The organism is Luteimonas sp. BLCC-B24 (assembly GCF_028550595.1).
Classification (GTDB): Bacteria; Pseudomonadota; Gammaproteobacteria; order Xanthomonadales; family Xanthomonadaceae; genus Luteimonas.
In genome coordinates, this window is record NZ_JAQQGN010000005.1 from 115,344 (window position 1) to 279,890 (window position 164,547).

Annotated in this window: 144 protein-coding genes, 1 tRNA gene and 1 pseudogene (1 of these 146 cut by a window edge); 76 read left to right on the top strand and 70 right to left on the bottom strand. The window is 71.2% G+C overall.

The features are described 5' to 3' along the window. Both PQS31_RS11620 and PQS31_RS11625 read left to right on the top strand, forming a co-directional pair. Positions 1–218: the 3' end of a TonB-dependent receptor gene (locus PQS31_RS11620; protein WP_272762894.1), read on the top strand. Its footprint begins 2,440 nt before the window's first position; only the last 218 of its 2,658 coding nucleotides appear in the window; its start codon lies off the left edge, out of view; its stop codon occupies positions 216–218. Between the two features lie 81 nt (positions 219–299). After that, positions 300–1,610 (top strand): sugar MFS transporter, encoded by a 1,311-nt coding sequence (locus PQS31_RS11625; RefSeq protein ID WP_272762895.1) that lies wholly within the window; start codon positions 300–302, stop codon positions 1,608–1,610. 16 nt (positions 1,611–1,626) lie between these two features. Here the strand turns inward: PQS31_RS11625 and PQS31_RS11630 are convergent, their stop codons facing one another. After that, the gene (locus PQS31_RS11630) at positions 1,627–2,520 is read right to left on the bottom strand and encodes an NAD(P)/FAD-dependent oxidoreductase (protein ID WP_272762896.1); all 894 of its coding nucleotides are present in this window, start codon (positions 2,518–2,520) and stop codon (positions 1,627–1,629) included. Between the two features lie 217 nt (positions 2,521–2,737). On the opposite strand from PQS31_RS11630, the gene PQS31_RS11635 reads away from it, so the two are divergent. The 5 genes from PQS31_RS11635 to PQS31_RS11655 all read left to right on the top strand — a co-directional run bounded on the left by PQS31_RS11635 (position 2,738) and on the right by PQS31_RS11655 (position 10,635). Then, positions 2,738–5,755: a TonB-dependent receptor gene (locus PQS31_RS11635; RefSeq protein ID WP_272762897.1), complete on the top strand. Its 3,018-nt coding sequence runs from the start codon at positions 2,738–2,740 to the stop codon at positions 5,753–5,755. An 82-nt stretch (positions 5,756–5,837) separates the two neighbouring features. Further along, the gene (locus tag PQS31_RS11640; RefSeq protein ID WP_272762898.1) at positions 5,838–7,394 is read left to right on the top strand and encodes a tryptophan halogenase family protein; all 1,557 of its coding nucleotides are present in this window, start codon (positions 5,838–5,840) and stop codon (positions 7,392–7,394) included. Positions 7,395–7,402: 8 nt separating this feature from the next. Continuing rightward, the gene (locus tag PQS31_RS11645; RefSeq protein ID WP_272762899.1) at positions 7,403–8,110 is read left to right on the top strand and encodes a SapC family protein; all 708 of its coding nucleotides are present in this window, start codon (positions 7,403–7,405) and stop codon (positions 8,108–8,110) included. Next, the gene (locus PQS31_RS11650; RefSeq protein WP_272763048.1) at positions 8,097–9,116 is read left to right on the top strand and encodes a cupin-like domain-containing protein; all 1,020 of its coding nucleotides are present in this window, start codon (positions 8,097–8,099) and stop codon (positions 9,114–9,116) included. The genes PQS31_RS11645 and PQS31_RS11650 overlap by 14 nt, the downstream gene beginning before the upstream one ends. A 10-nt stretch (positions 9,117–9,126) precedes the next feature. Continuing rightward, positions 9,127–10,635, top strand: a complete 1,509-nt coding sequence (locus tag PQS31_RS11655) for a tryptophan halogenase family protein (RefSeq protein ID WP_272762900.1) — start codon at positions 9,127–9,129, stop codon at positions 10,633–10,635. Between the two features lie 42 nt (positions 10,636–10,677). Here PQS31_RS11655 and PQS31_RS11660 read toward each other — a convergent pair whose 3' ends face one another. Then, positions 10,678–11,703, bottom strand: a complete 1,026-nt coding sequence (locus PQS31_RS11660; protein ID WP_272762901.1) for a LacI family DNA-binding transcriptional regulator — start codon at positions 11,701–11,703, stop codon at positions 10,678–10,680. A gap of 206 nt (positions 11,704–11,909) precedes the next feature. Here PQS31_RS11660 and PQS31_RS11665 point away from each other — a divergent pair, with 206 nt between their 5' ends. After that, the gene (locus PQS31_RS11665) at positions 11,910–14,510 is read left to right on the top strand and encodes an exo 1,3/1,4-beta-D-glucan glucohydrolase (RefSeq protein ID WP_272762902.1); all 2,601 of its coding nucleotides are present in this window, start codon (positions 11,910–11,912) and stop codon (positions 14,508–14,510) included. Between the two features lie 185 nt (positions 14,511–14,695). After that, the gene (locus tag PQS31_RS11670) at positions 14,696–15,391 is read left to right on the top strand and encodes a glutathione binding-like protein (RefSeq protein ID WP_272762904.1); all 696 of its coding nucleotides are present in this window, start codon (positions 14,696–14,698) and stop codon (positions 15,389–15,391) included. A gap of 6 nt (positions 15,392–15,397) precedes the next feature. Here the strand turns inward: PQS31_RS11670 and PQS31_RS11675 are convergent, their stop codons facing one another. Beyond that, the gene (locus tag PQS31_RS11675) at positions 15,398–16,015 is read right to left on the bottom strand and encodes a hypothetical protein (protein WP_272762905.1); all 618 of its coding nucleotides are present in this window, start codon (positions 16,013–16,015) and stop codon (positions 15,398–15,400) included. 103 nt (positions 16,016–16,118) lie between these two features. Here PQS31_RS11675 and PQS31_RS11680 point away from each other — a divergent pair, with 103 nt between their 5' ends. The 3 genes from PQS31_RS11680 to PQS31_RS11690 all read left to right on the top strand — a co-directional run bounded on the left by PQS31_RS11680 (position 16,119) and on the right by PQS31_RS11690 (position 20,756). Beyond that, positions 16,119–18,389, top strand: coding sequence for a S9 family peptidase (locus PQS31_RS11680; protein WP_272762906.1), 2,271 nt, complete (start codon positions 16,119–16,121; stop codon positions 18,387–18,389). A 70-nt stretch (positions 18,390–18,459) separates the two neighbouring features. Beyond that, the gene (locus PQS31_RS11685) at positions 18,460–18,891 is read left to right on the top strand and encodes a cytochrome c oxidase assembly factor Coa1 family protein (protein ID WP_272762907.1); all 432 of its coding nucleotides are present in this window, start codon (positions 18,460–18,462) and stop codon (positions 18,889–18,891) included. A gap of 68 nt (positions 18,892–18,959) precedes the next feature. Continuing rightward, positions 18,960–20,756 (top strand): DUF885 domain-containing protein, encoded by a 1,797-nt coding sequence (locus tag PQS31_RS11690; RefSeq protein ID WP_272762908.1) that lies wholly within the window; start codon positions 18,960–18,962, stop codon positions 20,754–20,756. 48 nt (positions 20,757–20,804) lie between these two features. Here the strand turns inward: PQS31_RS11690 and PQS31_RS11695 are convergent, their stop codons facing one another. Continuing rightward, the gene (locus PQS31_RS11695) at positions 20,805–21,503 is read right to left on the bottom strand and encodes a YdcF family protein (RefSeq protein WP_272762909.1); all 699 of its coding nucleotides are present in this window, start codon (positions 21,501–21,503) and stop codon (positions 20,805–20,807) included. Positions 21,504–21,626: 123 nt separating this feature from the next. Here PQS31_RS11695 and PQS31_RS11700 point away from each other — a divergent pair, with 123 nt between their 5' ends. The 4 genes from PQS31_RS11700 to PQS31_RS11715 are packed head-to-tail and all read left to right on the top strand — an operon-like array spanning position 21,627 to position 26,048. Beyond that, positions 21,627–22,829 (top strand): beta-ketoacyl-[acyl-carrier-protein] synthase family protein, encoded by a 1,203-nt coding sequence (locus PQS31_RS11700; protein ID WP_272763049.1) that lies wholly within the window; start codon positions 21,627–21,629, stop codon positions 22,827–22,829. Beyond that, complete coding sequence (locus PQS31_RS11705) at positions 22,826–23,602, top strand: beta-ketoacyl synthase chain length factor (protein ID WP_272762910.1); 777 nt, start codon at positions 22,826–22,828, stop codon at positions 23,600–23,602. Before PQS31_RS11700 ends, PQS31_RS11705 begins: the two co-directional genes overlap by 4 nt. Further along, positions 23,599–24,420 (top strand): glycosyltransferase family 2 protein, encoded by an 822-nt coding sequence (locus PQS31_RS11710; protein WP_272762911.1) that lies wholly within the window; start codon positions 23,599–23,601, stop codon positions 24,418–24,420. Before PQS31_RS11705 ends, PQS31_RS11710 begins: the two co-directional genes overlap by 4 nt. Beyond that, entirely contained in the window at positions 24,420–26,048 is a 1,629-nt protein-coding gene (locus PQS31_RS11715; protein ID WP_272762912.1) for an FAD-dependent oxidoreductase, read from the top strand. The genes PQS31_RS11710 and PQS31_RS11715 overlap by 1 nt, the downstream gene beginning before the upstream one ends. 156 nt (positions 26,049–26,204) lie before the next feature. Here PQS31_RS11715 and PQS31_RS11720 read toward each other — a convergent pair whose 3' ends face one another. Then, a complete protein-coding gene (locus PQS31_RS11720; protein ID WP_272762913.1) occupies positions 26,205–27,299 on the bottom strand; it encodes a PQQ-dependent sugar dehydrogenase in 1,095 nt (364 codons plus the stop codon). Between the two features lie 68 nt (positions 27,300–27,367). On the opposite strand from PQS31_RS11720, the gene PQS31_RS11725 reads away from it, so the two are divergent. Beyond that, a complete protein-coding gene (locus tag PQS31_RS11725; RefSeq protein WP_272762914.1) occupies positions 27,368–27,877 on the top strand; it encodes a hypothetical protein in 510 nt (169 codons plus the stop codon). 367 nt (positions 27,878–28,244) lie between these two features. On the opposite strand, the gene PQS31_RS11730 is transcribed toward PQS31_RS11725, so the two are convergent. The 10 genes from PQS31_RS11730 to PQS31_RS11775 all read right to left on the bottom strand — a co-directional run bounded on the left by PQS31_RS11730 (position 28,245) and on the right by PQS31_RS11775 (position 36,235). Continuing rightward, positions 28,245–28,721 (bottom strand): hypothetical protein, encoded by a 477-nt coding sequence (locus PQS31_RS11730; RefSeq protein ID WP_272762915.1) that lies wholly within the window; start codon positions 28,719–28,721, stop codon positions 28,245–28,247. Between the two features lie 159 nt (positions 28,722–28,880). Then, positions 28,881–29,627 carry a 3-oxoacyl-ACP reductase FabG gene (gene fabG, locus PQS31_RS11735; RefSeq protein WP_272762916.1) on the bottom strand — a complete coding sequence of 249 codons (747 nt, stop codon included), beginning with the start codon at positions 29,625–29,627 and terminating at the stop codon, positions 28,881–28,883. 30 nt (positions 29,628–29,657) lie between these two features. Continuing rightward, positions 29,658–30,107 carry a phosphotransferase gene (locus PQS31_RS11740; protein ID WP_272762917.1) on the bottom strand — a complete coding sequence of 150 codons (450 nt, stop codon included), beginning with the start codon at positions 30,105–30,107 and terminating at the stop codon, positions 29,658–29,660. Beyond that, complete coding sequence (locus PQS31_RS11745; RefSeq protein ID WP_272762918.1) at positions 30,104–32,512, bottom strand: MMPL family transporter; 2,409 nt, start codon at positions 32,510–32,512, stop codon at positions 30,104–30,106. The genes PQS31_RS11740 and PQS31_RS11745 overlap by 4 nt, the downstream gene beginning before the upstream one ends. Continuing rightward, positions 32,509–33,246 carry a LolA-related protein gene (locus PQS31_RS11750; protein WP_272762919.1) on the bottom strand — a complete coding sequence of 246 codons (738 nt, stop codon included), beginning with the start codon at positions 33,244–33,246 and terminating at the stop codon, positions 32,509–32,511. Before PQS31_RS11750 ends, PQS31_RS11745 begins: the two co-directional genes overlap by 4 nt. Then, a complete protein-coding gene (locus tag PQS31_RS11755) occupies positions 33,158–34,147 on the bottom strand; it encodes an acyltransferase (protein ID WP_272762920.1) in 990 nt (329 codons plus the stop codon). The genes PQS31_RS11750 and PQS31_RS11755 overlap by 89 nt, the downstream gene beginning before the upstream one ends. After that, positions 34,144–34,458: a hypothetical protein gene (locus tag PQS31_RS11760; protein WP_272762921.1), complete on the bottom strand. Its 315-nt coding sequence runs from the start codon at positions 34,456–34,458 to the stop codon at positions 34,144–34,146. The genes PQS31_RS11755 and PQS31_RS11760 overlap by 4 nt, the downstream gene beginning before the upstream one ends. Then, positions 34,455–35,234, bottom strand: coding sequence for a lysophospholipid acyltransferase family protein (locus tag PQS31_RS11765; protein ID WP_272762922.1), 780 nt, complete (start codon positions 35,232–35,234; stop codon positions 34,455–34,457). The genes PQS31_RS11760 and PQS31_RS11765 overlap by 4 nt, the downstream gene beginning before the upstream one ends. A 51-nt stretch (positions 35,235–35,285) precedes the next feature. Continuing rightward, the gene (locus tag PQS31_RS11770; protein ID WP_272762923.1) at positions 35,286–35,969 is read right to left on the bottom strand and encodes a ketosynthase; all 684 of its coding nucleotides are present in this window, start codon (positions 35,967–35,969) and stop codon (positions 35,286–35,288) included. After that, positions 35,966–36,235 (bottom strand): phosphopantetheine-binding protein, encoded by a 270-nt coding sequence (locus PQS31_RS11775; protein WP_272762924.1) that lies wholly within the window; start codon positions 36,233–36,235, stop codon positions 35,966–35,968. Before PQS31_RS11775 ends, PQS31_RS11770 begins: the two co-directional genes overlap by 4 nt. 144 nt (positions 36,236–36,379) lie before the next feature. On the opposite strand from PQS31_RS11775, the gene PQS31_RS11780 reads away from it, so the two are divergent. The 3 genes from PQS31_RS11780 to hemB are packed head-to-tail and all read left to right on the top strand — an operon-like array spanning position 36,380 to position 39,841. Continuing rightward, complete coding sequence (locus tag PQS31_RS11780) at positions 36,380–37,774, top strand: NAD(P)/FAD-dependent oxidoreductase (protein WP_272762926.1); 1,395 nt, start codon at positions 36,380–36,382, stop codon at positions 37,772–37,774. Then, a complete protein-coding gene (locus PQS31_RS11785) occupies positions 37,771–38,796 on the top strand; it encodes a pteridine-dependent deoxygenase (RefSeq protein WP_272762927.1) in 1,026 nt (341 codons plus the stop codon). The genes PQS31_RS11780 and PQS31_RS11785 overlap by 4 nt, the downstream gene beginning before the upstream one ends. Before the next feature lie 52 nt (positions 38,797–38,848). Continuing rightward, complete coding sequence (gene hemB / locus PQS31_RS11790; protein ID WP_272762928.1) at positions 38,849–39,841, top strand: porphobilinogen synthase; 993 nt, start codon at positions 38,849–38,851, stop codon at positions 39,839–39,841. Between the two features lie 92 nt (positions 39,842–39,933). Here the strand turns inward: hemB and PQS31_RS11795 are convergent, their stop codons facing one another. After that, positions 39,934–43,308 carry a S8 family serine peptidase gene (locus PQS31_RS11795; RefSeq protein ID WP_272762929.1) on the bottom strand — a complete coding sequence of 1,125 codons (3,375 nt, stop codon included), beginning with the start codon at positions 43,306–43,308 and terminating at the stop codon, positions 39,934–39,936. Between the two features lie 258 nt (positions 43,309–43,566). Between PQS31_RS11795 and aroE the strand changes: the two genes are divergently transcribed. Genes aroE through PQS31_RS11810 form a run of 3 tightly spaced genes read left to right on the top strand, consistent with a single transcriptional unit; the run spans position 43,567 to position 45,016 of the window. Next, positions 43,567–44,415 carry a shikimate dehydrogenase gene (gene aroE, locus PQS31_RS11800; RefSeq protein WP_272762930.1) on the top strand — a complete coding sequence of 283 codons (849 nt, stop codon included), beginning with the start codon at positions 43,567–43,569 and terminating at the stop codon, positions 44,413–44,415. A 15-nt stretch (positions 44,416–44,430) separates the two neighbouring features. Beyond that, positions 44,431–44,754: a hypothetical protein gene (locus PQS31_RS11805; RefSeq protein ID WP_272762931.1), complete on the top strand. Its 324-nt coding sequence runs from the start codon at positions 44,431–44,433 to the stop codon at positions 44,752–44,754. A 7-nt stretch (positions 44,755–44,761) separates the two neighbouring features. Further along, a complete protein-coding gene (locus PQS31_RS11810) occupies positions 44,762–45,016 on the top strand; it encodes a YkgJ family cysteine cluster protein (protein WP_272762932.1) in 255 nt (84 codons plus the stop codon). A gap of 220 nt (positions 45,017–45,236) precedes the next feature. Here PQS31_RS11810 and PQS31_RS11815 read toward each other — a convergent pair whose 3' ends face one another. From PQS31_RS11815 to PQS31_RS11825, 3 genes are all read right to left on the bottom strand, one after another. Further along, a complete protein-coding gene (locus tag PQS31_RS11815) occupies positions 45,237–45,872 on the bottom strand; it encodes a hypothetical protein (protein ID WP_272762933.1) in 636 nt (211 codons plus the stop codon). A gap of 142 nt (positions 45,873–46,014) precedes the next feature. Further along, positions 46,015–46,740, bottom strand: a complete 726-nt coding sequence (locus tag PQS31_RS11820; protein WP_272762934.1) for a glutamine amidotransferase — start codon at positions 46,738–46,740, stop codon at positions 46,015–46,017. A 232-nt stretch (positions 46,741–46,972) separates the two neighbouring features. After that, entirely contained in the window at positions 46,973–48,775 is a 1,803-nt protein-coding gene (locus PQS31_RS11825) for a GspE/PulE family protein (protein ID WP_272763050.1), read from the bottom strand. Between the two features lie 118 nt (positions 48,776–48,893). Here PQS31_RS11825 and glyQ point away from each other — a divergent pair, with 118 nt between their 5' ends. The 5 genes from glyQ (at position 48,894) to PQS31_RS11850 (ending at position 58,295) form a co-directional block, all read left to right on the top strand. Beyond that, a complete protein-coding gene (glyQ, locus tag PQS31_RS11830) occupies positions 48,894–49,802 on the top strand; it encodes a glycine--tRNA ligase subunit alpha (protein WP_272762935.1) in 909 nt (302 codons plus the stop codon). Next, the gene (locus PQS31_RS11835; protein WP_272762936.1) at positions 49,799–50,050 is read left to right on the top strand and encodes a hypothetical protein; all 252 of its coding nucleotides are present in this window, start codon (positions 49,799–49,801) and stop codon (positions 50,048–50,050) included. The genes glyQ and PQS31_RS11835 overlap by 4 nt, the downstream gene beginning before the upstream one ends. Then, entirely contained in the window at positions 50,047–52,164 is a 2,118-nt protein-coding gene (gene glyS, locus PQS31_RS11840; RefSeq protein ID WP_272762937.1) for a glycine--tRNA ligase subunit beta, read from the top strand. The genes PQS31_RS11835 and glyS overlap by 4 nt, the downstream gene beginning before the upstream one ends. A gap of 391 nt (positions 52,165–52,555) precedes the next feature. After that, on the top strand, positions 52,556–54,346 hold the full coding sequence (locus PQS31_RS11845) for an autotransporter assembly complex family protein (RefSeq protein ID WP_272762938.1): 1,791 nt from the start codon (positions 52,556–52,558) through the stop codon (positions 54,344–54,346). Between the two features lies 1 nt (position 54,347). Then, on the top strand, positions 54,348–58,295 hold the full coding sequence (locus PQS31_RS11850) for a translocation/assembly module TamB domain-containing protein (RefSeq protein ID WP_272762939.1): 3,948 nt from the start codon (positions 54,348–54,350) through the stop codon (positions 58,293–58,295). A gap of 93 nt (positions 58,296–58,388) precedes the next feature. On the opposite strand, the gene PQS31_RS11855 is transcribed toward PQS31_RS11850, so the two are convergent. Next, positions 58,389–59,699, bottom strand: coding sequence for a hypothetical protein (locus tag PQS31_RS11855; protein ID WP_272762940.1), 1,311 nt, complete (start codon positions 59,697–59,699; stop codon positions 58,389–58,391). Positions 59,700–59,778: 79 nt separating this feature from the next. Between PQS31_RS11855 and PQS31_RS11860 the strand changes: the two genes are divergently transcribed. The 12 genes and pseudogenes from PQS31_RS11860 to PQS31_RS11915 all read left to right on the top strand — a co-directional run bounded on the left by PQS31_RS11860 (position 59,779) and on the right by PQS31_RS11915 (position 77,571). Further along, positions 59,779–60,132, top strand: coding sequence for a DUF2007 domain-containing protein (locus PQS31_RS11860; RefSeq protein ID WP_272762941.1), 354 nt, complete (start codon positions 59,779–59,781; stop codon positions 60,130–60,132). A 165-nt stretch (positions 60,133–60,297) separates the two neighbouring features. Further along, positions 60,298–62,646, top strand: coding sequence for a Tex family protein (locus PQS31_RS11865; RefSeq protein ID WP_272762942.1), 2,349 nt, complete (start codon positions 60,298–60,300; stop codon positions 62,644–62,646). Between the two features lie 273 nt (positions 62,647–62,919). After that, positions 62,920–63,486: an isochorismatase family cysteine hydrolase gene (locus tag PQS31_RS11870; RefSeq protein WP_272762943.1), complete on the top strand. Its 567-nt coding sequence runs from the start codon at positions 62,920–62,922 to the stop codon at positions 63,484–63,486. Positions 63,487–63,761: 275 nt separating this feature from the next. Next, positions 63,762–65,276: pseudogene (gene glgA / locus PQS31_RS11875) on the top strand (glycogen synthase GlgA); the annotation flags it as partial. Continuing rightward, positions 65,276–67,507 carry a 1,4-alpha-glucan branching protein GlgB gene (gene glgB, locus PQS31_RS11880; RefSeq protein ID WP_272762944.1) on the top strand — a complete coding sequence of 744 codons (2,232 nt, stop codon included), beginning with the start codon at positions 65,276–65,278 and terminating at the stop codon, positions 67,505–67,507. The pseudogene glgA and the gene glgB, both read left to right, overlap by 1 nt. Next, positions 67,495–69,249 carry a malto-oligosyltrehalose trehalohydrolase gene (gene treZ / locus PQS31_RS11885; RefSeq protein ID WP_336314350.1) on the top strand — a complete coding sequence of 585 codons (1,755 nt, stop codon included), beginning with the start codon at positions 67,495–67,497 and terminating at the stop codon, positions 69,247–69,249. The genes glgB and treZ overlap by 13 nt, the downstream gene beginning before the upstream one ends. Then, positions 69,246–71,135 (top strand): 4-alpha-glucanotransferase, encoded by a 1,890-nt coding sequence (locus tag PQS31_RS11890; protein WP_272762945.1) that lies wholly within the window; start codon positions 69,246–69,248, stop codon positions 71,133–71,135. Before treZ ends, PQS31_RS11890 begins: the two co-directional genes overlap by 4 nt. Continuing rightward, the gene (treY, locus tag PQS31_RS11895) at positions 71,132–73,636 is read left to right on the top strand and encodes a malto-oligosyltrehalose synthase (RefSeq protein ID WP_272762946.1); all 2,505 of its coding nucleotides are present in this window, start codon (positions 71,132–71,134) and stop codon (positions 73,634–73,636) included. Before PQS31_RS11890 ends, treY begins: the two co-directional genes overlap by 4 nt. A gap of 11 nt (positions 73,637–73,647) precedes the next feature. After that, on the top strand, positions 73,648–73,824 hold the full coding sequence (locus tag PQS31_RS11900) for a DUF2934 domain-containing protein (RefSeq protein ID WP_272762947.1): 177 nt from the start codon (positions 73,648–73,650) through the stop codon (positions 73,822–73,824). Continuing rightward, positions 73,824–75,959: a glycogen debranching protein GlgX gene (gene glgX / locus PQS31_RS11905; protein ID WP_272762948.1), complete on the top strand. Its 2,136-nt coding sequence runs from the start codon at positions 73,824–73,826 to the stop codon at positions 75,957–75,959. Before PQS31_RS11900 ends, glgX begins: the two co-directional genes overlap by 1 nt. A gap of 75 nt (positions 75,960–76,034) precedes the next feature. Then, positions 76,035–76,832: an OBAP family protein gene (locus PQS31_RS11910; protein WP_272762949.1), complete on the top strand. Its 798-nt coding sequence runs from the start codon at positions 76,035–76,037 to the stop codon at positions 76,830–76,832. A 109-nt stretch (positions 76,833–76,941) separates the two neighbouring features. Next, positions 76,942–77,571, top strand: coding sequence for a hypothetical protein (locus PQS31_RS11915; RefSeq protein ID WP_272762950.1), 630 nt, complete (start codon positions 76,942–76,944; stop codon positions 77,569–77,571). A gap of 46 nt (positions 77,572–77,617) precedes the next feature. Here the strand turns inward: PQS31_RS11915 and PQS31_RS11920 are convergent, their stop codons facing one another. Further along, entirely contained in the window at positions 77,618–78,493 is an 876-nt protein-coding gene (locus tag PQS31_RS11920) for a LytTR family DNA-binding domain-containing protein (RefSeq protein WP_272762951.1), read from the bottom strand. Between the two features lie 152 nt (positions 78,494–78,645). Here PQS31_RS11920 and PQS31_RS11925 point away from each other — a divergent pair, with 152 nt between their 5' ends. Further along, the gene (locus PQS31_RS11925; RefSeq protein ID WP_272762952.1) at positions 78,646–79,866 is read left to right on the top strand and encodes an acyltransferase family protein; all 1,221 of its coding nucleotides are present in this window, start codon (positions 78,646–78,648) and stop codon (positions 79,864–79,866) included. Between the two features lie 80 nt (positions 79,867–79,946). Here PQS31_RS11925 and PQS31_RS11930 read toward each other — a convergent pair whose 3' ends face one another. The 4 genes from PQS31_RS11930 to PQS31_RS11945 form a co-directional block, all read right to left on the bottom strand. Then, a complete protein-coding gene (locus PQS31_RS11930) occupies positions 79,947–80,456 on the bottom strand; it encodes a ferritin-like domain-containing protein (RefSeq protein ID WP_272762953.1) in 510 nt (169 codons plus the stop codon). 376 nt (positions 80,457–80,832) lie between these two features. Next, a complete protein-coding gene (locus tag PQS31_RS11935; protein ID WP_272762954.1) occupies positions 80,833–81,195 on the bottom strand; it encodes a hypothetical protein in 363 nt (120 codons plus the stop codon). Positions 81,196–81,251: 56 nt separating this feature from the next. After that, positions 81,252–83,141 carry a tRNA uridine-5-carboxymethylaminomethyl(34) synthesis enzyme MnmG gene (gene mnmG / locus PQS31_RS11940; RefSeq protein ID WP_272762955.1) on the bottom strand — a complete coding sequence of 630 codons (1,890 nt, stop codon included), beginning with the start codon at positions 83,139–83,141 and terminating at the stop codon, positions 81,252–81,254. A gap of 371 nt (positions 83,142–83,512) precedes the next feature. Next, positions 83,513–84,196 carry a hypothetical protein gene (locus PQS31_RS11945; protein ID WP_272762956.1) on the bottom strand — a complete coding sequence of 228 codons (684 nt, stop codon included), beginning with the start codon at positions 84,194–84,196 and terminating at the stop codon, positions 83,513–83,515. A 145-nt stretch (positions 84,197–84,341) separates the two neighbouring features. On the opposite strand from PQS31_RS11945, the gene PQS31_RS11950 reads away from it, so the two are divergent. From PQS31_RS11950 to PQS31_RS11960, 3 genes are read left to right on the top strand one after another with little or no spacing between them, the layout of a single operon-like run. After that, positions 84,342–85,310 carry a pyridoxal-phosphate dependent enzyme gene (locus PQS31_RS11950; protein ID WP_272762957.1) on the top strand — a complete coding sequence of 323 codons (969 nt, stop codon included), beginning with the start codon at positions 84,342–84,344 and terminating at the stop codon, positions 85,308–85,310. Positions 85,311–85,329: 19 nt separating this feature from the next. Then, entirely contained in the window at positions 85,330–85,956 is a 627-nt protein-coding gene (locus PQS31_RS11955; RefSeq protein ID WP_272762958.1) for a YdcF family protein, read from the top strand. Beyond that, a complete protein-coding gene (locus tag PQS31_RS11960) occupies positions 85,953–86,369 on the top strand; it encodes a ketosteroid isomerase-related protein (protein ID WP_272762959.1) in 417 nt (138 codons plus the stop codon). The genes PQS31_RS11955 and PQS31_RS11960 overlap by 4 nt, the downstream gene beginning before the upstream one ends. 86 nt (positions 86,370–86,455) lie before the next feature. Here PQS31_RS11960 and PQS31_RS11965 read toward each other — a convergent pair whose 3' ends face one another. Continuing rightward, positions 86,456–87,067, bottom strand: a complete 612-nt coding sequence (locus tag PQS31_RS11965) for a hypothetical protein (protein WP_272762960.1) — start codon at positions 87,065–87,067, stop codon at positions 86,456–86,458. 258 nt (positions 87,068–87,325) lie between these two features. Between PQS31_RS11965 and PQS31_RS11970 the strand changes: the two genes are divergently transcribed. From PQS31_RS11970 to PQS31_RS11985, 4 genes are all read left to right on the top strand, one after another. Then, positions 87,326–88,036 (top strand): ABC transporter ATP-binding protein, encoded by a 711-nt coding sequence (locus PQS31_RS11970; RefSeq protein WP_272762961.1) that lies wholly within the window; start codon positions 87,326–87,328, stop codon positions 88,034–88,036. After that, on the top strand, positions 88,033–89,472 hold the full coding sequence (locus PQS31_RS11975; protein ID WP_272762962.1) for a DUF3526 domain-containing protein: 1,440 nt from the start codon (positions 88,033–88,035) through the stop codon (positions 89,470–89,472). The genes PQS31_RS11970 and PQS31_RS11975 overlap by 4 nt, the downstream gene beginning before the upstream one ends. Further along, positions 89,469–90,722 carry a DUF3526 domain-containing protein gene (locus tag PQS31_RS11980; RefSeq protein ID WP_272762963.1) on the top strand — a complete coding sequence of 418 codons (1,254 nt, stop codon included), beginning with the start codon at positions 89,469–89,471 and terminating at the stop codon, positions 90,720–90,722. The genes PQS31_RS11975 and PQS31_RS11980 overlap by 4 nt, the downstream gene beginning before the upstream one ends. Positions 90,723–90,789: 67 nt before the next feature. Next, positions 90,790–92,823: a TonB-dependent receptor gene (locus PQS31_RS11985; RefSeq protein ID WP_272762964.1), complete on the top strand. Its 2,034-nt coding sequence runs from the start codon at positions 90,790–90,792 to the stop codon at positions 92,821–92,823. A gap of 43 nt (positions 92,824–92,866) precedes the next feature. On the opposite strand, the gene bioC is transcribed toward PQS31_RS11985, so the two are convergent. From bioC to bioB, 6 genes are read right to left on the bottom strand one after another with little or no spacing between them, the layout of a single operon-like run. Continuing rightward, positions 92,867–93,775, bottom strand: a complete 909-nt coding sequence (gene bioC, locus PQS31_RS11990) for a malonyl-ACP O-methyltransferase BioC (protein WP_272762965.1) — start codon at positions 93,773–93,775, stop codon at positions 92,867–92,869. Beyond that, positions 93,772–94,578, bottom strand: coding sequence for a pimeloyl-ACP methyl ester esterase BioH (gene bioH, locus PQS31_RS11995; protein WP_272763051.1), 807 nt, complete (start codon positions 94,576–94,578; stop codon positions 93,772–93,774). The genes bioC and bioH overlap by 4 nt, the downstream gene beginning before the upstream one ends. A 34-nt stretch (positions 94,579–94,612) precedes the next feature. Next, on the bottom strand, positions 94,613–95,617 hold the full coding sequence (locus PQS31_RS12000) for a multidrug resistance efflux transporter family protein (protein WP_272762966.1): 1,005 nt from the start codon (positions 95,615–95,617) through the stop codon (positions 94,613–94,615). Then, positions 95,614–96,840 (bottom strand): 8-amino-7-oxononanoate synthase, encoded by a 1,227-nt coding sequence (gene bioF, locus PQS31_RS12005; RefSeq protein ID WP_272762967.1) that lies wholly within the window; start codon positions 96,838–96,840, stop codon positions 95,614–95,616. Before bioF ends, PQS31_RS12000 begins: the two co-directional genes overlap by 4 nt. Further along, positions 96,830–97,192 carry a hypothetical protein gene (locus tag PQS31_RS12010; protein WP_272762968.1) on the bottom strand — a complete coding sequence of 121 codons (363 nt, stop codon included), beginning with the start codon at positions 97,190–97,192 and terminating at the stop codon, positions 96,830–96,832. Before PQS31_RS12010 ends, bioF begins: the two co-directional genes overlap by 11 nt. Next, positions 97,189–98,265 carry a biotin synthase BioB gene (bioB, locus tag PQS31_RS12015; protein ID WP_272762969.1) on the bottom strand — a complete coding sequence of 359 codons (1,077 nt, stop codon included), beginning with the start codon at positions 98,263–98,265 and terminating at the stop codon, positions 97,189–97,191. The genes PQS31_RS12010 and bioB overlap by 4 nt, the downstream gene beginning before the upstream one ends. Before the next feature lie 49 nt (positions 98,266–98,314). Between bioB and PQS31_RS12020 the strand changes: the two genes are divergently transcribed. Continuing rightward, complete coding sequence (locus tag PQS31_RS12020; protein ID WP_272762970.1) at positions 98,315–99,043, top strand: ComF family protein; 729 nt, start codon at positions 98,315–98,317, stop codon at positions 99,041–99,043. A gap of 121 nt (positions 99,044–99,164) precedes the next feature. Here PQS31_RS12020 and ubiA read toward each other — a convergent pair whose 3' ends face one another. Further along, on the bottom strand, positions 99,165–100,085 hold the full coding sequence (gene ubiA / locus PQS31_RS12025; RefSeq protein WP_272762971.1) for a 4-hydroxybenzoate octaprenyltransferase: 921 nt from the start codon (positions 100,083–100,085) through the stop codon (positions 99,165–99,167). Positions 100,086–100,227: 142 nt separating this feature from the next. Between ubiA and PQS31_RS12030 the strand changes: the two genes are divergently transcribed. Both PQS31_RS12030 and PQS31_RS12035 read left to right on the top strand, forming a co-directional pair. Next, positions 100,228–101,394, top strand: coding sequence for a nucleotide sugar dehydrogenase (locus tag PQS31_RS12030; protein WP_272762972.1), 1,167 nt, complete (start codon positions 100,228–100,230; stop codon positions 101,392–101,394). A gap of 118 nt (positions 101,395–101,512) precedes the next feature. Then, positions 101,513–101,589 (top strand) — tRNA-Arg (locus PQS31_RS12035). Positions 101,590–101,912: 323 nt separating this feature from the next. Here PQS31_RS12035 and PQS31_RS12040 read toward each other — a convergent pair. The 7 genes from PQS31_RS12040 to gpmI form a co-directional block, all read right to left on the bottom strand. After that, entirely contained in the window at positions 101,913–102,308 is a 396-nt protein-coding gene (locus PQS31_RS12040; RefSeq protein ID WP_272762973.1) for a response regulator, read from the bottom strand. A gap of 18 nt (positions 102,309–102,326) precedes the next feature. Further along, entirely contained in the window at positions 102,327–103,355 is a 1,029-nt protein-coding gene (locus tag PQS31_RS12045; protein WP_272762974.1) for a PAS domain-containing protein, read from the bottom strand. A gap of 6 nt (positions 103,356–103,361) precedes the next feature. Continuing rightward, positions 103,362–105,584: a PAS domain-containing protein gene (locus tag PQS31_RS12050; protein WP_272762975.1), complete on the bottom strand. Its 2,223-nt coding sequence runs from the start codon at positions 105,582–105,584 to the stop codon at positions 103,362–103,364. Between the two features lie 404 nt (positions 105,585–105,988). After that, positions 105,989–107,380, bottom strand: a complete 1,392-nt coding sequence (locus tag PQS31_RS12055; RefSeq protein WP_272762976.1) for a S41 family peptidase — start codon at positions 107,378–107,380, stop codon at positions 105,989–105,991. A gap of 605 nt (positions 107,381–107,985) precedes the next feature. Next, positions 107,986–108,318, bottom strand: a complete 333-nt coding sequence (locus PQS31_RS12060) for a DUF559 domain-containing protein (RefSeq protein WP_272762977.1) — start codon at positions 108,316–108,318, stop codon at positions 107,986–107,988. 148 nt (positions 108,319–108,466) lie between these two features. Continuing rightward, positions 108,467–109,732: a peptidoglycan DD-metalloendopeptidase family protein gene (locus PQS31_RS12065; RefSeq protein WP_272762978.1), complete on the bottom strand. Its 1,266-nt coding sequence runs from the start codon at positions 109,730–109,732 to the stop codon at positions 108,467–108,469. 2 nt (positions 109,733–109,734) lie between these two features. Then, a complete protein-coding gene (gene gpmI / locus PQS31_RS12070; RefSeq protein ID WP_272762979.1) occupies positions 109,735–111,282 on the bottom strand; it encodes a 2,3-bisphosphoglycerate-independent phosphoglycerate mutase in 1,548 nt (515 codons plus the stop codon). Positions 111,283–111,388: 106 nt separating this feature from the next. Here gpmI and PQS31_RS12075 point away from each other — a divergent pair, with 106 nt between their 5' ends. From PQS31_RS12075 to PQS31_RS12095, 5 genes are all read left to right on the top strand, one after another. Then, positions 111,389–112,132 carry a hypothetical protein gene (locus PQS31_RS12075; RefSeq protein ID WP_272762980.1) on the top strand — a complete coding sequence of 248 codons (744 nt, stop codon included), beginning with the start codon at positions 111,389–111,391 and terminating at the stop codon, positions 112,130–112,132. A gap of 154 nt (positions 112,133–112,286) precedes the next feature. Continuing rightward, positions 112,287–113,993, top strand: a complete 1,707-nt coding sequence (locus tag PQS31_RS12080; RefSeq protein ID WP_272762981.1) for a M28 family metallopeptidase — start codon at positions 112,287–112,289, stop codon at positions 113,991–113,993. Between the two features lie 72 nt (positions 113,994–114,065). Beyond that, on the top strand, positions 114,066–114,461 hold the full coding sequence (locus PQS31_RS12085) for an MAPEG family protein (protein ID WP_272762982.1): 396 nt from the start codon (positions 114,066–114,068) through the stop codon (positions 114,459–114,461). A 2-nt stretch (positions 114,462–114,463) separates the two neighbouring features. Then, on the top strand, positions 114,464–115,099 hold the full coding sequence (locus PQS31_RS12090; RefSeq protein WP_272762984.1) for an HAD-IB family hydrolase: 636 nt from the start codon (positions 114,464–114,466) through the stop codon (positions 115,097–115,099). Beyond that, entirely contained in the window at positions 115,096–115,395 is a 300-nt protein-coding gene (locus PQS31_RS12095; RefSeq protein WP_272762985.1) for a DUF4326 domain-containing protein, read from the top strand. The genes PQS31_RS12090 and PQS31_RS12095 overlap by 4 nt, the downstream gene beginning before the upstream one ends. 9 nt (positions 115,396–115,404) lie before the next feature. Here PQS31_RS12095 and tyrS read toward each other — a convergent pair whose 3' ends face one another. After that, positions 115,405–116,613 carry a tyrosine--tRNA ligase gene (tyrS, locus tag PQS31_RS12100; RefSeq protein WP_272762986.1) on the bottom strand — a complete coding sequence of 403 codons (1,209 nt, stop codon included), beginning with the start codon at positions 116,611–116,613 and terminating at the stop codon, positions 115,405–115,407. Between the two features lie 197 nt (positions 116,614–116,810). Here tyrS and PQS31_RS12105 point away from each other — a divergent pair, with 197 nt between their 5' ends. Together PQS31_RS12105 and PQS31_RS12110 are read left to right on the top strand one after the other, a co-directional pair. After that, a complete protein-coding gene (locus PQS31_RS12105; RefSeq protein ID WP_272762987.1) occupies positions 116,811–118,283 on the top strand; it encodes a peptidoglycan DD-metalloendopeptidase family protein in 1,473 nt (490 codons plus the stop codon). Positions 118,284–118,340: 57 nt separating this feature from the next. Next, entirely contained in the window at positions 118,341–119,477 is a 1,137-nt protein-coding gene (locus tag PQS31_RS12110) for an anhydro-N-acetylmuramic acid kinase (protein ID WP_272762988.1), read from the top strand. Positions 119,478–119,542: 65 nt separating this feature from the next. Here the strand turns inward: PQS31_RS12110 and PQS31_RS12115 are convergent, their stop codons facing one another. The 3 genes from PQS31_RS12115 to PQS31_RS12125 form a co-directional block, all read right to left on the bottom strand. After that, complete coding sequence (locus PQS31_RS12115) at positions 119,543–119,797, bottom strand: hypothetical protein (protein WP_272762989.1); 255 nt, start codon at positions 119,795–119,797, stop codon at positions 119,543–119,545. Between the two features lie 155 nt (positions 119,798–119,952). Further along, positions 119,953–121,350: an MFS transporter gene (locus PQS31_RS12120; RefSeq protein ID WP_272762991.1), complete on the bottom strand. Its 1,398-nt coding sequence runs from the start codon at positions 121,348–121,350 to the stop codon at positions 119,953–119,955. Then, positions 121,347–122,165, bottom strand: a complete 819-nt coding sequence (locus PQS31_RS12125; protein WP_272762992.1) for an exodeoxyribonuclease III — start codon at positions 122,163–122,165, stop codon at positions 121,347–121,349. Before PQS31_RS12125 ends, PQS31_RS12120 begins: the two co-directional genes overlap by 4 nt. Positions 122,166–122,251: 86 nt before the next feature. Here PQS31_RS12125 and PQS31_RS12130 point away from each other — a divergent pair, with 86 nt between their 5' ends. The 4 genes from PQS31_RS12130 (at position 122,252) to PQS31_RS12145 (ending at position 125,054) form a co-directional block, all read left to right on the top strand. Continuing rightward, positions 122,252–122,620, top strand: coding sequence for a hypothetical protein (locus tag PQS31_RS12130; protein ID WP_272762993.1), 369 nt, complete (start codon positions 122,252–122,254; stop codon positions 122,618–122,620). 141 nt (positions 122,621–122,761) lie between these two features. Beyond that, positions 122,762–123,421, top strand: a complete 660-nt coding sequence (gene pyrE / locus PQS31_RS12135; RefSeq protein WP_272762994.1) for an orotate phosphoribosyltransferase — start codon at positions 122,762–122,764, stop codon at positions 123,419–123,421. A gap of 43 nt (positions 123,422–123,464) precedes the next feature. Beyond that, a complete protein-coding gene (locus PQS31_RS12140) occupies positions 123,465–124,112 on the top strand; it encodes a hypothetical protein (RefSeq protein WP_272762995.1) in 648 nt (215 codons plus the stop codon). A gap of 147 nt (positions 124,113–124,259) precedes the next feature. Continuing rightward, positions 124,260–125,054 carry an undecaprenyl-diphosphate phosphatase gene (locus PQS31_RS12145; RefSeq protein ID WP_272762996.1) on the top strand — a complete coding sequence of 265 codons (795 nt, stop codon included), beginning with the start codon at positions 124,260–124,262 and terminating at the stop codon, positions 125,052–125,054. A 229-nt stretch (positions 125,055–125,283) separates the two neighbouring features. On the opposite strand, the gene PQS31_RS12150 is transcribed toward PQS31_RS12145, so the two are convergent. From PQS31_RS12150 to PQS31_RS12160, 3 genes are all read right to left on the bottom strand, one after another. Further along, positions 125,284–126,567, bottom strand: a complete 1,284-nt coding sequence (locus tag PQS31_RS12150) for an RNA polymerase sigma factor (RefSeq protein WP_272762997.1) — start codon at positions 126,565–126,567, stop codon at positions 125,284–125,286. Between the two features lie 92 nt (positions 126,568–126,659). Continuing rightward, positions 126,660–127,067 carry a VOC family protein gene (locus PQS31_RS12155; protein ID WP_272762998.1) on the bottom strand — a complete coding sequence of 136 codons (408 nt, stop codon included), beginning with the start codon at positions 127,065–127,067 and terminating at the stop codon, positions 126,660–126,662. Beyond that, positions 127,064–127,504 carry a VOC family protein gene (locus tag PQS31_RS12160; protein ID WP_272763000.1) on the bottom strand — a complete coding sequence of 147 codons (441 nt, stop codon included), beginning with the start codon at positions 127,502–127,504 and terminating at the stop codon, positions 127,064–127,066. Before PQS31_RS12160 ends, PQS31_RS12155 begins: the two co-directional genes overlap by 4 nt. Positions 127,505–127,659: 155 nt before the next feature. On the opposite strand from PQS31_RS12160, the gene PQS31_RS12165 reads away from it, so the two are divergent. Then, positions 127,660–128,481: an META and DUF4377 domain-containing protein gene (locus tag PQS31_RS12165; RefSeq protein WP_272763001.1), complete on the top strand. Its 822-nt coding sequence runs from the start codon at positions 127,660–127,662 to the stop codon at positions 128,479–128,481. Positions 128,482–128,532: 51 nt separating this feature from the next. Here PQS31_RS12165 and PQS31_RS12170 read toward each other — a convergent pair whose 3' ends face one another. The 16 genes from PQS31_RS12170 to arsH form a co-directional block, all read right to left on the bottom strand. Further along, entirely contained in the window at positions 128,533–129,150 is a 618-nt protein-coding gene (locus PQS31_RS12170; protein ID WP_272763002.1) for a YbhB/YbcL family Raf kinase inhibitor-like protein, read from the bottom strand. A 24-nt stretch (positions 129,151–129,174) separates the two neighbouring features. Further along, entirely contained in the window at positions 129,175–131,244 is a 2,070-nt protein-coding gene (locus PQS31_RS12175; protein ID WP_272763003.1) for a tetratricopeptide repeat protein, read from the bottom strand. Positions 131,245–131,328: 84 nt separating this feature from the next. Beyond that, positions 131,329–132,441 carry an alpha/beta fold hydrolase gene (locus PQS31_RS12180; RefSeq protein WP_272763004.1) on the bottom strand — a complete coding sequence of 371 codons (1,113 nt, stop codon included), beginning with the start codon at positions 132,439–132,441 and terminating at the stop codon, positions 131,329–131,331. After that, positions 132,438–133,238: a lysophospholipid acyltransferase family protein gene (locus PQS31_RS12185; RefSeq protein WP_272763005.1), complete on the bottom strand. Its 801-nt coding sequence runs from the start codon at positions 133,236–133,238 to the stop codon at positions 132,438–132,440. The genes PQS31_RS12180 and PQS31_RS12185 overlap by 4 nt, the downstream gene beginning before the upstream one ends. A gap of 55 nt (positions 133,239–133,293) precedes the next feature. Next, the gene (locus PQS31_RS12190; RefSeq protein WP_272763006.1) at positions 133,294–133,710 is read right to left on the bottom strand and encodes a hotdog fold thioesterase; all 417 of its coding nucleotides are present in this window, start codon (positions 133,708–133,710) and stop codon (positions 133,294–133,296) included. A gap of 118 nt (positions 133,711–133,828) precedes the next feature. Beyond that, entirely contained in the window at positions 133,829–133,978 is a 150-nt protein-coding gene (locus PQS31_RS12195) for a hypothetical protein (protein WP_272763007.1), read from the bottom strand. Between the two features lie 39 nt (positions 133,979–134,017). Beyond that, on the bottom strand, positions 134,018–134,146 hold the full coding sequence (locus PQS31_RS12200; RefSeq protein ID WP_272763008.1) for a hypothetical protein: 129 nt from the start codon (positions 134,144–134,146) through the stop codon (positions 134,018–134,020). A gap of 38 nt (positions 134,147–134,184) precedes the next feature. After that, a complete protein-coding gene (locus PQS31_RS12205) occupies positions 134,185–134,358 on the bottom strand; it encodes a hypothetical protein (RefSeq protein ID WP_272763010.1) in 174 nt (57 codons plus the stop codon). Between the two features lie 27 nt (positions 134,359–134,385). Then, the gene (locus PQS31_RS12210) at positions 134,386–134,541 is read right to left on the bottom strand and encodes a hypothetical protein (protein WP_272763011.1); all 156 of its coding nucleotides are present in this window, start codon (positions 134,539–134,541) and stop codon (positions 134,386–134,388) included. 537 nt (positions 134,542–135,078) lie between these two features. Continuing rightward, positions 135,079–136,191 (bottom strand): MlaA family lipoprotein, encoded by a 1,113-nt coding sequence (locus tag PQS31_RS12215; RefSeq protein WP_272763012.1) that lies wholly within the window; start codon positions 136,189–136,191, stop codon positions 135,079–135,081. 52 nt (positions 136,192–136,243) lie between these two features. Next, positions 136,244–136,534 carry an STAS domain-containing protein gene (locus PQS31_RS12220; protein ID WP_272763013.1) on the bottom strand — a complete coding sequence of 97 codons (291 nt, stop codon included), beginning with the start codon at positions 136,532–136,534 and terminating at the stop codon, positions 136,244–136,246. After that, the gene (locus tag PQS31_RS12225; RefSeq protein ID WP_272763052.1) at positions 136,531–137,181 is read right to left on the bottom strand and encodes an ABC transporter substrate-binding protein; all 651 of its coding nucleotides are present in this window, start codon (positions 137,179–137,181) and stop codon (positions 136,531–136,533) included. The genes PQS31_RS12220 and PQS31_RS12225 overlap by 4 nt, the downstream gene beginning before the upstream one ends. 11 nt (positions 137,182–137,192) lie before the next feature. Beyond that, positions 137,193–137,747, bottom strand: a complete 555-nt coding sequence (gene mlaD, locus PQS31_RS12230; RefSeq protein WP_272763014.1) for an outer membrane lipid asymmetry maintenance protein MlaD — start codon at positions 137,745–137,747, stop codon at positions 137,193–137,195. A gap of 78 nt (positions 137,748–137,825) precedes the next feature. After that, the gene (locus tag PQS31_RS12235; RefSeq protein WP_272763015.1) at positions 137,826–138,569 is read right to left on the bottom strand and encodes an MlaE family lipid ABC transporter permease subunit; all 744 of its coding nucleotides are present in this window, start codon (positions 138,567–138,569) and stop codon (positions 137,826–137,828) included. A gap of 58 nt (positions 138,570–138,627) precedes the next feature. Beyond that, positions 138,628–139,425, bottom strand: a complete 798-nt coding sequence (locus tag PQS31_RS12240; RefSeq protein WP_272763016.1) for an ABC transporter ATP-binding protein — start codon at positions 139,423–139,425, stop codon at positions 138,628–138,630. 204 nt (positions 139,426–139,629) lie between these two features. After that, entirely contained in the window at positions 139,630–140,349 is a 720-nt protein-coding gene (gene arsH, locus PQS31_RS12245) for an arsenical resistance protein ArsH (protein WP_272763018.1), read from the bottom strand. Between the two features lie 44 nt (positions 140,350–140,393). Here arsH and PQS31_RS12250 point away from each other — a divergent pair, with 44 nt between their 5' ends. Genes PQS31_RS12250 through arsB form a run of 3 tightly spaced genes read left to right on the top strand, consistent with a single transcriptional unit; the run spans position 140,394 to position 142,320 of the window. Continuing rightward, positions 140,394–140,717, top strand: a complete 324-nt coding sequence (locus PQS31_RS12250) for a metalloregulator ArsR/SmtB family transcription factor (RefSeq protein WP_272763019.1) — start codon at positions 140,394–140,396, stop codon at positions 140,715–140,717. 47 nt (positions 140,718–140,764) lie between these two features. Beyond that, positions 140,765–141,256 carry an arsenate reductase ArsC gene (locus PQS31_RS12255; RefSeq protein ID WP_272763020.1) on the top strand — a complete coding sequence of 164 codons (492 nt, stop codon included), beginning with the start codon at positions 140,765–140,767 and terminating at the stop codon, positions 141,254–141,256. Then, the gene (gene arsB / locus PQS31_RS12260) at positions 141,253–142,320 is read left to right on the top strand and encodes an ACR3 family arsenite efflux transporter (RefSeq protein ID WP_272763021.1); all 1,068 of its coding nucleotides are present in this window, start codon (positions 141,253–141,255) and stop codon (positions 142,318–142,320) included. The genes PQS31_RS12255 and arsB overlap by 4 nt, the downstream gene beginning before the upstream one ends. Before the next feature lie 10 nt (positions 142,321–142,330). Here the strand turns inward: arsB and PQS31_RS12265 are convergent, their stop codons facing one another. Next, positions 142,331–142,921 carry a DUF1003 domain-containing protein gene (locus PQS31_RS12265; protein WP_272763022.1) on the bottom strand — a complete coding sequence of 197 codons (591 nt, stop codon included), beginning with the start codon at positions 142,919–142,921 and terminating at the stop codon, positions 142,331–142,333. Between the two features lie 155 nt (positions 142,922–143,076). Beyond that, complete coding sequence (locus PQS31_RS12270; protein WP_272763023.1) at positions 143,077–144,864, bottom strand: phosphoethanolamine--lipid A transferase; 1,788 nt, start codon at positions 144,862–144,864, stop codon at positions 143,077–143,079. 204 nt (positions 144,865–145,068) lie between these two features. Here PQS31_RS12270 and PQS31_RS12275 point away from each other — a divergent pair, with 204 nt between their 5' ends. Next, positions 145,069–147,066, top strand: a complete 1,998-nt coding sequence (locus PQS31_RS12275; RefSeq protein WP_272763024.1) for an LTA synthase family protein — start codon at positions 145,069–145,071, stop codon at positions 147,064–147,066. Here the strand turns inward: PQS31_RS12275 and PQS31_RS12280 are convergent. After that, entirely contained in the window at positions 147,044–147,733 is a 690-nt protein-coding gene (locus PQS31_RS12280; protein ID WP_272763025.1) for a phosphatase PAP2 family protein, read from the bottom strand. The two genes, PQS31_RS12275 and PQS31_RS12280, sit on opposite strands and share 23 nt — an antisense overlap. Before the next feature lie 8 nt (positions 147,734–147,741). Further along, a complete protein-coding gene (locus tag PQS31_RS12285; RefSeq protein WP_272763026.1) occupies positions 147,742–148,116 on the bottom strand; it encodes a diacylglycerol kinase in 375 nt (124 codons plus the stop codon). Between the two features lie 177 nt (positions 148,117–148,293). On the opposite strand from PQS31_RS12285, the gene PQS31_RS12290 reads away from it, so the two are divergent. The 5 genes from PQS31_RS12290 to recD all read left to right on the top strand — a co-directional run bounded on the left by PQS31_RS12290 (position 148,294) and on the right by recD (position 159,378). After that, complete coding sequence (locus tag PQS31_RS12290; protein ID WP_272763028.1) at positions 148,294–148,989, top strand: response regulator transcription factor; 696 nt, start codon at positions 148,294–148,296, stop codon at positions 148,987–148,989. Continuing rightward, positions 148,973–150,283 (top strand): HAMP domain-containing sensor histidine kinase, encoded by a 1,311-nt coding sequence (locus PQS31_RS12295; protein WP_272763029.1) that lies wholly within the window; start codon positions 148,973–148,975, stop codon positions 150,281–150,283. The genes PQS31_RS12290 and PQS31_RS12295 overlap by 17 nt, the downstream gene beginning before the upstream one ends. Before the next feature lie 115 nt (positions 150,284–150,398). Continuing rightward, the gene (gene recC, locus PQS31_RS12300) at positions 150,399–153,812 is read left to right on the top strand and encodes an exodeoxyribonuclease V subunit gamma (protein WP_272763030.1); all 3,414 of its coding nucleotides are present in this window, start codon (positions 150,399–150,401) and stop codon (positions 153,810–153,812) included. Beyond that, on the top strand, positions 153,809–157,429 hold the full coding sequence (locus tag PQS31_RS12305) for an exodeoxyribonuclease V subunit beta (RefSeq protein ID WP_272763031.1): 3,621 nt from the start codon (positions 153,809–153,811) through the stop codon (positions 157,427–157,429). The genes recC and PQS31_RS12305 overlap by 4 nt, the downstream gene beginning before the upstream one ends. Continuing rightward, complete coding sequence (gene recD / locus PQS31_RS12310) at positions 157,426–159,378, top strand: exodeoxyribonuclease V subunit alpha (RefSeq protein ID WP_272763032.1); 1,953 nt, start codon at positions 157,426–157,428, stop codon at positions 159,376–159,378. The genes PQS31_RS12305 and recD overlap by 4 nt, the downstream gene beginning before the upstream one ends. 76 nt (positions 159,379–159,454) lie before the next feature. Here the strand turns inward: recD and PQS31_RS12315 are convergent, their stop codons facing one another. The 3 genes from PQS31_RS12315 to PQS31_RS12325 all read right to left on the bottom strand — a co-directional run bounded on the left by PQS31_RS12315 (position 159,455) and on the right by PQS31_RS12325 (position 161,159). Then, positions 159,455–159,934: a nuclear transport factor 2 family protein gene (locus PQS31_RS12315; protein WP_272763033.1), complete on the bottom strand. Its 480-nt coding sequence runs from the start codon at positions 159,932–159,934 to the stop codon at positions 159,455–159,457. 100 nt (positions 159,935–160,034) lie between these two features. Further along, positions 160,035–160,769 carry an SDR family oxidoreductase gene (locus PQS31_RS12320; protein ID WP_272763035.1) on the bottom strand — a complete coding sequence of 245 codons (735 nt, stop codon included), beginning with the start codon at positions 160,767–160,769 and terminating at the stop codon, positions 160,035–160,037. A gap of 36 nt (positions 160,770–160,805) precedes the next feature. After that, on the bottom strand, positions 160,806–161,159 hold the full coding sequence (locus tag PQS31_RS12325; RefSeq protein WP_272763036.1) for an Atu4866 domain-containing protein: 354 nt from the start codon (positions 161,157–161,159) through the stop codon (positions 160,806–160,808). A gap of 120 nt (positions 161,160–161,279) precedes the next feature. On the opposite strand from PQS31_RS12325, the gene PQS31_RS12330 reads away from it, so the two are divergent. From PQS31_RS12330 to PQS31_RS12345, 4 genes are all read left to right on the top strand, one after another. Beyond that, the gene (locus PQS31_RS12330) at positions 161,280–162,227 is read left to right on the top strand and encodes a LysR family transcriptional regulator (RefSeq protein WP_272763038.1); all 948 of its coding nucleotides are present in this window, start codon (positions 161,280–161,282) and stop codon (positions 162,225–162,227) included. Between the two features lie 33 nt (positions 162,228–162,260). Further along, the gene (locus PQS31_RS12335) at positions 162,261–163,364 is read left to right on the top strand and encodes a DUF4932 domain-containing protein (protein ID WP_272763039.1); all 1,104 of its coding nucleotides are present in this window, start codon (positions 162,261–162,263) and stop codon (positions 163,362–163,364) included. A 73-nt stretch (positions 163,365–163,437) separates the two neighbouring features. After that, positions 163,438–164,271: a restriction endonuclease gene (locus PQS31_RS12340; protein WP_272763040.1), complete on the top strand. Its 834-nt coding sequence runs from the start codon at positions 163,438–163,440 to the stop codon at positions 164,269–164,271. A 58-nt stretch (positions 164,272–164,329) separates the two neighbouring features. Further along, positions 164,330–164,488, top strand: coding sequence for a hypothetical protein (locus PQS31_RS12345; RefSeq protein WP_272763041.1), 159 nt, complete (start codon positions 164,330–164,332; stop codon positions 164,486–164,488). Positions 164,489–164,547 lie beyond the last annotated feature (59 nt).

A 164,547-nucleotide genomic window follows, 5' to 3' on the forward strand; every position in this document is an offset into this window, starting at 1 on the left:
CGGCCGAGGCCGGCTTCCCGGATCGCCAGCGCGGTGAGGTCACGCTCAATGCCGGCATCGGCCTGACGTCGCTCGACGGCCGCTGGCGCTACGAGCTGTTCGGCAGCAACCTGCTCAACAACGATGTCTCGCAGAAGGCGCTGGTGGGATCGCGGCTCAACATCCGCTTCCTCAACGACGCACGTGCCTACGGCATGCGGGTGCGCTACCAGTTCTGATCCATCGGTAACGCCGCCCGCCCCGCCCGATGCGGGGCGGGCGCCTTTCAAGCGTCGGGTCCGACGCCCAGGAAACCCTGCATGAATTCGTCTGCGCGCACGATGTCCAACCCGGCCGCCATTGCGGTGGTGAGCCTGATCTTCTTCACCTGGGGCGGCCTGACCAGCCTCAACGATGTGCTGATTCCGCATCTCAAAGCCGTGTTCTCGATGAGCTACACGCAGACGATGCTGATCCAGTTCACGTTCTTCGGCGCGTACTTCCTGATGTCGATGCCGGCCGGCGCCGTGGTCGCGCGGGTCGGCTACAAGGCCGGCATCGTGATCGGCCTGGTGATCGCCTCGATCGGCGCGGCGATGTTCTATCCCGCAGCGCGGCTGCCCTCGTATCCGGTGTTCCTGACGGCGCTGTTCGTGCTCGCCAGCGGCATCACCCTGCTGCAGGTGGCCGCCAATCCCTACATCAGCCTGCTGGGCCGGCCGGAGACCTCGCACAGCCGGCTCAACCTGGCGCAGGCGCTCAATTCGCTGGGCACCACCGTCTTTCCGCTGCTGATCGGTCCGCTGATCCTGGTCGGCGCGGTGCTCGGCGTCGACGAGATCGCAGCGATGGGCGCGGCCGAGCAGGCGGCCTACCGCGCGGCCGAGGCGCGCTCGGTCGAAATGCCCTACCTGCTGCTCTCCGGCGGCCTGCTGCTGCTGGCGGTGTTCGTGCTGCTGATGCGCATTCCGTCGCTGCGCGAAGCGACCGAAGCCAGCCCCTCGGTGCATCACACCTATCTGGAAGCCCTGCGCCAACCGCATCTGCGCTGGGGCGTGCTCGGCATCTTCTGCTACGTCGGCGCCGAGGTCGCGATCGGCAGCTTCCTGATCAATTACATGGCCGAGCCCGAGATCGGCGGCCTGAGCGAGGCCTCCGCCTCGCGCTTCCTCGCGTTCTACTGGGGCGGCGCGATGGCGGGGCGCTTCATCGGCGCCGCACTGATGACCCGGATCGACGCGCGCAAGTTGCTGGCCTTCGCCGGCGCGATGGTCTGTGCGCTGCTGGTGATCACCATGAGCACCACCGGCCAAGTGGCGATGTGGAGCGCGCTGGCGGTGGGCCTGTTCAATTCGATCATGTTCCCGACCATCTTCACCACCGCGATCGAGCGCCTCGGCACGCTGACCAGCAAGGCCTCGAGCCTGCTGGTGATGGGCATCGTCGGCGGCGCGATCATCCCGCTGGTGCAGGCCGCGTTCGCCGACCGCATCGGCATCCAGCATTCCTACGTCGTTCCGCTGGTGTGCTACGTCTACATCATCTGGTACGGACTGCGCGGCTCGCGTCTCACCGGGCGCCTGCCGGTCCCGGAGGGACCGGTGTCGCCGCGTCCCGGAGCGCTGCACTGAGCGTGGCGCGCGGCGTTCATCGCGGCACGAACGGAAGGGTGTTGTGCACGTGGGTCGCCGCAATGGCGGCCTGGCCGACCGCCACCGCGATCTGGTTGAGGCCGCTCGCGGTGTCCCCGATGGCGTAGAGGCCGGGCACGCGCGTGCACTGGTGGGCGTCGACCTCGAGTTCGTCGCCATCGCCGAGCGCGCCCTCGACACCGCAGAGCAGACGATGCCGGCCGCGGTAGCCGAGATAGGGATAGACGGTGTCGAACACGACCGGCGCAGCGGACGGCGGCGCATAGGTGCAACGGGCGCCGTCGAACTCGAGACGGCCGCCACCGGCCAGCAGCCCGATGCCGTGCGCCCGCGCGTCCGCGATCGATGGCGAGTCGAGCGCATCGTCGACGGGGATCATCGTGATCCGCTTCGAGTAGGTGCGCAGGAACATCGCGTGGCGGCCGAGCGTGGCGCCGGGCCCGAGGACCGCGATGTCCAGGTCGCGGACCTCGAAGGCGTCACAGATGGCGCATAGCCGGAGCGCGCCTACCGCGATCGCGGCTTCCGCCCACGGCACGTCGGGCAGGCGGTCGGTCAGCCCGGTGGCCAGGATCACCGCGGACGCCTGCCATGCCCGCGGACCGGCGGTGATCCGGAACGCGGTACCGCTGCGCGCCAGGCCATCCACCCGCGCCCCGACGACCTCGACCCCGACGCTGTCGGCCTGCTCGCGCATGTTGCGCAGCAGCGCGGCCCCTGAGACGCCTTGCGCGAAGCCGGGACAGTTGTGGCTTTCGGGGATGTAGCGCGCGCGGCTTGCGCCGGCATCGATGACCACGCAGCGCCGCAGGAATCGCCTGAGATAGGTGGCGGCGGTCAATCCTGCAGGCCCGCCGCCCACGATGGCGACCTCGATTCGTGTGTCCACGCAGGACCTCGCATCCGAATCGGCGAGTCTCGCACCGGATGTTGCAACGCCGCGTGCAGCGCCGCCGGACGCCATTGCACGTCCCTGCAACTCGCGGTTGACAACGCTGTCAGCTTCGCCTCCAATGCAGCGGTCTCATGCCGTCCGCGCACCGTGCGGCCTGCAGGACCCACAACTCGAACACTCATTCGTGTGATCCCTTGGGAGGGGACGATCCATGAACCGACTGCGTGCTGTTCCAAAACAGCGGCTGCTGACGTCTGCGTTGCTGCTGGCCATCGCCTCGCCGGCCCTGGCCCAGGTCGCCGAGCCCGTGTCCTCGTCCGAAGCCACCGAGCTCGACGCGGTCATGGTGACGGGTATCCGCGGCAGCCTCGAATCGTCGATGAACCTCAAACGCGATGCCCGCGGCATCGTCGACGGCATCATTGCCGAGGACATCGGCAAGTTCCCCGATACCAATCTGGCCGAATCGCTGCAGCGCATCTCGGGTGTGTCGATCGATCGCTCCGCGATCGGTGAAGGCTCGCGGGTGACCGTCCGCGGCGTCGGCCCGGACTTCAACCTGGTCCTGCTCAACGGCCGCCAGATGCCGGCATCGAGCAACGGCGACGGCAGCAGCGTGTCGAACTCGCGCGCGTTCGACTTCGCCAACCTGGCCTCCGAAGCGATCTCCGCCGTCGAGGTCTACAAGAGCGGTCGCGCGGAGACGCCGACCGGCGGCATCGGTGCGACGATCAACGTCAAGACCGCCCGCCCGCTCGACAATCCCGGCTTCCGCGCGAATGTCGGCATCAAGGGCGTGCACGACACCTCGCTCGACAATCTGCCCGATTCCTACAAGGGCAGTTCGGTCACGCCGGAAGTCTCGGGCATCTTCAGCACCACCACCGCCGACGGCCGCTTCGGCATCGCGGTGACCGGCAGCTACCAGGAACGCGACCTCGGCTACAACCAGGTCTCGGTGCCGGGCGGCTGGCGCGGCTTCCGCGGCGACGAGGAGAACTGGGGCGCGATCCCGCAGCCGGGCGCGCCCGGCTCGGAGAACATCGTCAACCGGCCCGACCCCGACGACGTGTACTCGGTGCCGCAGAACCTCAACTACGCGATCACCGGCGTGCAGCGTCAGCGCACCAACGGGCAGGTGGTGCTGCAGTGGGCGCCGACCGACACGGTCACCACGACGCTCGATTACACCTACTCCGAGAACAAGATCCAGCAACAGCGCAACGACATGTCGGTCTGGTTCAACTACGGGCCGTCGAGCTCGTCGTGGACCGATGGTCCGGTGGCGGCGCCGCTGCTGTACACCGAGATCCTGCCCTTCACCTGCGACGCTGACAATGTGTGTCGCGGCGCGGATCTGGCGATGGGCGGCGCGGACATCGCCAACCGCAACGAGAACAAGTCGATCGGCTTCAACGTCGAATGGGAAGCGACGGATCGTCTCGGCTTCGAGCTCGACGTGCACAAGTCGACCGCCGAAACCAGTCCCGACAGCCCCTACGGCTCCGGCGGCACGCTCGGCACGGCCGCGTTCATCCGCGGCAACACCACGGCCGACTTCAGCGGCGACTTCCCGATCCTGACCGTGCAGTACCCGCCCGGATATACCGGCCCGCGCGCGTCCGACATGCTGGTGACCGGCTCGGTGTTCCACCGCAGCTACATGAAGTCGGAGATCGAGCAGGTCCAGGCCCGCGGCAATTTCCGCTTCGGCGACTATTCGCGCCTCGACTTCGGCGTCTCGGCGACCGAGGCCAACAACCGCACGGCCTACGGCAACGTGCAACGTGACAACACATGGGGTGGCGCGGAAGGCAGCGCCGAGGATTATCCGGACAACATCTGGATTCCGGACAACATGGGCCGGTATTTCGGTGCCTTCAGGGGCAGCGGCAATCCGGCATTCACCGACGAGTTCTTCCTGTTCGATTTCCGCACCGTGCGCGATCTCGCAGCGCAGTTCGCGGGCGACGAGTCGCTGTATCTGGCTCCGGCCGAGTACACCACCGACCGCCGCGTGACCGAAAAATCGCGAAGTGCCTACCTCCAGGTGAGCTCGAGCTGGGACATCGGCATTCCCCTGAACGCCGCCGCGGGTGTGCGCTACGAGAAGACCGAGGTGACGTCGTCGGCGCTGGTGCCGGTGGCGACCGCCCTGCTGTGGGAGTCGAACAACGAGATCGGCATCCAGCGCGAAGGGTCGGACTTCACCACGCTCTACGGTGACTACGCACACTGGTTGCCGAGCATCGACGTCAGCGCCGAGCTGACCGACTCGCTGATCCTGCGCTCCAGCTACAGCCGCACGATCGGGCGACCCGGCTGGGGCGACATCCAGGGCGGCCAGACGCTCAACGAACCGGTTCGCGTCGACGGCGGCACCGGCCAGCAGGGCAACCCGGGGCTGGAACCGCTGAAGGCCGACAATTTCGATCTGTCGCTCGAGTGGTACTACGCCGAGGCCAGCTATTTCTCTGTCGGTTATTTCCAGAAGAACATCTCGAACTACATCGGCACGACGATCATCCAGGCCACACCGTTCGACCTGACGACGCCGATCGGCGGCGCGTACTGGAACGCCGCCGTCGCCAATGCCTGTCCGACGACCGATCTGACCTGCATCCGCAACTACATCTTCACCAATTTCGACGGTCAGCCGGGCGTGACCCGGACCGGCTCCGATGCGGGCGGCAACGCGATCGGCACGATCACCGGCGTACCCGGCGATCCGATCGCGAACTTCCGCATCACGACGCCGGCCAACACCGGCTCGTCGAAGCTGGACGGTCTCGAACTGAACCTGCAGCACGTGTTCGGGCAGAGCGGGTTCGGCCTGGCGGCGAACTACACCTACGTCAACAGTCCCAACCTCAACTACGACAACACGAATCTGGGCGGCCAGTTCGCCCTGGTCGGCCTCAGCGATTCGGCCAACCTGGTGCTGTTCTACGACAAGGGCCCGTGGCAGGCGCGCGCGGCCTACAACTGGCGCGACCGGTTCCTGTCGAGCGGCTTCGACAGCGAGCGGCCGAATCCGGTGTACGTCGAGGAGTACGGCCAGCTCGACGTCAGCGTCGGCTTCAAGGTCAGCGAGCGGCTGACCCTTCAGGCCGAGGCGATCAACGTCACCGACGAAACCCAGCGCACCCACGGCCGCAACGGGCGCCAGTTGCTCTACGGCACCCAGACCGGGCCGCGCTACATGTTCGGCGCGCGCTACACGTTCTGATCGGGCACCCGCCCCGCGTCGTGGCCGTGTGCCGCGGCGCGGGGTTCGGGCATCCTGCCCGCTCGAGCCACTGGAGCGCCGCGTGTTGAACGGTCCTGTCCGCCATGTCGTCGTCGTCGGAGGCGGCTCCGCCGGTTGGTTGACGGCCGCCCTGCTGGCGGCCGACCACGACAGCGCATCGCCGAGCGGCCTGCGCGTGACCCTGATCGAATCGCCGGACGTGCCGACCATCGGCGTGGGCGAAGGCACGTGGCCGACGATGCGCGACACGCTGCGCCGGATCGGCGTGTCGGAGACCGACTTCGTACGTGCGTGCGACGCGACGCTCAAGCAGGGCTCGAAATTCGTGCGCTGGACGCGCGACCATGCGGACGACCACTACCACCATCCCTTCGTGCTGCCGCAGGGCTATCACGACGCGGATCTCGTGGCCGGCTGGCTGCGCCGCGGCGGCACGCCGTTCGATCGTCTGGTGAGCTTCCAGCCCGCGCTGTGCGATGCCGGGCGGGCGCCCAAGCAGTTCGGAACGCCCGAGTACGCCGCCGTCGCCAACTACGCCTATCACCTGGATGCGGCGAAACTCGGCCTGTTCCTGCGTGCGCACTGCACGCAGCGGCTGGGCGTGCGTCTGGTCTCGGACCATGTCGACGGTGTCGATGCGCAGGACAATGGCGACATCGCCGCGCTGCGCACCCGCGCGCACGGCCCGATCGAGGCCGACCTGTTCGTCGACTGCACCGGCATGCGTGCGCTGCTGATCGGCCAGCACTACGGCATCGACAGGACGCCCTGCGGCGACGTGCTGTTCAACGACCGCGCGCTGGCGCTGCAGGTGCGCTATCCGGAGGCCGACACGCCGATCGCCTGCCAGACCATCTCCACGGCGCAGGCCAACGGCTGGATCTGGGACATCGGCCTGTCGGCGCGGCGCGGCGTGGGCCACGTGTACTCCAGCGCGCACACCGATGCCGATGCCGTCGAAGCCGCGCTGCAGCGCTACATCGGTGCGACCGGCGGCGCGGAGTGCGAGATCATCGCCCGCCAGTCGCTGGCGTTCGATCCCGGCTACCGGCGCCGCAGCTGGCACCGCAACTGCGTGGCGATCGGGCTGTCGAGTGGTTTCGTCGAACCGCTGGAGGCGTCGTCCCTGGTGCTGGTGGAACTGGCCGCGACGATGCTCAGCGAGCAGCTGCCGGCCACGCGCGAGACCATGGACGTCGTGGCCGCCCGCTTCAACGACACGTTCGCCTATCGCTGGGAACGTGTGATCGAGTTCCTGAAGCTGCACTACGTGCTGTCGCAGCGCGACGACAGCGCGTACTGGCGCGACCATCGCGATGCCGCGTCCATGCCGGCGCGACTGGGCGAGCTGCTGACGCTGTGGCGCCACCAGCCCCCGTCGCGTTACGACCTGCCGCGTGTGGACGAGGTGTTTCCCTCGGCCAGCTGGCAGTACATTCTCTACGGCATGGACTTCCGGCCGCAGACACGTGCCACCACGCGGCGCGCGACCGATGCGGCGCGCGCCGAAGCGGCGTTCCGCGAGGCGGCCGACCTCGCGCGCAGGATGCGTCCGGCGCTGCCCGCTCACCGCGAACTGATCGACCACATCCACACCCGGGGCCTGAGCCCCGTCTAGGCGAGCCGATGGCCAGGACCGTGCAACTCAACAACGTCGACCACCGCGATCTTCGGGTCAATACCGGCCGCGGCGTCGCGCTCGGCGACGCCGTGATGTGGGCGATCACGTTTCCAGCGGAGTTCCGCAACGTGCAGGCGCACTATCCGATCGTCTTCGGTAAGTCCGCCGACGGCGAGTTCCAGCCGCTGGCGCTGTTCGGCTTCACCGAAGGACAGAACCTGTTCCTCCAAGGCGACCGCTGGGATGCGACCTACATCCCGCTGACGATCGAGCGTCAACCCTTCCTGATCGGCCGGTCCGTCGACGAGCTGCTGATGCACATCGATCTCGACCATCCGCGCGTCGGCAACGCGCGCGGCGAGGCCCTGTTTCTGCCGCACGGCGGCACGAGCGCGTACCTGGAACACGCCAGCTCGGTGCTCAACACCATCCACCAGGGCCTGCAGGGCACGGCGCCGTTCGTCGCCGCGCTGCTGCAGCACGACCTGCTCGAGCCGTTCGTGCTCGACATCCGGCTCGACGACGGCTCGGACAATCGCCTCTCGGGCTATTACACGATCAACGAGGAGCGCTTGCGCGTGCTCGACGGCGAGGCCTTCGCCGCCCTCGGCCGCGCCGGTCACCTGGAGGCGATCTACATGATGCTGGCGTCCGTGGTCCGCTTCCGCGACCTGATCGAGCGGGTCAACCGTGCCGCCGCTGCAGGTCGATAAGCGCATCCCGGAGCGCACGGGGCTCGATCCCCGCGCGCTTCCGGACGACGTCCTGCGCTCGGACACCCCGCTCGTGCTGCGCGGCCTGCTGTCCGACTGGCCGGTCGTACGCGCCGCGCGGACATCGCCGGACGCCGTCGCGCAGTATCTGCAGCGCTTCGAACGCCCGGCGGGACCGCCGGTGGTGGCGACGGTCGGGCCTCCAGAGATCGACGGCCGCTTCTTCTACGACGACACCCTTCAGGGCTTCAACTTCCGCCGGGAGAACGTGCCGCTGGGTGTCGCGCTGAAGACGCTGCTCAAGTACGCACCCGATCCCGCGCCCCCGGCGATCTACATCGGCTCGACCACCATCGACACCTGGCTGCCGGGCTTCCGCGCCGAGAACGATCTCCCGCTCGGCGGGCGCGATGCGCTGGCGAGCATCTGGATCGGCAACCGCACGCGGATCGCCGCCCACCAGGACCTGCCGGACAATCTCGCGTGCGTGGTCGCCGGCACGCGGCGCGCGACGCTCTTCCCGCCGCAACAGCTGGAGAATCTCTACATCGGTCCGCTCGATGTCACACCGGCCGGCCAGGCGATCAGCCTGGTGGACTTCGCCGACGTCGACCATGCGCGCTTTCCGCGCTTCGCCGAGGCGGTGGCGCATGCGCAGTGCGCGGATCTCGCGCCGGGCGATGCGCTGTTCATTCCCAGCATGTGGTGGCACCACATGGAAGCGCAGACCGCGTTCAACGTGCTGGTGAACTACTGGTGGCGCCAGGCGCCCGCGTGGACCCCGACGCCGATGGACGCGCTGCTGCACGCCATCGTCAGCATCCGTGATCTGCCCGGCACCGAGCGTGCGATCTGGCGTGACGCGTTCCGTCACTACGTCTTCGACTACGACGAAGACACGGTCGCCGGTCACGTCCCGGCGCCGGCACGCGGCGCGCTGGGCCCCCTCGATGAACCCCGCGCGCGGGCCATCCGCGCACGCCTGCGCACGCGCCTGGACCGCTAGGAGACACTCGATGCACGCTGCCGCTTCCGACCCGGGCCGTCCCCCCATCCATCGCGTCGTCATCGCCGGCGGCGGCACCGCGGGGTGGATGGCGGCAGCGGCCCTGTCGCGCACCTTGGGCAAGGTGCTCGACATCACGCTGGTGGAATCGGACGAGATCGGCACGATCGGCGTGGGCGAGGCGACCATTCCGACGTTGATGACCTTCCATCGCCTGCTCGGCATCGGCGAGCAGGCGTTCATGGCCCAGACCCAGGCCACGATCAAGCTCGGCATCAATTTCGAGAGCTGGCGCGACGTCGGCCGGGACTACTTCCACTCGTTCGGCCTGACCGGCACCGACCACTGGACGGCCGGCTTCCAGCATTTCTGGATGCGCGGGCGCGAACGGGGCCTGGCCAGCGCGTACGACGACTACTGCCTGGAGCTCAAAGCAGCGCTCGACGGCCGCTTCGCCCATTTGCCCAAGCGCAAGCTCAACTACGCCTACCACCTCGACGCGACGCTGTATGCGCGCTACCTGCGGCGCTTCAGCGAAGCGAACGGCGCGCGCCGGGTCGAGGGCCGGATCACCGAGGTGGTCACCGATGCCGATTCGGGCTGCATCGCCGCCCTGCAGCTCGAGAACGGCACGCGCGTCGAAGGCGACTTCTTTATCGACTGCACGGGCTTTCGCGCACTGCTGATCGAGAAGACCCTCGGTGTCGGCTTCGAGGACTGGTCGCACTGGCTGTTCAACGACCGTGCGTTCGCCGTGCCCACCGAAACCGTGCGCGACGCGGTGCCCTATACCCGTTCGATCGCCGGACCCGCGGGCTGGCAGTGGCGCATTCCGCTTCAGCACCGCGTCGGCAACGGCATCGTGTACTCCAGCCGCTACATGGACGACGACGCCGCGCGCGAGGCACTGCTGTCGAGCATCGACGGTGCGCCGCTGCGGGATCCGTTCCCGGTGCGCTTCCGGCCCGGCCAGCGCATGCGGTGCTGGGAGAAGAATTGCGTGGCGCTGGGCCTGGCGGCGAGCTTCATCGAGCCGCTGGAATCGACCACGATCCACCTGATCCAGCGCGGCATCATCCATCTGATGCAGACCTTCCCGCGCACGTTGTCGCAAGCCGATATCGACCAGTACAACATGCGCATGGCCGACGAGCTGCAGCACGCGCGCGATTTCGTGATCCTGCATTTCAAGGTGACCGACCGCCAGGACACGCCGTACTGGCGCGATTGCAAGGCGATGGCGATTCCCGACTCGCTGCGCCACCGCATCGATCTGTTCCGCGAAACCGGGCGGGTGTTCCACGTGCCGACCGAGCTGTTCGCCGAGAACTCGTGGATCCAGGTCATGCTGGGTCAGGGCATCTATCCGCGCGAATACCACCGCTCGGCGGATCTGATGGGCGATGCTGAGCTCAGGCGTTTCCTCGACGACATCCGCCAGGATGTGGACCGCACCCTGCGCCAGTTGCCGTCGCACATGGACTACGTGCGCAGCTACGCCCCCGCCGGCGCCGTCTGAGCCTCCGCGGCGGCCGCGCGGCGCCGCTGCCGCGCCGGCGTGTCATCCCGCTTTGCCCGGCGCCGGGCCGGTCGATTTGCGCACCTGCAGGGCATACGGCAGCTCCAGGGTTTCGCCGGCACTGCTGTCGCGGATCGCCTTGAGCAGTTCGAGACCGGCCAGGCGCCCCATCTCGCGGCTGGGCTGGCGCACGGTGGTCAGCGAGGGATAGATGTGGCGCGCGATCGGCATGTCGTCGAAGCCGCAGACCGAGACATCCCTGGGCACCGACAGGCCGCGCTCGCAGATCGCGCAGATCGCACCGGCGGCCATGTCGTCGTTGGCGGCGAAGATCGCCGTCGGCGGGTCCGGCAGTTCGAGCAGGCGATTGGTCGCGTCGAAACCCGATTCGTAGAAGAACTTGCCCGCGACGACCAGCGACGCGTCGTAGTCCAGTCCGGCCGCCTTGAGGCCATCCCGATAGCCGGCGAGGCGCCAGCCGCTGGCGCCGTGCGCCGGGTGGCCCTTGATGTGCGCGATACGGCGATGCCCGAGACCGGCGAGGTGCAGCACGACATCGCGCGCGGCGCTGCGCTCGTCGACCACGGTGCCGATCCGCCGGTTGCGCTCCTGCGCCGACACGCTGGCATACGGCACGCCCATCTCGTCGAGCCGTTTGAGCAGCTTCGCATCGTCGGTGATCGGCGGCGTCAGCACCACCCCGTCGAGCTGCGACTGCATGATCATCGACTCCACCTTGGCCACGATGTCGCTCGCGGTGTAGACCACGGGCGCGAGCATGAGGTTGTAGTGCTGCGACTGGCAGGCATCGAGCACGCCCAGTTCGACTTCCATCAGATAGTTGCTCGACGGGTTGTCGTAGAGCATGGCGATCAGGTACGAGCGCCGCCCGGCGAGCAGCCGCGCCGACGCCAGCGGCCGGTACTGCAGTTTCTCGACCGCCGCCTCGACCGCGAGCCGTGTCCGCTCGGATACGTTCGGTTCGTTGTTGAGCACGCGCGAGACGGTCTTTATCGACACGCCCGCCGCCTCGGCGACATCTTCGATCCGCACCCGCGTGTTGTTCATTCCGGCCATCCTGGTTTCGGTCGCGATTCTGCCAGAGACGCGGTGGAGGCCCGCATGCGGTGTGGATGACGCCGTGCAGCAAGCGTCGGACGCCGACCGCCGGTATGCTAATGCTTCAGTCTGACAACGCTGTCATCGTCCGCATCCGGCGCGGTGACCGCACGACCCCCGCGGTTCACCGCCCATCCCTGATCCGGAGCCCTTCGATGATCGAGTCGCATCGCCCCGCCCCTCCCTTCTTCCGCAGGGCGTTGTTGCCCGCGGTGCTCGCCGTGCTCGTGCTGGGCGCCGCCGGCTGCACGCGCGAGGACGCACCGGTCGCCACGGCGGCCACACCGGACACCGCGACACCGGCCGATGCCGGCGCGATCAATCCGGCCAACTGGCCCGACACCGCCTGGCCGTTCCCCGAGGACGCGGCACTGGAGCAGCGCATCACCGATCTCATGGCGACGATGAGCGTCGAGGAGAAGGTCGGCCAGATCGTGCAGGGCGACATCGCCGACATCACCCCCGAGGACGTGCGCAAGTACCGCCTGGGCTCGATCCTCGCCGGCGGCAATTCCGACCCGGGTGGCCGCTACGATGCCTCGCCTGCCGAGTGGCTGGCGCTGGCCGATGCGTTCTGGGAAGCGTCGATGGACACCTCGGGCGGCGGCAAGGCCATCCCGGTGATCTTCGGCATCGATGCCGTGCACGGCCAGAGCAACATCGTCGGCGCGACCCTGTTCCCGCACAACATCGGCCTGGGCGCGACGCGCAATGCCGAACTGATGCGCGAGATCGGCCGCGTGACCGCGATCGAGACCCGTGTGACCGGCATGGAGTGGGCGTTCGCGCCGACCGTCGCCGTGCCGCAGGACGACCGCTGGGGCCGCACCTACGAGGGCTATTCCGAATCGCCGGATGTGGTCGCCGCGTTCGCACCGGCCGTCGTCGAAGGCATGCAGGGCAAGGCGGGCGCGCCGGACTTCCTCAACGACCACCACGTGATGGTGTCGGTGAAGCACTACCTCGGCGACGGCGGCACGGTCGGCGGCAAGGACCAGGGCGACACCCAGGTCACCGAAGCGCAGCTGCGCGACATCCACAACGCGGGCTATCCGCCGGCGATCGCCGCGGGCGCGCAGGCGGTGATGGCCTCGTTCAACAGCATCCACGGCCAGCGCATGCACGGCCATCGCGCGTTGCTCACCGACGTGCTCAAGGGTCGCATGAACTTCGGCGGCTTCATCGTCGGCGACTGGAACGGCCACGGCCAGTTGCCGGGCTGCACGACCACCGATTGCGCGGCGACCTTCAACGCCGGTCTCGACATGGCGATGGCGCCCGACAGCTGGCGCGGCCTGTACGAGAGCACGGTCAAGCACGTGCAGTCGGGCGAGATTCCGATGGAACGCCTCGACGATGCCGTGCGTCGCATCCTGCGGGTGAAGTTCCGCATGGGCCTGTTCGACGCGCCCAGGCCGTCGGCGCGTGCGCTCGGCGGCAAGTTCGAACTGCTCGGCGCACCGGAACACCGGGAAGTCGCGCGCCGCGCGGTGCGTGAATCGCTGGTGCTGCTGAAGAACCAGGACGGCATCCTGCCGCTGGCCGCGAACCAGAACGTGCTGGTGGCCGGTGACGGCGCCGACGACATGGGCAAGCAGTCCGGCGGCTGGACGCTGAACTGGCAGGGCACCGGCACCAAGCGCGCCGACTATCCCAACGGCGACACCATCTGGGACGGCATCCGCACGCAGGTCACGGCCGCGGGCGGCACCGCGCAGCTCGCCGTCGATGGCCGCTACCGGCAGAAGCCGGACGTGGCGATCGTCGTGTTCGGCGAGGATCCGTACGCCGAATTCCTCGGCGACCTGCCGAACCTGCTGTACAAGCCCGGCAACGATGCCGATCTGGAACTCGTCAAGCGCCTGCGCGCCGACGGCATTCCGGTGATCTCGGTGTTCATCAGCGGCCGCCCGCTGTGGGTGAATCGCGAAATCAACGCCTCCAACGCCTTCGTCGCCGCCTGGCTGCCGGGTTCGGAAGGCGCGGGCATCGCCGACGTGCTGCTGCGCGGCGCCGATGGCCAGCCGCAGCACGACTTCACGGGCAAGCTGAGCTTCTCGTGGCCGCGCCGCGCCGACCAGTACGTCAACAACGTCGGCATGGACGGCTACGACCCGCTGTTCGCCTTCGGCCACGGCCTCACCTACGCCGACGACGGCAATCTCGACGTGCTGCCGGAAGACGCCGGCGTCAGTGCCGATGACGGACAGGCGGCAGGCTACTTCGCGCGCGGCGTGCCCGGCCCGGGCCTGCGCCTGGTGGTGACCGGTGCGGACGGCCGCGGCGCCGATGTGCTGCATCCGCGCGTCGCCACGCCGGACGGCACGCTCAGCCTGGCGGCAATCGACTACCAGACCCAGGAAGGCGCGCGTCTGCTCACCTGGACCGGCGATGCGACCGCCGAACTGCTGTCGCATTCGCCGTTCGACATCAGTCGTGAAACGAATGGCGACTCGCTGCTGCTGGTCACACTGCGCGTCGACGCCGTGCCTGCCGGCGGTGATATCACCCTCTCGGCCGGCTGCGGCGACGGGTGCACGGCGGCCCTGCCGGTGCGGGAATGGCTGACATCGCTGCCGCGCACCGAGTGGGTGACCGCGGGCATTCCGCTCAAGTGCCTGGCCGTTGCCGGCCTCGACACCACGCGGGTCAGCACGCCGTTCGCGCTCCGCGCCCCGGCCGGCCTGACCCTGGGCCTGGCGGACGTGCGCATCGGCACAGACGCGACCCACAGGCTCGACTGTCCGACGCAGTAAGCCTGCATGTCGCCGGGGCCGCGCGCGATGCGGGGCACCGGCCGCGGGACCGACAGCGCCGCCTCCGGGCGGCGTTGTCGGTTCCGCAGCCCGGTCCGTCACCGGAACGCAGCGTGCGCGCCGCATCCACGCCACATTCCCGCGGCGGGCCTAGACTCGATGCCCCTGTTCCGCGGAGCGTCGCAATGATCGACCTGCACTACTGGCCCACGCCCAACGGCCACAAGGTCACGCTGTTTCTGGAAGAAGCCGGACTCGACTACACGATCCACCCGGTCAACATCGGCAAGGGCGACCAGTTCAGGCCCGAGTACCTCGCGTTTTCGCCGAACAACAAGATGCCGGCGATCGTCGATCACGCGCCGGCCGACGGCGGTGCGCCGCAGACCGTGTTCGAGTCCGGCGCCATCCTGCTGTATCTGGCCGAGAAGACCGGACAGTTCCTGTCGACCGATCCGCGCACGCGTGTCGAAACGCTGGAATGGCTGTTCTGGCAGATGGCGGGCCTCGGACCGATGACCGGCCAGTACGGCCACTTCAACGTCTACGCGCCGGAAAAGATCCCCTACGCGATCGAGCGTTACACCAACGAGGCCAACCGCCTGCTGCAGGTGCTCGACACACACCTGAAAGGCCGCGACTTCATCGCCGGCGACGCCTACTCGATCGCCGACATGGCGGCTTATCCGTGGATCGGTGTCTACGACAAGGCGCCGATCGACATGACCCCGTATCCGGAGGTGCAGCGCTGGCATGAGTCGATCAAGGCGCGTCCGGCCACGGAACGCGCATACGCGAAAGCGAGGGACGTGAATCCAGATGCCGGCAAGGCGATGAGCGACGAGGAAAAAAAGCTGCTGTTCGGGCAGGGACGCCGCTGAGGCTAACTATTTCGGAAAGATCATTTCCAAGGCTTTACTCATCTCACTTCTAGCGGAAGTGAGATGGTCGCCCTTTCCCGGCTGAAGAGAACTGCCGAAGCCTCGAAAACGAGGTGCCGATGCGATTGAAACATCTGCGCCGCAGAAGCTTTCCATGCGGCGCACTGCATTTCCGATGTGTTGATACGCAAGCATCGCGGTAGCGCCACGAGCAACAAAGATTGGCTTCAGATCCTCTATCAGATCCAAAGCTTCTTGAGCTCTTCCCCTTGCACGCTCAGCCTCGAGTTCGACCTCCCTCTCATCTTCCATGCTGCGCTCCGCCCCTCCTGTCACCTTGACAAGATCTTCGTAGCGTCGAGTGCCGTCTGTGACGGTTCCAAGGATCGCCTCGACCGAAGTCCGAAGTGATTTCCTTGCTTCGTACTCCTTCCTTTCGCTTACCCAAGCGGCTCCAAACACAGCGAGAGCGGCGCCAATGATTGCGCCAAACAGAGTCGATATCCCCTCTGGCAGGGCATAGGGCAGCAACGGAAGCCGCAGAAAGAGGCCAGCGGTCAGACCTAGCGCAAAAAGCAGCGCGTATTCGAACGATCCGGTGTAGCTCCACGATCTTCTGAACATGGATTTCCTCCTGCTTAGTCGTTGCGGCGGACACACTGACCGACTTAGGACCGCACCGCCGTTCCGGACTTTAGACTAGGCGCCTCGCTCCACTGGACCCGCCATGCGCTCCGTACTCGCTGCCGCCGCCCTGATGCTCGCCACCACGCCTGCCCTCGCCGTCACGCCGCCCGCCTCCGGCGGGCTCACGCTCGAAGCCATCACCGGCGACGCGCCGCTGTCGGGGCCGACGCTGATGAAACCGCAGGTCGCACCGGACGGTTCGCGCGTGACCTTCCTGCGCGGCAAGGACGAGAACCGCAACCAGCTGGACCTGTGGGAATACGACATCGCCAGCGGGCAGACACGGATGCTGGTCGATTCCAAGGTCGTGCTGCCGGGCGAGGAGACGCTCAGCGACGCCGAGAAGGCACGCCGCGAGCGCCAGCGCATCGCCGGCCAGTCGGGCATCGTCGATTACCAGTGGGCGCCGGATGCACGCACGTTGCTGTTTCCGCTCGGCGGCGAGCTGTATCTCTACGACCTGTCGAAGTCCGGTGCCGATGCGGTGCGCCAGCTCACCGACGGCGGCGGCTTCGCCACCGACCCGAAGGTCTCGCCGCGCGGCGGCTTCGTCAGTTTCGTGCGCGCGCGCGATCTGTGGGTGATCGATCTGGCGACCGGTGCCGAGCGCCGGCTGACCACCGACGGCAGCGACGTGATCGGCAACGGCGTCGCCGAGTTCGTCGCCGACGAGGAGATGAACCGTCACACCGGCTACTGGTGGGCGCCCGACGACAGCGCCATCGCCTACGCGCGCATCGACGAGTCGCCGGTGCCGGTGCAGAAGCGCTACGAGGTCTATCCCGACCGCACCGAAGTGGTCGAGCAGCGGTATCCGGCCGCGGGCGACGACAACGTGCGCATCACCCTGCACGTCGTCGCCCCGCACGGCGGTGCGGTCACGGACGTGGATCTGGGCAGCAACCCGGACATCTATCTCGCCCGGGTGCAGTGGCGCGATGCGCAGCGCCTGACCTTCCAGCGCCAGTCACGGGACCAGCAGCGACTGGACCTGATCGAAACCACGCTCGCCACCGGCGCGCAGCGCACGCTGGTCACCGAGCGCAGCCGCACCTGGGTGCCGCTGCACGACAGCCTGCGCTTCCTTGACGACGGGCGGTTCGTGTGGTCGTCCGAGCGCGACGGCTTCCAGCATCTGTACCTCGCGTCCGAGGACGGACGCCGCATGACCCAGCTCACCCGCGGCGACTGGCCGGTCGACGAACTGCTGGCGGTCGACGAAGCCGCCGGCCGCGTCTACTTCCGCGCCGGCATGGCGCTCGAAGGCGGTCAGGCGCGGCCGCGCGCGACCGAATCGCGGCTCTACAGTGTGGGCCTCGACGGCGGGCGCGCCTACACCGCACTGTCGAGCGACCCCGGCATGCACGGCGCCAGCTTCGCGCGCAATGCCTCGGTCTTCGTGGCCACCTGGTCGAACACCACCACGCCGCCGCAGATCGCCCTGCACCGCGCCGACGGCACGCGCATCGCGACCCTGGTCGAGAACGATCTCGCCGCGGCCGATCATCCCTACGCGCCGTTCCTCGCCGCGCATCGTCCGACCGAGTTCGGCACGCTGTCCGCCGCCGACGGTCGCACGCCACTGCACTACTCGCTGATCAAGCCGGCCAATTTCGACGCGACGAAGCGGCATCCGGTCGTCGTGTTCGTCTACGGCGGTCCGGCCGCGCAGACCGTGCTGAACACCTGGCCCGGCCGCGCGGACGCGAGCTTCCACCAGTACCTCGCGCAGCAGGGTTACGTGGTGTTCTCGCTGGACAACCGGGGCACGCCGCGTCGGGGTCGCGACTTCGTCGGTGCGCTGTACCAGCGCCAGGGCACGGTCGAGGTCGAGGACCAGTTGCGCGGCGTCGAGTGGCTGAAGTCGCAGCCGTGGGTCGACGGTGAGCGCATCGCAGTCAACGGCTGGTCGAACGGCGGCTACATGACGCTGATGCTGCTGGCCAAGGCGCCGGACGCTTACGCCTGCGGCATCGCCGGCGCGCCGGTCGCCGACTGGGCGCTCTACGACACGCACTACACCGAGCGCTACATGAACCTGCCGCAGGCCAACGTCGACGGCTATCGCGAGGCCAGCGTGTTCACCCACGCCGGCAACATCAAGCCGAACGCGCTGCTGCTGATCCACGGCATGGCCGACGACAACGTGCTGTTCACCAATGCCACGCAGCTGATGAGCCAGCTGCAGCAGGCCGGCACGCCGTTCGAGCTGATGACCTATCCCGGCGCCAAGCACGGCCTGCGCGGCCGTGACGCGCTGCACCGCTATCGCACCAGCGAGGCGTTCCTCGCGCGGTGCCTGACGCGCTGACGCGCCTGTCGATGGGCGCAGTTCCACCGCCTGTGCCGGCAAACGGACGCGTGCCACCGCAGCGGGGGTAGTGCAGCACCACTGGACATGGGCCGTTCCCGCGCTCGCCGGCGCAGCGGCCCTGCGCGTCGCGCTGTCGATTGCAGGCGTGCTGCTGGCGCTTCGAAGCGTCATCGTGGCGTCTGCGGTCTGTCAGGATGCGCTCGACCGGGCACGTGCGGATGCGCGCGTCGTCGCGCACCTGGGCGATGCGATCGCGCCGGGCGTCCTGCCGGTCGGCGCGATCGAAACGAGCAGCGCCGGCGGCGGATCGGGGCGCGCGGCCTTCGTCATCCGGCTCGAGGGCAGCACCGGCGCCGGCATGCTTCATGTCGAAGCGCACCGCTGGACCGGGTTCTGGATCTGTCGCGAATTGACGTTCGTCGCAGATGCCGCGCCCGGGCCGATCGACATCGTGCTCCCCGGCACTCCGGTCCCGGCACGCGCCGCTGCGGCGCCGTGACCTCCGGCCGTTGCCGGCGCGCACGCGAGCGCCTACCGTCGGCGTTCGTCCTCGCCGCTGGTGCTGCCATGAAACCGCTCGTCCTCGCGATTGCCCTGTCTCTCGCCGCGCCGCTCACGGCCCTCGCCCATACCGATGACGCGAAGACCGCCGTCGCCGCATCGCAGGCCGCGTCACCGGCCTGGGTCACGCGCAGCAACGAACTCGCGCAGATCCTGATCGATGCCCAGGCGCCGTTCCAGCCCGAGTCGGCCGGTTTCTTCGGCATTCCGGGCTACGACGACCAGGTCGCGGATTTCGGCCCCGACAACGCCCGCCGCTATCGCGACGCGATGACCGCAGCGCGCGCCAGGCTGCAGACCCAGCTCGAACTCGAGCGCGATGCCAACGTGCGTCAGGACCTGCAGATCCTGCTCAGGAGCATCGACGAGAGCATCGAGGGCAGTACCCTCAACGAGCGCTACCTGCTGCCATGGACCGATGCGCCGCAACTGATCTTCGGCGGCATCAACGGCCTGCTCTCGGCGCAGACCCCGCCCGAACGACGCGTGCACGCGCTGGCCCGGCTGCAGCGCTATGCCGGTCTCGCCGAGGGCAGTACGCCGATCACCACCCTCGCGCGCCAGCGCTACGAGGAGCGCCTGTCGAATCCCGATCTGCTGCCGCCCACGAAGCGCGAGGTGCAGCGCGCCCTCGACAGCGCCGACACATATATCGCCGGCATCCGTGCGCTGTTCGACGAGTACGGAATCGAGGGTGCCGAGCCGGCGCTCGAGGCGATCGCGAAGGAGATCTCCGCCTACGCCGACTGGACCCGCAGCACCGTGCTGCCGAACGCGCGCGAGGACACGCGCCTGCCGCCGGAGCTCTATGCCTTCGGTCTCAAACAGTACGGCACCGACGTCGACCCACAGCTGCTGATGCAGCGCGCGCAGCTGGCCTTCATGGAGATCCGCGCGCAGATGCAGCAGCTCGCGCCGCTGGTCGCGAAGGAAAAGGGCATCGACGCCACCGACTACCGCGGCGTGATCGCGGCGCTCAAGCGCGACACGATTCCCAACGATCGCCTGGAAGCGAGCTACCGCGAGGTCATCGATGCGATCGACCCGATCATCGAACGCGAACACATCGTCGACGTGCCGCAGCGGCCGATGCAGATGCGCCTGGGTTCGGAGGCCGAATCCGCCGCCTCGCCCGCGCCGCATTTCCGCCCCGCGCCGCTGGTGGGCAACACCGGACAGCAGGGCACCTTCGTGCTGCCGCTGGGCAACCCCGGCGGCGACGGCGAAGGCGACGCCTACGACGACTTCAACTTCGACGCGGTGCGCTGGACGCTGTCGGCGCATGAAGGCCGCCCCGGCCACGAGCTGCAGTTCACCGCGATGGTCGAGCGCGGCGTGTCGCTGGCGCGGTCGATGTTCGCGTTCAACTCGGTCAACGTCGAAGGCTGGGCGCTGTATGCCGAAGCCGAACTGGTGCCCTACGAGCCGCTCGACGGCCAGCTGATCGCCCTGCAGTTCCGCCTGTTGCGCGCGGCGCGCGCGATGCTCGACCCGATGCTCAACCTGGGGCTGATCGACCGCGAACGCGCCGGCCGCATGCTGACCGAGGACGTGATGCTCTCGCCCGCGATGGCGCGCCAGGAACTCGACCGCTACACCGTCAACGCACCGGGGCAGGCCACGAGCTACTTCTACGGCTACACGCGCATCCTGGAGCTGCGCATGCGTACCGAACTCGCACTGGGCGACAGGTTCGACCGCCGCGCGTTCAACAACTTCCTGCTCGACCAGGGCCTGCTGCCGCCCGACCAGCTGGCCGAAGCGGTGGAAACGGGCTTCATCCCGGCGCCCCTGGCGCGCTGAGGCCGCATCGGGGCCGGGCCGGGCGCGCCCCGGGCGGCCCTGCGGCTTTCAGCTCAACCGCGCCAGCATGCGGCGGTGGCCGATGATCCGCGCCCAGCGCGTGCCCAGATCCATCCAGCAGACGTAGGCCGCCTCGCGCGCGATCAGGCCGAGCGTCTCCGGGCGCCAGGACAATGCGGGCTCGGCGGCGCAGACCTCCCAGTCCAGGCCCATGCGGCCGGCGAGGAAGGCGCAGCGGGCGAGGTGATACCGGCTGCTCAGCAGGATCACCACCGGCGGCGCCTCGACCGGATCGCCCTCGGCCAGCAGCAGGCGCGCGTTGCGCAGGTTCTGCACCGTGTCGCGCGACTGGTCTTCCAGGCGGATCGGAGCATCGGGCGCGAGGCCGAGGTCGAGCAGGGCCTGCCGGGCCAGTGCGGCCTCCGTGGGGCCGCCCTCGGGACCGCCCCCGAGCAGCAGCAGGCTGCGCGGCGGGCGGGATTCCCATACCGTGGCCGCGCGTGCCAGCCGCGCCTGGAAATCGGCATCGAGCCGACCGTCGGGCGCATGCTTGCCGAACAGCAGCAGACAATCCCCACGGCCCGGCGCGCACGGCGCGGCCCGCGCCACCCGCCAGACGTGGACCACGTAGCCCACGTACACCAGTCCCAGGCTCAACACGCACGCCGCGCCGGCCACGACCAGCGCATGCAGCGCGTCGCCGTCGGCGAGCAGGCGGAGACGGTGCAGCAGGCGGGATCTGGCCAAACGCGTCGGGTCCGGAGCGCCCGCGACGGGGCGAGGCTGAATTCTAGACTCACGCGCGCTGGCTATACTCGGCGGCCTTCACCACGGACCGAACGCGTGCCCTCGACGCCGTCGCCCCCGCCGATGCCGGCCATCGCCATCCGCGCCTACACGGCGACCACCGCGCTCGGTCGCGGCAACGCCGCCCAGCGCGAGGCCCTGCGTGCGCGGCGCAGCGGGCTGCGTCGCAACGACTTCGGCGACGCACCGCTGCCGACCTGGATCGGACGTGTCGACGGCCTCGAAGACGCCGCCCTGCCCGCCGCACTGGCGCGCTGGGAGTGCCGCAACAACCGGCTCGCCTGGCTGGCGCTGCAGCAGGACGGCGTGCAGGCCGCACTCGATGGCCTGATCGCGCGTCACGGCGCCGAGCGCATCGCGCTGGTCATCGGCACCTCGACCTCCAGCATCGGTGCCAGCGAGGAGGCCTATGCCCGCGCGGAGGTCGATGCCGACGGGACGCGCCGGATGCCCGACGACCTGGCCCGGCCCATCGTCCACACCCCGCATTCGCTGGGCGATTTCCTGCAGCACGCCACCGGCCTGCGCGGCCCGTGCATCACCGTGGCCACCGCGTGCTCGTCGAGCGCCAAGGTGTTCGCGCAGGCGGCGCGGATGATCGAGGCCGGCGTCGTCGACGCGGCACTCGTCGGCGGCGTCGACACGCTGTGCGGCAGCGTGCTGTTCGGCTTCAACGCGCTGGGCCTGGTCTCGCAGAATCCCTGCCTGCCGTTCGACGCGCATCGCGACGGCCTGTCGCTCGGCGAGGCCGGCGGCTATGCGGTGCTCGAGCGTGCGGGGCCCGACGAGACCGGTCCGCTGCTGCGCGGCTACGGCGAATCCAGCGATTCGCACCACATGTCGGCGCCGCATCCCGAAGGGCTCGGCGCGCTGCTGGCGATGCGCGGTGCGCTCGCGCGCGCGGGCATCGATGCGGGCGAGGTCGGCTATCTGAACCTCCACGGCACCTCGACCCCGGCCAACGACACCGTCGAGGCCGGCGCGGTGAAGACACTCTTCCCGGACACGCTGCACGCCAGTTCGACCAAGGGCTGGACCGGGCACACGCTCGGCGCGGCGGGCATCGTCGAATCGGTGTTCGCGCTGTTCGCGCTGGAAGACGGCCTGTTGCCGGGCATCCTGTACAGCGAAACACCGGACGCGGCCTGTGGGCCGCAGATCCGCTTCGACAACGCCGAGGCCGAGATCCGCTACGCGATGAACAATTCCTTCGGCTTCGGCGGCAACAACTGCGCGCTGGTGTTCGGCCGCGGAGCGGCGGCATGAGCGCGCTGACCGCGACGATTGCCGGCATCGGCTTCTGGGCCGACGGCCTGCCCGACTGGGACGCCGCCACGGCCTTCGCCCGCGACGGCGTACGCCCGGAGACCGCACCCGCGCGGCCTGCGCCGCAGCTGCTGGCCCCGAACGAACGCCGGCGTGCACCCGGCTCGGTCGCGGTCGCGCTCGAGGTCGCCCTCGCCGCATGCCGCGCCGCCGGTCGCGACCCGGCCACGCTGCCGTCGGTGTTCGCCTCCACCCACGGCGATCTCGCGATCACCGACTACATGTGCGAGACGCTGGCGACCGACCCGACCGCGGTGTCGCCGACCAAGTTCCACAATTCCGTGCACAACGCCGCTGCGGGCTACTGGACGATCGGCGCCGGCTGCACCGAGGCGGCGACGGCGATCAGTGCGTTCGACGGCACCTTCGCCCAGGGCCTGCTGGAAGCGGTGCTGCAGTTGGCGACCGGCAGCGACGCGGTACTGCTGGTCGCCTACGACACGGCGGCCACCGGCCTGCTGGGCACGGTGACGCACAGCGAGGGCCTGCTGGGCGCGGCGCTGGTGCTGAGCCGGGGCGGCACCGGCCCGCGCCTGAGCCTCGCACTGCGCGACGGCGACGATACGCCGGCGACCGGCCCGCTCGCGACCCGTGCCGCAGGCAACGCGATGGCGCAGATGCTGCCGCTGTTCGATGCGCTCGCCACCGGCACGTCCGAGGCGCGGCTCAAGGCCGGGCCGCACCGCCAGCTGGTGGTGGAGATCGCGCGATGACCACCGCCCGCCTGCATCGCGGCAATGTCGCGGTGGTGATTCCGGCGCTCAACGAGGCGCTGCGGATCGACGAGGTGGTCAGCAGTGCGCTCGACCACTGCGATCACGTGATCGTCGTCGACGACGGCTCCGACGATGCGACCGCCGAGATCGTCGCGGCGCTGCCGGTGACCCTGCTGCGCCACGCGCAGCGCATGGGCAAGGGCGCCGCCCTGCGCGACGGTTTCGCCGAGGCACGCCGGCGCGGGTTCGAGGCCGTGGTCACGATGGACGGCGACGGCCAACATCGCGCCAGCGACATCCCGCGGCTGATCGAGGCGGCCAACCGCCATCCGGGCTGCATCGTCAACGGCGCGCGTCTGAGGAAGCGCGGGACGCAGCCCTGGTACCGCCGCATCGGCAACGATTTCGGCGACTGGGGCATCGCCTGGGCCTGCGGCTACCGGCTGGTCGACAGCCAGAGCGGCCAGCGTCTCTATCCGGCCTCCGTGCTCGCGCTCGAGCACGTGCCGGGCGAGGGCTTCGTCTACGAGGCACAGATCCTGATTTCGGCCGCGCGCGAACTCGGCTGCGGACTGGTCTCGGTGCCGGTCGAAACCCGCTACCGCAGTGCGGATTCCGACGAACAGTTCCGCCAGAGCCACTTCCGCCTGGTGCACGACCTCTATCGCATCACCGCGCACGTGACCGCGCAGGTCCTGGCGCAGGGCGACATCGTCGGCCGCTACCGGCAGCTGCGCCGCCGCCCGCCGGTCATCGACGATCCGGGCAACGATCTCGCCGCACCGCCCGCGGCGACCATGCAGGAGACAGGATGATGCGCGACGCCGATTCCGCCCGCCGCACCGACGTCGCCGTTCTCGGCGGCGGACTGGCCGGTCTGACGCTGGCGCTGCAGTTGCGCCGGCAGCATCCCGAACTCGATGTCACCGTGATCGAACGCCGCCAGCATCCGGTACGCGAGGCGGCGCACAAGGTCGGCGAATCCAGCGTCGAGATCGGCGCGCACTATTTCGCCAACGTCCTGGGCCTGCGCGAGCACCTGGATACCGAGCAGATCCGGAAGTTCGGTTTCCGCTTCTTCTTCTCCGACGGCAGCGACCACGTCGACCGCTGCACCGAGCTGGGCGTGAGCCAGCTGATGCCGACGCCGTCGTGGCAGATCGACCGCGGCCGCTTCGAGAACCATCTGGGCGAACGCGCGCGTGCGCTCGGCGTGCGCTTCGACGACGGCGCGGTGGTCCGTGGCATCGATCTGGCCGACGACGCGTCCGATCACACGGTCCACGTCGAACGCGACGGCACTACGCATGCACTCGCCTGCCGCTGGGTGGTCGATGCCAGCGGGCGTGTCGGCCTGCTCAAGCGCAAGCTGGATCTGGCGATGGCCAATGCGCACAACGCGAACGCGGTGTGGTGGCGCGTGGACGGCTTCGTCGATCCCAACGCCTGGTCGGAGGACACGCAGTGGCTGCAGCGCTGCGATCCGCCGGACCGCTGGCGTTCGACCAACCACATGTGCGGGCCGGGCTACTGGTTCTGGCTGATTCCGCTGTCGTCGGGCGCGCATTCGCTGGGCATCGTCTGCGACGCGGACATGCACCCGCTCGACACCATGAACACACACGCCAAGGCGATGGACTGGCTGCGCCGCCATCAGCCGCAGGTCGCCGCCAGCCTCGATCGCAGCGAGCACACGCTGCAGGACTTCATGTTCCTGCGCAAATTCTCCTACGGCTGCAAACAGGTGTTCTCGCGCAACCGCTGGGCGCTGACGGGCGAGGCCGGGCTGTTTCTGGATCCGTTCTACTCGCCGGGCAGCGACTTCATCGCGATCAGCAACACCTACATCTGCGACCTGATCGCCCGCGAGCAGGCCGGCCGCGACATCACCCACCATGCCGAACTCTATCAGCAGCTGTATTTCTCGTTCTACGAGAACACGCTGACGCTCTACCAGGACCAGTACGCGCTGTTCGGCGACGAGCAGGTCATGCCGGTCAAGGTGATCTGGGACTACACCTACTACTGGGCGCTGCTGGCGCCGCTGTTCTGCAGCGGACGCATCACCGACCTGGCCACGCTGGGGCGGCTGCGCCCAGCGTTCAACGAGGCACGCGCGCTGAACCTCGCGGTCCAGCCCCTGCTGCGCGCCTGGGGCGCGGCCAATGCCGGCGGCCCCCGGCCCGAGGCCCGGTTGCTGGACCAGTTCAAGATCGACTGGTTCTGCGACATGAACGCCGCGCTGCACGATGTCATGGATACCGACGCGTTCGTGGCGCGGGTCGACGCCAACGTGGCGCGGATGCGCTGGCTGGCCGGCGAGATCCTGCAGCGGGCACGCAAGCACCACCCCGCCATCGACGACCAGGGACTGGGCGCGCTGCTGGCGTCCGACGCCCCGCCGCCGTCGCTGGCACCGGTTTGGTACGCCGACGCCGCCTGACGCACGCCTCGCCCCTGCGCCGGCTGCCGGCACGCGCGACGCGTCCAGGCTGCGGATAGGGCTGACCAAACGGGCACCGCGTCCGCAGACGCGGTGCCGCATGGCGTCGGATTCCGGATGCGTTCCGGAGCGCGGCTGCGTGGCCCGCGCATCCGATCAGTTGGGCACCAGCCGCAGGACCCGTCCGTCGGATTCGTCGGTGAGCACGTAGAGCGCACCGCCGGGGCCGACGCGCACGTCGCGGATGCGCTCACCGAGATCGTCGAGCAGGATCTCCTGGGCTCCCGGAGCGCCACCGGCCATCGGAATCCGCCGCAGGCTCTTCTCGGCCAGCGCGGCGACGAACAGATTGCCGTCCCAGCCCGGGAACGCATCGCCGTCGTACAGCGCCAATCCGGCAGGCGCGATCGACGGCGTCCAGTGCAGGACCGGCTGTTCCATGCCGGTCATCCGGGTGAACGGCGTGATCAGCGCGCGGCTGTAGTCGCGGCCGAAGCTCACCAGCGGCCATCCGTAATTGGTGCCCGGCGTGATGATGTTGAGTTCGTCGCCGCCGCGCGGGCCATGCTCGTGCGCGTAGATGCGGTCGCGCGCGGCATCGTAGACCAGGCCCTGGATGTGCCGGTGGCCGTAGCTGTAGATCTCCGGCAGCGCACCCGCGCGACCGACGAACGGGTTGTCCTTCGGCACGCTGCCGTCGGCGTGGATGCGCACGACGGTGCCCAGGTGGCTGTCGAGCTTCTGCGACTCCTCGCGGAAGAAGAAGCCGTCGCCGAGGCCCATCAGCAAGGTGCCGTCGGGCAGCAGCAGCAGACGGCCGCCGCCGTGGGCGTCGCCGGATTTCGACGGATGGGTGGTGAAGATCGGCTGCACGTCGCTCAGCCGCTGGCCGTCGAAACGCGCACGTACGATGCGGGTGTGGTTGGCGTTCTTGTCGCCGTGCACGAACGACAGGAACAGCACGCCGCTGCGTTCGAAGTCCGCCGCCGGCAGCACCTCGAGCAGGCCCGACTGGCCGGAGTCGAACACCGCCGGCACGCCTTCCACGGGAGCCTCGCGCAAGGCGCCGTTCTCGATGACGCGCAGCCGTCCCGGGCGTTCGGTGACCAGCGCACGGCCGTCGGGCAGGAAGGCGATCGACCAGGGATGCTCCAGGCCCTCGGCCACCGTTTCGACACGGAATTCCGCCCGGGCCGGCACCGCGGCCACCAGCAGCACACCCAGCACGAACGCCCCCAGACCTCGCATCATCACTCGCTCTCCATCGCGCCTATGCGCCAATCGAACGTCGAGTCGATCACGAAACGGGAGAACAGCGAGTGAAAACGTCGGCACTGAAAGGCGTGGTTCCCGCATTCCTGCTGGCGCTCGTGCTGGCCATCGTCTGGGGCTCGATCGTGCAGAGCCAGTACAACCTGGCGGCCCTGGCCTCGATCGGCGCGGACGTCGGCTCGGTGCGGCTCCAGGTCACGCTGCGCGACATCTTCAGCGGTTTCTCGCTCACGTACGGCGGTTACGTGGTGGCGCCCGCACTCCTGGTCGCGTTCGGCGTGGTCGCGCTGCTCGAACCGAAAGCGCCGGCCGCCGCGCGCGTTCCGCTTTACGCACTGGCCGGCGTGGTCGCGCTGTTGATCGCGATTCCGTTGGTCAACTGGCTGTCGCCGGTGGCACTGCTGGTCGGGGCGACGCGCGAGTGGTCCTGCGCGTTCTGGATGGCGGCCGCCGGCGTGCCTGCAGGCCTGCTCTACGCCCTGCTCGCCCCCGCGCGCCGCCGGGTCACGGAGGCGCCGCCGGTGCTGGTGCACGCGCCGGACTCGCGTCGCGGCTGACCGCGCACTGCGGCCATCCACGGCACGGCACGCGTGCCGATGATGTGTCTGCGCGCGCTTCGCCGCGCCAGTCTTCTTTCGTGTCACGTGCCTATGCCGGTACCGCGTAGCACGGGTCGCTGGAGCTCTGACCGCGCACGCGCCCGTCGCGTCATGCCGCGCTCGAATCGACCGAACGGCGACACGCCGGTATACCCACTCCGGACACCGCGCGTTCCCGCGCCGGGCGCGATCGCGCAACGCCGATCGCAACCGACGCTGTCGGCGAATAGTCACCGGCGCAAATGCGGACCTCATCCGCGAACGCGCCGCTTGCGCGGCGCGTCGATGTACTTCAGATGCCTCGCGGACGACGCGTGCGGAGCGCTCAGTTGCCGTCGGCGCCCGGGGCCTGCTGCGGTGTCGACATCGGCGGCGGGTTCGCCACCCAGATCGCGATCCCGCTCGCGTACTTCTGCTGTGGGCTGATGTTGACACCCACGCCGGCGGACGAGAACGAACGTCCGCCGCCACGGCCGACGCCGCCCCCGACACTGACGCCGCCGCTGCGCTCGCCGTCGGCCGTGCCCTGGAACAGCACGCCGTTGGCGCCGAGTTTCGCGGCCTCGTTGCGCAACTTCTGCAGCACGGAGTCGATCTTGTTCTGCTCGCCGTAGGTCAGCGCGCCGCTGCTGGTGTTGAGGATGGCGATCTCCTCGTACTGGCCCGGCGGCGGCCCGTGATAGATGCGCACCTGCGCCGGATCGATCGGCGCACGCGGCGTGCCGGTCAGCACGTGGGAACTGGCGCAGCCGGCCGTCAGCGCGGCGGCGAGCAGGACCAGAAGCAGACGGGGTGCGCGCATGGCGATGTCCTCGGCAAAAGGGGCGCCCGATCGGGCACGCCGCCGATCATCGCGCCGGTGACCTGAAGCCGGCGTGGATGCCGCGCAGTCACGACGGCGCGCCGTGCCGGACGCCGATGCGCCTCGCATCGCCGACCGCGGCGGCGCGACCCGTGGGCCTCAGCCCATGCCGCCGTTGATGCCGATGACCTGGCCGTTGATGTAGCCGGCCGGCTCCGAACACAGGAAGGCGACCAGCGCGGCCACTTCGTCCGGCGTGCCCGCACGTCCGGCGGGCACGATCTGCTTGACCGTCTCGGCCGGGAACGCGTCGTCGGCCATGCTGCCGGCAATGACGCCGGGCGCGACGACGTTGACGCTGATGCCGCGGCTGGCCATCTCGCGCGCCAGCGATTTCGACGCGCCGTGCAGCGCGGCCTTCGCGGCGGCGTAGTTGGTCTGGCCGCGGTTGCCGGTGACGGCGGCGACCGAGGACACGCTGACGATCCGCCCCCAGCGCTTGCGCGCCATCGGCAGCAGCAGCGGCTGGGTCACGTGGAAGAACCCGTGGAGCGACACGTCGACGACGCGCTTCCACTGCGCATCGGTCATGCCGGCCATCGGCGCGTCGTCGTGGATGCCCGCGTTGTTGACGATCACCTGGATCGCGCCGCCTTCGAGCAGACCCTCGATCGCCGCGCGCGTCGCCTCGCCGTCGGCGACGTCGAACGCGACCGCCTGGGCGCTGCCGCCCGCGGCCACGATGTCGGCGACCACGCCCTCGGCGCGTTGCAGGTTGCCGTTCGCATGCACGATGACATGCAGGCCGTCGGCGGCGAGGCGACGGCAGATCGCGCCGCCGATGTCGCCGCTGCCGCCGGTCACGAGCGCGCGGCGCATGGGCGCGCTGGAGTCGGAAGTCGTCATGCGGCCATTGTAGCGGGCCGACGGGCCGCCCTAGGCCGCGTCCTGCGCCGCGCCGAGCATCACGGCCGCGCGGCCTTCGGCGAGCAGCACGCCGTCGCATTCGATGCGGAATGCGTACTGCTGGCTGTCGCCGGCCTCGACCAGCACCTCGGCGACGCAGGTGAGATCGCCGACGAGATCATCGATGCGCGCGACGTGCAGCTGCATGCCGCGCAGGGCGACCAGCATGCCCGGCCGCACCGGTGCACCGCCCTCACGCGCGCGCAGGCCGCCGTGCACGGCCATCGCCTGGGCGCCGTACTCGCACAGGTGCAGCGCGCGCAGCTGGCCCGCGCTGCGCAGTGGATTGTCCGGGTCCCGGTGGCTGGCGCTGCGCAGGCACACGCGATCCGCGTCCCAGTCGTCGACGCCGTCCCACAGGCACATCGCGCCCTGGTGCGGAATCATCGCGAGGATGGCGCTGCGGTCGATGCGGCTCATTCGGCGGGCTCCGGTTCGGCGCGCGCCGCCTCGATCGCCGCGCGGTGACGGGCGACGAACAGCGACAGCACGAAATTGCACAGCACACCGAGCGCGACCGTGGTGCCGATCGCGCGCAGCACGGGAATCGACGACAGCGCGAGCAGGCTGAAGACCAGCAGCGTCATCAGGCTGCACACCAGCACCGCGTGCAGGGTGCGGATCTGGTCGGCGCGGTCGTCGCCGGCATGTTCGAAGAACAGCGCGTAGTCGAGGCCCAGACCCGCGGCGAGGATCAGCGCGACCAGATGGAACAGCGTGAGTTCGACGCCGGCCAGACGCAGCACCGCGACGATCACCAGCAGCGTCAGCAAGGTCGGCAGCAGCACGCGCCAGACGCGGCGCGGCTGGCGCAGGGCGATCCACACCGTGGCCACCAGCAGCACCAGTGCCACCGCCATCGCTGCGAGCACGCGGCCGCGGTATTCGACGACCAGCGATTCCGATGCGTCCTTCATGTCGAGCAGGCGCAGTTCGACGCCCGGCGTGCGCGCCTGGCCGGCGAGCGCGGCCACATCGGCCGGTTCGTCGAGACCGCTCAGCGACACCAGCGCGGTCGCGCGCCCGGGATGCACCAGCAGCAGGCCCGACACCGCGCTCGACAAGGGCGACGCCTGCAGATCCTGCAGCGTGAGCAGCGGTGCGGTGCGTGCGCGCTCGACGTCGGCGAGGAACGGCGCGAAGGCCTCGGGCAGGAACGGCGAGCCGGCCAATACCTCGTCCAGCATCGCGCGCAGCGTCGGCGTGTCCGGCAACGCGGCCTGGCGACGGCGCTGCACCTCGGCGTCGGGCAGATAGCGCGCGGCCATGTCGTAACCGTCGAGCCGGCCGTCGGCCACGCGCGCGTCGAGTTCAGGACGCAGCGCGGACGTCGCCGCCAGCACTGAATCGACATCGCCGCCCTGGGCGACCAGCACGTAGCGCACGTCGGGTGCGCCCAGTTCGGCGCGCAGTTCGGTATCCAGCGCCATCGCGTCGGCATCGACCGGGGTCAGCTTCGACAGGTCGTTCTGCCACGCAGGCCCGGGCGCGAGGACGATCGCCGCGAGACTCGCCACGCCGAGCACGGCCAGCGACCACTTCGGTCGCGGCAGCGCTTCGATGCGGTGCCACAGGCGTTGCAGCCGCGGCGAATCGGCGATGTCCGGCGGCGCCGGGTCGACCAGGCCGGGCAGCAGATAGCGCGTGACCAGCGCGGCCACCGCGAGCGCGGCGACGGTGAACACCGCCAGCTGGCGCAGGCCGTCGACGCCCGAGAACAGGAACGTGGCGTAGGCGATACAGGTCGCGATCACGCCGGTCGACAGCGCCGGCCACAGCCCGCGCACGTTCGTCCAGGGCGACAGGCCGGCGCGTTGATGGCTGAAGAAGTGGATCGGGTAGTCCTGCACCACGCCGATCAGGGTGAAGCCGAACGCGATCGTGATGCCGTGAACGCCGCCGGGAAACAGCAGCGCCACCGCGCCGAGACCGGCAATGCCGGCACTGGCCAGCGGCAACGCGCCGAGCAGCGGCATCTTCCAGCTGCGGTAGGCGAGCAGCAGCAGGATCACCAGGCCGATCGTGTCGGCCAGGCCGATGCGCTGCGCCTCGCGCTGGGTGCGTCCGCCGATGTCGACCGAGAACGCGCCGGGGCCGGTCATCTGCAGCGTGGACGCGCTGCCGTCGCCACGTGCTTCGGCGAAGCGCGCGCGGATCGTCTCGACCGCGTCGAGCTGGCCGGTCGGATCGAAGCCCGCCGCGCGCGTCTCGACCAGCAACAGCGCGCGTTCGCCGGCGCGGTCGAACCAGACGTCGAACAGCATCTCCGGCGCGGCCGCCGGCGCCCAGGCTTCCGCCAGCACCAGGGTCTCGAGCGTGGGATCGGACGGCAGCAGCGGCTCGACCAGGCCGGCCGCCGGTGAGCCCAGATCCTGCAGCCGCGCATCGAAGGCATCGCGCAGCGCGTCGGCGTCGAGCGGCGCCGCATCGAACGAGGGCGTCAGCAGGTAGCGGTAGGGCAGTAGATCCGGCGGAAACGAGGACAGATCGGCCGAGGCGCCGTTGGCGACGACGGTGAACCGGTCGTCGGCGGCCAGCGCTTCGTGCAGCGCCTGCGACTGCGCGGCCAGCACCTCGGGCGCATCGCCGGAGATCGCCAGCAGCAGCAGCCGCGAGCCCGGCCCCTCGCCCAGCTCGTCGATCAGCAGGCGTTGCTCGGGCGTGCGCGCATCGGGCAGGAAGCGGCGCAGATCACCGCTGAATTCCAGCCGCGCGGCGACCAGCCAGCCGGCGAGCAGCAAGACCACCAGCCACGCGACGGCCAGGGCCAAGCGCAGGCCGGGCCGCCGCAGCAGGGTGTCGGCGAACGTGCCCGGCGATTTCAACGCGGCACGTCACGGCACGCGCGCAGCGCGGCATCGAGCGATTCGAGCGCGGACGCGCCTTGCGCAGCGCCGGCGAGCAGCGTGGGCTGCGGATCGCCCTGGCGGGGGCGGGTTTCGATGCAGCGCAGTTCGTCGTCGCGGCCGCGCAGCACCACGGCGGCGATGCGCGTGGCCGTGCGCGCATCGCGCGGCGTGAGGGTCAGGGTCCAATCGGCCGGCACGCCGTCGGCTTCGATCGCGTAGTGCGTCTCGAGCAAGGTGCGATCACCCGACAGCAGCGCGCCGAAGCTGCCCTGCAGCGCGGCGAGTTCGGGCACGCGGGCCAGCGAGACGGTCCGCGGCGCGCGTCCGGCGCGTGCGATCACGGCATCGCCGCCGCGAATGGTCGTGGTTTCGGCGTAGGGCTCGCGCACTTCACGCACCAGGGTGTCGGCGTCGGGCCGCCGGTACTCGCCCGACACCACCAGCGGACGGCGCAGCGTGGCCGACAGGCGCAGCTCGACGAACGGCGTGGACTGCGGCGGTGGCCGGGTCAGGCGGTGCAGGATCCAGTCGGCGTCGACCTCGCGGCCACGCGCCGCGGTCGGCGGCGGCACGCGATCGCGCGACTGGTCGGCGCGGGGCGCGGGGCGCGCCTGCGCCGGCTCAGCCGTTTGTGGAGCGGCCGAGGCCGGGAGCAGCGTCAGCCACAGCGTCGCCAGCAGCAGGCAGGCGTGCGGGCGCAGGCGTCGCATCGTCGTCGCGTTTCCAGAAGTCATAGAAGTTGAACCAGTTGTAGGGGGCACTGCGCACGTGATGTTCAAGCCGCTCCGCGTAACGGCGGATAAGCGCATCGACACCGGCCTGGCGGTCGCGGCGCGGCAAATCCACGCCCTCGCTGAAGGGCTCGAACACCAGGTCGTAGCGGGCACCGCCGCGGTAGAGGCCGAAGGCCAGCATCACCGGCACCTTGAGCACGGCGGCGAGCAGCCACGGCGCCACCGGAAATTCGGCCGGTGCGCCGAGGAAGGGCACCGGACGGGTCGGCCCGCCCTCCTGGCTGCGGTCGACCAGCAACGCGACCATCGCGCCCTGCTCGAGCGCGGCGCCGATCGCCAGCGCGACCGAAGGCCCGTCCTGGCCGGCGTCGATCACGGTGGCGGCGATCTCCGGATTCAGCGTATCCAGCAGTTCGGTCATCACCTTGCCGTGGGCGCGATCGAGCACCACGCGGATCGCGAACTCCGGGCGCTGCTGAGAGAGCACGCGCAGTACCTCGAAGCTGCCCAGATGCGAGCCGAACAGCAGCACGCCGCGACCGGCGTCGAGATGCCGGTGCAGGGTGTCGAGCCCGAACGCCTGCACGTCGAACCGGCGGGTGTTCTCGCTGAGCAGGAACAGCCGGTCGAGAATCGTCGCGGCGAAGGTGTGGATGTGCCGCGCCACCTCGACCAGCGACGCCGGGCGGCCGAACACACGCGACAGATAGGCCCGCGAATCCCGGCGTTCGGCGCCGCGACGCAGTAGGAAATACAGCGTCACCGGATACAGCAACAGCCGGGCCGGTGCGCGCCCGCACCACGAGGCAACCGCGCGCATCGCGAGCAGCGCCGCGCGCCCGCCGCCTTCGCGGCGCGCCTTCCAGGCCGCGCTCACGCCACGTCCCCGCCAGTGGCGATCACGTCGCCGCTGGCCAGCAGGACGCCGTCACGCTCGACCCGGAACCGCCAGCGCGGGCCGGCCTCGGTGGTCGTGGTCTCGAGTGCGATCTCGGCGGTCTCATCCGGCAGCAAGGGCTGCACGAACTTCACCTGCGGCAGGCGCAGCGGACCGAGCGCGCCGTGCGCGGTCTCGATCGCCGCGATCACGTGATCGAGGATCACCACGCCGGGCACCAGCGGCCGCCCGGGAAAATGTCCCGGCAGGCACGGATGCGTGCCCGGGACGACGAACGTCGTCCGGCTCATGGGCGGGGCGCGCGTCCCAGCATCGCGGCGACCGCGTCCTGGGCTTCGCGTGCGAGTGCCTGGCGACCCGCCGCGCCCACGCGTCCGGCCACCGGCAGCGGCTGGCCGACAGTGGCGCGCATCGGCCCGCGCGACACGCGGAAGAACCCGCGCGCCGGGAGCACCGCGCCGGTGCCGTGCAGGGCGATCGGCAGCACCTCGACGCCGGCGTCGATCGCGGCCTGGAACGAGCCCGATTTGAATTCGCCCAGGCGGCCGTCGCGCGTGCGCGTGCCTTCGGGGAACAGGCACAGCGACCGGCCGGCGGCGAGCACGCCCGCGACCTGGCGGCGCAGCTGCGGGCCGGCGCGGCGGTCGTCGCGGCTGATGAAGAGCATCCCGGTCGCGCGCGCATAGCCGGCGACGAACGGCACCCGGCGCATTTCCTCCTTGAGCAGGAAACGCAGCGGCACCGGCACGGCCATGAACAGCACGCAGATATCGAGCAGCGATTCGTGGTTGGCGACGACCAGATACGGACGCGACCAGTCGACCGCGTCGGCCCCCTCGACCGTGAGCCCGCCGGCCGGGCCCACCAGCCCGGGCGCCCAGCGCGTGCGCGCCATGTTCAAGGCGCGATCGGGCCGGCCGCTGACCAGCTGCAGGGCCAGCGACACGCTGATCCAGCCCGCCGTCCAGAGCAGGGTGAACGCGAACTCGAGCACGTTGAGGACGCGCTTCGGGAGTTCGGCGATGACGGGCGCGGCGGCCCCGGCGCGGGTCTGTCGGTATTCCATGCGGCGCCTAGGATACTGTTTACTTTGCGTGAAGGCCGCAGCCGGGCCGCTTCAGCGCAGCAGATCGCGCCAGAACATCGGGCCGAGACCCGCCAGCTTGCGCAGAAAATCGGCAAAACTGTGATACCGGCCCGGAAACCGGCGCTTGCGGATCGCGAACTCGACGACGAAGAAGCCGCCGATCACGCCGTAATTCAGCAGATTGGCGCACCACGACCACTGCTCCCAGGTGATGGGAAACGGCGAGGCCACGCCGACGCTCTCCAGCAGGCCGGCGGGGCTGGCCAGCATGGCCAGCAGCAGGTTGGCGCCGGCCATGCCGGTCAGTGCGATCGCCCAGGCGGCGGTGAGCGTACGCGTGTAGCGCCGCAGCGCCGGCTCGATCCCGGCCGGCGTGCCGCCTTCGATGCCGGCGACGATCCGGGTGATCAAGGGCTCGCAGCCCGGCCGCAGCGTGCGCGCGAACACCCAGGCGATCGCCAGCACGAACACCACCGGCACCAGCAGCAGCGGCAACGCCGCATGCCCCGCCGCGTACAGCGCCCATGCGCCCCAGCCCGCCAGCGGCAGGGCGATCCAGGCCCAGGGCCGGCGGGCCAGCAACGGCTCGACCAGCAGCATCGCGATCAGCACGCCGAGTGCGGCCAGCGCGCAGGCGTCGCTCTGCCACAGGCTCGCCAGATGGGCGAGGGCCGCGTAGGCCAGCGCCAGCAGCAGTTGCAGCAGCAGGATCAAGTGGTGCGGTGCTGCTCGACGTGCGCCGACAGCGCACGCAGCGAGGCGAAGATCTGCCGGTTCTCGTCGTTGTCCGACCGCAGCTGGAAGCCGTAGCGTTTGCTGATCGCCAGCGCGAGTTCCAGGGCGTCGATCGAGTCCAGACCCAGGCCGGCATTGAACAGCGGCGCCTCGGGATCGATGTCGCCCGGCTGGACGTCCTCCAGGTTCAGGCTCTCGACCAGCAGGTCGGCGAGGGCGCGTTCGGCATCGGTTTGGGCGGACATTGCGGACTTCCGTGGACGTGACAGGGCGCCAACGATCCGGCATCGGACCGGCCGGCGCAAGCCGCGCGGCGCCGTTCAGCCGGCGCCGGGCGCGCGGACGCTTCCGTTATGATGCGCGGCCCGTAGGCCAGCGCACCGCACCGGATGAATCCCGCCCCGATCGTTCCAGCCCCTGCCGCAGATGCCGCGGGCCCGCAGGTGCCGGTGCGCGACGTGGACGTGGTGGTCATCGGCGGCGGCCCGGCGGGCAGCACCGCCGCCACGCTGCTCGCGCGCGCCGGCCACTCGGTCGTGCTGCTGGAGAAGGACGCGCATCCGCGCTTCCACATCGGCGAGTCGCTGCTGCCGATGAACATGCCGATCCTCGACGAACTGGGTGTGCTCGACCAGGTGCGTGCGATCGGCGTGCACAAGGCCGGCGCGGATTTTCCGCTGGCCGACGATGTCACGCGCAGTCACGTCTTCCGGTTCACCCGGCAGCTCGACCCGCGCCATGATTTCGCCGTGCACGTGCGGCGCGACCAGTTCGACGCCCTGTTGTTCGAACACGCCGGCGCCCAAGGCGTGGAGACCCACGCGCGCACCCGGGTCACGCAGGTCGCGTTCGGCCGCGACGGCCGGCCGTCGCGGGTCGAGGCGCGCGCCGAGGACGGCACGCCGCTGGCACTGCGGCCGCGCTACGTGATCGATGCGAGCGGCCGCGACACCTTCCTGTCGAGCCGGCTGAAGCTCAAGCGCAAGAATCCGGCGCACCAGTCGGCGGCGCTGTTCAGTCATTTCCGCGGCGTGGCCCGCCACCCGGGCGAGGACGCCGGCAACATCACCATCGCGCGCTTCGAGCACGGCTGGTTCTGGCTGATCCCGCTGCCCGACGACGTGATGAGCGTCGGCGCGGTGTGTTCGCCCGAGTACCTCAAGCAGCGCGGCAGCGGCGAGGCGCGTCTCGACAACGAGGCCCTGCTGATGCGCACGCTGGCCACCAATCCCGCCGTGCGGGCGCGGATGCAGGGCGCCGAACGCGTGGCACCGGTCCACGCGACGGGCAACTACTCGTACGGCGCACGACGCATGGCCGGGCCGGGCTGGATTCTGATCGGCGATGCCTACACCTTCGTCGACCCGATCTTCTCCTCCGGCGTGTTCCTGGCCATGGACAGCGCGCGCGCAGCCGCGACGCTGGTGGATGCCGCGCTGCGCGCGCCCGCACGCGAGGCCCGGCTGCAGCGCGCGATGCAGGCGCGGATCGAGCGCGGGCTGCGCCACTTCACCTGGTTCATCTACCGCTTCAACACCCCGGTGATGCGCCGCCTGTTCTCGGCGCCGCGCAACGACCTGCAGGTGGAGCAGGCGGTGATCTCGATGCTCGCCGGCGACGTGTTCGACAACGCGGCCGTGCGCTGGCGGCTGCACGTCTTCCGCCTGATCTACGCGATGAACGCGATCGCGATCGCGCCGCAGGCGCTGCGCGGATGGCTGGCGCGGCGTCGCCAGGCGCGCGCGGTCTTCCGCGGCGATACGCTGCACGAGGGCAATCCATGAGCCGTCCCCAGTCGCCTGCCGCGCCGCCGCGCCTGCGCGTGGAGTATGTCGAGGCGGCGTCGCCCGAGGCCCTGCTCGCGCAGCCCGACGTGCTCGCCGTCTTCGGCTTCGGCCACGATGCGCCGCAGATCGACGATCCGCGCTGGCTGCGTGTTCCGCTGCAGCCCTACGGCGCCGCACCGCTCGAGGTCTGGCACGCCCAGGCCCCGGTGATGCACGGCCGCGAGGGCGAGATCGCCTGGGCCTGCGACGGCCAGCTGCTGTTCGGCGCCATCGAAGTCGACGAGCCGGCCGGCCACACCGGCATCGGCGACCACAGCGGCATCCTGATGGCCGCCGAGCACGCCTACCGCGCGCTGACCCGCTTCACCGACGGCAGCGAATACCCGCATCTGCTGCGGATCTGGAACTACCTCGACGCGATCACCCTCGGCGACGGCGACGCCGAACGCTACCGCCAGTTCTGCGTGGGGCGTGCGCGCGGCCTGGGGACGTTCGATACCTCCAACCTGCCGGCGGCGACCGCGATCGGCCGCTGCGACGACGCGCGCCGCATCCAGGTCTACTGGCTGGCCGCGCGCGTGCCCGGCACGCCGGTCGAGAATCCGCGCCAGGTCAGCGCCTATCGCTACCCGCGCCAGTACGGCCCGCAGGCGCCGAGCTTCGCACGCGCGATGCTGCCACCCGACGGCAGCGCGATGCCGCTGATGCTCTCGGGCACGGCCAGCGTGGTCGGCCATGCCTCCATCCACGAGGGCGAACTGCTGGCCCAGCTCGACGAAACCTTCGCCAACTTCGACGCCCTGCTCGCCTCGGCGCGCGAAGGACGCCCGGCGCTGCCGTCCGTGTTCGGCGCGGGCACGCGGCTCAAGGTCTACGTGCGCGACGCCGAGGACCTGCCGGTGGTCGCCGAAGCCCTCGACGCGCGCTTCGGCGATCGCGTGCCGCGCGTGCTGCTGCATGCGGCGATCTGCCGGCGCGAACTGGCGCTGGAAATCGACGGCGTGCACGACGCCGGCTGATCCGTCCGCGCCTACGGGTACGCGCGTCGGCCACACCCGTAGAATGGGCGCCATGCCCCGACTCGATACCCGCATGCGGCGGATGCGCCGCGACGACTTCTCGCGCCGCTTGATGCGCGAATCCACGCTGACCGTCGACGATCTGATCTATCCGGTCTTCGTCCACGAGGCCGAGGGCCGCGCGGCCGTGCCGTCGATGCCCGGCGTCGAACGCCTGTCGATCGACGCGCTGCTGCACGTGGCCGAGACGGCCAGCGAATTGCGGATTCCGGCGCTGGCGCTGTTTCCGGTGACCGCGCCCGAGGCCAAATCACTCGACGCGGCCGCCGCGTGGGATGACGAGGGCCTGTGCCAGCGCGCGATCCGCGCACTGAAAGCGCGCTTCCCGCAGCTCGGCGTGATCACCGACATCGCACTCGATCCCTACACCACGCACGGTCAGGACGGTCTGATCGACGACGCCGGCTACGTGGTCAACGACATCACTGTCGACGCACTGGTACGTCAGGCGTTGAGCCATGCGCGCGCCGGTGCCGACGTCGTCGCGCCGAGCGACATGATGGACGGCCGCATCGGCGCCGTGCGCGCGGCACTGGAAGCCGACGGCCACGTCCACGTGCGCATCCTCGCCTACGCGGCCAAGTACGCCAGCGCGTTCTACGGCCCGTTCCGCGATGCGGTCGGCTCGGCCAGCGCGCTCGGCAAGGCCGACAAGGCCACCTACCAGATGGACCCGGGCAATTCGGACGAGGCGATGCGCGAGATCGCGCAGGATCTCGACGAAGGCGCGGACATGGTCATGGTCAAGCCGGGCATGCCGTATCTGGACATCGTGCGCCGGGCCAAGGACGAATTCGGCGTGCCGGTCTTCGCCTACCAGGTCAGCGGCGAGTACGCGATGCTCAAGGCCGCCGCCGCCAATGGTTGGCTGGACGAGCGCGCCTGCGCGCTCGAAGCGCTGCTCGGCTTCAAGCGTGCGGGCGCCGACGGCGTGCTGACCTATTTCGCGCTGGATGCGGCGCGCTGGTTGCGCGCACGCGGCTGAGACCATCGCGTCGCGGAACACACCTGTGTCGACGCAGATGGCAAAACGCCCGGGGAGACCCGGGCGTTTCGCGTTGCGATGGCGGCGCGGCCTCAGTTGACCGTCAGCACCACCGGCGTCGCCGCCTTCGGCGTCACCGGATCGTTGCTGGCTACGCACAGATAGCCGACCTGGCGTCCGGGCGCGAGCCCGGCGGCGCTGAGCGTCACCCGGTTGGCCTGGGTGGCCCCCGGCAGCACGCTGCCCGACGGCGGGCTCACCGCACCGATCCACGGCGCGCCGCAGGGCACGAGGCCGCGCACGGTCATGCCCAGGCCGGCGAACGCGGTGTTGGCCGCCCACGCGCCGCTGCCGTTGGTGGCGACGGTCAGCGAGGCGAAGCCGCCGTTGCCGGCCGTCGAGCCGTACCAGGCCCAGCGGTTGGCGAACGTGCCGCGCGTCGACACCACCAGCCAGTACCGGCCCGGCGGCAGCGTCACCGACTGGCCCGCGGCCGGCAGGTTCAGTGCGATCACCGCATTGGTGACGTCGACGCCCGGCGCCGTCGGCGCCGCGGTGTAGCTCCACACCGCGGCCGACGCGGCCGAGGTCGGATTGCCGGCCGGCAGGCCGCCCGCGTCGGGGTAGATCGCCCAGGTCAGCGCGGTCGCCGCGGTCGTCAACGCGGTGCCGCTGACCACGAAGCCCGGCGCCGACAGGGCGGTGAGCTGCAGCGGCCGGTCGACGGTGAAGTCGTCGGCCGAGTACTGCGCCAGTGCGCCCGCGGTGGCGGGGTCGCTGTAGTGCGTGCCGCGGAAGCCGCTGGTGACGCCATCACTGGAGCGCGCGACCGCGGTGACCGCACCGCTGCTGGTGTTGTCGACCGCATACACCAGCGGCGAGCCGCCGGCATTGCCGACCGACCCGGTCGCGCTGCCGCTGCGACCGGCGGCGAGCGCCAGCGAGACCGCGTCGGGCAGGCGCACGACCGGCGCCTGGATCGCGATCGCGACCGGCAACGTCAGCGGGGTGCGCTGCGTGCCGAGGATCGGCCCGGTCGACTCCATCACCATCTCGCCGAAGCGCCAGCTGCCATCGGCCGCCGCGCCGCCGGTGTTGACCGTGATGCGCACCGAGGCCGTGCCGCCGGCCGGCACCTTCAGCGTCGCCGGCACGGCGGTCGCGTTGACGCCGCTGAAGCGGATGCGCCAGCTCGACGCCGCGCCGTGCGGGTTGCGGAACGTGCGCACGAAGGTGCAGCTGTCGTAGCAGTTGCGGTTGGCCAGGCTGGGCTGGTTGAGCGCGGACACGTCGCCGCCGGTGGCCGGATTGGCGGCCTGGTAGTTGGCCGTGGTCTCGTGCATCACCAGCCCGGCATTGATCGCCCGATCCACCTGCACGCGACCGCTGCCCTTGTCGAACGGCGTTCCGGGGGTGACCGAATCTTCCTTGAACACCTCGGTCTTGGCGGTCAGCGCCAGCGCCGACTTGATCTCCGGCACCGACCAGCCCGGACGCGCCTGACGGATCAGGCCCGCGGCGCCGGCCTGGTGCGGCGAGGCCATCGAGGTGCCGTTGTACAGGTCGATCGCCTGCTCGAACCCGGTGATCGTGGTGCCGGCGACGACGGCCAGGATGCTGACGCCCGGCGCGGTGATGTCCGGCTTGACCAGGTCGAAGGTGCCGGCCGGGCCGCGCGAGCTGAACGCACCGAGCGCATCGGCCGTGTTCGGCAGCACCAGAGGTGGATACAGGATGCCGGCGGTGGCGGCGGCCGGATTCGCCAGGCCGAAGTCACGCAGCGCGTTGCCCTCGTCCTGGGTGACGCCGAAGACCGGGATGGTCGCGCCGGGCACCGACGGAATGATGCCGCCCGCCGCATTGTTGGCGATGACCACGGCGATCGCACCGGCGTTGCGTGCATTGTCGGCCTTGATCGTGAACGAGCAGGTGCCGCGGCGGATGACCGCGATCGCACCGGCGAAGGTGCCCGCCGGATACGCCGCGCAGCCGTCGTCGACGCCGTTGATGCCGGCGCTGATGCGCAGCGGCGTGGTGCCGGGAATCGACGCCGTGAACGCCACGCCGCCGGTGCCTTCGTTGATCAGCACCGGCGCCAGCGGCTCGGGCACCGGCGCCGGCCCGGTCACGTTGAGGGCGAGCGCGAACGCGCCGCGGCCGTGCTGGGCGGCGGCGGTCGACGACACCCAGGGTTCGAGATGGCCCATCGTGTTCGGGCCCGGGCCGCTGTTGCCGGCGGACGACGCGATGAAGATGCCGGCCTCGGTCGCACCGAGGAAGGCCTGCGACACGGCCTCGGTCCACGGCTGCGCGCCGCCGCCGATCGAGTAGTTGATGACGTCGACGACGCCGTCGGCGACCGCCTGGTTCACCGCGGCCACTGCCGAGACGTTCGGGCACAGGCCCTGGCCGGTGGCGAGGTTCGTGTAGCAGATGTCGTAGGCGATGATGTTGCCGCGCGGCGCGACGCCCGAGATGCGCCGCGGATTGCCGCGGAACACCACGTCGCGGCGGTTGCCCGCCACCGTGGACGCGACATGGCTGCCGTGGCCGTTGGTGTCGCCGAAGCCGGGCTCTTCGCGGAAACCGGGATTGGTGCAGGTGTTGCCCGGCGCGCCGCAGACGAAGTCGTAGCCGCCGATGAGCTTGTTGTTGCAGCGCCCGGCATCGATGCCGCCGGGTGCGCAGGTGCCCAGATACGTGCCGCTGCCCAGTGGATTGACGTGGCGGTAGCCGTCGACCGGATCGACCTCGGCGAACGACGGCGCGCCGAAGTTGATGCCCGAATCGAGGATGCCGAACACCACGCCCTCCCCCTGGAACGCGCCGGTGGCGCCGGGCCAGGTGCCGTTCCACACCGCCTCGCTGCCGATCAGGCGGGGGCCGGTGTCGGTGTCGAGCGCGTATTCGCGGTAGGGCTCGACGAAGCGCACGTCGGGCAGCTGCTCCACGCGCGCGGCTTCGCTGTCGGTCAGTTCGACGACCACGGCGTTGATCGCGTGCTGCATGCGCCGCTCGACGGCGAGCGGACGGCCGACGCGCAGCGCGATCGCGCCTTCGAGGTCGGCCTGGCGCCGCTGCAGGTAACCCACGTAGCTGCGCGCGCTGGCGCCCCTGACGTCGAGGCGCGGCTTGCCGCGTGCATCGGTGCGCCGCGCCGGCGCGGCGATCCCGGTCACGCCCCCCTGGTAGGCGGCGAGCGCGGGTTCTTCGAAGACGACGATGACCCGCTCGGGCGCCTCGTCGACGGCGGCGGAAACCGACGCGGCGCCGGTGCCGGCGATGCCGCCCTGCGCCGGCGCCGGTGCGGACGCGCTGCCGATCACGCTGGCGACGCCGGCTTTCGCCGCATCGAGCGCGCTGCCGACGGCAGGCACGCGGGATGGAAGTACGGTGGTGGCCGCCCATGCGACGACGGCGAGACCGAGTAACGCCGAAGCGGCGCCGACCCTGCGGGTAGTGGACATGCGATGGATCCCCGAAAGCGATGGAACTGCCAGACCGCCAAGATCGATCCGCCGGACTGCCGACGTCTCGACACCCTGCCCCGCCCCCTGCCCCGAACGGGCGCAACGTGACGATATATACAACTTTCTGACGCCAGGCACACCCGATGCGTCAGTTTTTTGGCGCGCCTGCCCGGCCCGCGCGGCGTCACCCCCTCCTGCGGAGCGCCGCCGCTAGACTGCGACGACGCGCTGTGCGCATCGACTTCTGGAGCGTCCATGTCCCCCCACCTCCGTCTCGCGGTCTTCGGCCATCCGGTCGCCCACTCCCTGTCGCCGCGCATCCATGCCGCGTTCGGCCGACAGTCGGGCCATGCGGTCGACTACCGGGCGATCGACGCCGCGCCCGAGGTCTTCACCGCTGCGCTGCAGGATTTCGCCGCCGAAGGCGGCACCGGCGCCAACGTGACCCTGCCGCTCAAGGAAGCCGCGTTCGCCTTGGCGGACACCTGCAGCGAGCGCGCCCGGCGCGCCGGCGCGGTCAACACCCTGATCCGCCAGGGCGGCGCCTGGCACGGCGACAACACCGACGGCGCCGGCCTGGTGCGGGATCTCACCGAGCGCCAGGGCCTGGATCTGCGCGGTCGACGCACGCTGCTGATCGGCGCCGGCGGGGCCGCACGTGGCGTCGCGCCCGCGCTGCTCGATGCCGGCGTCGACGGGCTGACCGTCGTCAACCGCACCTCCGCACGGACCGACGCGTTGGCCGATGCGCTGGGCGACCCGGCACGCGTGCACCCGCGTTATCTCGAACAGCTGGGCGAGATGGGCGAGTTCGACCTGATCGTCAACGCGACCTCGGCCGGGCGCGCCGGCACGGTGCCGGACCTGCCCCGCTCGCTGGTCGGCATGCGCACGGTGGCCGTGGACCTGAGCTACGGCGAAGCCGCGGTGCCGTTTCTGGCCTGGGCACGCGCGCACGGCGCGCGGCAGACCGTCGACGGCCTGGGCATGCTGGTCGAGCAGGCCGCCGAGAGTTTCGCGCTGTGGTACGGCGAACGCCCCGAGACCGACGCCGTCTACGAGGCGCTGCGTCAGCGCGAAGCGTCGCTGGTCACCGCGGACTGAGCGGAGCTGCCCGCGTTGCTCGAACATGCGCCCGAATTGCTGCCGCAGCAGATCTCGCTCGCGCCGGCCCTGCCCGGCCGTTGCGTCGCGATGGGTCTGGTGGCCGGCGGCGGGCGGAACCCGAGCCTCCGGCGGGCTGGCGCTCGGCGGCTTCGGACTGCCGCTGGCCCCGATCTCCGCATCGATGCGGCTGCAGCGGCTGCTGCAGGCGATGACCAGAGGCTGCTCGACCATTCGGTGCTGCACCGGGCACCCGCACCGGTGAACCTCGGCCTGGCGCCTGTCACTGCCACCCGCGTCGTGCTGCGGGTGCTCGCCGTGATGCGTCGCAGCCACTGACGCCACGATGGACTGCCGCACCGGCTGCGCCGCCTGCTGCATCGCACCGTCGATTTCATCGGCGATCCCCGGCATGCCGCATGGAAAGCCCGCGGGTGTGCCCTGCGTGCAGCTGGACGAGCGCCTCGGCTGCCGCCTGTTCGGGCACCCGGACCGCCCGGCGGTCTGCGGCTCGCTGCGTCCGTCGCTGACCATGTGCGGCACTTCGCGCGCCTCGGCGCTGGCGACGCTCGACGATCTGGAGCGCCTGACCGCGCCCTGATGCGGCGGCGGTGATTGCGTGGCTGCCACGCGCGTCCTCGTTGGCGGACACCCCGTGGGCGAAATGCGCGGGTGCTGCCCCGTGCGCAGGAACAGCCCGCGTTCGGCCGGACACGCGTCCATTGAACGCCGCGGGATGAGGGCGGCGTCGCATCGCCGCCACGCGCAGATGCGTTGTGCGGTCGGCACGGCGTTGTGTCGCCACGATTGAATGCCCGGCATCACTTTTTCTCTTCCGGCTTCAGGCATGGCTTTTTTTCGCACCTCCCTTTGCCTGTCTCGCACTTGCCTTTACTTCGGCCTTTGCTTTGACCTTTGCGTTGACGTTCCCTTTTGACGTTCGCGCTCGCGTTCGCTTCGGCTTTGGCTTTGGGTTTGGCTTTGGCTTTGGCTTTGGCTTTGGCTTTGGCTTCCAGCCTTTGACGTTCGAGCCGTAAAGCGAGCCGAGCACCGGAGTCTGGCGCGGCCGAAGAGCAGCCCATGTTTGAGCGAAGCGAGTTTGGGCTGCGTGCCGCGTCAGGCGAGGAGCGCAGGGGACCGGCGCGGCGCAGCCGCGTCGGCTCGTGGCCGGCGATGGCGGTTTTGCTTACTTTTGACAAGACAAAAGTAAGCCGCGCGAACAGCGCGGAAGCTCTGTTCTTCGCGAAGAACTTGGACCCAGGCAATAGCGGTGAACGATGCAAAAGCAGAGCAAGTGCACGGCTTTCGCCCGCTGCGCGTGCGAGTTCCTTTTTGAAGGACCAAAAAGGAACCAAAAAGTCCCTTCGCCGGACGCGATCCGCCGCATGAAGCCGCGGCGGGCCCCTGCGCTTCTCGGTCAGCGGGGCACGCAGCCCAAACTCGCTGCGCTCAGACATGGGCTGCTCTTCGGCCCCGCTGCCCTGCGATGCTCGGCTCGCTTTACGGCTCGAAGATCGAAAGCTGACAGCAACAGCAACGGCAACGGCGAAAGCAAAGGCGAAGGCGAGTGCCAGTGGCTGCGACGCACGCCACCGCCCATCAGTCCCTCGGCACGGCCTCCGCAAACCGCACGAACCGCTGCAGCACCGCGCGCGCCTCGGGCGCCGCGCGCACGGCGGCCACCAGCGCGACCGGGTCGAGGTCCTCGCGATACAGCGCCCCCGAACGCGCCCGGATGTAACCGCGCATGTGCGTGGCACTGAACTCGGGATGGAACTGCACGCCCCAGACCCGATCACCCCAGCGGAACGCGTGGTGCGGCTCGAGCGCGGACCGTGCGAGGACCACCGCGCCCTCGGGCAACCGCAGCACGCTCTGCAGGTGCGTGGTCTGGGCGAGGAACGTCGTCGGCGCGGCGGCGAACAGCGCGTCGCCTGCCGCCGCGTCCGTGGTCTCGATCGGGCAGGTGCCCATCTCCCGCCCCTGCGGGTTGTCGCCCACCTCGCCACCCAGCGCGTGCGCGATCAGCTGGTGCCCGTAGCAGATGCCGAACAGCGGCACGCCCGCATGCGCCGCGGCATGCAGCCATCCGGCGCTGCGTTCGCTCCAGTCCGCGCGCTCGGTGACCATCGCGCCCGAGCCGGTGACGATGACGCCCGCATAGCCGGACGCGTCCGGCAGCGCACCACCACGCTCGACGTCCACCACCTCGACCTCCCGCGCCGACACCCCGGCCGCCACCCGGATCCAGTGCGGGAACGTGCCATGACGACGCATCGTGGGCACCGGCTGGCCGGTTTCGATGATGAGGAAGGGACGGGTCATGCAGGCGTTCGCAGCAGGAGGACGCGGCAGCTTAGCGGCTTGCACGCTGCACCGGAGCGCGCGCGTGACCAAAAGGGCGCCCAGGCCCGCGCCTGAACCGGCGCCGCCGTGCCTGACGCGTGTAGCCGTCGCTCACATCCCGCCTCGGGAAACCAGGGCCGCAGCGCGGCCGCGCCCTGCAGGCGCACGCGATCGGGCGACGCCTGCACCGCGCGCCGCCTGCACGCCCCCCTCACTCCTGCGGCGGCAGCACCGTCATCACTTCCTCGATCGTCGTCAGACCCAGCGCCACCTTCTCCGCGCCGGCCATGCGCAGCGTGCGCAGGCCGGTGCCGACGGCGGCGCGGCTGAAGCCGGCGAGTTCCATGTCGGCGCGGATCATCGCGCGCAGCGGCGCGGTCATCGTCATGAGTTCGTAGATGCCGAGCCGGCCGAAATAGCCGGTGTTGCGGCACTCGAGGCAGCCGACCGGACCGCAGGCGGTGGTCGGCGGCGGCAGGTCGCTGGCCGGGCCGACCAGCGCGCGCCAGCCTTCGGGATCGACGGCCCTGGGCTGCTTGCAGTGCGTACACAGCGTGCGGACCAGACGCTGGGCGAGCACGCCGTTGAGGGTGGAGGCGATGAGGTAATGCGGCAGGCCGAGATCGAGCAGGCGGGTGATCGCCGATGGCGCATCGTTGGTGTGCAGCGTCGACAGCACCAGGTGCCCGGTCAGCGAGGCCTGTACCGCCATCTGTGCGGTGTCGAGGTCGCGGATCTCGCCGATCATGATGATGTCGGGGTCCTGGCGCAGCAGCGTGCGCACGCCCTGGGCGAACGTCAGGTCGATCGCGGTGTGCACCTGCATCTGGTTGAGTTCGGTAGCCACCATTTCGATCGGGTCTTCGACCGTGCACACGTTGACGTCGTCGGAGGCGAGTTTCTTCAGCGTCGAGTACAGCGTGGTGGTCTTGCCGGAGCCGGTGGGGCCGGTGACCAGCACGATGCCGTGTGGCCGCTGCACGAGGTCGTTCCATGCACTCGCCTCGCCGGCGTCGAAGCCGAGCTGTTCGATCGGCTTGAATGCGGTGTCGGGATCGAAGATGCGCATCACGACCTTCTCGCCGAAGGCGGTCGGCATCGTCGACAGACGCATCTCGACCTCGCGCCCGCCGGGCGACCGTGTCTTGATGCGGCCGTCCTGCGGCCGCCGGCGCTCGGCCAGATCCATGCGACCCAGCACCTTGATGCGACTCACCGCCGCGCTCATCACCGGCGGCGGCATCTCGAACACCTTGTGCAGCACGCCGTCGATGCGGAAGCGCACGCGGCCGATGTCGCGTCGCGGTTCGAGATGGATGTCGGACGCGCGCTGCTCGTAGGCGTACTGCAGCAGCCAGTCGACGACGTGGACGATGTGGTGGTCGTCGGCGTTGACGTCGCCCGAGCGGCCCAGCTCGACCAGCTGTTCGAACGACGGTGCCTCGGTGCCGCCGTCGCGCATGTCCTTGGCGCCGCGCACCGAGCGCGTGACGCCGAAGAACTCCATCGTGTAGCGGTGCAGGTCGAGCGGGTTGGTGACCACCAGCTCGATCTCGCGGCGCAGCAGGCGCTGGATGTCGGGCAGCCAGTCCAGCGCCATCGGTTCACTGGTGGCGATGCGTGCGTGGGTGGGGGTGACGTCCACCGGCAGGATGCGGTGTCGCCGCGCGTAGGCGTGGGAGACGAGGTCGGTGACGTCGGCCACGGAAATCTTGGTGGGATCGATACGCAGGTAGGCGCGTCCGCTGGCCCGGGCCAGCCATTCGGTCAAGGCCTCGAGTCCGAGTTCGCTGCCCGGCCGCTGCGCGGACGGCAGCTTGAGGTTGGCCAGCAACACCAGCGGATGCACCGCATCGAGCCCGCGGGTGGCGCGCCCGCCGACACGCGCCCGCTCGGCATCGGCCTGTGCAAGCAGGCCGTCGGCGACCAGTCCGTCGATCACCGGTTCCAGCGTCACCCGCCCCGGCGGCAACCGCGAGGCCGAGGCGAACGGCGTGCGGGGAAAGGCGGACAGCTGCGGCGCACGCGTGTCGTTCAAACCGGCTTCTCCATGGCGCCGCAACGCAGTGCGCGGCGGGGTGCGGGGCGTGGACGGCTATACTAGCGCGCCGCCGCAGACGCGCTTTTTTCCGATGACCGGACCGACGTTCCAGCAGCTGATCCAGACGCTCAACGCCTACTGGGCGAAGCAAGGCTGCGTGCTGATCCAGCCGCTCGACCTCGAGGTCGGCGCGGGCACCTTCCACCCGGCGACCTTCCTGCGCGCGCTCGGCCCCGAGCCGTGGAATGCGGCCTACGTGCAGCCCTGCCGCCGCCCGACCGACGGCCGCTACGGCGACAACCCCAACCGCCTGCAGCGCTACTACCAGTACCAGGTGGCGATGAAGCCGAACCCGGACAACATCGTCGAGCTGTATTTCGACTCGTTGAAGGAACTCGGCATCGACCCCGAGGTGCACGACCTGCGCCTGGTCGAGGACAACTGGGAATCACCGACGCTCGGCGCCTGGGGCCTGGGCTGGGAAGTCTGGCTCAACGGCATGGAAGTCACCCAGTTCACCTATTTCCAGCAGGCCGGCGGCCTGGAGTGCAAGCCGGTGCTGGGCGAGATCACCTACGGTCTCGAGCGCCTGTGCATGTACCTGCAGAACGTCGACAACGTGTTCGACATCGTCTGGACGCACGGGCCCGACGGCACGCCGGTGACCTACCGCGACGTCTACCACCAGAACGAGGTGGAACAGAGCGCGTACAACTTCGAACACGCGGACGTGGCCGAACTGTTCCACCGCTTCGATGCCTGCGAAACCGAAGCGCTGAAGCTGGTCGAGCGGGGCCTGCCGCTGCCGGCCTACGAGCAGGTGTGCAAGGCCAGCCACAGCTTCAACCTGCTCGACGCGCGCCGCGCGATCAGCGTGACCGAACGCCAGCGCTACATCCTGCGCGTGCGCACGCTGGCCCAGGCCGTCGCCAAGGCCTATGCCGCGCAGCGCGAGGCGCTGGGGTTTCCGGGGCTGAAACGCGCCGGTGAAGCGGCATGACCGAGACGCTGGGCGGGTTCGTCGTCCTTCTGTTCACCGCGCCCGCCGCGTTCGCGTTCGCGTTCTTCGCCGCGTACTGGGCCCAGCAGACACGGCGCAATCCCTGGCTCTGGTTCTTCTTCGGACTGATCCTGATGCCCGTGGCCGGCGTCGTACTGCTGATGCTCAACGGTGAGCGACGCCGCCGCGCCATCCCGCCTGGCGAGGATCTCAGCCAGCATCTTTCGATTCGGAACGACCTGCCATGACCGCCTCACTGCCCCTGCTGATCGAACTCGGCACCGAAGAACTCCCGGTCAAGGCCCTGCCCGGGCTCGCACAGGCATTCTTTGACGGCGTGCTGGCCGCACTCGACAAGCGCGGCGTGGCCGTCGATCGCGGCGATGCGAAACCGCTGTACACGCCGCGCCGCCTCGCGGTGCTGCTGCCGGGCGTGGCGACCGAACAGCCCGAACAGCGCTCGGAAGTGCTGGGCCCGTATCTCAACATCGCGCTCGATGCCGACGGCAATCCGACCAAGGCGTTGCAGGGCTTCGCGGCGAAGGCCGGCATCGACTGGACCGCGCTCGAGAAAACCCGCGACGCCAAGGGCGAGCGCTTCGTGCATCGCGCGGTGACGCCGGGCGCGACGACCACCGCGCTGCTGCCGGACGTGCTGCGCGAGGCGATCGCGGCGATGCCGATTCCCAAGCCCATGCGCTGGGGCGCGCATGCGCATGCGTTCGCGCGGCCGGTACACTGGCTGGTGCTGCTGCACGGCCCGCAGGTGATCGATGCCGAGCTGTTCGGCGTGCGCAGCGGACGTACGAGCCGCGGCCACCGCTTCATGCACGACCGCAGCGTCGAGATCGCGGCGCCGGGCGACTACATCGAGACGATGCGTGGCGCGAAGGTGCTGGTGGACGCCGAGGCGCGACGCGCGCGGATCGTGCAGGAAGTCGAAGGCGTGGCCCGCGCGCTCGGTGGCGATGCCCGCATCGAGCCGGACAATCTCGAGCAGGTGAACTGCCTGGTCGAATGGCCCAAGGCCGTGGCCTGCACGTTCGAACACGCATTCCTCGCCGTGCCGCAGGAAACGCTGATCGCGACGATGGAGGCCAACCAGAAGTTCTTCCCCGTGCTGCAGGACGGACGCCTGACCGAGCACTTCATCGGCATCGCGAACGTCGAGTCACGGGATCCGGTCGAAGTGGCCAAGGGCTACGAGCGCGTGATCCGTCCGCGCTTCGCCGACGCCAAGTTCTTCTTCGACGAGGACCTGAAACAGGGCCTGTCGGCGATGAACGACGGGCTGAAGACCGTCACCTACCAGGCCAAGCTCGGCAGCGTGGCGGACAAGACCGCGCGCGTGGCCGCGCTGGCCGAGGTCATCGCGCCGCAGGTCCGCGTGGAGGCCGCACTCGCGAAGCGGGCCGCGCTGCTGTCCAAGGCCGATCTGCAGTCGCGCATGGTCAACGAGTTTCCCGAGCTGCAGGGCATCGCCGGGCGCTATTACGCGAAGCAGGACCCGGCGCTCGCCGGCCTGTCCGACGATGACCGTGCGGCGCTGGCCAACGCACTCGACGAAGCCTGGCAGCCGCGCTTCGCCGGCGACGACATCGCGCTGTCCCCACTGGGCAAGGTGCTGGCGATCGCCGAACGTCTGGATACGCTGGCCGGCGGCTTCGCCGCGGGCCTCAAGCCGACCGGCAACAAGGATGCGTTCGCGCTGCGGCGCAACGCGCTGGGGCTGGCGCGGACATTGATCGAGAGCGGGTTCGATCTAGATCTCAAGGCGCTGCTCTCCGCTGCCGGCGACGGCGTCGGCGCACTGCCGGCAGGCAAGGACGGCGCGACCACCTCGGCCGATGTGGACGAGCTCTACGACTTCATTCTCGACCGCCTGAAGGGCTACTACGCCGACAAGGGCGCGACCGTGCAGCAGTTCAACGCCGTCGCCGCGCTGCAGCCGAAGTCGCTCTACGACCTCGACCGCCGCATCGACGCGATCGGCACCTTCGCCGCATTGCCCGAGGCCGAGGCGCTGGCCGCCGCCGACAAGCGCATCCGCAACATCCTGCGCAAGGCCGACATCGCGATCCCGGACACGGTCGATCCGGCGTTGCTGCGCGAACCGGCCGAAGCCGCGCTGGCCGAGGCCGTGGACGCCGTGCACGCCGAGACCGCCCACGCCTTGGCCCACGGCGACTACGTATCCGTGTTGACCCACCTGGCGCGGCTGCGCCCGCAGGTCGACGCGTTCTTCGACGGCGTGATGGTCAATGCCGAGGAGGCCGCGTTGCGCGCCAATCGCCTCGCCCTGCTCAAGCGGCTGTCCGAGCGCCTGGGCAGCGTGGCGGCGATCGAGCATCTGTCGAGCTGAGGTGTCGAACGACGCTGGCGCACGTCCATGTGCCGGCGTCTCGTTCGCGCGTGCCTGGGTCTCGGGTGCGGCGCATGCGTGCGCCGGCTCGGCTGTCGGCCGCGACGTCGCTGGATTCGCGCGTTCGCGGGACTGACGGTGCTCGCGCGGCCGCTCACGTACGGGCGGCACGGACACGTCCTCGTTCGGCGCCGTCTGCGCGCAGCCGCCCGCGGCGTGCTGCATCTTCCATCCGTCGTTCCCGCGCAGGCGGGAATCCGGCGGCGTTGCTTCATCACCATGCCGAGCCCACGCCTTTCCGCGTTCGCGATATGAGGGCCGCGGTCTTGGTCCGTCGCCGCGCGCGCAGCCTGTTAATCGAGCCTTGACGCGGCTCCGGTATCCTCGCGCGATGCCTCGCGTCCCCGTGTGTTTCGCCGCCGTCGTGCTCCTACTCTCGTCGGCCGCGGCGCAGGCCGCGCGCGTCGAACGTGTCGAAATCGTCGGACTCGACGAGGAAATGACCGAGAACGTCCGCGTCTCGCTTGCGCTCTACGACGCCATCGGCCGCGACGTCTCGGGGCGGCGCATGGCCTATCTGCTGCGCGAGGCCGAGCGCGAGACGCGCAAGGCGCTGGAGCCGTTCGGCTACTACTCGCCGACGATCGACGTGCAGCGTGATCGCGAGGGCGACCTCCTGTCGGTGCGCGTGGTGGTGGATCCCGGGCAGCCGGTGCGCGTGCGCAACAGCGACATCGCGATCATCGGCGAGGGCGGGCGCGACCGGTATCTGGCCCGCGACCTCGCGAGTTTCGTGCCCAGCGAAGGCGCGGTGTTCAACCATGCCGACTACGAATCGAGTCGCAACGGTCTGAGCCGGCGCCTGGCCGAACGCGGCTATTTCGACGCCGAGTACGCGTCGCGCCGGGTCGAAGTGACGCGCGCGGACTACGCGGCCGACATCGACCTCGTCTGGAGCAGCGGCGATCGCTACAACATGGGCCCGACCACGTTCGAGCAGACGCCCGAGCCGGTCATCAACGACAGCCTGCTCGAGCGCCTGGTCTACTGGGACGAAGGCAGCTATTACCACCAGGGCCGCATCGACCGCCTGCGCGCCTCGCTGGGCCGGCTGGACTACTTTTCCAACATCGACATCGAGCCGCAGGTCGATCAGGCCAACGAACGCCGCGAAGTGCCGATCCAGGTCACGCTGACGCCCGCCAAGCGCAGCATCTACACCTCGGGCGTGAGCTACGGCACCGACAGCGGCGCCGGTATCCGGCTCGGCGTCGAGCGTCGTTACGTGAACATGCGCGGGCACAAGGCCCTGGCCCAGGTGGACTATGCGCAGCGGCGCAAGACCGCGACCGTGCAGTACCGCATTCCGGCCTTCGCGTGGCTCGACGGCTGGTACACCACCAGCCTGCAGTTCGCCGACGAGCAGACCGACTACATCGACAGCCGCCGCGTCGAGCTGGTGGGCAGCCGCAACGGCCAGTACAACGAGTTCCTCAACCTCATCGCGTCGGTGCACGTGCTGCGCGAGCGCTGGCTGTTCCGCGAGGCCGACGACGGCGCGGGCGCGCTGGCGCCCTTGGAGTACCGGTATGCGACGTTCGCCTACCCGTCGCTGCGCGCCGAATACATCGACGTCGACGACCGCCTGTTCCCGCGCGCCGGCATCGGCGGCACCGTGATGCTGCGCGGCGGGGTGGAAGGCGTGGGCTCGGATGCGTCCTTCGCCCAGATCCACACGCGCGCCACCTGGTTCCGCGGCATCGGCGAGTCCAACCGGCTGATCGTCCGCGGCGAGTACGGCCACACGTTCACCGACACGCTCGTGGCCATGCCGCCGAGCCTGCGCTTCTACGCCGGCGGCGACCGCAGCATCCGCGGCTACAACTTCCGCGAGGTCAGTCCGCGCATCGACACCGACGCCGGCCGTTACTCGGTCGGCGCCAAGCACCTGGTGACGGCGAGCGTGGAGTTCGAGCGCTACTTCACCGACACCATCGGTGCGGCCGTGTTCGTCGACAGCGGCGACGCCTTCGACAGCGGCTCGCCCGACTGGCGCACCGGCGTGGGCATTGGCGTGCGCTACCGCTCGCCGGTGGGTCCGCTGAAGTTCGACGTCGCGCGCGGTCTCGACAATCCCGATTCGTCGTTCACGATCGGCCTGTCGATCGGCGCGGAGTTCTGACATGGTCTTCGGCCGCCATCGCCTGCCCGGCGACCTCACTCCCGAAGAACGCGAGGCGCGCATCGCCGAGCTGCGTGCACGCCGCCGCGCGCGCATGCGCATGCTCGCCATCCGCAGTGCGATCGGCATCGCCGCACTGGTCGTGCTGCTGGTCGTCGTGGTGTGGTGGTTGCTGACCACCTTCGGCGGCCGCGACTTCCTGCTGAACCAGATCGTCGCGCGCCTGCCCGCCGGGACCGAGCTCACCTGGCGCGCGGCGGAGGGGCCGGCGTCCGGTCCGTTGACGATGTACGACGTGCGCTACGTGCAGCGCAGCTGCCCGGATGTCGAAGAACAGCCGGTGCCCTACGGCCAGTGCGACGAGCCGCGCGTGCTGGTGTTCGAAGCCGAACGCGTGACCGTGGATCCGGCGGTGATGCCGCTGATCGGTCGACGCCTGCGCCTCGACGTGCTCGACATCGACAACGCCGTGCTGTCGCTGCCGCCGCCGGTCGACACCCCGTTCGAACTGCCGCGCTGGCCCGAATCGCTGCCGCGTATCGATCTGCCGTTGTCGCTGCAGGCCGACGCCATCCGCATCGACGGCTTCCGCGTCGAGCAGACGGGCAACCCACTGATCGACATCCGCAGCGTGCGCGGTGGACTCGATGCGCAGCAGGGCGAACTGCATCTCGCCGACCTCGTGGTCGACAGCGACCGCGGCCGTTTCACCGCGCACGGCGTCTACGCGCCCGACGACGACTACCGCATGGACCTCACGGCGAGCGCGCTGATGCCGGCACCGCCGGCGCGCACGCGGCCGCGGATCGGACTGGTGGCGCGGGGCGACCTGTCCCGGCTCGATATCGCGGTGGTCGGTCACGCGCCGGCGCCGCTGAAGGCGATGTTGACGTTGCGCGGGCGCGAGAATCCGGGCTGGGCACTGCGCGCCGACACCACGCGCCTCGACCCCGCCCTGCTGGCCGGCAGCGGCGAGACCGGCACGCCACTGGCGTTCGATCTCCGCGCCGACGGCGAAGGCGGTGCGGCCACGGTGCAGGGCCGCGCCACCTGGGGCGAGCCGACCGCCGACCCGCTGCGCATCGTGCTGCAACCCTCGACGCTGCGGCTCGAAGACCAGCGCCTGGACCTCGACCCGCTGGTCGTCGATCTGTTCGAGGGTCGGGTGACGCTGCGGGGCTTCGCCGACGTCACCGAGCCCGGCGACGTGCGCTTCCGTTTCGCCACCAACGCGCGCGGCCTGCAGTTCGGCGCCGACCCCGATGCGCCCGACCCCGCGCCGCCGATCCGGGCCGATGCCGATCTCGGCATCGCCGGCAGCACCGCCGCCTGGGCGGTCGTCGGCACGGCCGGCATCGAGCGCGACGGCCTGCGCGCCGACGTCAACCTGGACGGTCGCGGCGACGGCGAGCGCCTGCGCCTGCAGACCGCGCGCGTCACGATGCCCACCGGCACGCTGGACGCCACCGGTGAGGTCGCGTGGGCGCCGGCGCTGCAATGGACGCTCGACGCGACGCTGGCCGGCTTCGACCCCGGGTACTTTGCGCGCGACTGGCGCGGCGCGGTCAACGGCCGGTTCACGAGCACCGGCAGTACCCGCGACGACGGTGGTCTCGAACTCGCCGTGGACGCCCGCGACCTCGGGGGCACGCTGCGCGGTCGCAGGCTCGACGGCCGGGCGACGTTCGCGATGCACGGGCCGGCCGCCGACGCCGGCGATGGCGGGCGCACCGATTTCGAAGGCGAGGTGGCGTTGTCGCTGGGTGACAGCCGGCTCGATGCCAGCGCGACCGTCACCGACCGCCTCGACATCGACGCCACGCTGGCGCCACTGCAGCTCACCGATTTCCTGCCCGGCAGCGCGGGCGTGCTGCGCGGCACCGTGCGCGTGACCGGGGCGCGGACCGCGCCCGACATCGCCGCCGATCTCACCGGCAGCGCGCTGCGCTACGGCGAATACACCGCCGACAGCGCGCGCATCCAGGGCAGGCTGCCGTGGCGCGGCGACGCGGGCGCTCTCGATGTCGTCGCGACCGGGGTCAATGCGGGCCTCGCACTCGACGAGGTGCGCGTGGCCGCGCGCGGCGCCGTCGAACGTCTGCAGCTCGAGGCCGGCGCACGCGGCGAGATCGGCACCGTCGAGCTGGCCGGCAATGCCGAGAGCCGCAACGGCAACTGGCAGGGCACGCTCGCCAGCCTGCGCCTCGCACCCGCCACCGGCGCGAGCTGGGCCCTGCAGTCACCGGCGCGGTTCGAGCAGATCGGCACGCGTTACACGCTCGGCGAAAGCTGCTTCGCCTCCAGTGGCGGCGGCTCGCTGTGCGCGAGCGCCGACTGGCCACGCCAGGGGGTGTCGGTGCGCGGCACCGGGCTGCCGCTGGCGTTGCTCGCCCCGTATCTGCCCGAGCAGGACGGCGGCCGCCCGTTCGTGCTGCGGGGCGAGATCGCGCTCGAAGGCAGCGCGCGTCCGGTCGGCAACGGCTTCGCCGGCAGCGCGAGCATCCGGTCGCCCAACGGCGGTGTGCGCACGTCGGAGCGCGCGCGCAACGACGTGGTGACCTATGACGATTTCCGGCTCGATGCCAAGTTCGATGCCAACCGGCTCGATGCGACATTGACGACCACGCTCAACGATGCCGGCCGCGTGCAGGCGCAGGTGACCAACGGCTGGGACGCCTATTCGCCGCTGTCGGGTTCACTGGTCGCCAACGTCGAGGACCTCACGTTCATCGAGCTGTTCTCGCCCGACATCGTCGAACCCGACGGGCGCCTCACCGCCGACATCACTCTCGGCGGCACCCGCGCGCAGCCGACCCTCGGCGGCCAGGCACGGCTGACCGGGTTCTCCACCGAGATTCCGTCGCTGGCGATCGCCCTCGAGGACGGCAACGTCAATCTCGACGCGCTGCCCGACGGCACCGCGCGCATCGCCGGCAGCGTGCGTTCGGGTCAGGGCACGCTCGACATCGGTGGCAGCGTCGGCTGGCAGGGCGAGGGCACACCGGTGGTGCTCACGCTTCGCGGCACCGATGTGCTGGTGTCGGACACCAGCGACATGCACATCATCGCCTCGCCGGACCTGACCATCCGCTACGCGGCGCTGCAACCGCTCAATGTCAGCGGCAAGGTGTTCGTCGATGTCGCACTGCTGGACCTCGAAGGCCTGAGCGAAGGCGTATCGGCATCGCCGGACGTGGTGGTGCTGGATCCGGTCGATCCGGAGGAGAACACCGTCGCATCCGCGCTGGAACTCGATCTCACCCTGACCGTCGGCGAGAACGTCGGCCTGCGCGGCTTCGGCTTCGACGGCCGCATGAAGGGGGAACTGCGCGTGCGCGCGGTGCCCGGCCGCGAGATGACCGGCTACGGTCGCCTCGCCGTCGATGGGCGGTACAAGGCCTACGGCCAGGAGCTGCGGGTGACCCGCGGCAACCTGGTCTTCAACAACGGCCCGGTGTCCGACCCCCTGCTCGACGTGCGAGCCGAGCGCCGCATCGACGCCGAGGACATCACCGCGGGCATCGACGTCAGCGGTCGCGCATCGGCGCCGAGCGTCAACGTCTGGACCGATCCGTCGAGCGATCCTTCGCAGGCCCTGTCCTACCTGGCCCTGGGGCGTTCGGCCTCCAGCCTGACCAGCGACGAAGGCCAGCAGGTCGATGCCGCCGCGGCCGCGCTCAATGCCGGCGGCAACCTCGTGGCCGGCCAGCTGGGCAGCCGGATCGGCCTCGACAACGCCGGCATCAGCCAGTCGCGCGCACTCGGCGGCAGCGTGCTCGGCTTCGGCAAGCAGATCTCGCCCCGGCTCTACGTCGGCTTCGGCGTTTCGCTGCTGGGCACCGGCCAGGTGCTCACGCTGAAGTACCTGCTGCGCGCCGGTTTCGACGTCGAGATCGAATCGAGCACGCTGGAAAGCCGGGGCTCGGTGAACTGGCGACACGAGCGCTGAGCGCACGCCGGATCGACGTCGTGTCGCGAGGCGGTGATCCCGCCCGGACGGCCCGGCGCGTGTGCGCGCTGCGCGCCGGTCCCGGCGCCCGGGTCATCGCACCAGCCGCAGTCCGCGCAGTTGCGGGGCGCCATCGATGACGTCGGTCCAGACGACGTAGGCGTCGCGGCCGGCGAGCTGGAGCTGGGGAAAGCCGGTGGCGCGGCCGCGGCCCTCGAGGCGCGCGAGTTCGACGCGCTCGTACTCGGTGCCGAGGTCGGCGCTGCGCCGCGACAGCCACAGCGACTGCGCGCCCTCGCCGTCCTCGCGCAGCCACACGGCCCAGGCCTGGGTGTCGTCGAGCGCGACCGCGATGCGGCCCTGCACCTCGGCGCCGCTGTCGAGTTCCACCGGGTCGGCGAAGCTGTCGCCGGCATCGTCGCTGCGCGCCAGGCGCACGCGTGAAGCGCCGTCGGGCGCGGTGTACCAGCCCACGACGAGGGCATCGCCGCGGGCCGCGGCCGAGGGGCCGTTGACCGGGCAGGCCGGCATCACCCAGGCGTCGGCATGCACCGCCCGCGGCGCGCGCCAGGCGCTGCCGTCGAAGCGGGTGACGAGGATGTCGCGCACCTCGCCGTCGGTGCGGCCGCGATAGACGACGACCGGCCCGCGCGCGGTCACGGCGGCCGCGGTCTGGCAGCAATCGCAGACGCTGGCGTCGATCTCTTGCTCGGCGGTCTTGCGCATCGCGGCGTCGAAGAGCGCGGCCCGCAGCGTCATCGGGCGACCGCCGGTGTGGCCGTCGTGCCCCGCATCGTGGCCCGCGTGCCCCGGCGCGCCGGTATTGCGGCCGTCGAGCCAGGCCAGGCCGATGCCGTCGCCCTGCGGCCACATCGAGACGAAGCCGTGTTCGGTCTGGGTGCCGTCATCGTGCGGCACCAGCGGCGCGCCCCAGTTCGCTCCGCCGTCGCGCGAGCGCGCCAGCACCACGTCGTAGGCGTACGCACCCTCGCCGCTGCGCTGCAACCAGTGCGCCCACAGTGCACCGTCGGCGGTGGGCAGCACGTGCGGCGTGTCGGCCCAGTTGACGAACATGCGGTTGCCGATCGCGATCGTCGCCGGCGCACTGCGCCAGGCCTGGGCGGCCGGGTCGAAGCGCGAGAACTGGAATACGTGGCGGCGCCCCTCGCGCGAGTTCACCCAGCTCAGCACCAGGTGCCCGTCGGCGCCGGCGACGAGATCCGGCGCCGACGAGCCCGGTCCGGTGGCGGGCAGGGGCCATTCGACCCGCTCGCTCGGGGCCTCGAGGGCGAGCGCAGGACCGGCGCCGGGCGCGGGCGCATCGCGGCCGCACGCGGCGAGTGCGAGCGCCAGCAACGAAGCCGCGGCCAGACCGGTGTGCGGCGGAAGGAGACGACGGACCATGGGGCACCTGACGTGACGTGCGATTCAGCGCCCAAGGGTACCCTGTCGCCCCGCATCGCCTCCTGCGTCCATCCGTCGCATGCACGTCATCGTCGCCCGCTACACCGATCCGCTCGAAGCGCAGATCGCGGCCGGTCTGCTGCAGGCCGAGGGCATCGATGTGCACGTGGGGGATGCGCACACCGCGCTGGCGAACTGGGAATGGCGGCTGGCGATCGGCGGCGTGAAGCTGCATGTGCCACGTGCCCAGCTGGCCCGCGCGCAGGACGTGATCCGCCGGCTCGATGCCGGTGACTTCGCGCTCGCGCCCGAAGACGATCCCGAAGCCGCCGGACAGGCGACGCCGGATCGGGAAAGTCCGTCGAGCCGCCTGGCGTGGATCGCCTGGGCGCTGCTGTCGATTCCCTTGCCCTGGCGTCGTCGCCCGCGCTGAGGCGCGCGCGTGCAGGTCGCGCGCGGTGCCGGCGGCCGCGCGGCGCGGGTGCGATCGGCGCGCACCGCCGCCCTGCGTTCACGGCAATGTCAACGGGTACCGCTGCCCGGACGCCGCGGCGACAATCCGCACGCGGCGCTGCTGCCGCAAGCCCGTGTGGAACCGATGTCCAAGCCTGATGCCGCTCTCGCCCGTCGGATCGCCGACACCATCGCCGCCGAGATCGGCGCCCAGTCCGCGCAGGCGATCGCCGCGATCGCCCTGCTCGACGAAGGCGCGACCGTGCCGTTCATCGCGCGCTACCGCAAGGAGGTCACCGGCGGACTCGACGACACCCAGTTGCGTGATCTCGAAGCGCGTCTGGTCTACCTGCGCGAACTCGAGGACCGGCGCGCGGCGATCCTGTCGAGCATCGAGGAGCAGGGCAAGCTCACGCCCGAACTGCGCGGCGACATCGAGGCCGCCGACAGCAAGGCGCGGCTCGAGGATCTCTACCTGCCGTACAAGCAGAAGCGCCGCACGCGCGCGCAGATCGCGCGCGAGGCCGGGCTCGAACCGCTGGCCGACGGTCTGCTGGCCGATCCCACGCAGGTGCCCGAGACCTTCGCCGCCGGTTTCGTCGATGCCGACAAGGGCGTCGCCGACGCCAAGGCCGCACTGGAAGGGGCGCGCGCGATCCTGATGGAGCGCTGGGGCGAGGACGCCGCACTGCTGGGCGAACTGCGCGACTGGCTCGACGCCAACGGCATGATCCGCGCGAAGGTCGTCGCCGGCAAAGAGAGCGCAGCCGAGAAGTTCCAGGACTACTTCGACCACAGCGAGGCGCTGGCCAAGATTCCCTCGCACCGCCTGCTGGCGCTGTTCCGCGGCCGCCGCGAGGAGTTCCTGACTCTCGAACTCGAGCCGGGCAGCGACGCCGAGCAGGGCAATGCCTACGCCGAAGGCCGCATCGCGCACCGCGCCGGCATCGCCGCGCAGGGCCGCCCCGCCGATGCCTGGCTGCTCAACGCCTGCCGCCTGGCGTGGCGCGCGAAGATCCATCTGCACTTGATGATCGACCTGTTCGGCAAGGCGCGCGAGAAAGCCGAGGCCGAAGCGATCAACGTGTTCGGCGACAACCTGAAAGACCTGCTGCTGGCCGCCCCCGCCGGGCCGAAGGTGGTGCTGGGCCTCGACCCCGGCATCCGCACCGGCTGCAAGGTCGCGGTGGTCGACGCGACCGGCAAGCTGGTCGCCACCGACACCATCTATCCGCACGAGCCACGCCGGCAGTGGGACCCGTCGCTGCATGCCTTGCGAAAGCTGTGCGTCGAGCACGGCGTGCAGCTGATCGCGATCGGCAACGGCACTGCCTCGCGCGAGACCGACAAGCTGGCCGGCGATCTGCTGAAACTGATGCCCGAGCAGAAGATCCAGAAGATCGTCGTCAGCGAGGCCGGCGCATCGGTGTACTCGGCGTCGGAAACGGCAGCGAAGGAGTTTCCGGGGCTGGATGTCTCGCTGCGCGGTGCGGTCTCGATCGCGCGCCGCCTGCAGGATCCGCTGGCCGAGCTGGTGAAGATCGAACCGAAGGCGATCGGCGTCGGCCAGTACCAGCACGACGTCGACCAGTACCGGCTGGCGCGCGCACTCGATGCGCGCGTCGAGGATTGCGTGAACGCGGTCGGCGTGTTCGTCAACACCGCATCGAGCGCGCTGCTCGCCCGCGTCGCGGGGCTGTCGCCGGGCGTGGCCGAGAACATCGTCGTGCACCGCCATGCGAACGGGCCGTTCAAGCGCCGCAAGGATCTGCTGAACGTCCCGCGCCTCGGCGAGAAGACCTTCGAGCAGTGCGCGGGCTTCCTGCGCATCGCCGACGGCGACGAGCCGCTCGATGCGTCGTCGGTGCATCCGGAGGCCTATCCGGTGGTCGAGCGCATCGCCGGCAGCAGCGGCCGCGACGTGCGCCAGATCATCGGCGACGGCGCCTTCGTGCGCGGCCTCAAGCCCGAACAGTTCACTGACGAGACGTTCGGCGTGCCGACCGTGCGCGACATTCTCAAGGAACTCGAGAAGCCCGGCCGCGACCCGCGCCCGGAGTTCAAGGCCGCGCAGTTCGCCGACGGGGTCGAGGACATCAAGGACCTGCGGCCCGGCATGATTCTCGAAGGCGTGGTCAGCAACGTCGCCGCGTTCGGCGCCTTCGTCGACATCGGCGTGCACCAGGACGGTCTGGTGCACATCTCCGCGCTGTCGGACACCTTCGTCAAGGACCCGCGCGACGTGGTCAAGGCCGGCGACATCGTCAAGGTGAAGGTCCTGGAGGTCGACGTGGCGCGCAAGCGCATCGCCCTGACCCGACGCATGGACGACGTGCCCGGCGAAAAACCCGTGCGCGAATCGCGCGAGGCGCGCGGCGCCGGACGCGGTGCGGGCGGCTCCGGCAGCGCGCGTCCTAGTGGCAAGCCGCCGATCGCCGCGGCACCGGCCAACAACGCCCTGGCCGATGCGTTCGCGCGCGCCCGGGGCCGTTGAGAAGACACGCCGGTCGCGCCCGGCCCGGCCGGCGCTGCGCGACCGGCGTTGAAGACATTGACCGGTGTCCCCGGCCCGGAGTGGCACCGGTTCGCGCAGTCATGATGTCGACGCTGGTGTGATGCCGGCCCGCCGCCCCGACGACGGGCCTTCGCCGCACACGGACATCAGGTGACGCATGGGCCATCACGCCCGCCGGCCAACCACGCGTGGCATCCACGCACCCGCCCGGTCGACGGGCTGCTTCCGGCGCGCGTCGGCAGCGGAGGCCGAATGAGCGGCCCGTCCGCTGCCGACGCAGACCGCACGGCGCTGCTGATCGTCGACATGGTGAACACCTGCGCCTTTCCGCGCGGCGCGGCCCTGCGCCGGGCTGCCGAAACGATGGCGCCGCGGCTGGGCCGGCTGAAGGCCCGGCTCAAGGCCAGAGGCGTGCGCTGCGTGTACGCGAACGACAACTTCCTCGATTGGAGCGCGGACTTTCCCGCGCTGGTGCACCGGGCCCGGCAATCGCCGGGACGCCACGTGCTCGCGCCGGTGACGCCGGACGCGGACGACGCCCACATCCTCAAGCCGCGTCACTCGGCGTTCCACCAGACCGCACTCGCCTGCCTGCTGGAGGAAGCGGACGTGCAGCGGGTGCTGGTCACCGGCGTGTCGACCGAGGCCTGCGTGCTGACGACGGCGCTGGATGCCCGGATCCGTCATTTCGACGTGGCCGTGGTCGCCGATTGCGTCGCGTCGAGCAGCGAGGCGCGGCGCCGCGACACGCTCGCCGTGCTGCGGCACGTCGAGATTCCGGTGCTCGGCGCGAGCCGGGTCCTGGCGCAGTTTCGGTAGGACGGTTAAGCCGCGCCAAGGCCCTGCGGGAGCCGCGCACGGGCGCCAGCGTGGCCGCTGGCCGAAGTTGCAGAGTCGCGGAATCAGTTGCAGCGCCGGGTTCACATCGACGTGATGCGGTGCAACAGATAGTCGCCGCGAGCGTCGGAAACGGCGCGACACCGCGTCCCCCCGGCTGTCGATCACTCTCCTGGATCCTTCCCATGCCCTCCTCCGAAGGTGCTGGCCGCAGACGTCGTGCAGCCGGTGCAGGCGCCCCGCGCCCCGGCGTTCTCCGCCCCCGTGATGCCCGGGGCCGCTTCCAGCGGCGCACGTTCGCCGCGCCGCCCATGGCCGCCGGCGCGCGGCGGTCCTTGTTCGTCACCTCCGAAATGAGCGACTTCATCAAGGCCGGCGGCCTGGGTGAGGTGGCGGCGGCACTGCCGCGCGCCCTGCGACGGCGGCACGACGTCCGCGTGCTGATCCCGGGCTACAGCCCGGTGCTCGAACGCGCCCTGGGCGCGGAGATCGTCGGCCGCATCGAGGCCCACGCCGGCCTGCCGGCCTGCGAGCTCGCGCTGATCCACCAGCCCGACGGTCTTCCGGTCTACGTGCTGCTGAATGCGGCACTGTTCGCGCGGGAAGGCTCCCCGTACGTCTCCGGCGACGGCGTGGAATGGGACGACAACGCATTGCGCTTCGCCACGTTGTCGCATGCGGCGGCGCAGATCGCCGCCGGGCAGGCCGGTCTCGACTGGACGCCCGAACTGCTGCATCTCAACGACTGGCCGTGCGCGCTCGCCGCCGGGTATCTGCGCTGGGCCGGCACGCCGGTGCCGAGCCTGCTGACGATCCACAACCTGGCCTACCAGGGCCTGTTCCCGCATGCCATGGCCGACGCGCTCGGCGTGCCGGAGGCGGCGCGCGACGCGCTCGATTTCTACGGGCGCCTGTCGTTCCTGCAGGCCGGCATCGTGCATGCCGACCAGGTCAACACCGTCAGCATCAGCTACGCGCGCCAGATCACCGGGCCCGAACAGGGCTGCGGCCTCGACACCCTGCTGGCGCGTCGCGCGGCCGCAGGACGCCTGAGCGGCATCATCAACGGCATCGACGCCAGCTACGACCCGCGCACCGATGCGCACCTGCAGGTGCCCTTCAGCGTGAACCAGTGGCAGGGCAAGAACATCAATGCCCAGCACGTGCGCCGCACGTTCCACCTGCCGCAGAGCCGCGGCCCGCTGTTCGCCGTCGTCTCGCGCCTGGTGCACCAGAAGGGCCTGGACCTGGTGGTGGACGTGGCGCCGCAGATCGCCGCGGCGGGTGGGCAGATCGTGTTCGTCGGCCAGGGCGAGCGGCCGATCGAGGCCTCGGTCCGCGCGCTGTGCACGCGCTATCCCGCGCACGTGGCCGCGATGATCGGGTTCGAGGAGGCGACCGCACGCCAGGTGTATGCCGGCTCGGACTTCCTGCTGATGCCCTCGCGCTTCGAACCCTGCGGCCTGAGCCAGATGTATGCGCAGCGCTTCGGCAGCCTGCCGATCGCCCATGCCACCGGCGGCCTGATCGACACCGTCGACGACGGCGTCACCGGCTTCCTGTTCGCCGAGCCCTCGGCCGATGCGCTGCGACGCTGTGTCGGGCGCGCCTTCCGCACCTGGCGCCAGCCCACCCTGCTCTCGGCGATGCGCCGGGCGGCGATGCTGACGCCCTCGGGTTGGGACCTCGCCGGCGAGCGCTACGCCGACCTCTACGCCCGCACTGCGCGCGCGCCCCAGGCCGATGCCACACGGCTGCGGGCCGTCGGCTGATGGACGGGCTGGACGATCGCGTGGCGCACATGATTCCGGACGACGGTGCACAGGCGGACACCCGTCACGCGCCGCTGGCCCCGGCCCTGGCCGACGTGCTCGACGGCCTGCCCGGCGATGCCTTCGCCTGCCTGGGCCCCCACCCCACCGGTGACGGTCGCTGGCGGGTCACGGTGATGGCGCACGGCGCGCGCGCGGTGGCACTGCTCGTCGATGGCGACACGATCGCAATGCACGCGCGGGATCGGCGCGGTCTGTTCGACGCCCTGCTGCCGGCGCCCGGCGGCTACCGGCTGCGCATCGACTGGCCCGGCGGAACGCAGGACACCGAGGACCCGTACCGCTTCGGTACCGTGCTCGATCCGGCCACCGTGCAGGCACTGGCGCAAGGAGACCCTGATGCGATCCGGAGCGCGCTCGGCGCGCACGCGGCGGTGCACGAGGGCGTCACCGGCACGCGTTTCGCGGTCTGGGCACCGAATGCACGCCGCGTCGCGGTGGTCGGCGACTTCAACGGCTGGGACGCACGCCGCCATCCGATGCGTCTCCGTCACGATGCCGGCGTCTGGGAGCTGTTCCTGCCCCAGCCGCTCGGCGGTCAGCGCTACAAGTACGCGATCACGTCGGCCGACGGCGCGACGCTGCCGCAGAAGGCCGATCCGCTGGCGCGCTGCACCGAAGCCCCGCCGGCGACCGCGTCGATCGTGCCGGTGGCGGCATCGCACGTCTGGCACGACGCTGCATGGATGGCCGGCCGCGCCGCGCGCGGCGATGCACCGGTCAGTGTGTACGAAGTCCATGCCGCCTCGTGGCGGCGCGCCGACGACGGCAGCCCGCTGGACTGGGATGCGCTGGCGGCGACGCTGGTGCCCTACGTGCGTGACCTGGGCTTCACCCACGTCGAACTGCTGCCGGTCAGCGAGCATCCCTTCGGCGGCTCCTGGGGGTACCAGCCGATCGGCCTGTATGCGCCGACCGCGCGCCATGGCGATCCCGACGGCTTCGCGCGGTTCGTCGACGCCTGCCACCGGGGTGGCGTCGGCGTCATCGTCGACTGGGTCGGCGCGCACTTTCCCGACGACGCGCACGGCCTGCAGCGCTTCGACGGCACCGCGCTCTACGAGCACGCCGATCCCAGGGAAGGCCTGCATCGCGACTGGAATACGCTGATCTACAACTACGGCCGCAACGAGGTGGCCGGGTATCTGATCGGCAGTGCACTGGAGTGGATCGAGCGGTTCCACCTCGACGGCCTGCGCGTCGACGCCGTCGCCTCGATGCTCTATCGCGACTACAGCCGCGGCGACGGCGAATGGGTGCCCAACGAGCACGGCGGACGCGAGAACCTGCAGGCGGTCGCGTTCCTGCGCCGGCTCAACGATGCGATCCGCAGCCGGCATCCCGATGTGTGGGTGATGGCCGAGGAATCGACCGCGTGGCCGGGCGTGACCGCCCCCACCGGCGACGGCGGCCTGGGCTTCACCCATAAATGGAACATGGGCTGGATGCACGACACGCTGCAGTACATGCAGCGCGATCCGGTGCACCGCGCGCACCACCACAGCGAAATGACCTTCGGCATGGTCTACGCGTTCTCCGAACGCTTCGTGCTGCCGCTGTCGCACGACGAGGTCGTCCACGGCAAGGGCTCGCTGCTGTCGAAGATGCCCGGCGACGTCTGGCGGCAACACGCCAACCTGCGCGCTTATTACGGCTTCATGTGGGCGCACCCGGGCCGCAAGCTGCTCTTCATGGGGGGCGAGATCGGCCAGCGCCGCGAGTGGTCGCACGACCACACCGTCGACTGGCATCTGCTGGACGATCTGCTGCACGCGGGCCTGCAGCGCCTGGTCGGCGATCTCAACCGTCTGCTGCGCGCGCATCCGGCCCTGTACGTCGCCGACGACGCCCCCGAGGGCTTCGACTGGAGCGTCGGCGACGACCACGCCAACAGCGTGTTCGCGTTCGTGCGTCACGACCGGGCCGGTGGCCGGGTGGTGCTCGCAGTGAGCAACATGACGCCGCAGGTGCATCACGGCTACCGCGTCGGCGTGCCGCGAGCCGGCGGGTGGCGCGAGATTCTCAACACCGACAGCGCGTTCTACGGCGGCAGCAACGTCGGCAACGGCGGTCGCCTGCAGACCTCGGCCGAGAGCATGCACGGACACGCCCAGTCGCTGCATCTCACCCTGCCACCGCTGGCGACGCTGTGGCTCGAATGCGAGGACTGAGCGAACCGGGGCCCTGGTGGGGTGCCCGGCTCGACGGCGACGCGGTGCGTTTCCAGGTATGGGCGCCGGCCTGTGATGCCGCGTGGTGGCTCCCCGAAGGCGGGGCGCCGCTGCCGATGCAATCCGACGGCGACGGTGGCTTCGTCCTGCGTCACGCCTGCGCACCGGGCACGCGCTACCGCTACCGCCTCGGCGAACACGAAGTGCCCGATCCGGCTTCGCGCTGGCAGCCCGACGGCGTCGACGGCCCCAGCGCGGTCCTCGATCCGGCGGGCTACGTCTGGCGCCACGACGCCTGGCGCGGCCGGCCGTGGAACGAGACCGTGCTCTACGAGGTGCACGTCGGCAGCAGCGGCGGGTACGCCGGCCTGCAGCGCCAGTTGCCCACACTCGCAGCCATGGGCGTCACCGCGATCGAGCTGATGCCGGTCGCGCAGTTCCCCGGCGCGCGCAACTGGGGCTACGACGGCGTGTTGCCGTACGCGCCCGCGGCGGCCTACGGCCATCCCGATGCACTGAAGGCGCTCATCGATGCGGCGCACGGTCTGGGCCTGCAGGTGGTGCTGGACGTGGTCTACAACCACTTCGGTCCGCACGGCAATTTTCTGCCGTCCTATGCCCCGGCGTTCTTCGCTGCGGCCGAGACGCCGTGGGGCGCGGCGATCGATTTCGAGCGGCCGCAGGTGCAGCGCTTCTTCATCGACAACGCGCTGATGTGGCTGCACGAGTATCGCGTCGACGGCCTGCGCCTGGACGCGGTGCATGCGATCGCGCCTCCGGCGTTTCTGGGCCGGCTGCGCGACGCCGTGCGTGCCAGCGCGCCACCGGACCGCCACGTGCACCTGGTGCTGGAGAACGAACACAACACCGCATCGTGGCTCGGGCCGTCGGGGTTCGACGCGCAGTGGAACGACGATTTCCACAACGCGCTGCACGTGCTGCTGACCGGCGAGCGCGAGGGCTATTACGCCGCGTTCGCCGATCGGCCCGAAGCGCATCTCGCCCGCGTACTCGGCGAGGGCTTCGCCTACCAGGGCGAGCCCGATCCACGCGGTCACGTGCGCGGCGAGCCCAGCGCCCATGTGGCGCCGCGCCACTTCGTCGTCTTCGCGCAGAATCACGACCAGATCGGCAACCGGGCGTTCGGCGACCGGCTGGCCGCGACGCTGCCGACGCCGCGTCTGCGCGCCGCGCTCGCACTGACGGCGCTGACGCCGATGGTGCCGCTGTTCTTCATGGGGGAGCCGTGGGCGGCCACCGCGCCGTTCCCGTTCTTCGCCGATTTTCCGCCGCCGCTCGATGACGCGGTGCGCGAAGGACGCCGCCGCGAGTTCGCGCACTTCTCCGCATTCGCCGATCCCGAGATGCGCGCCCGCATTCCGGATCCGAACGCGGTGACCACGTTCGAATCGTCGCGCGTGGATGCGGCCGACGCCGACACGCCCGAGGGCGCCGCGCACGTGGCCTGGTTCACGGCCCTGCTGGCCCTGCGCCGTCGCCTGCTGGTGCCGCGCCTGTCGGCCCTGCGCGCGGCCGGCGCCCGGGTGCTCGGTCCGGGCGCCGTGCAGGCGGCCTGGGACGACCGCGAGGGCCGCATCGAACTGGTGCTCAACCTCGGTGGCGAGGACCTCGCGCTGCCGGCTGCGGACACGCCCGACGGGCAGTACCGCAGCGACGGCGGCACCGGCGCCGACCGCCTGCCGCCCGACACCTGTCTGCTGCGCTGGTGGGGCGCGGCATGAGCGCCGCGCTGCATGCGCTCGCCGAAGCGGCCGGGCTGTGCCGGCACTGGGACGATGTCGCCGGCGTGGCGCGCACGGTCGACGATCAGGATCTGCGCACCATCCTGCAGGCCATGGACCTGCCCGCCGCGACCACGGCGCAGTGCATCGAGAGTCGCCGGCGCCTGGACGCGGCCACCGGTCTGCCACCGCTGCTCACGGCCGAGGCCGGCGGCGACCTGCCCCTGCCCGGCGGCGCCGGCCACCGTCTGTGCCTCGAAGCCGAGGACGGCCACCGCGTCGAGGCTGTGGTGGATGCACGCGGCGTGTTGCGCGCACCGGCGCAACCCGGGGACTGGCGGTTCGAGCATGCCGGTCGGACGCACACACTGGCCGTGGCACCGCTGCGCTGCTTCGGCGTGAGCGATGCCGTGGACGCCGCCGCGCCGCGCGCCTGGGGCGTGGGCGTGCAGGTGCATGCCACGCGCCACGACGGCGACGGCGGACTCGGTGATGCCGCCGGCGTCGCCGACTGGGCGCAGCGGGTCGCCGCCGCAGGTGGCGATGCGCTCGCGTTGAGTCCGGTGCATGCCGCACGCCCGGTGTCGGGCGTGCGCAGTCCCTATGCGCCCAGTGACCGGCGGTTCTTCGAGCCGACCTACGCCGCGCCGGCGCTGGTCCTCGATCGCACATTCGTCGATGCGACCTGCGGCGGCCTCGACGACCCGTGCGCGGAGGCCGAGCTGATCGACTGGGAGCCCGCCGTCGCACTGCGCTGGGCGCGCCTGCGTGCGCTCTACGCCGCGCGCGCGCATCTGCCCGAGCCGGTGCAGGCGGACCTCGCGGCGTTCGAGCGCGACGGTGGCGACGCGTTGGCCGCCTTCGCCCGCCACGCGGCCGCCGATCACGGCGACGACGATGCGGGGCTGCACCGGTTCGCGCAGTGGCTCGCGGCGCGCAGCTGGACGCGCGTGCAGGCCGACGCCCGCGCCCGTGGCATGGCGCTGGGCCTGATCGCCGACGTCGCGGTGGGCTTCGATCCGAACGGCGCCGAAGCCGCCGCCGCGCCCGACGCGGTGCTGCGCGGCCTGGAACTCGGCGCGCCGCCCGATGCCTTCAACGCCGCCGGGCAGACCTGGGGCGTCGGCGGCTTCGATCCGGCCGGTCTGCGTCGCACCGGGTTCGCACCCGTCCGTGCGCTGCTGCGCGCGACGATGTGCAACCGCGGCGGTGTGCGCATCGATCACATTCTCGGACTGCTGCGTCTGTGGCTGGTGCCGCGCGGTGCGCCGTCGTCGGCCGGTGCCTACCTGCGCGCGCCGCTGCACGACCTGCTCAACCTGGTCGCGCTGGAATCCTGGCGCCAGCGCTGCATCGTGATCGGCGAAGACCTCGGCGTCGTGCCGCCGGGCCTGCGCGAGACGCTGGCGCGCCGCGGCGTGATGGGCATCGACGTGCTCGCCTTCACCCGCGATGCGGACGGCGCCTTCCTGCCGCCGCACCGCTGGCGCCGGGAGGCCGTGGCCACGACCACGACGCACGACCTGCCGACGCTGGTCGGCTGGTCGCGCGGTCGCGACCTCGATTGGCGCGCGCGTCTCGAGGGCACCGACGCCGCCACGCTCGCCGGGCAGCGCGATGCGCGTGCGGCCGATGTGCGCGCGCTCGACGCCGCCAGCGCCGCCGCGATCGGCGAGACCGGCCCGGCCGCCTGGATGGCCTTCGTCGCCGCGTCGCCGTCGCCGCTCGCGCTGCTGCCGGCCGAGGACGCACTGGGCCTTCCCGAGCAGCCCAATCTGCCCGGCACCGTGGACACCCATCCGAACTGGCGACGTCGCCTGCCGCGCGACGCCGATCCCGCGCCCGCGCTCACCGCGTTCGCCGCCGCGCGGGCCCTGCCCACATGACCCCGCTGCGCGCGACCCTGCGGCTGCAGCTGCACGCCGACTTTCCGTTCGATGCCGCGCGCGCGCAGCTCGACTACGTCCGCTCGCTCGGCATCAGCCACCTCTATCTCTCGCCGATCGGCGAAGCGGTGCCGGGCTCCACGCACGGCTACGACCAGGTCGATCCCACGCGCATCAGCGATGCCCTCGGCGGCGAAGCGGGATTCGTGCGCCTGGCCACGGCCGTGCGCGAGGCCGGCATGGGCCTGGTGCTCGACATCGTGCCCAACCACATGGCCACCCACGCGGCCAACCCGTGGTGGTGGGACGTGCTGCGCAACGGCCGCCAGTCGCCGTACGCGGGCTGGTTCGACATCGACTGGCGTGCACCGGGCCGCGACGGCCGGTTGTGGTGGCCGGTGCTCGACCGGCCGCTGCGCGCGGCGATCGAGGACGGCGTGCTCAAGGCCGTGCGCGGCGGGGACGGGGTGGTGCTGGACCACCACGGTCTGCACGTGCCGGTGCAGGCGGCACGGTATGCCGACCTCGACGCCTGGTGCGCGACCGTCAATGCATCGCCCGCGAAACTGCTCGCCCTGGTGCTGGCCCAGCCGTATCGGCTGGCGTGGTGGCGCACCGGCAACAGCCTGATCAACTACCGGCGCTTCTTCGACGTGACCGGCCTGGCCGCCCTGCGCATCGAGCGCCGGGCCGTGTTCGATGCGGTGCACGCATTGCCGCTACGGCTCCTGGGCGAGGGCTGGATCGACGGTGTCCGCATCGATCACGTCGACGGCCTCGCCGATCCGGGCGGCTATCTGCGCCGCCTGCGTCACGCACTCGATGCCAGGGCGCCGTCCGGCGCGCAACCGCTGTTGCTGGTCGAGAAGATCCTCGCACCGGGCGAGTCTCTCCGCGACGACTGGATGTGCGACGGCACCAGCGGTTACGACTTCATGGACCAGGTCGGCGGCGTGCTGCTCGACGCGTGCGGTGAGGCGCCGCTGCGTCAGGCCTGGCGTGCGCGCAGCGGACGCAGCGGCGACTTCGCGGTCGAAGAGCACGCGGCGCGCGTGCAGGTGCTGCGGGGCCCGCTGGCCGCCGAACGCGCGCGCACCGGGCGCGCCCTGGACGCGCTGATCGCCGAGGACGCGGCCCTCGCCGAACTCGGCGGCCCGCTGCTGCGACGTGCACTCGATGCGGTGCTGGCGGAATTTCCGGTCTATCGCACGTATGCCGCGCGCGGCGGACTGGACGCGCAGGACCGCGCACGATGGCGCGGCGCGGCCGACCGTGCCTGCGCGCGGACGAGCGACACCGCGCTGCATGCCGCGATCGACGCCCTCGTCGACGACGCACTGCAACGACCGGGCGCACTCGGGAACCGGCTGCGCACCGCCTGCGAACACCTGTCGGCGCCGCTCAATGCCAAGGCCGTCGAGGACACCGCGTTCTATCGTCACGGCGTGCTGCTCTCGCGCAACGAGGTCGGCAGCCATCCGGTCGAACTGGCGCTCGCCCCCGAGCGCTTCCACGCGTCTGCGGCCGCGCGCGGCGGCCGTGCGCTGCTCGCCACCAGCACCCACGACCACAAGCGCGGCGCGGATGTGCGCGCACGACTGGCCGTGCTGGCGAGCGATGCGGCGTGGTGGACGCAGCGCGTCGACGCGATCGAGGCGACGTTGCCGCAGGCCTGCGCGGCCGTCGACGGCGGCGACCGCTGGATGCTGTGGCAGACGATCGTCGGCGCGTGGCCGCCCGATCTCGACGCCGGCGACGCGGACGGCATCGAAACGCTGCGCGCGCGCATCGCCGGCTGGCAGCAGAAGGCGCTGCGCGAGGCCAAGCTGCGGTCGTCCTGGCTCGAGCCCGACGCCGCGTACGAATCCGCCTGCGGGACGCTGCTGCGCGCGGCCCTCGAACACCCCGGCGCGTGCGACGCCCTGGCCGCCAGCGCGCACGCGATCGCCGCCTGCGGCGCGGTCTACGGCCTGGCGCAGGCGACGCTCCAGCTGTGCGTGCCCGGCGTGCCCGATCTCTACCAGGGCTGCGAAGGCTGGGATCTGTCGCTGGTCGACCCGGACAACCGGCGGCCGGTCGACTACGCCCGGCGTCGACGGTGGATGGACGACGCGGGCGTGATCGACGACTGGCGCAGCGGCCGCCCCAAGGCGCGCCTGTGGCATCGGCTGCTCGCGCTGCGCGGGGCGCAGCCGGCCCTGTTCGCCGGTGGCGACTACGCGCCGCTGCACGCGCACGGCGACGGGGCCGATCGCGTGCTCGCGTTTACACGGCGGCATGACGGCGCGCAGCTGATCGTCGCGGTGCCGCGCGCCTTCGCACGCACGCAGGTGCAGGCCGATACGCCGGCCTGGCGGCCCGACGCGTGGCCGGACACCCGGCTCGCGTTGCCGTCGGGACGCTGGCGCGACGTTCTGGGTGAGCGGATGTGGAACGGGGGCGACCAGCCGGTCGCCGATCTGTGGTCTGGGCTTCCTGTCGCGGTGCTGATCCGCGACTGACGGGTGAACGAATGGACGAGCAACAACGCAACGCCCGGATCCGGGAACTGGCCCGCGAGATCTGGGACGCCGAAGGGCGCCCCGACGGACAGGCCACGCGGCACTGGGCGATGGCCGAACGCCTGGTCGACGCCGAGCAGCGCGCGGCGCATGAAGACCACGGCTTCAGCACCGGGAGCGGCCGCTGATGGCCGCCCGCTCCACCACCGCGGAGCGGCTGCGGCAGCGCTCGCGCGTTCGCGAAGGCCGGCCGTTTCCGCTCGGCGCGACCTGGGACGGCCTGGGGGTCAACTTCGCGCTCTATTCGGCCAATGCCACGCGCGTGGACCTGTGCCTGTTCGATGCCCGCGGCCGCGAGATCGAACGCATCACCCTGCCCGAACACACCGACGAGATCTGGCACGGCTACCTGCCCGACGTGCGCCCCGGCCAGCTCTACGGCTACCGCGTGCACGGGCCCTACGCGCCCGACGCGGGCCACCGCTTCAATCCGAACAAGCTGCTGCTCGACCCGTATGCCAAGCAGATCGTCGGCGAGCTCAAATGGGCGCCGCACCTGTTCGGTTACACGATCGGCCACCGCGACGGTGACCTGAGTTTCGACCGCCGCGACAGCGCGGCCTACATGCCGAAGGCCGCGGTCGTCGACCCGGCGCACACCTGGGGCGATGACCGGCGCCTGCACACGCCCTGGGACAGGACGGTGATCTACGAGGCGCACGTGCGCGGGCTCACCATGCGTCACCCGCAGGTGTCGGAAGGCGCGCGGGGCACGTTCTCGGCGATGAAGAACGATGCGGTGATCGCGCATCTGAAGGACATCGGCGTCACCGCGATCGAGCTGCTGCCCATCCACGCCTTCGTCGACGACCAGCACCTGCTCGAGCGCGGACTGCGCAACTACTGGGGCTACAACTCGATCGGCTTCTTCGCCCCGCACCCGCGGTACCTGGCCAGCGGCAACATCGCCGAGTTCAAGCAGATGGTGGCCCACCTGCACCAGGCCGGCATCGAAGTGCTGCTGGACGTGGTCTACAACCACACTGCCGAGGGCAACGAGCTCGGCCCGACGCTGTCGTTCAAGGGCATCGACAACGCGAGTTACTACCGGCTCGCCGACGATCGCCGCTACTACATTAACGACACCGGCACGGGGAACACCTTCGACCTCACCAATGCCGGTGCGCTGCGCATGGTCAACGACTCGCTGCGCTACTGGGCGTCGCAGATGCACGTCGACGGCTTCCGCTTCGACCTGGCGACGATCCTCGGCCGCGAGCCGCATGGCTTCGACCGCAGCAGCGGCTTTCTCGACGCCGTGGGCCAGGATCCACTGCTGGCGCAGACCAAGCTCATCGCCGAGCCCTGGGACATCGGCCCGGGCGGTTACCAGGTGGGCAATTTTCCGCCGGGCTGGTCGGAGTGGAACGACAAGTACCGCGACACCCTGCGCGCGTACTGGCGCGGCGACGCGGGCCAGCTGCCGGAGTTCGCGCGGCGCTTCACCGGCTCGGCCGATCTGTTCGACCATCGCGGCCGGCGCCCCCGCGCGTCGGTGAACTTCGTCACGGCGCACGACGGCTTCAACCTGCACGACCTGGTCAGCTACGCCGACAAGCACAACCTGGCCAACGGCGAGGACAACCGCGACGGCCACGACCACAGCCTCTCGGCGAACTACGGCGCCGAGGGCGAGACCGACGATGCCGCGATCAATGCGTTGCGCGACCGGCAGAAGCGCAACTTCCTCGCGACCCTGCTGCTGTCGCAGGGCACGCCGATGCTGCTGTCGGGCGACGAGTTCGGCCACACCCAGCAGGGCAACAACAACGCCTACTGCCAGGACAACGAGATCGCGTGGCTGGACTGGGAGCGCGCAGCGAGCGAGGCCGGCGAGGCGCTCACGCGCTTCACCGCACGCCTGGCGCGGTTGCGGCGCGACCATCCGCTGCTGCGGCGCACGCGCTGGTTCGACGGCCGGTTCGACGACGCGCTCGGCCTGCGCGACATCAGCTGGCTCGCACCCGACGGCGCCGAGCTGTCGCCGGCGCAATGGGAAGATCCCCAGGCGCGCGCCCTGATGGTCCGGCTCGACGGACGTGCGCCCGATACCGGGCTGCGCACGCCGGCGTCCAATACGACGCTGGTGATCCTGTTCAACGCCAGCTCCGGGCCCGTGTCCTTCACGCTGCCGGACGACGCGAACGTGCGCTGGCGGGTGCTCGCGGACACGGCCGCGCCCGACAGCGAAGCCGTCTTCGAAGGCGGACACACGCTCGAGCGGTGCGATCGCAGTCTGTTGTTGCTCGGTGTGGCGTACTGAATGCGGGTGGACTTCGCAGTGGCGTGATCCACCGCTGGCCACGCTGGCGCGCCATCCCCACGGCAGGCGTCTTCCATGCATCGATCGACGCGCGGATCCGCACTCGGCATCGTGCTCGGCCTCGCCGCCTGCACGGGCGGGACGGCGGACCCGCCGGTGCAGCCACCGGGCGCGGCGGAGACGCCACGCACGCGCGTGCTGGAAGCCGGTGCGCGCGTGCTGCAGGCCGACGGTCCGGCCGGGCGGATGGACATCTACGTCGTCGGCTTCCATCCCATGAAGGACGCGCCGGACCGGCAGATGGAGGCCCACCACTACTGCCGCCAGGTCAACGAGGATTTCGCCCAGTGCACGCTGTTCGACGGCAATGCCGCCGACGCCAATCTGACCGGGATCGAATACATCGTCTCCGAGCGCGTGTTCGACGCCCTGCCCGCCGACGAGCGTGCGTACTGGCACCCGCACAACGGCGAGATCCTGTCCGGACAGCTCGTCGCGCCGGGGTTGCCCGACGCGGCCGAACACGCGCTGATGCGCAGCAAGATCAACAGCTACGGCAAGACCTGGCACACCTGGCATACCCGCCACGGCGTGCAGCCGGGCGATGCGATGCCGCTGGGTCCGGCCGTGCTGGCGTGGTCCTTCAGCCGGGACGGCGAACTCGATCCCGCCCTGGTCACCGCGCGCGATGCACGCCTCGGCATCGACACCGCGCGCATCCGGCAGGACCGCCAGTCGCTGCGTGACGCCGCCCGGCCGCAATCGGGCGTCGACGCCCTGCGCGCGCACGTTCCCGAGGCGACGCCGATTCCCGGCGTGCTCGATGCGGCCGCGCCAGAGGCCGGGCGCTCCGCCGAGCGACTGCGCGAGTGAAGCACCGCGCGTGTGCTGCAGGGTCGCGGCGGTGAATGCCGACCGCGTCCACCGTTCCGCCACGGCCGGCCTGGCAGCCTCGGCGATCCCGCCGCTCCGGAGTTCGACCATGTCCACACCGCCGCCTGCCGATGCGCCGATCCGACCGGAGCCGGGCGACGTCGGCGCGTCCCGGACACGACACGCGCACGCCACCGCGTCGGGCCATGCAGGCCCTGGCGAGCCGGGCGCGGTCTCCGAGACCGCGTGGATCGACCTGTATCGCATCGAGGCCACGACCGGTCGCTCCGGACCGGGCCATCCGCATACGATCGACGACCTGGCCGAACACGGCGTGCTCCGTTTCTGCACGTCGCCGGCGCTGGCCCTGCTGCACCACCTCGTGACGGCGGAGGGCGGAGCGTCGCGGGTGTGTCTGGTCAGCGCGCGCGTCGATCTGGTGCAGCTGGACACGCTCGCGAACACACCGCCCGGCGGGCATCCGCGTCGCTCGGTGGAGGCGCGGACGCCACGGGACGACGACGCGCCCGCGTCCCGGCCCGGCCGTCTGGTGCAGAGCACCCTGTCACCGGCCGATCGCGAAGTCCTCTGGGATGCGGGCCACCCGAGTGCGGGTGCGCTGAGCATCGTCGCGCGCACGGTGTTCGATCTCGACCCGCGGTTGTCGGCCCTGCGGCCCGGTGCGGCGGGCGCCGACACGCCGGAGGACGACGCACGCGGGCGCGCCACGTTCCGATGACTTCGACCCGGCGGACCCGCGCCCGCGGGTGTCGGGACGGGACGCGCTAGGCCGCCGTCGCCGAGCGCACGGCGTCGCGGTACCGCCGGCTGCAAGGCACGACGGTGCCGTCCTGCAGGTGCAGGCGGGCATCGCCGCTGTCGAGCGGCTCGATCGAGGCGAGCTGACCCAGATTCACCAGATGACTGCGGTGCACGCGCACGAAGCGCGCGGGATCGAGCCGTGATTCGAGTTCGGCCAGCGTACTGCGCAGCGGATAGACCTTGCCGCGTACGTGCAGATTGGCGTAATTGCCGGCGGCCTTGACCCATTCGATATCGTCGGCGGCGACCAGAAACTCGCGCCCGAGCTTGCGCACGAGAAACCGCGACGGCCGCTCGACCGGCTCGACCGGCGCACTGTCGTCGTCCGGTGCGGCCAGCAGCGACGCCTCGCCCTGCAGCCGGCGCACCAGCAGGCGATAGACGTGCAGCACCACGACGATGCCTAGAAACGTGCGCGCGTCCTTCAGGTATTCGTAGAGAAACGCATCGCCGAAGACGTAGGTCTCGCCGTGCCAGGCGTAGACCAGCGTGCGCATGGCGATCATCAGCCCGACATGCAACATCGACCAGACCACGCTGGCGAGCGCGTAGAGCGGCAGGCGCCGCCACCAGGTGTCCAGATGCACCGGCCAGCGCCCGGTGAACCAGACCACCGCCGGCACCAGCGCCAGCAGCGCGATCGCACTGCCGCCTTCCCAGCTCGCCACTTCCCAGGCCGCGTAGCCCAGGCCCAGCCGCTGCACGTCCATCCAGACCGTGAGGGTATTGCCCACACCGGACAGGAGGCAGGTGACGAGCCAACAGCCGACCTCGACCGGCCGGCGGATGGCGAGATAACGCTCGGCGCCGGTACGCGGCGCGGGGGAACATCGGGACATGCGCGCATTCTAGGCAGCGGGCCCGCTGCGTCCGATCCCGTTCGTCCCCGAGGTCGCGCGATTCGTCCCCGGAACCGCGCCGTGAAGCCCGGGACGGCGGGTGACCCCGTGTTCGATGCGCATCCTGGCGTCCCCCGCACCGCCCGCCGCCCATGGACCGCCGCCACGACCTCGACACCCTGCGCGTGATCGCCTTCGCGCTGCTGATCCTCTACCACGCGGGCATGGTCTACGTCGTCGACTGGGGCTTCCACATCAAGAGCCCGACGCTGCTGGCCTGGGTGGAATGGCCGATGGTGCTGGTGAACCGCTGGCGCATGGCGCTGCTGTTCCTGCTGTCGGGCATCACCCTGGGCCTGGTGCTGGCCCGGCGCTCGCCGGGACGGCCGGCCGGCCTGCGCAGCTGGCGCCTGCTGGTGCCGCTGGCGTTCGGCATCGTCGCCGTCGTGCCGGTGCAGGCCTGGTGCGAGGCGCGGATGCTGGGCACCTACGAGGCCGGCTTCGGCCCGTTCCTGCTGCGCTACCTGCAGTTCCGCCCGTGGCCGGCCGGCACGTTCACCGGCGCCGACTACGGCTTCACCTGGAACCACCTGTGGTACCTGGCCTACCTGTGGGTCTACACGATGCTCGTCCTGCTGGCGCTGCCGGTCCTGCGCGCGATGGGCGGTCCGCATCTGGCCGAGTGGCTGACCACGCGTGGACGCTGGCTGCTGTGGACGCTGCCGGTGCTGTGGTGGCTGTTCGCGCTGCTGGTCCTCGCCCCGCGGTATCCGTCGACGCACGCCCTCGTCGACGACTGGTCCAACCATGCGAAGTACGCTCCGGTCTTCGCATTCGGCGTGCTCGTCGCCCATCGTGCCGCCGTCTGGGCCGCCTTGGACACGTACCGCTGGGCATTCGCCGGCTTCGCCGTGCTCGGCGCGACGGTCTATATGGCGCTGCGCGTGATCGGTCGTCTGCTCGATACCGGCGCCATGTCGGCGGCGGGCCTGGAGGCCTGGATGCCGTTGGCGGGCTGGAGGCTGGTCTCGGCCTGTGCGCACGCGCTGTACGCGTGGACGGCATTGCTCGCGCTCCTGGCCTGGAGCGCGCGGCTGCTGCACCGTCCCTGGCCGGGCCTGCGCTATGCGAGCGAAGCGGTGTACCCCTGGTACATCCTGCACCAGAGCCTGATCGTGCTCGCTGCCTACTGGCTGATTCCGCTGGGGCTGGGACCGCTATGGGAGCCGCTGCTGGTGCTCGCGATCACAATCGCCGGCTGCCTGCTGCTCCATGAGCTGTTGATCCGCCGCGTTCCCGGATTGCGGCCGTTGTTCGGACTGCCCGCGCGTCGTCCGCCGCGCCATACAGCGCGCACGCACCGGAGCGCCTGATCCGGCACGACGCCGGCGCGGCGGCGCGTCCACGGACGGACGCCCCTGCAACGGCAGGGGCGTCCATGCACGCCGCTGGATCAGCGCTTGGCGACGGCGTCGGGATCCGCGTCACGCGCGAGGAACTGGGTGGTGATCGAGGGCAGATGCTCGTACAGCCACTGCGCCATCTCCTTCTCCTGCTCGAGGATGCCGCGGCACACCCGGGCCGTCTCCGCATCGCCCGCCGCCTCGGCCGCGGCGATCAGCGTGGTGTACGTCGCGATCTCGAGCTGTTCGAACACATAGCCCGCCATCGCGCCCTTGACGACCTCGTCCGAGGCCATCGAACCGCCGACCGCCTGACCGAAGGCGGCCAGCCGGCCCATCACGTCCTTGACCGCGGACGGCTTCTCGCCCAGCCGCTCGAAGCACGATTCCAGCAGCTCGCGCTGGCCCTGGGTTTCCTGGATGTGCTGCGTGATGCGCGCTTCCAGTTCCGGATAGTGCTCGATGCGCGACGACTGGGCCTTGAGCATCTGCTCGGCCTGCTGCTCCATCGCATGCGCGTCGCGCAGCCAGTCGATGTAGTTCTTCATCACGTCGGTCATTGTGGTCCGCCTTCTACTTGGGTCGCCGGCAACATTGCCGAACGTCCCAGCCTAGGCAGCGCCGTGGGACCACGCGTGAACCACGGACGCCCGCATCGCCCGGAGACGGCAAGCGCTGCAGGGCGCATGGCGCCGGCCGTCGTGCAGCGTTCACGCTGCAGCAGCACGGGCCTCGACCTGCATGCCTCGACACGGCCGTCGACGCGGGGCGGCTGGGTGATCCCCGGCGTGCAGAGCGCGCGACGCGAACCGACGTCACGTGCGTCGTGGATGTCGTCGCAGGCACCGCGGGAGGACGCGGGCTGGACGGCACGCTCCAAGCGCACGCGTCACCGTCCGATGGCTTGCAGCCTATGCGGCGGGCCGAATGCGTCGCTCAGCCCGGAACACGGCGCCGGCGTGTGCGCAGCGCGGCAGCCAGCCACGACACCAGGGCGGCCGGCACCGACAGCACCGCCACATACAGCACACCTGCCGCCAGCAGCGGACCCGGCGCCGCGACGATCGCGACCACCGGAATCTGCGCGCTCATCACGATCACGCCCCAGGCCCAGGCACGCGCCGGCGCGAGTGCCCCGAGCAACGCACCGAGCGCGAGCGCGCCGGGCAGGACGAGCGTCCAGAAGCGCGGTGCGTCCCAGGGCTCGATACCGCCCGACGCCGCGGACACCATCGCCCAGTAGGCGAGCCCGCTCACGGTGGCGAGCGCCGCGCCCGTCGATCCACGCAGCGGGCGCATTCCACGCACTCCGGGTTGCTCGATGTCGGACACGGCAGGACGCGACCGATCGCGACTCAGGCCGCGCGCGTGCGCCGCGCGCGTTCCAGATGCACCAGCAGCAGCGAGATCGCGGCGGGCGTCATGCCGGGAATGCGCTGCGCCTGCCCGACCGTCAACGGCCGCACCTGGGCGAGCTTCTGTGCGAGTTCGGCCGACAGGCCGCGCACCTGCGCGTAATCGAAATCCTGCGCGATCGCGGTGGTTTCCTGGCGCTGCTGGCGCTCGATCTCCACGCGCTGGCGCTCAAGGTAACCCGAATACTTGGCCTCGATCTCGACCTGCTCGGCCACCTCGGGGTTGTCGACACCGGGACCGATGCCCGCGACCTGCATCAGCGACGCGTAGCCGAGTTCGGGGCGGCGCAGCAGATCGATGCCGTTGCTCTCGCGGCGCAGCTCGATGCCGAGCGCATCGACCGTGGCACGGCCGATCGCGTTCTGCGGCGAGGCCCACAGCCCGCGCAGGCGCTGGCTCTCCTGCTCGACCGCTTCGCGCTTGGCATCGAAGCGCTGCATGCGGGCATCGTCGACGAGGCCGAGTTCACGCCCGACCGCGGTCAGGCGCAGGTCCGCATTGTCCTCGCGCAGCTGCAGCCGGTATTCGGCGCGGCTGGTGAACATGCGGTAGGGCTCGTTCGTGCCGTGGGTGATCAGGTCGTCGACCAGCACGCCGATGTAGGCCTGGTCGCGGCGCGGGCTCCAGCCGTCGAGACCGCGCACCTGGCGCGCGGCATTGACGCCGGCGAGCAGACCCTGCGCGGCGGCTTCCTCGTAGCCGGTGGTGCCGTTGATCTGACCGGCGAAATACAGGCCGGCGACCGCACGCGTTTCCAGTGTCGCCTTCAGCCCGCGCGGGTCGAAGAAGTCGTACTCGATCGCATAGCCGGCGCGGGTGATGTGCGCATGCTCGAAGCCGACGATGCTGCGCACGAGTTCGAGCTGCACGTCGAACGGCAGCGAGGTCGAGATGCCGTTGGGATAGATCTCGGCGACATCGAGACCTTCGGGCTCGACGAAGATCTGGTGGCTGTCCTTGTCGGCGAAGCGCACCACCTTGTCCTCGATGGACGGGCAGTAACGCGGGCCGATGCCCTCGATCTGGCCCGAATACATCGGCGAGCGGTGCAGCGCGCCGCGAATGATCTCGTGGGTGCGTTCGGTGGTGCGGGTGATCCAGCACGGCACCTGACGCGGGTGATCGTCGCGTGTGCCCATGAACGAGAACACCGGCCGCGGGTCGTCGCCCGGCTGGAGGGTCATCGCGGCGTAGTCGAGCGTGCGCCCGTCGATTCGCGGCGGCGTGCCGGTCTTCAGACGATCGACGACGAAGGGACGCTCGCGCAGCTTTGCGGCCAGTGTGGCCGCAGGCGGATCGCCGGCGCGGCCGCCGGCCGACTGCGCCTCGCCGATGTGGATGCGCCCGGCGAGAAACGTGCCCGCGGTCAGCACCACCGCCGGCGCATCGAAACGCAGCCCGGTCTGGGTGATCGCGCCACGCACGACGTCACCTTCGATGACGAGATCATCGACTGCCGACTGGAAGATCGTCAGGTTCGGCTGCGCTTCGACGGCGCGCCGCACGAAGGCGCGATAGAGATTGCGGTCGGCCTGGCAGCGCGTCGCGCGCACGGCCGGCCCCTTGGAGGCATTGAGCCGGCGCCACTGGATGCCGGCGGCGTCCGCCGCACGCGCCATCACACCGCCCAGGGCGTCGATCTCGCGCACCAGGTGCCCCTTGCCGATCCCGCCGATCGCCGGGTTGCAGCTCATCACGCCGATGGTCTCGACGTTGTGGGTGAGCAGCAGCGTGCGCGCCCCGGCGCGTGCGGACGCGAGCGCGGCCTCGGTACCGGCGTGACCGCCGCCGACGACGATGACGTCGTAGCTGTGGAAGGACGTGGACATGGCGGGATTATCGCGGATCACGATCCGGACGGACCGTTCCGCCAGAGTTGGCATGGTTTCTGCGTACGTTCAGACTGCACCCGGGGCGGCAAGCGTCTGAAAGGGGGGCGCGGCTGGAGATTGGAACAGGGCCGGCCAAGCACAACCCGGGGAAGCGCGGGGCCGGATGTCGGGGGACATCCGGCCCCATTTTTTTCGGCTCGACGCAGGCCCACAGGCCTGTCGCGAAGAGCCGACACCCGGCGAAGGCGGAACAGGGGGGATCCGGTGATCCTCCGCCGGGCATCGACAAGCAGTGACCTTTTGGTCGGAAACCGACGTTATCGGTCAGGCGCGGCCAGCTTGGCGCGCCGGTCGGTGCAGCGCAAGCCCTATTCGGGCTGGGCTTCGCGACGTGTGACCGATTGCCTCATTTCGCGACGCGGTGTGGCAGGGCGGCCCTCGGGCCGCGGCGCGGGACGTGCGCCCGGCGTGGCCTCCGACGGACGCGGACGGAAGGTGCCTTCCGACCGGCTGGGTCGCTGACCGTCGGGACGTACGCTGCCTTCCGGGCGCGGCGGGCGGTTGCCCCAGCCGCCGCCGGGCCGTCCGGGCCGGTCGGCATCGGGCGGCCGTTGCGGCCGGTCGGGACGCGCCGTGCCGGGCCGGCCCTCCCACGACCCGCCGGGACGGCCGGGGCGACCGCTGTCGGGTCGATCCGGGCGGCCACCGCTCCAGTGCGGACGGTCCGGGCGCCCGTGCCCCTGTCCGGGCCGGTGCGGCGGCCGCTGCACCGGCCGGCCGGGCACGACCGGCTGCACGATGACGGTCGGCGGGCGGTAATACCCGTGGGGGTACCGGTTCCAGACGCCGTAGCCGTAGGGCGAGCCGTAACCGGCGCCGCCATACCAGCCGCCGTAGCGGCTGTAGCCGACGCTGCCGTACGGCGCGCCGTAACTGCGGTACACGGTGCCCGACGAGCCGTAGTAGTAATCGCCGCTGCCGCCGCGATAGCCGTAGCTGGCGCAGCCGGCCAGCGCGGCAGAGGCGAGCAGGATCAAGCCCTTGCGGATCATGACGGTACCCCTTCCGATCGGATCCCCAGCTTCGGCCCGGCGCATTGAATCGGCCCTTAAGCCGACCCGCGGGGCTGAACCGCACCTGCGGTCGCCTCGGCGTTCGATCCGTGAAAGCCGTGGAGGCCTCCGTTACGCTTGGCGCATGTCCGCCCCCGTTCTCCAGCCCGACGCCGTGCTCGCGGCGAGCGCCCGCATCGCCGGGCTGATCCAGGTGACGCCGGTGCTGCGGAGTCGCTCGACCGATGCACTGGCCGGATGTTCGCTGCACTTCAAGGCCGAACATCTGCAGCGCACGGGCGCGTTCAAGTTCCGCGGCGCGAGCAATGCCGTCGCCGCACTCGCCGACGCGCCCCGCGGCGTGGTCACCCACTCCTCGGGCAACCACGGCGCCGCCCTCGCGCTGGCCGCGCATCTGCGCAGGATTCCCTGTCATGTGGTCGTGCCGCAGGGCGCGGTGGCGACCAAGCTCGCCGCCATCGCCGCCTACGGGGCGGTGCTCCACCACTGCGCGGCCACGCTCGCAGCGCGCGAGGCCATGTGCGAGCAGGTCCGCGCGGCGACCGGCGCCAGCGTGGTGCATCCCTACACCCATCCCGACGTGATCGCCGGCCAGGGCACCGCGGCCCTGGAACTGCTGCAGGCCGCCGGGCCGCTGGACGATCTCGTGGTGCCCGTCGGCGGGGGCGGGCTGGCCGCCGGTACCGCACTAGCGCTGCAGGCGCACGCGCCGGCCACCCGCCTGGTGCTGGCCGAGCCGGCCGGCGCGGACGATGCGCTGCGCTCGCTGGCCTCCGGCGTGCGGGTCGAAGCGTTGACGCCCGACACCGTCTGCGACGGCCTGCGCGGTCTGCTGGGCGCCCCCAATTTCGACATCCTCAGCGCCTACCGCAGCGCGGACGGCGCGGCGGTCGAAGTGGTCGCGGTCGACGACGCCGCCACGGTCGCGGCGCAGCGCCTGTTCGCGGTGCGCGCCAAGCAGTTCGTGGAGCCGTCGTCGGCGATTGCGCTGGCGGCCGTGCTCGCCGAGCCGGCGCGCTTCGCCGGCCGCCGCGTCGGCATCGTGCTCAGCGGCGGCAACGTCGATCCGGACCACCTCCCGTGGTGCGCGTGACCCCCGGGGCACCCGCGCGATGAGCCGACGCCGCCGTCCCGTGCTCGGTGTCCTGCGCCTGTGCCTGCGTCTGCTGTTGCTCGCGGTGGTGTGGCTGCTCGGGGTCGCGGCGTGGATCGTGCACGTCGGCAACCGCGACGAAGCCGGGCCGGCGGATGCGATCGTGGTGCTCGGCGCGGCGGCCTACGACGCGGTGCCGTCGCCGGTGTTCGAGGCGCGCATCGAGCACGGTCTCGATCTCTACCGCGCCGGTCACGCCCCGACGTTGATCTTCACCGGTGGCTACGGCGGCGCGAAGGCGCGGTTCTCCGAAGCACAGGTCGCGCGGCGGTACGCGTTGCGCCACGAGGTGCCGGATTCGGCGATCCTGATCGAATCACGATCGCGCACCACGCTGGAAAACCTGATCGAAACGCGACGGTTGATGCAGGCGCACGACCTGCACCGCGTGATCATCGTCAGCGATCCGCTGCACATGGCGCGCGCCCTGCGGGCCGCGCGGCGCCTCGGCATCGACGCGGTCGGCTCGCCGACGCCGTCGACCCGCTTCCGCACCTTCCGTACCCAGCGCGAGTTCCTGCTGCGCGAGGTCTACTTCTTCCACCGCGACCTGCTGGACGCGGCCCATGGCGCACTCGCCCGATGAGCGATTCGCCTGCCACCACCGCCGCGGATCTGATCCGCGCCTACTACGCCGCGTTCAACGCCGGCGATCGCGACGCGATGCTCGCCCTGCTGAGCGACGACGTGGTGCACGACCTCAACCAGGGCGCGCGCGAGACCGGCCGCGAGGCCTTCGCCGCGTTCATGCGGCGCATGGACACGAGTTATCGCGAGCGGCTGGACGACATCGTGGTGATGACCAGCGGCGACGGCACGCGCGCGGCGGCCGAGTACGTGGTCCACGGCGAGTACGTGGCCGACGATGCCGGCCTGCCGCCCGCCCGCGGCCAGCGCTACGTGCTGCCGGGCGGGGCGTTCTTCGCGATCCGCGACGGTCGCATCACCCGCGTGAGCAACTACTACAACCTCGAGGACTGGATCGCCCAGGTGGGGTGAGGCCGGGATTCGGGATTCGGGATTCGGCAAGAGCGTGCACGCGTCCGTTGTCGTCGCGGCCGCGACGCGGTGGACCGGGGGTGCGATCAGCCGGCGGGCTGGCTGTCGGCCACCAGGGTGAGTCCCTCGTTGAGCAGCCAGCGCGTGGCCAGCACGCGTTGCGGCTGCGGCTGGTCCTTGAGCACGTCGACCATCTGCCGGAACGAGCGGCAGCGCGCCTGACGGCTGGCGTCGTCGGTGCCGGTCGCGGTCATGCCGAGCATGAAGCCGTCGTGCAGCAGCGTGGCCGTCACCGCGGCCTGGCGCAGCACCTGCTGCGCCGCCGCGGCGTCGAAGGGCTGTGGCGTGCCCTGCAGCCCGCTGACCGCGACATCGGTGAAGGCGCTGGCGAAGCGGTTGCGGCTGGCCGGGCCGAGACGGTCCACCGTGCGCTGGAAGGCGGCGAGGTCCCGCGGCGCGTCGGGTTCGAACAACGCGCACAGCGCGCGCGCTTCGTCAGGCTGGCGCGAGGCGTGCAGCACGGCTTGGAACAGCGAATCGATCGCGGGCGTGGAGGCACGGCGGAGCACGTCACCCCCGGTGGCCATGACCGCAGCCGGATCGATCCGGGATAGATCGATGTCGTAGTGCTGTGCGGCGGACAGGCCGGGGCAGGCCAAGGCAAGGCCGAACACGGTCAGGGAGAGACATCGACGCATCGGGGTGTCCTGCAGCCGGAAATCGGCGACTCGTCCGGAGTCTAGGGCGGCGGCGCTGAATTTTCGGCCCCGCGCGGTGCGGGCACTACGCCTGACGCCGGCACGGGCCGGTGATGTCGGGCGCACCTCGACTCGCAAGGCGCGTCGAACCCTGCAGCGCCTCCGTCCGCGAACTTGCCCGGCATCACGACTGTAATGTTATTACATGATATGGTGCGCCCCCAATTTTTACTGCGGGGCCGTGCTTTGACGCCTTCCATGCCCGTCGTCGACATCCAGGCACTCTCGGTGTCCTTCGCCGGAAAACCGGTGCTCTCCGATCTGCATCTGCGCGTCGAGCCGGGCCGGCTGTATGCGCTGCTCGGCGGCAACGGCGCCGGCAAGTCGACGACGTTGTCGGTGCTGCTCGGCTTCCTCAGGCCCGATGCGGGCACCGTCCGGGTGGCCGGCGTCACGCCCTGGGAGGCGCCCGACCGGGCCCGCGCGCAGCTTGCCTATCTGCCCGAGAATGTCGCGCTCTACGAGCATCTGTCAGCGGTGGAAAACGTCGACTACCTGCTGTCGCTCGCCGGCCGCCGGCACACGAGCGCGGCGATCACCGAGGCCCTGCGCGCCGCCGGGCTGCAGGAATCGGCCTGGCGGCAGCGCCTGGGCGGATTCTCCAAAGGCATGCGCCAGAAGGTGGCGATCGCGATCGCGCTGATGCGCGAGGTGCCGCTCTTGCTGCTCGACGAACCCACGTCCGGCCTCGACCCGGGCGCGAGCGCGGATTTCCACACGCTGCTCGACTCGGTGCGCGCGCGCGGCACCGCGGTGCTGATGGTCACCCACGACCTGCTGGGCGCGGTCGAGGTCGCCGACCGCATCGGCGTCCTCGAACACGGCCGCATCGTGCACGAGGCCGAGCGCGAGGCCTTCGACCTGGCCGCGCTGCACGCGCACTTCTCCGGACGGGCGCGCGCGGCATGAGCGCATTCGTTTCGGTGATGCGCAACGAGTTGCGCGCGATGCTGCGCAACCGCACCGCGCTGGCCGGCATCGTGCTGCTGGCGATGCTCGGCATCGTCGCCACCGTGGTGTCGCTGCACCACATGCAGTCGGCGGCCGACCACCGCGCGCGCCAGCAGCACGCGGCGCAGGCGGCGTTCGACGCCCAGCCCGACCGCCACCCGCACCGCGTGGTGCATTACGGCCATTTCGTCTACCGCCTGCCGTCGGCGCTGGCCGCGTTCGATGCCGGCGTCGACCCGTTCACCGGCAGCAGCATGTTCCTCGAAGGCCACCGGCAGAACACCGCCAACTTCGGCGACGTGATGCAGAGCTCCATCCTCACCCGGTTCGGCCAGCTCACGCCCGCGTTCGTGCTGCAGGTTCTCGCGCCGCTGGTACTGGTGGTGCTCGGTCACGGGCTGCTCGCCCAGGAACGCGAACGCGGCACCTTGCGCCAGCTGATGCTGCAGGGCGCGTCCACGCGCGCCATCGTCGGCGGCAAGCTGGCGGCGCTGTGCGCGGTCGCGGCGGTCTTCATGCTGCCCGCGTTGCTGGGACTGGCGGTGATGGCGGCCGCGCCCGGCGCGTCGCTCGCGGTGGCCGCGGTGCTGGCCCTGGCCTATGCGCTCTACCTGCTGCTGTGGTGCGCGGTGATCGCGGCCGTCTCGGCGCTGCTCGCGCGCCGCCGCGATGCCCTGCTGGCCCTGGTAGCGGTCTGGGCGCTGTCGGCACTGCTGGTGCCGCGCGTGGCGCCGGATGTCGCCTACGCCGCACTGCCCCTGCCCGACCGCCTGCAGACCGACGTCGGCATCGGCCGCGATCTGCGCGCAATGGGTGACAGCCACAATCCGGACGATCCCTACTTCAACAGCTTCCGCCAACGCGTCCTCGACCAGTACGGCGTGAGCCGCATCGAGGATCTGCCGGTGAACTACCGCGGTCTGGTCGCGGTGGAAGGCGAGCGCCTCACATCGAGCCTGTTCGAGCGCTACGCGGCGCACAGTGCGCAGATCCAGCATCGCCAGAACACGCTGGTGGGGTGGTTCTCGCTGCTGAGCCCATCGATCGCGCTGCGCCAGGCGTCGATGGCCGCCGCGGCGACCGATCTGTCGGCGCATCTGGGGTTTCTCGACCAGGCCGAGGCCTTCCGCTACACCATGGTGCAGCAGCTCAACCAGCTGCAGGCCGACGGCGTGTCGTTCGCCGACGACACGGCGCAGGACGCGGATGCCGACCGGCGCAAGCGCGTGGATGCCCGCCATTGGCAGACGATTCCGCGCTTCGACTTCCAGCCGCAGAGCGCGGGCACGCTGCTGCGCGCGATGGCGCCCGGGCTCCTGGTGCTGGCGGGCTGGTGCCTGCTGGCACTGTTGCTGCTGGGCCGGGTGGCACGCCGACTGGGGGTGGCACGATGAGCACGTGGCGCTATGAATGGCGGCTGCTGCTGCGCTCGCGGATCGCGGTGGCCGGCCTGGCATTGCTGATCGTGCTGGCCGCGGCCAGCCTGGCGTCGGGCGTGCAGCGCATCGACAGCCAGCGCGCGGCGATCGAGCGCATTCCGGCGTTGCAGGCCACCGATCTCGCCGCGGTCGTCGCCGCCCACGGCGACGGCACCGACGCGGGCAGCGCGGCCTACTACACCTTCCATCCCACCTGGAATCCGCCGTCGGCGCTGGCCTTCGCGGCCGTGGGCATGCGCGATGTCGCGCCGTTCGTACTCCGCGTGCGGGCCCTCGGACTGGAGGCGCAGATCCACGACGGCGACGTGTTCAACCCCGAGCTCGCACTGGCCGGCCGGTTCGATTTCGCGTTCCTGCTGACCTTCCTGCTGCCGGTGTTCGTCCTGGTGCTGTTCCATGATCTGCGCTCGGGCGAAGCCGAATCCGGACGCGAGCGCATGTTGCGCAGCCTGCCGCTGCGCATCGGCCGTCTGTATTTGCGCCGGGCCACGGTGCGTGCGGTCGCGCTGCTGGTCTGCGTCGGCGCACCGTTCGTGCTGGTCGCGGCGTGGCAGGGCGTGCCGGCGCTGCAGATCGCCGCCGTTCTCGGCCTGACCGCGGCCTATCTGGTGTTCTGGATCGCGCTGTCCTGGGCCGTGGCGCGACGCGGCTGGGGCAGCGCGACCAATGCGGCGACGCTGGCCACGCTGTGGGTGGCGATCGCCCTGGTGCTGCCCGCGCTGGCGCACGTGGGCATCGAACGCGCGATTCCGGTCGACCAGGGCGCGGCGATCGCACGCGCCCAGCGCGAGGCGGTCAACCGGGCCTGGGACATCCCGCGCCAGGACACCATGCAGCGCTTCTATGCGCGGTATCCCGAGTGGCGTGATTCCGCGCCGCTCGGTACCGCGTTCCACTGGAAGTGGTACTTCGCCTTCCACCAGAACGGCGACGATGCGGTCGCGCCGATGGCCGCGGCCTACCGCGACGGCATCGAGCGACGCTCGGCGGCCGCGTCGCGCCTGGGCTGGGTGTTGCCGCCGGTGGGCATGCAGGCCGCGCTCACGCGCATGGCCGACACCGACATGCAGGCGCACCTGGCCTACCAGGACCGCATCCGCGCCTTCCACACCCGCCTGCGCCAGTTCTATTACCCGTACATGTTCAACGACGTGCCGTTCCGCGAGAACGATTTCGCGGACGCGCCGGCGTTCGCGCCGCACTGATCGAACCGCTCCACCCACCCGTCCCCACCCACGCCGGCCTCGAGCCGGCGCCTGCCCGGTCGTCCGCATGAACCTGCATACCCTCAGCCTCGCCCTGCTCGCCGCGCTGCCCACCGTCGTCCACGCGCAGTCGGCCAACACCACGATGGGCACCGTGCACGTGCACCAGAGCCGCGGCCAACTCACCGCCAATGAGGTGCTGACCTCGGTCGACGTGCTGGGCGCCGAGCGGATCGAGGACAAGACCGTCTCCCAGAGCTGGGAACTGCTCGGCCAGATGCCCGGCATCCAGCTCACCGAAACCCGCCAGGGCGCCGAGTCGGGCAAGGTGAGCTTCCGCGCCTTCAACGGCGAGGGCTATCTCAATGCGATCAAGACCCTGATCGACGGCATTCCGAGCAACGTCAACAGCGGCAACCAGCGCTTCATCGACATGCTGTTCCCGCTGGAGATCGACTACATCGAAGTCGTGCGCGGCACCAACGATCCGCGTTACGGCCTGCACAACATCGGCGGCAACATCAATTTCGGCACGCGCCAGGGCGGTGACTACACCGATGCGCGGCTGACCTACGGCAGCTTCGATACCCGCATGGCGCAGATCGCGCTCGGCCGCGAGCATGGCGAGTTCCAGCAGAACTGGTTCGTCGGCGTGCAGACCTCGGACGGCTATCGCGACCACGACACCTCGGAAAAGTATTCGCTGGGCGGCAAGTGGTTCTACGGCCATCTCGAGGACGGCATGCGCGTGGGCCTGACCGCACGCGTCTACCACCACAAGGCCGACGAGCCGGGCTTTCTGACCGCCGACGAACTCGCGACCATGCGCCGCGGTTCCAACCCGCGCAACGCCAACGACGGCGACGACCGCGACATGCGCCAGTTCGCCCTGCACATGGATCTGGCGCTGAACGACGCTCTGTTGCTGGGCACCCGGCTCTACCACAACCGCTATCAGGACGACCGCCGCATCACCTTCAGCGGCGTGCCCACCGGCAATGCACCGCGACAGCGCCGGGTCTGGGATGAGAAGCAGACCGGCCTGATGAGCACGCTAACCTGGACCGCCAGCGACGCCTTGACGCTCGAGGCGGGCGCCAATCACGAGCAGCAGACCAACGCCTACCTGCGCCAGCGGTTCAACTACAGCGTGCCCACCGACTTCGAGGCCGTGCCCGCCCGCGTGCAGAACGACGACGTCCACAGCTTCGACAACACCGGTGCCTACGTGCAGGCGATCTGGCAGCCGGTCGAATCGCTGAAGATCGTCCCGGCCTACCGGGTGGACCGCTTCGACGGCGCCACCACCCTGCCCGGTGGCGTCCGCGGGCCGCTGCAGGACTACGGCACCATCGGCCAGCCCAAGCTGAGCGTGGTGCACGCGCTGACCAGTGACACCAACGTCTATGCGAACTGGGGACGCACGTTCCAGGTGCTCACCGGTTCCACCGCACCGGCCTATCTGACGCCGGGCCAGGCGGCGCTGCGGCCCTCGACCAACACCGGCGTGGAAGCCGGCATCCGCTTCAGTCCCTTCGCCGGCAGCCAGGCCCGACTCGCGGTGTGGCAGCAGGATGCGGAGAACGAGGTGTCCAACATGCCCGCCACCGGCACCACGGTGGTGCTGGGCAAGACCCGACGCCGCGGCGTGGACGCGCAGATCGACGCGCGCCTCGGCGATGCATGGACGGTCTGGGCCTCGCACGCCTACCAGGAGGCGAAGATCCAGCGCGACGGTCGCGCGCCGGGCGTGTCGATCGAGGGCAACGAAGTCGCCGCCACGCCGCGCTACATCAGCAACATCGGCATCGACTACCAGGCCAGCGACGCCCTCCAGTTCGGCCTCCAGGGCCGGGCCCAGGGCGACTACTACCTCGAAGAGCGCAACGTCACCGACAAGTTCGGCGGTTTCGCGGTCGTCGATCTCAGCGCGCAGTACCGCATCAATCCGCGCATGCGCGTCGACATGCAGCTGCGCAACGTCACCGGGCGCGAGTACGTCTACGCCTGGTACGACAGCTTCTTCCAGGACACCACGCAGCCGATGTTCTCACCGTCGGCCGGACGCACCGCGTTCGTGTCGCTGCACGTCACGCTCTGAGCGGACCCGCGCCGCCCGCGGACTGCGCGGCGGCGCTCGAGGCTCAGGCGCCGCCGCGCCTGCGCACCGGAATTGCCGCCGCGTCGAAGCGCGCCAGCTCCTCGCCGCCGTCGCGGATCGGCGCACCGTGGGCCGGCGACCACGCCATCGCGGTGATCCATTCCCAGCTCGCCGGCAGGCCCTGCGGCGTGCGGAACTGTTCGTAGTGCGCGGCGGCGGCGGCGAAGCGCGCGCGGCCGGTCATCGAGCGGCGCCGCGTGGCCAGGGCGTTGGTCGCACCGATCGCGCGCTGCTCGCGCATCAGCGACGCCATGTCGGCATGCCAGTGCACGGTGACGTCGCGATCGAGCACCGGATTGCGGAAGCCGGCGCGCATCAGCGCATCGCCGAATTCGCCGATCGACACGAAGGGGCTCACGTGCGGGGTGTCGTCGGCGTGGCCGAAGGCGTCGCGCAGTTCGATCAGGCTCTGCGGACCGAAGGTGGACACCAAGAGCAGGCCGTCCGGCTTCAGTACCCGGCGGAAGCCCGCGAAGGCCGCGGACAGATCGTCCACCCACTGCAGGCACAGGTTGGAGACCAGCACGTCGACGCTGTTGTCGGCCAGCGGCAGCGCGCGCAGATCGGCGCACACCCGGTCCACCGGCCGCGGCTGCAGGCCGAGCTTCGCCAGCATGCCGCCTGCGCCGACCGGGGCCTGGCGCAGCATCGGCAGCGCCAGATCCAGCGCGACGATGCGCGCCTTGGGCCAGCGCGCGCGCATCGCCAGCGCCGCATGCGCCGGCCCGCTGCCGACATCGAGCACGACGTCCGGCACGCGATCATCCAGATAGTCCAGCGATTCCAGCAGCTGGGCCTCGATGTCGCGCTGCAGCGCGGCGGCGGCGGTATAGGTGGCCGATGCCCGCGAGAAAGCGCGGCGGACGTGGGCGGCGTCGAAGATTCGGGTCATTTGGGCAGGGAGCGGACATCGGGTCCGTCGGCGACGGCGGCCGTCGCAGCCGGAAGAAAGGCATGCAGCCGCTCGACCACCGCGTCGGCATGGGTGAGGAACGGCGCGTGCCCGGCGTGGTCGAGGGTGATGGCCGTGCCGGTCGGTGCGCGCCCGGCGGCGTCGTGCATCGCGCGTGGATCGACCAGGCGATCGCGGCGGCCGGCAAGCCACAGGCTCGGCACCTGCAGGTCCGGCAGTGCGCGCCGCAGGTCGACCGATTCGAGCAGGCCCAGGCCGTCGACCAGCACGCGCGTGGCCGGCTCGCCGCGTGCGAACACCTCGGCGCGCAGCGTGCGCAGTTCGCCGCGCGCATCGTCCGAGCCGAACGCCTCGAGCGCGATGAAGCGGTCCAGCGTGCCACGGTAGTCGCTGCGCAGGCCGCTGGCGAAATCGCGGAACACCTGGGGCGCCATGCCGTGCGGCCAGTCACGCGCGCTGACGAAGCGCGGGTTGGCGCACACCATCACCAGCGACGTCGCGATGTCGGGGCGGGTGGCGGCCGCGTGCAGCGCGAACAGGCCACCCAGCGACCAACCCAGCCACGGCGCCGGTGGCACCATCCGCGCGAGCGCGTCGACCACCGGCTCGAGCGCCAGCGGCACGGCGCTGTCACGGCTGTGGCCATGGCCGGGCAGATCCACGACGTACAGCGTGTGCGTGCGCCGCAGGCGCTCACGCAGCGGCGCGAACACGCCGCCGTGCATGGCCCAGCCGTGCAGCAATACCAGCGGCGGGCCATCGCCGACGATGTCGATGTGCAGGTCGTCCGGTGTCTCGGTCATCGTCGTCGCGGCCTCAACCGCCCTTGTCGCTGCGCAGGGCGCGGGTCCGGCGGGGGCTGCCGGCGGCAGGCCGCGCGACCAGCACGGCGAAGGCGACGATGCCGGCCGTCACGATGCCGGCACCGAGCAACGCACGCCCCTGCGGCCAGGCCTCGTGCAGGAACAGCGCGCCCAGCAGCGCGGCGAACAGCAGCTCGGCCGCCTGCATGGCTTCGGCCGCACCCAGCGCCACCGGGTTGTCGCGCACCATGCCGGTCGCCTGGAAGAACAGGATCGTCGCGATCACCCCCGCGCTCAGCGCGACGCCCGCGGCCAGCCACACCTGCGGCATCGACGGCGCGCCGGCCTGCTGCCAGGCGAACGCGGCGACCAGCAGCCACAGCGGCTGGCTCACCAGCGTGAGGCCGAACACGCGCTGGGTGGCGTTGAGGGTCTCGCCCGTGCGTTCGAGATGCAGCAGCAACAGGCGGTTGCCGAGCGGATACGCGACCGCGGCGGTCAGCACGCAGGCCAGCGCGATCCAGCCGGCGGCGTCGAGCCCCGGACCGCCGTGGCCGAACTGCATCAACAGCACGCCGGCGAGGATGGCCGCGGCCACCGCGAGCGCGAGGGGCGGAATGCGTCGGCGCGCATCGCGATACAGCAGCGGCGCGCACAACATGCCGGCGATCACGGTGAACTGGAAACTGCCCGCCACCAGCCACGCCGGCCCGCTCGCCGCCGCGTAGGCCAGCATGCAATAGAACAGCAGAAAGCCGATCGCGCTGCAGCGCAGCCACGCACCCGGGTGCGCGGCGATCGCGCGCAACACCGGCATGGCGCCGCCCTGCCAGGGCATCAGCGGCAGCAGCAGCGGCAGGGTGATGAAGTAGCGCAGGCACGCGGTCCACGCCCAGTGGCCGCCGCCGCTCGCGCTGGCGCGGTTGAGCACGTAGGTCAGCGTGAAGAACAGCGCCGACGCCAGTGCGATCCCGACCGCGAGCAGCGCGCGGCGGGCGTCTGTCGACGACGCGGTCATGCCTGGACGGCGGCCGCCGGGTCGTGCGCGGACACCGCATCGCGGGCACGCGCGAGCGCATCGACCAGTGCATCCACGTCGGCATCGGCGTGCGCGGCGCCCAGCGTGATCCGCAGCCGCGCCTGGCCCTCGGGCACGGTGGGCGGACGGATCGCGGTGACCCAGAACCCGGCGGCATCGAGCGCCGCCGACAGCGCCAGCGCGGTCGCGTTGTCGCCGCAGCGCAGCGGCTGGATCGGGGTGTCCGACGCCATCAGATCCAGACCATGCCCGAGCGCGCGCGTTCGGAAGCGCTGCACCAGCGCGGCCAGGCGCTCGCGGCGCCAGTGTTCGTGACGTGCGAGCCGCACCGCGGCCAGCGACGCGGCGGCCTGGGCCGGCGGCAGTGCGGTGGTGTAGACGTAGGGCCGCGCGGTTTCGGCCAGATGCGCGATCAGGTCCGCGTCGCCGGCGAGGGCCGCGCCGTAGCCGCCCAGGGCCTTGCCCAGCGTGACCAGCTGCAGCGGCACCGCCTCGACGTCGAGCCGCGCCTCGGCCACGCTGCCGCGGCCGTCGGGTCCGCGCACGCCGATGCCGTGCGCGTCGTCGACGTAGAACAGCGCCCGCTGCACGCGCGCGACGACCGCCAGCTCGCGCAGCGGCGCGACGTCGCCGTCCATGCTGAAGACGCCGTCGGTGGCGAGGATGGCCGCAGTGTCGGGCAGTGTGCGCAGCTGGCGCAGCGCGCCCGGGGCATCGGCATGTGGATAGCGGCGCAGACGGCAGCCTGCGAGGCGCGCGGCATCGATCAGGCTGGCGTGGTTGAGCCGGTCCTGGACACAGACGTCGTCGTCGCCGAGCAGCGCCTGCAGCACCGCGAGATTGGCCGCGAAGCCGCTGCCCAGCACGAGGGTCGCCGGTACCTGCAGCCAGTCGGCGATCTCGCGTTCGAGCGCGGCATGACGCGCGTGGTGACCACAGACCAGGTGCGAGCCGCCGCTGCCGACGCCGTCGGTGGCCGCGGCGTCCTGCAACGCGCCCGAGACCGCGAAGTGCTGCGACAGCCCGAGGTAGTCGTTGCTGCAGAAGTTCAACAACCAGCGCGACGCGCCGCCGTCCTCGACCTCGCAGCGCATGCCGTCGCGGCGCAGCACCGTGCGCCGCTGACGACGCAGCAGCCGCGCGTCGCGGTCGTCGCGCAACTGGCGCGCGCGTGCGCGCAGATCCGGGCGCTCAGGTGCCATGGCGGGACCAGAGCGCGAGCCCGCCCATCGCGACCGCGGGCAGGGCGACGAGACCGTTGATCATCACGCCGATCCGGCCGGGCGTATCGAGTTGCATGCGCTGCGCCTCCTGCGCATCGGCGGCGCTCTTGTGCGCCAGCACCAGTACCGCCGCGAACAGCGCGGCCGCAAAGCCCAGGCCGGCGCCGCCGTCGCGGACGAACAGCACCACCGCCCACATCAGCACGCCGGTCGCAGCCAGCCGCGCCAGCGCCAGCACGGACGAGCGGCCGGCGCGCACGGCCAGCACGCATCCGCTCAGGCCGACCAGCGCCAGCAGCACCAGGTACAGCCAGGCGGGCCACGGCATCACGCCGCGCAGCTCCGCGGATGCTGCGGCAGTTCGATGATGTCGGCGTGGACGGTGCCCGGGTGATCGTGATGCTCGCCATCCACGTGGATCTGCATCGGCTTGATGCCCAGACGCTGGAACAGCGCCATGTCGCGCTCGGTGTCCGGGTTGCCGGTGGTCAGCAGCTGCTCGCCGTAGAAGATCGAATTGGCGCCGGCGAGAAAACACATCGCCTGCAACTCGTCGCTCATGTCCTGGCGGCCCGCCGACAGGCGCACCATCGACCGCGGCATCAGGATGCGGGCGACGGCGATCGTACGCACGAAATCGAAGGGATCGATCGCCTCGGTGCCGTGCAGCGGCGTGCCTTCCACCTGCACCAGCCGGTTGATCGGCACCGAATCGGGATGCACCGGCAGGTTCGCCAGCGTGCGCAGCAGACCGGCGCGCTGGCGCCCGGTCTCGCCCATGCCCACGATGCCGCCGCAGCAGGTCTTCAGGCCGGCATCGCGCACGTGTTCGAGCGTGTCGAAGCGGTCCTGGATCTCGCGCGTGTGGATGATCGCGTCGTAATACTCGGGGTCGGTGTCGATGTTGTGGTTGTAGTAGTCCAGGCCGGCGTCCTTGAGCGCGCGCGCCTGCGGACCGCTGAGCATGCCGAGCGTGGCGCAGGTTTCCATGCCCAGCGCCTTGACCTCGCGGATCATCGCCGCGACCTTCGGAATGTCGCGGTCCTTGGGCGAGCGCCAGGCCGCGCCCATGCAGAAGCGCGTCGCGCCGGCGGCCTTGGCCTGGCGGGCCTTCTCCAGTACCGCCTCGGTCTCCATCAGCTTCGTCGCTTCGACGCCGGTGTGGTAGCGCTGCGCCTGCGGGCAGTAGCTGCAATCCTCCGGACAACCGCCGGTCTTCACCGACAACAGGGTGCTGATCTGCACCTCGGCCGGATCGAAATGCTGACGGTGCACGGCGGCCGCGCGGAACAGCAGGTCGGTCAGCGGCAGCGCGAACAGGGCCTCGATTTCGGCGCGCGACCAGTCGTGGCGCAGGGGAGCGGGCGACCCGGCGGATTCGCGGACGGGGCTGACAGCGGACATGGCGATCTACCGACGGTGACGGCGGGACAAGCCCGGCAGTCTGGAAAGCATGCCGACCCCTGTCAACCTGACATCACAGCCGCTGGTTGACGGCGGCCTCGGACGTCGCCTGCTCCGGCTCTTCGGCAACCGCTGCCTGGTCTGCCGCGAGCGCGCTGCGGCGGAGCAGGATCTCTGCAATGCCTGCATGGCCGCCCTGCCCTGGGCCGGCGCGGCCTGCGCACGCTGTGCGATTCCGCTGCCCGCCGGAGACGGCCCGTGCGGCGCGTGCCTGCGCCGTGCGCCGCCGCTGGGCGCGGCGCATGCCGCCTTCGTCTACGGCTTTCCGGTGGACCGGCTGTTGCCGCGGTTCAAGTTCCACCACGACCTGGCCGCCGGCGCGCTGCTGGCCCGCAGCATGGCGTCGGCGTTCGCCGCGCTGCCGCGCCCCGACGTCCTCGTCCCCGTTCCGCTGCACAGCGCGCGCCTGCGACGCCGCGGTTACGACCAGGCCCTGGAACTCGCCCGCCCGCTGGCCCGACGGCTCGGGTTGCCGGTGCGCGACGACCTGCTGCGACGCACCCGCGCGACCTCGGCGCAGTCGGAACTCGCGGCCGCCGCACGTCGCCGCAACGTCCGCGGCGCGTTCGAGACCGGCGGCGACGCCCCGACGCCCGCACACGTGGTGCTGGTCGACGACGTCATGACCACCGGCGCCACGCTGCACGCGGCCGCGATCGCCCTGCGTCGCGCCGGCGCGGTCCGGGTGGACGCCTGGGTCTGCGCGCGCACGCCATGAGCCTCGTCCCCGCGCAGGCGCGCGCTCCGCGGCGGGCTGTCCCGGCCCATCCCGATCGCGCACGCGCCTGCGGGATCCGGCGCGGCGCATCCGCCGCCGTGCGCCTCACCGATTCGACGCGTCAGCCCAGCACACGCGTCACCGGCGGCAGCGCGTAATGCGCGGCGATACCGGCGAAGATCGTCATGCCGACCCAGTGGTTGTGCAGAAAGGCGCGGAAGCAGGCCGCACGCTCGCGGCGGCGTGCGATGACGAACTCCCAGACCACCAGTCCGGCCGCCACCGACAGGCCGAGCCAGTAGTTCGCACCCAGTCCGGCCTCGCGCCCGACCAGCGCCAGCGCCGTGAACGCCAGCGTGTACAGCACGCCCTGGGCCACGAGATCGAGATCGCCGAACAGGATGGCGGTGGACTTCGACCCGGCGCGAATGTCGTCCTCGCGATCGACCATCGCATACCAGGTGTCGTAGGCCGTGGCCCAGAAGATGTTGGCGACGAACAGCACCCAGCCCAGCGGCGGCACCGTGCCCTGTACGGCCGCGAACGCCATCGGAATCGCCCAGCCGAAGGCCACGCCCAGGTACACCTGCGGCAGATAGGTGTAGCGCTTGAGATACGGGTAACTCGCGGCGAGCGCCACGCCGACCACGCTCATCAGCACGGTGAGACGGTTCATCGTCAGGACCAGCACGAACGCGACCAGCATCAGCGCCGCGAACAGCAGCAGCGCCTCGCGCCCGCGCACCGCACCGCTGGCGAGCGGGCGGTCCTTGGTGCGCTCGACCTGGGGATCGAGCCAGCGGTCGGCGTAATCGTTGATCACGCAGCCGGCCGAGCGCGTGAGCCAGACACCGGCGGAGAACACCGCCAGCGTCCACAGCGGCGGCACGCCCTCGGCGGCGATCCACAGCGCCCACCACGTGGGCCACAGCAGCAACAGCCAGCCGATCGGCCGATCGCCACGCACCAGGGCCCAGTACTGGCGCAGCCGGTCGCGCCAGCGCGGCACGGTGGGTGCGGAGAAGCGTTCGTAGTCGTGCATCGCGGCGGGAGAATACCAGCCCGCCCCGCGCGGCCGGCGTGCGCGTCGGCGCACTGTCATCGTTTTGCACACACCGTGCCGTCGTATCGACACAGGCCGGCGACAGGCTTGGAAGCCGACTCCCCGCGGACACGCATCGCCCATGCGGATCACCGTCGTCGGTGCCGGCTACGTCGGCCTGTCCAATGCGCTGCTCTTCGCCACGCGGCACGAGGTGACCGCGCTCGACATCGATGCAGGCCGCGTCGCGATGCTCGAGCGGCGGGAGTCGCCGCTCGACGATCCCGGCATCCGCGACCACCTGGCCCGGCCCGACCTCCGGTTCTCGGCCACCTTGGACGCCGAAGCGGCCTACGCCGGCGCGGACTACGTACTCGTCGCGACCCCTACCGATTACGACCCCACGACGCACGCGTTCAACACCCGCTCGGTCGATGCAGTCGTTGCCGAGGCGATCGCGCACGCACCCCAGGCGGTGATCGTCATCCGCTCGACGGTGCCGGTGGGTTACACGCGCGCGGCCTGCGCGCGGTTCGCCACCGAGCGCATCCTGTTCGCACCGGAATTCCTGCGCGAGGGCCAGGCGCTGTACGACAACCTGCATCCGAGCCGGATCGTCGTCGGCGGCGATGCGGCGCACGGCGCGGCCTTCGCGCAGCGTCTCGCCGAAGGCGCCCTGCACGACGACGTGCCGGTGCTGCTGACCGATCCGTCCGAGGCCGAGGCGATCAAGCTCTTCGCCAACACCTATCTCGCCATGCGCGTGGCCTATTTCAACGAACTCGACACCTACGCCTGCACCCACGGCCTCGACACGCGCCAGATCATCGAGGGCGTCAGCCTCGATCCGCGGATCGGCGGGCACTACAACAATCCCTCGTTCGGCTATGGCGGCTACTGCCTGCCCAAGGACACGCGCCAGCTGCTGGCGAACTATGCGGCGGTTCCGCAGAACCTGATCCGGGCGATCGTCGCGGCCAACACCACGCGCAAGGATTTCATCGCCGAGGACATCCTGCGCCGCCAGCCGACCGTCGTCGGCATCTACCGGCTGGTGATGAAGGCCGGCTCGGACAACGTGCGACTGTCCGCGGTGCAGGGCGTGATGAAGCGGATCAAGGCCAAGGGTGTCGAGGTAATCGTCTACGAGCCGGTCCTCGACACGCCGACGTTCTTCCACTCCCGCGTGGTCAACGACCTGGATGCGTTCAAGCGCGAGGCCTCGCTGATCGTCGCCAACCGGATGACCGACGCGCTGCGCGACGTCGCGGACAGGGTCTACACCCGCGATCTGTCCGGTCGGGACTAGCCTACGCCGCGCCGCGGGGCACTCGCGCCCCGCCGCGCCCTCGACTACCCGCCCGCCGGAATTCCGTTACAATCCGCGGCCGCCTGCCCACGTCCGCGTGGCGCACGGCCCGCAGCACGCGCCTGTAGCTCAGCCGGATAGAGTAGTGGCTTCCGAAGCCATTGGTCGGGGGTTCGAATCCCTCCAGGCGCGCCATCTTCCCTGCTCCGATCCCGGGCGGCCTGCCGCCGGTTCCGACCTGCAGCGTTCGCAATCGCCCCGTGCACGGGCACGACACCCGCTTCGTCCCGGGGGTCGGACGCCTGGCTGACCGCGCCGGGCCCGCATCGAGTGTCGGAAGCGCTGCGCGCGCGTTCCAGCGTTCACCGCAGCGCGCCCCGCCTGCCCGGAGCAGGCACACGCCCTGCAGCGCAGCCTGCGGTGTTCCGGGGGCGAGCAACGCCCGCCACGGAAGTGAACACGCCGGGTACTGTCCGGAGGCCGAGGGCGTGTCCGGCGCGCCGGCGGCGCACGTGTCGCTAACTCACGTCGTCGGCCGCGAGGCGCGCCTCAAGCGCATCGCCGACGAGGCGCAGAACATCGTCCGTGGACAGGGGCTTCACCAGCCGGGGCGCCGCACGGTACGGCTGGGGAATCGCGCTGGCGTCGTATCCGGTCAGGAACACGAAGGGCACACCGCGCATCGTCAATTCGTCAGCGAGTGGCAGGGCCGATTCGCCGCCCAGATTGAGGTCCAGGAGGGCGAACTGGATCGGATCCGGCCTGTCCAGCAGCGCGCGGGCTTTGGCCACCGACGCCGCCGGCCCGACGACGCGGGCCCCCGCGGCCTGCAGGGCGTCGGCCATGCACTTCGCCGCCAGGTACTCGTCTTCGACGATCAGTATTCGACGCTCCACCAACGCGAGCAGGCTCATCGATTGCTCCTTCGGCCATCAGCTCTCGGACACCGGAAGCTCGATGATGCACCGCACGCCGTCGGCGCCGAGTTCATACCGGGTCTCGGCATCGAGCTGGTACGGCAGCGCACACTCGATCAGTTCCCGGCCATAGCCGGCCCCGGCCGGCTTCGCCCCGGACCGCGACATGTCCACACCGCTCTCGGTCCATTCGATGCGAAGACGCGGCGGCCGGTGTGACGGCTGCAGGTGCCAGCGCACCCGCAGGCGTCCGCCCGCCTGCGAGAGGGCGCCGTATTTGTGCGCATTCGTCCCGAGTTCGTGCAAGGCCAATGCGAGCGTCTGCACGGTGCTCGAGCGCATGCGCACGCCATCGGGGCCATCCAGGACGACGCGATCGCCGCGGCCCTGGGCATCCACGGCGCCCATGGCGACGAGTTCCATCCGGATCAGTTCGTCGAACGTGATGCGTTCGCTTTCCTCCAGGCGCGACAGCAAACCCTGCACGCGTGCCAACGCGGCGAGGCGGTCGGCGTACTTCGCGTCGAGCGTGGCGAGATCCGGACTGTCGCTGCGCGTGCGTTCGTACATCGCGCCCACGACGCTGAGGATGTTGCGCGTCCGGTGCTGCAGCTCGGCCATGAGCACCTGCTGGCGGTCACCCCAGCGCCGCCGCTCCGTGGTCTCGAGCATCGCGCCGATCATGCGCACCGGCAGGCCCGCCTCGTCGTAGAAGTAGCGTCCGCGCGCCGACAACCAGTGCATCGAGCCATCCGGATGCAGGCTGCGGAATTCGTGAACGAATTCGGTCCGGGTCTCGCAGGCGTGGGCGAGTGCCGCTTCGGTCTCCGCGATGTCGTCCGGATGCACGCGTGCGGCCCAGGCTTCGTAGCTCGGCGCGACCTCGCCGACCGCGTAGCCCTGCATGAGGAAGTGCTCGTCCGACCACGTGACCTCACCCGTGCTGACGTTCCAGTCCCAGAGCCCGAACTGGGCGACCTGCGCGCCGAGGCGCAGCCGCTCCTCGCTCTTGCTGAGGGCCGCTTCCGTGCGTGCGCGTTCCACCGCCGACTAGGTCCGTTCGGCCGTCTCCTCGACCAGCGACAGGCGCTCGGCAGACCACACCTGCGGCGTGGGGAAATGCAGAAAGAAAACGGCCGAAAGCCGGCCGTCCTTCACCAGGGGAACGGCGACAGCGGCGCGGACCTGACCGGCTGCGTAGTTCCTCCGGTCCGCATCTCCCAGCCGCGCGTCCCGCTCGGCGTCGGCCACCGACACGGTGCGGCCGGCCCGGAGTTCGGCCCACATCTCGGGACCGCCATACCCGTCGACGGGGTAGCGGCCGACGAAGCTCGGCAGGCCGTCGGTGTAATCGCGATGGACCGTGAAGCAGGCGCCGTCGTCGCCGATGTCGGCGTAGGCGGCGCGGCCGGCGCCGACATGTGCCCCGAGCACGCGGGCGGCCTCGTTCTGCACGTCGATCGGATCGGCGAGCGGGCGCAGGGCGTCGCTGAGCGTCAAGAGGAAGCTCTTCCGATCCTCGCTCGCCCGCAAGGTCCGCTCGGCCCGCCTGCGCTCGGTGACGTCCTCGAACACGACCGCGACGCGGTCCTTGCCGTGCACGGCAGCGACATGGACGTTGTACCGGCGCTCGGTCGCCTGGTTGTACTCTTCGACCCGCTCCGGCGCACCGGTGCGCGCCACGCGGTCGTACGTGTCGATCCAGAACCGCTCGAGGTTCGGCAGAAACTCGCTGGCGTACTTGCCGACGGTTTCCTGCCCCAGCCCGGTCTGCCGGGTGAACGCAGGATTGACTTCGAGCAACCGGAAATCGATCGCCCGGCCGTCACCGTCGCGCACCATTTCGTAGACCAGAAACCCCTCGTCGATCGACTCGAACAACGAGCGGTACTTGTTCTCGCTCTCTCGCAGCGCGGCCTGCGTGCGCGCTCGCTCGATGAAATCGGCGGCTTGCCGGGCGAGCACGTCGAGCGATCGAAGCTCGGCATCCTCCGGGCGGTGGGGACGCCGCCAATGGGTCGAGAGCATGCCGATGATCGAGCCGTCACGCGCGGACAGCGGCGTCGACTGGACGGCCACGATGCCCGACTTCTTCCAGTACCTCATGTTGTCGGACCCGCGCGTGACGTCACTCCCCGCCACGTCCTCGATGATCACCCGCGCGCCGTGGCTGAGGGCGGCACCGCAGCTCGACCCGGTGGCGACCGATACCCGCTGCCAGTACGCCGCGGCCTCCGGGTGGAAGCCGCGGAAGACGATGAGGTGCAGCTCGCCGCCGCGCGCATCCATCAGCTGCATGCTGCCCATATCGGCGCCCATGATGGCGATCGCCGCATCGAGGATCTGCTCGTAGAGCCGGCTGCGCTCGCCGTCGGCGATGAGGAGGCCACTCACGGATTGCAGCGCCTTGGCCCGCGCGAGTTCGGCCGCGAGCTGCTGCTCGCTCTCGTGCAATGCCTGCTGCGTGCGCGTGGAGGCGTCGATGTCGATGTTGACACCGAGCCATTTGCGAACACGGCCATGTGCGCCTAGCAGGGGCATCGCACGGACGTTGGTCCAGCGCCATCCGCCCCCCGCGTCGCGCAACCGGAACTTCGCATCCACATTCGATCGTGTCGCGACGGCGTCGGCCCACTGACGGCCCGCGTACGCGCGGTCGTCGGGATGGACGGCGTCGAGCCACCCCCACCCCAGCCATTCGTCGATCGTCTGGCCGGTGTAGGCGCGCCAGCTCGGGCTGTCCACAGTCACGAGACCCTGCGCATCGGTTTCCCAGGTCGCCTGCGCCAGCGCGCCGACGAGGAGACGCGCACGGGCCTCGCTTTCCTGCAGCGCGTGTTCGACGAGCACTTTTTCGGTGGTTTCGTGACCGATTGCCAGGAAGCCGGCGATCGCGCCGTCCTCGTCCCTGAGCGGTGTCCACGAGAAGGTGAACCAGCTGATGTCGCGGCCGCGGCCGGCGAGTGCCATCGGTTCGTCGACGAACATCTGCGCCCGGCCGCCGAGCGTCGCATCGAGCGCCTCACGGTAATCGGCGTCGATTTCCTGCCAGACGTCGTAGTAGGACCGGCCGAGCGCGTCCGGGTGCTTGATGCCGAGCACCGGCACGTACGCGTCGTTGTAGAGGGAGACCAGTGTCGGGCCCCAGCCGATGTAAGCCGGCTGCGGCAAGGCGAGCATCATGTCGACGGCGACGCACAAGGTGCGCGACCAGCGTGCCCGCGGGCCCAGGGGCGTCGTCGCCCAGTCGAGCCGGGCGATGCGCTGGGGCATCCTGTCAGTGCTGGCCGGCGCGTTCGATACGAACATGGTGACGCCTGTACACGGGAGCACCTGACCTTAACGCGCTCGAAGGCGGATGGGCACGGATCGCGCCGCGCCGATCGAGCAGCCGATGCGGCGGCGATGCAATGTCGGCATGCACCACGGCCACAGCGGGCGGGGCGACGCGCATCGCGTGTCGACCGTGGGATCCGCGTGCGCTCGGCGCTGGAGGATTTCGGCCGGCGCGACGCGGGCACACGCACTCTCGAGCACTGTCGCGTAAGGTCGCGCGACGATGCGGGCGATCGATCCACCGCCTCGGTGCATGTTGTGCACGTCGCTGCCGATGCCCGGGCACACTGCGCACGCCCCGAGGATCGACCGGCGGCGCCGAGACGCGCGCTGGTGCCTGCTCAGTTCGCGGCGGTGCTGGCGGTCGGGGCGGCCGACGGTGACTTGAGCTCGGCCAGCGCCGCGGCGATCGGCGCGTCGCCCGGCAGGGCTTCGCCGCCGGTGCTGCCGTCTTCCTCGTCGCCGCGCAGATGGCCGGGCAATGCGGCTTCGGTGTAGGCCGAGGCCGCGCGCGGCGCATCGTCACCCGCCGCGCCCTCGGCGCGCAGCACCACGTCCGGATCGATGCCCCGCGCCTGGATCGAGCGCCCGCTCGGCGTGTAGTAACGCGCGGTGGTGAGCTTGACCGAATCGCCGTTGTCGAGCGGCAGCACGGTCTGCACCGAGCCCTTGCCGAAGGTGCGGCTGCCGATCACGCGCGCGCGCTGGTTGTCGCGCAGCGCGCCGGCCAACACCTCGGACGCGCTGGCCGAGCCGACATCGACGATCAGCACCACCGGCGCGCCGTCGAGGATGTCGCCCGGCGTGGCACTGAACTCGGCCTCACTGATCGGAATGCGTCCGCGGGTGCTGACGATCTTGCCGGTGTCGAGCAGATCGTCGGCGATCTGCACCGCCGCGGTCAGCAGGCCACCCGGATTGCTGCGCAGGTCGATGACCAGCCCGCGCAGGCGACCGCCGTTGCCGGCCTTGAGTTCGTCGACCACGCGATTGAACTCGGCGGCGGTGTCCATCTGGAACTGGCTCACGCGCACATAGCCGTAGCCCGGTTCGAGCATGCGGCCGCGCACGCTGACGACGCGGATGGTCTCGCGCTCGACGCGGATCTCCAGCGGTGCGCGCTCACCGTCGCGCAGCACGCCCAGGGTGACCGCCGTGCCCGGTGCCCCGCGCAGCGGCCCGGGACCTTCGTGATCGGCCGGCGACAGCGTGCGGCCGTCGACGCTGACGATGACGTCGCCCGCGCGCACACCCGCGGTCTGGGCCGGCGTGCCGTCGATCGGCGCGATGACGCGCATGCTGCCGTCGGGCAGGTACATCACTTCGACGCCGATGCCGTCGTAGGCGCCCGCGGTGCCTTCGTCGAAGGCATCGGCGTCGGCCTTTTCCAGATACACGCTGTGCGGATCGAGGTCGAGCAGCAGTCCGCGGATCGCCGAGCTCATCAGCGTGCGGTCCTCGACCGGCTCCACGTAGGCCTGGCGCACCGCGTTGAAGACGCCGACGTAGCGACGGATCTCCTCCAGCGGCACCCGGCTGGAGGCGTGCTCGATCGCATCGGGATCGTCACTGGCCGACACTTCGCGCGCGGCCTGGGCCTCGTCCGGGGTGGCGGCCTCGTCCGCGGCATCCGGCGCAGCCGGGGTCTCCTGCGGCGGCGGCGCGGGCGCCTGCGCGAAGGCCGCCGGCGACAGCAGCAGCGACAGGGCCAGCGTCAGGGAACGAACGCGCATGCAGGACTCCACGAATCGGGACCGCGCCGATCTGGCGCCGTTTCGATTATGCGGTGCACCTTCGTGAATGCGTTAAGGCCCCGGCGTGATGTTCAGTTCTGCCGGCGGGTGCTGGTTGCCGCCCCGCCGTGATGACCGCCAGGGCGGAGACGCATCGCCGACGGCGCGTCCGGCAGCCGCTGCGGGGAATCCAGGCGGATCGGCGCGGTTCGGGCACAGCGGCAGCGCGATGCCCTGGAGGCGGCGCCGGACGTGCCCCCGCAGGTCGGCGCCGCCGCGGATACACGGCGGCGTCACGGCTGCACATGCCGCGCCGATCCGGTCGGGTGCGTGATCGGTGTGCACCGGCACGTCGCGGCTGCAGAGCCGCGGCAGTCGGACGCCGCGGCGTTCGTGTGTGCGGGCGGGCGGGCGCGGCGAATGCGTCGAGAACGGCGGGCGCGTTCAGTCGCAGGCAAGCCCTGATGCCGGTGCGGACAGTCCTCGCCCGTCCCCGATCCGGCGCGCGGCGTTCGAGCAGCCCGGCGCGGCGAGAATCGCCCGGCGGGCGAACCGCGGGTTGTCGGCGCCTCCGGCTCGCGAGACGGGGCGGGGTCGGGGCGGCGTCACGTCACCGCGGCGTGGATCACCGCGAGCACCGCCTCGGTACGCACCAGGACATCGTGGTTCCAGAACTGCAGCACGCGGAAGCCGCGGCGTTCGAGGAACGCCGTGCGGCCGGCATCCGGGCTGGCCGTGTACCGGGGCCCCTCGACCTCGACGATGAGCGCGGCCTCGGGACTGAGGAAGTCGGCGACGAACGGTCCGACCGGATGCTGACGGCAGAACGCCACGCCGGCCAGGCGGCGATCTCTCAGGTGATACCAGAGCAGGCGCTCGGCATCGGTGGTGTCGCGGCGCAGGGCGCGCGCGAAGTGCAGCGTGGCGGGCTTGCACATCCGTGTGCTCCTGCGTCCGTGGAGGCAGGATGCGCATCCGGTGCTCGGGGATGCGATCGGGGAAGTCCGAGTTTGCTGTCGTTGATCGGCGCGAGCGCAGCCCGTCATCCCGCCGCCTCCCGCGGGCGGGAGACGCCCTCGACGTGGCTCAGCGTCGTTGCAGCCACGTCGCCGGGTTGACCGGCTTGCCGCCCTGACGCAGTTCGAAATACAGCCCGGAGCGGCCTTGGCCGCCGGAGTTGCCGACGCTGGCCAGCGTCTCGCCGCGGGTGACCCGGTCACCGGCATTCTTCAGCAGCGCGTCGTTGTGGGCGTAGAGACTCATGTAACCGTTGCCGTGGTCGACGATCAGCAACATGCCGTAGCCGGTCATCCACTCGGCGAAGACCACGGTGCCGTCGGCCACCGCCTTCACCGGGGTGCCGGCCGGCGCGCCGATCAGCACGCCCGTGCTGCTGCGGCCGTCCGGCAGGCGGCCGCCGTACGCGGTCAGCAGGCTGCCGCTGACCGGCCAGCCGAGCCCGCCGACCTGCGGCGCCGGCGCGGTCGCCACCTGCGGGCGCGGCCGGGGCGCGGGCCGCGGCGTCGCGCCGCTGTCGCGGGCTTCCCGTGCCTCGCGCGCCTGGCGTGCGCGTTCCGCGGCCGCGGCGGCGCGCCGTTCGGCCTCGGCCCGTCGCGCCGCCTCACGCAACTGCGCCAGCACCCGCTCCAGCGAACGCGCATCGCTGCCCAGCGCCTGTTCGCGCGCGCTGCGGTCGTTGAAACGCGATTCCAGCGTCTTCATCGCCTCGGCACGGCGCCGGCGATCGGCCTCCACCTGGGCCAGCTGCCCGCGCTGCTCGACCTGCGCGGCTTCCAGCGCGGCGCGGCGGTCCTGGATCTGCGCTTCGAGGCCGTCGAGTTCCACCATCTCGGCCTGCAGGGTCGCGATCCGCGCGCTGCGTTGCTGCTGCAAATAGCGGTGGTACACCAGCAGGCGCCCGGCATCGGCGACACGGTCCTGAGCGAGCATCAGCTTCAGCGCCGCGTCGTCGCCGATCGTGTAGGCGGCGCGCAGCAGCGCAGCGAGCTCGGTGCGGCGGGTGGCGACCGTCGCATCGAGTTCCTGACGCCGGGCCTGCAGGCGCGCCAGGGCGGCCTGTTCCTCGGCGAGCTTGCGGCGGGTCTCGGCCAAGGCCCTCGACGAACTGGCGACCCGCTCATCGACCTGGCGCAGTTCGCGTGCGGCGGCGCCGCGCTCGCCCTCGAGCCGGCGACGCTCGGCCGCGACGTCGCGCAGCTCCTTGCGCACGCGTTCGAGCCGGCGTTCGGTTTCGCGGCTGCTCTGCGCGCCCGCGTCCAGCACCGGCGACGCGGCCAGCAGCAGCGCGGTCGCCAGCAGCGCGGCCCGGCCGGCCATCGCACCGCGCGTCATCGTCAGCCGTCGGTCTGCAGCAGCGAACGGCCGGTCATCTCGGCCGGCGCCTCGACGCCGAGCAGATCGAGGATCGTCGGCGCGAGATCGCGCAGGGCGCCGCCGCGACGCAGGCCGCCGCTGCGGCTGCCCACGTAGACCAGATCCACCGGACCCACGGTATGCGCGGTGTGCGGCTCACCGGTTTCCGGGTCGCGCATCATTTCCACGTTGCCGTGGTCGGCCGTGACCAGCAGTTCGCCGCCCTTGGCGCGCACGATCTCCACGATCTCGCCGACGGCGCGGTCGACGGTCTCCACGGCCTTGATCGCCGCCTCGAGCACGCCGGTGTGCCCGACCATGTCGGGATTGGCGAAATTGCACAGGATCACGTCGAAGCGCTCGTCGCGCACCGCCTGCACGAGCTTCGCGCAGACTTCCGGCGCGCTCATTTCCGGCTGCAGGTCGTAGGTCGCGACCTTGGGGCTCGGCACCAGGATGCGGTCCTCGCCGGGATAGGGATCCTCGCGGCCGCCGCTCAGGAAGAACGTCACGTGCGCGTACTTCTCGGTCTCGGCGATGCGCAGCTGGGTCAGCCCGTGCGCGCCGAGCACCTCGCCCAGGGTGTTGGGCAGATGGTCGGGGGCGAAGGCCAGCGGCGCCGGCAATGCCGCGTCGTATTCGGTGAGGCAGACGAACCGGGACAGCTGCGGGCGGCGGGCATCGAAGCCGTCGAACTCGGGAGCGACGAACGCCGCGGTGAGCTGGCGCGCACGATCGGCGCGGAAGTTCATGAACACCACCGCGTCGCCGTCGGCCATCGGCACCGCGCCGTCGATGACGGTCGGCGCGACGAACTCGTCGTTCTCGTCGCGCGCATAGGCGGCCTGCAAGGCGGCCAGCGCATCGGGCGCGGACGCGCCGCGGGCCTCGACGATCGCGTCCCAGGCCCGGCGCACACGGTCCCAGCGCTGGTCGCGGTCCATCGCGAAATAACGACCGCTGACGCTGGCCACGTGCGCGTTGCCGAGCGCCGCGCAGCGCGCCTGCAGCGCGCGCAGGCTGGCCTCGGCCGAACGCGGCGGCGTGTCGCGGCCATCGGTGAACGCGTGCACGGCCACGCGCGGGACACCGCGCCGCGCCGCCAGGTCGAGCATCGCGAACACGTGCGCCTCGTGGCTGTGCACGCCGCCCGGCGACAGCAGACCGAACACGTGCAAGGTGCCGCCGCCGGCGAGCGCCGCATCGCAGGCGGCGTTGAGTTCGGCATTGTCGAAGAAGCTGCCGTCCTCGATCGCCGCGTCCACGCGGGTGAGGTCCTGGTAGACGATGCGGCCGGCACCGATGTTCATGTGGCCGACTTCCGAGTTGCCCATCTGGCCGTCCGGCAGGCCGACATGCCGGCCCTCGGTGTGGATCAGCGTGGTCGGGTGGTCGGCCAGCAGGCGCCGCCAGATCGGCAGCTGGGCGAGCGCGATCGCGTTGTCGCGCGGATCGTCGCGGTGCCCCCAGCCGTCGAGGATCAACAGGACGACGGGGCGGGGACGGGAAGAACCGGTGGCATGCGGCACGACGTTCGGCCCAGTGACGAAAGACAGATGCGATTGTAGCGACACGGCGTCACGCTACGTTGCACACGGGCTGCGCGCCCGCCCGCCATCCAACGAGGTCACGCCCATGATTCCAGTCCACGCACGCACCGGTTCCGCGCCCCTGCTGCTCGCGGTCGCGCTCGCCCTGGCGACGGGCGGCGCGCTGGCCCAGGAGGACATCTCCAAGGTCAATGGCGGCGTCAGCGCCGAATCCGGCCAGACCTACCGCGACCTGAGCACCGTCAACGGCGGCATCCGCATCGGCGACGGCGTGCGGCTGCGCAACGCCGAGACCGTCAACGGCGGCATCCGCGGCGGCGACGGCCTCCAGGCCGAGGACATGGAAACCGTCAACGGCGGCATCAACCTGGGCGCGCGCGCCCAGGTCGAGACCCTGACCACGGTCAACGGCGGCGTGCGCCTGGGCACCGACGCGCGCGTGGGCCGTCACATCGAGAGCGTCAGCGGTGGCGTGTTCGTCGATCGCGGCGGCCATGTGGGCGGCAACGTCAGCACCGTCAACGGCGCGATCGGGCTCGTCGGCACCGAAGTCGCCGGCGATGTGAAAACCGTCAACGGCGACGTGACCATCGGCGCCGGCTCCCGGGTCCGCGGCCGGCTGACGATCGAAAAGCCCTCGTCGAACTGGTTCCCCGTCACGATCAACCGGCGCAACCCGCGGGTGGTCATCGGCCCGGGGGCGGTCGTCGACGGTCCACTGGAATTCAAGCGCGAGGTCACCCTGTACGTGCACACGAGTGCGCGCACCGGCGCGATCACGGGCGCGACGCCGATCGCCTACGACACGCCGCGCGCGCCGCAGGAATGAACCGGCGCAGGGTGCCGCGCGCGCCGCCGTGCAGGCGCATGCGGTGGCCCCACGCGGCGCCACGCAGCGCGCGCGAGCGCCGCGCCGGCCGCCGCGCATCCCCGGGTGAACGCACGTATATTGCGGCCTCCATGGTTGTTCTGGAGGTTCCCGGATGCGTCACTCCCCTCTTCTGCTGGCGTTGCCGCTCGCACTGGCGCTCGCCGCCTGCGGCCGCGACGACGCGGCGCCCGATGCCGCGACGACGCTGCCCGATGCCCAGGCCGCGCACACGTTCTCGGCCGACATCACCGCCGACGATTTCGACGAGCTGGTGAAGACCCTGGCCTCGGACGAATTCGGCGGCCGCGCCCCGGGCACCGACGGCGAGGAGAAGACCGTCGAGTACATCAAGGCCCAGTTCGAACGCATCGGGCTGCAGCCCGGCGGCGACAACAACGGCTGGTACCAGACCGTGCCGATGATCGAGACCACGGCCGACCCGTCGACGGTGCTCAGGCTCACCACCAGCGCCGGCGCGCGTGAACTCGCCTTCGGCGACGACATGGTGATCGGCACACGCTCCGGGCAGACCGACGTCAACGTGGCCGACAGCGAACTGGTGTTCGTGGGCTACGGCGTCGATGCGCCGGAGCAGAACTGGAACGACTACGCCGGCCTCGACGTCACCGGAAAGACCGTCGTGATCCTGGTCAACGATCCGGGCTTCCACGCCCAAGACGCGACGCTGTTCGGCGGCGAGCGCATGACCTACTACGGCCGCTGGACCTACAAGTTCGAGGAAGCCGCGCGCAAGGGCGCGGCCGCGGCGCTGATCGTGCACGACACGCCGGGCGCGTCCTACGGCTGGGACGTGGTGCGGAATTCCTGGTCGGGGGCGCAGTTCGACCTGCGCGCCGAGGACGATCCGGAGCCGCGCCTGCCGGCGCAGGGCTGGATCACCGGCGAGGTGGCCACGCAGCTGTTCGCCGATGCGGGCCTGGATCTCGACGCGCAGATCAAGGCCGCCAATACCCGCGGTTTCAAGCCGGTGCCGCTGAACGCCACGGTGTCGTTCGACCTCAAGAGCACGATCGCCGAGAAGAGCTCGCGCAACGTGGTCGGCATCCTGCCGGGCACCGAGACGCCGGACGAGGCGGTGCTGTATCTGGCGCACTGGGATCACCTGGGCACGCACGAGGGTGACGGCGAGGATCTGATCTACAACGGCGCGATCGACAACGCGACCGGCGTGGCCGGCATCATCGAGATCGCCGAGAAGTTCGCCACCACCGAGCCGAAGCCGAAGCGCTCGCTGGTGTTCCTGGCGGTGACGCTGGAGGAATCGGGGCTGCTCGGCAGCAAATACTACGTCGCCCAGCCGAGCATCGATCTCGCGCGCACGGTGGGCGTGATCAATCTCGATGCGATGAGCGTCGCCGGCCCCTCGCGCGACTTCGTGGTCACCGGCCTCGGCAATTCGGAGATGGAGGACATCCTCAAGACCTTCGCCGACCAGCAAAACCGCACACTGGTGGAAGAGAGCAATCCGGCCGGCGGCTTCTTCTTCCGCTCGGACCACTTCAACTTCGTCAAGGCCGGTGTGCCCGCGCTGTATGCCAAGGGCGGCAACGATCTCGTCGACGGCGGCACCGCGGCCGGCCAGGCGGCGATCGACGACTACGCCAAGCGCTATCACCAGCCCAGCGACGAGTACAACCCGGACTGGAACCTCGAGGGCGTGGTGCAGGACCTCGAGGCGCTCTACGGCGTGGGCCGGGTGCTGGTCGACGACACCACGCGGTGGCCGAACTGGTACGAAGGCAATGCGTTCAAGGCCACGCGTGATGCGCAGCGCGCCGAGGCCGGTGGCGCGCCGTAAGGCGCTCCGCAATGTGACTTCCCTCGAAGGGCGGCGGAAACGTCGCCCTTCGTTCGTTCGAGGACCTCCCCAATGACCCTGTCACTCGCCTATGTCTGTGTATTGCTCGCCGCGCTGCTGCCCTATCTGTGGGTCGGCATCGCCAAGGCCTCGGCCCCGCGTTACGACAATCGCGATCCCCGCGGCTGGATCGCGCGCCAGGACGATCCGCGGCTGCAGCGCGCCTACCACGCGCATTCGAACGCCCTGGAGGCCTTTGCGCCGTTCGCCGCGGCCGTGATCCTGGCGCAGCTGGCCGGTGTGGCACCGTCGACGATCGCCGGACTGGCGGTCGCCTTCGTCGTGCTGCGCATCGTGCACGGTGCGGCCTACATCGCCGATCGTGCGGCGTTGCGCAGTCTGGCCTGGTTCGGCGCCCTCGGCTGCGTGGTCACCCTGTTCGTGCGCGCAGCGCTGGCGGTCGGCTGAGCGTGGACGGGGCGCCGCACCGCACGCAGGACGCGCGTGATCTGGCGCTGTTCGATTTCGACGGCACGATCACCACGCGCGAGACGTTTCCTGATTTCATCCGCCGCGCGATTCCGCCACGGCGGCGCGCGCTCGGCACCGCGGTGTTCGCGCCGTTTGTGGTCGGCTACAAACTCAAGCTGGTGCCGGTGCATGCGTTACGCACGACGCTGGTGCGCTATGCGTTCAAGAATGTTCCGCTCGCGGAGGTCGAGGCCGCCGGCGCATCGCTCGCCGCCGATCTGCTGCCGACACTGGTACGTCCGGCGATGCAGGCGCGCATCGACTGGCACCGGGCACGCGGCGACACGGTGGTCGTGGTCTCGGGCGGCTTCGACGTCTACCTGGCGCCGTGGTGCCGGGCCCAGGGCCTCGACTGGATCTGCTCGTCGCTGGAAGCGCGCGACGGCGTGCTCACCGGACGCTATGCCGGCGCGCAATGCGTGGCCGAGGAGAAGGCGCGCCGCGTGCGCGAACGCTACGACCTCGCCGGCTACCGTGCGGTCCACGCCTACGGCGACACGCACGAGGACCACGCCCTGCTCGCCCTGGCGCACCACGCCACGTATCGCGGCGCGGCCTGGACGGCGCCGGCATGACCGCGCCCGTGCGCCTGCAGCTCTCGCGTCGCCGCGGCTTCGACCTGCAGGCGCACTCGCAGGCGGTGAACGGCTTGCCGGCCACCGTCGTGGCACGCCCCGGACGCTGGGGCAATCCGTTCCGGATCGGCGTCGACGGCGACCGCGCGACCTGTGTCGCGCGTTTCGCCGCGCAGCTCGAGGCGCAGCCACATACGCTGGATCTCGCCCCGCTGCGCGGCCGCAACCTCGCCTGCTGGTGCAGCCTCGACGGGCCCTGCCACGCCGACGTGCTGCTGGCGCGCGCGAACGCCTGACGGCCGGAATCAGCCCGCGACCAGCCGCACCCGGGCGAAGTTGCGCTTGCCGACCTGCAGCACGCCCTCGAAGCCGGGTCTGAATTCCAGGCCGGCATCTTCGACCACCACGCCGTCCACCTTGACCGCGCGCTCCTTGAGCTTGCGGTTGGCTTCCGAATTGCTGGGGGTGATGCCGGCGACGGTGAGCAGCGCGGCGATGCGCAGGCCCTCGGCCGGCACGGTCACGTCCTGCAGCGGCAACAGCGAGACGTCGCCTTCGCCCGAGATCGCGACCTGCCAGCCGCGGATGGCGAGCTCGGCCGCCTCGGCGTCATGGAAGCGCGTGGCGATCTCGCGCGCCAGGCGCAGCTTGACGTCGCGCGGGTTCAACGTGCCGGCCTCGACCTCGGCCTTGAGCGCCTTCGCCTCGTCGATGCCGATCTCGAAGCTCAGCAGCTCGATCCAGTCCCACATCAGCGCATCGCCGATCTTCATGGTCTTGTTGACCATGTCGATCGCAGGCTCGGTCACGCCGATGTAGTTGCCGAGCGACTTGCCCATCTTGTTGACGCCGTCGAGGCCGACCAGCAGCGGCATCGTCAGCACGATCTGCGGCGACTGGCCGTGGCTCTCCTGCAGGCCGCGGCCCATCAGCAGGTTGAATTTCTGGTCGGTGCCGCCGCATTCGACGTCGGCCTTCAACGCGACCGAGTCGTACCCCTGCACCAGCGGATACAGGAATTCGTGGATCGCGATCGGTTGCTGGGCGGCATAGCGCTTGGCGAAATCGTCGCGCTCGAGCATCCGCGCCACGGTGTGCGAGGACGCCAGGCGGATCATGTCGGCCGCGCCCATCGCGCCGAACCATTCGGAATTGAAGCGGACTTCGGTCTTCGCCGCGTCGAGCACCTTGAACACCTGGGCCTTGTAGGTCTCGGCGTTGGCCAGCACGTCCTCGCGCGACAGCGACTTGCGCGTGGCGCTCTTGCCCGAGGGGTCGCCTATCATTCCGGTGAAGTCGCCGATCAGGAAGATCACCGTATGGCCGAGGTCCTGGAACTGGCGCAACTTGTTCAGCAGCACCGTGTGGCCCAGATGCAGGTCCGGCGCCGTGGGGTCGAAGCCGGCCTTGATCCGGAGCGGGCGGCCGAGCTGCAGACGCGCTTCGAGGTCCTCACGCTTGAGGATCTCGTCGGTGCCGCGGGCGATCAGGTCGAGGGCATGGGCTGGGGACATCGCGGGCACTCTCGTTCGTGAAGCATTCGTGACGGCGCGCGTATTCACGATGTGAACGGCTCGCCGCTGTTCGTTAAAGGGTCGTTAGGTCCTGTCCGTGGACAAAATTCCCAATCCACTCAAGCATTTGACGCAGGGACCTCACATCTCTATGTTACCCCGCTGACACGTCTTTCACGCCATCCGGGATCCCCACGATGACGACATCTGTCCCGCCACCGCAGGGCGACGCGCACCACCAGCGGGTGCTCCACGACAACCTGCAGGCCGCGGCACGGAACACGGCACGCGAGAGCGCCCAGCGCCGGGTCGAGCTGTATCCGGGGCGATGGACGCGGCGCGACTGGGCGCACGTGAGTCTGTTCGCGACCGTCGGCGCCCTGGTGGTGGCCCTGGTGCCCGGCCTGTCCCACGCGATGCGCGACGACCAGACCGAGGCCCACGCCCAGGTGACCATGGCGCTGGCCCTGCCGCCGCTGACCGCCGCGCAGCGCAACGCGCAGCAGATGCACGACAACTGGCAGCTGGTGACCGTCGAGCGCGGCCAGACCCTCGGTTCGATCTTCTCCGAACTCGGCCTGCCGGCCTCGACGATGCACCGCATCCTCGAACTGCCCGATGCCAAGGCCAAGCTCACGCGCATGCGCCCGGGCACCGAGCTCGGCTTCGACCTCGCTGCCGACGGCACGCTCAACAAGCTGCGCTACGACCGCAGCGACACCGAGCGCGTCGAACTCACCGTCGCCGGCGATGCGGTGCAGGAGCAGGTCATCGAGCGTCCGGTCGAGATCCGCAACGTGGTCATCAGCGGCAACGTCGGCCGCTCGCTGTTCCATTCGGCCCGCAAGCTGGGTCTGTCGGGCGCGAACATCAACACGCTGACCGACGAAGTCTTCAAGTACGACATCGACTTCAACACCGACGTCACCCAGAACGACCGCTTCAGCGTGGTCGTCGAACAGGTGTGGCGCGAGGGCGAACTGATCCGCAGCGGCCCGGTGCAGGCGGCGGTGTTCACCGCCAAGGGCAAGCCGTTCACCGCGTTCCGCTTCGAGCAGGACGGCAAGGCCGAGTATTACAACGCCGACGGCCGTCCGCTGAAGAAGAGCTTCATCCGCATGCCGATCCAGTACGCGCGCCTGAGCTCGCGTTTCGGCAACCGGCGCCACCCGGTGCTGGGCACCTCGCGCATGCACAAGGGCGTCGACTACGCGGCGCCGACCGGCACGCCGATCATGGCCGCCGGCGATGCGCGCGTGCAGTTCCGCGGTGTGCAGGGTGGCTACGGCAACACCGTCATCCTCGACCATGGCCGTGGCCACACCACGCTGTACGCGCACATGTCGCGCTTCGGCAACATCCGTCAGGGCCAGCGCGTGGCCCAGGGCACGGTGATCGGCTACGTCGGCACCACCGGCCTGTCGACCGGTCCGCATCTGCATTACGAATTCCGCGTCAACGGCGTGCACCGCAACCCGCTGGAGCACACCCTGCCCGAGCCCGATCCGCTCACCGGCGCCGCGCTGGCGCGCTTCCGCCAGCAGACCGGCCCGGCCCTGGCCCGCATCCGCGAGGTCGAGGACGTGCTCTACGCCCAGTTGCCGCCCGCGCCGGACCCGGATCGCCAGGTGGCCGCTTCGGCGCCACGCAGCGGCAACGGCCGCGGTTGATCCCCACGCCCGGCTTCGTGCCGGGCGTTGCACATCCGACCTGCCGACGCACCCGCCATGGCCGCGCACGCCCTGTATCTCGGCCTGATCTCGGGCACCAGCGTCGACGGCATCGACGCGGCGATCGTGCAGTTCGACGACGACCACGGCCTCTGCCGCGCCGCGATGCGTTTCGGCCGCACCTATCCCTGGGAGGCGGCGCTGCAGGCGCGGCTGGTCGCGCTGGGCCAGCAGGCCGGCGCGCTCACCCTGGACGACCTGGGTGAACTCGACACCCGGATCGCCGACGGCTTCGCCGATGCGGCCTGCCGCGCCCTGGCCGATGCCGGGCTGGCCGCCTCGGAGGTCGCGGCGATCGGCTCGCACGGGCAGACGCTTCGGCACCGGCCGCTGGGCCGCGGCGGCGACGGCCGCGACGGCTTCACGCTGCAGCTCGGGGATCCTTCGCGCATCGCCGAGCGCACCGGCATCCTCACCGTGGCCGACTTCCGCCGCCGCGACGTCGCCGCCGGTGGTCACGGCGCGCCGCTGCTGCCGGCGCTGCACGCGGCGCTGCTGCACGCCGACGGCGAGGACCGGGCGGTGCTCAATCTCGGCGGCATCGGCAACCTCACCCTGTTGCCGGGCGACGGCGCCGCGGTGCGCGGCTTCGACACCGGTCCGGCCAACGGCCTGATGGACGCGTGGTGCCAGCGCCACACCGGCGCCGCCTTCGACCGTGACGGCGCGCTGGCCGCAGGCGGCCGTGTCGACGCCGCGCTGCTCGAGCGGCTGCGCGCCGACCCGTGGTTCGCACTGCCGCCGCCGAAATCGACCGGTCGCGACCAGTTCCATCTCGACTGGGTGGGCGCCGCCCTGCGCGGCGACGAAGCCGTGGCCGACGTGCAGGCGACGCTGCTGGCGCTGAGTGCGCTCACGATCGCCGATGCGCTGCGCGCGGCCCAACCCGGCACGGCGCGTCTGATCGCCTGCGGGGGCGGCGTGCACAACGCCGCGTTGACGCGGGCGCTGGCCGATGCGCTGCCGGGTGTCACCGTCGAGTCGAGCGCCGCGCACGGCCTCGATCCCGACTACGTCGAGGCCATGGGCTTCGCGTGGCTGGCCCGGCGCACCCTGCTGGGGCTGCCGGGCAATTTGCCTTCGGTCACCGGCGCGGCCGGGCCGCGCATCCTCGGCGGCATCTATCCCGCCTGAGCGGCGCTCGCGTCGCCGGCTGACCTTCGACGGCGCTGCTGCAGCAGCGCGCGCGTGCGCGCCCGTCAGGCGGCGGTGGGGCTGCGGCCGATCAGGGCGAACGTATCGTCGGGCACCTGCTCCAACGCCGAGATCGCCGCGGCCAGCACCGTGTCCTCTTCGGCATCGAAGCTCGAACGCTCGTCGCCGATGCTGGCACGCAGGCCCTGCTCGAGCAGAAAGCGCAGCGTCCGCGCCTGGCCCCAGCCCTGGGCGGCGGCATAGGCGGTGATGCGTTCGACGAGGCCGTCGTCGACGTCTTTGACGATGAGGTCGGTCATGAGGGGGGATCTCTCCGGGACAGGGCATCGGCGGCGTCGGGACGCGCGCGGGGGATTGCACAAGAAGAACACAGATCGTGGCCCCGGAACCGCGCGGTGGATCACGGAAGTCACCCGTCGCACCGCTTCATCGGCGGTGCCGGCCACGAGCTCCGCTACGCCGCCGCGCCGTCGCGGGCCGACGGCGGCACCGGCGGTCGCCGCCACAGCACGATGCACAGCACGATCGCCGGAATTCCGATCAGCGCCGTGCCGGTGAAGAACAGCGCATAGCCTTCCAGCAGCGTGCGGCCCACGGCGAGCTGTTCCACCCAGACGCCCGAGAACCCCTTGAGCACCTTGCCGGCCAACGCATAGAACGAGCTCAGCAGGGCGTACTGGGTGGCGGTGTAGCCCAGGCTGGTCAGGCTGGACATGTAGCCGATCAGCGCCACGCCGGCGTAACCGCTGCAGAAGTTGTCGATCATCATCGCGGCGGTGAACACGCCGGTGTCCGAGCCGTGCAGCGCCAGGTAGGCGAAGGCGAGGTTCGAGCCCGGTCCGAGCACCGCGCCGGCCAGCAGCGTGGGCATGAATCCGAAGCGCACCGCGGACAGACCCGCGGCGGCGATGCCGACGATGGTCGCGAACAGGCCGACCGAGCCCCGCACCGCGCCCACGGTTTCCTTGTCGATGCCGAGGTCGGCGTAGAACGGATTCGCCATCGGCCCCATGACGAAGTCGGGCATCCGGTACAGGCAGATCGCCAGCAGCATGACGAGGGCGAAGCGGCCGTGTTGCACGAAGAACGCGATGAACGGACCGACGATCGCGTCGAACAGTCCGCGCGGCGTCCACAGCGTGGTCGCCACGCCGCCCGGGACCCGGCTCGCGTCCGGCTCGCGCGCGATCATCACCGCGATCACGCCGACGCCCATCAGCGCCGCCATCCACAGATACGACAGCGACCAGCCGATGTGCGCGGCCATGATCAGGATCAGCGCATCGGTGACCAGCAGGGCGCCGCGGTAGCCGAGTGTCGAACTCGAGGTCAGCAGGCCCTGCTGCTCGTTGCTGGAGGCGCTTTCGATGCGCCAGGCGTCGATGACGATGTCCTGGGTGGCCGAGGCGAACGCCACCGCCAGTGCCAGCGCACCGAAGACCAGCAGCCGGTCGATGCCGATGCCGGCGACCGCGAACACGTCCTCGCGCGGCTGGATCAGCACCATGCCCACGAGGGCCGCCGCGACCACGAGCTGGGCCAGCAGCATCCAGCCGCGGCGGCGGCCGAGCCAGCGGCCGAACAGCGGTGCATCGGTCTTGTCGACCAGCGGCGCCCACAGGAACTTCAGCGAATAGGCCAGACCCACCCAGGACAGGAAGCCGATCGTCGACAGCTCGATGCCGTTCTCGCGCATCCAGAAGCCGAGCGTGTTGCCGACCAGGTAGATCGGAATGCCCGAGCTGAAACCCAGCAGCACCATCGCCAGCACCTTGCGCTGGCGCAGATTGGCCAGCACGGTGCGCCAGCCCGGGCGCGCCGGCGCCGGTGTGGTCGGGCCGGCCGCACTCACGCGCGGTAGTCCACGACCAGGGGCGCGTGGTCGGAGAAGCGCGGCTCGGCATGCACCGCGCACGCCAGCACCCGGTCACGCAGCGACGGCGTGACGAGCTGGTAGTCGATCCGCCAGCCCACGTCGTTCGCGCGCGCCGCGCCGCGGTTGCTCCACCAGGTGTATTCGGGCGCGTCCGGACGCAGCACGCGCAGCGCGTCGTGCCAGCCGGTCGCGGGCGGCGCGACCAGCCCGTCGCCGCTGGCGTCGGCGATCATGCCGTTGAGCCAGGCGCGCTCGGGCGGCGTGCAGCCGGAGTTCTTCTGGTTGCTGCTCCAGTTCCTGATGTCGTGCCGGGCGCGCACGATGTTCCAGTCGCCGCACAGCACGTAGTCGCGGCCACTGGCCAGCCACGCGTCGAGGATGGGCTTGAGCCAGGCCATGACCTCGAACTTGAAGCCCTGGCGCAGCTCGCCCGACGAGCCGGACGGGATGTAGAACGAGACCACGCTGAGATTGCCGAAGCGCGCCTCGATGTAGCGGCCCTCGTCGTCGAACGGCGCCCAGCCGAGCGACGTGCGGATCTCGTCGGGCTCGCGCTTCGCATAGATCGCCACGCCGCTGTAGCCCTTCTTGGTCGTCGCGTCGCGGAACCAGGCCTTGTAGCCGGCCGGCAGGAAATCGGCGTGGAGACCGCCCTCGACGAGCAGCTGGTGTTCCTGCGCCTTGGTCTCCTGCATGCACAGCACGTCGGCGTCCTGGGCGACGAACCAGTCGAAGAAGCCCTTCTTCGCGGCGGAACGGACGCCATTGGCGTTGAAGCTGACGATTCTCATGCGTAAAGCCGGATCCACGTATACAGGCGCCAAGCCTAACGGATTCGCGCTGACCGCCCGACCTCTGCGACGCGTGATCCGGACCGATGTCGAACGGTCTGCAGCCGCACGTCCAACGGCTCTCCGCCGCGCAGGCCGAGGCCGCGCGCGGCCTGGTGCTCACGGTGACGCAGGCGCGCGACGCCGGCGATATCGCCTTCAACGTCGACAACGCCATGACCGCGCCGGACAGCGACGCGATGGCGGTCGTGCTCGGCCGGACGGTCATCGGCTTCTATCGCCTCGATGACCCGCGACCCGCGTGCGCGCAGCAGGCCGTCGACCGGCACACGGGGACGCTGCGGACGTTCGCACTGGATCGCGCCTGGCAGGGGCGCGCCTCGGAGCGCAGACGCTCCACGCCTGCTTCGCGGATCTGGCGCGGCGACGCCCCGACCGACGGCTGCTGGTGTTGAGCGAGCATGGGGCCAATGCCGTCGCCGCCCCGCTGTACCGGCGCACCGGCTTCATCGACAGCGGCGCATGCCTGCCCCCGGCGGCCCCGCGGGACCGCAACGCCTGCTGCTGCGCGCGCTCGGCGTGGGACAATGCCCGCCATGACCGACCACCGCACCCGTTTCCTGCAGCTCGCGCTCGATGTCGAGGCCCTGCGCTTCGGCGAATTCACGCTGAAGTCCGGCCGCGTGAGCCCGTATTTCTTCAACGCCGGCCGCTTCGATTCCGGCCGCGCGATCGCCACGCTGGCCGGCTGCTACGCCGATGCGCTCGATGCGGCCGGGCTCGACTTCGACCTGCTGTTCGGCCCGGCCTACAAGGGCATTCCGCTGGCGACCGCGCTGGGCTGCGAATACGCACGCCGCGGCCGTGACCTGCCGGTCGCGTTCAACCGCAAGGAAGCCAAGGCGCACGGCGAGGGCGGCACGCTGATCGGCGCGCCGCTGGCCGGCCGGCGCGTGCTGATCGTCGACGACGTGATCACCGCCGGCACCGCGATCCGCGAAGCGCTGGGCCTGATCGCCGCTGCCGGCGGCACCGTGGCCGGCATCGTGATCGCGCTCGACCGCCAGGAGCGCGTGGGCGACGACGACGCGCGTTCGGCCGCCGAGCGCGTGGCGCAGGATCAGGGCGTGCCGGTGATCGCGATCGCCGGCCTCTCCGACCTGCTTGCGTTTGCCGGCGAAAACGCGACACTGACGGCGGAACGCGACCGCCTGCTGGCCTACCGGGCGCGGCACGGAAGCCAACGCTCGAGCTGACCTGCGGGGTCGGCGCACTCGGCCGCTCAGGGGGACGGACGACATGAACCACTTCATCCGACTGGCCGGCGGTGCCCTGCTGGCCTTCGCCGCCGCCGGCGCCGCGGCGCAGAAGCCCGCGGCCGCCGATCGCAAGGTCTATTGCTGGGACGAAGGCAGCCGCCGGGTCTGCGGCGACGCCCTGCCCGCGTCGGCCGTCGACGCCGCGCGCACCGAGATCAGTGCCCGCAGCGGCATGCGCATGGCCGAGGTGGGCCGCGCGCCCACGGCCGAAGAGCGCGCCGCCGCCGAGGCCGCCCAGCGCCAGGCGCGTCTGGACGCCGATGCCGATGCCGCGGCGCGCCGCCGCGAACTGGCGATGGTGGAGTCCTATGCCACCGAGGCCGACCTGCGCCGCGCCTACGGCGAGCGCATCGTGCTGGTCGAGGAGGCGATCAAGACCTCGCACATGGGCGTGGCCAACCTGCGCACCAGCCTGCTGTCGCAATTGCGCCAGGCCGGCGAACTCGAACTGCAGGGGCAGCCGGTCGGCAAGCCGCTGCGCGACCGGATCCGCAGCCAGCGCGCGGACCTGCAGCGCCAGCTGGCGATCCTCGACCAGCAGCTCGGCGACCAGGCAGCGCTGGACGGTGACCTGCAGGCGGCGCTCAGCCGCTACCGCGAACTCAAGCACACCGCCGCGCGCGACTGAGCAGGCCGGCGGCGGACCGCGCCAGGCGCGCCCGCCGACGGATGACGGGACCGACACGAGCGACGCCGCCGGGTACACGGCGCCGCGTTTGGTCGTCCTGTGACACGGCGCGTATCCTTGCCCGCCCCCTGCTGTCCGCGAGTCGACGTGTCCGACCCGATCTCCGCCCTCCTGCTCGGCATCATCGAAGGCGTCACCGAGTTCCTCCCGATTTCCAGCACGGGGCATCTGCTCATCGCCCAGCACTGGCTCGGCGCGCGCTCGGATTTCTTCAACATCGTCATCCAGGCCGGCGCGATCGTCGCGATCACGCTGGTGTTCCGCCAGCGCATCTGGTCGCTGACCACGGGCCTGGGCGATGCCGCCAACCGCCGCTACGCGATGAAGATCGCCGCCGCCTTCCTGGTCACCGCCCTGCTCGGCCTGCCGGTGCGCATGGCCGGCTGGGAACTGCCGGAAACGGTGACCCCGGTCGCCTGGGCACTGATCATCGGTGGCCTGTGGATGATCGCGGCCGAGCGGCTGTCGGAGCGGCGCGCGGGTGTGACCGAGGTGACCTGGACGGTGGCGATGCTGGTCGGCGTGGCCCAGGTCGTGGCGGGCGTGTTTCCGGGCACGTCGCGCTCGGCGGCGGCGATCTTCATCGCGATGCTGGCCGGCCTGAGCAAGCGGTCGGCGGCGACGGAATTCGTGTTCCTGGTCGGCATTCCGACGATGTTCGCCGCCAGCGCCTACGCGTTTCTCGAACTCTGGCTGGACCAGGGCCTCGGCGAGGAAGCCTGGGGCGACGTGGCGATCGCGTTCGTCGCGGCGATGGTCACCGGCTTCATCGTGGTCAAGTGGCTGCTGGGCTTCATCAAGCAGCACCGCTTCACCGGCTTCGCGCTGTACCGCATCGCACTCGGCGCCGGCCTGCTGGTGCTGATGCCGTCGGGCACCTGATCGACGCGTGATCGCGCAGGCCGCCATCGCCTGCGATGACGCGGAGCCGCGCGTGCCGGTGCTCATGCAAGCGCGCGGACACCGCGGGTCCGCTCCGGCCTGCAAGCGCGCGTGGCGTCGCGCGTTTCACGTCCGGACGCCCGCCGTGCGTCCATAGCCGTACGCGCGCGACGCCATCGGCGGGTCGCGCCCCGGTCGCGCGAGCGCGCTCCTGGGCCGGAACCGCGGGTCAGCCGGACACGGCGTCGGCGCGGCAGGCCGCCGCGCGCCGCGCCAGCCAGGCCCGCTCACGCGGGGTGCCGGCGAGCGCCGCGGCGGCGTCGAACGCCTGCGCGGCCTCGGCGTGGCGGGCGAGTTTCGCCAGCAGATCACCGCGCACGCCGGGCAGCAGGTGGAAGCCGGCGAGCTCGGGCGTCTGCGACAGGGCGTCGACCAGCGGCAGGGCGGCCGCGGGTCCCCGGGCCATGCCGACCGCGACCGCGCGGTTGAGCGCGACCACCGGCGAGCCGTCGAGCGCCAGCAGGCGGTCGTAGACCGCGACGATACGCGGCCAGTCGGTGGCGTCCGGCTGCGCGGCGCGGGCGTGGCAGGCGGCGATCTCCGCCTGCAGGGCGTAGCGGCCCGACGGCGCGGGCCCGCGGACGGCCGTCGCGCGCGCCAGCGACGCCAGCCCGGCGTCGATGAGGGCCCGGTCCCAGAGCCGGCGGTCCTGGTCGGGCAGCAGGACCGGCACGCCCGCCGCATCGGTGCGCGCCGCCAGCCGCGAGGCCTGCAGTTGCATCAGCGCGAGCAGGCCGTGGACGTCGGCCTCGCCCGGCAGCAGCGCCGCCAGCACGCGACCGAGGCGCACGGCCTCGGTGCACAGTTCGCGGCGCGTCCAGTCGTCGCCGCTGCTGGCGGCGTAGCCCTCGTTGAAGACCAGATAGACCACCTGCAGCACGGCGCCCAGCCGATCCGGCAGGGCCTCGCGCGCCGGCACCTCGAACACGGCGCCGCTGCGCGCGAGCGTGCGTTTGGCGCGGACGATGCGCTGCGCGATCGTCGCCTCGGGCAGCAGGAACGCGCGCGCGATCTCGTCGGTGGTCAGGCCGCCGACCAGGCGCAGGGTCAGTGCGACCCGCGCCGCATCGGGCAGCACCGGATGGCAGGCCACAAACACCAGGCGCAGGACGTCGTCGTCGATGACGGCGTCGCGCATCGCCTCGGCCCGCGCGTCGGCATCGCGCTGGGCCTGTTCCATCGCGTGGGCCAGCGCCCCGTGGTGACGGTCGGCCATGCGGCTATGCCGGAGCCGGTCGATCCCGCGGCGGCGCGCGGCGGTCATCAGCCACGCCCCGGGATTGTCCGGCACGCCGGTCCGCGGCCAGGTCTCGAGCGCGGCGACCAGGGCGTCCTGGGCCAGTTCCTCGGCCAGATCCAGATCGCGCACCACGCGCATCAGGCCGCCGACGATCTTCGGCATCTCCTCGCGCCACAGGGCGTCGATCGTGTGGTGGGTGTCGGACCGGCGCATCGACGACGATGACACCACCGCCGCCCGCACCGGGCAAGCCCGCGGCCGCAGGGGCGCCCGTGGGCGGGCCGGCACGTCGCATGCCGCCCGACTCACGCCGCCGGCGACGCGTCGGGCGCCATCGCCATGACCTCCCACAGATGGCCATCGGGATCCTCGAAGCCGTGCTGGTACATGAAGCCGTGATCCACCGCCGCCTCGGGCACGTCGGCGCCGGCGGCGCGCGCCCGGGCGACCATCGCGTCGACCGCCGCGCGGTCGGGTTGCGACAGGCACAGGATCACCTCCGTGCAGGCGCGGTCGCAGACGAGCTTGCGGGTGAAGCGCTGGAAGAACGGCCGCGTCAGCAGCATCACGAAGCTGTCGTCGCCGACGATCATGCAGGTCGCCTCGTCGTCGGTGAACCGCGCGTCGAAGGCGAATCCGAGCGCGGTGAAGAACGCCACGCTGCGCGCGAGATCGTCGACCGGCAGGTTCACGTAGAGGCGGGGCCGGCTCACGCGGCGTGCTCCGGCATCGCCGCCTCGCCGCAGCCGCGCGTGTGCAGCACCATCCAGCCGGTGCCGAAGCGGTCGACCAGCATGCCGAAGCGCTCGGCGAAGAAGCTCGGCGCCATCGGCACGCGCACCGTGCCGCCGTCGGACAGCGCGGCGAAGATGCGTTCGGCCTCGTCCACGCTGTCGACGCCCAGATTGACGAAGGCGTGTGGCGCGGCCGGCAACGGCATGCCGGGCGGCACGTCCGAGGCCATCAGCTGCGCGTCGCCCAGAGCGAGGCAGGCGTGCATGATCCGCGCGCCGGCGCCGGCCGTGCAGGCATTGCCCGGCGCCTCGTCGTAGCGCATCAGCTCGGGCGCCGGCGCGCCGAGGATCCGGGCATAGGTGGCGAGTGCGTCGGCGCAGGTGCCGTCGAAGTACAGGTAGGGCTCGATCCGCATGCGGGGTCTCCAGGTCGCACCGGGACGGGCGCGTTCTCCGGAACGACGAAGCCGGCCCCCCGGAATCGACAAATGGAGCGGATGCCGACACGCCGTGGTCGACCCCGTCGTTACCCTTGGGCCGTTCGATCCCTTGGACCCCACGAGGACATGCCATGCGTCGCGCCCTGCCGTTGCTGCTTCCCTTCGCCCTGATCGCCTGTTCGCCGGCCACGCCGCCGGCCGATTCCGCCGCCACCCCGGCCGCCGCGCCCGCGGACCTGCCCGATGCCGCCACCGCCGACCACGCCGCGACACTGGGCGCCTATCACTGGCGTCTGGTCGACGCCCGCGACGGCGCGGGTGCGCCGATCGACGGCCTGCTCGCCGAAGGCGGCGCGCCGCTGCAGCTGGACTTCCGCGACGGCGGCGTCTCGGTCTCCAATGCCTGCAACCGCATCAACGCCAGCGTGACCCTCGACGACGACCGGCTCGAGGTCGGGCCGGCGGTCTCCACCCAGATGGCGTGCCTGGACGAGCGCCTGGCCGGCCTCGAGCGCGAAATCGGGGCGCGCCTGCCGGGCACGCACCGGCTCGCGATCACCGCCGGCGACACCCCGCGCCTGAGCCTGCAGACCGACGGCGGCGAGACGCTGCAGTTCGAGGGCGCGCCGACGCCCGCCACCCGCTACGGCAGCACCGGCGAACAGGTGTTTCTGGAAATCGCGCCCGAGCGCGTGGCCTGCACCCATCCGCTGATCCCCGATCACCGCTGCCTGCAGGTGCGCCCGGTGCAGTACGACGACGCCGGCGTGCGCCGGCCGGGCGAGGCCGAGTGGACGCCGCTGTACCAGGAGATCGAGGGCTTCGAGCACGAGGACGGCATGCGCAACGTGCTGCGTGTGCAGCGCTTCGACGTGGCCGACCCGCCGGCCGATGCACCGTCGCAGGCCTATGTGCTGGACATGGTGGTCGAATCGGAGAACGCGCGGCGCTGACGTCCGCGCGCCCGGGATGGTTCCCGCGCGTGAGGCGCGCGGGACCATCGGTCAGGCCGGCTGCGCCTGCGGATGCAGCGCGTAGCTGCCCCAGACGCTGGCCTCGGCCAGTACATGGCCCTGCATGGCCCGCTGCACGTCGCCGGCGGTGAACCGCTCGGGCAGCTCGAGCCGGGCGACATCGAGCGCGAACAGGCGGAAGAAGTAGCGGTGCGTGCGCAGGTCGTTCGGTGGCGGGTACGGACCGTCGTAGCCGAACCAGTCGCCGGCCATGTCCGGATCGCCGGCGAACCAGCCGGTGTAGTCGTTGAGTCCCTGACGCGCGCCGGCCGGGCCGGGCGGCGTGCGCTTGCCGCCCTTGGTCACGCCGTCACTGGCGCTGCCCTCGGCGATGCTGCGCAGGTCGGACGCGAGGTCGACCATCGCCCAGTGCACGAACGGCCCGCGCGGATGTTCGACCGGAATCTCGACCCCGTCCTTGCCGGCCAGCGACGGATCGGTGGGCGCATCGGGATCGATGCACAACAGCGCGAACGCGCGCGTGCCGGCCGGCACGTCGTCCCAGGCCAGGTGCGGATTGCGGTTGCCGCCGAAGCCGTCCGGTGTGCCCGCGGCATACCGGGCCGGAATCGGCTGGCCGGGTTCGAAGCTGTCACTGTGGATACGCATGTCGTCTCCCGTGCGGTCGAGGAATCAGTCCCGTGGATACCCCAGGCGCACCGCGACCGGCGTCAAGGCGCCGATGGCCGTCGGCAGGGCCTGGATGTAATTGCGCCAGTGGCCCACCGGGAAGCGGTCCGGGCCTAGGGCGTCGAGCGGCGGCGCGGGGAAATCGGTGATGCCGAGCGCCTCGCCCAGCGACGCGGCCAGCGCGGCCGGGTCCGCGGCCGGCGCATCGGTACGCACCAGGGTGTGCGGCACGAGGTCCTGCTCGACGATGTCGGCCAGCTGGGCGAGGTGGCGCGCCAGCCACGCCGCGGCGCGGTCGGCGTCGTCGATGCGCAGGGTCAGCATCGTGCCGAAAGCCAGCCAGTCGATCAGCATGTCGCGCGGATCGCGCACCGCCAGCAGCAGGCGCGCATTGGGCAGTTCGCTGCGCAGCACCGACACCCAGGCGTTGTCCCACCACGGCAGCCAGTCGACGATCGCGCCTTGCGCGACGCCGCGCGCCTCGAACTGCGACCGCCAGCCGTCGACGACCTGCGCGGCGGTGAACTCGCCCGCGACGAACCGCGCCGGCGTGGCGGTGCTCTGGAAGGCGTCCGGCACGCCACCGACGAAGCGGTCACTGCGGAACACGGGAATCATCCGCTCCAGCACCGCGGCGATGCGGTCGGCATTGGCGCCCGGTCCGCCGTAGAGGAACACCGCCGGCGCCTGCGCCGGATCGGCGTCCGCGCGCGCGGGCCACGCGGCCGGCGCCGGCGTGGGTTCGGGCGCGGCGCCTGTCGCGGCGCTCGACTCGACGCTGACCGCGGTCCACGTCGCCGCGGCCTCGGCGTGGCGTCCGGCCGCGTCTTGGGCCATGCCGATCCAGCGCTGCAGCATGATGCGGGCGGCATCGTGCGCGGTGGGCAACAGGCCGTGCGCGAACGCGATCGCGGCATCGGCGTCGCGCGCCAGCAGGCGGTTGAACTGGAACTCGTTGGCGACCGCGTGCCCGGGCTGCAGCGCGGTGATCACCCGGGACGCGGCCTCGGCGGCGTCGTGATCGCCGGTGGCGGCGTGGTGGGTCATCCGCGCCTGCAGCGCGGGCACGTGATCGGGCCGCGCGTCGTTCCAGCGCTCGACCACCGCGCCGGCCGATGCACTGCCGAAGGGTTCGAATGCCAGGCGCGACAGCCACAGGTGATCGGCCTCGGGCGCCGTCGCCAGCGCGCGATCGATCGCCTCGCGCGCCTCGTCGTGGGCACCGGTGGCGCTCCACAGGCCCACCAGCGCCTCGGTGGTGCGCCGCGACTGCGGCATCGCCTCGAAGGCCGCGCGCAGCAGCGGCAGCGCGCGCTCCGGCCGACCGGCGCGCAGTTCCAGCTCGCCGCCGATGGTCTGCCACACCGGCGAGGTCTGGGCCGGGTCGGCATTGAGCTCGGCGATCATGTCGGCGGCTTCGGCCGGCCGGCCCTGCTCCAGCACGATGCGCGCCAGGAGGCCGCGCAGCTGCGCCTGGCCGGTGGTCTCGAGCACGCGCCGGAACGACTGCTCGGCGAACGCCAGATGGCCGCGGGCCAGATAGGCGAACGCCAGCGCGTTGAGCACCTGCAGGTCCTCGGGCGCACGCTCGGACGCCGCGACCAGCAGCGCGAGCGCGCGGTCGTGGTCGCCGCGGCGGGAGGCCAGCGTGCCTTCGATCATCGTCGTCCACGGATGGTCGGGCGCCACGCGCGCGGCGAGCTTGTGCTGGCGCTCGGCCTCGTCGAGATCGCCGCGGCCGATCGCCAGCTGGGCCTGCATCACGTAGGCGCCGAACTGGTTGGGATCGAGTGCGACGCTCTGCGACAGCGCCGCCAGCGCGGCGTCGACGTCGCGGCTGTCGAGCAGCATGCCGGCGCGCTGGAAGTGCAGATCGGCATCGTCGGGCGCGAGCGCGAGCGCGGCGTCGAGCGCGGCGCGCGCGCCGTCGCGATCGCCGGCGGCGCGCAGCGCGGTCGCCAGCCAGCGCTGGGCCGCGGCGTCCTGCGGCGCGTCGGCCACGGCCTGGCGCGCGAGGTCCAGCGCTTCGTCGTGGGCGCCGCGGCGCAGGGCGTCGAGAATCCTGTCTTGCATCGTGTCTGCTGCCGGCGCGGAGCCGTCCGTCGGGATGGCCGGCCATTGTAGCGAGCGCGGCGGACGCGGCCGCTCCGCGCCGGATCAGGCGCCGGTCGGGTTGGCGTGGATCGCCGCGGCCAGTCGGGTGCGGGTGCCGGCTTCGCGCGCCGCGTCGGCATGCGTGGCCAGGCGGGCGGTCACCCAGCGCTCGGCAAACCCGTCGAGGCGCGCGTCGAGCAGGAAGCCGCAGTGGCCGCCCCAGCGGCTCAGCTCCACCCGGGCATGCCCGGGCAGCGCCAGCGCGTGGAATTCGTCGAGCGGGATCACCGGATCGTCCGCCGACATCAGGATGTCGGCCGGCACCTGCAGGGCGGCGAGCCGGTCGCCGGCGATCGAATAGCCGTCGAAGTAACGGTCGATCGAACCGAAATCGGTGTGCGTGTGCACCAGCCAGTCGGTGAGTTCGCGCATGCCCAGCTTGAGCGTCGCGTCGTCGAAGGTGTGGCGCTGCGGAAACAGTTCGCGCTTGCGCCGCAGCGACGCCCGCCAGTTGCGCTCGAAATGGCGCAGGTACAGGCGGTGGCCGCGCTCCATGTAGAGCATCGTGCGCGCGGGATCGATGACCGGGCACACGGCGGCCACGCCCGCCAGCTGCAGGCCCGCGGCCGGCGCGCGCAGCCCCAGCCGCAGCGCGAAGTTGCCGCCCAGCGAATACCCCGCCGCGACCATCGGACGCGCCGGAAACCGCCGCGCCACATCGACCGCGGCGTGGACCACCTCGTCGATGCGGTTGGAATGGAAGATCGCCTCGTTGAGATGGTGGCTGCCGCCGTGATCGCGGAAATTCAGCCGGAACACCTCGAAGCCGCGTTCGAGCATGCGGGCTGCGGTCAGCCGCATGTAGCTCGATTCGGTGCTGCCCTCCCAGCCGTGCAGCAGCAGCGCCAGACCGCGCGGGGCCTGGCCCGGCACCACGCTGTGCAGGCCGTGCAGGCGCACGCCGTCACCGCCGTCGACCAGGTGCTCGGTGGTCACCGCACCGGTGCCCGCCAGCCGCCGGGCTCCGCGCTGGCGCCGCCAGGGGCTGCTGGCCAGCACGGTCTGCACGTGCGGGCTGCGCAGCCACAGCGGCGGGGCGTAATCGCTGCCGCCGACGCGTGCGTTGCCCGCCGCGGCCGCGGATGCATCCGCATCGAGCGGACGCTCGAACGTCATCCCACCGGTCCCAGCGCGGCGACGATGCGTTCGCGCGAGACCTCGGCGATCCGCCGCCGGCCCTCGGTGTTGGCCGGCAGAATGGGGTCGAGGAACATCACCTCGGCCGGGCGCACCGGCTCGCCGAGCAGGCGCAGGAAATTGGCGAAGAACGATTCGCGCTCGCCGAACGCGACCGTGGCCTGCCCTTCCCCGTCGGCGCCGTAGCGCAGCGCCACCGGCTGCACGGCCACGTCGGCCTCGACCGCGGCCTGGAAGATGCGCGCATGGAAGGGCCCGACGTGATCGCCGCCGCGGGTGCGGCCTTCGGGAAACACGCCCACGCCCCGCCCGCTGCGCAGGCGCGCGACCATCTCGTGGAGCACGCCGCCCAGCGATTCCTGGCTGCCGCGCTGGTGGAAGATCGTCTCGCCGCGGCCCGCCAGCCAGCCGACCACCGGCCAGCCGGCGATTTCGCGCTTGGCGACGAAGCCCATCATCCGCTGGCTGTGGAGTGCGGAAATGTCGATCCAGCTCACGTGGTTGGCGACGAACAGCACCGCGCCCGGCAACGGCGTCCCCACCCGGCGCAGGCGGAAGCCGAAGATCCACATCAGCCCGCCCTGCCACCAGCGGATCGCGCGATGGCCGGGCGACTCCGCCGTCCAGCGGCGCCCGGCCAGCGCCGGCATGCCGAGTATCAGCACCACCGGCAGATGCACGCATGCATGCCACAGCAACATCGGTACGCGGACCGCATAGCGCAGCGCGCGCGCGGGCGTACCGCCAGCGGCGGCCAGACGGGGGAGCGAGGTCATGCGGGCACGATACCGAAAGCCGACCGGCGCCGGCTAGCGAAATGAATGCGCGATGTCACGGCTTCGGTATCACGGCGAGGGTCAGACGCGACACGCAGACGGCGCGTCCGCGCTCGTCCTCGATGCGGATGTCCCACACCTGGGTGCTGCGGCCGACGTGCACCGCGCGCGCCGTGCCGGTGACCAGGCCACTGCGCACCCCGCGCAGATGGTTGGCGTTGATCTCGATGCCGACCACGCCGCAGCCCTCGGGCGCGGCCAGACCGCCGCCGGTGCTGCCGAGCGTCTCGGCCAGCAACGCGGACGCCCCGCCGTGCAGCAGGCCGTAGGGCTGATGGGTGCGGCCATCGACCGGCATCGTCGCGCGCAGGTAGTCGGCGCCGATCTCGGTGAACACGATGCCGAGCGCGGCGATCGCGGTATCGGTCGACAGGGCGTTGAGCTGGTCGACCGTGGTGTCAGTGCGGAACATGCGGCGCGGATCCGGTGTGGGGAGCCGGACAGCTTAAGACCCCCGGCGGTGTCCGCCAGACCCGGACCGCCACGCAGCGTCGTCCACGGTGCGGATGCCGTCCGGCGTGCGCGGCGGGTCAGTGCACCCGGAACAGCGTCGGACGCGGGGCGCTCAGCCACGAGGCGCGCGTATAGCGGCTGCCGAACGACGGCGGGGCGAGGCGGTGATCCAGCGCACGCGGGGACGCGGCGGTGGCGGGAACGGGTGATGTCGAGGGACGGGACATGGCGGAACTCCTGACGGCGCGGTTGCGCGGACGGCGGACTCAGACCAGGCGGAAGCGGGCGGGGAACGGCGAGGCCGTGGCGGCACGCCGGCGCTCGGCGAAATCGCGGCGGAACGGACGCGCGGTGGGCTGGGCGGCGATCGGCGCGAGCCGGGACGGGGCGGACATGCGGTGCATCGGCGGATCCTCGGGTGGGGCGGACGGGTTCAGGCGATCTGGAAGCGGCTGGGCAGGGTGCCGGCGGCGTAGCGTGCGCGGGCATAGCCGGCGGTGCGTGCCGAGGCCACCAGGCGGGCGGTGCAGGTCGGGAGGCCTGCGGCCGCATCGGCGACGGGGAGGCGGGCGGCGGCGGCGTGAACGATGGCGAGCATGCGGGTCATGGCGATGGGTCCTGGGAACGGGGGCGGTCAGACGACGCGGAAGCGGGCGGGCACCGACGGGCGGCTGTAGCTGCGCGGCGCGGCGTAGCCGCTGCTGCGGCCGTAGCCGGTGCCGAAGCTGCGGGCACGCGGGGCGAGGTCGAGGGCGCGGGGGGCGGCGGCGTGGGGGGTCTGGGTCTGCATGGCGGGTCTCCTGGGTCGGTGTGCTTCGGTGTGCTGGTAGACTACAACACCACCGTCCGATAACACCAGGTGCCGAAGGTCATATCCCCCGCCTTGCGCTTATTTGTTCAGCTTTTGTTCATATATTGGTGTCGCGACGAGGCCGTGCGGTCGGCGCGCCTCTCGGCCTGTGAACCGACGCGCCGATGCCGTCGCCCGCGTCCCCACCCGCGCGCAGCGGGCGGTCATCGCGTCGCGCAGGCGCGGCCCCGCGACGGATGACGAGTCCCGGTGCGAGCCCGCCACCGCCCGGCCGGCGGGCATGCGGGCTCGGCCTCGCGCAGCGCGGGTCGGAAAGACCGGGGTCGGCCGTCGGCGCGGTATCGCCCTGCCGAACGGCTTCGCACCGGACGGGCCGATGCGTCGCGTGCGGGCATCCGTGCACACGGCCCTCCCCTGCCTGCCGGCGCGGCCTGTCCACAGGCACGCGGCCGTGCCTGCACGCCCAAAAAAAAAGCCCCGCGGACGCGGGGCTTCGATGCACGGGGGCGACAGCGCTCAGGGCGGCGTGGGCACGCCGGGGATCACCGGCATCACGTCGACCGGAACCGTCGGCATCGCGTCGTCTTCGAACAGGTAATCGGGCAGGCCGTCGGTGTCGTCGCTGTGGCGACGCACGGATTCGATCTGGTAGGCACGCCGCTGCATCCAGGCGTCGCGGATCAGCGCGTACTCGTCGGCCGCGCCCTCGCGCATGCTGTCGACGGCGAACAGCCGGGTGCGCAGGTCGACCAGTTGCAGGCCCTGCAGGCCGTAGCGCCATTCGTCGTCGCCGATCTGGCGCATCGGCGACAGCGGCGCATCCCCGATCAGGCCGAAGCCGTCGCGCAGCGTGCGCGGCCCGAACAGCGGCAGCTCGACGTAGCGCGAGTTGCGCCACCCCCAGACACCGAGCGTCTGGCCGAAATCGGCATCGCGATGGGGAATGTCGGCATCCGACGCCGGATCGAAGATGCCGCCGATCCCGAGCGTGCTGTTGAGCAGGAACCGGCCCAGCGACTGGCCCGCGGCCTTCGGCCGCCCCTGCAACAGCGCGTTGACCGCACTCACCGGCTGGCCGAGGTTGCTGAAGAAGTTGGTCACGCCCAGGCGCACCGGGCGCGGCACCACCTTGACGTAGGCGCGCGCCAGCGGCGTCGCGATCGCGCGGTCGACCGCGCTGTTGAACGCGAACACGCGCCGGTTGAGCGGCTCCCAGGGGTCGTAGCTGCGCGGCATCTGCGCGGCTTCGGGCAGCGTCGGATCGTAGACCGGGTCGTAGACGTCGGTGCCGTACAGCGCCGCGTAGTCGAGTTCGGCCTGGGTGGGCACGGCGTCGACCGGCGTGCCGTCGGGCGGGCCCGCGTCGCCGGCGACGCGCGCAGCCTCGTCGAAGGCCTCGATGACCTCGCCGGTGTCGGGCGACGCGGCGGTTTCGGCGGCATCGGCATCCGCGGCCGAGGGGACATCGAGCGGCGCGGGCGCGTCGGTGGCCGTCGCGGCGTCGCCGGTCCCGACGTCCGCGACCGGGGGCGGGACGCGGTCGCGCGGCGCGCCGGTGCCGGCGCACCCGGCGAGCACCGCCGCGGCGAGCAGCGGTGACAGCAGGCGGATCGTGAGGGAATTGGACATCGTCATGGTCCGTTGGAGTCCACGCCGCGGACGCGGCGACGGGCGGGCGGCCTCAGGCCGACACGTAGCCCAGCGTCGGCGTCAGCCGGTAGGCCCGGCACAGTTCGGTCAGGCCGGGCGGCGTGCCGTGCACGTCCAGCGGGCCGTCGGCCGCCAGTTCCGCCAGCAGGGCCAGCCCCGCGCTGTCGAGCGCCGTCACGTCGTGCAGGTCGAGGCGCGAAGCGCCCGCACGCAGGCGGCGGGCCTCGTTCCACAGCGCCGGCACCGAGACCGCCGACACCGCGCCGGCGAATGCCAGCGCGTCGCCGTCCCGGCGCACCGAGGCCGCCGCCGGCGTGGTCACTCGGCGGTGGCCTGGATCTGGCCACTGCGCAGTTCGCGCGCGACCTCGGGAATCGACTTGCGCTGCAGCTGCGGGTCGAACTGGTCGCGGAAGGTGCGCACGAACGACACGCCCTCCACCATCACGTCGAACACCTTCCAGGTGCCGCCGCTCTGGCGCATCAGGTAATCGACCGGAATCGGCTCGCCGCCGCTGCGCAGCAGCTCGCTCGACACGCGCACGCCGAGTCCGCGCGGCAGCGGGGTTTCGGACTTGATGCGCACGCGCAGCTGGGCATTGAAGTCCAGCAGCGACGAACCGTAACGGCGCATCAGGTTGTCGGCCAGCGCATCACCGAACAGCTTGACGTCGGCGTCGGACGCGCCGCGCGCGTGCCGGCCCAGGACCTGGCGCGCGGCGTAGTCGCGGTCGAACATCTGGTCGAACTCGCCGGTGATGAAGCGCTGCAGCGCGGCGCGATCCCGGGTGAATTCGGCGCGGCGCGACTCGAGGGTCTTGAGCACGCGCTCGCTGTTGCTGAGCACGAGCTGGCTCGGCGCGCCCGCCTGTGCGGTCGCGGCGGCCGGTGCGGCGGCCTGCTGGGCGAATGCGATGCCGGGCAGTGCGAATGCGGTCGCGAGCGCCAGCGGCAGCGCGCGGGTGAGCAGAGGCATACGGTTCATGGAACGACTCCTTCGTCATGGGGGAACGCGTCGGGGGACGCGGTGTCGGACGGGGCGTCCGCCGACGGTGCGGCATCGGCATCATTGCCGCCGCCGCTGAACATGTACCGACCGACCATCTGGATCAGATCGACCGCCGGAGAGGTGAACGCGATCTCCTCGCCCGGCTGCAGCGACTCCATGTCGCCACCCGGCGACAGGCCGACGTAGCTTTCGCCGAGCAGGCCGCCGGTGAGGATCGCGGCCGAGGTGTCCACCGGGATCTCGTTGAAGCGGTTCTCCACCGCCAGCGTCACGACGGAATCGAAGCGCACCGGATCGAGATCCACCCGGGTCACCCGGCCGATCGTCACGCCGCCGATCTTGACCGGCGCGTTCGGACGCAGCTGGCCGAGATTGGTGAAGCGCGCGGTGAGTTCGTAGGTCCCGCCACGCGAGAAGCCGAACTGGCCGTTGGTCGATGCCACCGCCAGCACCAGCAGCGACGCGAGCGCCAGCAGCAGGAACGCACCGACGGCGAACTCGAGACGGGGACCACGGGCGCTTGTCATGGGTGTCACCTTTGCAGCGGACCGCCCCACCGGGCGGTGAATGGAATGGATGCGGCGGCGACGCCGCACACGGGATGCTCAGCGGAACAGGAAGGCCGACATCACGAAATTGAACATCAGCACCAGCAGCGAGGCGTTGACCACCGCGCGCGTCGTCGCCACCGACGTGCCCTCGATCGTCGGCTCGGCGTGGAAGCCCACGTACGAGGCCACCAGCGCCGCGGTGCCGCCGAAGACGGCCGACTTCAGGAATGCGATCAGGAAGTCACCGCGGAAATCCACCGCGTCCTGCATCGTCTGCCAGAACATGCCGTTGTCGACGCCCAGCACCTGCACCGCCTGGAACCAGCTCGCCGACAGCGCCAGGCTGCAGAAGAACGCGGTCAGCAGCGGCACGCAGATCACCGCGGCCCAGAAGCGCGGCGCCACCGCCTTGGCCACCGGATCGATCGCCATCAGGCCGAGCGCGGTGATCTGGTCGGTCGCGCGCATCAGGCCGAGTTCGGCGGCGATCGAACTGCCGGCGCGGCCCACGAACAGCAGCGCGGTCAGCACCGGCGCCAGTTCGCGGTACAGGCCGAGGCCGATCAGCACGCTGACCTGGTTGCTGGCGCCGTAGGTTTCCAGCGCGCGGTAGCCCAGCAGGGTCAGCGACAGCCCGACGAAGGCGCCGCCGACGGCGATGATCGGCAGGGACCGGCCGCCGATCTTGTAGATCTCGCGCAGCAGTTCGGAAAAGAAGTCGGCGGTCGGCTTCGATGCACCGAACACCGACAGCGAAAACAGGCCGGCGCGGCCGAGCGAGCGGATGGCGGCGCTCATCGTGGATCTCTCCTGCCCGCGCATGCCTGCGCGCGGGACGTCGTGCCGGAACGGCGCATCACGCCGCCTCCGTGCGCGCGACGAGGTCGCTGCGGTCGAACGCGATCGGTCCGTCGGGCGCGCCGCGCAGGAACTGCTGCACCAGCGGATCGGTCGAGGCCTCGAGTGCGCCCGGGGTGCCGGCGAAGACGATGCGGCCGTTGGCGATCACGACCGCGTGGTCGGCGATCGGCAGCGTTTCATGGACGTGATGGGTGACGATGATGCTGGTGAGACCGAGGCTGGCATTGAGCCGTGCGATCAGACTCATGATCACGCCCGAGGCGATCGGGTCCAGCCCGGTCAGCGGCTCGTCGTAGATCATCAGCGGCGGATCCAGTGCCAGCGCACGCGCCAGCGCCACGCGCCGCGCCATGCCGCCCGAGAGCTCGCGCGGATACAGGTCGGCGGCTGCGCGCAGGCCCACCGCCTGCAGCTTCATCGCCACCAGCCGCGCGATCACCGGCTTCGGAAACCTCGTGTGCAGACGCAGCGGCAGGGCGATGTTCTCGCCGGCGGTGAGGTCGGTCAGCAGGCCGTTGCCCTGCAGCAGCACGCCGATGCTCTTGCGCAATTCGAGCAGGTCGCGGGTGCGCGTGGGCACGCGCTGCCCGAACACCTCGACCGTGCCGGCCGCCGGAACGAGTTCACCGGTCAGTGCCGACAGCAGCGTCGATTTGCCGCTGCCGGACGGTCCCAGCACCGCGGTCACGCTGCCACGCGGCACCGACAGGTCGATCCCCGACAGCACGCTGCGCCCGCCCCGGTCGAGGCGGACGTCACGCAGCAGCACGGCAGGGGCGGTGGCGTCGGGCATTCGGGAATCGATACGGAAACGGCGGGACGTCGGTGGCGCGGCAGTGCCGGCGCGAAACCCGCAGAGCATGGCGAAAACAAACTGAATCTTAACCCAGTCAGTGAACTGGTGAGTACAGAAATTGTCCCGGTCGCGGGTTTGAGCGTCCCGGCGACGGGCCCCACGGTCGCGGCGACGTGCCCGGGCGCACGTGGTCAGGTCGGTTCAACGCGTGGCGGCAGCCCCGGAACGCGCGGCCAGCGCAGCCGCTGCCGCGTGTTCGCGACGCTCGCTGTAGCGGTCGGTCAGCAGCGCGCTGCGGCCGCGCACCAGCCAGGTGAACCTCACCAGCTCTTCCATCACGTCGACCACGCGGTCGTAGTACGCCGAGGGCTTCATCCGCCCTGCCTCGTCGAATTCCTGCCAGGCCTTGGGCACCGAGGACTGGTTGGGGATGGTCACCATGCGCATCCAGCGGCCGAGCAGGCGCAGGGCGTTGACCACGTTGAACGACTGCGAGCCGCCGCAGACCTGCAGCACCGCCAGCGTGCGGCCCTGGGTGGGGCGCACGCCGGCGCTTTCCAGCGGCAGCCAGTCGATCTGGTTCTTGAAGACCGCGGTCGGCGCGCCGTGGCGCTCCGGGCTCACCCAGACCTGGCCTTCCGACCACAGCGACAGCGCACGCAGTGCCTGCACCTTCGGGTGCGTGGCCGGCACCGAATCGAGCATCGGCAGGTCGTGCGGGTCGAACAGCCGCGTCTCGGCGCCGAAACGTTCGAGCAGGCGCTGCGCCTCCAGCGCCAGCTTGCGGCTGTAGGACTCCGGACGCAGCGAGCCGTAGAGGATCAGGATGCGCGGCGGATGGCCGCCGGCCGGCACGCCGAGTGCGGCCGGGTCGACGGGCTTGAACGCGGCAGGGTCGAGGTTGGGCAGATCGGGCGCCATGGGCGGTCTTGTGAGCGTCATGAATATTCGATTATTCTAGAAATATGGAACATAAAGCCGCAACCCACGCACTCGCCGCCCTCGGCCAGGACACGCGCCTGTCGGTCTTCCGGCTGCTGGTGCGCGCCGGTCGCGCCGGCAGGCTGGCCGGCGACATCGCCGAGGCCCTGGCCCTGCCCGGCGCCACCCTGTCCTTCCATCTCAAGGCGCTGACCGCCGCGGGGCTGGTGAGCGGCGAGGCGAGCGGGCGGACCATCCGCTACCGCGCCGACCTGGAGGCGATGAACGCGCTGGTCGGCTACCTCACCGAGAACTGCTGCGCCGACGACGCGGGCGCCTGTGTGCCGTCCGCGGCGTGTGCGCCCTGAGACACCCCGATCCCTTCCGTTCCTCACGCCTTCCGAGAGCCCGACCCATGACCCGACGCGTCCTGTTCCTGTGCACCGGCAATTCCGCCCGCAGCGTGCTGGCCGAAGCCACGCTCCGCGCCTGGGGCGTGGGCCGTTACGAGGCCTACAGCGCCGGCAGCCAGCCGGCCGGCCAGGTGAATCCGTTCGCGATCGCGCAGCTCGAGCGCGAGGGCTTTCCCACCGACAACCTGCGCAGCAAGTCCTGGGACGAATTCTCGGCCGAGACCGCCGCGCCGATGGATCTGATCGTCACCGTCTGCGACAGCGCGGCGGGCGAGAGCTGCCCGATCGTCCACGGCGATTTCGTGCGCGTGCACTGGGGCCTGTTCGACCCCGCTGCGGTGACCGGCAGCGACGCCGACAAGCGCGCCGCGTTTGCCGAGGCGCACGCGATCATCCAGAAGCGATTGCGCGCGTTTCTCGACATCCGCGACGACGTCTGGGCCGACAAGGCCGCGGTCAAGGCGCTGCTCGAACCGATCGCCGACGTCGGATGAGCACGCCCGCGTCTGCGCCCGCCCCGGGGCGCCTGTCGTTCCTCGACCGCTGGCTCACGCTGTGGATCTTCGCGGCGATGGCGCTGGGCATCGCGCTGGGCACGCTGTTCGACGGCCTGCCGGCGGCGCTCGATACGCTCAGCTGGGCCGGCACCAACATCCCGATCGCCATCGGCCTGATCCTGATGATGTACCCGCCGCTGGCCAAGGTGCGCTATGCGGAACTGCCCAACGTGTTCCGCGACAAGCGCGTGCTGGCGCTGTCGCTGGTGCAGAACTGGCTGATCGGGCCGTTCCTGATGTTCGGGCTGGCGGTGCTGTTCCTGCGCGACTATCCCGAATACATGACCGGCCTGATTCTGATCGGCCTCGCCCGCTGCATCGCGATGGTGCTGGTGTGGAACCAGCTCGCGCGCGGCGACAACCAGTACGTCGCCGGCCTGGTCGCATTCAACTCGGTGTTCCAGATCCTGTTCTTCAGCGCCTACGCCTGGTTCTTCCTGAGCTGGCTGCCGCCGGTGTTCGGGCTGGAAGGCAGCGTCATCGACGTCGGCATCTGGACCATCGCGCAGGCGGTGCTGATCTACCTTGGCATTCCGTTCCTCGCCGGGTATCTCACCCGCCGCTGGTTGGTCAAATCCAAGGGCGAAGCCTGGTACGAAACGCGCTTCCTCCCGAAGATCAGCCCGATCACCCTGGCCGCGCTGCTGTTCACCATCGTCGCGATGTTCAGTCTCAAGGGCGCCGACGTGGTGCGGATTCCGATGGACGTGGTGCGCATCGCGATACCGCTGACGCTGTACTTCCTGATCCAGTTCGTCCTCAGCTTCTGGATGGGCAAGCTGATCGCGAAAGACTATCCGCGCACGACGGCGATCGCGTTCACCGCGGCCGGCAACAACTTCGAGCTGGCGATCGCGGTCGCCATCGCGGCCTTCGGCCTGGCCTCGCCGGTCGCGTTCGCGGCCGTCATCGGGCCGCTGGTCGAGGTGCCGGTGCTGATCCTGCTGGTGCACGTGGCGCTGTGGATGCAGCGCCGCTGGTTCGGCCGCGTTACCGCCTGATCGCGGGACATCACGCGCGGCCCTCGGGCGTCGACGGCGGATTCGCAGCCTCGCCGACCCGCGCCGCCAGACGCAGCAGCAGATCGATCTGGGTCTGCTGCTGCTCGAGCAGCCGCATGATCTGCTCGCTGCGCATCGCGTCCATCTTCTCGTGCAGGGCCATGATCTCGAGCTCGGCCTTGAGGTTCACCGCGTAGTCGTAGCCCGCCATCTGCCGGTCCTTCGCTGCCTGCCGGTTCTGGCTCATCATGATCACCGGCGCCTGCAGCGCGGCGACCATCGACAGCATCAGGTTGAGGAAGATGTAGGGGTAGGGGTCGAACGCGTGCGCGCCGAGTGCGCCCGTATTGAGCGCCACCCAGCCGATCAGCACGGCCACGAACGCCAGGATGAAGGTCCACGAGCCGCCGAATGCGGCCACCCGGTCGGCGAGCGCTTCTGCGAATGTCGCCTGGTCCAGCAGCTTGCCCGGATCGGTGGACGTGACCCGGCGATCGATCGCCCGCTGCACGATCTCGCGCGTGGCCGGCTCGAGCTCCGCATTCGGACCGAACCAGCTCCGGGCCCGGGCGAGATAATCGAGATGTGACGGGGTCTGCATGGACGCGCTCCTGTCCCGGGATGACGGACACGGCGCTGCGGCGACGCAGCGCCCGACGCCGGCACCGCCGGCGACCGCCCCATTCTGGACGTCCGGGCCGGCGAGGCGAACGTCGCGCAGGACGCGCCTCGCAGGGGCACGCGCGGTCGCGACGCTCAGCCTGCACGGCACCGTCCGGCGATGTCGCGCGTGCGGTCGTAGGCGCGCGTGGCGATGTCGAAGAAGCCCAGCACCGTCGGAAACAGGTCGTCGTGCGCGTGCGGTGCACGTGCGCCGCTGCGGACGCAGGCCAGGTCGAGACCCATCGACCGCGCCGAGTCGGCCGCGCTCCACCACACCATCGGCACCTGCAGCTGCTGCGCCGGCGCCAGCGCGTACGGTGCGCCGTGCAGGAACAGCCCGTACTCGCCCAGCGATTCGCCGTGGTCGGACACGTACAGCAGCGCACTGTCGTGGGCGCGGTGGGCGGCCAGCAGGTCGATCAGCTGGCCGAGCACGGCGTCGGTGTAGAGGATGGCGTTGTCGTAGGCGTTGATGATCGCCGGCTGGGCGCAGCGCGCCAGTTCGGCGCTGGCACAGGCGGGCCGGTAGCGCGCGTACGGCGCGGGATACCGCTCGAAGTAGGCCGGCCCGTGGTTGCCGAGCATGTGCAGCACCAGCAGCGTGTCGCCCTGCGCGGTGTCCAGCCGCTGGCCCAGCGCGGTCGCCAGCACCGCGTCGAGACAGCGGCCGGCGCCGCAGGCGACCGGATCGATCGCGGCGCTCATCGTCTCCATGCCGGTCCCCGCGCAGACGCCCTTGCAGCCGGACTGGTTGTCGAGCCAGTCGACGCCGACGCCGGTGCGGGCGACGACGTCGAGCAGGCTCTGCTGCGCGCGGATCGCGTCGCGATCGTAATGCGCGCGGCCGAGCGCGGAGAACATGCACGGCAGCGAGACCTCGGTGCTGCTGCCGCAGGCCCTGACATCCGGGAAGTTCACCACGCCGCGCGCGCGCAGCTCGGGTGTGGTGTCGCGCGCGTAGCCGTTGAGTCCCCAGTGATCGGCGCGCACCGTTTCGCCGACCACCAGCACCAGCAGGCGCGGCCGGCGCATCACCGGTGTCGTCGTCCGGCGTGCATCGGTGGCCACCGGCTGGCGTTCGCCGGGAGGCACCTCGTCGCGCTCGCCCACGGCGCGCACGGCCGATACCAGCACGTTGCCGGGCGTGATCCGGTAGCGGAGCGCATGGTCGGCGCGTACCAGCGAGAAGATGCCCTGCGATGCGCTGCCGAGCGCGCCCGCGGCCAGCAGCGCCATCGCCAGCAGGAACACCCCGCGGCGCACCGCGGCGCGTCCGAAGGTGTCGCGCCGCAGCGGCACCAGCGTCACCAGCATCGCCGGCGTGACACCCTGCAGCAGCACGTGCAGCAGCAGGCCCGCCGAGAGCAATTCCCGGCTTTCGGCCGGGTCGGTGCGCAGCACGTTGTGGATCATCTCCACGTCGAACAGCACCGCGTAGCGCGTGGCGAAGAACGACGCGCACGCGGTCAGCACCAGCAGCGCGCACAGGACCGGCTTCAGCGCGCGGCCGAATGCGAGCAGGCCGAACAGCAGTGCGTGCAGCGCGACCAGCGCCACGCCGAATGCGAACTGCACGCCCATCGCGGCGCCGGCCACGTCCAAGGCGTGCCAGAACGCGGCATTGGCGCTGACGATGCACCAGGCCGACACCGCGACGAGCAGCCCCTCGGGCGGCCACGGCCGTCGCAGCGCCGCACGCACACGCAGCCACACCTCGCGCATGCCGTCGAACACCGCGGCGGCGTCGTGGCCGGTCGCAATGACGCGGGCGCCACGCCCGGCCAGTATCCGCGCGCCCACCTGCGGCGCCGCGGCGCCGCGTTCGTGCGCGGGTGTGCGCGGCACGTGCCGCACGCCCGGTGTCCGCCCCTGTCCTTGCATCGTCGATCCACCCGGGTCGTGCCGGCCGTTCCGGCGTGCGCACGCTCGCGGTGCCGACGTCGGAATGCCGTGGGAATGACGTTGCGGATGTCTTAACGCCGCGAGGCCCCGGTCCCCGGTTCCGACAGTTCTCCGACATCGCCGCGCCCAGCCTGCGCACGGCACCGGCCGGGCGCGCCGGCGCGTCCATCAGGAGAGTTCACGATGCCCCGTTCCCTCGCCCGCGCCGCATCCGCGCTCGCGCCGTTCCTGCTGGTATTCGCGGCCGGCCTGGCGCTGCTGTCGACCTCGCGGCTGGGCCTGTCGCTCTGGCACGCCGGGGCAGTCGCCGCCGTCGACGGCTGGGCGCCGGTGCTGCTGCAGGGCGTGCGGGTCGACATCGCGACGATGTGCATGGTCCTCGGCGTGGCCGCCGCGCTGTATCTGCTGTTGCCGGCCGGTCTGCGCGCGCGGCGGCCGGTGCATGCCCTGTTCGCCGGCTGGTTGACGCTGGCGTTGGTGGTGCCGCTGACGCTGGAGCTGGCCACGCCCGCCTTCATGCACGAGTACGGCCTGCGGCCCAACCGCGTGTTCGTCGAATACCTGCTGTATCCGCAGGAAATCGCATCGACGCTGGGCAAGGGCCATGCGGTGAGCAGCCTGCTGACGCTCGCGCTGGGCGTGGCCGCCGCGCTGCTGGGCTACCGCCTGCTGCGCCGACGCCTCGCGCGCGGCGGTGACTTCAACAGCGGCTGGCCGCTGCGCGTGGGGCTCGCGGTGCTGGTGGTGGCGGGGTCGGCGATGGGCATCCGCTCCACGCTCGGCCACAGGCCGATGAATCCGGCGCTGCTCGCGTTCTCCAGCGACGCCACGGTCAATACGCTGCCGCTGAACTCGTTCTATTCGGTCGCGTTCTCGATCCGCGACCTGCTGCGCGACGATCCCGGCGCGCGGGTCTACGACACCACCACGCCGGATGCCGCGGTGGCCGCCTACATGCACGCGCGCACCGGCGCATCCGTCGCGGCGTCGGCATCCACGCCGGTGCTGGTCGACCACGCGCCGGCCTACACCGGACGGCCGCGCAATCTGGTCATCGTGCTCGAGGAGAGTCTGGGCGCGCAGTTCGTCGGCAGCCTCGGCGGCCTGCCGCTGACGCCGAACTACGACCGCCTCGCCGCCCGGGGCTGGGCGTTCGAGCGCCTGTACGCGACCGGCACGCGCTCGGTGCGCGGCATCGAGGCGGTCATCAGCGGCTACACGCCCACGCCGTCGCAGGCGACGGTCAAGCGGCCGCGCGCGCAAGGCCACTTCTTCACTTTGGCGAGCGTGCTCGCCCGTCACGGCTACGACACCACCTTCTACTACGGCGGCGAGAGCCACTTCGACAACATGCGCGGCTTCCTGCTGTCGAACGGCTTTTCGCGCATCGTCGACCGCAAGGACTACAGCGCACCGGCGTTCGTCGGCTCGTGGGGCGTGTCGGACGAGGATCTGTTCGACCACGCGCATGCCGAGTTCACCCGGCTGCAGGCGGCGGGCACGCCGTTCCTCGGCTTCGTGTTCACCTCGAGCAACCACGATCCGTTCGAATTCCCCGACGGTCGCATCCGCTTGCACGATACGCGCAAGGCCACGCGCAACAACGCCGCCAAGTACGCCGACTACGCGCTGGGCCGGTTCATGGACCAGGCGCTGGCGTCCTCCTATGCGGACGACACGGTGTTCCTGATCGTCGCCGACCACGACTCGCGCGCGTTCGGCCGCACGCTGGTGCCGGTCGACAACTTCCACATTCCCGGGCTCATTCTCGCACCCGGCCTCGCGCCGCGGCGCGACGAGCGCCTGGTGAGCCAGATCGACCTGGGGCCGACGCTGCTGTCGCTGGTCGGCATCGACGATCCCACGCCGATGATCGGTGCCGACCTCACCCGTCCCGCCGGCCCGGGCCGCGCGCTGATGCAGTACGACCAGAATTTCGCCTACATGACCGACGACGCGATGGTGGTGCTGCAGCCGGCGCAGGCGCCGATCGCGTTCGTGCGCGGCGCCGACGGTGCGCTGCAGCCGCAGGCCGGCGCGCCGCCGGGCCTGGTCCGCGAGGCGACGATGCACGCGCTGTGGGGCACGCTGGCCTACGAGCACGGCTGGCACACGCTGCCCGAGCCCGCCCGCGGCGACGCGCGCCCCGTGACTGCGCTCACCGCTGCGCGTGCCCCCTGAGCGTCGCCCAGCCCGGCCAGTACCGGGCGACGCCGGTGGCCACGCTGGCGCATACCGCCAGCGCCCAGACGTCGTGCGACAGGAAGTGCGCGCCGCGCAACTGCTGGGCCACGCCGAACACCGTGCCGAGCGCCAGACCGGCCGCCAGCCCCCGACGGCGCCAACGCGGCGCGGCGTGGGCGAGCGCGAAGTACAACCCCACCCAGGCATAGCCGGCGCCGGCATGGCCGGCCGGAAAGCAGGCGCCGACACCGGTGAACGGAAGCGCCTGCGCGCGCACGCCGCCGTAGCGCAGCAGGTCCCAGGGACAGTCGACACCCGTGATGCGCTTGAGCGCGGCGATCAGCACCGCGCACAGCACCACGGTGACCAGCAGATAGCCGGCCGCGCTGCGCCAGCGCGCGGACAGCACCCGCCGCCGGTGGTCGAGCACCAGTCCCGCGGCCAGGCCCGCGCCGGCGAGCACGGTGAGCAGGCGACCGCCGTCGTGCACCAGGCGCGACGTCCACCAGGCCTCGCGCCAGGCCCAATGCCCGCCTTCCCAGGCATACAGCCGGTCGGCCAGCCACTGGTCGATGCCGAGCCCCTGCAGCGGCGCCGACAGCACGAGGGCCGTGGCCAGCATCGCCGCGATCGCCGACCAGCCACCGGAGCGTCGAAACGCCATGTCCCCGCTCACCACGGCACGCAGGCCCAGACCGCGCCGTGCAGCAGCAGGCTCACCGTCACCGCGGCCGAGCCCGCGTCCTTGGCCTTGCCCGACAGCGGATGCCGCTCGGGGCCGATGCGGTCGATCGCCGCTTCCACTGCGGTGTTGAGCAGCTCGACCACGAACACCAGGCCCAGCGTCACCAGCAGCAGCGCGCGCCACGACGGCGCCGGCACGCACCACCACACCGCGGGCACGACGACGAGCGCGAGCCGCGTTTCCAGCCGGAACGCGGCTTCGCTGCGCCAGGTCGCACGCAGGCCGCGGAGCGAGTGGCCCAGCGCCGCGACCAGGCGCGGCACGCCGCGCGCCGGGGGCCGGGTGGGCATCGGGATCGACATTGCAGGCTCCGGCCGGCGAACGGGGGCCGGCGTGGGCCGCAGCGTGGCGGCCGCCGTGTCGGAACGCGGTCGGAAATTCCTTCGCGGCGCATTCGTCCGGACATCCGGCGCCGTGTCGTCTGGCGGCGCGACGCGGCCGCGCGCATGCTAGACCGCGTTCGCCCCGCACGGACCGCCATGCGTCTGCTCATCGTCGAGGACCACGCGCCGCTGGTCGCCAGCCTGTTCGCCTACTTCGAAGCGCGCGGCGCGCAACTCGACGCGGCGCCCGACGGCGTGGTCGGCCTGCATCTGGCGGTGACCCAGCCCTTCGATGCGATCGTGCTCGACTGGATGTTGCCGCGGATGGAGGGTCCGCAGGTGCTCCGGACGCTGCGCGAGCACGGCATCGACACCCCGGTGCTGATGCTCACTGCGCGCGACCAGCTGCCCGACAAGCTCACCGGCTTCCGCGCCGGTGCCGACGACTACCTCACCAAGCCCTTCGACCTCGAGGAGCTGGAGCTGCGCCTGCTCGCCCTGGTCACGCGTGCGCGGGGCCGCAGCGCCCGCCGCGTGCTCGAGGTCGGCGATCTGCGCCTCGATCTCGCCACGCTCGACGTGCACCGGGCGGACCGCCGACTGCACCTGTTCCCGGCATCGAGAAAGCTGCTCCAGGTGATGATGCAGGCCAGCCCCGCGGCCGTGAGCCGGCACCAGCTGGAATACGCGCTCTGGGGCGACGAGCCGCCGGACGGCGACATGCTCCGCTCGCACATCTACGAACTGCGCCGCAGCGTCGACGGCGGTCAGGCCGTCAAGCTGATCCACACCATTCCGCGGGTGGGCTACCGCATCGCCGTGGAGCGCGCTGCCGATGCCCCGGCGCAGTAGCCTCGCCCGCCAGATCACCTTGGCCGTCGTGGCCTACGCGCTGCTGCTCAGCGCCGCACTGTTCACCCACGGCGTGCTGGTCAACGAGAACGCCGAGCGGATGGTCTGGCAGGCGCTGCTGGACACCCAGCTGAGCGAGATCGTCGAACGCCGCCACCAGGAGCCGGCCTACGCCTGGCGCAACAACGACCGCTTCGACCTGCACCCGCTCGACGATCCACGGATCGCGGTGCCGGCCGTGCTGCGGCCACTCGGCCCCGGCCTCTACGACAGCGTGTTCTACGGCGACAACGAATGGGTGGTGCTAGTGCGCGACACCGCCGACGGGCGTCTGGCGCTGGCCTTGGACATCGACGGATTCGAGGACCAGGAACGGGTGCTGATGCGGCCGGTGCTCGGGTCCTCGCTGCTGATGCTGCTGGTGCTGGGCGTCGCGGCCTACTTCGGTGCGCGCTGGCTGACCCGGCCGCTGCGTGACCTGGCCGCACGCATCGGCGCGCTCGCGCCCGACCGGCCGGGCCAGCGCATCGCCCTGCCACCGCGTGCGAGCACGGAGCTGGCCGTGATCGCCAGCGCACTCGACGATTACCTCGCCCGCAACGAGCAGTTCGTCGATCGCGAACGCGCCTTCATCGACACCGCCAGCCACGAGCTGCGCACGCCGCTGGCGGTGATCCGCAGCGCCAGCCACATTGCGCTCTCCGGGCCGCGCACGCCCGAGGCGATGGCGGCCCAGCTCGCGCGCATCGCCCGCACCACCCGGGAGGTCGAGCAGCTGATCTCGGTGCTGCTGGTGCTGGCCAAGGATCCGGCGCGTGCGCTGGCGGGAGCCGAGCGCCTGCATCTCGACGCGCTGCTGCCCCGGATCGTCGACGACCACCGCCCGCTCGCGGACGGCAAGGATCTGCAGCTCGTCGTGGACGCGTCGACACCCGTCACCCTGCTGGCACCGGAGGCGGTGGTGCGCATCGCGATCGGCAACCTGGTGCGCAACGCGATCGAACACAGCGACCGCGGCACGATCCACGTCGCGCTCGAGGCGGACGGCGGCGTGGTGATCCGCGATCCGGGCCACGGCATGACGCCCGAGGAGATCAGCGCGCTCTATGCACGCCTCGCCCGCGGCGGCGAGCGCAGCGCCGGCATCGGCCTGGACCTGATCGCGCGGCTCAGCGAGCACCTGGGCTGGCAGCTCGCCATCGATTCCGACCCGACCCGTGGCACCGTCGTCCGTCTGCGCCTGCCGGTGACCGAGGACGAGGCGTCGGGCCCGGAGGCGCGCAGCCGGACGTGACGCCGGCGCCCGGCACGGCGTCGCGCGCCGAAGACGGCGCCTCCGACGCATCGGCCCCGGACCGCCCGCTGCAATCGATCGCAGCCGATGCGACGCACTGCGGCACAATCGCCGGATGCCCGCAGCACCCACGCCCGACTTCCGTCTCTACCACTCCAATGCACTGGAAGTGCTGGCCGGCCTGATGGCGCACGCGCTGCGCACGCCGGCGCCGGGGCAGTCGCTGCTGGCGCCGGACGTGGTGCTGATTCCGCAGGTCGCGATGCGGCGCTGGCTGCAGGCCACATTGGCCGCCGAGCACGGTGTCGCGGCTAACCTGGCGTTCGTGACGCCGGGCGAATTCGTCGGCAGCGCGTTGTCGGCGAACCTCGGCCCGCCCACCGACGAGCCCGACGCCGCCGCGCTGCACTGGCATCTGTACGCCGCGCTGACCGATCCGGTGTTTCTCGCCCAGCCCGCGCTGGCCGCGTTGCGCGCGCATGTCGAGGGCAACGATCCGCTGCGGGCGTGGGCGCTGGCCGGCGAGCTCGCCTCGGTGTTCGAGAAATACCAGGCCTGGCGCCGCGACTGGCTGCTGCGCTGGGAGGCGGGCGCGGAGGCCGAGGATCCCCAGGCCATCCTGTGGCGGCGCGTCGCGCGCGGCCGGGCGCATCGCGCGCGGCGCATCCAGCAGTATCTCGACCGCTTCGAACGTCCCGATGCACCGCTGCCGGTCGGCCTGCCGCCGCGGCTGTTCGCGTTCGCCACGCTCAACGTCTCGCCCGACGTGCTGCGCGTGCTGGCCACGCAGGCGCGTGTGGGCACGCTGCACATGTACGTGCCCTCGCCCAGCCGCGATTACTGGGGTGACCTGCAGCGCGTGCGCGCCGGCGGCGCCGAGGCCGCACGCAGCGAGAACCCGCTGCTGCAGGCCTGGGGTCACGCCGGCCGCGATTTCATGGCCGTGCTCGGCAGCTACGAGATCGTGCATCCCGACGTCGAGCTGCGCAGCGATGCCGATCCCGGCGCGGGCGGCGGCGCACTGCAGGGCAGCCTGCTGCGGCGGCTGCAGTCGGACCTGTTCCAGCGCCTGCCGTCGCCGCCACCGGCGCCGACCGCGACCGATCCGCGCACGCGCTTGCCGGCGGTGCGGCGCGACGATCCCAGCCTGCAGGTGCATGCCTGCCATACGCGCCTGCGCGAACTGCAGGTGCTGCACGACCAGCTGCGCGCGTTGTTCGAGCCGGATTCGCCCGAAGGCCGACGCTTCGACCCGCCGCTGCAGCCGCGCGATGTCGCCGTGCTGGCGCCGGACATCGATCCCTACATCCCCTATCTCGATGCCGTCTTCGGCGGCCGCGGCCGCGACGGCCAGGCGACGCACGAACACATTCCGTATGCGCTCGCCGACGCCAGCCCGCTCGCCGGCGAACCGCTGGCCGACGTGTTCCTGCGCCTGCTCGCGCTGCCGGTCGCGCGTTTCGGTCTGACCGAGACCCTGGATCTGCTGGCGAGCCCGCCGCTGGCCGAGGCCGCCGGTCTCGACGCCGGCGCCTTCGACCAGCTGCACGCCTGGCTGCACGCCGCCGGTGCGCGCTGGGGCCTCGATGCCGCGCATCGCGCACGGCTCGATGCGCCGGCCGACGACGCCTACACCTGGGCGTTCGCGCTCGACCGCCTGCTGCTCGGTCATGCCAGCGGCAGCGCTGCGCCGATCACGACGGCATCCGGTCACCTCATCGCACCGTTGCCCGAACTCGAAGGCAGCGCGCTCGATGCGCTCGACACGCTGGTGCGCCTGCTGCGCGTGCTCGCGCGGCATGCCGATCTGCTCGGCGAGGCGATGCCGCCCGAGGCCTGGCGCGAGCGCCTGCTGCGCCTGCTCGATGCACTGCTGCCGAAGCCGCCGTCCGCGCCCGCCACCCAGCGCGCGCTCGATCGCCTGCGCAGCCTCATCGACGCCTTCGCCGCCGACGCCGTGCGCGCCGGATTCGACGCGCCGGTGCCGTCGGAGGCCGTGCGCGCGCATTTCGCGGCCGTGCTCGGCGAGGCCGATACACGCGCCCCGCTGCTCACCGGTGGCGTGAGCGTCGGCCGCATGGTGCCGATGCGCCTGCTGCCGTTCCGGGTGATCTGCCTGCTGGGCATGAACGATGGCGATTTCCCGCGTCGCGATACCAGCGGTGGGCTCAACCGGCTGACCGCCGAACTCGGCACCGGTCGCCGCCAGGTCGGCGACCGCAGCACGCGCGACGACGACCGCTTCCTGTTCCTGCAGCTGTTCGCCGCCGCCCAGGACGTGTTCTACGTCAGCTACCAAGGCGCGGACCCGCGCGACGGCAGCGTGCGCGAGCCGTCGGTGCTGGTGACCGAACTGCTGGCCGCCGCCGATGCGCAGCATGCGCCGGAGGCGCGTGCGGCCGACGCGCTCGTCGTGCATCACCCGCTGCAGCCCTTCGCACCCGCCGCGTTCGGCGCCGGCGACGAACCGCGCCGGTTCTCGTATCGCCAGCCGTGGTGGCACGCGGCATCGCAGCCGGTGCAGCGCCGCGTCGCCCTGCCGGCGTGGTTCGACGGCACCGCGCTGGCGCCGATCGAAGACGTCGAGGATGCGCTGTCGCTCGACACGCTGCGACGGTTCCTGCAGGCGCCGGCCGAGACCTTCCTGCGCCAGCGGCTGGGCCTGCGCCTGGCCGAGGTCGACACCCTCGAACGCGATGTCGAGCCGCTGCTCGCACCGGGCCGCGGCCTGGCGAAACAGCAGCTGCAGCGCGCGGTGTTCGAGGCGCTGTTGCGCGGCGACGACGACGCGACCACGCAGGCACTGCTGCGTGCACGCGGTCTGCTGCCGTCCGGGCCGCTGGGGCGGCGCACGCTCGATGCGGTGCGACGCGAGGTCGAGCGCTATGCCGAGGCTTTCCGCGGCTGGCGCGGCGATGCGGTGGCCGACACCGCGCGTCTCGAAGCCGACATCGACGGCGTGCACCTGCACGGACGACTCGGCGACGTGTATCCGCACGGCATGGCGCGCATCCGCTTCGATGCGCCCAACGGCAATTCGGCGATCCGCGACGGCCTCGACTGGTTGCTCGCCAGCGCGGCGGGACGCGACACGCCGCTGGTGCAGTTCCACGACGGCGGCGATGCGGGCGTGGGGCCGCACACGCGCGTCCCGCTCGCTCCGCACGAGGCCCGCGCCCTGCTCGCGCAGCTGATCGCGCTGCGCGCCGAGGGCCTGCGCGCGCCGCTGCCGTTCGCGCCCTACAGCGGCTGGGAGCTGTTCAATGCGCCCACGCTCGAACGCGGCCTGCAGAACGCCGCGAAGAGATGGCACGGCAGCGACCGCAGCTGGGGCGAAGGCAACACCGAAGCGCTGCGCCTCGCGTTGCGCGGGCGCGATCCGTTCACCCATGCCGCCACGCAAGCCGCGTTCGTCGACCAGGCGATGACGGTGTTCGGCGCGGTGGTGAAGGGCCTCGTCTACGGCGGCACCGATCCCGATACGCTGCGCACGATCGCCGCGGACCTCGACGTGGAGGCATCGGAATGAGCGGCGCCGATCCCTACCTGCAGCTGCCGCTCGACGGCGTGCGCGCCATCGAGGCCTCGGCGGGAACCGGCAAGACGTTCACGCTGGCGACGCTGGTGGTGCGCCTCGTCGTCGAAGGCGGCCTGCGCGTCGGCGAGATTCTCGCGGTGACCTTCACCGAAGCCGCCACCCAGGAATTGCGCAGCCGCATCCACGCGCGGCTGACGATGGCCGAGGGGCTGGTCGAGGCCGACATCGACGACGAGGCGTCGCCCGAAGCCGCGCTGACCCGCGCCGTGCTCACCCAGCATCTCGCGCGCGGCGGCGAAAGCGCCGCCGGCTTGCGGCGCCGCCTGCGCACGGCGGCGGACGAGATCGATCTCGCGGCGATCTTCACCATCCATGGTTTCTGTGCGCGCGTCCTGCGCGAACACGCGTTGGAAACCGGGCAGGGCTTCGATGCGCCGGAGCTGATGGCCAGCGACACCGCATTGCGCGAGGCCATCGCCGCCGATCTGTGGCGCGCACACGGCGCCGAGCCCGAGGCCGCCGACGATCTGCTGGGCCTGTGGTCCGGTGGCCCGCCGGCACTCGCCGGCGATCTGTCGCCGCTGGTGCGCGAATGCGTGCTGCGGCCGGCACTCGGCGAACTGCCCGACGATCCCGCGCCGCGGCTGCGCGCCGCCGGCGCCGCGCTCGCGCAGGCCTTCCAGACCCACGGCGACGACTTCCGCGCCGCGCTGATCGCGGCCGTCGAGGCGAAGATCCTGCACGGCGGCAGCTACAAGGCCGACTGGATCACCGCGCTGTTCGCCGATCTGGAGGCCTGGTGCGGCGCCGGCGATCACGACGCAGCGTTCCGCCACGCCAGGCTGCCGCAGCTGCGTCGTGAGCGCTTGATCGAAAAGACCAACAAGACCGCGAAAGGCCCGACACCGGATTCGCCGATCTGCGACGCGATTCCCGCGTATCTCGCCGCGCTCGACGCGATCGCCGAATGGCAGGACGCGCGCCGCGTCGAACTGCTGCATCGCCTGCGCGACGACGCGCGCACCCGCGTCGACCGCTTCAAGCAGCAGCAGCGCGTGCAGACCTACGACGACCTGATCGACCGCGTCGCTGATGCCGTCGACGGCCCCCAGGCCGACGCGCTGGTCGCGCAGCTGCGTGCGCAGTACCGGGTGGCGCTGGTCGACGAGTTCCAGGACACCGATCCGCGCCAATGGCGGATCTTCGAACGCGTGTTCGGCGCCGACAGCGGGGCGCCGGCGCTGTTCGTCATCGGCGATCCCAAGCAGGCGATCTACGGCTTCCGCGGCGGCGATGTGGAAACCTATCTCGCCGCGCAGGCCTCGGCCGAACGGGCGCCGCCGCTCGCGCTGAACTTCCGCTCGCGGCCGGGCGTGCTGCGCGCGGTCGCGGCGCTGTACGCGCAAGCCGATGCGAGCGGACATCCGCCCTTCGTCGATGCCCGCATCGCGTTTCGCGATGTCCAGCCCGGCGGCGTGCGGCGCGACGACGACTACCTGCGCGGCGGCGTCCCCGCGCCCGCGCTCACGCTGTGGCAGGCGCCCGATCCGCCGCCCGACCCCAAGGGCAAGGTCAAACCCTGGAGCGCCGGGCGCTCGCGCGAACTCGCCACCCGGGCCTGCGTCGCCGAGATCCATCGCGTGCTCAGCGACGCACGTGCAGGCACGGCGCTGATCGAAGGCCGCCCGGTGCAGCCCGGCGACATCGCGGTGCTGGTGCGCTCGCACAGCGAGGCCACGCGCATCCGCGCCGCGCTGGCGATGGTCGGTATTCCGGCCGTCGCCGCCGGCAAGCAGAGCCTGTTCGCAACAGCGGAAGCGCGCGACGTGCACGCCCTGCTGCTCGCGCTGCTGCACGGCGCCGACGACGGCCGCCTGCGCATGGCGCTGTCGACGGTGCTGATCGGCGAGGACGCCACACACGTCGCCGCACTCGATGAGGACGGCGACGCGCTGCGGACTTGGCAGCTGGCCGCGCTCGGCTGGCGCGAGCGCCTGCAGCGCGGCGGCCCGCTCGCGCTGATCACCGATCTCTGTGCGCAGCACGCCGGCCGCCTGCTCGGCCTGCTCGACGGCGAGCGTCGCCTGACCAATTACCTGCAGCTGGCCGAACTGCTGCAGGAAGCGCAGGCGCAGGCGCTGGGCCTGCACGGGCTGGTCGACTGGCTGGCGCGCGCGATCGCGTCCGCCAGCAGTGACGACGACAGCCAACTGCTGCGCCTCGAATCCGACGCGCGCCGGGTGCAGGTGGTCACGCTGCACAAGAGCAAGGGTCTGGAGTATCCGCTGGTGTTCCTGCCGTTCGCCGGCATCGGCGGCAAGCCGCGCGACGCCGGGCGCCACGTCACCGTGGCCGACGACGCCGGCCGCGCCCTGCACTGGAACCTGCTGCCGTCGCGTTCCGGTTGGAACGAGGCCAAGCAGCGCTGGCAGGACGGCCAGCGCGCCGAGGACGCGCGCCTGCTCTACGTCGGCCTGACCCGCGCGCGGCATGCGCTGTGGCTCGCGGGCGGCGCGTTGTTCTACGGCGCCGACACAGCCGCGATCGCGCACATGATCGCCGCGCCGGACGCGCTCGCCGAAACCCTGGGCGAGGCGTTCCGCATCGACACGCAGACACCGCCCGACGCATTGCCGTGGCTGCCGCCCGAATCCGAAGACGCCGTGCCGGCCGCGCGCGTCGCGACGCGGTCGCTGCAGAGCGACTGGTGGGTCTACAGCTTCACCCAGCTGGCGAATGCCGAGGCCGGCGGCGACGTCTCGAGCGCGGCCACGCAGGCGGCGCCCGGCGGCCTGGACGAGCCGGCCGTCGATCCCGACGCCGCACCGGACGCCGCGGTCGAGGCCGACGTCTACGATCCGCGCTTTGCCGGCGCACGCTTCGGCGTGGTGCTGCACGACGCGCTCGAACGCAGCGACTTCGCACCGTGGGCGGCGTGGACGCCCGGTGCGCCGGCGCCCGCCAGCGAAGCCGGCGTGATCGTCGAACGCCTGCGCGCGGCCGGTTACACCGACGCCGATCTCGACGACGGCATCGACGTGCTGACGCCGCTCATCGGCCAGACGCTCACCGTCACCCTGCCCGAAGGCGTGCGCCTGGCCGACGTGCCGGCCGATGCACGCCGGCCCGAAATCGAATTCCAGTTCGCGCTCGCACCGACGCGCATCGACGCCCTGCTCGCCCTGCTGCACCGCTACGGCGTGCTGACCGCGCGCAGCGGCTTCGGCACGCGGCGCCGGCTCGAAGGCCTGATGACCGGCCTGATCGACCTGACCTACGTGCACGGCGGCCGCTGGTACGTGCTGGACTACAAGACCAACCGCCTGCCCGGCTACGGCCCGGCGCAGCTCGAGGCCGCGATGGCGCACAGCGAATACGACCTGCAGGCGCTGATCTACACCGTGGCCCTGCATCGCTGGCTGCGCTTCCGCCTGGGTGAGGGTTACGACTACGCGCGGGACTTCGGCGGGGTGCGCTACCTGTTCTGCCGCGGGCTGGATGCCGCGCGCGCCGACGCGCCGGGCGTGCAGGCCTGGCGCTTCGCGCCGGACCTGGTGGATGCGCTGGATGCGCTGTTCGCAGGACGCGATGCGGAGGCCGGCGCATGAGCCTGCTTCGGCAACTCCGCGATGCCGGCGTGCTGCGCACGCTCGACCACGCGCTCGCGCAGTCGCTGCGGCGGCTCGATCCCGCCACGCCCGACCGGGTGCTCGCGGCGGCCGCGCTGGCATCGCTCGCCGTCGCCAACGGCCATGCGGGGTTCGATCCCGACGCACCGCAGCGCCTGGTCGACGTCGACCTCGACTGGCCGTCGGCGACCGCCTGGCGCGGCGATCTCGAGGCCTCGCCGTGGGTGTCGCACCCCGACGCCGCCGACGCCGAATCCAGCGCCGACGCGCCGCTGGTGTTCGAACACGGCCTGCTCTACCTGCGCCGCTACCGCGAGTACGAGCGCGCACTCGCGCTCGGTCTGCGCCGCATCGGCGCGCACGCACCGGACGTCGGCGGGGCGGATGCGCTCGCGCCGCTGTTCGCGCAGCTGTTTCCCGGTGCCCGCAGCGGCGACGACCTGCAGGCCCGCGCCGCCGCGGTCGCGCTCCGCCACACCCTGGTGCTGGTGACCGGCGGACCCGGCACCGGCAAGACCACGACGATCACCCGTCTGCTCGTCCTGCTCGCCGCGCAGGCGCTGCACGGCGGACGCCCCGCGCCGCGTATCGCCCTCGCCGCGCCCACCGGCCGCGCCGCCGAGCGCATGGCAGAAAGCGTGCGCAAGGCCGTGCAGGCGCTGGCCGCAGCCGACGTCGATGCCGCACTGCTCGACGCCCTGCCCACCGCCGGCACCACGCTGCACCGCCTGCTCGGCACGATTCCCGACAGCCCGCGCTTCCGCCACCACGCCGACAACCCGCTGCCCTTCGACGTCGTCGTGGTCGACGAGGCCTCGATGATCGACCTGCCGCTGATGGCCAAGCTGGTCGACGCCGTCGCCGGTGGCGCGCGCCTGGTGCTGCTGGGCGATCCCGACCAGCTGCCGTCGGTCGAGGCGGGCGACGTGCTCAGCGGCATCCTGCGCGCGGCGGGGGACGGCACGGCGATCGCCGATGACGATGCCGATGCCCTGCAGGCACTGCTGGGCGCGTCCGCACATGCCCGTCGTTCCGGTGATGCCGGACGCTTCCCCGGGCGCCGCATCCACCTGCAACGCGGCTACCGCCAGAGCGCCGCGCTCGAGCTCGCGCCGCTGGCCGCCGCCGTGCGCGAAGGCGATGCCGATGCCGCGCTGGCACTGCTGCGCACGGGCACGCTCGCCGGCGTGCAGTTCCACGAGGGCCAGGCCGATCCGCTCGCCGCACATCGCGATCCGCTGCTCGCGCACTGGACCGCGCTCGCCGACACCGACGATCCCGTCGAGGCGCTCGCCCGGGCCGGCCGCCTGCGCATCCTCACCGCCGTGCGCGGCGGGCCGCAGGGCGCACGCGGGCTCAATGCGCGTATCGAAGCGCTGCTCGGCGGCAGCGCGCGGCGCGGCGCCGGCCCCGGCTATTTCCACGGCCGGCTGTTGCTGATCACCGAGAACAGCTACCGCCACCGCCTGTTCAACGGCGACATCGGCATCTGCCTCCGGAGCGCGGCGGGCGCCGCCTCGGGGGCGGACGGCAGCGGCGCGATCACGGCATGGTTTCCGGGCGACGATCCGCAGCGCCCGCGCCCGTTCCATCCCGCCGCCCTGCCCGCGCACGACAGCGCCTTCGCGATGACCGTGCACAAGGCGCAGGGTTCGGAGTTCGACACCGTGTGGCTGGTGCTGCCGGAGCGCTTCAACCGCGTGCTCTCGCGCGAACTGGTCTACACCGGCATGACCCGCGCGCGCAGCGCGCTGCATGTCGTCGCCGGCGCGCCGATCCTGCGCGAGGCACTCGATCGCCACGCCGGTCGCTGGTCCGGGCTGGGCTGGCGCCTGGGCGCGCACGATGCCGGGCCGGGAACGACGATGCCGGTCGCACCGGCCCCATCCGGCATCGCCGATCCCCCCACGCAGGGGGCGCTGTTCTAGACGCCCTGGCCGCGGGCGCCGCCCCTGCGGCGCATCGGCGCCGGTCGGTGTCGAGGACGCCGCGCGCCCCGCGACCTCACTCCATCAGCCGTGCCAGCGCCCAGGTGTCGAGAAACGCCACCACCTCGACGATCCGCCCGCCTTCGAAGCGCATGTGCCAGGCGTAGTGATTGCGATAGACGCGGCCGTCCAGCGCGGTGGCCCGGCCTTGCCAGATCGCGACGACGTGGTCGTCGTGGGCGATCAGCTGGTGCAGCTCGGGCACGATGGGCGTGGCCAGACGCGCGGTGATCGGCGCCACCGCGTCGCGCAGGAAGGCCTCGCGCGTGCGGTAGACGCCCGACACGGGGCTGTCGCCGGCCACCGTCCACACCACGTCGTCGGCCAGCAGGTCGAATACGGTGCCCGTGCCGACGCGCCAGGCGTCGAAGGCGGCGCGCACCTGGGTGGCCGGATCCTCCGCAGTGGGCGCGGCCGCGGACAGCGCGGGCGGCATCAGCATGCCGAGGCCGAGCACCAGGGCGGCCAGCCGACCGGCTGTGTTCGTCGTGTTCATCAGCAACCTCCTCGAGTTCATCGCCGCACACGCGGCGCAGGACGGGCATAACGGGCGGGCCGCCGGGGCGCGAACGCCCGCGGCGGACCGTCCGTCGCGCTCAGGCCGGATGCGCCACCGGGCGCACCACGATGTCGGTGGTGTCGACATCGGCCGGCTGGCCCACCGCGTGGGCGATCGCATGGGCGATGGCTTCGGGCTTCAGCGCCACCTGGCGGAAGCCGCGGATGGCCTCGGCGGTGGCGGCATCGGTGATGGTGTCGGCGAGTTCCGATTCGACCACGCCCGGATACACGCACGTCACGCGGATGCGGTCGTTCTCCTGGCGCAGGCCGTCGGAGATCGCGCGCACCGCGAACTTGGTGGCGCAGTACACGGCCGCGCTCGGCATCACGTACAGGCCGCCGATCGAGGACACGCTGATCACGTGACCGCTGCCCTGGGCCTGCATCGTCGGCAGCACCGCGGCGATGCCGTACAGCACGCCCTTGATGTTGACGTCGATCATGCGGTCCCACTCGTCGACCTTCAGCGCGGCCATCGGCGCCAGCGGCATCACGCCGGCGTTGTTGACGATCACGTCGATGCGGCCGAACTGCGCCAGCGCGTGGTCGGCGAAGGCCTGCACGTCGGCGCGGTCGGTGACGTCGAGCGTGCGTGCGACCGCGGTGCCGCCGTCGGCGGTGATCGCCTCGGCCAGCTGCTGCAGCCGTTCGATCCGGCGCGCGCCCAGCACCACGCGCGCGCCCTGCGCCGCGAGCACGCGGGCGGTGGCCTCGCCGATGCCGCTGCTGGCGCCGGTGATCAATACGACCTTGTCCTGGATGTTGGTCATTGGGGGTCTCCTGTCGGGGGGAAATGGGCGCGACGCTCAGTCGGCATCGCGCTGGGGGGCGGCGCCCGCGGCCGGCACGCGGCGCAGCACCATGCCGCCGTGATGGAGCACGCCGTCGACGAAGGTGCCGTCGGCGGTGAATCCGGTGTCGTCGACGTAGTCGATGTGATGGCCGGTCACCGTGTAGCGGCCCCGGTAGGCGCTCTCGCGGCGGCCGCGGGCTTCGTCGTAGCGGCCGTTGGGCAGCAGGGCGTGGCGGACGTGGCCGTCGTCGGTGACCCACAGGCCCACGTAGGGATGGGGCGGAGTGGCAGGCTCGGCCGCGCCGAGAGCGCCGGCGGCCAGGGCCGAAGCCAAAGCGGCCGCGTGGACGGATGTGCGCTGGGTCATGCGGTACCTCCGGATGCGTTGGGGTGGACACAGGCTAGGTGGCCGCTGGCGTCCAGAGAATCCGCCCGCCGCTGGACGCGCTGGTTAGACTGATTCACCAATCCAGCCGCGGGCCGCCTCATGGAGCTCGATCTCAACCTGCTGCGCGTGTTCCGCGCCGTGGCCGAGGGCCACAACTTCCGCGAGGCCGGCGACCGCCTCGGCGTCACCCGGTCCGCCGTCAGCCAGGGCATCCGCCGGCTGGAGGACACCCTCGGCGTCGCGCTGGTGCAGCGCTCCACCCGCAGCGTGCGCCTCACCGAAGCCGGCGAGCGGCTCTTCCGCGAGGTCGCGCAGCCGCTGACCACGCTGGATACCGCGCTCGAAGGCGCCCACGACGACGGCCCGCCGCGCGGCCTGCTGCGGGTCACCGCGACCTCGATCGCCGAGCGCTTCCTGTCCGGCCCGCTGCTCGCGGGCTTCGTGCAGGCCCATCCGGGCATCACGCTGGATGTCACCGTCAGCGACGAGGAATTCGACATCGTCGCCGCCGGTTTCGATGCCGGCGTGCGCCTGGGCGAGGTGATCGAGCAGGACATGGTGGCCGTGCCCGTCACCGGCCCGCAGCGCGAGCTGGCCGTGGCTGCGCCGGACTACATCGCCCGCCACGGCGCGCCGCGGCACCCGCGCGAGCTGGTCGACCACCGCTGCATCGGCTGGCGCATGACCCCGGGTGTGGCGCCGCACCGCTGGGAATTCGTCGAGCACGGCCAGCCCTTCGACGTGCAGGTGGATCCGCAGATCACCACCAACGACATGCTGCTGATGATCCGCACCGCGCTGGCCGGCGGCGGCATCACGTTCGGGATCGAGGAGACGTTCCGGCCGTGGGTCGAGCGCGGCGATCTGGTGCCGCTGCTGGAGGATTTCCTGCCGCCGTTTCCCGGCTTCTTTCTCTACTTCCCGAGCCGTCGCCACCCGCCGGCCAAGCTGCGCGCGCTGATCGACCACGTGCGCGCGGCCCGCGACCACGAAGACGCCGGCAGCGCGCCCGCGCGGACGGGCGCAGGCTCCGCACCGCCGGTTTAGCTAGCATCGGTGCCTCCGCCCCGGTGCCCGCTGATGCGCAACGTCCCCGGCCTGCTGCTCGTCGTCCTCGTCCTGCTCGTCGCCTGCGCGCGACACGCCACGCCCGCGCCAGCCGCCGCGCCGCAGGCCAGCACGCCCGCCTATGAGGTGGACGTGCATCCGGGCACCGAGCTGCTGCACGTCATCAATTACCTAGCCAGGGTGTACGGGCCGCCGGTGCGCGACTACGACTACCGGCGCGACGTCGACGCCTGGTTCGGCCATCTGCGTGAGCACCCGGCGGTGGTGCATGCGCGGGCACTGCCCTTCAACGATTTCGTCGACCTGGGCTGGGCGCTCGACCCGGTGGACTTCACGCTCACCCGGCCGCAGGGCTTCGGCCACCTGGGCGGGCTGCATCCGCCCGAGCACCTGCACCGCTATCTGGAACTGGCCGTGGACTTCGCCCGCGACAGCGATTTCGCCGGCTTCTACGCCGCGCAGCGGCCGAACTACACGCGCTGGATCGAGCAATTCCGCAGCCGCGTGGACGCGGTGGACCCGCTCACGCCGCTGCACGACTTCTACGCCGCCGACTACGGCAAGACCCCGTACTTCTCGCTCTCGCCGCTGGGCGTGGTGCTGAAGGCCAACGTGGTGATGGACACCGTCGCGCCCGCGCACGCCCACCTCGGCCCGGTGCTGGTGCCGTTCGACCCGCGCTTCATCGCCCCCGGCGACACCGACCGCGTGCGCTTCGACTACACCGATCTCCAGCTGGACAACGCGATCTGGCACGAGGTCACCCACATCGCGCTGGAAGCCTTCGCCGCGCCGCATCGCGACGCACTGATGGACGTGCGCTATGCCGACGCGCTGCGCGCGCAGATCAACAATTTCGAAGACCCGCGGCTCAACACGTATTTCTACCTGCACGAGGTGATCGCCGACGCCGTGGCCATCGCGCTCAAGGCCGAGCGCTACGGCGAGGCCGAGGCCGAGGCCCACCTTGCCCAGAACGAGGACTTCGGCGGCGCCCTGTATCGCCCGCTGACGACCCATCTGCGCGAGGACTACATGCCCAACCGTGCGCAGACCGGCTTCGACGCGCACATCCCGGCGATGGTGCGCTTCATCGAGGCGCAGACGCCGCCCTGAGCGCGGCTGTGACGGACTTCACATCACGGCGCGACCCGCGCTATCGTCCGTCGCAGGGGACAGGGGGATTCGCATGGGACGCGGACGTCGTGGGTTCTTCGACGATTTGATCAAGCGGCCGTGGCCGGTGGCACTGGCCGTCGGCATCGCCGGCTTTGCCGGTATCCGCTACGGCGTGCCGGCGATCTTCGCGCGGCAGGACGGCCCGTTCGCGCAGGGCCTGGCGACCGCCAGCGCAGCCCTGGCGCCGGTCGCGTGGCTGTTCCTCACCGCGTGCGCGCTGTGCGCACTGGTCGCCTTCGTCAATGCGCGCAGGCGCCGTCACCTGCTCGACAGCCGCACCGGACTCGAGAGCCTGGCCGCGATCGACTGGCGTGAATTCGAACAGCTGGTCGGCGAGGCCTACCGCCGGCAGGGCTACCACGTGGCCGAAACCGGCCTGGGCGGGCCCGACGGCGGCGTGGATCTGATCCTGCGCAAGGACGGCCGGCGCACCCTGGTGCAGTGCAAGCAATGGCGGCGCCGCCAGGTGCCGGTGAACGTGGTGCGGGAGATGTACGGCCTGCTCGCCCACTACAACGCGGACGCGGTGCGCATTGCTGCCATCGGCGGCTTCACCCGCGACGCCGCGCGCTTCGCGACCGACAAGCCGATCACGCTGATCGACGGTCCCACGCTGCTCGCCCTGGTGCACAGCGTGCGGACCGACGCGCGCCCCACCGCGCCCACGCAGCCCGCCGCTACGCTGCATCGCATTGCGCCGGCGTTCGCCACGCCACTGCCGGGCACCGCGGCCACACCGGACTGCCCGCGTTGTGGCACCGCGATGGTCGAACGCACCAATCGACGCACCGCCAGCGTGTTCTGGGGCTGCAGCGCATATCCCGCCTGCCGCGGCACGCGCTGACTGCGCAGGCGGCCGGTGCGGTGCACGTCCCTCCCGTCTTCCACCGAAAGGCCGCGCCATGAAACAGCTGATCGCCCTGTTGATTCTCGGACTCGCCATCTGGGGCGGCTACCGCCACCTCAATCCGTCGACGCCGAACGTCGCGGCGCCCCTCGCCGCAGCCCCGGCCCGTGCGGCATCCACGCCGGAGCGTGTGCTGCTGACCTGCCCCCACTGAGCCGTACCACTCGAAGCTAGGTAGAGTCCGTCACCGAGAGAGGACGGACATGCGCAAGA

Excerpts from the sequence above, each read along its gene's own strand:
- PQS31_RS12285 (WP_272763026.1), bottom strand. The coding sequence starts at position 148,116 with ATGTCGATCCCGATGCCCACCCGGCCCCCGGCGCGCGGCGTGCCGCGC.
- PQS31_RS11945 (WP_272762956.1), bottom strand. The coding sequence starts at position 84,196 with ATGATCCGCAAGGGCTTGATCCTGCTCGCCTCTGCCGCGCTGGCCGGC.
- PQS31_RS12205 (WP_272763010.1), bottom strand. The coding sequence starts at position 134,358 with ATGACCCGCATGCTCGCCATCGTTCACGCCGCCGCCGCCCGCCTCCCC.
- PQS31_RS11700 (WP_272763049.1), top strand. The coding sequence starts at position 21,627 with ATGCCGGCCATCGCCATCCGCGCCTACACGGCGACCACCGCGCTCGGT.
- PQS31_RS11750 (WP_272762919.1), bottom strand. The coding sequence starts at position 33,246 with ATGCGACGCCTGCGCCCGCACGCCTGCCTGCTGCTGGCGACGCTGTGG.
- bioB (WP_272762969.1), bottom strand. The coding sequence starts at position 98,265 with ATGTCCGCTGTCAGCCCCGTCCGCGAATCCGCCGGGTCGCCCGCTCCC.
- PQS31_RS12305 (WP_272763031.1), top strand. The coding sequence starts at position 153,809 with ATGAGCGGCGCCGATCCCTACCTGCAGCTGCCGCTCGACGGCGTGCGC.
- treZ (WP_336314350.1), top strand. The coding sequence starts at position 67,495 with ATGCGAGGACTGAGCGAACCGGGGCCCTGGTGGGGTGCCCGGCTCGAC.
- PQS31_RS11985 (WP_272762964.1), top strand. The coding sequence starts at position 90,790 with ATGAACCTGCATACCCTCAGCCTCGCCCTGCTCGCCGCGCTGCCCACC.
- PQS31_RS12115 (WP_272762989.1), bottom strand. The coding sequence starts at position 119,797 with ATGACCGACCTCATCGTCAAAGACGTCGACGACGGCCTCGTCGAACGC.
- PQS31_RS12315 (WP_272763033.1), bottom strand. The coding sequence starts at position 159,934 with ATGAACACGACGAACACAGCCGGTCGGCTGGCCGCCCTGGTGCTCGGC.
- PQS31_RS11665 (WP_272762902.1), top strand. The coding sequence starts at position 11,910 with ATGATCGAGTCGCATCGCCCCGCCCCTCCCTTCTTCCGCAGGGCGTTG.
- PQS31_RS12165 (WP_272763001.1), top strand. The coding sequence starts at position 127,660 with ATGCGTCGCGCCCTGCCGTTGCTGCTTCCCTTCGCCCTGATCGCCTGT.
- PQS31_RS11960 (WP_272762959.1), top strand. The coding sequence starts at position 85,953 with ATGAGCGATTCGCCTGCCACCACCGCCGCGGATCTGATCCGCGCCTAC.
- glgB (WP_272762944.1), top strand. The coding sequence starts at position 65,276 with ATGGACGGGCTGGACGATCGCGTGGCGCACATGATTCCGGACGACGGT.
- hemB (WP_272762928.1), top strand. The coding sequence starts at position 38,849 with ATGCCCCGACTCGATACCCGCATGCGGCGGATGCGCCGCGACGACTTC.
- PQS31_RS11980 (WP_272762963.1), top strand. The coding sequence starts at position 89,469 with ATGAGCACGTGGCGCTATGAATGGCGGCTGCTGCTGCGCTCGCGGATC.
- PQS31_RS12325 (WP_272763036.1), bottom strand. The coding sequence starts at position 161,159 with ATGACCCAGCGCACATCCGTCCACGCGGCCGCTTTGGCTTCGGCCCTG.
- PQS31_RS12040 (WP_272762973.1), bottom strand. The coding sequence starts at position 102,308 with ATGAGCCTGCTCGCGTTGGTGGAGCGTCGAATACTGATCGTCGAAGAC.
- recD (WP_272763032.1), top strand. The coding sequence starts at position 157,426 with ATGAGCCTGCTTCGGCAACTCCGCGATGCCGGCGTGCTGCGCACGCTC.
- PQS31_RS12020 (WP_272762970.1), top strand. The coding sequence starts at position 98,315 with ATGCCGACCCCTGTCAACCTGACATCACAGCCGCTGGTTGACGGCGGC.
- PQS31_RS12130 (WP_272762993.1), top strand. The coding sequence starts at position 122,252 with ATGTCGAACGGTCTGCAGCCGCACGTCCAACGGCTCTCCGCCGCGCAG.
- PQS31_RS12195 (WP_272763007.1), bottom strand. The coding sequence starts at position 133,978 with ATGTCCCGTCCCTCGACATCACCCGTTCCCGCCACCGCCGCGTCCCCG.
- PQS31_RS12190 (WP_272763006.1), bottom strand. The coding sequence starts at position 133,710 with ATGTTCCGCACTGACACCACGGTCGACCAGCTCAACGCCCTGTCGACC.
- PQS31_RS12055 (WP_272762976.1), bottom strand. The coding sequence starts at position 107,380 with ATGCGCGTTCGTTCCCTGACGCTGGCCCTGTCGCTGCTGCTGTCGCCG.
- glyS (WP_272762937.1), top strand. The coding sequence starts at position 50,047 with ATGACCGCCTCACTGCCCCTGCTGATCGAACTCGGCACCGAAGAACTC.
- PQS31_RS11635 (WP_272762897.1), top strand. The coding sequence starts at position 2,738 with ATGAACCGACTGCGTGCTGTTCCAAAACAGCGGCTGCTGACGTCTGCG.
- PQS31_RS11730 (WP_272762915.1), bottom strand. The coding sequence starts at position 28,721 with ATGCGCGCACCCCGTCTGCTTCTGGTCCTGCTCGCCGCCGCGCTGACG.
- PQS31_RS11705 (WP_272762910.1), top strand. The coding sequence starts at position 22,826 with ATGAGCGCGCTGACCGCGACGATTGCCGGCATCGGCTTCTGGGCCGAC.
- PQS31_RS12150 (WP_272762997.1), bottom strand. The coding sequence starts at position 126,567 with ATGCGCCGGTCCGACACCCACCACACGATCGACGCCCTGTGGCGCGAG.
- PQS31_RS11795 (WP_272762929.1), bottom strand. The coding sequence starts at position 43,308 with ATGTCCACTACCCGCAGGGTCGGCGCCGCTTCGGCGTTACTCGGTCTC.
- PQS31_RS11680 (WP_272762906.1), top strand. The coding sequence starts at position 16,119 with ATGCGCTCCGTACTCGCTGCCGCCGCCCTGATGCTCGCCACCACGCCT.
- PQS31_RS12030 (WP_272762972.1), top strand. The coding sequence starts at position 100,228 with ATGCGGATCACCGTCGTCGGTGCCGGCTACGTCGGCCTGTCCAATGCG.
- PQS31_RS12240 (WP_272763016.1), bottom strand. The coding sequence starts at position 139,425 with ATGCCCGACGCCACCGCCCCTGCCGTGCTGCTGCGTGACGTCCGCCTC.
- arsB (WP_272763021.1), top strand. The coding sequence starts at position 141,253 with ATGAGCACGCCCGCGTCTGCGCCCGCCCCGGGGCGCCTGTCGTTCCTC.
- PQS31_RS12255 (WP_272763020.1), top strand. The coding sequence starts at position 140,765 with ATGACCCGACGCGTCCTGTTCCTGTGCACCGGCAATTCCGCCCGCAGC.
- PQS31_RS11740 (WP_272762917.1), bottom strand. The coding sequence starts at position 30,107 with ATGAGCCGCATCGACCGCAGCGCCATCCTCGCGATGATTCCGCACCAG.
- PQS31_RS11930 (WP_272762953.1), bottom strand. The coding sequence starts at position 80,456 with ATGACCGACGTGATGAAGAACTACATCGACTGGCTGCGCGACGCGCAT.
- PQS31_RS11675 (WP_272762905.1), bottom strand. The coding sequence starts at position 16,015 with ATGTTCAGAAGATCGTGGAGCTACACCGGATCGTTCGAATACGCGCTG.
- PQS31_RS11720 (WP_272762913.1), bottom strand. The coding sequence starts at position 27,299 with ATGATGCGAGGTCTGGGGGCGTTCGTGCTGGGTGTGCTGCTGGTGGCC.
- PQS31_RS12250 (WP_272763019.1), top strand. The coding sequence starts at position 140,394 with ATGGAACATAAAGCCGCAACCCACGCACTCGCCGCCCTCGGCCAGGAC.
- PQS31_RS11810 (WP_272762932.1), top strand. The coding sequence starts at position 44,762 with ATGGACTGCCGCACCGGCTGCGCCGCCTGCTGCATCGCACCGTCGATT.
- PQS31_RS12290 (WP_272763028.1), top strand. The coding sequence starts at position 148,294 with ATGCGTCTGCTCATCGTCGAGGACCACGCGCCGCTGGTCGCCAGCCTG.
- PQS31_RS11690 (WP_272762908.1), top strand. The coding sequence starts at position 18,960 with ATGAAACCGCTCGTCCTCGCGATTGCCCTGTCTCTCGCCGCGCCGCTC.
- PQS31_RS11935 (WP_272762954.1), bottom strand. The coding sequence starts at position 81,195 with ATGCGCCCGCTGCGTGGATCGACGGGCGCGGCGCTCGCCACCGTGAGC.
- mlaD (WP_272763014.1), bottom strand. The coding sequence starts at position 137,747 with ATGACAAGCGCCCGTGGTCCCCGTCTCGAGTTCGCCGTCGGTGCGTTC.
- pyrE (WP_272762994.1), top strand. The coding sequence starts at position 122,762 with ATGACCGACCACCGCACCCGTTTCCTGCAGCTCGCGCTCGATGTCGAG.
- PQS31_RS12345 (WP_272763041.1), top strand. The coding sequence starts at position 164,330 with ATGAAACAGCTGATCGCCCTGTTGATTCTCGGACTCGCCATCTGGGGC.
- PQS31_RS12170 (WP_272763002.1), bottom strand. The coding sequence starts at position 129,150 with ATGCGTATCCACAGTGACAGCTTCGAACCCGGCCAGCCGATTCCGGCC.
- bioF (WP_272762967.1), bottom strand. The coding sequence starts at position 96,840 with ATGGCACCTGAGCGCCCGGATCTGCGCGCACGCGCGCGCCAGTTGCGC.
- PQS31_RS11965 (WP_272762960.1), bottom strand. The coding sequence starts at position 87,067 with ATGCGTCGATGTCTCTCCCTGACCGTGTTCGGCCTTGCCTTGGCCTGC.
- PQS31_RS11860 (WP_272762941.1), top strand. The coding sequence starts at position 59,779 with ATGCACGTCATCGTCGCCCGCTACACCGATCCGCTCGAAGCGCAGATC.
- PQS31_RS11855 (WP_272762940.1), bottom strand. The coding sequence starts at position 59,699 with ATGGTCCGTCGTCTCCTTCCGCCGCACACCGGTCTGGCCGCGGCTTCG.
- PQS31_RS11950 (WP_272762957.1), top strand. The coding sequence starts at position 84,342 with ATGTCCGCCCCCGTTCTCCAGCCCGACGCCGTGCTCGCGGCGAGCGCC.
- ubiA (WP_272762971.1), bottom strand. The coding sequence starts at position 100,085 with ATGCACGACTACGAACGCTTCTCCGCACCCACCGTGCCGCGCTGGCGC.
- PQS31_RS11625 (WP_272762895.1), top strand. The coding sequence starts at position 300 with ATGAATTCGTCTGCGCGCACGATGTCCAACCCGGCCGCCATTGCGGTG.
- PQS31_RS12280 (WP_272763025.1), bottom strand. The coding sequence starts at position 147,733 with ATGGCGTTTCGACGCTCCGGTGGCTGGTCGGCGATCGCGGCGATGCTG.
- tyrS (WP_272762986.1), bottom strand. The coding sequence starts at position 116,613 with ATGTCCCCAGCCCATGCCCTCGACCTGATCGCCCGCGGCACCGACGAG.
- PQS31_RS12050 (WP_272762975.1), bottom strand. The coding sequence starts at position 105,584 with ATGCCCCAGCGCATCGCCCGGCTCGACTGGGCGACGACGCCCCTGGGC.
- PQS31_RS12335 (WP_272763039.1), top strand. The coding sequence starts at position 162,261 with ATGCGCAACGTCCCCGGCCTGCTGCTCGTCGTCCTCGTCCTGCTCGTC.
- PQS31_RS11870 (WP_272762943.1), top strand. The coding sequence starts at position 62,920 with ATGAGCGGCCCGTCCGCTGCCGACGCAGACCGCACGGCGCTGCTGATC.
- PQS31_RS11715 (WP_272762912.1), top strand. The coding sequence starts at position 24,420 with ATGCGCGACGCCGATTCCGCCCGCCGCACCGACGTCGCCGTTCTCGGC.
- PQS31_RS11835 (WP_272762936.1), top strand. The coding sequence starts at position 49,799 with ATGACCGAGACGCTGGGCGGGTTCGTCGTCCTTCTGTTCACCGCGCCC.
- bioC (WP_272762965.1), bottom strand. The coding sequence starts at position 93,775 with ATGACCCGAATCTTCGACGCCGCCCACGTCCGCCGCGCTTTCTCGCGG.
- PQS31_RS11925 (WP_272762952.1), top strand. The coding sequence starts at position 78,646 with ATGGACCGCCGCCACGACCTCGACACCCTGCGCGTGATCGCCTTCGCG.
- PQS31_RS11915 (WP_272762950.1), top strand. The coding sequence starts at position 76,942 with ATGTCCACACCGCCGCCTGCCGATGCGCCGATCCGACCGGAGCCGGGC.
- PQS31_RS11785 (WP_272762927.1), top strand. The coding sequence starts at position 37,771 with ATGAGCCGTCCCCAGTCGCCTGCCGCGCCGCCGCGCCTGCGCGTGGAG.
- PQS31_RS11780 (WP_272762926.1), top strand. The coding sequence starts at position 36,380 with ATGAATCCCGCCCCGATCGTTCCAGCCCCTGCCGCAGATGCCGCGGGC.
- PQS31_RS11975 (WP_272762962.1), top strand. The coding sequence starts at position 88,033 with ATGAGCGCATTCGTTTCGGTGATGCGCAACGAGTTGCGCGCGATGCTG.
- PQS31_RS12180 (WP_272763004.1), bottom strand. The coding sequence starts at position 132,441 with ATGACGTTCGAGCGTCCGCTCGATGCGGATGCATCCGCGGCCGCGGCG.
- PQS31_RS12330 (WP_272763038.1), top strand. The coding sequence starts at position 161,280 with ATGGAGCTCGATCTCAACCTGCTGCGCGTGTTCCGCGCCGTGGCCGAG.
- PQS31_RS12185 (WP_272763005.1), bottom strand. The coding sequence starts at position 133,238 with ATGACCTCGCTCCCCCGTCTGGCCGCCGCTGGCGGTACGCCCGCGCGC.
- PQS31_RS12160 (WP_272763000.1), bottom strand. The coding sequence starts at position 127,504 with ATGCGGATCGAGCCCTACCTGTACTTCGACGGCACCTGCGCCGACGCA.
- PQS31_RS11655 (WP_272762900.1), top strand. The coding sequence starts at position 9,127 with ATGCACGCTGCCGCTTCCGACCCGGGCCGTCCCCCCATCCATCGCGTC.
- aroE (WP_272762930.1), top strand. The coding sequence starts at position 43,567 with ATGTCCCCCCACCTCCGTCTCGCGGTCTTCGGCCATCCGGTCGCCCAC.
- PQS31_RS11865 (WP_272762942.1), top strand. The coding sequence starts at position 60,298 with ATGTCCAAGCCTGATGCCGCTCTCGCCCGTCGGATCGCCGACACCATC.
- PQS31_RS11645 (WP_272762899.1), top strand. The coding sequence starts at position 7,403 with ATGGCCAGGACCGTGCAACTCAACAACGTCGACCACCGCGATCTTCGG.
- PQS31_RS12215 (WP_272763012.1), bottom strand. The coding sequence starts at position 136,191 with ATGTCCAATTCCCTCACGATCCGCCTGCTGTCACCGCTGCTCGCCGCG.
- PQS31_RS12340 (WP_272763040.1), top strand. The coding sequence starts at position 163,438 with ATGGGACGCGGACGTCGTGGGTTCTTCGACGATTTGATCAAGCGGCCG.
- recC (WP_272763030.1), top strand. The coding sequence starts at position 150,399 with ATGCCCGCAGCACCCACGCCCGACTTCCGTCTCTACCACTCCAATGCA.
- PQS31_RS12235 (WP_272763015.1), bottom strand. The coding sequence starts at position 138,569 with ATGAGCGCCGCCATCCGCTCGCTCGGCCGCGCCGGCCTGTTTTCGCTG.
- PQS31_RS12095 (WP_272762985.1), top strand. The coding sequence starts at position 115,096 with ATGACCGCGCCCGTGCGCCTGCAGCTCTCGCGTCGCCGCGGCTTCGAC.
- PQS31_RS11760 (WP_272762921.1), bottom strand. The coding sequence starts at position 34,458 with ATGAGCCGGACGACGTTCGTCGTCCCGGGCACGCATCCGTGCCTGCCG.
- PQS31_RS12200 (WP_272763008.1), bottom strand. The coding sequence starts at position 134,146 with ATGTCCGCCCCGTCCCGGCTCGCGCCGATCGCCGCCCAGCCCACCGCG.
- PQS31_RS11970 (WP_272762961.1), top strand. The coding sequence starts at position 87,326 with ATGCCCGTCGTCGACATCCAGGCACTCTCGGTGTCCTTCGCCGGAAAA.
- PQS31_RS11890 (WP_272762945.1), top strand. The coding sequence starts at position 69,246 with ATGAGCGCCGCGCTGCATGCGCTCGCCGAAGCGGCCGGGCTGTGCCGG.
- mnmG (WP_272762955.1), bottom strand. The coding sequence starts at position 83,141 with ATGTCCACGTCCTTCCACAGCTACGACGTCATCGTCGTCGGCGGCGGT.
- treY (WP_272762946.1), top strand. The coding sequence starts at position 71,132 with ATGACCCCGCTGCGCGCGACCCTGCGGCTGCAGCTGCACGCCGACTTT.
- PQS31_RS12105 (WP_272762987.1), top strand. The coding sequence starts at position 116,811 with ATGACGACATCTGTCCCGCCACCGCAGGGCGACGCGCACCACCAGCGG.
- PQS31_RS12080 (WP_272762981.1), top strand. The coding sequence starts at position 112,287 with ATGCGTCACTCCCCTCTTCTGCTGGCGTTGCCGCTCGCACTGGCGCTC.
- PQS31_RS12065 (WP_272762978.1), bottom strand. The coding sequence starts at position 109,732 with ATGACGCGCGGTGCGATGGCCGGCCGGGCCGCGCTGCTGGCGACCGCG.
- PQS31_RS12060 (WP_272762977.1), bottom strand. The coding sequence starts at position 108,318 with ATGTGCAAGCCCGCCACGCTGCACTTCGCGCGCGCCCTGCGCCGCGAC.
- PQS31_RS11765 (WP_272762922.1), bottom strand. The coding sequence starts at position 35,234 with ATGGAATACCGACAGACCCGCGCCGGGGCCGCCGCGCCCGTCATCGCC.
- PQS31_RS12075 (WP_272762980.1), top strand. The coding sequence starts at position 111,389 with ATGATTCCAGTCCACGCACGCACCGGTTCCGCGCCCCTGCTGCTCGCG.
- PQS31_RS11910 (WP_272762949.1), top strand. The coding sequence starts at position 76,035 with ATGCATCGATCGACGCGCGGATCCGCACTCGGCATCGTGCTCGGCCTC.
- PQS31_RS11670 (WP_272762904.1), top strand. The coding sequence starts at position 14,696 with ATGATCGACCTGCACTACTGGCCCACGCCCAACGGCCACAAGGTCACG.
- PQS31_RS12320 (WP_272763035.1), bottom strand. The coding sequence starts at position 160,769 with ATGACCAACATCCAGGACAAGGTCGTATTGATCACCGGCGCCAGCAGC.
- PQS31_RS11815 (WP_272762933.1), bottom strand. The coding sequence starts at position 45,872 with ATGTCTGAGCGCAGCGAGTTTGGGCTGCGTGCCCCGCTGACCGAGAAG.
- PQS31_RS11900 (WP_272762947.1), top strand. The coding sequence starts at position 73,648 with ATGGACGAGCAACAACGCAACGCCCGGATCCGGGAACTGGCCCGCGAG.
- PQS31_RS12085 (WP_272762982.1), top strand. The coding sequence starts at position 114,066 with ATGACCCTGTCACTCGCCTATGTCTGTGTATTGCTCGCCGCGCTGCTG.
- fabG (WP_272762916.1), bottom strand. The coding sequence starts at position 29,627 with ATGACGACTTCCGACTCCAGCGCGCCCATGCGCCGCGCGCTCGTGACC.
- PQS31_RS12275 (WP_272763024.1), top strand. The coding sequence starts at position 145,069 with ATGCCCCGTTCCCTCGCCCGCGCCGCATCCGCGCTCGCGCCGTTCCTG.
- PQS31_RS11850 (WP_272762939.1), top strand. The coding sequence starts at position 54,348 with ATGGTCTTCGGCCGCCATCGCCTGCCCGGCGACCTCACTCCCGAAGAA.
- PQS31_RS11845 (WP_272762938.1), top strand. The coding sequence starts at position 52,556 with ATGCCTCGCGTCCCCGTGTGTTTCGCCGCCGTCGTGCTCCTACTCTCG.
- PQS31_RS11660 (WP_272762901.1), bottom strand. The coding sequence starts at position 11,703 with ATGAACAACACGCGGGTGCGGATCGAAGATGTCGCCGAGGCGGCGGGC.
- PQS31_RS12210 (WP_272763011.1), bottom strand. The coding sequence starts at position 134,541 with ATGCAGACCCAGACCCCCCACGCCGCCGCCCCCCGCGCCCTCGACCTC.
- PQS31_RS11955 (WP_272762958.1), top strand. The coding sequence starts at position 85,330 with ATGAGCCGACGCCGCCGTCCCGTGCTCGGTGTCCTGCGCCTGTGCCTG.
- PQS31_RS12125 (WP_272762992.1), bottom strand. The coding sequence starts at position 122,165 with ATGAGAATCGTCAGCTTCAACGCCAATGGCGTCCGTTCCGCCGCGAAG.
- PQS31_RS12140 (WP_272762995.1), top strand. The coding sequence starts at position 123,465 with ATGAACCACTTCATCCGACTGGCCGGCGGTGCCCTGCTGGCCTTCGCC.
- PQS31_RS12000 (WP_272762966.1), bottom strand. The coding sequence starts at position 95,617 with ATGACCGCGTCGTCGACAGACGCCCGCCGCGCGCTGCTCGCGGTCGGG.
- PQS31_RS12110 (WP_272762988.1), top strand. The coding sequence starts at position 118,341 with ATGGCCGCGCACGCCCTGTATCTCGGCCTGATCTCGGGCACCAGCGTC.
- PQS31_RS12295 (WP_272763029.1), top strand. The coding sequence starts at position 148,973 with ATGCCCCGGCGCAGTAGCCTCGCCCGCCAGATCACCTTGGCCGTCGTG.
- glgX (WP_272762948.1), top strand. The coding sequence starts at position 73,824 with ATGGCCGCCCGCTCCACCACCGCGGAGCGGCTGCGGCAGCGCTCGCGC.
- glyQ (WP_272762935.1), top strand. The coding sequence starts at position 48,894 with ATGACCGGACCGACGTTCCAGCAGCTGATCCAGACGCTCAACGCCTAC.
- arsH (WP_272763018.1), bottom strand. The coding sequence starts at position 140,349 with ATGGCGCCCGATCTGCCCAACCTCGACCCTGCCGCGTTCAAGCCCGTC.
- PQS31_RS11920 (WP_272762951.1), bottom strand. The coding sequence starts at position 78,493 with ATGTCCCGATGTTCCCCCGCGCCGCGTACCGGCGCCGAGCGTTATCTC.
- PQS31_RS11820 (WP_272762934.1), bottom strand. The coding sequence starts at position 46,740 with ATGACCCGTCCCTTCCTCATCATCGAAACCGGCCAGCCGGTGCCCACG.
- PQS31_RS11710 (WP_272762911.1), top strand. The coding sequence starts at position 23,599 with ATGACCACCGCCCGCCTGCATCGCGGCAATGTCGCGGTGGTGATTCCG.
- PQS31_RS11775 (WP_272762924.1), bottom strand. The coding sequence starts at position 36,235 with ATGTCCGCCCAAACCGATGCCGAACGCGCCCTCGCCGACCTGCTGGTC.
- PQS31_RS12265 (WP_272763022.1), bottom strand. The coding sequence starts at position 142,921 with ATGCAGACCCCGTCACATCTCGATTATCTCGCCCGGGCCCGGAGCTGG.
- PQS31_RS12175 (WP_272763003.1), bottom strand. The coding sequence starts at position 131,244 with ATGCAAGACAGGATTCTCGACGCCCTGCGCCGCGGCGCCCACGACGAA.
- PQS31_RS12270 (WP_272763023.1), bottom strand. The coding sequence starts at position 144,864 with ATGCAAGGACAGGGGCGGACACCGGGCGTGCGGCACGTGCCGCGCACA.